The 183,421-nt window shown below is 72.3% G+C and carries 123 protein-coding genes and 4 pseudogenes; 57 read left to right on the top strand and 70 right to left on the bottom strand.

The genetic code is table 11. The annotated features are described in order from the left end of the window. The 5 genes from T328_RS23890 to T328_RS23870 form a co-directional block, all read left to right on the top strand. On the top strand, window positions 1-589 hold a 589-nt coding region (locus tag T328_RS23890), incomplete at its 5' end, for an MFS transporter (RefSeq protein WP_496498197.1). A 291-nt stretch (window positions 590-880) separates the two neighbouring features. After that, window positions 881-1,342, top strand: a complete 462-nt coding sequence (locus T328_RS23885; protein WP_496498196.1) for a hypothetical protein — start codon at window positions 881-883, stop codon at window positions 1,340-1,342. After that, entirely contained in the window at window positions 1,330-1,896 is a 567-nt protein-coding gene (locus T328_RS23880) for a hypothetical protein (protein WP_496498195.1), read from the top strand. The genes T328_RS23885 and T328_RS23880 overlap by 13 nt, the downstream gene beginning before the upstream one ends. 648 nt (window positions 1,897-2,544) lie before the next feature. Then, window positions 2,545-3,711, top strand: a complete 1,167-nt coding sequence (locus tag T328_RS23875) for a ScyD/ScyE family protein (RefSeq protein ID WP_496498194.1) — start codon at window positions 2,545-2,547, stop codon at window positions 3,709-3,711. A gap of 688 nt (window positions 3,712-4,399) precedes the next feature. After that, window positions 4,400-5,563, top strand: coding sequence for a ScyD/ScyE family protein (locus T328_RS23870; protein ID WP_496498193.1), 1,164 nt, complete (start codon window positions 4,400-4,402; stop codon window positions 5,561-5,563). Window positions 5,564-5,706: 143 nt separating this feature from the next. Here the strand turns inward: T328_RS23870 and T328_RS23865 are convergent, their stop codons facing one another. From T328_RS23865 to T328_RS23845, 5 genes and pseudogenes are all read right to left on the bottom strand, one after another. Further along, on the bottom strand, window positions 5,707-7,410 hold the full coding sequence (locus T328_RS23865; RefSeq protein ID WP_496498202.1) for an RNA polymerase sigma factor: 1,704 nt from the start codon (window positions 7,408-7,410) through the stop codon (window positions 5,707-5,709). A 51-nt stretch (window positions 7,411-7,461) separates the two neighbouring features. Beyond that, a complete protein-coding gene (locus T328_RS23860; RefSeq protein WP_496498192.1) occupies window positions 7,462-8,727 on the bottom strand; it encodes an alginate lyase family protein in 1,266 nt (421 codons plus the stop codon). Between the two features lie 162 nt (window positions 8,728-8,889). Next, on the bottom strand, window positions 8,890-9,273 hold the full coding sequence (locus T328_RS23855; RefSeq protein ID WP_496498191.1) for a VOC family protein: 384 nt from the start codon (window positions 9,271-9,273) through the stop codon (window positions 8,890-8,892). A 206-nt stretch (window positions 9,274-9,479) separates the two neighbouring features. After that, window positions 9,480-9,899 (bottom strand): annotated as a pseudogene (locus T328_RS23850) (WGR domain-containing protein); the annotation flags it as partial. Window positions 9,900-10,018: 119 nt separating this feature from the next. Then, entirely contained in the window at window positions 10,019-10,957 is a 939-nt protein-coding gene (locus tag T328_RS23845) for an aldo/keto reductase (protein ID WP_496498190.1), read from the bottom strand. Window positions 10,958-11,003: 46 nt separating this feature from the next. On the opposite strand from T328_RS23845, the gene pdxR reads away from it, so the two are divergent. Further along, window positions 11,004-12,470, top strand: a complete 1,467-nt coding sequence (pdxR, locus tag T328_RS23840) for a MocR-like pyridoxine biosynthesis transcription factor PdxR (protein WP_496498189.1) — start codon at window positions 11,004-11,006, stop codon at window positions 12,468-12,470. A gap of 28 nt (window positions 12,471-12,498) precedes the next feature. On the opposite strand, the gene T328_RS23835 is transcribed toward pdxR, so the two are convergent. After that, complete coding sequence (locus T328_RS23835; protein WP_496498188.1) at window positions 12,499-12,768, bottom strand: hypothetical protein; 270 nt, start codon at window positions 12,766-12,768, stop codon at window positions 12,499-12,501. Between the two features lie 306 nt (window positions 12,769-13,074). Here T328_RS23835 and T328_RS23830 point away from each other — a divergent pair, with 306 nt between their 5' ends. Beyond that, window positions 13,075-13,710: a TetR family transcriptional regulator gene (locus T328_RS23830; RefSeq protein ID WP_496498187.1), complete on the top strand. Its 636-nt coding sequence runs from the start codon at window positions 13,075-13,077 to the stop codon at window positions 13,708-13,710. A gap of 61 nt (window positions 13,711-13,771) precedes the next feature. On the opposite strand, the gene T328_RS23825 is transcribed toward T328_RS23830, so the two are convergent. Together T328_RS23825 and T328_RS23820 are read right to left on the bottom strand one after the other, a co-directional pair. Next, window positions 13,772-14,326 (bottom strand): response regulator, encoded by a 555-nt coding sequence (locus tag T328_RS23825; RefSeq protein WP_496498186.1) that lies wholly within the window; start codon window positions 14,324-14,326, stop codon window positions 13,772-13,774. Further along, window positions 14,323-18,297 carry a HAMP domain-containing protein gene (locus T328_RS23820; RefSeq protein WP_496498185.1) on the bottom strand — a complete coding sequence of 1,325 codons (3,975 nt, stop codon included), beginning with the start codon at window positions 18,295-18,297 and terminating at the stop codon, window positions 14,323-14,325. Before T328_RS23820 ends, T328_RS23825 begins: the two co-directional genes overlap by 4 nt. A 153-nt stretch (window positions 18,298-18,450) precedes the next feature. Between T328_RS23820 and T328_RS23815 the strand changes: the two genes are divergently transcribed. Both T328_RS23815 and T328_RS23810 read left to right on the top strand, forming a co-directional pair. Further along, complete coding sequence (locus T328_RS23815; protein WP_496498184.1) at window positions 18,451-20,265, top strand: SpoIIE family protein phosphatase; 1,815 nt, start codon at window positions 18,451-18,453, stop codon at window positions 20,263-20,265. A 106-nt stretch (window positions 20,266-20,371) separates the two neighbouring features. Further along, the gene (locus tag T328_RS23810) at window positions 20,372-21,271 is read left to right on the top strand and encodes an N-acetylmuramoyl-L-alanine amidase (protein ID WP_496498183.1); all 900 of its coding nucleotides are present in this window, start codon (window positions 20,372-20,374) and stop codon (window positions 21,269-21,271) included. Window positions 21,272-21,356: 85 nt separating this feature from the next. Here the strand turns inward: T328_RS23810 and T328_RS23805 are convergent, their stop codons facing one another. The 3 genes from T328_RS23805 to T328_RS23795 form a co-directional block, all read right to left on the bottom strand. Continuing rightward, window positions 21,357-25,055, bottom strand: coding sequence for a hypothetical protein (locus T328_RS23805; RefSeq protein ID WP_496498182.1), 3,699 nt, complete (start codon window positions 25,053-25,055; stop codon window positions 21,357-21,359). Next, window positions 25,045-25,896 carry a DUF4132 domain-containing protein gene (locus T328_RS23800; protein ID WP_496498181.1) on the bottom strand — a complete coding sequence of 284 codons (852 nt, stop codon included), beginning with the start codon at window positions 25,894-25,896 and terminating at the stop codon, window positions 25,045-25,047. The genes T328_RS23805 and T328_RS23800 overlap by 11 nt, the downstream gene beginning before the upstream one ends. A 99-nt stretch (window positions 25,897-25,995) precedes the next feature. Beyond that, entirely contained in the window at window positions 25,996-27,006 is a 1,011-nt protein-coding gene (locus T328_RS23795; protein WP_496498180.1) for a LacI family DNA-binding transcriptional regulator, read from the bottom strand. 324 nt (window positions 27,007-27,330) lie between these two features. Between T328_RS23795 and T328_RS23790 the strand changes: the two genes are divergently transcribed. The 3 genes from T328_RS23790 to T328_RS23780 all read left to right on the top strand — a co-directional run bounded on the left by T328_RS23790 (window position 27,331) and on the right by T328_RS23780 (window position 31,788). Then, the gene (locus tag T328_RS23790) at window positions 27,331-28,296 is read left to right on the top strand and encodes a glycoside hydrolase family 6 protein (RefSeq protein WP_496498179.1); all 966 of its coding nucleotides are present in this window, start codon (window positions 27,331-27,333) and stop codon (window positions 28,294-28,296) included. A gap of 158 nt (window positions 28,297-28,454) precedes the next feature. Further along, window positions 28,455-30,101 (top strand): glycoside hydrolase family 27 protein, encoded by a 1,647-nt coding sequence (locus tag T328_RS23785; protein WP_496498178.1) that lies wholly within the window; start codon window positions 28,455-28,457, stop codon window positions 30,099-30,101. A gap of 28 nt (window positions 30,102-30,129) precedes the next feature. Next, entirely contained in the window at window positions 30,130-31,788 is a 1,659-nt protein-coding gene (locus T328_RS23780) for a glycoside hydrolase family 43 protein (RefSeq protein ID WP_496498177.1), read from the top strand. Window positions 31,789-31,836: 48 nt separating this feature from the next. Here the strand turns inward: T328_RS23780 and T328_RS23775 are convergent, their stop codons facing one another. From T328_RS23775 to T328_RS23755, 5 genes are read right to left on the bottom strand one after another with little or no spacing between them, the layout of a single operon-like run. After that, on the bottom strand, window positions 31,837-33,843 hold the full coding sequence (locus T328_RS23775) for a right-handed parallel beta-helix repeat-containing protein (protein WP_496498176.1): 2,007 nt from the start codon (window positions 33,841-33,843) through the stop codon (window positions 31,837-31,839). Window positions 33,844-33,872: 29 nt separating this feature from the next. Beyond that, window positions 33,873-35,108, bottom strand: a complete 1,236-nt coding sequence (locus T328_RS23770; RefSeq protein WP_496498175.1) for a mandelate racemase/muconate lactonizing enzyme family protein — start codon at window positions 35,106-35,108, stop codon at window positions 33,873-33,875. A gap of 1 nt (window position 35,109) precedes the next feature. Further along, window positions 35,110-35,937 carry a carbohydrate ABC transporter permease gene (locus T328_RS23765; RefSeq protein WP_496498174.1) on the bottom strand — a complete coding sequence of 276 codons (828 nt, stop codon included), beginning with the start codon at window positions 35,935-35,937 and terminating at the stop codon, window positions 35,110-35,112. Then, window positions 35,937-36,923, bottom strand: a complete 987-nt coding sequence (locus T328_RS23760; RefSeq protein WP_496498173.1) for a carbohydrate ABC transporter permease — start codon at window positions 36,921-36,923, stop codon at window positions 35,937-35,939. Before T328_RS23760 ends, T328_RS23765 begins: the two co-directional genes overlap by 1 nt. A gap of 4 nt (window positions 36,924-36,927) precedes the next feature. Beyond that, a complete protein-coding gene (locus tag T328_RS23755; protein WP_496498172.1) occupies window positions 36,928-38,190 on the bottom strand; it encodes an ABC transporter substrate-binding protein in 1,263 nt (420 codons plus the stop codon). Window positions 38,191-38,339: 149 nt separating this feature from the next. Here T328_RS23755 and T328_RS23750 point away from each other — a divergent pair, with 149 nt between their 5' ends. Continuing rightward, on the top strand, window positions 38,340-39,110 hold the full coding sequence (locus tag T328_RS23750) for a FadR/GntR family transcriptional regulator (protein WP_496498171.1): 771 nt from the start codon (window positions 38,340-38,342) through the stop codon (window positions 39,108-39,110). Between the two features lie 65 nt (window positions 39,111-39,175). Here the strand turns inward: T328_RS23750 and T328_RS23745 are convergent, their stop codons facing one another. Then, a complete protein-coding gene (locus T328_RS23745) occupies window positions 39,176-41,626 on the bottom strand; it encodes a glycoside hydrolase family 95 protein (protein ID WP_496498170.1) in 2,451 nt (816 codons plus the stop codon). Between the two features lie 374 nt (window positions 41,627-42,000). Between T328_RS23745 and T328_RS23740 the strand changes: the two genes are divergently transcribed. The 8 genes and pseudogenes from T328_RS23740 to T328_RS23705 all read left to right on the top strand — a co-directional run. After that, window positions 42,001-42,717, top strand: coding sequence for a FadR/GntR family transcriptional regulator (locus tag T328_RS23740; protein WP_496498169.1), 717 nt, complete (start codon window positions 42,001-42,003; stop codon window positions 42,715-42,717). 2 nt (window positions 42,718-42,719) lie between these two features. Further along, a complete protein-coding gene (gene larA / locus T328_RS23735; protein WP_496498168.1) occupies window positions 42,720-43,994 on the top strand; it encodes a nickel-dependent lactate racemase in 1,275 nt (424 codons plus the stop codon). A gap of 315 nt (window positions 43,995-44,309) precedes the next feature. Then, complete coding sequence (locus T328_RS23730) at window positions 44,310-45,425, top strand: glycoside hydrolase family 62 protein (protein WP_496498167.1); 1,116 nt, start codon at window positions 44,310-44,312, stop codon at window positions 45,423-45,425. Window positions 45,426-45,502: 77 nt separating this feature from the next. Then, window positions 45,503-46,432, top strand: coding sequence for a poly(ethylene terephthalate) hydrolase family protein (locus T328_RS23725; protein ID WP_496498166.1), 930 nt, complete (start codon window positions 45,503-45,505; stop codon window positions 46,430-46,432). A gap of 106 nt (window positions 46,433-46,538) precedes the next feature. After that, complete coding sequence (locus T328_RS23720; RefSeq protein WP_496498165.1) at window positions 46,539-47,570, top strand: endo-1,4-beta-xylanase; 1,032 nt, start codon at window positions 46,539-46,541, stop codon at window positions 47,568-47,570. A gap of 171 nt (window positions 47,571-47,741) precedes the next feature. After that, window positions 47,742-49,211: pseudogene (locus tag T328_RS23715) on the top strand (PQQ-dependent sugar dehydrogenase); the annotation flags it as partial. 130 nt (window positions 49,212-49,341) lie between these two features. Then, a pseudogene (locus tag T328_RS23710) lies at window positions 49,342-50,121 on the top strand (ThuA domain-containing protein); the annotation flags it as partial. A gap of 472 nt (window positions 50,122-50,593) precedes the next feature. Then, window positions 50,594-51,505 (top strand): annotated as a pseudogene (locus T328_RS23705) (non-reducing end alpha-L-arabinofuranosidase family hydrolase); the annotation flags it as partial. Between the two features lie 87 nt (window positions 51,506-51,592). On the opposite strand, the gene T328_RS23700 reads toward T328_RS23705, so the two are convergent. Then, entirely contained in the window at window positions 51,593-52,621 is a 1,029-nt protein-coding gene (locus T328_RS23700; protein ID WP_496498164.1) for a LacI family DNA-binding transcriptional regulator, read from the bottom strand. Then, entirely contained in the window at window positions 52,605-55,031 is a 2,427-nt protein-coding gene (locus T328_RS23695; protein WP_496498163.1) for a glycoside hydrolase family 3 N-terminal domain-containing protein, read from the bottom strand. Before T328_RS23695 ends, T328_RS23700 begins: the two co-directional genes overlap by 17 nt. Before the next feature lie 246 nt (window positions 55,032-55,277). Here T328_RS23695 and T328_RS23690 point away from each other — a divergent pair, with 246 nt between their 5' ends. Genes T328_RS23690 through T328_RS23675 form a run of 4 tightly spaced genes read left to right on the top strand, consistent with a single transcriptional unit; the run spans window position 55,278 to window position 59,962 of the window. Next, window positions 55,278-56,600, top strand: coding sequence for an extracellular solute-binding protein (locus tag T328_RS23690; protein WP_496498162.1), 1,323 nt, complete (start codon window positions 55,278-55,280; stop codon window positions 56,598-56,600). Beyond that, the gene (locus T328_RS23685) at window positions 56,597-57,499 is read left to right on the top strand and encodes a carbohydrate ABC transporter permease (RefSeq protein ID WP_496498161.1); all 903 of its coding nucleotides are present in this window, start codon (window positions 56,597-56,599) and stop codon (window positions 57,497-57,499) included. Before T328_RS23690 ends, T328_RS23685 begins: the two co-directional genes overlap by 4 nt. A gap of 1 nt (window position 57,500) precedes the next feature. Then, on the top strand, window positions 57,501-58,394 hold the full coding sequence (locus tag T328_RS23680; RefSeq protein WP_496498160.1) for a carbohydrate ABC transporter permease: 894 nt from the start codon (window positions 57,501-57,503) through the stop codon (window positions 58,392-58,394). A 53-nt stretch (window positions 58,395-58,447) separates the two neighbouring features. Further along, a complete protein-coding gene (locus T328_RS23675; protein WP_496498159.1) occupies window positions 58,448-59,962 on the top strand; it encodes a glycoside hydrolase family 43 protein in 1,515 nt (504 codons plus the stop codon). A 19-nt stretch (window positions 59,963-59,981) separates the two neighbouring features. On the opposite strand, the gene T328_RS23670 is transcribed toward T328_RS23675, so the two are convergent. After that, window positions 59,982-60,950, bottom strand: a complete 969-nt coding sequence (locus tag T328_RS23670) for an aldo/keto reductase (protein WP_496498158.1) — start codon at window positions 60,948-60,950, stop codon at window positions 59,982-59,984. 59 nt (window positions 60,951-61,009) lie between these two features. Continuing rightward, window positions 61,010-62,524 carry an alpha-L-fucosidase gene (locus T328_RS23665; RefSeq protein ID WP_496498157.1) on the bottom strand — a complete coding sequence of 505 codons (1,515 nt, stop codon included), beginning with the start codon at window positions 62,522-62,524 and terminating at the stop codon, window positions 61,010-61,012. Between the two features lie 82 nt (window positions 62,525-62,606). On the opposite strand from T328_RS23665, the gene T328_RS23660 reads away from it, so the two are divergent. Beyond that, window positions 62,607-64,814: a beta-galactosidase gene (locus T328_RS23660; protein WP_496498156.1), complete on the top strand. Its 2,208-nt coding sequence runs from the start codon at window positions 62,607-62,609 to the stop codon at window positions 64,812-64,814. A gap of 45 nt (window positions 64,815-64,859) precedes the next feature. Further along, entirely contained in the window at window positions 64,860-67,565 is a 2,706-nt protein-coding gene (locus T328_RS23655) for a family 78 glycoside hydrolase catalytic domain (protein WP_496498155.1), read from the top strand. 242 nt (window positions 67,566-67,807) lie between these two features. Here T328_RS23655 and T328_RS23650 read toward each other — a convergent pair whose 3' ends face one another. Continuing rightward, the gene (locus T328_RS23650) at window positions 67,808-70,867 is read right to left on the bottom strand and encodes a glycoside hydrolase family 2 TIM barrel-domain containing protein (protein ID WP_496498154.1); all 3,060 of its coding nucleotides are present in this window, start codon (window positions 70,865-70,867) and stop codon (window positions 67,808-67,810) included. Then, window positions 70,867-73,557 carry a family 78 glycoside hydrolase catalytic domain gene (locus tag T328_RS23645; RefSeq protein WP_496498153.1) on the bottom strand — a complete coding sequence of 897 codons (2,691 nt, stop codon included), beginning with the start codon at window positions 73,555-73,557 and terminating at the stop codon, window positions 70,867-70,869. The genes T328_RS23650 and T328_RS23645 overlap by 1 nt, the downstream gene beginning before the upstream one ends. Window positions 73,558-73,825: 268 nt before the next feature. Between T328_RS23645 and T328_RS23640 the strand changes: the two genes are divergently transcribed. The 4 genes from T328_RS23640 to T328_RS23625 are packed head-to-tail and all read left to right on the top strand — an operon-like array spanning window position 73,826 to window position 80,485. After that, the gene (locus tag T328_RS23640; protein WP_496498152.1) at window positions 73,826-75,547 is read left to right on the top strand and encodes a glycoside hydrolase family protein; all 1,722 of its coding nucleotides are present in this window, start codon (window positions 73,826-73,828) and stop codon (window positions 75,545-75,547) included. Beyond that, complete coding sequence (locus T328_RS23635; protein WP_496498151.1) at window positions 75,544-77,004, top strand: glycoside hydrolase family 28 protein; 1,461 nt, start codon at window positions 75,544-75,546, stop codon at window positions 77,002-77,004. The genes T328_RS23640 and T328_RS23635 overlap by 4 nt, the downstream gene beginning before the upstream one ends. Next, complete coding sequence (locus tag T328_RS23630) at window positions 77,001-78,341, top strand: glycoside hydrolase family 28 protein (RefSeq protein WP_496498150.1); 1,341 nt, start codon at window positions 77,001-77,003, stop codon at window positions 78,339-78,341. Before T328_RS23635 ends, T328_RS23630 begins: the two co-directional genes overlap by 4 nt. Further along, window positions 78,338-80,485 carry an acyltransferase gene (locus T328_RS23625; protein WP_496498149.1) on the top strand — a complete coding sequence of 716 codons (2,148 nt, stop codon included), beginning with the start codon at window positions 78,338-78,340 and terminating at the stop codon, window positions 80,483-80,485. The genes T328_RS23630 and T328_RS23625 overlap by 4 nt, the downstream gene beginning before the upstream one ends. Before the next feature lie 67 nt (window positions 80,486-80,552). On the opposite strand, the gene T328_RS23620 is transcribed toward T328_RS23625, so the two are convergent. Beyond that, window positions 80,553-82,709 (bottom strand): hypothetical protein, encoded by a 2,157-nt coding sequence (locus tag T328_RS23620; RefSeq protein WP_496498148.1) that lies wholly within the window; start codon window positions 82,707-82,709, stop codon window positions 80,553-80,555. 161 nt (window positions 82,710-82,870) lie between these two features. On the opposite strand from T328_RS23620, the gene T328_RS23615 reads away from it, so the two are divergent. Continuing rightward, window positions 82,871-84,358, top strand: a complete 1,488-nt coding sequence (locus T328_RS23615) for an ABC transporter substrate-binding protein (protein ID WP_496498201.1) — start codon at window positions 82,871-82,873, stop codon at window positions 84,356-84,358. 28 nt (window positions 84,359-84,386) lie between these two features. Here T328_RS23615 and T328_RS23610 read toward each other — a convergent pair whose 3' ends face one another. The 9 genes from T328_RS23610 to T328_RS23570 are packed head-to-tail and all read right to left on the bottom strand — an operon-like array spanning window position 84,387 to window position 95,503. Continuing rightward, the gene (locus T328_RS23610) at window positions 84,387-85,646 is read right to left on the bottom strand and encodes a DUF5605 domain-containing protein (RefSeq protein ID WP_496498147.1); all 1,260 of its coding nucleotides are present in this window, start codon (window positions 85,644-85,646) and stop codon (window positions 84,387-84,389) included. Beyond that, window positions 85,643-87,070 (bottom strand): DUF5060 domain-containing protein, encoded by a 1,428-nt coding sequence (locus T328_RS23605; protein ID WP_496498146.1) that lies wholly within the window; start codon window positions 87,068-87,070, stop codon window positions 85,643-85,645. The genes T328_RS23610 and T328_RS23605 overlap by 4 nt, the downstream gene beginning before the upstream one ends. Then, window positions 87,067-88,158, bottom strand: coding sequence for a sialidase family protein (locus T328_RS23600; protein WP_496498145.1), 1,092 nt, complete (start codon window positions 88,156-88,158; stop codon window positions 87,067-87,069). The genes T328_RS23605 and T328_RS23600 overlap by 4 nt, the downstream gene beginning before the upstream one ends. Next, on the bottom strand, window positions 88,155-89,219 hold the full coding sequence (locus T328_RS23595; RefSeq protein WP_496498144.1) for an ABC transporter ATP-binding protein: 1,065 nt from the start codon (window positions 89,217-89,219) through the stop codon (window positions 88,155-88,157). Before T328_RS23595 ends, T328_RS23600 begins: the two co-directional genes overlap by 4 nt. Beyond that, window positions 89,216-90,334 (bottom strand): ABC transporter ATP-binding protein, encoded by a 1,119-nt coding sequence (locus T328_RS23590; RefSeq protein WP_496498143.1) that lies wholly within the window; start codon window positions 90,332-90,334, stop codon window positions 89,216-89,218. The genes T328_RS23595 and T328_RS23590 overlap by 4 nt, the downstream gene beginning before the upstream one ends. A 26-nt stretch (window positions 90,335-90,360) precedes the next feature. Next, window positions 90,361-91,533: an ABC transporter permease gene (locus T328_RS23585; protein ID WP_496498142.1), complete on the bottom strand. Its 1,173-nt coding sequence runs from the start codon at window positions 91,531-91,533 to the stop codon at window positions 90,361-90,363. 6 nt (window positions 91,534-91,539) lie between these two features. Then, a complete protein-coding gene (locus T328_RS23580; protein ID WP_496498141.1) occupies window positions 91,540-92,541 on the bottom strand; it encodes an ABC transporter permease in 1,002 nt (333 codons plus the stop codon). A 12-nt stretch (window positions 92,542-92,553) separates the two neighbouring features. After that, window positions 92,554-94,551, bottom strand: a complete 1,998-nt coding sequence (locus T328_RS23575; protein ID WP_496498140.1) for an ABC transporter substrate-binding protein — start codon at window positions 94,549-94,551, stop codon at window positions 92,554-92,556. Next, window positions 94,541-95,503 (bottom strand): dihydrodipicolinate synthase family protein, encoded by a 963-nt coding sequence (locus tag T328_RS23570; RefSeq protein ID WP_496498200.1) that lies wholly within the window; start codon window positions 95,501-95,503, stop codon window positions 94,541-94,543. The genes T328_RS23575 and T328_RS23570 overlap by 11 nt, the downstream gene beginning before the upstream one ends. A gap of 206 nt (window positions 95,504-95,709) precedes the next feature. Between T328_RS23570 and T328_RS23565 the strand changes: the two genes are divergently transcribed. Then, window positions 95,710-96,441 (top strand): GntR family transcriptional regulator, encoded by a 732-nt coding sequence (locus T328_RS23565; protein ID WP_496498139.1) that lies wholly within the window; start codon window positions 95,710-95,712, stop codon window positions 96,439-96,441. Window positions 96,442-96,485: 44 nt separating this feature from the next. Further along, window positions 96,486-98,450: a glycoside hydrolase family 127 protein gene (locus tag T328_RS23560; RefSeq protein WP_496498138.1), complete on the top strand. Its 1,965-nt coding sequence runs from the start codon at window positions 96,486-96,488 to the stop codon at window positions 98,448-98,450. A 115-nt stretch (window positions 98,451-98,565) separates the two neighbouring features. Here the strand turns inward: T328_RS23560 and T328_RS23555 are convergent, their stop codons facing one another. From T328_RS23555 to T328_RS23495, 13 genes are all read right to left on the bottom strand, one after another. Continuing rightward, a complete protein-coding gene (locus T328_RS23555; protein ID WP_496498137.1) occupies window positions 98,566-100,839 on the bottom strand; it encodes an Ig-like domain-containing protein in 2,274 nt (757 codons plus the stop codon). Between the two features lie 217 nt (window positions 100,840-101,056). After that, complete coding sequence (locus T328_RS23550; RefSeq protein WP_496498136.1) at window positions 101,057-103,627, bottom strand: glycoside hydrolase family 95 protein; 2,571 nt, start codon at window positions 103,625-103,627, stop codon at window positions 101,057-101,059. Then, window positions 103,620-104,735 (bottom strand): aldose 1-epimerase family protein, encoded by a 1,116-nt coding sequence (locus T328_RS23545; RefSeq protein WP_496498199.1) that lies wholly within the window; start codon window positions 104,733-104,735, stop codon window positions 103,620-103,622. The genes T328_RS23550 and T328_RS23545 overlap by 8 nt, the downstream gene beginning before the upstream one ends. 2 nt (window positions 104,736-104,737) lie before the next feature. Continuing rightward, window positions 104,738-105,496, bottom strand: coding sequence for an SDR family NAD(P)-dependent oxidoreductase (locus T328_RS23540; RefSeq protein ID WP_496498135.1), 759 nt, complete (start codon window positions 105,494-105,496; stop codon window positions 104,738-104,740). Then, window positions 105,493-106,713, bottom strand: a complete 1,221-nt coding sequence (locus T328_RS23535; protein ID WP_496498134.1) for an extracellular solute-binding protein — start codon at window positions 106,711-106,713, stop codon at window positions 105,493-105,495. The genes T328_RS23540 and T328_RS23535 overlap by 4 nt, the downstream gene beginning before the upstream one ends. Further along, a complete protein-coding gene (locus T328_RS23530; protein ID WP_496498133.1) occupies window positions 106,710-107,909 on the bottom strand; it encodes a CaiB/BaiF CoA transferase family protein in 1,200 nt (399 codons plus the stop codon). The genes T328_RS23535 and T328_RS23530 overlap by 4 nt, the downstream gene beginning before the upstream one ends. A 79-nt stretch (window positions 107,910-107,988) precedes the next feature. Further along, on the bottom strand, window positions 107,989-108,768 hold the full coding sequence (locus T328_RS23525; protein ID WP_496498132.1) for an enoyl-CoA hydratase/isomerase family protein: 780 nt from the start codon (window positions 108,766-108,768) through the stop codon (window positions 107,989-107,991). 7 nt (window positions 108,769-108,775) lie between these two features. Next, window positions 108,776-110,653, bottom strand: a complete 1,878-nt coding sequence (locus T328_RS23520) for a right-handed parallel beta-helix repeat-containing protein (RefSeq protein ID WP_496498131.1) — start codon at window positions 110,651-110,653, stop codon at window positions 108,776-108,778. 79 nt (window positions 110,654-110,732) lie between these two features. Then, window positions 110,733-111,500, bottom strand: coding sequence for an RraA family protein (locus tag T328_RS23515; RefSeq protein ID WP_496498130.1), 768 nt, complete (start codon window positions 111,498-111,500; stop codon window positions 110,733-110,735). Between the two features lie 21 nt (window positions 111,501-111,521). Continuing rightward, a complete protein-coding gene (locus T328_RS23510) occupies window positions 111,522-113,465 on the bottom strand; it encodes a DUF8034 domain-containing protein (RefSeq protein WP_496498129.1) in 1,944 nt (647 codons plus the stop codon). 3 nt (window positions 113,466-113,468) lie between these two features. After that, entirely contained in the window at window positions 113,469-114,428 is a 960-nt protein-coding gene (locus T328_RS23505) for a carbohydrate ABC transporter permease (protein WP_496498128.1), read from the bottom strand. Then, the gene (locus tag T328_RS23500; RefSeq protein WP_496498127.1) at window positions 114,425-115,348 is read right to left on the bottom strand and encodes a carbohydrate ABC transporter permease; all 924 of its coding nucleotides are present in this window, start codon (window positions 115,346-115,348) and stop codon (window positions 114,425-114,427) included. Before T328_RS23500 ends, T328_RS23505 begins: the two co-directional genes overlap by 4 nt. Continuing rightward, a complete protein-coding gene (locus T328_RS23495; protein WP_496498126.1) occupies window positions 115,348-116,628 on the bottom strand; it encodes an ABC transporter substrate-binding protein in 1,281 nt (426 codons plus the stop codon). Before T328_RS23495 ends, T328_RS23500 begins: the two co-directional genes overlap by 1 nt. A 187-nt stretch (window positions 116,629-116,815) precedes the next feature. Here T328_RS23495 and T328_RS23490 point away from each other — a divergent pair, with 187 nt between their 5' ends. The 3 genes from T328_RS23490 (at window position 116,816) to T328_RS23480 (ending at window position 120,877) form a co-directional block, all read left to right on the top strand. Continuing rightward, window positions 116,816-117,982: a GntR family transcriptional regulator gene (locus tag T328_RS23490; RefSeq protein ID WP_496498125.1), complete on the top strand. Its 1,167-nt coding sequence runs from the start codon at window positions 116,816-116,818 to the stop codon at window positions 117,980-117,982. Window positions 117,983-118,052: 70 nt separating this feature from the next. Continuing rightward, window positions 118,053-119,474: a glycoside hydrolase family 28 protein gene (locus T328_RS23485; RefSeq protein WP_496498124.1), complete on the top strand. Its 1,422-nt coding sequence runs from the start codon at window positions 118,053-118,055 to the stop codon at window positions 119,472-119,474. After that, window positions 119,471-120,877, top strand: coding sequence for a Gfo/Idh/MocA family protein (locus T328_RS23480; RefSeq protein WP_496498123.1), 1,407 nt, complete (start codon window positions 119,471-119,473; stop codon window positions 120,875-120,877). The genes T328_RS23485 and T328_RS23480 overlap by 4 nt, the downstream gene beginning before the upstream one ends. A 15-nt stretch (window positions 120,878-120,892) precedes the next feature. Here the strand turns inward: T328_RS23480 and T328_RS23475 are convergent, their stop codons facing one another. Further along, window positions 120,893-122,152, bottom strand: coding sequence for a hypothetical protein (locus T328_RS23475; protein ID WP_496498122.1), 1,260 nt, complete (start codon window positions 122,150-122,152; stop codon window positions 120,893-120,895). A gap of 87 nt (window positions 122,153-122,239) precedes the next feature. After that, a complete protein-coding gene (locus tag T328_RS23470) occupies window positions 122,240-123,718 on the bottom strand; it encodes a pectinesterase family protein (protein ID WP_496498121.1) in 1,479 nt (492 codons plus the stop codon). A 124-nt stretch (window positions 123,719-123,842) separates the two neighbouring features. Between T328_RS23470 and T328_RS23465 the strand changes: the two genes are divergently transcribed. From T328_RS23465 to dgoD, 5 genes are read left to right on the top strand one after another with little or no spacing between them, the layout of a single operon-like run. Continuing rightward, a complete protein-coding gene (locus T328_RS23465; protein WP_496498198.1) occupies window positions 123,843-124,790 on the top strand; it encodes a dihydrodipicolinate synthase family protein in 948 nt (315 codons plus the stop codon). A gap of 2 nt (window positions 124,791-124,792) precedes the next feature. After that, a complete protein-coding gene (locus tag T328_RS23460; RefSeq protein WP_496498120.1) occupies window positions 124,793-126,073 on the top strand; it encodes a Gfo/Idh/MocA family protein in 1,281 nt (426 codons plus the stop codon). Continuing rightward, window positions 126,070-126,927, top strand: coding sequence for an amidohydrolase family protein (locus tag T328_RS23455; RefSeq protein WP_496498119.1), 858 nt, complete (start codon window positions 126,070-126,072; stop codon window positions 126,925-126,927). The genes T328_RS23460 and T328_RS23455 overlap by 4 nt, the downstream gene beginning before the upstream one ends. Window positions 126,928-126,956: 29 nt before the next feature. Beyond that, entirely contained in the window at window positions 126,957-130,013 is a 3,057-nt protein-coding gene (locus T328_RS23450; RefSeq protein WP_496498118.1) for a glycosyl hydrolase, read from the top strand. 29 nt (window positions 130,014-130,042) lie between these two features. Continuing rightward, on the top strand, window positions 130,043-131,206 hold the full coding sequence (gene dgoD / locus T328_RS23445; RefSeq protein WP_496498117.1) for a galactonate dehydratase: 1,164 nt from the start codon (window positions 130,043-130,045) through the stop codon (window positions 131,204-131,206). 67 nt (window positions 131,207-131,273) lie between these two features. Here dgoD and T328_RS23440 read toward each other — a convergent pair whose 3' ends face one another. From T328_RS23440 to T328_RS23400, 9 genes are all read right to left on the bottom strand, one after another. Further along, on the bottom strand, window positions 131,274-132,179 hold the full coding sequence (locus T328_RS23440; protein ID WP_496498116.1) for a sugar-binding transcriptional regulator: 906 nt from the start codon (window positions 132,177-132,179) through the stop codon (window positions 131,274-131,276). Window positions 132,180-132,376: 197 nt separating this feature from the next. Then, the gene (locus T328_RS23435; protein ID WP_496498115.1) at window positions 132,377-133,351 is read right to left on the bottom strand and encodes a D-ribose ABC transporter substrate-binding protein; all 975 of its coding nucleotides are present in this window, start codon (window positions 133,349-133,351) and stop codon (window positions 132,377-132,379) included. A gap of 21 nt (window positions 133,352-133,372) precedes the next feature. Then, window positions 133,373-134,557, bottom strand: a complete 1,185-nt coding sequence (locus T328_RS23430; RefSeq protein ID WP_496498114.1) for an ABC transporter permease — start codon at window positions 134,555-134,557, stop codon at window positions 133,373-133,375. Further along, entirely contained in the window at window positions 134,550-136,127 is a 1,578-nt protein-coding gene (locus T328_RS23425) for a sugar ABC transporter ATP-binding protein (protein WP_496498113.1), read from the bottom strand. The genes T328_RS23430 and T328_RS23425 overlap by 8 nt, the downstream gene beginning before the upstream one ends. Continuing rightward, entirely contained in the window at window positions 136,124-136,801 is a 678-nt protein-coding gene (locus tag T328_RS23420; protein ID WP_496498112.1) for a DUF2291 family protein, read from the bottom strand. The genes T328_RS23425 and T328_RS23420 overlap by 4 nt, the downstream gene beginning before the upstream one ends. Beyond that, window positions 136,798-138,276 (bottom strand): FGGY family carbohydrate kinase, encoded by a 1,479-nt coding sequence (locus T328_RS23415; RefSeq protein ID WP_496498111.1) that lies wholly within the window; start codon window positions 138,274-138,276, stop codon window positions 136,798-136,800. The genes T328_RS23420 and T328_RS23415 overlap by 4 nt, the downstream gene beginning before the upstream one ends. Beyond that, window positions 138,276-139,238, bottom strand: a complete 963-nt coding sequence (locus T328_RS23410; protein ID WP_496498110.1) for a transketolase family protein — start codon at window positions 139,236-139,238, stop codon at window positions 138,276-138,278. The genes T328_RS23415 and T328_RS23410 overlap by 1 nt, the downstream gene beginning before the upstream one ends. Then, on the bottom strand, window positions 139,235-140,161 hold the full coding sequence (locus tag T328_RS23405) for a transketolase (RefSeq protein WP_496498109.1): 927 nt from the start codon (window positions 140,159-140,161) through the stop codon (window positions 139,235-139,237). The genes T328_RS23410 and T328_RS23405 overlap by 4 nt, the downstream gene beginning before the upstream one ends. Further along, the gene (locus tag T328_RS23400) at window positions 140,158-141,165 is read right to left on the bottom strand and encodes a sugar phosphate isomerase/epimerase family protein (RefSeq protein WP_496498108.1); all 1,008 of its coding nucleotides are present in this window, start codon (window positions 141,163-141,165) and stop codon (window positions 140,158-140,160) included. The genes T328_RS23405 and T328_RS23400 overlap by 4 nt, the downstream gene beginning before the upstream one ends. A 241-nt stretch (window positions 141,166-141,406) precedes the next feature. Between T328_RS23400 and T328_RS23395 the strand changes: the two genes are divergently transcribed. The 5 genes from T328_RS23395 (at window position 141,407) to T328_RS23375 (ending at window position 147,507) form a co-directional block, all read left to right on the top strand. After that, window positions 141,407-143,068, top strand: coding sequence for a DUF1593 domain-containing protein (locus T328_RS23395; protein ID WP_496498107.1), 1,662 nt, complete (start codon window positions 141,407-141,409; stop codon window positions 143,066-143,068). Window positions 143,069-143,254: 186 nt separating this feature from the next. Further along, complete coding sequence (locus tag T328_RS23390; protein ID WP_496498106.1) at window positions 143,255-144,469, top strand: ABC transporter substrate-binding protein; 1,215 nt, start codon at window positions 143,255-143,257, stop codon at window positions 144,467-144,469. 13 nt (window positions 144,470-144,482) lie between these two features. Beyond that, complete coding sequence (locus T328_RS23385) at window positions 144,483-145,670, top strand: ABC transporter ATP-binding protein (RefSeq protein WP_496498105.1); 1,188 nt, start codon at window positions 144,483-144,485, stop codon at window positions 145,668-145,670. Then, window positions 145,667-146,575, top strand: coding sequence for an ABC transporter permease (locus tag T328_RS23380; RefSeq protein ID WP_496498104.1), 909 nt, complete (start codon window positions 145,667-145,669; stop codon window positions 146,573-146,575). Before T328_RS23385 ends, T328_RS23380 begins: the two co-directional genes overlap by 4 nt. Next, window positions 146,575-147,507, top strand: coding sequence for an ABC transporter permease (locus T328_RS23375; RefSeq protein ID WP_496498103.1), 933 nt, complete (start codon window positions 146,575-146,577; stop codon window positions 147,505-147,507). The genes T328_RS23380 and T328_RS23375 overlap by 1 nt, the downstream gene beginning before the upstream one ends. Window positions 147,508-147,550: 43 nt before the next feature. On the opposite strand, the gene T328_RS23370 is transcribed toward T328_RS23375, so the two are convergent. After that, window positions 147,551-148,528 carry a pectate lyase family protein gene (locus tag T328_RS23370; RefSeq protein WP_496498102.1) on the bottom strand — a complete coding sequence of 326 codons (978 nt, stop codon included), beginning with the start codon at window positions 148,526-148,528 and terminating at the stop codon, window positions 147,551-147,553. Window positions 148,529-148,647: 119 nt separating this feature from the next. Then, entirely contained in the window at window positions 148,648-150,612 is a 1,965-nt protein-coding gene (locus T328_RS23365) for a pectate lyase family protein (protein ID WP_496498101.1), read from the bottom strand. A 319-nt stretch (window positions 150,613-150,931) separates the two neighbouring features. On the opposite strand from T328_RS23365, the gene T328_RS23360 reads away from it, so the two are divergent. The 6 genes from T328_RS23360 to T328_RS23335 all read left to right on the top strand — a co-directional run bounded on the left by T328_RS23360 (window position 150,932) and on the right by T328_RS23335 (window position 161,525). Further along, window positions 150,932-154,480 carry a substrate-binding domain-containing protein gene (locus T328_RS23360; protein ID WP_496498100.1) on the top strand — a complete coding sequence of 1,183 codons (3,549 nt, stop codon included), beginning with the start codon at window positions 150,932-150,934 and terminating at the stop codon, window positions 154,478-154,480. A 155-nt stretch (window positions 154,481-154,635) separates the two neighbouring features. Further along, window positions 154,636-155,940 (top strand): pectate lyase family protein, encoded by a 1,305-nt coding sequence (locus T328_RS23355; RefSeq protein WP_496498099.1) that lies wholly within the window; start codon window positions 154,636-154,638, stop codon window positions 155,938-155,940. A gap of 393 nt (window positions 155,941-156,333) precedes the next feature. Then, window positions 156,334-157,620 (top strand): ABC transporter substrate-binding protein, encoded by a 1,287-nt coding sequence (locus tag T328_RS23350; protein ID WP_496498098.1) that lies wholly within the window; start codon window positions 156,334-156,336, stop codon window positions 157,618-157,620. Window position 157,621: 1 nt separating this feature from the next. After that, a complete protein-coding gene (locus tag T328_RS23345; RefSeq protein ID WP_496498097.1) occupies window positions 157,622-158,641 on the top strand; it encodes a carbohydrate ABC transporter permease in 1,020 nt (339 codons plus the stop codon). After that, window positions 158,631-159,467 carry a carbohydrate ABC transporter permease gene (locus tag T328_RS23340; protein ID WP_496498096.1) on the top strand — a complete coding sequence of 279 codons (837 nt, stop codon included), beginning with the start codon at window positions 158,631-158,633 and terminating at the stop codon, window positions 159,465-159,467. Before T328_RS23345 ends, T328_RS23340 begins: the two co-directional genes overlap by 11 nt. A gap of 36 nt (window positions 159,468-159,503) precedes the next feature. Continuing rightward, a complete protein-coding gene (locus tag T328_RS23335) occupies window positions 159,504-161,525 on the top strand; it encodes an aldo/keto reductase (RefSeq protein ID WP_496498095.1) in 2,022 nt (673 codons plus the stop codon). Window positions 161,526-161,573: 48 nt separating this feature from the next. On the opposite strand, the gene T328_RS23330 is transcribed toward T328_RS23335, so the two are convergent. Further along, window positions 161,574-162,659: a LacI family DNA-binding transcriptional regulator gene (locus T328_RS23330; RefSeq protein WP_496498094.1), complete on the bottom strand. Its 1,086-nt coding sequence runs from the start codon at window positions 162,657-162,659 to the stop codon at window positions 161,574-161,576. Between the two features lie 368 nt (window positions 162,660-163,027). On the opposite strand from T328_RS23330, the gene T328_RS23325 reads away from it, so the two are divergent. The 3 genes from T328_RS23325 (at window position 163,028) to T328_RS23315 (ending at window position 168,677) form a co-directional block, all read left to right on the top strand. Further along, window positions 163,028-164,929 carry a rhamnogalacturonan lyase family protein gene (locus T328_RS23325; protein WP_496498093.1) on the top strand — a complete coding sequence of 634 codons (1,902 nt, stop codon included), beginning with the start codon at window positions 163,028-163,030 and terminating at the stop codon, window positions 164,927-164,929. Window positions 164,930-165,099: 170 nt separating this feature from the next. Then, complete coding sequence (locus tag T328_RS23320; protein WP_496498092.1) at window positions 165,100-165,714, top strand: P-loop nucleotide/nucleoside kinase family protein; 615 nt, start codon at window positions 165,100-165,102, stop codon at window positions 165,712-165,714. A gap of 149 nt (window positions 165,715-165,863) precedes the next feature. Then, complete coding sequence (locus T328_RS23315; protein ID WP_496498091.1) at window positions 165,864-168,677, top strand: AAA family ATPase; 2,814 nt, start codon at window positions 165,864-165,866, stop codon at window positions 168,675-168,677. Window positions 168,678-168,708: 31 nt separating this feature from the next. Here T328_RS23315 and T328_RS23310 read toward each other — a convergent pair whose 3' ends face one another. The 4 genes from T328_RS23310 to T328_RS23295 are packed head-to-tail and all read right to left on the bottom strand — an operon-like array spanning window position 168,709 to window position 173,662. Continuing rightward, complete coding sequence (locus T328_RS23310; RefSeq protein WP_496498090.1) at window positions 168,709-169,833, bottom strand: XdhC family protein; 1,125 nt, start codon at window positions 169,831-169,833, stop codon at window positions 168,709-168,711. Between the two features lie 3 nt (window positions 169,834-169,836). After that, window positions 169,837-172,077 carry a xanthine dehydrogenase family protein molybdopterin-binding subunit gene (locus T328_RS23305; protein ID WP_496498089.1) on the bottom strand — a complete coding sequence of 747 codons (2,241 nt, stop codon included), beginning with the start codon at window positions 172,075-172,077 and terminating at the stop codon, window positions 169,837-169,839. Next, window positions 172,074-173,054, bottom strand: a complete 981-nt coding sequence (locus tag T328_RS23300; RefSeq protein WP_496498088.1) for an FAD binding domain-containing protein — start codon at window positions 173,052-173,054, stop codon at window positions 172,074-172,076. Before T328_RS23300 ends, T328_RS23305 begins: the two co-directional genes overlap by 4 nt. A gap of 2 nt (window positions 173,055-173,056) precedes the next feature. Beyond that, window positions 173,057-173,662 (bottom strand): (2Fe-2S)-binding protein, encoded by a 606-nt coding sequence (locus tag T328_RS23295; RefSeq protein ID WP_496498087.1) that lies wholly within the window; start codon window positions 173,660-173,662, stop codon window positions 173,057-173,059. Between the two features lie 172 nt (window positions 173,663-173,834). Between T328_RS23295 and T328_RS23290 the strand changes: the two genes are divergently transcribed. Continuing rightward, window positions 173,835-174,467 carry a LysE family translocator gene (locus T328_RS23290; RefSeq protein ID WP_496498086.1) on the top strand — a complete coding sequence of 211 codons (633 nt, stop codon included), beginning with the start codon at window positions 173,835-173,837 and terminating at the stop codon, window positions 174,465-174,467. A 168-nt stretch (window positions 174,468-174,635) separates the two neighbouring features. Here the strand turns inward: T328_RS23290 and T328_RS23285 are convergent, their stop codons facing one another. From T328_RS23285 to T328_RS23260, 6 genes are all read right to left on the bottom strand, one after another. Continuing rightward, window positions 174,636-176,027 (bottom strand): glycoside hydrolase family 5 protein, encoded by a 1,392-nt coding sequence (locus T328_RS23285; RefSeq protein WP_496498085.1) that lies wholly within the window; start codon window positions 176,025-176,027, stop codon window positions 174,636-174,638. 62 nt (window positions 176,028-176,089) lie between these two features. Continuing rightward, the gene (locus T328_RS23280) at window positions 176,090-177,256 is read right to left on the bottom strand and encodes an ABC transporter ATP-binding protein (RefSeq protein ID WP_496498084.1); all 1,167 of its coding nucleotides are present in this window, start codon (window positions 177,254-177,256) and stop codon (window positions 176,090-176,092) included. Between the two features lie 14 nt (window positions 177,257-177,270). Beyond that, complete coding sequence (locus tag T328_RS23275; protein WP_496498083.1) at window positions 177,271-178,110, bottom strand: carbohydrate ABC transporter permease; 840 nt, start codon at window positions 178,108-178,110, stop codon at window positions 177,271-177,273. Then, window positions 178,107-178,964: a carbohydrate ABC transporter permease gene (locus T328_RS23270; RefSeq protein WP_496498082.1), complete on the bottom strand. Its 858-nt coding sequence runs from the start codon at window positions 178,962-178,964 to the stop codon at window positions 178,107-178,109. The genes T328_RS23275 and T328_RS23270 overlap by 4 nt, the downstream gene beginning before the upstream one ends. Window positions 178,965-178,973: 9 nt before the next feature. Then, a complete protein-coding gene (locus T328_RS23265; protein ID WP_496498081.1) occupies window positions 178,974-180,224 on the bottom strand; it encodes an ABC transporter substrate-binding protein in 1,251 nt (416 codons plus the stop codon). A gap of 39 nt (window positions 180,225-180,263) precedes the next feature. Further along, complete coding sequence (locus tag T328_RS23260) at window positions 180,264-183,104, bottom strand: family 78 glycoside hydrolase catalytic domain (RefSeq protein WP_496498080.1); 2,841 nt, start codon at window positions 183,102-183,104, stop codon at window positions 180,264-180,266. Window positions 183,105-183,421: the final 317 nt, after the last annotated feature.

Here is a 183,421-nt window from a genome sequence, read left to right as displayed (position 1 = left end):
CTACGGGGCCTTCGCCTCCGGCGCCGCGCTGCTGCCGATGACCGGGCTGCTGATGGTCGTCATGACCCTGCTGGCCGCGCGGCTGCTCGGCCGGTTCGGGCCCAAGCCGCTGCTGGTCGTCGGGCTGCTGACGCTGGCCGCCGGGCTGCTGTGGCTGTCGGCGGTCGGGCCCACCGGGTCGTTCGCGGTCGATGTCCTGCCCGCCTCGCTGGTGGCGGCGCTGGGCATGTCGCTGGCGTACATCCCGGGGCTGATGGCGGCGATGTCCGGCGTTCCGCAGGAGCAGGCCGGGCTGGCGTCCGGCATCGTCAACACCACGTACCAGGTGGGCTCCGCCCTCGGCCTCGCGGCGCTCACCGCGCTGGCCACCTCGCAGGGCGCCGACCGCCTCGGCGATCTGCCGGCGCTCACCGACGGGTTCAGCGCGGCGTTCACCGGGGCCGCCGGAGTGGCCGCGGCCGGCGCACTGCTCACCGCACTGCTCATGGGCCGCCGCGGCAGCCGTCCGGCGGCCCGCGACGCCGGCCGGGGCGCGGGGACTCCGGACGCCGCGCACGCCGCGGACGCCGCCGGGGAGGTGGGCCGCTGACGAAGGGCCGCGCCGCACTACCGGGGTGCGGGGTCACGGAGCACCGCCGCCCGGCGGGCCCGTCACCCGCACCCCGGACGCGTACTCGGGAGGGGTACCGAATCTGCGGCGGTACAACATATGCGGCGACGGTGACCGGGCACACACGGACCGTACCGACCCGTTCCGATCCCCCTCGCCGCCCCGTACGAAGGACACCCGCGCCGGCCGGCCGGAGTGCCCGCGTCGCGGCCGTGCGGAGCCGGGCACCGGCCCGGCCGCCGTCCGCGACCCGACCGCGAGGAGGTCCCCGTGCCCACCGACTCCCGAGTGTTCGCCGAGGCGAGCCGCGCACTGCGCTACACCATCGCCGGGATCGTCCTGCTCGCCCTCGTCTACGTCGCCGGCGTCTTCGCCTGGGGCGGCGCGTCCTGGTCCACCGCGCCGTTCCGCGGCGAGAACGAAGCCCGCGACCGCACCGTGGGCTCGGGCGAGTTCCGGATCTCCACGTACGAGGAGTTCTTCGACCTGTGCGCGGCGGTGGAGACGAAGGAGGACGAGATCACGGCGCTCCAGGACGAGCTGGACACCAAGCCCTCCGAGTACCGCACCGAGCAGATCAACACCTCCCTCACCGCGCTCCGCGCCACGCGGTCCGAGTTGGTCAACGACTACAACGCCAAGTCCCGGCAGGAGCACCGCAAGGCGTTCAGGGACGCCGGGCTGCCCGCCGAACTGGACACCGACGCGAAGGAGACCACGTGCGCCGCCTGACCCGCATCCTCACCGCCCTCGCCGCGACAGCCGCCCTCGCCTTCACCGCCGCGGCCTGCACGGACGACTCCTCCCAGGCCCAGGAGTCGCGGACCAAGCAGTCCGGCTACGACAGGCTCGTCAAGCGCCAGCCGGCCGACGCGATGACGTACTCCCCGACGCGGAGGACCATCAACAAGTGGGTCGACAACTGGGAGAAGCCCGGGAAGCTGTCGTACGTCTATCTGCAGAACGCCAACGGGGAGTACGGCTACTTCGTACTGGAAGGGCTGCCGGTCTCGTACTGCGCCATGCTCACCCCGCCGGAGGACGTCGACTCCTCCAACAGCGGCATGGTGACGAAGACCGCGCCGGGCATGGACGGCGTCTACTACTCCGGCGGCCAGTGCAGCGCGTACTACGGCTTCGACGCCACCACCGGCGCCTACCTGGAGTTCACCATCGGCAGCAACCAGAGCTTCTTCCTCTACGACAAGCCGATGTCGCTGCCGGAGTTCCGCGACGCGACGCCCCTGGGCGAGACGCGCATCGAGGACGGCAAGGTCGTCCGGTAGGCCCGTCCCGCCGGGGCGCCACCCCCATGGGTGAACCCCCGGCTCCCTCAACCGGGAGGGACGGGAGAGCCGGCCCCCGGGCCGGCCGGCGTGGACGGCACGCTCGTCGTACGGGACGTCCTCTTCCCTCGGCCGTGGCGTATTTCCGCCTGGAATGATCTCGGCCACTTTCATCTCCGCAGGGCCGCCGCGCCGGAGCGGACGGCGCTCCTGGACCGGCCCGGTGGGATTCCGCCGGCGCACGGCGTCTACCTGCTGGCAGCCGGATCCTCCCGAACGTACAGCTTTCCCAGCGGCGTGACCTGGGCGGACTACGAGCTGGACACCCCCCTCCAGGACAGCCCGCCGCTCGACCGAAACGCGGGCAACCGGCCCCCGGTCGACGGAGTCATCCGTGACACGCGCCGACCAACCGGCCAGTAACAATCCGGTTGATCCGGCTTAAATATGCTCAAAGACAAGCCCTCATCAAGAGGGCTACAAGGGCGATGAGGAACAGTTTCGGCCACCGGACCCGGGATGCTCGCGGAGGTACGGAACGCCATCGTCACCACGGTGGCATTCATCGTGCCCCTCCGTTCCCCCACGAGGTCCCGGGTCTGCTCCCCGCGCAACTGTCATCTCGAAGAAGAGAAAACGGAGAGCGACATGAGACGTATGAGCAAAGGCCGGTTAGTGGGCGCAACCGCGGCGGCCCTGGCGCTGGCCGGTGTCGGGGTGGGCTCCTCGGGCCCGCCCGCCGAAGCCGCGAACAGCACGGGCGGGACGGGCGCCAGCGGCACCCTCTCCGCCGACTCCCCGGTCACGGTCGTGGCCAACGAACTGCACGAGCCACGCAGCCTGACCTGGGGCCCTGAGGGTGAGCTGCTGGTCGCGGAGGCCGGCACGCCGGGCGGCGTGTGCGACGGCGCCGACCTGAACTCCATGGTCTGTCACGGCCTGCGCGGAACGGTCGCCGACGTGTCCTCCGGCAAGCCGGACCGCATCGTCACAGGACTGCCGACGCACTTCAACACGGGCGAGTCCGTCGGCCCCAACGGCGTCAAATACATCGACGGCAAGCTGTACGTGCTGTCCCCGGGCTCGCCCCAGGGCGTGCCGTCCTGGCTGCCCGACGACCTGGAGCAGAAGCTCAAGAAGGAGTACGGCGCGCTGCTCGACATCACCAGCGGGCGCGCCGTGGTGAAGTCCAACCCCGGCCAGGTCAACTACCGGTGGATGCAGGAGAACCACCCGGAGTACTTCGAGGTCCCCGGCTTCGACGCCAACGTCTACGACATGACCCCGAAGCCCGGCGGCGGGCTCTACGTGATCGACTCCGCGTCGAACACCCTCAGCTCCATCGACCGCGGCGGCAACGTCGAGGTGCTCGACTACATGCCGCTCACCCCGGCCGGCACCGACGCGGTGCCCACGTGCATCGACACCGGCCCGGACGGCGCCCTGTACATGGGCCAGCTCACCGGCTACGGCAACTCGGCCACGGCCGCCAACGTCTACCGCTACGCCCCGGCCGTCGGCGACTGGGAGGTCTGGGAGTCCGGCTTCAGCACCATCTCCGGCTGCGGCTTCGGCATCAACGGCGACTTCTACGTCACCGAGTTCGCCACCACCGGCCTGCCGTGGACCGGCGACCCGAAGGGTGACGTCGTCCAGATCGCCGAGGACGGCACCCGAACCAAGCTCGCCGAGGGCGAACTCCTCGCCCCGCACGGCTTCCTGGCGGGCCCGGACGGCTCCGTCTACGTAGCCAACAACTCCCAGATGTGGCCCCGCGGCGAGGCCACCGACGGCCAGGTCGTCAAGATCGGCTGACCGGGACACCTCTTCCGGCCGCGCGCGCGGCCGGCGGGTACGCCACCGCCGGCCGCGCTCCGGTGCGGCCGGCCCGGCCGCCCGGCGGGCGTGCGGCGGGCTGGCGGCTACGAAGCCCGGCCCGGGCCGACGTCCGCACCGGCGTACCGCGGGTGCCCGGCGGGCCGGTAGACCTGGACCGTGACACCACCCGGGAAGGCCCCGCGATGGGGTTGTCGTCGGGGTCCGGCAGCTTCCACGAACGGGGCGGCCCGGATCCGACACCGTTCGACGGCATATTTGCGAACCGGTCGGGAACGGCCGGTGGTCTCGTGCCGCACACTGCTCCAGGCGTGGCGTGTTCCGCGTGGAACGATCTCGGCCATTTTCCTCTCCGCAGGGCCGCCACGCGCAGCCGAGCCCTCGGCGACGTACACCTTCGCCAGGGTCTTGACCTGGGCAGACCGATCGGACGCAAGGGATCCGTCCGGTTTCTCCCGCCCCTGAATAAGCTCAGCACCAAGTCCCTGACAAGAGCGCTACAAGGGCGGCGGGGAACAGTTTCGATCATCGGACTCGGGCCGCTCGCGGAGGTACGGAACGCCATCGTCGTCCCGGCGGCGCCCATCGTGCGCCTCCGTTCTCCCACGAGGTCCCGGGTCGATTTCTCGCGCGACCTTCAGCTCGATGAAGAGAGAACGGAGAGTACATGAGGCGTCTCAGCAAGAGCCGGTTAGTGGGCGCAGCCGCGGCGGCACTGACACTGGCCGGTGCCGGGGTGGGCGCCCCGGCCGCCGCGGAAGCCGGGAGCGGCGCGGACGGGTCGGGCACCGCCGGCACCCTCTCCGCCGACTCCCCGGTCACGGTCGTGGCCAACGAACTGCACGAGCCACGCAGCCTGACCTGGGGCCCTGACGGTGAGCTGCTGGTCGCGGAGGCCGGCACGCCGGGCGGCGTGTGCGACGGCGCCGACCTGAACTCCATGGTCTGTCACGGCCTGCGCGGAACGGTCGCCGACGTGTCCTCCGGAAAACCGGACCGCATCGTCACGGGCCTGACGTCGAACTTCAACTCGGGCGAGATCGTCGGTCCCAACGGACTGAAGTACATCGGCGGCAAGCTGTACGTGGTGACGCCGGGCTCGCCCCAGGGCGTGCCGTCCTGGGTGCCCGACGACCTGGAGCGGAAGCTCAAGAAGGAGAACGGCGCGCTGCTCGACATCACCAGCGGGCGCGCCGTGGTGAAGTCCAACCCCGGTCAGGTCAACTACAGCTGGCTGCAGGAGAACCACCCGGAGTACTTCGAGGTCCCCGGCTTCGACGCCAACGTCTACGACATGACCCCGAAGCCCGGCGGCGGGCTCTACGTGATCGACTCCGCGTCGAACACCCTCAGCTCCATCGACCGCGGCGGCAACGTCGAGGTGCTCGACTACATGCCGCTCACCCCGGCCGGCACCGACGCGGTGCCCACGTGCATCGACACCGGACCGGACGGCGCGCTCTACATGGGCCAGCTCACCGGCGACGGCAACTCGGCCACGGCGGCGAACGTCTACCGCTACGACCCGGCCGTCGGCGACTGGGAGGTCTGGGAGTCCGGCTTCAGCACCATCTCCGGCTGCGGCTTCGGCGCCAACGGCGACTTCTACGTCACGGAGTTCGCCACCACCGGCATACCGTGGACCGGCGACCCGAAGGGCGATGTCGTCCAGATCGCGAAGGACGGCACCCGCACCAAGCTCGCCGAGGGCGAACTCCTCGCCCCGCACGGCTTCCTGGCGGGCCCGGACGGCTCCGTCTATGTCGCCAACAACTCCCGGATGTGGCCCCCCGGCGAGGCCACCGACGGTCAGGTCGTCAAGATCGGCTGACCCGGAACGCTTCTGCGACCGCGCGTGCGCCCGGCGGGTATGCCACCGCCGGGCGCACCCGGGCAGTGCGACGGCTACTACCGGAAGCCGGGGTAGCCGACGGCGGTCGGCGCGGCGGCGGCACCGCGGGCGGCGGTGTGGGGCTACCCGACTTCGGAGCGCTGGGCGACGGTCGCCGGGTCGGCGGGGCGGGCGCGGGTGAGGTACTGGGGTACGGGGGTGCGGTTGTCGCCGGTGTCGCGGACGAGACCGTAGCGGACGATGCCCGCCTGCGGGTCGGGGGGTGTGCGCAGGTCGAGTTCGACGTCCTCGTGGGTGGCGGGCTGGATGATGAGGTTGTAGTCCGCGCCGCGCTCGTTCTGGTTCAGGGTGACCGTGCCGTCGAGCCAGAAGTACTCGTTCTGCCACATCTGCTGGGTTCCGGGCGGCAGCACGGTGGTGCCGATGGCCGGCGAGCCCATCCAGGTCTCGTCCGGGCTGCCCGGCTTCAGGTCGTCCATCCGCCGGCCGCCCCCGGAGGCGACGTGGAAGAGCCTGCCCTCCAGACCGGTCCAGGAGGCCATGACCAGGCCGCCGGGGCGTTGCACGGGCAGGATCTGCCAGCGGACCCGCACATAGCCCGTACCGCGCAGCGTGGCGCTCTCCCCCCGGTGGGTGAGGTTGACGTTGGGGCCCCCGCTGCTGGTCAGGCCGGGTTCCGCCCGGCGTGGCAGCGGAGCGGGCCGCGCGGCGGGGTCGGGCGCTTCGTCGACGGCGTCGACCACGCCGCCGTAGCGGGGGGCGGGCCGGGGAGCCGGGGACCGGGTGGTCGGGGGCGGCGAGGAGACCGGGGGCCCGGTGGTCGGGGGCGGGGCGCTCGGTGCGGGCGACGACGACGAGGGGGCGGCGCTGCGCGGCGGCGGGTCCGCGGGCCGCTCGTAGACGAGCAGCGCCGCGCCGCCCGCCGCGAGCGTCGCTCCGGCGGTCACCGCCGCGGCGGGCTTGCCCACAGCCGCGAGCACCTTGGCGGACCAGCCGGTGGCGACGGCCGCGGCGGCGGTCTTGCCGCCCAGGGCCAGGGAGAGGGCGAACCCCGTGGGCAGCGGCACCAGGGCCAGGCCCACCAGCAGCAGTTCCGCGGGCACGATCCCCTCGCGTGGCGCCCCGCATACGGCGCAGCCGCGGATGTGGCGGGCCAGCCGCTTGCGCCAGACGGAGACGGGCCGGCCGTCCCAGGGGGCGAGCAGGTCACGCAGGTCCGCGCAGTCGGCCGGCTGCGGGCCCGCCAGGACCCGTACGATGTCGCGCGCCGTCGCCAGCCGCTCCTTCATCCGCTGCACGCGCACGGCGGCGTGCGCGCGGCTGATGCCGAGCGCCGTCGCGAGGTCGCGGCGGTTCAGCTCGCCGGCCACCTCCAGCCACCACAGGGACAGCAGCTGGCGGTCCTCGTCGTCCAGCCAGCGCGCCGCCTCCGCGACCTCCCGCCGCTGCCCCGCCAGTTGCAGCCGCGCCACGGTCAGGTCCGCGAAGTCGGCCGCACCGGCCGGGTGGGCGGCGGGCTCGGCGGCGCCGGCCGGCGGCTCGCGGTGCCGCGACCGCTCCCGCCGCCGGGCCCGTTCCCGTATCTGCCGCATCGCGATCGCGACCAGCCAGGAGCGGAAGCGGTCCGGGTCGCGCAGCGACGGCAGCCGGTGGACGGCGCGGAGCATCGTCTCCTGGACGACGTCGTCGACGTCGGCGTGACCGCCCAGCGCGCGCCCGACGATGTTGTAGACCAGCGGCAGCCACCCGGCCACCAGCCGGTCCATCGCCTCCCCGTCACCGGCCTGCGCCGCCGTGATGACCGCGCGCCACTCCCGCGCCTCCACCGTCACTCCTCCACCGTCACTCCCGTCGCAGATCAGCCATACCGGCGGAGGTTACTTGGCGTAGAGGAGAGTGCCGAAGCCGAGCTGGTCGTAGCCGCCGCTGTTGGGACCGTAGTCCCCGCCGCCGCCCTCGGGACGGACCTGCTCGGCGATGGCGGTGAGGTACGGCACGGACAGCCCGCGGCGGCGGGCGTAGTGGTAGTGCAGCATGTCCCACACCGGGCGGGCCTGCCCCCGGCCGGCCGCGGAGATCACGGTGTGCGAGCGCTGGGCGCAGTTCTGCCCGGTGCCCCAGGTGTACGTGGTGAAGGGGACGTCCTGGCCGAGGTTGTACTTGGCGACGTACTGGGCGGCCTTCATGAACCGGTTGCCGTCGTGGCCGTAGAGGTCGACGCCCTGGCTCCAGGCCATCTCGCAGATCGCGCCCGCCTGGCCCATGCCCATGATGGTGTGGCCCTGGTCCCGGCCGGACTCCTGCCACTGCGCGAGCCCCTCGTCGTCGTAGACGAACGGGATGGCGTGCGGGAAGGAGCCGTTGCCCGCCCCGGTCTTCATGTACTCCACGGCGCGGTCGAACATGGCCTGGTCGTCGCAGAGGATGCCGATCGCCATGACCGAGGCGACGTTGCACAGGTCCCAGTTCGCCCAGTAGTTGGTGATGCAGGCGTCGTTGTGGCCGACGAGGAACTGGTCGTTGAGGGGGTAGAAGACGTCCCGCATCAGCTGCTGGCACCGCGCCAGGTCGAAGCCGTCGTAGCCGCGCATCAGCTCGGCGGCGTTGGCGAGCTGCCAGCCGTATAGGCCGGCGGCGAGGAAGCGGTCGGCGTTGCCGGTCACCGTGCGCAGCGTGCCGGACCAGGCGTTGAGGATGTCCCGTGCGGTGTCACCGTGCTCGGCGGTGCCGCCGATGTGCCAGCGCAAGGCGTTCTGGTACGCGGCGTGCACGTCGTTGTAGAAGACGGTGTAGTTCTGGCCCTCGCCGCCGCGTACGACCGTCTCCAGCGGTCGCGGGGCCCATCCGCTCTGGGCGTGCGGGTTGGCGGTCAGCCGCCGCCAGCCGGAGAGCCACGGCTCGTCGCCCGCGGCCACCCGGACCTTGGCCCGGTTCAGCTCGCCGTAGGCGTGCAGCATGCCGGGGTGGGTGAAGGCCGCGGACGCGGAGCTTCCGTCGTCCGCGGCCCCGGTGCCGGGCGCGGCGTCGGCGGAGTCTCCGCCCCACGCGACGGCCGCGCCGCCCACGGCCCCTGCCGCCGCCAGTCCGCCGGCGAACTGCAGCACGCTGCGGCGGCTCGGACGCTGTGCTCTGTGGTGACCCATGGACGGCTCCTGTGGTGGGGGACGCGCGCCGCTCGTGCGGCGCACACCACGGGGACGCGACCGGGGGCCGGACGATAACAGTTTTTCCGCGCACCGCGCGCGGGCCCCGTCGAGCCGTGCGCCGCCATGTGCCGGCGGACTCGTGATCGACGAGGCAGCCGGCTACGCGGCCGCGGGCTCGAAGAGTTCGACCGGGTTGCCGGCGGGATCCTCCAGCAGGATCTGCCGACCGCCCCGGCCGGAGACGATGTCGTTGCGGAACACCGCTCCGGCCGCGCGCAGCGAGGCCACTGTGGCGTCGAGATCCTCGACGTGCAGTTGGATACGGTTCCAGCCGCCCGGCTCGGGACGCCGCCCGTCCGGCATGGCCTGCGCCGCACCGCCCGGCCCGGTCGGAGCGGACAGCAGCAGGCACAGGTCTCCCCGGAGGAGGGCGGCGAACCCGGGCGCGGGCGGCCGGTCGATCTCGAAGTCCAGGTGGGCGGTGTAGAAGGCGACGGCGCCGGCCACGTCGTCGACGATGTAACGGACGGATACGCGACTCATGGATGCGATCCTTCCACGTTCACCGCACCACCGTCGCGGGCGCGCGCCCGGGTGCACCGGATACGCCGTCCGCGAGGTACGCCGGCGCCGCGCGGGTCCGGCGGTCCGTACGGTGGCCGGCCGACGCGGCGCCCGGCGGCGTGCGCGCCCGGCGGGGGTGCGGGTCGCAGCAGCCGGCGAATCTCCCCGCGTACGCGGTAGAAGCCGGTGGCCGCCGCGTGCGGCGCGTCCACGACGTACCGTGCCCCCGGCTCAAGCCGCTGGGTCACGCGGTGCGCGCTTCCCGCGTATACCGCATCGTCCTCCTGCCAGCCGAACAGGACGCCGCCCCGCGTCGGCGTGTGCCACGGCTCGCCGCTGCCGTCGGGCGCGTAGGCGGTGACGCCCCGGTGGTGGCCGTGGTAGACGGCCCGCTCGTCCGCGCGGACCAGCCAGGCGTGCTCGCCCCGGCTGCGGCGGGCCCAGTGGTACTCGTCCTCGTGGTCGATGACCGTGAGCTGGCCGTCTCGGTCCGAGACGCTCAGCACGCCCTCGTGGATGTCGAGCCAGAAGATGTCGACGTCCGCCGCGATGTCGTACGCGGCGAACGGCAGCTTCGAGGACAGGTCGTAGACCCGGCCGTCGTCAGCCCGCATAGTGACATCCCCGCCGGCGCCGGCCACGGGCTGGATCTCGCGCTCCGCGCGGATACGCCGGCCGGGCGAGGCTCGTCGTCGACGAGCCCGCCCGGGCGACAAGGACGTTCTCACGCGGCGGAGTCCAGGCGGTCGCGCTGCTCGGCCGTCAGCTTCAGCGACGTCCCGACGAACGCCTCGTCCAACTGCCCGGTGGAGCTGACGCCGACGACGGGTGTGGCGGCCGGGTTCCCTCCGGTCAGCCAGGCCAGCACCACCTGGTTGCGGGTGGCGCCGGTCTCGGCGACGGTCTCGTCGAGCGCCGCGAGACGGCGGTCGGTGCCGGGGTGCTCGTACGCCGGGTGCAGGGGCCGGTCCGCGCGGGTGTAGCTGCCGTTCAGCAGGGGCGTGTACGCCCACAGCGCCATGTCGGTGTGGTGCTCCAGATAGTGGAGCACCTCGTCGCCGACCGCGCCGAAGCGGTGCACCACCGTGGGGCGGGTGGCGGGGCAGGGCTGCAGGTACGTGTGGTGCTGCTGCAGCGCGGTGAAGCCGGCAACGCCCTGGTCCCGCGCGATCCGGCGGGCACGTTCGACCTGCCAGGCGGGGTAGTTGGAGCAGCCGAGCCGGCCGACCGTACCCGCGGCCACCAGCTCGGCGAAGGCGGAGACCGTCTCTTCCAGCGGCGTGGCCGCATCGGGCTTGTGCGCCCAGAACAGCTCCACGTGGTCCGTGCCGAGGCGGCGGAGACTGCCCTCGATCCCGCTCTTGATCACCGTGGCCGAGAGCCCCTCGGACTCGGCCCCCGGACCCGCGTCGACGGGCTCGCAGCCCACCTTTGTGCTGATCTTGACGCGGTCGCGGACGCCCGGGCGGCGGGCCAGCCACCGCCCGAGCAGCGCCTCGCTCTGCCCGCCGAAGCCGGTCGGATCCTCCCAGAAGGCATAGCAGTTCGCGGTGTCGATCCAGACGCCGCCGGCGTCCACGAAGCGATCCAGGATCTCGAACGACCGTCGCTCGTCCTGAACCGTGCCGAACAGCATCGCCCCGAGGGCCAGATTCTCCGTCATGGCACTCACCGTAGGCGGATTCGGCTTGGCGGTATTCTCCAATTCCATGGCAGTTTTCCAGACCAATTCCGCCTGGGCGACGCTGCTGGACGTCGCTCCCGCGGCGCACGGCCGGCGCCGCCTGCACGATCGCCTCGCGCACGCGCTGCGTACCGCGATCAGGGACGGCCGGCTGACCGAGGGCGCCGCGGTCCCGCCCAGCCGGGTGCTCGCCGAGGAACTCGGCTGCTCCCGCTGGGTGGTCACCGAGGCGTACGGACAACTCGTCGCGGAGGGCTACCTCTCCGCCCACGTCGGCTCCGCCACGCGCGTCTCCTGGGCACCCGACACCGCGCCGCCACGTCCCCCCGCGCGGCGCGCGCCGGCGCAGCCGCCGGTCCGCTACGACCTCGCGCCCGGCCTGCCCGACCTGCGGGCGTTCCCGCGCCGCCGCTGGGCGGACGCCGTCCGGGCGGTCACCGGCTCGGCCGTCCACTACGACCTCGGCCTGCCCGACCCCGACGGGCACGCGGTGCCGCGCGACTCCGTCACGCAGTACCTGCGGCGGTCGCGCGGCTCGGACACGGGCACCGAGTCCGTCTTTGTCTGCGCGGGCGTCACCGACGGCCTGGTGCGTACGTGCCGGGCGCTGCGCGCCGAGGGCATCGGCGACCTGGCCGTCGAAGACCCGGGCTGGGGACGGCTGCGGGACGCCGCGACGAGCGCGGGCCTGCGCGTGCACCCGGTGCCCGTGGACCGCGACGGCCTGTGCGTCGACGACCTCGCGCGCACGCCCGCCCGGGCGGTCGTCGTCGGGGCCGCGCACCAGTTCCCCACCGGCGCGGTGCTGTCCGCGGCGCGCCGGGCCCGGCTGGTCCGCTGGGCCCGGGAGGTGAACGGGTTCGTCGTCGAGGACGACTACGACTCCGAGTTCCGCTACGACCGCCGTCCCGTCGCCGTCATGCAGGGGATGGACCCCGGCCGCGTCTTCCTCCTCGGCTCGGTCAGCAAGACGCTCTCGCCGGCGCTCGGTCTGGGCTGGCTGGTCGCGCCCGCCGCGATGGCCCCGGCACTCCGGGCGGCCAACCCCGTGGCCGCCGCACCGCCGGTGCTCGACCAGCTCGCGCTGGCCACCTTCATCGACCGGGGGTGGTACGACGCCCATCTGCGCGCGGCGCGCAGGCGGTTCCGTACCCGCCGGGACCTGCTCGTCGACACGCTCGCCGCCCGCGTGCCGCACGGGCGCGTCGCCGGCACCGACGCGGGGCTGCACCTCCTGCTGCACCTGCCGGACGGCACCGGCACCCGCCGGGCGGTCCGCTCCGCCACCGCCGCCGGCCTGCGCCTGGCGGACCTCGACGACTACCGCGCCACGCCGTCGGCGGACCGCGCGCTCGTCCTGGGATACGGCAACATCGGCGACACGGACATCGCCCCCGCCGTCAGCCTGCTGGCCCGGGTGCTGCGGGCGCCGGACCGGGCACCGCGAGCGGGCACGCGCGGCCCGGCCGCCCGGCACCGGCACGCGCCCTGACACGTCGCCGGTGTCCGCGGCGGACGGCTCAGCCGCGCGTCGGGCGCCGGAGCCGGGGCAGCGCCGCGAAGGTCCTCAGCAGCCGGGGCACGAGGACGTAGACCACGAGGGGTACGACGACGCCGGTGATCACCAGTACCCGCAGCGGCACCGCGTACGGCTCCAGGACCGGGGTGAAGAGGAGCTGGGCCACGGTGATGCTGGGGTATACGGCCAGCCACGTCGCGAGCACCCGTATGTGCACGGACGGCGTCGCCGCGGCGGGCGGCGGCGTCCGCCGGGGGCACGGGGCGGTCATGCGACCGCGTAGGGCGGGGCGGGCTGCGGGCCCTCGCCGTCGTAGGCCGTGATCCATGAATCGTGCAGCCACATCTCGGTGGCGCGACGGCCCGCGCCGGAGTCCCAGCGGATGTCGCGTTCGTAGGTGACGACGGTGAGGACGGCGAGTGCGCCGGCCAGGGCCCGGCACGGTTGCCTTGCGCATGGTGGTGCCTCCGTGGGTCGGAGCTGCGGAGTGTGCGGTGGCGAACGTAGCCAACCAACCAGTTGGTTGTCAACCATCCGGTTGGTTGGCGAGCGGGCCGCCCGGCTCTAAGCTGTACGCATGAGCGGCAAGGCAGGTGAGGGCACCAGGGCGCGGCTGCTGACCGCGGCCAGGCAGGAGTTCGCCGAGTACGGCATCGCCGGCGCACGCGTGGACCGGATCGCAGGGCTGGCGGGGGTGAACAAGGAACGCATCTACGGCTACTTCGGCAACAAGCAGAAGCTCTTCGACGAAGTCGTCGCGCAGGCCCTCGACGAACTCGCCGAGGCCGTGCCGCTGCGGCCCGGTGACGACCCGGCGGAGTACGTCGGGCGGGTCTACGACTTCCACCACGCCAACTCGGACCTCGTCCGGCTCCTCCTCTGGGAGGCCCTGCACTACCGGGACGACCCGCTCCCCAACGAGGGCCGGCGCACCTCACGCTACGACGAGAAGACCGCCGCCCTCGCGGAGACCGTGGGGCACGAGCGCTCGCCCGCGGTCGCCGCCTGCCTGCTCAGCCTCATCGGCCTGGCCGCCTGGCCGGACGCCGTACCGCAGATGACCCGTATGATCCTCGGCGACTCCGGAGCCGGCGCCGACGGCTCCGGGCAACTGCGCCGGCACCTCGTGGACTTCGCCCGCCGGGCCATGGACGGCCTCCCCGAGGACACCGCGGCCGAACACCCGGCGGCACGTCAGGTCACCCGGGACTGACGGCCGCCCCGCGCATGCCCACGAAGGCCACATCCCGGTGTCTCAGTGCTACGTGAACAACTCACCCGGGCGACGGACCTGCTCGTCCCGCCGGAGTCCCGCCGTCACCGGTGTCCCGACCGGCGCCATGCCGGGTGAGGTCGTGCACCGACGCTTCCAGTCGCTGCAACTGCTCGGCCTGCACGGCGAGTTGCCGGTTCTTGCGGTGCAGCTCCAGGAAGACGTTGACCTTGGTGCGCAGTATCCAGGGCTCGATCGGCTTGGCCAGGAAGTCGGCGGCGCCGACCGCATAGCCGCGGTACGCGTAGTCGGGGTCGATGCCCTGGCCGGTGAGCAGGATGATGGGGACGTCCTTGGTCTGGTCGAGCCGCTTGATGTTCGCGGCGGTCTCGAAGCCGTCCATTCCCGGCATCAGGATGTCGAGCAGGACGACGGCGAACTCCTGGCGCAGCATCGCCTTCAGCGCCTCCTCGCCGGTGCGGGCGAAGACCACGCGCTGGCCGAGGGGGCCGAGTACCGCCGCCAGCGCGACCAGGTTCTCCTCCATGTCGTCGACGATGAGGATGCCGGCCGGGTCCGGCGCGGGCGGCGGCTTCGGCGTGGTGGGGGTCGTCATGCGGCCCGTCCCGGTGCCGCCGGGTCGTCGCCGTCGGCGTCGCCGCCGTCGCCGCCGGAGGCGGAGCCGGAGCCGGCGGGGCCGTCGTCGCCGGCCGGGTGGCCGCCCGCCCGGCGGTCGTGTGCTTCGAGTTGCTCGTAGATCTCCGCCAGCAGCCGGTCGACGTTGACCGGCTTCGGGACGTAGCCGTCCGCGCCGGCCTCGATGGCCTTCTCCCGGTCGCCCGGCATGGCCTTGGCGGTGAGGGCGATGATCGGTGTGCCGGCCAGCCGCGGCGTGGCGCGGATGGTCCGGATCACCTCGTAGCCGTCGACCTCCGGCATCATGATGTCCATCAGCACCAGCGAGATCTCTCTGGAGCGGTCCAGGACCTCGAAGCCCTCACGGCCGTTCTCGGCGTACTTCACGGAGATCCCGACCCTGCCCAGCATGTGCGTCAGCGCGAACACGTTGCGGATGTCGTCGTCCACGATGAGGATCTGACGTCCGGTCAGCACCCGGCCGGGCCGGCCGCTGAGCCACTGCCGCAGCCGGGTCGTCTCCGGCCAGGTGTCCGCCCGTTCCCGATCCGCCGAGCCCGCTGCCGCGGGACCCACCGCGTCGCCTTCCACACCGGGAGCGGGAGCGCGGAATACGGGCACCTCCGGCGCCTCGACCCGGCCGCGCCGTGGTTCGCCGCGGTCCGCGACGGCCTGCTTCTTCCACGGGCCGCGCGGTTCCGCCGGTTCGAGCTGCGGCGTCGCGCTCCCCGAGGCCGCCGCCAGTGACTTGCCGGGCAGCTGGGCCGGGACGTACAGGGTGAACCGCGAGCCCACGCCCTCCTCGCTCTCCGCGTCGATGCGCCCGCCGAGGAGCCCGGCGATCTCCCGGCTGATGGACAGGCCCAGCCCGGTGCCGCCGTACTTGCGGCTGGTGGTGCCGTCGGACTGCTGGAACGCCTCGAACACCACGTCCAGCTTCTCGGCCGGGATGCCGATCCCGGTGTCTTTCACGGAGAACGCGAGCACCGTCTCCGCGTCGTGCAGCGTGTCCTCCGCGAACCCCTCCGGCGGGACCCGCTCGACCCGCAGCTCCACCCGCCCGCTGCTCGTGAACTTCACCGCGTTGGACAGCAGGTTGCGCAGCACCTGCTGGATGCGCTGCTGGTCGGAGTAGAGCTCGGACGGCACGTCGTCGCCGACGGTCACCTCGAATCCGAGCCCCCGGTCGATCGTCAGCGGCCGGAACGTGGCGCGTACGTAGTCGAGGAGTCTGGTCAACGGGATCCGGTGCGGGCGCACGTCGGTCTGGCCGGCCTCCACCTTGGACAGGTCCAGGATGTCGTTGATGAGCTGCAGCAGGTCCGAACCCGCCTGGTGGATCGTGCTCGCGAACTCCACCTCCTGGTCGGACAGCCGCCCGTCGGCGTTGTCGGCGAGCAACCGGGCCAGGATCAGCAGGGAGTTCAGCGGGGTGCGCAGCTCGTGCGACATGTTCGCCAGGAAATCCGACTTGTACTGGGACGACGTGGCCAGCAGCGAGGCCTTCTCCTCCAGCTCCGCGTTGGACCGCTGGAGTTCCTCGGAGCGGGTGCGCAGCTCCGCCGTCAGCCCCTGCGACTGGGACAGCAGCGCCTCGGTGCGGGCGTTGGCGAGGATGGTGTTGAACGAGACGCCGATGGTGTGCGCGAACTGGTCGACGAACGTCAGCTGGATCTCGTTGAACTTGCTGAACGACGCCAGCTCGATCACGCCCAGCAGCCGGTCCTCGAACAGGATCGGCAGGATGAGGATGCTGGAGGCCGGGGCCGAGCCCAGGCCGGACTCGACGGTCACGTAGTCCGGCGGGGCGTCCTCGATCAGGATCCGCTTCTTCTGCTGCACGGCCTGGGCGATCAGCCCGCGGATCGGGGACTCCGACTGGAGGTCGTCCCGGCCCCGGCCGCCGACCCCGTAGTCCGCGATCAGCTCCAGGCCCTCGCCGTCGGCGGCCGTGGAGTCGACCCGGAAGAACAGCTCGGAGTGCGCGTTCACCAGCGGTGCCAGTTCGCGCAGGATCAGGTCGGCGACCTCCACCATGTCGCGGTGGCCCTGCATCAGGCCGGCGATGCGGGTCAGGTTGGACTCCAGCCAGTCCTTGGTGCGGGTGGTCTCCCGCAGGTTGGACACCATGCGGTTGACGTTGTCCTTCAGGTCGGCCACCTCACCCTGCGCCTCCACGGTGATGGACCGCGACATGTCGCCCTTGGCCACCGCGCTCGCCACTTCCCCGATGGCGCGCACCTGCGTGGTGAGGTTCAGGGCCAGTTCGTTGACGCCCCTCGTCAGCCGCTTCCAGTTGCCCGACACACCCTCGACGCGCGCCTGGCCGCCGAGGCGGCCTTCGCTGCCCACCTCGCGCGCCACCCGGGTCACCTCGGAGGAGAACGACGACAGCGTGTCGACCATGGTGTTGAGGGTGGTCTTGAGTTCGAAGATCTCGCCGCGCGCGTCGACGTCGATCTTCTTGGAGAGATCGCCGTTCGCGACGGCCGTGGCGACCTGGGCGATGTTGCGCACCTGCGACGTGAGATTCGACGCCATGAAGTTCACGTTGTCGGTCAGGTCCTTCCACACCCCCGACACCCCGTGCACCTGGGCCCGCCCGCCCAGCTTCCCCTCGGTGCCGACCTCGCGGGCCACCCGCGTGACCTCGTCCGCGAAGTCGCGCAACTGCTGCACCATGCTGTTCACGGTGGTCTTGAGTTCGAGGATCTCGCCGCGCGCGTCGACGTCGATCTTCTTGGAAAGGTCACCGTTGGCGACCGCGGTGGTCACCAGGGCGATGTTGCGCACCTGCGACGTGAGATTCGACGCCATGAAGTTCACGTTGTCCGTCAGGTCCTTCCACACCCCCGACACGTCCTTCACGTGCGCCTGGCCACCGAGGATGCCGTCGGTGCCGACCTCGCGGGCGACCCGCGTGACCTCGTCGGCGAACGCCGACAGCTGATCCACCATCGCGTTCACCGTGCTCATGAGCTGGCGTATCTCACCGCGCGCGTCCGCCGTGATCTTCTGGCTGAGGTCGCCGCGCACCACGGCCGTGGTCACCTGGGCGATGTTGCGTACCTGGGAGGTGAGGTTGGACGCCATCAGGTTGACGTTGTTCGTCAGGTCCTTCCACACCCCCGACACGTCCCTGACCTGCGCCTGGCCACCGAGGATGCCGTCGGTGCCGACCTCGCGGGCGACCCGCGTGACCTCGTCGGCGAACGCCGACAACTGGTCCACCATCGTGTTCACCGTGAGCTTCAGCTCCAGCAGCTCCCCGGCGGTCTCCACCGTCACCTTGCGGGTCAGGTCGCCGCTGGCCACCGCCGTGGTCACGGCGGCGATGTCACGTACCTGCTGGGTCAGCCGGGAGGCCATGGTGTTGACCGCCTCGGTCACCGCCCGCCACGAGCCGGACAGCCCCCGCACGCTGGCACGGCCGCCGAGCCGGCCCTCGGTGCCCACCTCGTGCGCCACCCGCATCACCTCGCCGGTGAAGGTGGACAGGTGGTCCACCACGCGGTTGAGCCCCACTCCCAGACTGCGCAGCTCGCCGTGGAGCGGCCGGGTACCGACCCGTAGCTCCATGTGCTGGCTCAGGTCCCCCTCCGCCACCGCCTCCAGGACCCGGGTGGCGTTCGTCATCGGCACGGCCATCGCGTCGAGCAGGTCGTTCGCGTCGTGTACGGTCTGCGCCCAGCCACCCGGCCCGGTGCTGGCGGAGATCCGCTCGTCCAGGACGCCTTTGCGCGCCACCACGGCCCGCACCCGGCGCACCTCTGACGCCAGGTGCTCGTTGCGGGCGGCAACCCTGTTGAACGCCTCGGCCACCTCACCCAGCACGCCCTCGCCGTCCTCCGGCACGCGCACCGAGAAGTCACCGTCGCGCAGCAATCTGAGCGCGGTCAGTAGTGGGCGCAGCTCGGCGGCGGGTACCGGCTGCTTCTCACGGTCCTCCATACGACCATCCCTGCACGTTTCCTGCATGGCCTGCGGCCGGTCGTCCGTTCTGAGCCGCTTTTTCTATTATATTAAGCTTTGTCTGGATGAGAATCGTGAGGGCAGTGCAGCCTTTCCCCAGGGCACCGGCAATCACACAGGCAGGAGCCACTCGTGCAGGCCGTCTCTTCGGGCGGGCCCGGCGCGCAGGACGGGCCCGGCACGCGCACGGAACTCCCGGCCAGCCAGCAGGCGCCGGCCCGGGCCCGTGCCTTCGTACGAGCCATGATCACCGAGCGGGCCCTGGCGACCTCCTCGCTCGGCCCGCTCGCCGAGCGGCTGGCGGACGACGCCGCGCTGCTCGTCGGCGAGCTGGTCACCAACGCGCTGATCCACGCCGGCACCCCGATGGAACTGGTCTGCCGGGTGGAGACGGACCCGGACGCGGACGACGCTCTGACCGGCGTCCGGATCGAGGTATACGACCGGCAGCCGGCCGCCACCGTGCCCGGCGCCACCGGCGGCGCGGGCACCGGCCGTGGCCTGGGGCTCCAGATCGTGTCGGCCCTCTCCGACTCGTGGGGGGTCATCTACCGGCACACCGAGAAGGCGGTGTGGTGCCGTCTCACCCTCCCCGCGCCCGGTGAGACGCAGGTACCGGTCGGCCCGCTCAACCCGGTGCTCTACCGGCAACTGCAGGCCACGGAGCTGGCCCGCCCCCTCGCCCGCACCGAGTACCGCGGCCAGGCCGGCGTGGGGGGCCACGGCGGGACGTTCCTCGCCGAGGCCAGCGAGCTGCTGGCCGGACAGCTCGACGAGAACATGGTCGCCGCCCTGGCCACCCAGCTCATGGTCCCCCGGCTCGCCGACTGGTGCGCCGTCTGGCTCCTCGCCGAAGACGGCGCCATGCGGCTCACCAGCGTCTGGCACGCGGACGAGAAGCACATCGCCCGGCTCCGCGCCGACCTCGAACCCGAGGCGCCGCCGCCGAAGCTGCGCACCACGGGGACCCCCTGGCCGTGGCCGCAGAGCGCCGGCACGGCGGACGGCGGGTCGGCGCTGGCGTTCTCCCTGGTCTCCGGCGGGACATGCCGGGGCACCCTGCTGATCGGGCGGTCCGGCCCGCCCGAGATCACCGACTCCGTGGCCCACATCGTGGAGGACGTCTCCCGCCAGGTCGCCCAGGCCCTCGTCACCGCCCGCCAGTACACCCGCCAGACGAGCATCAGCCGGGCGCTCCAGCGCCGACAGCTCCCGGCCACACTGGGCAGGCTGCCCGGCATGGAATCGGCCATCGTCTACGAGCCCCACGCCAGCGGGCAGACCGTCGGGGGCGACTTCTACGACCTCTTCCCCACGGGCGACGGGCGGTGGTGCTTCCTCCTGGGCGACGTGCAGGGCAAGGACGCCGAGGCGATGTCGGTGACCGGCCTGACCCGGCACCTGGTGCGCCTGCTCGCCCGCGAGGGCCACGGCGTGGAGTCCGTGCTGCGCTGGCTGAACGCGATGATGGCGGAGGACGCCGCGGAAGCGGTGAGCGCCAGAGGAGAAGGGGCGCGGCCCCGCTTCCTCAGCATGGTCTACGGGGAGCTGATCCCCGACCCGAGCGCGGGCGGCGCCCAGTGCCGCCTCGCCAGCGCCGGCCATCCGCTGCCGCTGCGGATGACCGCCGAGGGGGAGGTGAGCTCCGTGGTCCGCTCCCAGCTGCTGCTCGGCATCGACGAGGACGCCGAGTTCAGCGCCGACACCTTCCAGCTCGCCCCCGGCGAAACCCTGCTGTGCGTCACCGACGGCGTCACCGAGCGCCGGGACGGTCAGCGCCTCCTCGACGACGCGGACGGTCTCGCCGGCATTCTGCGTGACTGCGCGGGCATGGGCGCGATGGCGGTGGCCGAACGGGTCCGCCAGGCCACCCACGACTTCAGCCACGATCCGGTGGAGGACGACCTCGCCGTCGTCGTGCTGCACGCCGAGGCGCCGCCCCGGTGAGCCCTCGCACGGCTGCCGTCCCACGACGCGGTGGCCCGGCGCACGGGCCTCCGACCAGAGCAGTCCAACGGGCGGGGCGGGCGGTGAACCTTCAGGCTGGAAAAATATGAGAGGTGCGCGCGGTTCCCACAGGCACCGGCGCCCCCTGCGCTGGGCGGTCACCGGCGCCGCGGCCACGGCCGCCGCCCTGACCACGCTGCCCCTCGCCGGGGCCCCGTCCTTCGGCCCCGACCCGGATCCGGGCGAACGCTCACCGACCCCCTCGGTCAGCCCACCCTCTCCGGCCCACGCGCTGCAGCCCGCCATCGTCGCCCGTAAGGAGTGGGGCGCCGATCCGAAGCTCCTCGACCAGAAACCGCGCTACGCGGACTCCGTGCACGCCGTCGTCATCCATCACACCAGCCACGCCAACGACTACGACTGCTCGGACAGCCCCTATCTCGTACGCGACATGTACGCGACCCACGCCGTCGCCAACGACTGGGGCGACCTCGGCTACAACTTCCTGGTCGACAAGTGCGGCACGATCTTCGAGGGCCGGCTCGGCGGCGTGGACCGCGCGGTGGTCGGCGCCCACACCGTCGGCCTCAACCGGGGCACGACCGGGATCGCCGCGATCGGCACGTACGCGGAGGGCGTGCCGGTGCCGAAGCCGCTGCGGAAGTCCCTGGAGATGCTGGTCGCCTGGAAACTCGGCCTCACCGGAATCGCCCCCGTCGCCCGCGCCCGCCTCGTCTCCACGAACAGCAACAGCCGGTTCACGAAGGGCTCCTCCGTCAACGTCCCGACGGTCATCGGCCACATCGAGGCGTACGAGACGAACTGTCCCGGGGACGCGCTCGTCCGGCTGCTGCCGGCCCTCCGCAAGGAGGCGGCCCGCCTGCAGAGCGAGGCGAAGGTGCTGGTCAAGAGAGACGCCGAGGGGACCACGGGCCGGAAGGCACCGGGCGGAAGGCGCAGCGCACACGCGGAGGTCCGTCCGGATGACCGGCCGGGGGGCGGATAGTCCTCGCCGGCCGAAGCGGCCGGCGAGGATTGTCCGCCCCCACACCGCGCCGCGCGGCAACGGGGGATCGATCACACCGGAACCGTCATCCGGACGGCCGCCGCCGGTATGCCTCTGCCAGCCGCTCGGCCATCATCCGCTGGTTCCACAGCTGTCCCGGGTCGTTGGGCATCGCCGCGTCGTACAGCTCCAGGCGGGCCTCGGTGGGCACCCGCCACAGCCGGTCGCACGCGTCGGCCGCCTCGGTCACCTTCAGACCCAGGGCGGCGCGGGTGTCGGCCGACAGGCGTGTGCCGGTGCGGACACCGCCGGCGCCGATTCCGGGCAGGCCGGTCAGCCACAGGGCCGCCTCCGCGTGGTCGAGGTCGGCGGCCTTGGCGAGGTGGGCTGCCGCGTCAGGGTCGAACGGCACCGGCTCGCGGCGCTCCAACTCGTCGGCCAGCAGGCGCAGCCGCTTGACGGTGGCCCAGCCCCGGGCCACCGGCCGGATGTCGACGAAACCCTCCGGCCGGGGCATGTCGCCCCGTTGCAGGAAAGCCTTGATTCTGTAGTTCCCGGCTGCTTGCCACCGGGACCAGTCGCCGAAGTGCATGGCGATGTCCAGCGGCAGCAGCTTGCCCTCCGCGGTGGACTGGGCCACCGGGGGTTCCTCGTCCCCGTCCTCCCCCGGATCCAACAGGCCGCGGTGCAACGCCGGATCGGTCAGGGGCGAGGAGGCCCAGAACCGCAGCAGCGCGATCACTGCCGCGCGGTGCTCGGCAGGTGTGACGGCGCTGGCCGCGCGGATGCCGAGGCCGCCGATGCGACCGACGAGCTCCGTCCAGTCGTAGTGGCTCCCCTGGACCGCCCAGTGGGCCATGGCCGTCTCGCCGTCGATCGAGCCGGCGAAGAACGCGGCGGCCAGCTCGATCTGCCGTACGGTCCCGCCGGTTCCCTCGGAGTAGAAGCTGACCAACCCGTCAAATGCACCTTCCAGGTCCGGTTCCGGCACCTCCAGTGGCCGGGCGGTCTCCCGACCGAGCACTTTCAGGAGCCGGTCCCGGTGCTGGATCCGGCGGTTGGTCTCCTGGAAGAAGCCCGTGAGGCCGTCCAGGAGCAGAGGGTGGCCGACCTCGGGCAGCAGGGAACCGAGGGCATTCCGCAGCGCGGACGTGGAGGTGGAGGTGGCCGTCGCCGTCAGCAGGGCCCGTACGGTGTCCTCGGATATCTCCCGCAGCGCTCGCGAGCCGGGAAGGTCACGGGGGGTCAGGAAGTGCCAGAACGCCTTCGGCGGCATGCGGCGCGTGCCCGCGGCCATCGGGGACGGCTGATTGACGATCCAGTCCTGGTCCATCATGTAAACGCGCCAGTGTGCGGCACCGGTTTCCGGATCGCGCGCGGTGACGTCGTAGCCGCCGTCCAGCAGCAGCCGCCGGTCCGAGCCGGGTACGTCGAGGAGTCCCCAGGGGACGGGCGGCCGGGCAGTCCAGCGTCCGTGCGGCAGCGCGCCGGTCGTCGGGAGAGCGGTGCCGTGGACGCCGTCGATGCGGTGGTAGCGGACGTGTCCCGTCACGCGGTCGTACGCGACCCGGAAGCCCAGGTGGGTGCCGTCGGTGCCCAGGGGCGAGGTGGCGGTGCCGGCGGTGACCGGGGCCAGCGACGAGTGCTCGATCAGCCAGCCCTCGTCCGCGCCCAGCAGGGACGCGTCGAGGAACGCGGGCCGGCCGGGCTCGCCGAGCTGCCCGGTGGCCGGGTCGATGGGGCGCACCACCAGGGATTCCTTGTCGACGCCGGTGTACCACCAGTACGTCCGGCCATCGTGGAACATGTGGCCCTCGGCGCCGACCCGGCGATCGCCCACGGTCAGGAGCCGGTGGCCCGTGAACCGCCGGGCGCGGGGCCCCAGGAACGTGTAGCCGGAGCGCGTCTTCTCGCCGTGCCGCCACTTCCACGAGGCTTCCTGTGCCGTGTGGATCTCGCCCGGGGCGCCGGACCAGTACACGCTCTGCATGCGGTTGACGCTGTGGAAGACCTGGAACTCTCCCTCGGAGAAGAACGCCCGTACGTCGTAGGAGAATTGGCTCGCACCCCTCGGCACCACCAGCCGGTGCTCCGCGATCCAGCCGCCGGGTCCGATCGCGATGGCCTTGCGGCGGTCGTGCACCGTCAGGATGGGCCAGCTGGCGCGGCACCAGTTGTCCTCGCCCTTCAGCTCACCGGCGGCCTTGTCCAGGGCGTCCCAGCCCAGTTCGTCGAAGATGCCCGCACGGAGCGTCCTGGTCAGTGGGGCCACCAGGTCGATGCCGGCCAGCCGGTCGAGGAGGTCCGGGACTTCCGCCACCGCCCGCCGGGACAGCATGGTGTAGAGCCAGTCGAAGGCGTCGAGGGCGCTTTGCAGGGTGCCGGAGGTGGCGTAGTGCAACCGGTCGTCGATGATCCGGCGCAGGGAGGGCCACAGTGGCTTGATCGTCCACGCCCTCTGCCAGCGTTCGTCGGACCAGTTGTCGGCGAGGAGGGAATGGACGAGCGGGTCGGTGAACCGGTCGTCGGCGGTCAGCGCTTCGAGATCGGCGCGGTCGTGGTCCCACCAGTGCCCGAGCAGCAGCTTCGGATCCGGGTCCGGCACCGCTATGCCCGCGGCGAGGCAGCCGCCGATGACCGCGGCGTCGATGCGGTATTCCTTCGCGGTGCCGTTGCCGAGGCGCAGCGGGCCCTCGTCGGGGCCGATGCGTGCGGCCAGGCGCGGCAGCAGGTCGAGCAGCTCCCGGGGGGCCTTGGGCGTGCGCATCTCGGGTCCGCGGTAGCGGCGGAGCATCGCGGTGAGCCAGCGGGCGGTGTCGTCGCCGAGTTGGTCGAAGGCGCCCGCCTCGTCGAGGAGGGCGACCCACCAGGCGTCCATGTCCGAGTACGGGAGATCGGTCAGCTGCCACACGAGCCGCTGCTTCACCGCGGACGAGGTGGCGACGACGGCGGCCAGCCAGGTCTTGCGCTGCGAGGTCCAGAAGCCGTCCGAGGCCCGCCAGAGCGCGGGCGCATCCACGAGGGCTGCCAGCACGGACCCGTGTTCGGCCGCCACGTCGAGGCCGGCGGCCTTGGCCAGTTTGGCGAGTTGCTTGAGCATCTCGGGCCAGGGCGGCAGGCCGCCGAGCGTACGGCGTACGGCCAGCTCCCGCAGCTCCCGGTATGCCTCTGCGGGGTCGCCCGGGCGCTTGCCGAGGTCCGCGACGTAAGTCTTGATGTCCTTGACCGACAGTGCCCCGGCGAGGGCGAACTCCAGGAACACCGCGCGCTGCCGGGCCGGATCGACGGACGGCAGGTACTGATCGGCCTTGCGCGCCCGGCCGAACATCATCGCGGCCTGCCGGTGGCGGCCGGCGGCGACGAACGCCCGGCCGACCTGTTCCCAGTAGGCCGGAAGGTGGGAGTCCGGCAGCGTCGTGGCAATCTGTCCGTACAGGTCGAGCGCGGGTCCCGGCTTGGGCCCGGCCAGCCGCTCGGCGCGCGCCATCTCGGGCGCCGCCCCGAGGGCCACGTCGGCGTGGGAGGGGTCGTGGAGCACGGCCCACGCCGGGTAGCCGGGCTCTTGGCGGTGCCCGGCCGACACCGGTGGGCCGGCGTCGGGTGCGGAGAACCCGGCGGCGGCGAGCACCTGGTCCTCGCCGGGCGCGGCGGCCTGTCCGCTCAGCCGGACCACAGGCCGGGTGCCGAGCAGCGGGTGGGTGTAGCGGCGGGCGGTGACCGGCTCGCCGCCCGGGGTACCGACGGGCGCCAGGCCCGTCTCCAGCGCGATTCGGTCAGCTGTCATCGGTCGTCCTTCCCGCGTAGATCAGCTCTGCCATGCGCACGCCTTCGGACCAGGCCACCGGGCCGACTTCGGCCAGCGCGACGGGCCGTTCAGAGGCGTCCACCCACCACAGTCGTCCGGTCTTGGCGGGCAGTCCGGGATCGTCGGACCCCAGCCAGTAGCGGGCCTGCAGACCGACACCGCCGTCGGCGATCCGCAGCGTCGCGAAACCGCCGCGCATGACGAAGCCGTGCTGGGCGGCGCGGGCGGTGGCATGACGCAGCTCCGCGAACTCTCCCCCGGCGTACTCATCGAGGCCGGTGGCTCCGGGGTCGGCATCGTCCGGCCGGTGGTGGATCTCGCGGGCGAGCTGCGGGAGACCTTGCGCTGCCGCACGGTCATCGAGCAGTTCCCGCCACTTCTCCGCGTCGGACAGCAGGACCGGATGCGGCAGGGGCACCGGGCCCACCGGTGGGGTGTGCGCAGTGCCGTCACGGCCCACTAAGCCCGTACGGCCCGCCTCGGTCACGTCCGTCAGCAGGCCCGTCCGCCCGTCGACGACCACCACGAGGTGTTCCAGGACGGACCGCCAGCACGGGTCGGGCCACACGCGGGCCAGCAGGGCGGCGGGCACCGGAACACCGGCCAGCAGCCAGGACTCCACGGTGGACCGGCACTCCTCCTCGTGCCGCACCAGCCCCTCGCGCAACTCGGACAGCTTCTTGCCCGCCGAGCTGGCGCGCACGGCTCGGGGGACGGACTGCAGAAGGCGGCCGTCGGACTTACGGCATCTGAGAGTGGTTCCGTCCAGGGCCAGTTCGTGGCCATGAGTGGCGGGAACCCACGCAAGGGGAGTCGACATGCCCCGCATCGTGTCAGCCCCCTCTGACAGTCGGCCCGGCCAGGTGGCATCGCGCCGGGCTTCGCGGAGCGCCGCGGCCCGCGCCGGTGCGGCTGCCGTTCAGGTGCTGGCGCGGGCGACGAGGTGGGTGGGGAGGATCAGGGAGCTGGGTTCCTCGCCGGTGATGCGCCCGACGAGCATGCGCGCCGTCTCATTGCCCAGGGCCTGAATGGGCTGGTGGACCGTGGTCAGCGACGGTTCGGCGATCTGCGCGATGTCCAGGTCGTCGAAGCCCACGACCGCGACGTCACGGGGCACCGCCCGGCCGGCGCCGCGCAGCGCGCGCAGGGCGCCGGCCGCCATGTTGTCGTTGGCGGCGAACACCCCGTCCGTATCCGGCTCCCGCTTCAGCAACGCCGCCATGGCGGCGGCGCCGCTGGGTTCGGTGAAGTCTCCGTGTTCCGGAGGGATGGGCCGCAGTCCAGCGAGGACCATGGCTTCCCGGTAGCCGCGGTGACGTGCACGGCTCGCCTGGGTGTCCGGCAGCCCGGAGATCATGCCCACGCGCCTCCGCCCGCGGGCGAGCAGGTGCTCCGTTGCCTGGCGGGCGCCACCGACGTTGTCGACGTCTACGTACCACGGCGCTTCGAAACCCGCCGGGCGCCCGCCGAAGACGACGGGCACCTCGGCCTCGCCGGCGATGTGGAGCACAGGGTCGTTCTCCCGTACGGCCATGAGCATGGCGCCGTCGACGCCACGGGCGCGCAGGAGTTCCGCCAGACGGCGCCGGCTGCGATCGCTCGCCGCGAGGCACAGCATCAGGTGCAGGTCGGCCTCCTCCAGGGCGGCGGAGGCGCCGACGATCACCTTGGCGAAGAACGGGTCCGCGAAGATCGACGGAGCCTCGCCCGAGATGACGAGGGCGACCGCGCCTCTCTGGCGGGTGGCCAGCGCCCGCGCCGTCGTGTTCGGCACGTAGTCGAGTTCCCTGATGGCCCGCTGGACCGCCGCACGCTTCTCCGGGCTGACGTGAGGCGCGTTGTTGAGCACCCGGGACGCCGCCGAACGGGAGACGCCGGCACGCTCGGCCACCTCGTCGAGCGTGGGCTGCCGGCGCGGCACGTCTGTCATGGACCCCGGGCCCTCTCCGAGCTGTGGTTGTCGAAACCCCCTTACCCACCGGGAGCGCTTCCAGTCCCGGCCGCCTCGACGTCGCCTCGCCCTCCGGTGCGGGGTGACCTTGCACCCTCTCTTGACAGGTCCCCATCAGCACGCACACGATGGCGAAGCACTCGCGAATCTCTCTGCCGCGAAGTGGGAGCGCTCCCAAGATTCACCGCTGCTCCCGTGCGCCACTCGTGCTCGGAGTGCCGCAGCTCGACGTCGTCGCACCTTCATGCCGCGGGCCCAGGACGAGGGCCGCGCGGCGTACCCCTTCATGAATGAGGTTCACCGATGCGCAAAGTCATACGCGGGGCGGTGGCGGCAGTCCTCGCCCTGCCGCTGTTCCTGTCCGCGTCCCCATCCGCCCTGGCGGCGCCCACCCCGCTCGCCATGACCAGCGGCTTCTACGTCGATCCGAACTCCAGTCCCGCGGTCTGGTCGGCCGCCAACCCCGGAGACAGCCGGGCCGCCGCGATCGGCGACTCCATCGCCGACACCCCCATGGCCCGCTGGTTCGGCTCCTGGAGCGGTGACATCGGCTCCGCCGTCAGCTCCTACACCGGTGCGGCCGAGGCCGCCGACAAGCTGCCGATCCTCGTCGCGTACAACATGTACGGCCGTGACGCCTGCGGCGGGCAGTCGGGCGGCGGGGCCTCGTCCCCGTCCGAGTACGCCGGGTGGATCGACGCCTTCGCCCGTGGCATCGGCAGCCGCCCGGCGGTCGTCGTACTCGAGCCCGACGCCCTCGGCGACTACAGCTGCATGACCCAGGAGCAGATCAACGAGCGGCAGACCATGCTCACCAACGCCCTGACCCAGTTCCAGTCCGCCGCACCGAACGCCTGGGTCTACCTCGACGCGGGCAACCCCGGCTGGGTCGACGCCTCGACCATGGCCGACCGTCTCCACTCCTCCGGCCTCAGCCTGGCCCGAGGCTTCTCCCTCAACGTCTCGAACTACTTCCCCACTTCGGAGAACGTGTCCTACGCCGGCGCCGTCAACCAGGCACTGGGCCGCTACGGCTACAGCAAGCCGTTCGTCGTGGACACCAGCCGCAACGGCAACGGCTCGAACGGCGAGTGGTGCAACCCCGGCGGCCGCAAGATCGGCACGCCTCCCCAGGAGGGAGGCGGCGCCGAGATGCTCCTGTGGATCAAGACCCCCGGGGAGTCGGACGGCGACTGCGGTGTCGGGGCGGGCTCGACCGCCGGGCAGTTCCTGCCGGAAGTCGCCTACAAGATGATCCACGGGAACTGACCCGGCCACCGGGCGCGGCCTCCGGGTCTGCGCACGGGTCTGCGTACAGGGCTGGGCACCGGGACCAACTCCGCCTGCCGAACACCGGACAGCCGCAAGGACGGCCCGTCCCGCGGGGAGCGGGACCCCGCGGGACGGGCGCGGCGAAAGGAGCGACAATGCTCACGCGATCACGAAGACGACTGGCCCGGCTGCTCGCGGTGACGGCCGCGGCGCTGATGCTGTCCGCCACGGCGCCCCACCAGCCGGTGGCCCAGGCCGCGCCCGGGAGCCCGGCCGTCACCCCGCCGCTGGGCTGGAACAGCTGGAACAGCTTCGGCTGCGGCGTCACCGAGGACATGGTGCGCCAGGCGGCGGACGCCATGGTCAGCTCGGGCATGCGGGACGCGGGCTACGAGTACGTGGTGGTCGACGACTGCTGGTTCGACCCGCAGCGCGACGCCCAGGGCAACCTGCGCGCGCACCCGACCAAGTTCCCCAGCGGCATGAAGGCGCTGGGCGACTACATCCACAGCCTCGGCCTGAAGTTCGGGCTCTACCAGGTGCCCACCGAGCGCACCTGCGCGCAGCGCGTCGGCACGTTCCCCGGTTCGACGGGCAGCTTGGGGCATGAGGTCCAGGACGCCCGCACCTTCGCCTCCTGGGGCGTGGACTACCTCAAGTACGACTGGTGCTCCCCCGACGGCACGCGCGACGAGCAGGTCGCCCGGTTCGCCCTGATGCGCGACGCGCTGCGGGCCACGGACCGGCCCATCGTCTACAGCATCAACCCCAACAGCTTCCACGCGATCACCGGCCCCACGTACGACTGGGGCGAGGTCGCCGACCTGTGGCGCACCACCGAGGACCTGCTGGACATCTGGCAGAACGGCAACGTCAACAGCTATCCGATGGGCGTCGGCAACGTCGTCGACGTCAACGCCCCGCTCGCCGCGCAGGCCGGCCCGGGCCACTGGAACGACCCGGACATGCTGGTCGTGGGCCGGCCGGGGCTGTCGCTGACCGAGTCGCGCTCCCACTTCACGCTGTGGGCGCTGATGGCCGCGCCGTTGATGGCGGGCAACGACATCCGCACCATGTCCGCGGACGTCAGCGCCGTCCTGCGCAACCAGCGGCTGCTGGCGGTGAACCAGGACTCCCTGGGCGTCGGCGGGCGGCGGGTGCGCGACGACGGCGCTACCGAGGTGTTCGCCAAAGTGCTGTCGGACGGCTCGGTCGCCGTCGGGCTGTTCAACCGCGGCGACAGCACCGCCACCATCAGCGCCTCGGCCGCCCAGATCGGCCTGACCGGCGGCTCGTTCACCCTCACCGACCTGTGGACCGGCGCCACGTCGAGCACGAGCGGCCAGATCACCGCGAGCGTGCCGGCGCACGGCGTGACGGCGTTCCGGGTCGACGGCGGCACGCCGCTCGCCGCCGAGACCGCCCGGGTCCGCGGCACCGGCTCCGGGCGCTGCGTGGACGTCGTCAACTCGTCCACCGCCGCCGGCGCCGCCACCCAGATCTGGGACTGCCACACCGCCGCCAACCAGTTGTGGACCACCTGGGCGGGCGGCGAGATCCGCGTCTACGGCGACAAGTGCCTCGACGCCGAGGACCAGGGGACCGCCAACGGCACTCCGGTGATCACCTGGTCCTGCAACGGCCAGGACAACCAGAAGTGGACCCTCGCCGACGACGGATCGATCCGCAACGTCTACGCCGACCTCTGCCTGGACGTCAGCGGCGCGGCCACCGCGAACGGCTCGCGACTGGTTCTGTCGGCCTGCAACGGCCAGCCCAGCCAGCAGTGGACCCGCACCTGACCCGATACGACCAAGGAGACCGACCCCCATGTCCGACCCGACGCGCCCCTGGAGCCGCCGGAGGATGCTCACGGCCACCGGCCTGGCCGCCGCGAGCGCACTGCCCGTCGCGCACGCCGCACAAGCCGCACAGCCCGCACACTCCGCACCGGCCCGGCCGGCCGCGGCGTCCCGCGGCGCGGCGAGCGCTCCGCAGGCGACGTACACGAACCCCGTCCTGTGGCAGGACTTCGCGGACATCGACATCATCCGCGTCGGCGATACCTACTACTACTCCGCCTCGACGATGCACTACTCGCCGGGCGCGCCCATCCTGCGCTCCTACGACCTGGTCAACTGGGAGTTCGCCGGGCACTCGGTGCCGGTGCTGGACTTCGGGAGCAAGTACGACCTGAACGGCGGGCGCGGCTACGTCCGCGGTATCTGGGCGTCCTCCCTCGGCTACCGCCCCGGCAACAGCACCTTCTACTGGCTGGGCCAGATCGACTTCGCCCGCACCTACCTCTACACCGCCGCGTCCGTCGAAGGACCGTGGACCAGACACGCCTCGCTCGACCACGTCTACTACGACGCGGGGCTGTTGTTCGACGACGACGACACCCCGTACGTGGCCTACGGCAACACGGCCATCCACGTCGCGCAGCTCTCGCCGGACGCCCGCACGCAGGTCCGCTCCCAGCAGGTGTTCAGCACCCCGCCGAGCGTCGGCACCCTGGAGGGCGCCCGGTTCTACAAGATCAACGGGAACCACTACATCTTCCTGACCCGGCCGGCCAACGGCCAGTACATCCTGAAGTCCACCTCCGGCCCCTTCGGCCCGTACGAGATGCGGCAGGTGCTCCTCGACCTGCCCGGACCGATCGCCGGCGGCGGGGTGCCGCACCAGGGCGGCCTGGTGAGCACCCCGGACGGCGGCTGGCACTACATGGCCTTCGTCGACGCCTACCCCGGCGGCCGCGTCCCCGCGCTCGCCCCGATCACCTGGTCCGGGGACGGCTGGCCCACCCTCCAGCTCGTGAACGGCGCCTGGGGGCAGTCGTACACCGCACCGCTGCCGCTGCGCCCGGTCGCGCCGATGACCGGAACCGACACCTTCGAGGGCGACCGGCTCGGCCCGCAGTGGGAGTGGAACCACAACCCCGACACCGCCAGCTTCTCCGTCGGCGACGGACTGACCCTGCGCACCGCGACGGTGACCGGCGACCTGTACAGCGCCCGCAACACGCTCACCCACCGCATCCAGGGCCCCACCTCCACCGCCGTCATCGAACTCGACTGCTCCCAGATGGCCGACGGCGACCGCGCGGGTCTCGCCATGCTCCGTGACTCCTCCGCCTGGATCGGCCTCAAACGCGACGGCGGCACGACGCGCGTGGTGATGGTCGACGGCCTGACCATGGACGGCAACTGGAACACCACCGGCACCGGCACCGAGCGCGCGAGCGCGGCCCTGTCGGGCAGCCGTATCTGGCTGCGCGCCCGGGCCGACATCCGGCCCGGCAGCGGGCGGCAGGCCCAGTTCTCGTACAGCACCGACGGCAGCGGCTTCAGCCCGCTCGGTCCCGCCTTCACGCTCAACAACGCCTGGCAGTTCTTCATGGGCTACCGCTACGCCCTCTTCAACCACGCCACCCGGGCGCTGGGAGGCAGCGTCCGGGTGGCACGGTTCGAGCTGACCGCGCCCTAGCCGGGGCGCCCCGCCGGCCGGCGGGGCGCCCCGCGGTGCGGCGCTGCCTTACGCCGGGCCCGCGTTGGAGATCACTTCTTGGGCCTCGGCGGGGATGTTGCCGGTGTTGAAGGTGACGTTGTCGCGGACGACGTTGCCCCGTTGGCCGTCGACGAGGCCGGTGATGGCCGAGTTGGTCGTGTAGTTGCCGGTCAGGGTGAGGTCGCCGGTGCGGTTGCCGTTCTGGTTGTTGGCGTGCGCCCACTGACCGGCGCTGCCGACGAAGACGTTGCGGCTGCCGCTGAGATAGCGGGAACCCTCGTCGAAGTACAGGCCGAGCTGTCCGCTGCCCTCGCAGTAGTTCTCGTTGATGGCGCCGCTCGGGATCGCGGAGAGCGTGTAGATGCAGCCGGCGTCGAACATCGTCTGCACGACATTGCGCACGTGGTTGCCTTCGATGCGCACGTCGCGCAGCGTCGTGGGCGTCTGGTAGATCGGCTGGAAGTCGTAGAGCCCGCGGTTGATGTACTCCGGGCTGCCGCCCGGATCGTTGGCGCCCCAGCCGTAGCCGACCCCGATGCCGGTGTAGGGCATGTCGGAGACGTAGTTGTGCTCGATGGCCAGTCCGGAGATGTAGCTGGCGAAGATGCCGTCCTGGTCGAGGTATTCGAGCGCCGTGGAGTGGATGCGGTTGTTGCTGATCAGGATGTCGCTGTTGGTCATGCGCTCGTCGGACGGGTGGTGCGCGTCCGGCCGTACGCCGCCCGCCACGATGCCGCCGCCGGCGCTGGCGGTGAACTCGTTGCCCACGGCCGACACGTTCTTTGCGCCCAGTCCCACACCGGTGGCGTGCGCGTTGGCGTCGTTGCCGATGCCGAGGCCGACGGAGCCGAGGTTGACGAAGGTGTTGTTCTCGAAGGCGATGTTCTCCGCGGCGGACACCTGCACCGCTCCGGGTGCCTGGGCCCAGTTGTTGCGGGCGCCCTCGAATCCCTTGCAGCCGACCGCGCACGAGGTGAAGGCGTCCGCCGGCCGGTGTTCCTGGGCGCCGGTGAGGAACGCGCCCGTCTGCTGGTTGGCGTATCCGTTGGCGGTGCTGGGGTGCAGCCACGTGGTGCCGGTGTAGGTCAGCCCTTCGAACCGGAGGTCGCGGGCCGGCTCGTCGTAGGTGCCACCGACCTCCACCAGTGACTCCAGTCGCGGCAGCTCGACAGGCGTGCTCTGCAGGTCCTGTCCCGGAAGCGGCTTGTAGTACAGCGTTCCGGCGGTCGTGTCCAGGTACCACTCACCGGCCTCGTCGAGGAAGCTCTTGGAGTTCAGCAGGGAGAACGTCGGTGTGCGGAACGGGGACTGGATGGTGTCGTAGCCGTAGGTGTTGTTGTCCCAGCCGGGTTGCTGCATGAGCACCGTCGAGCCGGAGATGCTCTGCACCGGTGCGAACCGGTTGGTGAACGACAGCTTCGCCTGGAGTTCGATGCGCTTCTGGTCGGGCAGGTTGGCGAGGTAGCCCAGGTCCGGGTTGTTGAGGGTGAAGCCGGACGCGTTGAGGGTGATGTCGGAACGGGACAGGCTGATCTGCGCGCGCTGTGCCGGTACGCCGTCGACGTAGAGCTGCCGGCTGTCGAAGCCGGTGCCGACGTCGGCCTTGTAGATGCCCGTCGCGGGGTCGTCGAGCTCCCAGCCCGTGACCGGATCCGCGCCGCTCAGCACGGCTTCGGCTCCCGGTGCCGCCTGCCAGGTCACGGTGTGTCCGTCGCGGCCGGAATCGGCGGCGCCGAAGCGCAGCGGGGACTCGATTCGGTGGATGCCCTTCTGCAGGCTCACCGTGACGTCGCCGTCGCCCCGGCGGGCGAGGTCCCGGGCTCGTTGCTGCGCCTCCGCCAGGGTCTGCAGCGGCTGCTCGGCGGTGGCCGGGCCGTCGTCGGCGGCGCGGGGGGCGCCGGTCGGCGCGACGACGAGCGTGTACTGGGGTGCGGCGACTGACTCGGTGGGCAGGACGGCGAGCAGTCCGGCGGCCAGGGCCGCGGCGGTCGCCGCGGCTCTTGTGCGTGCGTACCGTGAACGGAGTTCAGGCATGACCACGTCCTTTCTTCGCGGTGGGGGGGTCAGGGCCATGAGGTGTGCGGCACCTCGTTGTGGCGGTACGGCGGGCGGAGCACGGGAGGTTCGGGGTGGTGCGCGGCGAGGGGGCCGCGGTCGGCGACTGCCAGCAGTCGCCGTCCGGCGTGCTCGGGCCGGATGTGGGGGCCTTCGTACGCGCCGGTGTGCGGGGGGCGTTCCGCCGCCGCGATCGCCGCCTCGTCGACCTCGATGCCCAGGCCCGCCGAGTCGCCGAGGACGAAGGCACCGTCCTCGATGCTCAGGTCGACGGTCAGGCCCACCGGCGGCTGGAGGTTCTGTAGTTCGCTGGCGATGTGGTTGGGCACGGCCGTCGCCGCGTGCACCAGGGCGACGGGAGAGTCGCCGATCGGGCTGACCGGCAGGTCGTGGGCGTGCGCCAGGGCGGCGACCCGCAGGAAGTGGGTCACGCCCCAGACCGCTGCCATCTGGACGATGTCGACCGCGCCGTGGGCCAGCAGCGGGCGGTACTGCTCAAGACCGGTGAGGTTCTCCCCGCTGGCCACCGAGGTACGGATTCCCCGCCCGACGACGGCCAGGCCCTCGGCGTCCCAGCGCCGGACGGGCTCCTCCACCCAGGTGAGGTCCAGGGTCTGCTCCAGCTCCCAGACGTGACGGACCGCCTGCTTGCGGGTCCAGCTCTCGTTCGCGTCGAGCATCAGGGCGGGCCGCGTCCCGCGTCCGGCCCGGGTGAGCACCTCCCGTACGAGGGTGAGCCGGTCGCGGTCCCGCTCGATGTCGAGACCGCCCTTGAGCTTGGCCGCCCGCAGGCCGCGCTCGGCGTAGACCTGGTAGACCGTGGCGAGGTCGTCGTCGCTCAGGGCGATGTCGAGTCCGGAGGCGTACGCCGGGACTCTCCGGTCCCGTCCGCCCACCAGTCGCCACAGCGGTTCGCCCGCGGCCTTCGCCTTGATGTCCCACAGGGCGGTGTCGAATGCGCCGATGGACCCGAAGACGGCACCGCTGTGTCCGGCCTTGAAGGTCTGCCGGATCATGCGGTCGTAAAGCGCGGTCACGCAGCGCGGGTCCTCGCCGTCGATGGCGGCGAAGACGGCTTCCGCCGCCGCGTGGGGTCCCAGTCCGACGCCGGTGATTCCAGCGTCGGTGTCCACCAGGATCACCGGCACCGGGAGGATCCCGTCGGTGAGTACGCCGTTGGCGTCGCCGGCGGGCCGGCCCCAGTCGTGGAACGTCGTCAGCTTGCGGTACCCGGTGATCCGCATGTCAGCCCTTCGTGGCGCCGGCGGTGATCCCGTCGGCGATCTGGCGCTGGAAGAAGAGGTAGATCACGAGGACCGGCAATGCGGCGATCAGTACTCCGGAGGCGAAGGTGGGGATGTCGTCGGAATACTGACCGCGCAGTGAGGTGACGCCCACCATGAGGGTGCGGTGTTCGGCGGACGGCATCATCAGCAGGGAGATGAGCACGTCGTTCCAGCAGAACAGGGCGTCGAGGATGCCGACCGAGAGCAGCGCCGGGCGGCCGATGGGCAGCATGACCCGCCGGTAGACGCCGTACAGCGTGTTCCCGTCGATCCTGGCGGCGTCCATGATCTCGCGTGGTATCCCGCTGTAGTAGGTCGTCATCAAGAAGATCGAGAAGGGGAGGAACTGCGCCACGTAGGCGAGGATCAGCCCGGGGTACGTGTCCATGAGGCCGACGTCTGCCATGACCTGCGCGAGCGGGACCATGACCACCTGGAACGGTACGAACAGCGCCGCGAGGAAACACAGGAACAGTGCTCGTGACCCCCGGAACCGCAGCTGGCTCAGGGCGAATCCGGCCATCGATCCGAACAGCAGGAGAAGCGCGACGGCGCACGCCACCACGACGACGGAGTTGACGAAGTACCGGCCGAGCCCGACGCTCGTCCACGCCGTGGCGATGTTGTCCCAGCGCAGGGAGTCCGCCGGGGAGAACCGGTCGAGGATGTAGTCGTGGCGGGACTTCATGGCGACGTTGACGGTGAACACGAGGGGGTAGACCGTCGCGAGCGCGAGAGCCGCCATCGGGACGGCGACCGCCCAGCGCCTCAGGCGTGGGACGCGCATCAGTGCTCCCTCCCCGCGCGGCGGAGCAGCCCGACCTGTACCAGCCCCACCACGAGCATGATGAGGAAGAGGACCGTCGAGGCGGCCGAGGCGAGCGCCGGGCGGTTCATCTGCCCCTGCTGGATCCAGATGTAGTACTCCGGCAGGTAGGTCGACCCCTCCGGTCCGCCGCTGGTCATCACGTAGAGCAGGCCGAACATGGAGGTCAGCATCCCGATCATGGTGGTCACGAAGACGAACTGGATGGTGCGGGAGAGGCCGGGGACGATCACGTGCCGGATGACCTGGCGGAGCGAGGCGCCGTCGACCCGGGCCGCGTCGAGGAGGCTGGCGTCCAGGGTAGAGAAGCCGGCGAGGAAGACCACCAGAGCCATCCCGAACGTCGCCCACACGTGCACTCCGACGACGGTGAACATCGTGACGTCCGGATCGCCGAGCCAGTCGACCGGACCGATGCCGACCGTGTCCAGCAGGGAGTTGAGCGGGCCGTCGATGGCCAGCAGGAGGTTGAAGATCGCGCCGACGATCACCGGCGAGAGCACCGCCGGGAAGAAGTAGACGCTCCGGAAGACCCGGTGCCCCGGCACCCGCAGGAAGATGAACGTCGCGAGCAGGCCCGGGATCGCCACCGCCACCGGGAGGAGCAGCACCAGCAGTCCGACGTTCTTCAACGCGGTGCGGAAGAGCGGGTCGCGGAAGAGTTCCGTGTAGTTGTCCAGACCGACCGCGGTCCCGTCGAGAGCGCCGTCGCCGGTGAAGGAGAAGTTGACGCCCAGGAGCAGCGGCCACAGCCGCAGACCCGCGATGATCAGGACGGCCGGGGCCACCAGGACGTAGGGCGCGAGGCGTTCGGCGCGCTGCGCCCTACGGGCGCGGGGAGAGTCCGTCCCGGGGCCCGCGCGGCGCGTGCGCCGCCCGGACTTCGTCCTGTCGGTCCGCGGGGCGCTGGCCGGGCGGACCGACGGCTGCGAGCCTCCGAGCAGCACGCGGTCAGCCCTTCTGGTCGGAGTCGGCCAGTTCCTTCAGCGCGTCGTCGACGCTGGTCGATCCGCTCAGAATCTGCTGGGACAGCCTCCCCATCAGGTCCAGCGTCTTGGTGGACAGCGCGACGTGCAGTGCGGGCTTGCCGGCCTCGGTCTCCGAGACGATCGTGGAGAGGGCCGCTCCCCCGGCAGACACGTCGATGGTGGTGTCGGACACGACCGCGCCGGCGTCGGCGTAGAACTTCTTGAGAGCGTCCGTCGAGGTCAGGGAACGCACCAGGTCTGCGGCCACGTCCGGCTTCTTCGTCCACTTCGCGACCGCGTAGCCGATCCCGCCGTCGTACGGGAGGGCGGGCTCGGCGTCGGCCTCGGCACGCGGGGCCTGCATGACGCCGATGTCGTCGGGGTCCAGGAACTCGCCGAAGTCCTTCCAGTGGCCGACGTCCGACATCAGCCCGACGATGTGGGCGGCCTCACCGGACTGGAAGAGTGCGAAGGCGTCGTTGAACAGGGCGGTCGAGTTGGCCCCGTCGTTGTTCAGGCCGGCGTCGTTGGCCTCCTTCCAGAGTTCGAAGATCCGTCGGACGCGGGGGGAGTTCCAGTCCCGGTCGCCGGCGATCCAGTCGTCGTACTCCTGCGGGGTGAGCACACCCGGCCCCAGTCCCGAGAGGAAGAACTGGATGCCGAAGCCCTCCTTGTTCCCGAGGGAGAGACAACTGGCTTCCGTCGCCTCGGTGATGGCCTCGCAGTCGTCGACGAACTCGGTCCAGGTGGTCGCCGGGCGCTCGGGGTCGAGCCCGGCCTCTTCGTAGAGCGCCTTGTTGTAGTAGAGGGGATGGCCCTGCAGCGTCACCGGTGCGGCGTAGGTCTTGCCCTTCGCGGTGAAGGCTTCCCAGCCCGCGAGCCGCTTCCTGTCCTCGGTGACGTAGTCGTCAAGGGGAAGCAGGGCGTCCGCGCGGTCACGTATCTGGCCGCCGCCGTTGAAGAGCATGACGTCGGGGCCCTCGCCGGCCTGAATGGCCGTGCCGAGCAGCGTGTAGTACTGGTCGAAGGGCTGGGCCACGAACTCGACCTTCACATCGGGGTGCTGCTCGGCGAAGTCGGCCTTCGCCTGCTCGATGTAGGAGGCGGCCGTCTCCTCGCCCGACTTCCAGTCCCAGACCACGAGTGTGTCGTCCGAGGTGCCGGACGACGAGCCGGAACCCGCGCTGCCGCAACCTGACAGCAGCCCGGCGACCAGGACGGCCGCCCACAGTGCTGGCCGCTTCATCTCGATCACTCTCCGTTGCTGCCGGGAAACGGCGGGCCATCGCCGATAGCTCGGAAACGTAACTCGTATGACGTATTAGGTCAATGCCTTGCCGGTATGATGACCGCCTAGTCATGGCGCCGCGTCGTCGCGGGGCCGCCGGAGGAACTATGACGACATCCCAGCCAGCCGCCCAGAGCAGTTCCCCGCCTCCCACCTGGGCGCAACGACCGGCGAGCCTGGCGAGAGCGGTCACGGCCGAACTCGTGGGACGTATCGTCCGCGGGGAACACCCACCGGGAACGCCGCTGCCCCCCGAGCCCGCTCTCTGCGAGACCTTCGCCGTGAGCCGGACCGTCGTACGGGAAGCCGTGAAGGTGCTGCAGGAGAAGGGACTGGTGCAGGTCCGCCAGGGCTCCGGCACCACCGTGACCGCACCGGCGCTGTGGAACATGCTCGACGAGCAGGTCCTGACCGCGAGCATCGCCCAGGACGAGAGCCTGGAGATCCTCGACGACCTCGTCGTCACGCGGCGTCTGCTCGAGTCCGACATGGCGAACGTCGCCGCCAGGCTGGCCACCGCGGATGTCGTCGACCAGTTGCGCACGCTGGTGGACCGGATGGACGAGCTGGTCGGCGACCACGTCACGTACGCCGAGCACGACCGCGCCTTCCACGACGTGATCATGCAGGCATCAGGGAACCGTATCGCTCGAGCGGTGGTTCGCGCCCTGGAGAGTCAGGTCGTCAACACCGCCCGGTACATGGGGCATCCGGAGCGTCGCATGTGCGTCGCGTCCAACCGCGGCCACCGCGGCATCTACGAACGCATCGCCGCTCACGATCCGGGCGGCGCCGCCGAGGCGATGTTCACCCACATCACCGAAGCCTGGCTCGTCCGCCGCAGTGCACCGGGTGACCCGGTGCGGCTGGACCGTTAGCGATCTCTCCCGGCAGGGCCGGCGCTGCCGCGGTGGTCCACGTCCGCGGGCGGGCGAGCGGGCGATCACGCGCCGTCTCCGCCGCGCCGCGATCCCAGGGCATTCGCACGATACGTGTGCCCCGGTTGAGCGGCGAACTCGATGAGATCCGGCTCGGGTTGCTCGTGCTGGACGGGCTCGCCGCCGGTCAGGTCGAGGAGCTCGTAGTCACCGCCGAACAGCTGGCTGCGGACTTTCACCGCCCCGTCGCGGTCGGGTGTGAGGGAGAGCTGCGTGGCCCGGCCGCCGGTCCATGCGGCGCCGACGGTGTATCCGCCGCGCCCGCGCAGGCCCTCGACGCTCCCGTTCGGCCAGGCCGGCGGCAGTGCGGGCAGCAGGTGCAGTTCGCCGTGGTGGCTGTGCAGCAGCATCTCGGCGATGCCGGACGTCGCGCCGAAGTTGCCGTCGATCTGGAACGGCGGGTGCAGGTCGAACATGTTGGGCGCGAGCCGCTCCGGCGTCACGAGGTCGCGGATCAGGTCGTGGGCTCTGCCGCCCTCTTCCAGCCGCGCCCAGTAGTTGATCTTCCAGGCCAGCGACCAGCCCGTACCGTCGTCACCGCGCAGCTCCAGGGTCCGGCGGGCGGCCTGGAACAGCTCGGGTGTGCCGCGCTTGGTGATCTGGTTGCTGGGATGCAGACCGTAGAGGTGCGAGACGTGCCGGTGGGCAGGCTCGGTCTCCGTCCAGTCGTACAGCCACTCCTGGATGTTGCCGCGGGAGCCGGTCCGCGTCGGCGCCAGGCGCTCCCGGGCCGCCAGGACCTGGGTGCGGAAGTCGGCGTCCACGCCCAGGATCTCGCCGGCGCGGGCGCAGCCGTCGAACAGGTCGCGCAGGATCTGCATGTCCATGGTGGGTCCCGCGCACACGGACGCGTCCGGGTGGTGGGCGAGCTCCGGCGAGTTCGACGGGTTGGTGACCAGCCAGCCCAGCTTCGGTTCCGCCACCAGCGTGTCGAGGAAGAACTGCGCGGCGCCCTTCATCGCGGGGTAGTTGGCCCGCAGGAAATCGGCGTCGCCGGTGTACTGGTAGTGGTCCCAGATCAGGGTGGCGAGCCAGGCCCCGCCGGTCTGCCACATGCCCCAGAACGCCCCGTCGACGACCGAGGTCCCCCGCCACGCGTCGGTGTTGTGGTGTGTGACCCAGCCTCCGGCGCCGTACTGCACTTGTGCCGTGCGGGCGCCGGTCGTCGTCAGGTCGTCGATCATGTCGAACACCGGCTCGTAGCACTCCGAGAGGTTCGTCGAGTCGGCCGGCCAGTAGTTCATCGGCAGGTTGGCGTTGAGGGTGTACTTCGAGTCCCACGGCGGGGCCATCTGGTCGTTCCAGATGCCCTGGAGGTTGGCCGGCTGGGTGCCGGGCCGCGAGGAGGAGATCAGCAGGTAGCGGCCGTACTGGAAGAGCAGGGCGGAGAACTGCGGGTCCTCGGCGCTGTTGTGCTGTGCGATCCGGACGTCCGTCGGCTGGTCGGCCGCTCCGGTACGGCCGAGGTCGATGGTCGTCCGCCCGAACAGCTCCTGGTAGTCGGCCACGTGCCGGCTGCGCAGCTCGTCGTACGTGCTGCCCTGTGCGGCGTCGAGGTGCTGCCGGGCGATGCCCTGGTGGTCGCCGCTCACGTTCTGGTAGTCGACGTAGCTGGTGCCGATGGAGACCAGCAGCGTCACGCTGTCGGCGTCGGCCACCCGGAGCGTGCCACCCGAGCTGGATACCGTGCCTCCCTCGGCAACGGCCCTGGCCAGCGCGAGGAACCGGACCGAACCGGCGATGCCCTCCATGCTGCCGGAGATGCCGTCCAACGCGATCGTCGTGCCGTCGGGGCTGGACGCCGAGGCGTTCTGCGGGCTGGCGAACGTGGCCGAGAACGCGATCGAGCCGGGCGCGTCGGCGGTCAGGCGCATGACAATCACCTGGTCCGGTGCGCTGGCGATCACCTCGCGCTGGAACCGCACACCGTTCGCCACGTAGGTCACGGTGGCGGTGGCGGTGGTGAGGTCGAGCCACCGTCGGTACTCGGACGTCCCGCTCGTGCCGGGAAGGGCGAGCCTGAGGTCGCCGACGGGCTGGTACGCCAGCTCTCCGGCCGGTTTTCCGAGCATGCTCCGGTCGATCAGAGACTGCGCCTGGCCCCACTGATCACCGAAGACCAGTTCCTGGATCTCCCGCAGCGCGCCCGCGCCCGCCTGGTTGGCGGGGTCGTACGGCCCGCCCGCCCAGAGCGTGTCCTCATTGAGCTGCAGCCGCTCGGTGTCGGCGTTGCCGAAGACCATGGCGCCGAGGCGGCCGGCGCCGACCGGCAGCGCGCGCAGCCAGTCCGAGCCGGCCGGCTCGTCGTACCACAGCGCCAAGTCGTCGACCTGTCGCACCTCCGGGGGTGCGGTCGCGTCGGCACGGGCAGCCGCCGTCCATGGAACGGGCATCATGACGGCGCCCGTACCCGCCGCGCCGAGCCTGATCATGTGCCTGCGGGTCAGTCTCCGCATCCTGGTCCTCCACTGAGTCCCGGCGGAGTCGCGGCGGTCGCCGTCGGGAAGGGGTCCGTCGCCGAGGGCCGACCCGGAGCCGGTCTCTCACTGCCGGCCATCTCCGGTCCGCCGATTGCCTCATCGGCCGTGACACGCCGGAGACGTTAAATGTCCACGGGCACCCACGCAACCCTTCTCACGCAAACTTCGGCTGCATAAAAGGTGCATAGCGGGTGTTTACACACGTGATACGTCAGACCTCTCCCCCCGAGAGATCGCCCCCCATCGACGGCTCGACAACCCAGACATCACATGTATTGTGCTTCGCACTACCCCGAAGACCGGTGATCGCGGGGCGTGCCGGACACACAGCCGAGGCTGGAGGCCGAGCGATGTCACTGACCGACAAGGCGATCAGGCGCATTCGGGAGCTGATCACTTCGGGCGAACTTCCGCCGGGCGCGAAGCTGCCGCCCGAGCAGCAACTGGCCGCGGAGCTGGGCCTGTCGCGGGGGCTCATGCGCGAGGCGGTCAAGGCGCTGGTCGTCGCACGAGTGCTGGAGATCCGCAGGGGCGACGGCACGTACGTCACCACGCTGGAACCCAGGGTGCTGCTCGAAGGACTGGGCTCCGCGGTCGAACTGCTCCAGGGCGACACCCTGCTGGAGCTCACCGAAGTGCGCCGGCTCCTTGAGCCGGTCGCCACCGGACTGGCCGCCACCCGCATCTCGGCCGACGAACTCGCCGGGGTGGCGGGACACCTGGACGCCATGCGTGCGGCCAGGGACGACGTCGAACTGCTCAACAAGCACGACGTGGCCTTCCACCAGGCCGTCGTCTCCGCCACCGGCAACCAGACACTGGCGAGCCTGCTGGAGGGCATCTCCGGTCGTACCGTACGGGCCCGGGTCTGGCGCGGGATGGTCGACGGGAACGTCGCCGACCGGACGCTCGCCCAGCACCAGGAGATCTACGACGCGCTGGCCGCCGGAGACGCCGCGCTTGCCCAGGCCGCCGCGCTCATCCACGTCAGCACCACCGAAGCGTGGCTCCGCAGGCATCTCACGCCGGCCGCGGAGGTCGCGCCGCACCCGGAGGCCGGCATGTGAGAGTGCAACTGGCATACGGTGAGCACGGGCTCGGCATCGAGGTCCCGGACACGGCCACGGTCGTCACGCCCGCGCATCAGCCCGGAGCAGGTGATCCGTTGGCCGTGCTGCGGGCCGCGCTGCGCGAGCCGGTGGCCGGACCGCCGCTGCGCGAGCGGGTGCGCCCCGGGCAGACGGTGGCGATCTCGGCCTGCGACGGCACCCGTCCGCAACCGCGGCACCTGGTGATCCCCGCCCTCCTCGCCGAACTCGACGGCCTCGTCCGGCCCGAGGACGTGGTGATCCTGGTCGCCACCGGTACGCACCGCGGCAACACCGACGCCGAGCTGCGCCGGATGTTCGGTGATGCCGTCGTGGACACCGTGCGGATCGTCAACCACGACGCGTTCGACCGCACGCGGCTCACCTGGATGGGCGTCCACGGTGCCGGCGTGCCGGTGTGGCTCAACAGCGAGTGGGCCGCGGCGGACGTGCGGATCACCACCGGCTTCGTCGAGCCGCACTTCTTCGCCGGCTTCTCGGGCGGGCCCAAGCTGGTTGCGCCGGGGCTCGCCGCGCTGGAGACGGTCCTGGTCCTGCACGACGCCACCCGCATCGCCGACGAGCGCGCGACGTGGGGCATCACGCACGGCAACCCGGTCCATGACGACGTGCGCGCGATCGCCGACGCCACCGGCGTGACGTTCGCGCTCGACGTCGTGCTCAATCGCGACCAGGAGATCGCCGCCGCCTTCGGCGGGGACCTGCCGGCCATGCACGCCGCCGCCACCGCACACGCCGCGCGTACGGCGATGCGCCCGGTCGACGCCCGTTACGACGTGGTCGTCACGACCAACTCCGGCTTTCCGCTGGACCAGAACCTCTACCAGGCGGTCAAGGGCATGTCCGCCGCGTACCAGGTGGTGCGTCCGGGCGGCACGATCATCTGCGCGGCCGAATGCCGCGACGGCTTCCCCGACCACGGCTCCTACCGCGAGGTCCTCTCCTCCGCACCGTCCCCGCAGGCGCTGCTGGACGCCATCAGCGCCCGCACCGAGACCGTGCCCGACCAGTGGCAGGTGCAGATCCAGGCCGCCATCCTGGCGCGTTGCCGGGTCGTCATGCACACCGACGGCCTCTCCGTCGCCGACCTCGCGGCCGCCCATCTCGACCAGACCGACGACGTCACCGCGGCCGTTGCCGAGACGCTGGCCTCCGCCGGCCCCGCAGCCCGTCTGTGCGTGCTGCCCGAGGGGCCGCAGACCATCCCCTACCTGCGTGAGGTGATCGACTCATGAGGTGTGTTCCGGTTGAGGCGCCTCCCGCGCGACCTCGCTGCCGACCGGTAATTCGCTCGAAATTTTCGCCCCTGAAGCCGAAATCATTCAGCGAAGGGGGTTGACGCGCAGCCGCCACCGCCCAATCATCCATGTCTGAGAGTTCGACCATAGTTCGGTATATCGAACGCTCGGGGCCTCTTGGGCCTGCTGGATTCGGCAGGCCACCGCACGGCAGCACGCGCACAGCCCGTTCCTTCGTTCCGGAGGCTCTCCCCGCGCACACACGACGCCGCGTGGCGGGCCCCCGGTTGAGCCGCGATGGAGAAACCCCCCATGCCTCTGTCGAACCACCGCCGCCGCTCGCGTCCGATACGCGCAGCCGTGGCCATCCTCTTCGGACTGGCACTGGCGTCCTTCGCCGTCCCCGCCGAGTCCGCTCCCCTCCGCGCGCCCACGCCGGCCGAGGCCGGGCAGGCCACCGCCCAGCAGGAACTGCCGGACAGCTTCCAGTGGTCCTCCGGCGGGCCGGTGATCTCACCCCAGGCGAACATCAACTCCGTCGCGGCCAAGGACCCGTCCGTCGTCCAGGACCAGGAAGGGACCTGGCACGTCTTCTTCACCAGGGTCGACACCTCGGGCGACTGGGGCCTGGCGCACACCAGCTTCGACGACTGGTCCCAGGCCGCCGACGCCCCGCAGACCGACCTGGAGACCGCCTCCGGCGTCGGCACCGGCTACCGGGCCGCACCGCACGCCTTCTACTTCGCCCCGAAGGACGAGTGGTACCTCGTCTACCAGACGGGCCTGCCCTCGTTCTCCACGACCACCGACCCCGACGACCCCACCAGCTGGTCGGCCCCGCGGAACTTCATGGACAGCGTGCCGGACATCGTCGAAGAGAACATCGGCAACGGCTACTGGCTCGACTTCTACGTCATCTGCGACGACACGAACTGCTACCTGTTCTCCGCCGACGACAACGGCCACGTCTACCGCTCCCAGACCACCGTGGCCGAATTCCCCGGCGGCTTCGGCGACACCGAGATCGTGCTGTCGGACACCAAGAACAACCTCTTCGAAGGCGGCGCCGTCTACCGCGTCGCGGACACCGACACCTACCTGCTCATCTGGGAGGCCATCGGCAGCGACGGCCGCCGCTGGTACCGCTCCTTCACCTCCCAGGGCCTGGGCGGCCAGTGGCAGCCGCTCGCCGACACCGAGGCCAATCCGTTCGCCCGCAGCAACAACGTCACCTTCGAAGGCGGCAACGCCTGGACGAAGGACATCAGCCACGGCGAACTGATCCGCACCACCCCCGACCAGACCATGACCCTGGACCCCTGCAACCTCCAGCTCCTCTACCAGGGCATGGACCCCAACGCCGGCGGCGAGTACTCCCAGCTCCCCTGGCGCCTGGGGCTGGCCACCCTGACCACCGACGGCTGCTGAACCTCCCCGGCCGCCGGGCGCATCGCGCCACGGCGTCCGCCCCACGGATCCCTTCCCCCACACAGGAGTGTCTTCGTATGTCCATGAACAGGCGCAAGGCCATGGGTGCCCTGCTGGGCCTGGGTGTCGCCGGCACGGCAGGCGCCTCCTCGCTGTTCGGCGCCGCACCGGCCGCCGGCCGCCCGGCTCACCTGCCCGTCCTCTCCCGGTCCGCACCGACCCAGGACTTCGCCATCGGAGTGCGGCAGTTCAACTGGAGCCGCGGCGGCCGCTCGATCTTCACCAAGATCTTCTACCCGGCCACCGGCTCCCCCGGCGGCAACCCCGTACCCGACGCCCCGCTCGCCGACGGCGTGTTCCCCATCGCCCACTGGAACCACGGCGCGTACGGCAACTCCGACTCCTACGCCTCGCAGACGCACGCGATAGCGTCCGCCGGCTTCATCTGCCCCGCCCCCTCGATCAGCGACAACACCAACATAGGCTCCGTGTACGGAGGCGAGTGGTCGAAGGACGTCTCCGAGGTCATCACCCAGACCCTGGCGCTGAACGACGCCTCGGACAGCCCCTTCGCCGGACAGATCGACACCGCGGCCGGCGTCGGCGTCTCCGGCCACTCGATGGGCGGCATGACCACCCACGGCCTGCTGACCAACTGGCCGGACGACCGGATCAAAGCCGCCGTCCCGGTCGCCTGCGTGGACATGGGCGACCCGGCGGGGCTGGACGCCAACGTGCTGTTCATCCACGGCGACCAGGACCCCACCTGCCAGTACAGCCTGGCCCGCCAGGCATACGAGGAGCTGTCCGCCCCCAAGGCGTTCCTCACCCACCTCGGCGCGGACCACGCCGCCTACCTCAACCCGGGCTTCCCGACCTTCGACCAGACCCAGAACACCCTCGTGGACTGGTTCCGCTGGAGCCTGTACGGCGACACCGACGCCCTCGAACGCCTCCCCGGGGGCGCCACCGCGCCCGGCACCAACTGGGAAGCCGTCCTCGAATGAACCACCGGGTCCGGTGCGGCCCCGGCCGCACCGGACCCTCGGCACCGCTTCCGGACAGCAGCCGGACGGCACCTGTCACCCTCCACCGGAACACAAGGAGTAAGTCATGCTCAGCACCTCCCGCCGGCGGCGCACGCGCCGCCGGGCCTGGTCGGCGGTCATCACGGCCGTGACGTCCGCCGGGCTGGCGACAGCCGGGCTTCTGACGTTCTCCGGCAGCGCCCAGGCGGCCGACACGCTCGGCGCCTCGGCGGCCGAGAGCGGCCGGTACTACGGCGCCGCCGTGGCCCCCAACCTGCTCGGCGAGAGCGACTACGTCGGCACGCTGAACGCCGAGTTCAACAGCATCGTCGCCGAGAACGTCATGAAGTGGGACGCCACCGAGCCCAGCCAGGGCCAGTTCAACTTCCAGGGCGGCGACCAGCTCGTCGCCCACGCCCAGGAAAACGGCATGTCCGTACGCGGCCACACCCTCGTCTGGCACGCCCAGCAGCCCGGCTGGGTGCAGGGACTGACCGGCGACAACCTGCGCCAGGCGATGGTCAACCACATCGACGGGGTCGCCGGCCACTACGCCGGGGAGATCGACTCCTGGGACGTCGTCAACGAGGCGTTCGAAGGGGACGGCAGCCGCCGCCAGTCCAACCTGCAGCAGCAGATGGGCGACGGCTGGATCGAAGAGGCCTTCCGCGCCGCTGACGCCGCCGACCCCGACGCCACCCTCTGCTACAACGACTACAGCACCGACGGCATCAACGCCAAGAGCGACGGCATCTACCGCATGGTCGAGGACTTCCTCGCCCGCGACGTGCCCATCGACTGCGTCGGCTTCCAGTCCCACCTCGACTCGAACTCCGATCTCAGCACCTACCAGCAGAACCTGCAGCGCTTCGCCGACCTCGGCGTCGACGTGCAGATCACCGAGCTGGACATCGGCGGCTCCGGCGGCGCCCAGGCCGACGCGTACCGCACGGTCACCGAGGCGTGCATGGCCGTCGAGCGCTGCACCGGCATCACCACCTGGGGCATCACCGACAAGTACTCCTGGCGCGGCGACGACACCCCGCTGCTGTTCGACAGCAACTACCAGAAGAAGGAGGCGTACAACGCCGTACTGGAGGCGCTGAACGCCGGCTGACGGGCGTACCGCCGTCTCACCAGGACCGGGGCGGGGCGCCCGGGAGGGCCCCGCTTGGCGCGCGGATGCAGGGCGCCCCGTCCCACCCCCCGTTCACCACGCTCGGCCGTGCGGCCCGCCACCCGACCGGCGGGCCGCACCGAGCGACCCACTGCCCCACGGAGGATCGACATGCACAGACGGTTCAGAGGAGTTCTCGCGGCGGCGATCTGCCCGCTGCTCGCCACCGCGGGCGCCGTGGTGGTGCTGTCGCCCGCCTCGGCCCAGCCCGCCGAGAAGGCCGACACCCGGCAGGCGCAGCTTCAGCAGGTGACGCTCGCCAAGGGGGCCGCCGAGATGGGCGAGCCGATGACGCTGGCCGTGCTGCCCGACCGCTCGGTGCTGCACACCTCGCGCGACGGCACCGTGCGGGTCACCGACCCGGAGGGCAACACGAAGGTCGCGGGCAACGTCTCCGTCTACCGCCACGACGAGGACGGCCTGCTGGGCCTCGGCGTCGATCCGGGCTTCGCCACCAACCGCTTCGTCTACCTGTACTACTCCCCCCAGCTCGACACTCCGTCCGGGGACGCACCGAGCGAGGGCTCGGCCGCTGACTTCGAGCGGTTCAAGGGCGTCAACCGGCTCTCCCGGTTCACTCTGAACGAGGACAACACCCTCGACGTCGGCAGCGAGAAGTCGGTCCTCGAGGTGGAGGTCGACCGCGGCCAGTGCTGCCACACCGGCGGCGACATCGACTTCGACGCCGAGGGCAACCTCTACCTCTCCACCGGCGACGACAGCAACCCCCATGCCTCCGGCGGCTACACCCCGATCGACGAACGCGGCAACCGCAACCCGGCGTTCGACGCGCAGCGGTCGGCGGGCAACACCAACGACCTGCGCGGCAAGATCCTGCGGATCAAGGTCAACGACGACGGCTCGTACGACATCCCGGAGGGCAATCTCTTCGCGCCGGGAACGTCGCAGACCCGGCCGGAGATCTACGCCATGGGCTTCCGCAACCCGTACCGGATCAGCGTCGACCAGGAGACCGGCGTGGTCTACGTCGGTGACTACGGCCCCGACGCCGGGTCGGCCTCCGGCAGCCGGGGTCCGGGCGGCATGGTGGAGTTCTCCCGGGTGGCGGCACCGGGCAACCACGGCTGGCCGTACTGCGTCGGCGACAACCAGCCCTACATCGACTACAACTTCGCCAACGGCGCCTCCGGCTCCGCGTTCAACTGCTCGGCGCCCGCCAACAACTCACCGCGCAACACCGGCCAGGGCACCCTCCCGCAGTCCCAGCCGGCGTGGATCCCCTACGACGGCGGCTCCGTCCCGGAGTTCGGCAGCGGCTCGGAGTCGCCCATGGCCGGCCCCGTCTACAACTACGACCCGGACCTGGACTCGGCGGTGAAGCTGCCGCAGGAGTTCGACGGTGACTTCTTCGCCATGGAATTCGGCCGGCGCTGGATCAAGAACATCGAGGTGAACGACGACGGCAGCCGCGGCAGTATCGGCAACATCCCCTGGTCCGGCACCCAGTTGATGGACGCGGCCTTCGGCCCCGACGGTGCCCTGTACGTCCTGGACTACGGCACGACGTGGTACACGGGCGACGCGAACAGCGCCCTGTACCGCATCGAGAACGCCTCCGGGGCCGCGGAGTCACCAACGAAGGCGGGCTGACCAGGCACGACCAGCAGGCCACCCGGAGACCAGCCGGCGCCAGGCCGGGCACCGCACCGACCCGAGCGGCGTCCAGACCGCCACAGAAAGGAAGATCCACATGTCTGAACTCCCGACCCGCCGGAGGCTCCTCGGCGGAGCCCTGGGTGTCGCGGCGCTGCCGATCGTGGCGGCTCCGGGCGCCCGGGCGCTGCCGCTGCCGGACTCGGGCTCGTCCGCGGCTGCCCAGGACCCGTACGAAGTCCTCGTCTTCTCCAAGACGGCAGGTTTCCGCCACGACTCCATCGACGAGGGCATCACCGCGCTCGGGGAGCTGGGGGCGGAGAACGACTTCGCGGTGACCGCCACAGAGGACGCCACCACGTTCACCGGCGACGCCCTTGCGCGGTTCAAGGTGGTCGTGTTCCTGCACACCACCGGCGACGTGCTCGACGCCACCCAGCAGACGGCGTTCGAGGAGTACATCGCGGGCGGCGGCGCCTACGTCGGCGTCCACTCGGCCTCCGACACCGAGTACGACTGGCCCTGGTACGGCGAACTGGTCGGCGCGTACTTCCAGTCCCACCCGCAGATCCAGAACGCCACGGTCGTCATCGAGGACCAGACGCACGACGCGACCGCCCACCTCGGAACGACCTGGCAGCGCACGGACGAGTGGTACAACTTCCGCGCCAACCCCCGCGCCGACGTCCAGGTGCTGGCCTCGCTTGACGAGTCCAGCTACAGCGGCGGCACCATGAACGGCGACCACCCCATCGCGTGGTGCAAGGAGTACGCGGGGGGCCGCTCGTTCTACACCGGCGGCGGGCACACCGCCGAGTCGTATGCCCAGGAGGACTTCCGGCGCCATCTGCTCGGCGGCATCCGCTGGGCCGCGGGCACCGTCGGGAACGCCATGTGATGCCCGGCGGACACCCGGACTCGCCGGGCGGATGCCCGAGCCGGGATCCGTGCGGTACCCGGGGCGGGAAGGCTGCGGCGCGGGTGCTGGGCCCCGCGCCGCGGCTGCTTCCGCTTCAGCGGAGCGGGGGCTGGCGCCACAGCAGGGCTGTCGAATGTTTCGATCAATTCAGCGAATCATGCGACAGTGCTGACGCCGTCCGCCGGCTCCCTCTCAGCCAGATCGACCGATTGTTTCGACGCTTGTTCGACATCAAGAACATCTCGACGTCACCCGGACGTGCCCCAAGTATGAGGAGGCCCCCATGCGCAGCCGAAGTTTCAGCCGCAGACATCCGTTCGTGGTACTCGCCGCCGCGGTTGCGGCAGTGACCGCGTTGGCGCCGACGCTCATCTCCGACCCGGCTCAGGCGACTGGCAGCGGCACCTCGCGCGATGCCGCATCCGACCCGGACAGCCAGTGTGCTCTTCCGTCGACGTACCGGTGGTCGTCGTCGGGTGTGCTGGCGCAGCCCGCGAACGGGTGGGTGTCGCTCAAGGACTTCACCGCCGTGAAGCACGACGGCCAGCATCTCGTCTACGGGACGAAGTTCGAGGGGAATTCGTACGGCTCGATGGTGTTCAGTCCCTTCGGGGACTGGTCGGACATGGGTTCGGCGGGGCAGAACGCGATGAACCAGGCCGCGGTGGCGCCCACGCTGTTCTACTTCGCGCCCAAGGACGTCTGGGTGCTGGCCTACCAGTGGGGTCAGTGGCCCTTCATCTACCGCACGTCGAACGACCCCACCGACCCCAACGGCTGGTCCTCGCCGCAGGCGCTGTTCACCGGCAGCATCTCCGACTCCGGCACCGGCCCGATCGACCAGACCCTGATCGCCGACGACGAGAACATGTACCTGTTCTTCGCCGGTGACAACGGCAGGATCTACCGGGCGAGCATGCCGATCGGGAACTTCCCGGGCAACTTCGGCTCGTCGTATGAGACGATCATGACCGACTCGACGAACAACCTGTTCGAGGGGGTGCAGGTCTACAAGCTCCAGGACCAGGACCAGTACCTCATGCTCGTCGAGGCGATCGGTGCGAACGGGCGCTACTTCCGCTCGTTCACGTCCAACAGCCTGAACGGTTCGTGGACCCCGCAGGCCGCGAGCGAGAGCAGTCCCTTCGCGGGCAAGGCCAACAGCGGTGCCACCTGGACCAACGACATCAGCCACGGCGACCTGCTCCGCGAGAACCCCGACCAGACCATGACCGTCGACCCCTGCAACCTGCAGCTCCTCTACCAGGGCAAGGACCCCGCCGCAGGCGGCGACTACAACCTGCTTCCCTGGCGGCCGGGCGTTCTGACGCTGCAGCCCTGACCCGAACGGCCGGCGGTGATCGCCTTGCCGCTTCGAGAGACCCCAGCCGCGCGTCGGCTGGGGTCTTCTCGTGTGCGGACCTCCGGTTCACCCGTCGGCTGCGGAACGCGGGCCGGGCGGTGCCGTCGACGCGCGTACCACCAGTTCCGTGGCGAGTTCGATGTGGTGGGACTCCACGTTCTCGCCGTCTGCCAGGCGGAGGGCGGTGCGCAGGGCGACACCGCCCATCTCCCGCAGCGGCTGGCGAACGGTCGTCAGCGGCGGCGAGGCCGTCCGGGCGGGAAGCGCGTCGTCGAAGCCGACCACGCTCAGGTCCTCGGGGACGCGCAGGCCGCGGGTGCGGGCGGCCTCGATGACGCCGAGGGCGATCTCGTCGTTGCCCGCGAATATCGCCGTCGGTGGCTCTTCGAGGTCCAGCAGTGCCGCGGCGCCGGCCGAGCCGGTCTGGTACGTGAATTCTCCCGGCCGGACGTAGGCGGCGGGCACGGGTGCTCCCGCCGCCTCCATCGCGGCGCGGTAGCCGTGCGTGCGGGCCTGGTTGCACGCGGCCGTGGCCGGTCCGCCGAGATGGGCGACGCGGCGGTGGCCGAGGGAGAGCAGGTGCTGGGTCGCGGCCAGTCCGCCGGCGAAGTTGGTCGCTCCGACGCTGTTGACCCGGTTGTGCGGCAGGTGCAGCGGGTCGAGCACGACCGCCGGAAGGCCGGCCTTGGCCAGCGCATTCAGGTGCGCGGCGGTGTAGACGCTGGTGATCCCGATGAGGGCCCGGCGGCCGGCTGTGACCAGGTCCCGGGCCCAGTGCGGGGCATGGGACGACTTGCCGATCACCACCGAGGCGCCCAGCTCGGCGGCCACGTCGACGATGCCTTCCACCGCCTCGGCCACATACGGCCTGAGGGCGCCCGCGAACTGCACCTCGATGGTCGCGCTCTGCGGCACCTCGGCGTGGCGGAACACGGGTGCGAAGTAGTCGTGCTGGTGCAGCAGTTCCAGTACCCGGGCGCGCGTCTGCGGCGCCACGTCGGTGCGGTCGTTGACCACTTTGGACACCGTCGCGACCGAGACCCCGGCCGCCCGGGCGATGGTCGCCAACGTCGTACGCCTAGCGTCCGTCGGCATCCGTTTCCCCCAGCTCTCTGTCCACCGGCGTGGTGAGCCGCCGGTCGTGGCCGACCGCACGGGTGGGGCCGGTCAACCGTACGGCAACCCGGCAGGGGAGTTCGGCCGAGGAGGTGCCGACGAGCACCTCGACCTCCCCGGGTTCGACGATCCGCCGCAGGTCGCGGCCGGTGAACGCGGTCCGGTCGGCATGCACGTGGAACCGGACCCGCGCGCTCTCGTCCGGCTCCAGCCGGACCGCGGCGAAGCCGGCCAACTGCCGGACCGGTCGGGTCACCTGGGCGACGACGTCGCGAAGATACAGCTGGACGATCTCGTGGCCGGCCCGGGCACCGGTGTTGCGCACCCGCACCGACACCGTGAACTCGCCGTCGGTGGGTATCTCGGTCGCGCTCGCGCGCGGGTCGTCGACCTCGAACGTGGTGTACGACCTGCCGTATCCGAAGGGGAACAGCGGCGTCGGGTCGATGTTGCTGATGCCGTGGGTGTTCCCGCCGAGCGGTGGCTGCAGGTACGTGCCGGGCTGACCGCCCGGCCGGCGGGGAATCTGCACCGGCAGCTTGCCGGCGGGGTGGACCCGGCCGGACAGCACCCCGGCGATCGCCGCCGCGCCTCGCTGACCGGGCATGAACGCCTGGACCAGACCGGCGGCCCGGGGGTGCACCTCGCCCAGGGCGTACGGGCGGCCGGAGACCACGACCACGACCACGGGGGTCCCGGTGGCGAAGAGTTCCGCGAGCAGATCGGCCTGCACGCCCGGCAGCCGCAGGTCCTCGGCGTCGCAGCCCTCACCGGACGTACCCTTGCCGAACTTGCCCGCGCGGTCGCCCACCACCGCCACGCACAGATCCGCCCCGCGGGCCGCGGCTGCCGCGGTGGCGAAGCCGGACCGGTTCTCGCCGGACACGTCGCACCCCGGCTCGTGGACGATCTCGGTCTCCGGCAGTTCGGCGCGCAGCGCGTCGAGGACGGTCGGTGCCGCCACGCCGAGGCCCAGGCCGGGGTGGCGGGGCAGGACGTGGTTGGGAAAGGCGTAGCAGCCCATGAGGGTGCGCGAGTCGGCGGCGCACGGTCCCACCACGGCGAGTCGGCCCGGCGCCGTACGCCCGGCGCCGGGAGCGCCGAGAAGCGGCAGTGCGCTGCCCTCGTCGAGCAGCACGACGGATCGCTCGGCCAGCTCCCGGGCCAGCTCCCCGTTCTCCGGTGAGTCCAGCTCGACCTCGGCGGCCCCGGCGACCGAGCCCTCGGGCGTCCAGCCGGGATCGAGCAGCCCGAGCTGGACCTTCTGGGTGAGCAGACGGCTCGCGGCCCGGTCCACCAGGGACTCGGGCAGCTCGCCCCGGCGGACCCGGTCCACGAGGTGGCGGCCGAAGCCCAGGGTGTCGGGCAGCTCCACGTCCATGCCGGCGCTGAGCGCCAGTACGCCCGCCTGGTCGGTGTCCGCGGCCACCCCGTGCATGCCGGCGAGGAACGCGACCGCACCGTAGTCGGAGACCACGGTGCCGGTGAAGCCCCAGTCGCCGCGCAGCAGATCGGTCAGCAGCCAGGAGTCGACACCCGCCGGGACCCCGTCCACCTCGGCGTACGAGTTCATCACCGAACGGGCCCCGCCCACCGCGATCGCGGTCTCGAACGGCGGCAGCACGACGTCCATCAGCTCGCGGCGACCGATCGGCGCCGGTGCGTGGTTGCGGGCGGCACGCGAGGCGGAGTACCCGGCGAAGTGCTTCAGGGTGGCGATGACGCCGGCGCCCTCCAGGCCGGAGACGTAGGCGGCGCCGAGCATCGAGACCAGATACGGGTCCTCTCCCATGGTCTCCTCGACGCGCCCCCACCGGTAGTCACGGACCACGTCGAGGACGGGAGCGAGACCCTGGTGCACGCCGACCGCCCGCATGTCCCGCCCGATCGCGGCACCCAGCCGTCGCACCAGATCCGGGTCGAACGTCGCGGCCCACGCGAGGGCCGTGGGATAGACCGTGGCGCCGTAGGTGGTGAACCCGGTGAGGCACTCCTCGTGGACCAGCGCGGGGATGCCGAGCCGGGAGCCCTGCACGACCGTGTGCTGCGACCTGACGAGTTCGGCGGCCCCCTCCACCGCGGTCACCGGCCGGCTGCCGTATACCCGGGTGAGGTGGCCGAGACCGTGCCGGCCGGCCTCGGCCAGGGGAACCCCGGACTCGAACACCTCCTGGATCGGCGCCACGCGCAGGCCCTCGCCCCGGCCGTCGCCGTCGTCGCCCCCGCGCGCCGTGTCGTTGCCGACCCAGCGGCTGCCGAGCTGCGCGACCTTCTCCGCCACCGTCATCTCGGCCAGGAGGGCGTCCACCCGCTCCGGCGCGGGGAGCGCCGGGTCCTGCCAGCGGGGCACGCCCCGGCCCGGGACCGATGGGGATTCAGCCGTGGGCATCGCGCCCTCCTCTGCACTCAAGCCGCGTGGCTCGAAATATTTTCGAGCCTGTCGGGCTCCTTTCGGGAGTCGTCTCCGCCTGAGGTTACGCACACAGCCCTTGTACGACAACGACGTTACACATGTCTTGACAGTCACGCGCCCGAAACCTAACTTGCACCCACGAGGCTCTACGAAGGCAAGTTTTCGAAACGTTTTCATCCACTGCCCGCCGGAAGCTGACGGCCCTCGATGCGGAGAACACACATGGCGAACCACCTCTCTAGGCGTACCCTCCTCGCCCTGGCGGCCGGGGTGCCGGCCTCCGCGGCACTCGCCGCCTGCGGCTCATCCGGTCCCAGCAAGGGCGGCGGTGACGGCTCGGCCACGTACTGGCACCTGAGCGGCCAGCCCCAGGAAGGCGTCAGGACCGGCGCGGTGGAGCGGTTCAACGAGGCCAACCCCGACGGGCAGATCCAGGTCACCACCTTCGAGAACGACGCGTACAAGACGAAGATCAAGACCGCCATCGGGGCCGGGAAGGCACCCACCATCATCTGGGGGTGGGGCGGCGGCACGCTGCGCACCTACGTGGAGAACGACCAGGTCGACGACCTCACCCCGTGGTTCGAAGACAACCCGGAGATCAAGAACCGGCTCTTTCCGTCCTCGTTCGGCGCGGCGACCGTCGACGGCAAGATCTACGCGATGCCGTTCGAGAGCGTGGAGCCGATCGTCCTGTTCTACAACAAGAGGGTCTTCGACGACGTCGGCGTGCAGCCGCCCGAGTCCTGGGACGACATCATGGCCCTGGTGCCCAAGTTCAACGCGGAGGGCATAGCGCCGTTCTCCCTCGGTGGGCAGTCCCGGTGGACGAACATGATGTGGCTGGAGTTCCTGTTCGACCGCATCGGCGGCCCCGAGGTCTTCCAGGCCGTCTTCGACGGCAAGAAGGACGCCTGGTCCCACCCGGCCGCCATCGACGCGCTGACCAAGGTGCAGGACCTGGTCAAGGCGGACGGGTTCATCAAGGGCTTCTCCTCGATCACCGCGGACTCCAACGCCGACCAGGCGCTGCTGTACACCGACAAGGCTGCGATGATGCTGCACGGCTCCTGGTCGTACGGCATCCAGCAGGCCGAGGGCGGCGACTTCGTCTCCAGCGGCGGCCTCGGCTTCATGAACTTCCCACCCGTCGACGGCGGCAAGGGCGATCCGGGCAACTCCGTCGGCAACCCCGCCCAGTACCTGTCCATCTCCTCGGCGGCCAGCGCCGAGCAGAAGAAGATCGCCAAGGACTTCTTCGCCACCGGCGTCCTCGCGGACGACGAGGTGAAGGAGTGGGTCGACACCGGGGCGGTGCCGATCCGGAAGGGCTCCGAGAAGCTGCTGGCCGAATCCGAGAACGCCGAGTTCCTGGAGTTCGTCTACGGCATCGCCAGCAACGCGAAGACGTTCGGCCAGTCCTGGGACCAGGCGCTCAGCCCGACGGCCGCCGAGACGCTGCTGGACAACATCGCCAAGCTGTTCCAGTTGTCCGTCTCGCCGCAGGAGTTCACCGACAACCTCAACGAGGTCATCGGCAAGTGAGCACCCTCACCGGCTCCACGGGGCGCAGGGAACGGCACGGCATCCTGCCCTGGCTGGCCGTGCCGGCGCTGCTGTTCTTCGTCGGCTTCGCCCTCGTCCCGCTCGTCGGGGTCTTCCTGCTGAGCTTCACGACGTGGGACGGGATCGGCGACATCCACCCGTCCGGGCTGACCAGTTGGCGTGCGGTGCTCACCGACCCCGGGCTGCCGCACGCCCTCTGGGTGACGTTCCTGGTGATGGCCGTGTCCTGGGCGGTTCAGACACCGGCGAGCATTCTGCTCGGCACGTTCCTGGCCGGCCGCCAGCGCTACCGCGCCGTGCTGAGCCTGATCTACTTCGTCCCGCTCCTGCTCAGCTCCGCGGCGATCGCGGTCGCGTACAAGGCGCTGCTGGACCCGAACTTCGGGCTGGGCGCCGGGCTGGGGGCCGAGTGGCTCAGCAAGGACTGGCTGGGGCGCCCCTGGCTCGCGTTCGGCGTCGTCATCTTCATCGTCTCCTGGCAGTTCATCCCGTTCCACTCGCTGATCTACCAGGGTGGCGTCCAGCAGATCCCCCAGTCCCTGTACGAGGCCGCACAGCTGGACGGCGCCGGGCAGATCCGCCAGTTCTTCAGCATCACGCTGCCTCAGCTCAAATACACCATCATCACCTCGTCGACGCTGATGGTGATCGGGTCGCTTACCTTCTTCGACCTCATCTTCGTCCTGACCGAGGGCGGCCCCGGAGACGCCACCCGGGTCCTCGCGCTGGACATGTACAAACGGGGCTTCCAGGCCAACCTGATGGGGCCGGCCAGCGCCATCGCGGTCGTCCTCGTCCTGATGGGCCTCGCCATCGCCCTGCTGCTGCGCCGGCTCGGCGGCCGGGACGCCGGTGAGAGCCAGCTTGAGGGAGTCTGACGTGACCACCACGCTGACCAAGCCGCAACCGCGGAAGACCACCCCGCGCGAGCGGCGGCAACGCCCCGGCCCGACCGCCCGCCGACGCAACTGGCTCGGCGGCCTGGCCGGATGGCTCTGGCTCGCCGTCGTCGTCGTACCCCTCTACTGGATCCTCATCACCAGCCTCAAGGCCCAGAGCAACTACTACGCGACCAACCCGCTGGCGCCGCCGAGCGAGCCCACCCTGGACAACTACGAGCTGGTCCTGGAGTCCGACTTCATCGACTACTTCGTGAACAGTGTCGTGGTCACCGCCGGCGCCGTGGTGCCGGCGGTCACGGTCTCCTTCATGGCCGCCTACGCCATCGTGCGCGGCTGGCGCCTGCGGTTCCTGCGGGTGGTGAACGGGATGTTCCTCATGGGCCTCGCCATCCCGCTGCAGGCGACGGCCATCCCGGTCTACCTGATCATCATCAAGCTGCAGCTGTACGACAGCCTGCTGGCGCTGATCCTGCCGTCGATCGCCTTCGCCATCCCGCTGTCCGTGCTGATTCTCGCCAACTTCATCCGGGACGTGCCCAAGGAGCTGTTCGACTCGATGCGGGTGGACGGGGCCACCGAGTGGGGGACACTGTGGCGCCTGGCGGCGCCGCTCACCCGGCCGGCCATCCTCACCGTGACCATCTTCAACGCGCTGACCATCTGGAACGGCTTCCTGCTGCCGCTGATCCTCACCCAGAGCCCTTCCCAGCGGACGTTGCCGCTCGCACTGTGGACCTTCCAGGGCGAGTACGGGATCAACATCCCCGCGGTCCTGGCCGCCGTCGTCCTCACCACCCTGCCCCTGATCGTCCTGTACGCCTTCGGCCGCCGTCAGCTGCTCAGCGGTCTGACCGCCGGATTCAGCAAGTGAGACCGACCGGCCGGCTTGGCTCGACGGCGTCTGCGCGTACGTACGACAACCCTGTGATCAGCGGGTTCCATCCCGATCCGAGCGTGTGCCGGGTCGGTGACGACTACTACCTGGTGTGCTCCAGCTTCGAGTACTTCCCCGGGCTGCCGCTCTTCCACAGCAGGGACCTCGTGCACTGGGAGCACATCGGCAACGTCCTCGACCGGCCCGGGCAGCTGCCGCTGCCGCTGCCCGGCGCAAAAGCGTCCGGCGGCCTCTACGCCCCCACGATCCGCCACCACCACGGCCGTTACTGGGTCATCGACACCAACATCGACGGCGGCGGCAACTTCGTCGTCTCGGCCGAGCGGCCCGAGGGGCCGTGGAGCGACCCGGTGTGGATCGACCTGCCCGGGATCGACCCCGATCTGGCGTGGGAGGAGGACGGCACCTGCTGGTGCACCTTCTCCGGGCCGGAAGGCGGCATCCACACTGCCCGGATCGACCCGGTCAGGGGGGAGGTGCTGGAGGGGCCTTTCGCCACGTGGTCGGGCACCGGCCTCAAGTTTCCCGAGGCGCCGCACCTCTACCGCATCGGCGACCGGTGGTATCTGCTGATCGCGGAAGGCGGCACCGAGCGCGGCCACAGCGTGTCCGTCGCCCGTGGCAGCTCGCCCCGCGGTCCCTGGGAAGGCGCCCCCGCCAACCCCCTTCTCTCCCACAGCGGTACCGCCCGCGCCATCCAGAACACCGGCCACGCCGACCTGGTCGAGGCTCCCGACGGCAGTTGGTGGATGGTGCTGCTCGGCGTCCGGCCCCGCGGCTTCACGCCCGACGTGCACGTGCTCGGCCGCGAGACGTTCCTGACCCCCGTGGCGTGGGACGAGGACGGCTGGCCCGTCGTCGCGCCCGTTCCCGGGAGCCACCCGGCACCGGGCGGTGCCTGGCACCCCGTCCCGGCCCCGCCCGCCCGCGACGACTTCGACGAGTCCGCCCTCGCGCCGTACTGGATCTCGCCGTTCGCCCGCCCGGAGAGCTCCTGGTCGCTCACCGAGCGCCCCGGCTGGCTGGCGCTCAACGCCACCGGCGCCACCCTCGACCGCCCCGGGTACACGTTCGTCGGCCGCCGCCAGCAGCACCACGACTGCCGCGTCACCGCCGTGATCGACCCGGGTACGGGACGCGGCGGCCTCAGCGTGCGCCTGGACGAGGCCCACCACTACGAGCTGGAGGTCGGGAACGGAGAGGCCGGCGTCGTCGCCCGGATCGGTCCGCTGCGCCAGACCGTGGCCGGCCGGCCGGTCCCGTCCGGGCCGCTGACCCTCACCGTCGCGATCCGGACATCCGACCTCGTGCCGGCGTCGCCCGAACTCACCGACGGCGGGACCACCGGACCCGACACCATCGCCTTCTGGCTCGGCGATCCCGACGCCCCGGGCGCCCGGCCACTCGCCGAACTGGACGGACGCTATCTGTCCACCGAAGTCGCCTGCGGCTTCACCGGCCGCGTCATCGGCATGTACGCCACCGAAGGCACGGTCGCCTTCGACTGTTTCGAGTACACCCCGGCCGCGGTGCCCTCCGCCTGACGCCCGGCGTTCGGCCGATTCAGCCTCCTGTGCCCGCCGGCAGTCGCAGGCCGGGGGGCAACAGCCCCCGGTCGACCAACGCGGACCACAGCTCGTGCGGAACGGGGCGGGCGAAGTGCGCGGCGTTCTGCCGCACCTCCTCGGGGGTGCGCGCGCCGACCACGGCCGCCGCCACGGCGGGGTGGCCGAAGCCGAAGCGCAGTGCCGCCGCCTGCAGCGGCACGCCGAACTCCGTGCACACCGCGGCGAGTCGGCGCGCCCGGTCCACCAGGGCGGGCGGCGCCTCGCGGTAGTCGTAGCTGGCGCCCGGCCGTGGGTCGGCCAGCAGCCCGCTGTTGTACACGCCGCCGAGCACCACCGCCGTGCCGCGCCGCTCGCACAGCGGCAGCAGTTCGTCGTGTGCGGAGGTGTCCAGCAGCGTGTAGCGCCCGGCGCACAGCACCACGTCGACGTCCAGGTCGGCGACGAACCGGGCCAGACCCGCGGCGTCGTTCATGCCGAAGCCGATGGCCCTGACGACCTTCTCCTCGCGCAGCCTGGCGAGCGCGGGGAACCCGGTCTCGTAGACCTCGCGGACATGGTGGTCGACGTCGTGCAGCAGCAGGACGTCGACCCGGTCCGTGCCGAGCCGCAGCAGCGAGTCCTCCAGGGTGGCCCGGATCCCGTCGCCGCTGAGGTCCCAGACCCGGGTGCGGTGCGCGCCGGTGCCCTCCAGCCTGCGGCCCACTTTGGTGGACAGGACGTACGAGCCGCGGTCGCGCCCGGCGAGCGCGCGGCCGAGGCGCTCCTCGGAGACCCCGGCGCCGTAGTGGGGGGCGGTGTCCAGGTAGCCGCAGCCGGTGGCGAACGCGGCGGCGACGACGGCGGCGGCCCGCTCCCCGGCGCCGGGTGCGGCGTCGTCCCCCAGGGGGGCGCAGCCGAGCCCGAGCGGCGGCACGCGCACGCCCGTGCGCCCCAGTTCCCGGGTGCCTCCCGGTGTGTCCGGCATGGGTGTCGTCTCCTTTGGCTCCGTTGGTTCCACGGGATGTTCCGGCGGTTGCGGCGGTGTCATGAGATGCGCAGGACCTGGGTGTACGGAGTCGGCGGTGCCGGCGGCAGACCCGTCACCCGCAGCGCGTCGGCGCCCGGCTCACAGCGTACGGGCCGGTCGTCGCCGAGGAGTTCGACGCGCACCGGGCGGCGCCGGAGATGCCCCGCGGCGTCGCCCAGGCGGTGCAGCACGGCCGTGCCGTCCGCGGGCCAGGCCATGAGGTGCGCGTAGAGGGTCTCGCCGCGGCAGGTGTAGCGCACGTCCCGCGGGGTGTACGCCAGCGTCCTCTCCCGCGCCTTCGCCCCCTCGACCCGCGTCGGGCCCTCCCCGTACACGTGCCACGGACGGGTGTCGAAGACGGCCTCGCCGCAGACGGCCGTCCAGGCGGCGAGGCCGTCGAGGACCGCGGCGGTCTCGTCGTCGATGCGCCCGTCGGGCAGTTGGGGGACGTTCAGCAGCAGGCAGCCGTTCTTGCTCACGGTGTCGACGAGCAGATGGACGATCTCGCCGGCGGTCTTGTAGCGCTCGCCGGTGCGGTAGTACCAATCGCCGATGCTGGTGTCGTACTGCCAGGGCTCCGGGTCGGTCTCGCCGAGCTGGTGGCGCTCGACGTCGAGAAGCACGGCCTGCCGGTCCTCCTCCGGGATCGTCTTGATGCTGACCACCCCCTCGGGCATGGCGGCGTAGTAGCGGGCGAGGAACTCCAGCCCGTGCGGGCTGGGCGGCTGCGCCGGGCAGACGCTGCCCTCGTCGAAGGGCAGCCGGCCGTCGTCGAGGTAGACCAGCTCGGGGGCGTACCGCTCGGTGACATCCCGCAGCCGGGCGTAGAAGTCGTCCACGAAGTCCTCGTGCGGCGGGTCGCCGGGACGGCGCGGCGGTCCGTACAGCCGGCGCGGGTCGAGCCCGTCCCACCAGGTGCCGCCGCCGTCCGCCGCGGTGAGCCGGCCGTCGTACGGCACGCCGGCGTACGGCCCCTCGGCGTCGGCGGCGTGGGCGGCGTCCAGCCAGCGCCACGTCCACGAGCCCGCGTGCATGCTCACCCCGAAGCGCATCCCGGCGGCACGGGCGGCGGCGGCCCAGGCCGCGACGATGTCGCGGCGCGGGCCGACGTTCACGGCGTTCCACGGCTGGTGGGCGGAGTCCCACAGGTCGAAGTTGTCGCAGTGTGCGGCCATGGAGACGAAGTAACGCGCGCCGGTGCGCCGGAAGCGCTCCATCAGCCCTTCCGGATCGAAGTTCTCGGCGCGCCACAGCCGGCACAGGTCCTTGTGCCCGAACTCGGAGGGGTGGCCGTAGCGCTCGCGGTGCAGGGCGGCCTGGCGGCGGGAGCGCTTCTGCTCGAAGCCCTCGGTGCCCTCGAACGGCCCGTAGAGGTGGCGGGCGTACCAGTCGCCGGCCTTCGCCACCGACTGCGGGCCCCAGTGGGACCAGATGCCGAGCTTGGCGTCCCGGAACCACTCCGGGATGCGGTGCCGGCGCAGGGAGGGCCAGTTCGGCTCGTACGTGCCGGCCGGGCGGGTGCCGCTGGTCATGGATCTCCTTCGCTATCGTCGATTAGACAAGGATTTTTATCGGGATATTGACCTCTATAGCCGGGCCTGCGATCGTCGGACGATGCCGACGCGATCCGACGCATCAGGGAACACCCGCCCGGCGGTCCGGCTGGGCGCGGCGTACTACCGCGAGTACCAGCCGTACGAGCGGCTGGAGGCCGACCTCGATCTCATGGCCCGCACCGGGCTGACGCTGATCCGGGTGGGCGAGTCGGTCTGGTCCACCTGGGAGCCGCAGGACGGCGTCTTCGACCTCGACTGGCTCCAGCCGGTGCTGGACGGGGCGCACGACCGCGGCATCGCCGTGCTGCTGGGCACCCCGACGTACGCCGTGCCGCCGTGGCTGCAGCGCAAGCACCCGGAGCTGGCGGTGCGGCTGCGCAGCGGCCGGCGGGTGCCGTGGGGCGCCCGGCAGGAGGTCGACTTCACCAGCCCCGTGTTCCGCCGCCACGCCGAGCGGGTCGTGCGCCGTGTCGTGGGCCGGTACGCCGGGCATCCCGCGGTGGCCGGGTACCAGGTGGACAACGAGCCGGGGCTGCATCTGATGTACAACCCGGAGGTGTTCGCGGGCTTCGTCGCGCGGCTGAAGGAGCGCTACGGCAGCGTAGACGTGCTCAACGAGCGCTGGGGGCTGACCTACTGGTCGCACCGCATCGGCTCGTGGGCGGAGCTGTGGCCGCCGGAGGGCAACACCACGCCGTCGTACGACCTGGCCTGGCGCCGCTACCAGGCGGATCTGACGACCGAGTTCATCGCGTGGCAGGCCGGGCTGGTCCGCGAGCTTGCCCGGCCCGGCCAGTACGTCACCACCTGCGTCGCCTACACCCGCCCGGCCGTCGACGACGTGGCGCTGAACGGCGCGCTCGACGTCGCGTCGGCCAACGTCTACTACGCGACCCAGGACGAGCTGGCCCTGCCCGACACCGGCAGGCGCCACGACGGCGGCTGGTTCGGCCAGGGGGTCTGGCAGCTCTACCAGGCCGCGGACCGCGCGCGCGGCTCGCGGCAGGCGCCGTTCCACGTCACCGAGACGGGCGCCACGACGATCGGCGGCGCGCACCAGAACCACCCGCCCTACGAGGGCCAGTTGCGGCAGGCCGCCTGGGCGCTGGTCGCGCGCGGGGCGCGGGAGGTGGCGTACTGGCACTGGCACACGCTGCACTTCGGCCACGAGACGTACTGGGGCGGGCTGCTGGGCCACTCGCTGCAACCGGGCCGGATCCTTCAGGAGGCCGGCCGCGTCGCCCGCGAACTGGCCGCCGCGGACGGTGCGCTCGACGGCCTGGTGCCGGACGCGGACGTCACCCTGCTGCGCTCGGTGGAGAGCGACTGGGCGTTCCAGCACCAGCCGCCGCTGGCCCGGCCGGGAACGTACGAGCCGGACCCCCGGTCGTACACGCGCATCGCCGGCGCGTTCTACAAGGGCTTCTTCGACGCCGGCCGGCAGGTGGACGTGCTGAGCGTGCCGCAGTTGCCGGGCACCCCGGAGGAACTGGCCCGCGAGCGGCCGGTGCTGGTCGCGCCGGCGCTCTACGCGGCCGGGGACGCGACGCTCGCGCTGCTCGACGGCTATGCGCGGGCGGGCGGGCACCTGATGCTCACCTTCCGCAGCGGGTACGCCGACGACGAGGCCCGGGCGCGGGCCGAGGTCGCGCCGGGCCCGCTGCGGGCCGCGGCGGGCGTCCACTACGCGGAGTACTCCAGCCTCCGCGAGCCGGTGCCGCTGCGGGCAGGGGACCGGCGGGCGGCGGCGGAGGCGGGGGAAGCCGGGGAGACCGCGGAGTCCGGCTTCCGGCTGCCGCCGGGCGCCCGGGCGACCGCGTGGGCGGACGGTCTGGTGCCCGCCGGCGCGGAGCCGCTGGCCTGGTACGAACACCCGCACTTCGGCCGCTGGCCGGCGGCGACGACGCACCGGTACGGCGCGGGCCGGGTGACGTACGTCGGCACGCTGCCCGACTCCGCGTTCGCCGCCGCCCTCGCGGAGTTCACCGGCGCCGGCGTTCGGCAGCGGTGGCGGGATCTGCCGGAGTCGGTCACGGTGACGTCGGCCCGTAACGGGGCGGGCGAGCGGCTGTGGTTCGTGCACAACTGGAGCTGGGAGCCGGCCCGGGCGGTCGCGCCGGAGGCGGTGACGGACGTGCTGACCGGCGATACGGCGCGGAGCGGCGAGGAGGTCGGGCTCGGCGCCTGGGACGTGCGCGTCCTCAAGTCGGCGGGCGGCCCCCCGGCCGCGTCCCCCGGCCCGACCGGCACCGCCGTCGGCACCTGAATGTCCGCCCGAGCAGAACGACCCGTCGAGAGCCGAGGAGCCGCCGTGCCGTACGCCCCGGAGGACCGGAACGACCCGGACGACGTGACCGTGCACCGGCCCGTCGCGGAACACCACCGCGAGTCCCTGGGCATCGGCGAGCCGCGGCCCCGGCTGTCGTGGACGGTGGAGACAAAGCGGCCGGGCTGGCGGCAGTCGGCGTACGAGGTGGAGCTGCGCGACCCGGACGCCGACTCCGACGCCGGTACGGAGGCCGGTGCGGACGCCGCGGTTCTGCACACCGGTCGGCTGCCGGGCTCCGACTCCGTGCTGGTGCCCTGGCCCGCCGCCGCGCCGCCGCTCGGCTCGCGCGAGCGGCGCGAGGTGCGGGTGCGGGTCCGGGGTGCGGACGGGTCGGCGTCCGGCTGGAGCCCGCCGCTCACCGTCGAGGCCGGACTGCTGGACCCCGCGCGGGACGTCACCGCCGCCATGGTCGCGCCCCGCGTCCCCGGCGGCGACCGGGACCCGGAGCGCCCGGTGCTGCTGCGCGGCGAGTTCCGGCTGCCGGCCGCGCCGGTCTCGGCCCGCCTGTACGCGACCGCGCACGGCCTCTGCGAGGTCGAGCTGAACGGCGCCCGCGTCGGCGACCAGGCGCTGGCCCCGGGCTGGACCAGCTACGGTCACCGGCTGCGCTGCACCACGTACGACGTGACCGGCCTGCTGCACCGCGGCACGAACGCGCTCGGCGCCTGGCTCGCCGAGGGCTGGTACCGCGGCCGTATCGGCTTCCAGGGCGGCGTCCGCGCCTACTACGGCGCCGAGATCGCGCTGCTCGCCCAGCTGGAGGTCCGCTGCGCGGACGGCAGCGAGGTGCGCTTCGGCACCGGCGTCGGCACCGGTGCCGACGCGGGCTGGCGCTGCGCCCACGGGCCGGTGCTCGCCGCCGGGCTGTACGACGGCGAGCGCCACGACGCGCGCCTGGAGCCGGCCGGCTTCTCCCGCCCCGGCTTCGACGACTCCGACTGGCACCCGGTCCGCGCCGTGGCGCGCGCCGCGGACACCCTCGTGGCCCCCACGGGATCGCCGGTGCGCTGCACCGAGGAGGTCGCCCCCGCCCGCGTCCTCACCTCGCCCACCGGCCGCACCATCCTGGACTTCGGCCAGAACCTCGTCGGCCGGCTGCGGATACGGCCGAGCGGCCCGGCGGGCACCACCGTCACGCTGCGCCACGCCGAGGTGCTGCAGGACGGCGAGCTGTGCACCCGTCCCCTGCGCGACGCCGAGGCCACCGACCGCTACACGCTGCGCGGCGGCGGACCCGAGGAGTGGGAGCCGCGCTTCACGTACCACGGCTTCCGCTACGCCGAGGTGACCGGCTGGCCGGGCGGCCCCGCCGGTCTCTCCGCCGGCGACGTCACCGCGCGGGTGCTGCACACCGACATGCGCCGCACCGGCTGGTTCGACTGCTCGGACCCGCTGCTCAACCGCCTGCACGAGAACGTCGTGTGGAGCATGCGCGGCAACTTCGTCGACGTGCCCACCGACTGCCCGCAGCGCGACGAACGCCTCGGCTGGACCGGCGACCTCCAGGTGTTCGCGCCCACCGCCGCCTTCCTCTACGACTGTGCCGGCATGCTCACCTCCTGGCTCACGGACGTGGCCGCCGAGCAGTACGAGGACGGCACCGTGCCGCTCTTCGTGCCCACCCTCGAAGCCGACGCGTGGCGCCCCGACTGGACCCCGTCCTGGCCGTGCGCGGTCTGGGGCGACGTCGCCGTCCTCACCCCCTGGACGCTCTACGAGCGCTACGGCGACGCGGGCGTGCTCCGCGCGCAGTACCCGAGCGCCCGGGCGTGGGTGGAGCTGGTGCGCTCCCGGCTGGACGCGGACGGGCTGTGGCGCTCCGGGAAGCAGCTCGGCGACTGGCTGGACCCGGCCGCGCCGCCCGACGACCCCGGGCGCGCCGTGACCGACCCGCACCTGGTGGCCTCCGCCTACTTCGCCCACTCCGCACGCAGGCTCGCGGACATCGCCCGGGTGCTCGGCGAGGACGACGACGCGCGGCGCCACGCGGCGACGGCCGCGGCGGCCCGCCGCGCGTTCACCGCCGGCTACACCGCCCCCGGCGGCCGGCTCACCTCCGACACCCAGACCGCGTACGCCCTGGCGCTGCGCTTCGGGCTGCTGCCCGCGGGCGCCGCGCGGCGGGCCGCCGCCGCCCGGCTGGCCGAGCTGGTGGCGGCGGCGGACCACCGCATCGCCACCGGCTTCGCCGGCACTCCGGTGGTGTGCGACGCGCTCGCGGACGGCGGCGAGGTGGAGACCGCGTACCGGCTGCTGCTGCAGCGCGAGAGCCCGTCGTGGCTCCATCCCGTGGTACAGGGCGCGACCACGGTGTGGGAGCGCTGGGACAGTCTGCTGCCCGACGGCACGGTCAACCCCGGCGAGATGACGTCCTTCAACCACTACGCGCTGGGCGCGGTCGCCGACTTCCTGCACCGGACCGTCGCCGGACTCGCCCCGGCGGCGCCCGGCTACCGGCGGATCCGCGTCGCCCCGCGTCCCGGCGGCGGGCTCACCCACGCGTACGCGCGCCATCTGACGCCGTACGGCCCGGCGGAGGCCGGCTGGCGCGTCGAGGACGGGCGGCTCGTCGTGGAGGCCGAGGTGCCGCCGGGCGCCACGGCGGTCGTCGAGGTGCCGGGCCGGGCGCCGGCCGAAGTGGGCAGCGGCAGGCACGCGTTCACCGCCGAGGCGGGGGCAGCCCGGTGAACGGCCGGCCGGGCGCCGGCGGACCGGGGCGCGGCCGGTCCGGCACGGACGGGATGGCGAAGGGCCGGCCCCGGATCGGCGGACCCGGGCCGGGCGGGAGGTCCGGAAGCGCCGGGCCACGAACCGGCGGCCCCGGAGCCGGCCGCCCCGGAAGTGGCAGGTCCGGAAGTGGCAGGTCCGGAAGTGGCAGGTCCGGAAGTGGCAGGTCCGGAAGTGGCAGGTCCGGCTCCGCCGGACGGTGGTCACAGCGTCCACCCTCCGGCCGCCAACGGCCGGAACACGACGGCGAACTCCGTGTCGGCCGGCACGAGCCGGTGCTCCGGCAGCGGCCCCGGCCCGCAGGAGGCGCTGCCCAGCCCGTGCTGGGCGTAGTCGAGGTTGACGTACACCGCGTCCCGCGGCACCAGGTCGGTGGGATGCCGCGCCGCCGCCAGGTCCTCGCCCGTCCACCGGCGGGCGGTGAGGCCGAAGTGCGGCTCGCCCTCGACGCGCAGCCCTGAGAGTGCGCCGGCGCCGGTCAGCTCGGCCCAGCGCACCTCGGCGCGGTGCCCGTTCTCCTGCGGCACGACGTACGGGGTCTGCAGCCCGGCGACGGTGGACGCGAACAGCCCGACGCGCGCCGCCTCCCGGCTGTCGGGGTACGCCTCCCCCGGCCCCAGCCCGAACCAGCGGACGGCGTCGTACGCCGCGGGCAGAACAAGCCGTACGCCGAGCCGCGGCAGCCACAGCCCGTCCCACGGCCCCTCCGGCACGACGCGGAGCGCGAGCCGGAGACCGTCTCCCGCCGCGGTCCAGGTCCAGCGGGCGCGCAGCGCCCGGTCCGTGCCGGCGGCGGCCACCCGGGTCTCCACCAGCAGCCCGCCGTCCTCGGCGCGCACGGCGTCGACGCGCTCCTCCATCCGGTCGAGGCCGGCCCGGCGCCAGAGCCTGACCACCGAGTTCGGGCCCATGCCCACGTCGTTGTCGGTGGGGGCGCGCCAGACGTCGAGGCGCGGCCCGTCGAGGGTCAGCGAGCCGATCCGGCGCAGCAGGCCGGTGCGGGCGTCGAACGCGGCGTCGCCGAGCCGGAGTTCGCCCGCGGCGTCCGCCGCGGGGCGGGACCCGGGATCGGCGGCCACGCGTGCCAGGAGACCGGCCGCGGGATACGCGTTAGCGGGCTCGGTCGACGCGGGATCGACGGCCAGCCCCACCTCGGCCCCGGACCCGGGCGCCACGGCCCCGGACCCGGGCGGCAGGGGCCCGGCCGGCGTGCCCGTCGGCTGCGGCACCCTGGCCTGCGCCCAGGCCACCTCATGCCCGGCCGTCGCCCAGTCCCCGTCTACGGCGAGCACGGCCCGTACGGTCAGCCACAGTTCGCCGGCCGGCCGCTCCGGCAACCGCAGCCGCGGCAGGGCGACCTCCGCCTCCGCGCGTGCGGCCACGCCGGGTACGGTCAGCACGCCGCCGTCGACCCGCACCCCCTCGTCCTCCAGCACCCAGCCGAACCGCAGGTGCGAAAGGTCGCGGATGTCATGGCGGTTGACGATCCGCAGCCGCCCGGCCGGCACGTCCGCGGTCAGCACCACCGGCTCGTAGGCCTTCTTCAGCTCGACGAGCCCCGGCGACGGCGTCCGGTCCGGGAAGACCAGGCCGTCGATGCAGAAGTTGCCGCCGTTGGGGTGGTCGCCGAAGTCCCCGCCGTACGCGAAGTAGGTGCGGCCGTCCGCCGTGCGGCGGCGGAAGCCGTGGTCGATCCACTCCCAGACGAACCCTCCCTGGCAGCGCGGATACGTCTCGAAGACGCGCTGGTACGCGGCGAGCGAGCCGGGGCCGTTGCCCATGGCGTGCGCGTACTCGACGAGCAGGAACGGCAGGGCGCGGCGGCGCTCCTCCAGCTCCGGTTCCCCGGCGGTCTCCGGCGGCGCGTCCTCCTCGCGCCGGCCGATGCGCTCGACCTCGTCCACCGGCGCGTACATGAGGCTGTAGAAGTCGGAGTGCCGGTAGCTGCGGTCGCGTTCGTAGTGCAGCGGCCGGCCGGGGTCGCGGGCGCGGGTCCAGTCGGCGAGCGTGGCGAGGCACCGGCCGTGGTGGCTCTCGTTGCCCAGCGACCAGACGACGACGCTGGGGTGGTTCTTGTCCCGTTCGACCATCCGCCGCATCCGGTCCAGCAGCATCGGCTCCCAGCGGGGGTCGTCGACGGGGTTGCCGCGCCAGTCGGCGTGGATGAACCCGTGGGTCTCGATGTCGCATTCGTCGACCACCCACATGCCCAGCTCGTCGCAGAGGTCGAGGAAGGCGGGGTGCGGCGGGTAGTGGGAGGTGCGGACGGCGTTGATGTTGTGCTGCTTCATCAGCAGCAGGTCGGCGCGCATGTCGGCGGCCGTGAGGACCCGGCCGTGGTCGGGGTCGTGCTCGTGCCGGTTCACGCCGCGCAGCATGAGCGGGGTGCCGTTGACGGTGAGGAGCCCGTCGGTGACGGCGACGGTGCGGAAGCCGATGCGCAGCGCGATGCTCTCGCCCGCGGTGTCGAGACGGGCGTCGTACAGCCGCGGCGTCTCCGCCGTCCACGGCTCGGCGCCGGCGACGGTGATCTGCCGGCCGTTCTCCAGGTCCGCGACCCCCAGTCCGGGGACGGTCAGCCGGGCGGGTACGTCGGTGTCCACGCGCAGGGTGCCGCGGCCGGTGGCGGCGTCGCCGTCCCATCCGGCGTGCACGAACAGGTCGTCGACGGCGCCCTCCGGGCGCTCCAGCAGCGTCACCTCGCGGAAGATGCCCGGCAGCCACCACATGTCCTGGTCCTCCAGATAGCTGCCGGAGGACCAGCGGTGCACGCGCACGGCGAGGACGTTGGCGCCGCGGACGAGCGCGGCGCCGGCGGCGAACTCGGCGGGCAGCCGGCTGCCCTTGGAGGTGCCCAGCTCGCGCCCGTTCAGCCACACGCGGAAGCACGAGTCGACGCCCTCGAAGCGCAGGACGCTGCCGGGCAGCCGCCAGCCGGGGGGCGTCTCGAACGTCAGCCGGTGGTCGCCGGTCGGGTTGGCGTCGGGCACCCGCGGCGGGTCGATGGGGAAGGGGTAGGCGGTGTTGGTGTAGCGCGGGGTGCCGTGGCCGTGGAGCACCCAGTGGGACGGCACCGGCAGCTCGGTGAAGTCCGGGCCGGGGTTCTCGGGGCCGAGGAAGTCCAACGGCGCGGAGTCCGCCCGCTCGGAGAGCCGGAACAGCCAGCGGCCGGAGAGGTCGAGCCGGCCGGCGTCGGACGTGAAGGCGGCGCGCGGGGCGCGTCTGCCGGTGCCGGGGGCGAAGTCGTCGTAGTAGGGCGGCATCAGGGCTCCGCCGGAGCCGTGAACCGCAAGCCGCCGGGGCCGGCTTCGTAGACGGCACGGCCGCCGGACAGCCCGAGCAACCGGGCGCCGGGCGGGGCCGGCGGGGCGGTGTCGCCCGATGCGGAGGCCCCGGCGGGCAGCGGCACCTCGACACGGGCGGGCGGCCCGGGGGGCACGGTGACGTCGAGGGTGAGGCCGCCGCCCGCCGGGCGCCGCCATACGCTGCGGACCCGGCCGCGGGGGGTGTCGTACCAGGCCTCGGCGTGGGTGAGGTCTCCCACCGGGGCCGGGCGGACGACGATCCGTTCGAAGGCGACCGAGTCAGCCGCCTGCCGGATGCCGGCCAGCGAGGCGGTGAACCACTCCTCGATCGCGCCGAGCATGAAGTGGTTCTGCGACGAGCCGCGGGTCGGTCCGTCCCAGCGCTCGGTGAGCGCGGTCGCGCCGTGCTCGACCTGGTAGCCGTAGCTGGGGCTGTCCGTCCTGCGGACGAGGTCGTACACGACATCGTCGCGCCCGTGCGCGGAGAGCGTGCGCAGCAGCGACGGGAGCGCGACCTCGCCCACGGTCACGTGGTCGCCCGCGGCCCGGATGGTGTCGATCAAGTGGCCGAGCACCGCGTCCTGTTCGTCCGCGGGCACGACGCCCAGGTCCAGGGCGAGGGCGTCGGCGGCCTGGCTGCCGGTGGCGTAGGTGCGCCGGGCAGGGTCGAAGAACTCCTCATGGAACTTGCGGCCGACCCGGCCGGCCAGGTCGCGGTACGCGGCGGCGTCGCCGTCCGCGCCGAGCACCGCGGCGATCCGGCCGGCCGCGGCGGCGATCCGGGCGTACGCGAAGGTGGCGGTGACGGCCTTGGGGGTGGAGTCGTCGAACGCCATCCAGTCGCCAAGACCGTGGCCGAGCAGGAGGCCGTCGGCGCGGGACGCGAGATGGTCCAGGTAGCGCCGCATGTGCGGGTAGTGGGTGCGCAGCGTGGCGGTGTCGCCGTAGGTCCGGTACAGCAGCCAGGGCGCGAGGACGATCGCGCCGCCCCAGTTCGGGTCGTCGCGGAACTTGTCCTCGAAGACGGTGTACTCGGGCGCGATACCCGGCACGAGACCGCTCTCGGTCTGCGCGTCCGCCATGTCGCGCACCAGCTTGCGGTAGTAGGCGGCGACGTCGTAGTTGTTCGCGACGGCGGGGAAGACGAGGTGGGTCTCCTCCAGCCAGCCGAGCTTCTCCCGGTGGGGGCAGTCCGTCAGGACGCTGTACATGTTGGACTGGACTGCCCGGTCGGTGATCCGGTGGACGGCGTCGAGCAGGGGGTCGGAGCAGCTGAATCCGCCCGCGGGCCGGTTGGCGGCGCGCAGCACGAGCGCGCGCACGGTGGCCCGGGTGGCGGGCTGGGGCAGGCCCTCGACCTGGACGTAGCGGAAGCCGTGGTAGACGGTCTCCGGGTGCCAGGCCTCCTCGGCCGTGTCGTTCGCGCCGTCGCCGTCCCTGCCGTTCGAGCCGGCCGCGCCGCGCAGGGTGTAGGCGTCGTAGCAGGGCCGGCCGGTGAACCGCTGCTGGACGGTGCCCTCTTCGGTGAGCAGCTCCGCCGGGCGCATCACGACCGTCGTGCCGGCCGGGCCGGAGACGTGCAGCTCGGGCCAGCCGGCGACGTTCACCCCGAAGTCGACGACGTGCACGCCGGGCTGGGGCTCGGTGACGGAGACGGCGGCCAGCTCCTCGGTGACCTCGACCGGCGGGTGGCTGCGCGCGGAGAGCACGCCGCCGGGCGCCGGGACAGTCACCGCGCGGCGCCAGCCGGTGGGGTCCGCGTGCGGGGTGTCCCACCCGGGACGATCGCGCCGGGCATCGAACTCCTCGCCGCCGAACCAGTCGGAGAGGGTGACAGGGCCGGGCGCGGTGCGCCACCGGCCGTCGGTGCCGACGGTGGTGACGGAGCCGTCGTCGTGCTCGACGCGCAGCAGGGCGAGCAGCCGCGGGAGTCCGTAGCTGACGTGGAGCTTCTGGTAGCGGCCCGGCACGTCGGGGACGTGGGCGATGCCTCCCGCTAGCCGTACGCCGACGGTGTTGCGGCCGTGCCGCAGGGCGCCGGTGACGTCGTACGTGGCGTACAGCAGGCGCTTGTCGTAGGCGGTGTAGCCGGGTTCGAGGACGGCGGCGGCGATGGGCCGGCCGTTCACGGAGGGGACGTAGACGCCGAGGGCGGTGGCGTACAGCCGTGCCCGCACCACCGGCCGCCGCAGCCGGAAGTCCCTGGCCAGCAACGGGAACGGGCGATCCGGGTCGTGATTCGCCGGGGCGGGCGGAGCCCACTCGGGGGCGGACACCCACTGCGCGCCGGTCCACGCGGACCGCTCCAGCAGCCCGGTCTCCCAGCGGGCCGCGGCGCTCCAGGCCGAGGGCTCGCCGCGCTCGTCCCACACCCGGACCCGCCAGTGGGCCCGCTGTGCGGAGCCGAGGGGTTCGCCGCCGTAGGGCACGGCGGTGCAACCCGCGCTCTGCACCCGGCCGCTGTCCCACAGGTCGGGCGCCCCGGCCGCGAGCCCTTCCGGGGACGTGGCGGCCTGGATCCGGTACGCCTGCTGCGCCCCGGACGCGGGCCGCCAGGACAGGTCGGGCGGGTCGGCGTCGATGCCGAGGGGGTCGTCGAGGTATCCGGTGCGCAAGTGCGTCGGCGCCGCGGGGCCGCCATCTGCCATGACCCGTCTCCCGTCTGCCGGTTGGCGCGTCGTCGCCGGCCCGGTGCCCCGCGCCGGGCCGGGCCGGCCGGGCCGGCGAAGCCTCCGCTCCCGGAACGTGCGATCGGTCAGAAGCTAAAGCCGCCGGGGCATCTCGTCAACACCTGGTATACCACCGGCATACGAATATTGCCGCAGTCTGATGCGTCCTCTTGACGGCGCCGTGCACCCGTTTTAGCGTGCCTGGCATTCAGGTTCGCTCGCACAATCCCAGGACGGTGTGATGCGTATGACCGGCATTCCCGCGACCCTGCTGCTGGAGGAGCGCGCCGAGCAGGCGATGAACGCGGTCACCGGACTGGCCGACCCCGACCTCGGCCACATCCCCTTCTTCAGCGCCGACCTGCTCGCCGAGCCAGCCGTGCTGCGCCACGGCGACTGGGACTACGGCTCCAGCCACGGCCGGCTCACCGACGCCTGCGTGCTCGCCCGGCACATGACCGGCGCGTCCTGGTGGCGGGAGACCGAGGAGCGCTACAAGACCACCCTGCTCGGGCTGCTGGCCGACGACGGGCTGACGTACCGCCGCACCCACCCGCGCGGCCACTGGGCGGCAAACGCCAACCTCGTCGACCAGCGCGCCACCCTCCTCGCGCTCACCACCTGGTACCTCGACGACGGCGACGACCGCGCCCGGCAGGCCGCGGACCGGCTCGTCGCCGCGCTGCGGCGGATCGCCGTCAAGGAGCGCGACGCCTGGTACTTCCCCGCGTCCGAGTACACCCCGGACGGCTGGCCCTCCACCAACGCCGTCGACCTGCGTCTGGCGCCCGACCCCGCGTCGTTCTGCGGCCGGCTCATCATGCCGCTGCTGCGGCATCACCGGGCGACCGGCAGCGCCGACGCCCTGGAGCTGTGCGGCTGGTTCACCCGGCTCATCACCGACCGCAGCGGCGTCTTCCTGCCCGACGGCAGCTTCAACTCCGGACTCGCGTACCGCAGCGGGCACTTCCACACCCGGCTCAGCACCCTCGACGGTATCGCCAGGTACGCGCTGTTCACCGGGGACCACGCGCTGACCCAGTTCGTGAAGACCTCCTTCGACTGGGCGCTGACGCAGGGCACCGCCTTCGGCTGGACCCCGGGCGACCTGGCCGACCAGCGGTACGAGCACGAGACGTGCTCGCTCGTCGACCTCATCGGCATCGGCACCACCCTCGCCCGCGCCGGGTACACCGCGTACTGGACGGTGGTCGAGCGCTTCCTGCGCAACCACCTGACCGCCTCGCAGCTCGACGACACCGACTGGGTCAGCTCGGCCCCCGACCGCTCGCTGGACGTCCCCGGCTGGCAGACGCACTACCGCGTCGGCGAGCGCGTCAAGGGCGCCTTCGCCGGCTACGGCGCGCCCAACGACTACGTCTCCGACGCGGTGCTCGGCCGCGGCCACACCAGCGACGTCCAGGCGTGCTGCGTCGGCTCCGGCGTGCGCGGGCTGTTCACCGGCTGGAACGCCGCGGTCACCGGCGACGAGCGGCTGACCCGCGTCAACCTGCTGCTCAACCGCGGCAGCCGGCTCGTCGACGTCCTCAGCCATCTGCCGTACGAGGGCCGCGTCGACCTCGACGTCCGCGCCGACTGCCGTGAGCTGCGCCTGCGCGTACCGCCGTGGGCGGGGCACGCCCGGCTCGCGGTCGCCCGGCACCCCGCCGGCGGTCCCGCGGAGACCTTCGCGGGCCGCGACCCCGGCCTGTGGGCGCCCGACGGCTATCTCCGTCTCACCGGGCCGCGCGCGGGCGAGCGCATCACCGTCACGTTCCCACTCGTCGAGTCCACCACCGTCGAGATCGCCGCCGACCGCGAGTACCGCACCCGGTGGCGCGGCGACGACGTGGTCGGCATCGAACCGGAAGGCAGGTCACGCCCCATGTACTGGCCACGCACACTGGAGCGGAAGGCACCGGAACTGGGCCGGTCCCTCGCCGTGCCCGAGTCGGAGTGGTCCTGGTGAGCCGCCCGCGCAGACGCGCCTTCCTGCTCGGGGCCGGGACCACCGCCGCGTTCGCCCTCGGCGCGGGCGGCGCTGGCGGTGCAGCGGCACAGCGCCGCACCGCCGACGACCAGGCCGCCGCCATCCTGGCCGAGATCCGCCGGCCGCGCTTCCCCGACCGCACCGTCGACGTGACGGACTTCGGCGCGGTGGGCGACGGCACCACCGACTGCACCGACGCGATCCGCGCCGCCATCGAGGACTGCGCGAAGCGCGGCGGCGGCCACGTCGTCGTCCCCGCCGGCACGTACCTCACCGGGGCCGTCCATCTGCGCGACCGCATCGACCTGCACGTCGAGTCCGGCGCCACGCTGCGCTTCCGGCAGGACCCGGCGGCGTACCTGCCGGTCGTCCTCACCCGCTTCGAGGGCATGGAGTGCTACAACTACTCGCCCTTCGTCTACGCCCGCGGCTGCCGCACCATCGCGCTGACCGGCGGCGGGGTGATCGACGGACAGGCGGACGACACCCACTGGTGGGACTGGACGAAGGGCCAGGACGGCGGCGTCTCCCCCGAGCGCGTCGAGAAGGACGCGCTGTACGCCATGGCGGAGGAGGGCGTACCGGTCGAGCAGCGGGTCTTCGGCGCCGGCCACCATCTGCGGTCCAACATGATCCAGTTCTACGACTGCCGCGACGTGCTCATCGAGGGCGTGACCGTCAAGGACTCGCCGATGTGGAACATCCACCCCGTCCTGTGCCGCAACGTCATCGTCAGCGGCGTGACGGTGGAGAGCCCGCACGGCCCCAACAACGACGGGTGCAACCCCGAGTCCTGCGCGTACGTGCTGATCAGGGACTGCACGTTCAACACCGGCGACGACTGCATCGCCTTCAAGGCCGGCCGGGACGCCGACGGCAGGCGCGTGGACGTGCCCTGCCACAGCGCCCTGATCGAGGGCTGCCGGATGCGGGACGGCCACGGCGGCGTCACCATCGGCAGCGAGATGACGGGCGGCGTACGCAACATCCTCGCCCGCGACTGCCACATGGACAGCCCGCTGCTCGACCGCGCGCTGCGGATCAAGTCCAACCCCCTGCGCGGCGGTTACGTGAAGGACGTGGTCTTCCAGGACATCACGGTCGGCGAGGTGGGCGACGCCGTGATCGAGATCGCGCTCGACTACGAGAACGTCGACATCGGCGACTACTACCCGGACGTGCGCGACATCGAGGTGCACCGTCTCACCGCCGCCTCCGGCCCGCGCGCCTGGAACTTCGTGGGCAACGACGCCAACCCGATCCGGAACGTGCTGCTGCGCGACTGCACCTTCACGGGCATCGAGGAGGGCTGGACGACGGAGAACGTCGAGGGCCTGACGCTGCGCCGGGTCACCGTCAACGGCCAAGACGTCAGCGACGGGGCAGGTGCCGGGGCAGGTGCCGGCGACGGGAACGCAGGAGCCGCACGCGCATGACCACCACCACGGCCGCCGCCGCGAAGGAGCAGGCGGACGCCATCGCCGCGCGGGTACGGCCACCGCGCTTCCCCGACCGCGAGTTCCCCGTCACGGACTACGGCGCGGTGCGTGACGGCACCGCCGACTGCACCGCCGCGATCCGCGCCGCCATCGAGGACTGCGCGGCGCACGGCGGCGGCCACGTCACCGTGCCGGAGGGCACCTACGCCACCGGCCCGGTGCGGCTGCGCTCGGGCGTCGACCTGCATCTGCGGGCCGGCGCCACGCTCGCCTTCAGCCGCGACCCGGCGGCCTATCTGCCGCCCGTGCTCACCCGGTTCCAGGGCGTGGAGACGTACGGCTACTCCCCGCTGGTCTACGCCCACGGCGAGCGCGACATCGCCGTCACCGGCGCGGGCGTGCTGGACGGCCGGGCGGACGAGACGCACTGGTGGCCGTGGTCGGGGCAGGAGGAGTTCGGCTGGCGGCCGGGCCTGCCGCAGCAGGAGGACGACTGGCCGCTGCTGTGGGCACAGGCCGAGCGGGGCGACCCGGTCGAGCACCGGGTCTACGCCGAGGGCCGGCACTTCCGCCCCAACTTCCTGGAGACGTACCGCTGCCGCAACGTCCTGGTCGAGGGCGTCACCTTCGTCCGCTCCCCGATGTGGGTCATGCACCCGGTGCTGTGCCAGGGCGTCCTCGTCCAGAACGTCACGGTCGACAGCACCGGGCCCAACAACGACGGCTGCGACCCGGAGTCCTGCCGGGACGTCGTCATCCGCGGCTGCACCTTCAACGCGGGCGACGACTGCATCGCCGTCAAGTCCGGCCGGGAGGCCGACGGCCGCCGGGTAAACGTGCCCAGCGAGGACATCCTCATCGAGGACTGCGTGATGCGGCACCGCTACGGCGCAATCACCCTGGGCAGCGACATGACCGGCGGCATCCGCAACGTCTTCGCCCGCAGATGCCACATCGGCGGCCCCGGCCTGTACTTCGGGCTCTACATCAAGACCAACTCCGTCCGCGGCGGCTTCGCCGAGAACATCCAGCTGGACGACATCACGGTCACCCACCTCACCAAGGAGTTCGTCACCTGCGACTTCCACCGCGGCGAGGGCGACACGGGCGGCTATCCGCCGCGGGTGCGGGACATCGGCATCCGCAACGTCACGGTCGACCGCGCCCGCCGGGCCCTGCTCGCGCAGGGTTACGCGCACGCCCCGATCCGCGGACTGCGGCTGACGGACTGCACGTTCGGCGAGATGGCCGAGCCCGACCGGCTGGAGCACGTCGAGGACTTTCTCGAGGACGGCGTGACGCGGGACGGCGTGGTGCGGGACGGGGGGCGATGAGCGGCGGCGACCGGCCCGGCCGGTACGACTACTGCCCCTGGCTGTTCTTCGGCTCCGCCACGGACGAGGAGCGCGCCGCCCAGGCCGCGTGGCACGACCGGCTGGCGGAGCGGCTCGCGCTGCACGGCGGGGAGACGGAGCTGGCGGAGGAGACGTTCGTCTCGACGTGGGCCGGGGTCTCCACCGACCGGCTGCGCATGGGCCGGCGCTCCTACATCGCCGCGCACGCCTATGTCACGGGCGAGTTGACGACGGGCCGCGACTGCACCGTCAACCCCTTCACCACCGTACGGGGCACGGTGCGCATGGGCGACGGCGTACGCGTCGGGGCGCACAGCTCCGTGCTCGGCTTCAACCACTCCACCGCCGTCGACCGGCCGGTGCACAAGCAACCGCTGACCTCCCAGGGCATCGAGATCGGCGACGACGTGTGGATCGGCTCGCACGTGGTCGTCGTGGACGGGGTCTCCATCGGGTCGCACTGCGTCGTCGGCGCGGGCGCGGTGGTGACGAAGGACCTGCCGGACTGGTCGGTCGCGGCGGGCAACCCGGCCCGCCGGCTGCGCGACCGCCGCGACGCGCCTGCGGCGCGCGCGGCGGGCTCGTTGGGCGCCGCGGGCGGACGGCCCGCGGCCGCCGACACGGCGCCGTGCACGGACGGCGCTGACGCGCCGGTCCGCGCGGGCGCCGCCGGGCCGCGGGCCGGCACAGGCGACCCTCCTGTGGCGGGTGCCGCGGAGCTCGCCGGCTCGGGCACTGCCGCGGGCGGTACCGGCCGTCCGAGCGGACCGGCCACCACGCCCACCAGGTTCGCCTTGCCCCCCGCAGACGTCGCCGCGGAGCCGGTCACGCACGGCCCGGAGCCCCGCATGGGCGGCGCCGCTGCGGCAGGCGCCGGTCCCGTCGGGGTCCACGAGCCGCTCACACCCGCGGGCGTGGCGGCCACGGACGCCGAGGGTGCCCCCGGCCGTTCGAGCAGATCAGCCGCCGAGCCCGTCGAGTTCTCCGACCCCGCCACCGCGGCGATCGCGGAGACCGCGGACACCGCGGAGCTGGCCGAGCGGCTGGCGCGGTTCGCGGCGCGGGCCCGGGAGCAGGCGCCGGACGTCCTCGCCCGCTGTCTGGGCGACGGCGCCGGGGGCGGGGACGGGCCGGGTTACGCCGACCGCCCCGGCGCACCGCCGACCGTGCGGGCGCAGTGCGACGCGGTCGAGATCGCCCACCTCCTGCTCCGCGAGGCACCGCCGCGGACCACGGCAGACGGGCTGGCCGCGCACCTGCGGGGGCTGCAGGACCCGGACACCGGCCTGGTGCCCGAGTACGCGCCCGACGGCGGCGCACCCGCCACACCCACCCTCACCGACGACGCGGCGCTCTACCACATCCTCAGCGTCGGCTACGCCCTGGAGCTGCTCGGCACCCGTTTCGCCCACCCCGTACGCGCCGTCCACGAGCTGACGCCGCAGCAGCTGACGGCGTGGCTCGACGCGCTGCCGTGGGAGCGGGCCGCCTGGCGCGCCGGCCACCGGGTGGACGCTGTGGGCACGGCGGTGCTGCGCAACCTGGCGGACTTCGGCATGCGCGCGCCGGCCGCCGACGCCCTCTTCGGCTGGCTGCTCACCCATGCCGACCCGTGGCACGGGCTGTGGGGCCGGCCGACCCCGAAGGACCGCTGGCTGCAGCCGGTCAACGGCTTCTACCGGGCCACGCGCGGCACCTTCGCGCAGTTCGGCCTCCCGCTGCCGTACCCGGAGCGGGTGGTGGACACGGTGTTCGCGCACAGCGGCGACACCGCCTTCTTCGGCACCGGCCGGGGCGACGCGTGCAACGTCCTCGACGTGATCCACCCGCTGTGGCTGTCCTCCCGGCAGACGCGGCACCGGCTGGACGAGGGGCGGCGCTGGGCGCGGGAGCGGCTGGCACGGGTGCTGGCCAACTGGCACGACGGGGCCGGCTTCAGCTTCGCCCTGGAGCCCGGCGCGGGGCCGGGGCACGAACCCGGGCTGCAGGGCACCGAGATGTGGCTGGCCGTGGTCTGGCTGCTCGCCGACCACCTGGGCATCGCCGGCGCCCTGGGCTACCGCCCCGGCGGCGTCCACCGCCCCGAGCCCGCCCGCCTGGGCCTCGGCGAAGTCCGGTACTGATCCAGGTCCTCGAGGGCCGGGGGCAGAGCCCCGGAATATCCTCGACACCCGCCCCCGGCGGAGCCGCTCAGCGCCCGCCGGCCGCCGCAGGCGCGTCGCGCAGCCGCAGGGCGCCCGAGAGCACGTGCGCCGTCACCCACGACGGGTTCCAGGTGTTGCTGCCGCCGCGCTCCTGCCAGTCGGTGGGGAAGAAGCCCTCGGCCTGCTCGCCGGGGTCGTCGAAGCCCCATTCGCCGGGCCGGGTGCAGATGCCCTGGCCGAGGGCGTGGATCACCATGCCGGCCAGCTCGGTGTACTCCGGCCGGCCGGCCAGCGCGCCGAAGCGGGCCAGCTCGGGGACCGGGAAGAAGACGTCCACGTGGTGGTTCTGCACGCTGACGCCGGGCCAGCCGGTGACGTCGAAGCCGCGCCGGTCGAACGGAGAGCCGGGCGGCTGCGGCGGGTTCCACTGGTAGACCCAGGTGAGCAGCCAGTCGGCGGTGGCCTCCGCCCAGTCGCGGTAGCGGTCCTCACCGGTGAGCAGCAGCAGTTCGTACGCGCACTGGAAGAACGCCATGCCGCCCTCCTTGTCCTCGCACGCCGCGTCGAGGGTGGCATGGCCGAAGGGCGTGGCGAAGTCGTCCGCGTGCCGCTCGTGGTAGCGCTCCAGCAGCCGCACGGCGGCCTGACGGTGGCGCCGCGAGCCCGTCGCGCGCTCCGCCTTCAGCAGGGCGAGCACGCACGGCAGTCCGCCGGCGCCGGGCGGCCCGGGGTACGCGGAGCCGTCGGTCCGCCAGCCGAGCGGGACCACGCCGCCGGGCGGCACGCCGCGGCAGACGGCGTCGAGGCCCTCGTGGAGGGCCTCGGTCCAGTGCCTGGGGACGGCGCGGCCGTGGTCGCGCAGCAGCGCGACGATGTCGGCGAGGTCGCCGAGGGTGTCGCCGAACGCGCGGGCGGAGATGAACGGGCGGCCGTTGCGCTCGAACGCGGCCCAGCCGCCGTCGTCGAGGCGGTGGAAGCTCATCCGCAGCCCCGGCGGCGCGCCGGCGGCGCTGCCGGCGAGGTAGAAGTCCACGGCCCGCCGGCTGCGCTCCAGGCGGGTCTCGTCGCCGTGCTCCAGGCCGAGGCGCGCGTCGCACCACGCCAGCCTGAGGCACTGGCCGGTCCAGCCGTACAGGAAGCCGGGCACGTGCCCGGAGCCGGTGAACTTCACGTATCCCGCCGTGCCGTGGCCGTCCTCGTACCACCGGCGGTCCAGGGCCGCCGTCTTCAGCTCGATGATCGAGTCGAGGGACAGCGGGCGGGCACCGCCGGGCGCGTACCGCCGTAGACCGTGGTGCACCATGTCGCGGAAGCCGTGGCCGGGCCGGGCGGGCCGGCCCCAGCGGAGCGCGTGGCGGGTGGTCAGGGCGGCGCCGGGGGCCAGTTCGCGGTATCCGCGCGGGCGGGCGGAGGTGGTGGACTTGTGGGTGTACGCCACGTCCGGGACGCCGTCGAACATCAGCGTCCCGCTCGTCGCCAGCAGGGTCGTGTGCTCCCCCACGGCGCGCAGGCGCGCGTGGGGGTGCCCCCAGCCGGCCAGGGCGCCGAGGGAGCCGTCGCCGGGGGTGCGGGCGTACATCGTCAGGAAGCGGGGGCCGGCGGGTCCGGGCCACTCCGCGTGCACGCAGGGCACCGGCAGCCGGTGCTCCTCCACGACGAGGCCGCCGGACGCGGCGCCGCCGGGGGCACCGGGCGCGCCGGCGTCACCGGGCCCGCCGGGCGCGCCGCCCGCGGCGGGGCGGAGCCTGGGCACGGTGCGGTCCGGGTCGGCCGACGGGTTGCCGCGGTAGAGTACCTGCGGCATCGTCACGGACTCGGGCGGCGCCGCGGGCAGCGGGAGCGCGAGGCCGACGGCCAGGTCCCCGATCGTGTCCGCGGACGGGTTCCGCCAGGTCACGTCCGCGTGCAGGGCTCCCTCCCCGACGGCGAGGTCCACCTCGGCGGCCAGTGGCCCGACCGCGCAGTGCACGGCGAGTCCGGCCGCGGTGCGCCGCACCTCCGGCTCGCGCACGCCGGGGAACGCGGGAGCCCAGGGCCGTCCCGTGGAGACGGCCAGCATCGCGTCCAGCGGTGCGCGGAAGTACGGTTCCCGCTCCCCCGTACGACACAGCTCCAGCAGGACCTTCCCGTCCCGCCGCGTGAGCCCGAGAACCATGTCCTCGGCCCGTAGCCGCAGTTCCTGCCCTTCCGCCGTCCCGTCCACGGTTCTCCCTCCGTCCCGCCGCTCCATGAGGCGGCCCGTGCACGGGTGTTGACGCCCGAGCCGCCCGTCAGGAGGATAGTGGCATTCAGATGGTATGCCACACGCTCAAAAATGAACGTCACACCACGACCGTCTCTTCTTCTCCAAGGAGCTGTGTGACCATGGGCCAGGGCTCGAAGGCCAAGCGGAGCGCCCGCAGGCTGACCCGCAGAAACTTCACCACAGGCGCCCTCGCGGGCGCCGCCGCGCTCGCCGGCGGGCCGGCCGTGTCCGCGGGCACGGCTGGGGCACAGACCTCTCAGGGCACGAACAGCCGGTATGCCACCACCTCCGGCGCCGTCTGCACGCAGGTCCCCAACCGCTACGACGAACCCTTCGAGGTCTGCGACGACGAGCTGTTCATCTTCCTCGTCAACTACAAGCCGTTCGAGGTCGAGGGGTTCTTCGAAACGGTCATCGGCGGCCGGCTCCGGGCCGCCTTCCCGGACGTGAAGTTCAAGGTCGCCACCTGGGACCAGCCGGTCCGCTACGAGGAGCTGGCGGCGGCGGGCGTCGTCCCCGACATCGTCATCGACGACCCGCGCCGCCGGATCGACCGCGACCTGGAGCCGCTCGGCTGGCTGCGCGACCTCAGCGACGAGCTGGGCCCGGCCGGCATCGACCTCGGCACGCTCGACCCGGCCGCGGTCGAGATCGTCAAGTCCCGCTCGGACGGCGGCGTCTACGGCGTGCCGCTGCTCGTCGACGACTTCGTGCTGCTCTACAACAAGAAGGTCTTCGACCGTTTCGGGGTGGACCACCCGGAGAACGGGACGACCTACGACCGGGCGTACAAGCTGGCCGGCCAGCTCACCCGGGAAGAGGACCTGGTCGCCTACAAGGGCTATCTGCAGCACCCGGACAACTACCTGGACTTCAACCAGCTCGGGCTCTACCCCTTCCTGCCCACCGGCAGCGAGAACCCGGCACCGGGCGACGTGAAGGTCGACATCACCTCCGAGGGCTGGCAGCAGCTCGGCGCCAACATGGAGCGCTTCCTGTTCATCCCGCGGAACATCTTCACCACCGTGGACGACTTCTTCACCACGGGGCACGTGGCGATGGCGGTGGACACGCTGTGGAAGTTCAACTCCTACGCGCTGAACGAGATCTACATCCACACCGACGACCTTGAGGAGTACCGCCGCAACGCCGAGAACGTCGAACTCGGCCTCGTCTCGGTGCCCGTGCTCGGCGGCGGTGACGACTCGACGTACCAGCCGAACTCCCTCGCCGCGTTCCTGCCACCGCAGTCGGCCAAGAAGGACCAGGCGCTCGCCGTGGTGAAGTGGCTGGTCTCCGAGGAGGCGCAGAGCGCACTGGCCGCCCACGGCATCAAGCCCACGCTGCAGTCCGACGCCGTGGTCGGCGCCTTCGGCAGCGAGTCCCCCGCGCTCGACGGCATCGACACCTCCGGCGTGTTCTGGGGCAGCAATGCCGTGGTGCACGGCTACGAGCAGACCGAGTACTGGGACATCCCGCTGTACGCGGTCTTCCGTCAGCACGTCCTCAAGGACGGGCTCCAGGTGTCCTCCGCGCTGACGATCACCGAGACCGTCGACATCCCGAACTACATCAAGAGCCAGTCCGAGGCCGGCTTCGACTGGTGACCCCAGACCGCCCGGGGCCGCTCGCGGCTCAGGCCCCGGGTGCCCGGCGGATCCGTATCGCGCAGTACGGGTCCGCCGGGAGCCGCACCTCGACGCGACCGCCGGCCACCTGGCGCGGCGGGTCGACCGTCATCCGCCAGGTGTCCAGCACCTCGACGTGCCAGCCGCCGGGCGGCAGGTCGAAGCGGCGGTGCGGGTAGCGGTGCGCGCCCAGGTACTGCAGCCAGTACTCCCCCGGCGCGACCAGCGTCGAGGCGTCGTAGTAGACCGGGTCGTGCACCAGAGAGGCGGGGGCGTCGTCGAGGATGCCGCGCAGGAACGCGAGCCGCGGCGCGCTCTCGCCCGCGAGCCCGCCGCCGTGGACGAGCCAGGGCCGCGTCCCGTACGCCTCGCCGTGGGTGGCGTGCCCGCCCTGGCAGACGCCCTCCCAGATGCGGGCGACCAGCGCCGCCGCGGTCAGGCTCCGCCCGGGTACGGGTCCGTCGCCCTCCGCGCCGCAGTCGTCGACCACGACCGGCTTGCCGAGCGCGGCGCCGAGACCGGCGACCGCGTGCGGGTCCTCCAGCCGCAGGCTCGCGTGCGTGATCCAGGGGGCGCCGAAGTCGGTGGCGGGGCCGCCGTGGACGGTCAGCAGCCGGTGGCCGTGGTCGTGTTCGCGGATCGCGCTCTGGGCGTCCGGGTCCCGGGGCGCCCGCCACCACACGTTGCGGTACGCGGCCAGCCGGGCCACGGTCTCGGCGATGCCCGCGGTGCGCGCGCCGTCTGGGCCGCCGGGGTCCGCGGCGAACCGCCCGGCCAGGTCCACCTCGGCCTCGATGCCCAGCGCCAGCAGGGCGGCGACCTGTTCGTCCAGCACGCGGAGCGGCACGTCCGCGGAGCCGAGCAGCCGTACGCGGTTGAACGGGGCGTCCGCCAGCGTCCGCAGCGTCGCCGGCCCGGCGTCGCCGACGGACGTGCCGACCGGGTGGAAGGGGTGGCCGTCGGCGTACCGGAAGCTCCGCGCGCCGGCGACGTGGACCGGGCCGTGATTGCCCGGCGCCGGCGGCACGCAGGTGAACGTGCCGGAGACCGCCGCCGACCGGTAGTGCCACTCCCCCTCCGCGTCCGGCATGAAGCGCACCAGCCGGCCGCCCTCGTCGCCGGTGAACGCGGCGGCGGTGAAGCGGCGTCCGCCGCCGTCGGTGAAGAGCACCTCGTCGCCGGGCCCGGGGACGGGCAGTTCGAAGACGCCCCAGCGCTCCGCCGTCCGGGGCGCGCCCGCGGGCCGTCCCGCCGCCGTCCCGCTCACGGCGTACTCCGGGTTCTCCGGATCCGCACGGCCATGTCGGGGCGTCCCTCCAGCTCCACCCGGGCCCGCCCGCGGTGCACGCCGGCCAGCTCGGTGACGGTCATCTGCCAGGTGTCGATCAGTTCGAGGCGGTACGTGCCACCGGCCGGCAGCTCGACGTCGCGGTACGCGGATTGCGTGGGCCCGCCGAAGTACTCCAGCCAGCTCGTGCCCTCCCGCCGCGCACGCGGCAGGTCGGCCTGCGCCTCCTCCAGCAGGCGGCGCAGGAAGGCGATCCGTGGCACGCTCTCGCCGCGCAGCCGGCCGCCGCCGGAAATCCAGGTGGTGCCGTCGCGGCCGGCGTCCGGGTACGCCTCGCCGTGGGTGACATAGCCGCCGGCGACCGCCGCGTGCCAGAACTGCCGGACGAGCGCCCGCCCGCTGAGGTTGCCCCAGCGCCGGTCGGCCGTGCCCTCGTAGCCGATCTCGTCGACGACGACCGGCTTGGGGCAGGAGTCCCGCCAGCCGGCGGTGAGCCGGGCGTCCCAGTGCTGGATGCTCTGGTGGGTGATCCAGGGCTTGCCGAAGTCGTAGATCCGCTCGTACTGGTACATGCGGGTGCCGTTGTGGATCGAGCGGAGCCGCTGGTACGGGTCGTTCCGCTGGACGTACCGGCCGAGCGCGTCCCAGTCCTCGACGGTCTTGCAGGTGTTGAAGTCGTACTCGTTGGAGATCGACCACCACACGTGCCGGAAGGCCGACAGCCGCGCGAGCGTGTGCTTCAGCAGGAAGAAGTCCTCCTCGCGCGACATCCGGTCCAGCCCCCAGAACCCGTCGTACGGGTGGAAGAGGATGACGTCGGCCTGGACGCCGAGCGCGAGGAGGTCGCGCAGCCGGCGCTCGAAGTGGGCCCAGAAGGCAGGGTTGAAGCGCGTGCGGTCGAGGGTGTCCGGGCTGTCGCCGGCGAAGACGAGGTGCGGCGGCACCATGCCCTTCGTCGGCAGCAGGCACATGCGCACCTTCGTGAACGGCGAGGCCGCCAGCGACCGCAGTGTCCGCTCCTCGCGCTCGTGATCGTCCAGATGGGTCCAGTGGTAGCAGGTAGTGCCGAGGGGCAGGTAGGGGGTGCCGTCGGCGTACGCCAGCCGGTGGGTGCCGGCCACCCGCACCGGGCCGCGGTTGCCGGGGGCGGGCGGCACGCACGTGAAGGAGCCGCGCACGCCGTCCAGTTCCGCGGCGGAGGAGCGGGTGACGTAGTGCCACTCGCCCTCCGCGTCCGGCATGAAGCGGATGCGGTAGCGGCCGTCGCCGTCGTAGAAGCCGTCGACCGGGACGACGCGGTTGCGGTGCTGGAACTCGGCGCCGAGCCGCACCTCGGCGTCCGGGTTGCCGTCGGCGGGGCCGGTCAGCGCCAGCTCGTGGACGCCCCACCGCTCGACGGTCACGGGCCGTCGTCCCGTACGCCCGCGGCCCGGATCCACGCCTCGTCGAGCCGTACGTATTTGATCGTCTTTCGCAGGAACGAGTACGCCAGGTGCAGCCGGCCGTCGCGGGTCTGCAGGATGCTCGGGTAGGAGTAGCCCAGCTCGTTGTCGCGGTACTCCTCGTCGGCCGTCTGCACGTCGCGTCGGTACGGCCAGGTCAGGCCGCCGTCGTCGGAGAGCGCCACCGTCAGCGGCGTACGCACCGCCTTCTTGCGCCGGCCAGCTCCCTCGCCGACCCACCGGAACTGGCCGCGCTCCAGCGAGGCGTCGTTGTAGACGAGCGCGAGTGCGCCGCTCGCCAGCCGGACGAGCTGGACGGCGGAGTTGTTGTTGGGCAGTTCCGTCTTCGTCAGCGGACGCCACGTCCGGCCGAGGTCGAAGGACTCGGAGCTGTGGATGCGGTCGGCCGCGCGGCTGCGGAACATCGCGAACAGGCTGCCGTCGTCGCGCTGCACGGCGGTCATCTGGACGAGGTGGTCGCTGTCCGGCAGGTCGTGCCCCCGCCACGTCGTGCCGCCGTCCTCGCTGATCATCGCCACGCTGTGCTCCCCCTCCGGCCGGCACCAGTAGGCGGGCAGCAGCCAGGAGCCGTCGGTGAGGACGAGCGGGGGGTTGCGCACGAAGATGCCGGGCCCCTCCATGAGCGTGCGCGGCGGGCTCCAGGTGCGCCCGCGGTCGGCCGACGTGCGTACGACCAGCCGCGCGGTCTTCTGGTCGTGCGGGGTGTTGGAGGGGTGGAACAGCCACACGGTGCCGGCGGGGTCCCGGGCGAGTACGGGGTTCTGCTCCGACCGCTCGGGGTCGGCGGCCAGCACCTCGGGTTCCGACCACCGCGTGTCGCCGGCGGCGAGCCGGGAGACGACGACGCCGGTGCCCGGGTCGCCCTCCTCCGGGCCGTTGAACCAGGTGCACAGCAGGTCGCCGTCGTCCAGCTCCAGCAGGTTGGCGGCGTGGCTGTCGCCCGGGTGCGGCGCCGGCAGCAGCGCCTCGCCGAGCGCGGGGTCCGTGGGCGAGCGCCGTACCACCCCGTCGAATCGCGGGTCGGTCACAGCGCGTTCACTCCTTTCAGGGTCAGTTCCTCGGCGTAGTGGCAGGCGGATTTGCGGCCCCCGCCGATCTCGCGCAGCGCGGGTACCTCGGTGGCGCACCGGTCGCGGGCGTAGAAGCAGCGGGGATGGAACGCACAGCCCGACGGCACCCGGGAGGGGTCGGCGACCTCGCCGCGCAGCACGATGCGCTCCCGGCGGCGGGCCGTCGGGTCGGGGTCGGGCACGGCGGACAGCAGCGCCTCGGTGTACGGGTGCAGGGGCGCGCCGTACAGCTCGTCGGTGGCGCCGGTCTCGACGACCCCGCCGACGTACATGACGACGACCTCGTCGGCCATGTACTCCACCACCCCCAGGTCGTGCGAGATGAACAGGTAGGTCAGGTCCTCCTCGTCCTGGAGGTCCTTGAGCAGGTTGAGGATCTGCGCGCGCACCGACACGTCCAGGGCGCTGACCGCCTCGTCGGCCACCACGAGCCGCGGGCGGGTCGCCAGCGCCCGGGCGATGCCGACGCGCTGCCGCTGCCCACCGCTGAACGCGTTGGGGTAACGCCGCAGGTACTCCGGCCGCAGCCCCACCCGGCGCAGCAGCTCCGCGACCCGTTCCTCCAGGTCCTTGCCGGTCAGGCCGAGGCCCACGCGCAGCGGTTCGCCGATGATCTGCAGCAGCGTCATGCGGGGGTTGAGGGAGGCGTAGGGGTCCTGAAAGACCATCCGGATGTGGGTGCGGTACGGGGCGAGCTCCCGCTCGCTCATCCCGGCGAGGTCGACGGGTGTGCCGCTGTCCGGGGCGTACAGGATGCGGCCGGCGGTCGGCTCGTACACGCGCAGCAGACAGCGGCCGAGCGTGCTCTTGCCGCAGCCGGACTCGCCGACGAGGGCGACCGTGCGGCCGGCGGGGATGCGCAGGTCGACGCCGTCGACCGCGCGCACGGCGCCGACGGTCCGGCTGAACAGGCCGCGGCGGATGGGGAAGTGCTTGGTGAGGCCCTCCGCGGTCAGCAGCGCGGTGTCTTCGGCGGCTTCGGCGGTGCCCGCCGCGGCGGCGGTGCCGGTGGTGGTCATGCCCGTCCTCCCTCGTCGCCGCCCTCGTCCGCGGGCGGCTCCGCGCCGTTCGTGCCGTTCGCGTCGTCCGCTGCGTCCGCTGCGTTCTGGCTCTCGTACAGCAGACAGCGCACCTCGCGGCCGGGCTCCGGCCCCGGGGTGGCGCTCGGCTCCGTCACGTCGCACCGGCCCGGCACGAACTCGTCGCAGCGCGGGTGGAACGAGCAGCCGGCGGGACGCCGGTAGGCGTGCGGCACCATGCCGCGCACCGGCGTCAGCCGCTCGCGCGAACGGGCCCCGAGCTTGGGGATGGAGCGCAGCAGCGCCTTGGTGTACGGGTGCCGGGGCGAGCGGAAGACGGAGACGACATCGCCGCGCTCGACCACGGCGCCCAGATACATCACGGCGACCTGGTCGGCCATCTGCGCGGCGACGCCCAGGTCGTGCGTGATGAGCATGACCGCCATGCCGAAGTCCTCCTGCAGCGAGCGCAGCAGGTCCAGGATCTGGGCCTGGGTGGTCACGTCCAGGGCGGTGGTGGGTTCGTCGGCGATGAGCAGCTCGGGGTTGCAGGAGAGCGCCATCGCGATCATCGCCCGCTGCAGCATGCCGCCGCTCATCTGGAACGGGTACTCGTCGACGCGGCGCTCGGGGGCGGGGATGCCGACGCGGCCGAGCAGGTCGATGGTGCGCTTGCGCGCCTCCTGCTTCGTCACCCGCTCGTGCAGCACGATCGCCTCGCCGATCTGGTTGCCGAGCGTGTGCATGGGGCTCATGGACGTCATCGGCTCCTGGAAGACCATGCCGATGCGCTTGCCGCGGACCTTGCGCAGGGTGCGCTCGTCCGCGGTGACGAGATCCGTCTCGCCGTCCGGCGGCCGGCTCACCCAGATCTCGCCGCCGGTGATGCGGCCGGGCCGGTCCACGAGCCGCAGGACGGAGCGCGCCATCACGCTCTTCCCGCAACCCGACTCCCCGACCACGGCGAGCGTCTCCCCGCGGGCGATGTCGAGGTCGACGCCGTCCACGGCCTTCACCACGCCGTCGTCGAGCGCGAAGTGCGTGCGCAGCCCGCGCACCCGCAGGACGGTCTCGGTCCCGGGCCGGGTCGCGGCCTTCGTCAGGGCCTCGGTCACGGCGTCTCCCTCTGTTCCTTCTGCGGCTACTTGTACGGGTCGGCGGAGTCGCGCAGGCCGTCGCCGACGAAGTTCATGGCCAGGACGGTGACGAAGACCGCGACGCCGGGAAGCAGCAGCCAGGGCGCGGTCTCGACGGTGCGCACGTTCTGCGCCTCCTGCAGCAGCACGCCCCAGCTGACGGCGGGCGACTGCAGGCCGAGGCCCAGGAAGCTCATGGCGGTCTCGCCGAGGATCATCGCCGGCACGGCCATGGTGAGCGAGGCGATGATGTGGCTCGACATGGACGGCACCATGTGCCGGAAGATGATCCGGGGTCTGGAGCAGCCGTCGAGTCTGGCCGCGACGACGAAGTCGTCCTCGCGGAGCGAGAGGAACCGGCCGCGTACGACCCGCGCGAGTCCCGTCCAGCCGACGACCGACAGGATCGTGGTGATCGCGAAGTAGCGCATCAGCGGGCCCCAGTCGGGTGGCACGGCCGCCGACAGCGCCAGCCACAGCGGCAGTGTGGGCACGGCGATGAGGAACTCGATGATCCGTTGGATGAGGCTGTCGGGTTTGCCGCCGAAGTAGCCGGAGACACCGCCGAAGAGGATCCCCAGCAGGAAGCTGACCGCGACGCCGACCAGTCCGATGGACAGCGAGACCCGGGCTCCGAGGATGATGCGGGAGAGCAGGTCCCGCCCGGCTCTGTCGGCACCCAGGAAGTAGACCTCCTGGTCGGCGTGGACGGCGCCGAACAGGTGCCGGTCCCAGGGCAGCACCCCCCACATGTCGTATTCGTCGCCGCGGGCGAAGAACTTCACCGGGATCCGCTTGTCGGGGTCCTCGGTGTGGATCAGCTCGAAGGTCTCCGGATCGCGGCGGGTCTCGTAGCCGTTGACGTAGAAGTCGATCCCGCCGCCGAGGCTGACGTCGACCTTGACCATCTGCGGCGGCGCGTACGTCATCCGCTCGTCGGTGGTGCGGGGCGAGGACGGCGCGAGGAACTCGGCGAAGGCGACCACGAGGTAGACGATCAGCACGACGACCGCGCCGGCGACGGCGAGCTTGTGGCGGCGGAACTTGCGCCAGACCAGCCGCCACTGCGAGGCGCGGCCGAGTTCGGGATCGCCGTCCGCCGCCGGCGGCGGTGCGTCCTCCGCGGGCGGCTCCCCGGATCCGCCCGACGGCCTGTGCCTGAGGGATTTCAGCAGCATGCGGGCCTAACCTCCCTCGTACCGGTACCGGATGCGCGGATCCCACCAGGCCAGCGCCAGGTCGCTCAGCAGCGTGCCGACGACGGTGAGGGCGCTGAGGATCAGCACGAAGCTGCCCACGAGATACATGTCCTGGCTCTCCACCCCGGTGAGCAGCAGCGGCCCCGTGGTCGGCAGGCTCATCACGATGGAGATGATCGTCTCGCCGCTGATCAGCGCCGGCAGCAGCCAGCCGACGGTGCTGAAGAACGGGCTGAGCGACATCCGGACGGGGTACTTCAGCAGCAGCTTCCACTCGGGGAGCCCCTTGGCGCGGGCGGCGACCACGTACGGCTTGAAGAGCTCGTCCAGCAGGTTCGCCCGGGTGATCCTGATGGTGGCCGCGGTGCCGGAGATGCCGATGATCAGAATCGGCAGCCACATATGGGAGGCCAGGTCCAGCACCTTGCCCAGGTTCCACGCCGCATCCTGGTACTCGGGTGAGAAGAGCCCTCCGGGACTCTGCCCGAAGTAGCGCATCCCGATGTACATGAGGATCAGCGCCAGCATGAACTCGGGGACGGCCATGCCGACGAAGCCGAAGAACGTGGCGGTGTAGTCGCCGGCCGAGTACTGCCGTACGGCTGAGTAGATGCCGATCGGGAAGGCGACGGCCCAGGCGAAGAGCATGGTGGAGATGGACAGGAAGAAGGACAGCCCCACCCGGTCCCAGATCAGGTCGCCGACCGGCCGCATGTCGTAGCCGAAGGACTGGCCGAAGTCCAGGTGGAAGATGATTCCGGAGATCCACTTCCAGTACTGGGCGTACAACGGCTCGTCGAGGCCGTATCTCGCCCGGAGTCCTTCGATCTTGTCGTCGTTGATCAACTCGCCCCGGGCGTCCGCCTGCGCCTGGAGGGTGTCGACGTAGTCGCCCGGAGGCAGGTTGATGATGACGAAGGTGGCGATGGAGACCGCCCACAGCGTGACGACCATGAGGCCGACGCGCCGGACGAGGAAGGAGAGCATCGCGTCCGCCCGTCAGGCCTCGTCAGCGAGGTAGAACTGCTCTGGCCGCGCGGGGCCCGGCGCCTGCCACGCGCCCGCGCCGGGGAGCTTCTCCGGCACGTTGTGGAAGTCGTTCCTCACGATGCCGTATTCGGTCGGCATGGTGCTGATGCCGAGGTAGTAGAACTCCTCTTTGGTGATCTCCAGGACCTGGCGGGCGAGCGATGTCGCCTTGGCGCGGTCGAACGTGGCGCGCATCCGGTCGAAGAGTTCCAGCTGCCGCTTGACCCGGGCCGGCGGCTCGGTGCCGTCTTTGCCGGGGTTCCAGTACCAGAGGGCCCACTGGCCGCCGAAGCGGGAGGAGCCGCGCGGGTTGGACGGCAGGTAGTAGTGGTTACCGCCGGCGCCGGTACGGATGTCGAAGGAACCGCCGGTCCAGACGGAGGCGTCGCTCTCGCCGGACTCGACCCGCACCCAGTACAGCTCCTCGGCCATCCGCTGCACGGTGATGTCGACGCCGACCTCGCGCCAGTCGGACTTGATCAGGTCGAGTGCGTCGACCTGGTCGGGGTACTCGGAGGCGACGAGGACGTTGAACTTGACGGGGCTGCCGTCCTCGCGCAGCCGGATGCCGTCGCCGTTGCGCTCGCGAAGGCCGGCCCGGTCCAGGTACTCGTTGGCGAGGTCGAGGTCGTACTCGGTGAACTGCTTGCCGAGTTCCTCGTCGTGGAGGTCGGTGCCGGGGACGGGCGCGCACTGCCAGGGGATGCCCTGGCCGCCGTGCAGGGTGTTGATGATCTTCTTGCGGTCGATCGCGTGCGACAGGCCGATGCGGAAGTCCTTGTTGCCGTACATCCGCGCCTTGGCCGGGTCGGGGTGGGTCTGGTTGAACCCGATGATCATCGTGTTGACGTCGTCGGGCAGCATCTCGATCATCCGGTAGTCGCCGGACTCCTGGTTGCGCGAGATCACGGGCTTGTTGCGCACCGTGCCGAAGTTGTAGAGCTGCAGGCCGAGGTCGCCGTTGGAGACCTTGAGCACCTCGACCTCGACGTCCTGCACGACCTCGCAGACCACCTTGTCGATGTACGGCAGCTGGCTGCCGTCGGGGTCGGTCTTCCAGTAGTACGGATTGCGCTCGGCGACGACGTTGCTGCCCACGCCGACCGCGTTCTGCGCCACCCAGCCGTTGACGGTCGGCACGTCGGGGTAGACCCAGTGCTCCAGCCGCAGGGGGAGGAACTCGACCCAGTTGGCCATGTCGTTCTTCTTGGCCACGCTGTCGGCGCTCTTGTTGTACTTGAGGTGGAACTGCTCCAGGAAGTGCTTGGGCAGGAACATGTACAGGCCGTGCAGGCCGGCGATCTGCTCCAGGAAGTTCGCCTTCGGCTCGGCGAAGACGTAGCGGACGGTGTGGTCGTCCTCCTTGACGAACCGGGCGGGCTCGCCGTTCTGGTTCAGCCACAGCTCGTAGATGGCGTCCGGGTGCAGGTCGGGGTAGACCTGGTAGTCGTTGTAGCAGAAGTCGAAGTCGTCGGCGGTCAGCGGCTCGCCGTCGGACCACTTCATGCCGCGCCGGAGCGTGAAGACGTACTCCCGGCCGCCGCCCAGGACCTCGTACTCCTCGCAGACGTTGGCGAGGATCTCGGTGGCGGCCGACCCCTCCCACTTCGGCGACCAGCGCAGCAGCGGCTCGTACCCCATGGTCATCTTCAGCCACGGGACGTCCTCCTCGGTCAGCATCGCCGAGTGCCAGGTGCCGCCGTAGACGCCCGCCTTGTCAAGCGGCTCGACGACCAGGGGCTTGTCGGGGAGGCGTGCGGCGACCTTGGGCAGCTTCCCCTCCTCGACCCGTTCCTTGAGCATCGGCGCCTCCTTGCCCTTGGCGCCGCCGCCCGCACCGCTCTCGTCCGCGGGGTCGGTGTCGAAGAAGCCGCAGCCGGGCACCGCCGAGGCGACGACCAGACCGGCTCCGGTCTGCAGGACCCGCCGTCTGGCGACGAACGGGGGGTACTTGCGCTCACGCGTCATCTCCACGCTCCTTTGCGTGTGCCGCCGCCTCCAGCTCGCGGACCAGGGGCACCACGGTCGAGACGAGGCGTGCCTTCTCGTCCTCGTCCAGGGGCGCCAGGGGCGCCGCGGTGTGGTCTGCCTCGATGCGGCCGAGGGTGGCGAGGACGAACTTGTAGGTGCTGATGACCGAGGAGAGGGTCGGGGTCCGGCGGGCCGGGCGCATCGCCTCCAGCAGGTCCTCCAGCCGGTCCTGCATGTGGCGCACCCGCTCCCAGTCCTGGGCGCGGGCGGCGTCGTACATCGCGACGAGGTGCCGCGGCGTCAGATTGGCCGCGGACGAGGTGACTCCGGCGGCACCGGTCAGCAGCGACACGTCGCTGATGCTGCTGCCCCCGGTGAAGCAGCGCAGCTCCACGCCTGTCCGGTCGGCGCGGCGGACGAGCTGACGGAACCAGGTGAGGTCGCCGTCACTGTCCTTGATGCCGGCGAGCACGCCCTCCCGGGCGAGCTGCAGCACGCAGCCCGCGGTCAGACCGATCTTGGTCAGCCGCGGCATGTGGTAGGCGTAGATCGGGAAGCCGACGGCCTCGGCGATCCGGCGGTAGTGGTCGCGCAGCTCCTCACGGGTGAACTCGGTGAAGTACGGCGCGATGACCGAGACCTGGTCGGCCCCGGCGGCGACGGCCGCGCGGGCGTGCCGTACCGCCAGCCCGGTGGCGGTGTCACCGACGTGGGCGACGACCGGCGTCCGGCCGGCGGCGGTCTCCGCCGCCACCCGCACGGCGGCGGCCCGCTCCTCGGCGTCGAGGGCGTGGAACTCCCCCGTGGTGCCGTTCATCCACAGCCCATGGATGCCGGCGGCGAGGAGGTGCTGCAGGTGGCATTCCAGCGATGGCGCGTCTACCTCTCCGGACTTCGTCATGGGCAGCACTACCGGCGCGATGATGCCGTGCAGCAGCGGGACTGGCATAGGCACCCCATAGGCATGTCAGTGGTATGCCATGAATGGTGACCGGGCGTAAAATGACCGTCAACCCCTGTGCGTGAGGAATTTGCTGCGGTCGGCAAAACCCGCCCACTGCCGGTCGACCAGCGGCATACCATAGGCTGACCGGAGCCGACCGGGGGCAGGGCCCGGCCGGCAGTCGTGGAGCGCAGGGAGCCTGGAGGCCCGTTATGACCCCACCGAGAACGGCGGCGGCCCAGAAGGGGCCGGCGTCGGCATCCGGACCGCCCGACTCCGAGGAGAGCCTGGAGGCCCGCGCACGCCAGGCCCTGGTCGACTGGCTGACGAAGGAGAACCCCGCCCCCGGGCAGCCGGTGCCGGTACGGGAGTTCGCCCGCCGGCTGGGCATGAGCCGCACCCCCGTGCGCAGCGCGGTGGGCCGACTCTACGAGCGCGGGCTGCTTGCGTACGAGCCGACCGCCGGCTTCACCGTCGCCATCCCGTCGCTCTCCAGCCTCTACGAGCTATTCGAGCTGCGGCTCATGCTGGAGTCGCACAGCCTGCGGCTCTTCGCCGAGCGCACCGACCGCGAGTCCCCGGCGCGCCTGCGCGAGCTGGTGGACGAGGCCGAGGTGCTGGCCCAGGCGTCCCTTGCGGACCACAGCCGCTACATCGAGTTCCGGGAGAACGACAGCCGCTTCCACCGCGCCCTGGTCGAGCTCGGCGGCCTGCCCCGGCTGCTGGAGCTCCACGACGACCTGCACCTGAGCATCCACGTCACCCGCACCGGCATGGAGGCGCCCATCACCGCGTCGCGGCTGGGCACCGCCGTCGCCGAGCACCGCGCGGTCGTCGACGCCCTGGAGAGCGGCGACCGGCTCGCCGCCCGGGACCTGCTGGAGGCCCACATCATGCGGGTGCGCGACCAGACCATCGCCTTTCTCGCCCGCCCCCGGATGTGACTCGCCCGCTCCCGTACGGGACCGGAGAATCAGGAGAAGCAGCCATGGAAGGACCCGCGGTCCCCTCCCCCGGCGCGCGTACGGCGCACCGGCCCCTGCGCCTGGAGCACGCCGAGCTGACCGGCGGCCCGCTGCGGCAGTGGCAGGACGTCAACCGCCGCGTCAGCCTGCCGCTCGCGGTGGAGTGGCTGGAGAAGGCCGGCAACCTCCGCAACCTCCAGATCGCCGCCGGCGAGGCGGACGGCGAGTTCCGCGGCCCGGTGTACATGGACTCCGACGTGCACAAGGTCCTCGAATCGGTCGCCTGGCAGCTGCGGGAGGCTCAGCACCGCCCGCCCAACGACGCCCTCGCGGACTTCGCCGGGCGCACCGCACTGCTGCTGGAGCGGGCCCAGCAGGACGACGGCTATCTCGACTCCCACTACCAGGTGGCGGCGCCCGGGCGACGCTACGCACAGCTCGTGGACAGCCACGAGCTGTACTGCGCGGGGCATCTCATCCAGGCCGCGGTCGCCGCCCGGCGCAGCACCGGCGACGCGACACTGCTCGCCGTCGCCCGGCGGTTCGCCGACCATCTCGCCGACGTCTTCCTCCCCGGTCCGGGCCCCGGCCTCGACGGTCACCCCGAGGTGGAGACCGCGCTGGTGGAGCTGTACCGGGTCACGGGCGAGGAGCTCTATCTGGAGCTGTCCGCCGCCCTCGTCGAGCGCCGCGGGCACGGGCTGGTCGGCCGGCACAAGCACGGCACGATGCACCGCCAGGACCATCTGCCGGTGCGGACCGCGCCGGCGCTGACCGGCCATGCCGTGCGCGGGCTCTATCTGGAGGCCGGCGTCGTCGACGTCGCCGTGGAGACGGGCGACGAGGAGCTGCTCGCCGCGTCCGTCGCCCGCTGGGAGGACATGACGGCGGCAAAGATGTCGCTGACCGGCGGGCTCGGCTCGCGCCAGGTGGGTGAGGTATTCGGAGAGCGCTACGAGCTGCCGCCGGACCTGTCGTACAACGAGACCTGCGCCTCGGCGGCGAGCATCCAGTGGAGCTGGCGGCTGCTGCTGGCCACCGGCGAGGCCCGGTACGCCGACCTGATCGAGCGCACGCTCTACAACGCCTTCGGCGCGGCCCGTTCCACCGACGGCAGGACGTATTACAAGGGCAACCCGCTCACCCGGCGCCCGGACCACGCCGAGGCGGTGGGCGATCCGCGCTGCCGCGACGAGTGGTTCTTCTCGGCCTGCTGCCCGCCCGCCGTCACCCGTCTCGTCGCCTCGCTGGAGCATTACGCGGCTAGCACAGCAAGCACAGCGACCGTCTCCGGGCACGCCGGCGTGCCGGCGTTCCATCTGCACCAGTACGCGCCGATGGAGCTGGCCTGTCCCTTCGCCGGCGGACGGCTCGGGCTGCGGGTCGAGACGGACTACCCCTGGCACGGCCGGGTCGCGATCACCGTCACCGAGGCCCCCGCCGGCCCGTTCGCGCTGGCGTTGCGCATACCGACGTGGAGCGCGCGGACGACGCTGGAGACGCCCGACGGCGCGCTGCTCGACGCCGCGCCGGACGAGCGCGGGTACGCGGTGGTGAGCCGGGACTGGCGGGCGGGCGAACAGCTCGTGCTGCATCTGGACCTCACCCCCCGGCTGACCGTGCCGCACCCGCGCATCGACGCCCTCCGCGGCAGCGTGGCCGTCGAACGCGGGCCGCTGGTCTACTGCTTCGAGCAGGCCGACCAGGAGGACGGCGCCGAGGTCGACGACCTGGCGCTGCCGCAGGACGTGGCGTTCGAGGAGGTCGAGCACGCCGATCTGGCGGGCGTCGGCCGCACCGTGCTGCTGCGGGCCGGGGGGTTGGTCCTCGGCGGCGCGCATGAGGCCGGGCTGCCGTACCGGACGCACGGCGGGCCGTACGCCGAGGACTCGCGGCGCCGAACGGCCGCCATCGCGGTGCCCTACTTCCAGTGGGACAACCGCGGTGACGGCGCGATGCGGGTGTGGGTGCCGTTCGTCAGTGGTTGATGCGCACACCTGGCTGAACGAGAGAACACCCCCCGCCACACCGCGGCCCCGGCCGCCCCACCGCGCACGAAGCCGTACTGCGTGACTCGCGGTGGGACGGCCGCCCGCAGGGCGCTCAGTGGTTGATGCGCACCTGGCTGAACCGCGCGGTGGTGTAGTTGGCGGTGTCGTTGGCCTCCTTGTTGGCGTCGACCACGAGCCCGGCGTACGGCGCGGGCCCGATCGCGATCCGCTCGTAGCCCACGCGCGTCCACTGCAGCGAGTCGGGTGAGATCTCCGCGGTGAACTCGTCGCCGCGGAGAGTCAGCCGCAGCCAGTACGGCCGGTCGTCGAGGACCTCGCCCTCCTCGAAGGGGTAGGTGCCGACGCTCATCTCCCCGCCGGTGGCGGCGATGCGCTTGCAGACGCCGACCAGGCCGTCGGAGGAGACGGCGACGGCCATCAGGCAGAAGGGCGAGTCCTCGGTCAGGTTCTCCCGGATCATGATGCCGCCGAGGACGTCCGAGTAGACCGCGCTGACCGAGTCGACCCGGGCGATGATCTCCACGACCTCGTCGTCCGGTGCCTCGATCTGCTGGTGAACGAAGTGGAAGGAGTCGGTACGGCCCCTGATCCGGCCGGAGCCGCGCACGGTGAAGACGCCGTCCCCGTCCACCGCCGCGGCGCCCGGAATGGGCACGTCCCCGATGTCGGCGGACGTCCAGGGACCGAGGTCGGTGACGCGGTTGACGTGCACGGGCACGCCGGTGGAGGTGGTGGCGGTGCCGGTGGAGTCGGTGGCCCGCACGGTCAGGTAGTGCGTGCCCTCCGGCGCGTCGGCCCAGGTGATCCGGTGGGGCGCGGCGGTCGTCTCACCGATCTTGGTGGCGCCGGCGTAGTACTCCAGCACGGCGATCTCCGCGCTCTGGTGGGCCGTCGCCTCCGCTTCCACGACGATGTCGTGGGTGCCGGCCTCGCTGGCCAGGATGGTGTGCCGGGCGGGGGCGAGGATGCCGGCGGCGGGGTTGGGCGCGCCGGTGCGGCCGAGGGAGTTCAGATACAGCTCCAGATGGCTGTAGCCGGTCTCGGGGTCGATCGCCGCGGCGTCGGCCGGGTCGGACGGCTTCAGGCCGTGCTCCCGCTCCCAGGTGTCGGGGATGCCGTCGTGGTCCTTGTCCGCCGGGACCTGCGTCGCGGCGAGCGGGACGAGACCGCCCACCTCGGACTGGGAGTTGATCATTCGTCCGGTGCCCGCGCGCACGTCGGCCACCAGCCGGGCGTCGATGGCGTCGCGGCGCGGCACGGTGGCGCCGGCGCCGGCGAGCACGGCCTCGTACGCGTCCGCGGGTGACTGCTGCTCGATCGGCTCGGACAGCTCGACGGGCTCGGGCAGCAGGGTGATCCCGCCGGTGGGGATGTCGACGCCGAGGGTGTTGTCCTCGGTGACGTCGGGGTGGCCCTCGATGACGTTGCCGCTGACGTGCCAGCTGCCGCCGCGGTCGGGGGAGACGATGACGGGGGCGATCTCCGCGAGGGTGTCGGGACCCGGCTTGTAGTAGTTGGCGACGAGGTTGATGCCGTTGGCCCATTCGCCGCCGTAGCAGGAGGTGTAGCCGTAGTTGTAGATGACGTTGTTGCGGCTGTCGGCGCGCAGTGGCACGTCCTCGACGAAGCTGAAGCGGGGGTTGCGACCGCCGTTGTGGATCAGCAGGTTGTGGTGGTAGGTGACGTCGTCGCCGCCCCATAGGCCGCCGTAGCCGTGGCGGCCCTTCTCGTGCGCGGACATCGTCAGGCCCTCGGCGATGATGCACCACTGCACGGTGACGTTCCGGTTCCCGTACGGGGAGCAGGTCTCGTCCACGCCCCAGCTGAACGAGCAGTGGTCGATCATCACGTTCCGGCGGCCCTCCATCTTGAAGGTGTCGATGGGCGTGCCCATCCGGTCGGTGCCGCGGAAGCGCAGATGGCGGAGGATCACGTTGTCGGCCTTGATCTCGGTCTCGTTCCCGGCCACGCAGATGCCGCCGCCGGGGGCGCTCTGGCCGGCGACGGTGAGGTTGGAGCCGGTGATGTCGAGGCCGCCTGCCAGCTCGATGGTGCCGGAGACCCGGAAGACCACCGTGCGGTTCCCCGCAGAGACGGCGTCGCGCAGCGAGCCGGGGCCCGCGTCGGCGAGGGTGGTGACCTCGTACACCTCCCCCCCGCGGCCGCCGGTGGCGTTTCTGCCGCCGCCCTCGGCACCGGGGAAGGCGGGCACGTCCGCGGTGGCGGCTGCCCCCGGACTGCCTGCAGCCGCGCGGGCCGGGACGCCGCCGAGGGAGGCGGAGCCCACCAGCGCGCCGGTGGCGGTGACGAAGGCGCGGCGGCCAAGTGGGGTGTGCCGGGCGGGCCTTCCGTTTGCGTCAGTCACCGGATACCTCCTATGATCAGCGGTGCTGATCGAGAACCAAGACAGCATCGTGCGTTGCGAGAACAAATCTGCATCGCACTTTCTTTGCTTGCGCGAAGATCCCGGGCTGGTTTCAACCCGGCTGGTGTTGAGGGTGTAAGACTTTCGTGTTCGCTGAGCGTGGGAGCTGCCTGAGCCAGGAATCCCCTTGCTTCGGCTGGGGGAGGATTCAAGTTCGCTACTCCTCCATCGGTGTGTGAGCGGACTGCGGGGGGCGCAGCACATACGCGCCGCCCGGTTTGGTGTCGAAGACGACCACCCCTTCCGCGGGGTGGTCGGCCACCGCCCCCGTAACCTCCACGGGATGGGGTGTGCGGATCCGGACGGGGTTGCCGAGCAGGGAGCGCACCGCGGCGTGCGCCACCCCCGCCGGCGTCCACGCGAGGTCGACCTCGAAGCCGCCGCGCGCCCGCAGCCCGCGGAAGGAACCCGCGGGCCAGGCTTCGGGGAGCGCGGGCAGCAGCGCGATCTCGCCGGCGTGGCTCTGCAGCAGCATCTCCGTGATGCCGGACATGCCGCCGAAGTTGCCGTCGATCTGGAAGGGCGGGTGCAGATCGAAGAGGTTGGGGGCGGTACGGGCCGGGGTCAGCAGCTCCGAGAGCCGCTTGTAGGCGACGTCGCGGTCGAGGAGCCGCGCGTACATGTTGATCTTCCAGGCGAGCGACCAGCCGGTGCCCGAGGTGCCGCGCAGCTCCAGCGAGGTGCGTGCCGCGGCGGCCAGTTCGGGGGTGCGCAGGGGGTCGATCTGGGCGCTGGGGAAGAGCCCGTAGAGGTGGGAGATGTGCCGGTGCTTGATCAGCGCGGCCTCCTCCCAGTCCTCAACCCATTCCTGAATCTGGCCGAGGTGGCCGATCTGGTTCGGGGCCAGCCGGTCGCGGGCCTCGGTGACGCGCTCCGCAAGCCGGTGGTCGCGGTCCAGGACCCGGGCGGCGTCGCGGAACGCGTCGAACAGATCGCGCAGCAGCTGCATGTCCATGGTGGGGCCGGCGCAGATGCTGACGTTCTCGCCCTCGTCCTCGTGGTGGCCGACCTCCGGTGAGTGCGAGGGGTTGGTGACCAGCCAGCCGGTGCGGGCGTCCTCGGTCAGGAAGTCGAGGAAGAACTCGACCGCGCCCTTCATGACCCGGTAGTTGCTGCTGAGGGCGGCGGTGTCGCCGGTGAACTGGTAGTGGTCCCAGAGCACGAGGCACAGCCAGGCGCCGCCGGTCGGCCACAGGCCGTAGAAGGCGAAGTCGACCGGTGCGGTGCCGCGCCAGCCGTCGGTGTTGTGGTGCACGACCCAGCCGGGCGAGCCGTAGAGCGCCCCGGCGGTGCGGGCGCCGGACTCGGCCAGCTCGTGGACCATGTCGACGGCGGGCTCCCAGCACTCGGCGAGGTTGCCCGGGCCGGCAGGCCAGTAGTTCATCTCGAAGTTGATGTTGAGGGTGTACTTCGACTCCCAGTTGGGGGTCATGCTCTCGTTCCACAGGCCTTGCAGGTTGGCGGGCTGACCCGGCGAGCGGGAGCAGGACACCAGCAGGTAGCGGGCGTACTGGAAGTACAGCGCGGCGAGTTGCGGGTCGCCGCCGTCGGCGAAGAGCGGGACACGCTGGTCGGTGGGGAGTAGAACGCGGTCCGAGGTGCCGAGGTCGATGCCGACGCGGGTGAACAGCCGCCGGTAGTCGGCCACATGGCGGCGGCGCAGCTCCTTGTACGGGGTCCGGGCGGCCGGCTCCAGAGGGCGGCTGGCGCGGGCGGCGGGGTCGGCGTCGGCGTCCTTGTAGGAGCGGTAGCTCGTGGCCATGGAGACCAGCAGGGTGACCGCGTCCGCACCGGTCACGGTCAGCGCGCCGGCGGCGCTGTGCACCGTGCCGCCCTCGGGGACCGCTCGGGCCAGCGCGCGGAAGCGGACGGCGCCGGCGCGGCCCTCCCACTCCCCGCTGACGCCGTCGAGCGCGACGGTGTGCTCGTCCACGGTGGCCGCGCTCGCCTGCTGCGGGGTGGTGAAGTGGGCGGTGAATCCGATGGCGCCCGGGGTGTCCGCGGTCAGCCGGACGACGATGACCTGGTCCGGGGTGCTGGCGAAGACCTCGCGGGTGAAGCGCACGCCGTCGCGGGTGTAGCGGGTGCGCGTGACCGCGCTCTCCAGGTCGAGTTCGCGCTCGTAGCCGGAGATCTCGCCGCCGGCGGGGAAGGCGAGTTCGAGGTCGCCGAGCACCTGGTAGGGCGCCTGTTCGGAGGGGGTGCCCAGGAAATGCGCGTCGGCGAGCTGCTGCGCCTGGTGCCACTTCTCCGCCACGACCAGCCGGCGGATCTCCGCGAGGTGGTCCACGGCGTCGGGGCGGGCGTAGTCGTGTGGGCTGCCGGCCCACAGGCTGTCCTCGTTGAGCTGGAGCCGCTCGGTGTCCGTGCGGCCGAACACCATGGCGCCCAGCCGGCCGTTGCCGACGGGCAGGGCTTCGAGCCACTCGGCGGCGGGCGCCGCGTACCACAGCCGCATCGGGTTGGGCCCGTGGCCGTCGGCGGCGTCGCGGCTGCCGTCGCCGCCGTCGGCGGCACGGGCGGCGGTCGCGGGCAGGGCAGCGGGCAGGGCCGTCGCCGCCGCGCCGGCGCCCGCGGCGGCGGCCACGGCCACGACGGTGCGCCGGGACGGGCTCGGCCGCTCGCTCTGCCCGGGCACGCCGTTCGCCTGGTGGCCGTCGTTGCGCTCGTTGCGCTCGTTGCGCTCGTTCCGTTCGGTCCGTTCGCTCCGTTCGGTCCGGTCAGACACGGGGCGGCTCCAGTCGGGCGTCGAGGGCGGCGATGGACTCGGCGCCGCGGTGCACGCGGAACGCCGAGTGGTAGCTGCGGGATTCGCCGGGCGGCAGCCAGATCATGCTGTCGTCGGCACGGGCGGCGGCGTCCCCCGCCACGTGGTGCGTGGAGGGCTCCAGGCCGACGGCGTAGTCGCCGGCGCGGAGGTTGAGCCACTGGAAGAAGCAGGGGAAGGCGGACGGGGACCATTCGAGGCTCACCGCGAGCCCCAGCCGGTCATTGACCACGGCGGCACCGGTCCGGCCGCCCGGCAGCGCGTGCAGCCGGTGCTCGTAGACCTGCTCGGTGAAGCCCGGCAGCGGTGCGGGCAGGGTCCGGTGGCCGACGCCCTGCTCGGCCACGCTGCCGGACTCCCAGACCGTCTCCGCCACCGGCGCGACGAAGCGGCTGCCCTCGTCGAGCAGCGGCCAGCCGAGGTTGACGTGGTAGAGGAACATGTGCGGCATCGGCTCGAAGCCCGGGTTCACGACGGTGTCGGTCAACCGGATCTCGTCGCCGCCGAGGTCGGCCTCGATGCGCCGGGTGAGGCTGAGGTTCTCGGCGAACACCGCGGCCTGGCGCACCTGCCCCTCGGCCCACAGCACGCACCGCTCCCTCGTCGCGGCGTCCTCCCAGCGCTCGCCGTAACCGGTGAGCCGGGCGGGCAGGTTGGCGACGCGGCCGTGCAGGCCGTGCCGCACGGTGGCGCGCGGCGGGTAGCGGTACCCCGTGGCGTCCACCTCGCCGCCGAAGAGGGTGTGGTCGAGCCCGCCGGTGACCGTGAGGCCCGAGAAGGAGCGCAGCCAGGACAGCCCGTCCTCGTCGCCGTGCTCGTGCAGACCGGGGTGGCGGAAGCCGGTGCGTGACCGCCAGCCGAATGCCTGGCCGGAGTGCTCTGCCGCGCCGATGTCCATGCAGCGGTCGACCAGCACGTCGAAGGCCAGCCCGCTGCCGGTGCGGAACTCCAGGGCGCGTATGCCCCGTTCGGCGCCGTCCGCCAGCGTCACCAGGCGTACGCCGCCGGCCGCCGCGGTGTCCCCGGCGCGCGCCGCCAGGTCGCGGGCACCCAGTTCCCGTCCGTGCATCCTCACGTCATCACCCACCCTCCGTTGACCTCGATCGTCTGTCCGGTGACGAAGGACGCGTCGGGACCGGCGAGGAACGCCACGACGGCGGCCAGTTCCTCCGGCCGGCCGCGGCGCTTGAGGGCCTGCCGCTCCAGCACGAGGGCCCGGTAGCTCTCGGGATCCGGGTGGATCTCCTCGGCGGCGGTGGGGAACGCGCCCGGCGAGACGCAGTTGACGCGGATCCCGTACGCGCCCAGCTCGCGGGCCAGCGCCCGGGTGAGCGACACCGCGGCGCCCTTCGTCGCCACGTACGCGGCGAGGTCGGACCAGCCGCCGTGCATGGTGATGGAGGCGACGTTGACGATGGCCCCGCCGCCGGCCGGCGCCATGGAGCGGGCGGCGGTCTGCGCGCACACCCAGTAGGCGCGCTGGTTGACGGCGTGCACGTCCTCGTACTCGGCCAGCGGCACGTCGAGGAAGGGGCGGGCGGGATAGACCGCGGCGTTGTTGACCAGGACGCCGACCGGGCCGAGCGTGCGGCCGGCCGCGGCGAGTGCGGCCTCGGCGGCGTCCGCGTCGCGCAGGTCGACGACGCGCGCCAGCGCCTCGCCGCCCGCCTCCACCACGTCCTTCGCGGCCCGTTCCAGCGCGGCGCCGTCGGCGTCGAGCAGGGCCACCGGGTGCCCGTCGGCGGCCAGCCGCAGGGCGATGGCACGGCCGAGGGCGCCGCCCGCGCCCGTGACCACCGCCGTGGCCCCGGGTGCCGGATCTGCGGTCATCGCTGACCCCCTTCGTGGTAGCGGCGGTAGCAGGCGTCGAGGTCGTCGAGCAGCGCCCCGTGCGGCCGGCGGTCGGCCAGTCCTTCGCGCAGCAGCCGCGAGGCGGCCTCCTGGAACTTGGGATAGCCGGGCCCGCGGGGCCGCACCCAGGCGGCCTCGACGGTGGCGAGGGTGGCGCGGTAGAAGCCGTCCCAGCGATCGTTGGTCCACGGGTCGGTCCACGCGGCGCGGGCCGCGGGCTGTCCGCCGGTGAGGGGGAACAGCTCGCGCTGCACCGGGTCGGCGAGGAGGCGGCGGAGGTGGTCGCGGACCGCGGTGCGGGCCGGCGCGTCGGCGGCGCGGTGGCGGGAGACGGCGAGGCCGGCGCCGCCGAGGACGCTTCCCGGCGGGCCGCCGGGCCGCCAGGCGGGGGCGTTCGCGAACGCCAGCGGGTAGGGCCCGGCCCGGGTGTAGGTGACGTAGCCGTAGACCAGCGGGCAGTACGCGGGTCCGCCGGCGGCGGCCATCGCCCGCAGCACGGCGATGGGGTTGGCCGACCGCAGCCGGGGCGGGGTCCGTTCGGTCAGCTCCGCGAGCACGTCGAGGGCGGCGAGCCCGGTCTCCCGGCCGACGAGGACGTCCCCGGACGGGCCGCCCGGCGCGTCGGCCTTCCTGGCCGGCTCCTCGCCGCGGGCCACGCTCAGCGCGCAGAAGGTGAGGAAGGCGTGCGGTCCGCCCAGGCAGAGCGTGACGGGCACCCGGGCCGCCAGCGCGCACACCTCCGCCCAGGTGCGGGGTTGCGCCTGACCGGCCATCAGGTCCGGGCGGACGGCGGCCACCTGGGCGGCGGCGTCCAGGGGCAGCGCCCAGGTGCGGCCGTCCAGCACGTAGCTGTCGTAGCTGGCCCCGACGCTCCGCTCCCGCCAGCCGGCCAGTTCGGCCGGCGCGAACAGCTCCTCCATCGCCACCAGGCAGCCGGAGTCCACCGCCGTGCCCAGCCCCGGGTGATCGACGACGAGGATGTCGTATAGGGGTGCGAGCGAGGCGATCGGCGTCGACTCGAAGCCGGCGAGCGGCTGGCGGTCCCAGCGCAGCGGCCGGCCGACGGTCTCGCAGCCGGGCGGCAGCGAGTCGTCGAGGCGGGCCAGTTCCTCCAGGGGCGCGTAGCCGCGTGGATGATCCCAGGTCAGCCCGCGCAGCTCGGCGGTGCGGGGCGGGGTGGTCGCCATGGTCGTCATGCCCCCTCCTCGGCGGCGCGCACGGCGCCGCCGTCGAGCAGCCCGGCAACCTGCCCGTCCGGGTAGCCGAGTTCGGCGAGGATCTCGCGGGTGTGCTCGCCGACGAGCGGCGCGCCGCGGCGCACCTCGGGCGGGGTCGCGCTGAAGCCGTAGGGGAAGCCGGGTGTGGTCACCTCGCCCTCGGCCGGGTGCCGGTAGGTCACGAAGGAGCCGTTGTGCCGGACCTGGGGGTCGGCGACGACGTCGGCGTAGGTGTGGACGGGGCCCGCCCAGACGCCGTGCTCGGTGAAGGTCTCCAGCCACTCCGCGGTGGTGCGACGCGGCAGCCGCCCGCGCACCAGGGCGGTGATCTCGTCGCGGCGGGTGTGGCCGTCGGTGTCGGCGTCGAACCGGGCCAGTGCGGGCAGTTCGAGGGCGGCGGCCAGGGCGGTGAGGTCCGGCATGGCGAGCGCCACGTGGCCGTCCTTGGTGGCGAACACCCCGTAGGGGGCGCGGATGTACGTATGGCCGTGCGGCTCCTCGCCGCGGCGCTGCGGGACGCCGCCGACGGTGAACACCGACAGCTCCTGCATCTGCGCCGCGATGGCCGCGTCCAGCATGTTCACCGTGACGAGCTGGCCCTCGCCGGTGCGCTCCCGGTGCAGCAGCGCGGCCAGCGCGCCCTCGAAGGCGGAGTACGCGGTGAGGGCGTCGACGGCGTACGTGCCGGACGGGGCGGGCGGATCGGCCGCGCGGCCGACGCTGTACATCGCCCCGGTCATCGCCTGCAGCAGCAGGTCCTGGCCGGGTTGGGCGGCGTACGGGCCGCTGTCGCCGTAGCCGGAGACGGACACGTACACGATGCCCGGGTTCAGCTCGCGGATCGCCGCGTAGTCCACGCCGAGCCGTTCGGCCACGCCGGGCCGGTAGTTCTGCAGGAAGACGTCGGCGCGGCGGGCCAGGTCGTGCACCACGGCCCGGCCGCCGGCCGACTTCAGATCCACGGCGAGGCTGCGCTTGTTGCGGTTGAGGGCGAGGAAGGAGGCGTTGAGCCGGCGGCCCGTGGCGCCACCGGCCGGGGCGTGCCGCTGCCACTCGCCGTCCGGCGGCTCGACCTTGACCACGTCGGCCCCCAGGTCGCCCAGCCGCATCGCCGCCAGCGGCCCCGCCATGGCGATCGACAGATCGACCACCCGGTAACCGTCCAGGATTCCCATGGTCCTTTCCTCCGTCGTCCGTTCGTCATGCGCCGGCGGCGGTGGCTGCCGGGCTGTTTCTTATGGCGGTCTACGGCGGTCAGCGGCCGGTGAACCGCGGCTCGCGGCGCTCGGCGAAGGCCGCCCGCCCCTCGGCCGCGTCCTCGGTGGCGAAGCACACCGTCTGCAGGTCGCGCTCGTACTGAATGGCCTGGGCGAGCGGCATGCTGTGCGCCGCGCGCAGGTTGGCCTTCGCCGTCTGGGCCGCGATGGGCGCCCGGGCGGCGATGCGTCCGGCCAGTTCCGTCGCGGCTGGCAACAGTTCCTCGTCGGGTACGACCCGGCTGACCAGCCCCCAGGCCAGGGCCTGGGGGGCGGCCACGGGATCGCCGGTCAGCAGCATCAGCGCGGCGTTGGACGCACCGATGCTGTGGGTCAGCAGTGCGCTCTGGCCGCTGCCGCCGATCCAGCCGAGCTTGATCTCGGGCGCGGCGAACCGGGCCGACTCGCCCGCGATCCGGATGTCGCAGGACAACGCCAGTTCCAGTCCGCCGCCGAGGGCGTGGCCGCCGACCGCCGCGATGACGGGCGTGCGCACCGCGCGTACGGCGTCCCCGTAGTCGAGCCGGTTGCGGAAGGCCCACGGGGTGTCGTACGTGTCCAGCTCGGCGATGTCGCTGCCGGCGCAGAACACCGGCCCGGCCCGGCCACCGGCGCCGGTCAGGACGATGGCGCGCACGGTGGCGTCGTCGTCCAGACCGGCGAGCCGGCTGCGCAGCTCCGCCGCCATCTCGGGAGTGAGGGCGTTGAGCTTGGCCGGCCGGTCCAGGGTGACCACGGCGACCGGGCCCTGCGTCTCGCAGCGGATGCGACCGCTCATCGGGTACTCACTTCGCGTCTCGCTCCGGTGCCGGGTAAGGGAAGGAGTCCTTCAGGCCGATCTTGTCGTACTCCATCCGGGAGGCGTCGAAGCCCTCCTGCCAGTTGGCGTTCTCGACCTCGTTGCACTGGTAGCTCTGGTACTTGTCGTCGGTGACCTCGCCGACCTCGATGTCGGCGAAGCTGAAGCCGCAGCCGCCGGCGTCCATGTGCACGCCGCGGGTGCCGCTGTCGGGCATAGAGTCGTCGGGGATGACGTCGCCGATGACGACCTGGCGCACGTGGTTGTCGATCGGGTGCGGCTCGGCGTTCTCGACGCCGTAGGTGTAGAAGGCGCCCATGTCGCCGCTGTCCAGGCCGGCTTCCTCGATGCGCAGGTACTCGAAGGTGTTGTTGCGGGCGTAGTTGTCCTCGGCGGGGACCTCCGGGCGGACCTCCAGGCTCACGCCGTAGCGGGCGCTGTGCTCGATGAGGCTGTGGCTGACGACGTTGTCGCCGGTGTCCATCAGCTCGACGCCGGCGGCGTCGCCCGGCACCAGCTCGCCGTAGTGGGTGATGTAGTTGTTGGTGAAGACGTGTCCGTTGGAGGTGTTGCCCTCCCCCGGATACGGGCCTTCGACCTTGATGCCGTCGGCGCCGATGTTCTCCAGCAGGCTGTCCTTGACGGTGAGGTGATCGTTGGCGAAGAGCGCGTACACGGCGTGGTAGCCGGTGTCGGAGATGCGCATGCCGGTCAGGGTGATGTCCTTGCTGTTGGTGACCGTCACCGCGCCGAAGCGGTTGCGGGGCATCTCGACCTGCCGGTCGTACATCGGGTACTTGTGCACGTAGCCGGAGTCGCCGTCGTCGACCCAGCCGAAGCGGTACCAGTCCACGTAGTCGCTGTACTGCAGGGCGAGCCCGTCGAAGGTGATGTTCTTGACCCGGTACCGCTCGCTGCTGCCGGCGATGTCGAGCAGCTGCGTGGTCGTGGGCGCCAGCACCTTGGCGTCCTTGATGTCGCCGCGCGGCTTGTAGTAGAGCTGGCCCTTCTCCTTGTCCAGGTAGTACTCGCCCGCCTGGTCGAGGAAGTGCAGCGAGTCCTGCAGGAAGTACCGCGAGCCGCTGCGGCTGTTCATCATGGCGTAGCGGGTCTGGTACTCCAGGGAGATCTGGCCCTCCGCCAGGTTCACGTCCTTGATCGGCACGGTGTCCGTGAACCAGCTCCAGCTGCCGCCGGACCAGATCGTCACCGTGGCCTCGGCCAGGCTCTCCGGATCCCACGTCGGGTCCAGCTCACCGGGGTTGGCCCACAGCCAGCGGCGCACCGCTTCCTTCTCCGGCTCGGGGATGGTGGAGATCAGGTACGGGGCCCACTCGGTGTCGGTGCGGCGGTTGGGGTAGCGGGCGTTGGTGGCGCGCTTGCCGTCCTCGAAGAGTGTGTAGAAGGCATCCGTGCCGACATCGGCGCGGTAGATGCCGTCCTTGTACTCCTCCCAGCCGGTGACCTCCTCGGCGCCGGTGACGCGGGCCTCGCCCGGGCCGTCGTAGCTGCGGTAGATCACGTCGTGGCCGCCGGAGCCGGAGTCGCGCTCGTCGAACTCGACGGCCTTGTCCACCGGATAGTCGCCGGCGCGCAGGTTCACCACGACGTCGCAGCTCATCTCCTTGTTCAGGTCCTCGCCGCGGATGTGGTCGCGGGCGTGCCCGATGGTGCGCCAGGGGTCGTCCTCGGTGCCCTCCGCCCGGTCGCTGCCGCCGGGCGCGACGAAGAACTCCTCGGGCTGGCAGTCGCCGGCCGCGGTGGCGGTGCCGTCCCCGGGCAGCGTGGTGCTGCCCAGGAGCAGCAGGGCGCTCGACGCCAGCACCGCGACACTCGCTCGGGATCGTCGGATGGTACGCAACACGGGGTCTCCTTGTCTCTCGGACATGCAGGTGTGCGGTGTGTCCGCCTCTCGCGGCAAGGCGGGGGGTCAGGCTCGGGGGTCAGCCCATGCCCCGGGCGCTGCGCCAGCGCTCGTATTCGGCACGGGTGTCGGGGGTCAGCGGGTAGTAGTCGGCGAGCGCGCCGCCCTCCTCGATCCGGGTGCGGCTGAAGCGCTCCCACTGCTCGTGTTCGCGGGCCGCGGAGACGACGTCCCCGGCGCGCCGCCGGGGCACCACGACCGGGCCGTCGTCGTCGGCGACCACCAGGTCGCCGGGGAGGACCAGGACGCCGCCGCAGGCCACGGGCACGTCGTACGCCCACGGGAACAGCTCGGACTGGGAGGCGTAGTGCGGGGTGACGCCGGTCGACCAGACCGGCAGGCCGGTCTCGCGCACCCGGGGCAGGTCGCGGATGCAGCCGTCGACGACGATCCCGGCGCCGCCCTTGCGCTGGAAGTAGCGCACGAGCATGTCGCCGAAGCAGCCGGTGTGGGTGCTGCCGTACGCCTGCACCACGAGCACGTCACCGGGTTCTATCGCCTCCAGCACCGCCCACAGGGCGGTGTGCCGCTCCACGTACTCCTGGCCGAGGCCGGAGGCGACGTCCTCGCGCTGCGGCATGAACTGCAGCGTGCGCGCCCGGCCGGCGATCTTCTGCCCGGCCGCCAGCGGCCGTGGCCCGGAGACGAACGTGCGGCGGATGCCCTGGGCGTGCAGCTTGGCGCAGGCGGTGGCCGACGAGATCCCGGACAGCTGCTCGACGAGCCCGGGGTCGGCGCTGCCGGGCGGCTTGCCGCGCACCGGCAGATCCCACACGTGGTCCTCCACCTAAATCTCCTCACGTTCGTCTCACGTAGTGCGGTGTGCGGCCCGGTGGGCCCGCGGGGTCAGCCGCAGTTCGAGCCCGATGCACCGGCCGGGCGGCAGCTCCACCTCCAGCCGCGGGCCGCCGACGGCGATCTCGCGGGCGGTGGCGGCGGTTACGGGGGCGGTGTACGCGCGCGGGTCGCCGGGATAGCCGGGCTCCGCCGCGTCGGCTCGTACGCCGTCGATGCGGTGCTCGCCGAACGAGCCGGCGCGCACCTCGACGCGGCGGGTGCCGCCGAGGCCGGTGTGCACCAGCCGCAGCCGGACCCGCTCCGGGCCGGCCTCCTCGACCAGCGCGGCGACGTCCGGGGGCAGCCCGGGCCTGCCGCGCAGGGCGTCGTGGTAGGCCAGGCGCAGGGGCAGCAGCCCGCCGTTGTAGAGGACCTGCGGGGTGCCCGTGGTGAGCTGCAGCAGGGCCTCGGTGACCACCGGGTTGAGCCGCTGCCAGTGGTGGATGTTCAGGTCGGCGGGTCGAGCACGGTCGGCGGCCATCAGCGCCATGCGCCGCTCCACCTGGGCGAGGGCGACGCGCAGCACGGCGACGGGGTAGCCGGGGTTCTCGCCGCGCAGGTACTCCAGCCACGGCGCCTCGTGCCCGGCCTCCTCCTTGTTGCGGAAGCTGCGCACCGTGCGCCAGTCGTAGCCGCTGGACCTGCGCAGCCGGTCGATCCGGTCGGCGTCCTCCCGCTCCGCGCCGGCCTGCCACAGCCATACGGGCAGGCCGAGCTGCGGCGGCTGGTGGTCGAACCAGCCGCCGTCGGCGTGCCGGTTGGGGACGAGCAGGGTGGGCCGGTCGGCGTCCTCACCCAGCTCGGCGTGCCAGCGGTCGGAGATGCTCATCGGCGTGCCGGTGACGGTCCCGGTGACGGCGTGCCGCGCGACGGTGTCCAGCGGTCCGCGGCCGAGGGCGAGGCCCTCGGTGCCGCCGGTCAGCAGCACGCTGTTGACGGCGGCGATCACCGCGGCGTTGCCGACGCTGTAGATGCCGTGCGGCCAGGACCAGCCGTAGTTGCCGCCGTACCAGCGGCCGGAGTGCAGCTCCCCGACCCGGCCGGAGGGGCCGACGTTGTCGGGCAGGATGCCGCCGCACGCCTCGGCCCGCCGCTGCCAGGCGGCCATGTAGCCCAGCGCCCAGTCGCGGTAGCGGTCGTCGTGGCCGTAGAGCCAGGCGTTGGTGGCCAGGCTGGTGGCGGCGAGGTTGACGACGGCGTCGCCGCGGCCGAGCCGCTCGTCCATGGCCGCGCCCATGCGGACGGCGTTGCCGGGGTCCTTGAGGTCCTGCCAGGAGGAGATGCCGGGCAGGTCGCGCAGCGGCAGGCCGTACGGGCGCATGGTCGCCAGGTCGGCGCCGTAGCCGGCCGCCCACTCCTCGTTGACGCCCCAGCGGGGTCCCGCCGCGCCGTTGTGCGGGGCACGGATGATCTCCGCGTCCGGGTCGTAGTTGTCCGCGGGCGCGCCCGGCAGGTACAGCTCGGCGAACCGGTGGGCGCGGGCCTCGAACTCGGCGTCGGCGGGGTCGGCGGCGCAGATGCCGTAGAACAGCAGCAGCGACTCCCCCATGTGGAACCAGTCGTAGCCGCGCTCGAACTCGTCGGCCACGTAGCCCAGTTCGGTCAGCTGCGCGGTCACGCCGCGCCAGTGGTGCTTGGCGGCGTCCAGGAGGTCGTCGGCGCCGCCGAGCTGGTAGAGGCTGGGCCAGTTGAAGAACGCCTCGTAGAAGTCGTCGGCGCCATCGCGGCTGGCCACGGGGCCGGCGTAGCGCAGGCTGCCGTCGGGCTCGCAGTAGCGGTCGGCGAAGGCGCGCCACGCCTCGTCGAGCGCGTCGAAGAGCCGGCGCTGGAGCAGCGCCCAGACGGGGGGTGTGCCGACGGGGACGGTGGCGGTGAGGCGCGGCACGGGCGCCGCCTGACGTGGCGTCTCGGTCATCGCTCAGCCTCTCGTCGCCCCGGCCGTCAGGCCGCTGATGATGTGGCGTTGCATGAAGACGAAGAAGACGAGCAGCGGCGCGATGGCCAGCAGCAGGGTGGGGAACACCACCGTGTAGTCGGTCTGGTACTGGCTGACCGCCGCGTAGACGCCGGTGGTGACGGTGTAGAGACCGCTGCCGGGGCCGAGGATGATCTGCGGGTTCACGAAGTCGTTCCACACCGAGAAGGTGTTGAGGATGACCATGGTGGCGACCACCGGGCGCATCAGCGGGAAGATGATGCGCCAGAACGTGCGCACGGGACCGGCGCCGTCCACGGCGGCGGCCTGGTCCAGCTCCCGCGGGATCGTGGCGATGTAGCCCGCGTAGAGGAAGATCGAGAACGGCAGCGTGAGGACCGTCTCGAAGAGCACGAAACCGCGCACGGTTCCCATCAGTCCCAGCGTCTTGAGCACGTAGACGACCGGGATCACCAGCACCTGGCTGGGGATGAAGGTGCCGGCCAGGAAGAACACCATCAGCGCCCGGTACCGGCGGCGGCTGCTGCGGGCGATGACGTACGCGGCGGGGCCGGCGAGCACGACGGACAGGACGTTGACGCAGACCACGAAGAACAGGGTGACGGCATAGCCGCGGACGATGTTGAACTGCGAGTCGTGCAGCACCTCGTTCAGGTAGGAGAACGTGGGTCCGCCCGACGGCAGCCCGAACGGGTTCTCCAGGATGTCCTGCTGGTCCTTGAAGGCGTTGACGACCAGCACGTACAGCGGGACGAGCATGCCGATCGTCACGACGGACAGGAACACCAGCCGGGGCAGGCCGCGGCGGCGGCCCGGCGGCCTGCGCCGGAGTCCCTTGCGGTGCGGCCCGCCGGCGGCGGGCGGCGCCGGGGCGGCTGGCCCCTCGGTGTCTCCGGGCCGCGCGGCGGCCGGTGCCGGGGTGGTCTCGCTGTGCAGGGTCATGAGTACACCGCCGTCTCCCCGCGCCGGCGCAGCCGCGTGACGGCGAGCGCCAGGACCGCGGTGACGAGCATGAGCACCACCGACTGGGCCGAGCCGAAGCCGAGGCGCCCGTCGTGGAAGGAGTTCCACAGGATGAGGTAGGCGACCGTCTGGGTCTGTCCCGCGGGGCCGCCCGCGGTGAGGGAGACCACGAGGTCGTAGGTCTTGAGCAGCGTGACCAGGGACAGCACCAGGTTGATGGTCACCGACGGGCCGAGCGCGGGCAGCGTGACGTGGCGGAACACCTGCCGGCGGCTGGCGCCGTCGATGCGCGCGGCCTCGATCAGCGAGTGCGGTACGGCCTGCAGCCCGGCCAGGTACAGCACGACGTTCACCCCGAAGGCCGACCAGACGACGACGGCCACCATCGTGGCCAGCGCCCAGTCGGGATCGGAGAGGAAGGGCAGCACGTCGCCGCCCCGGGAGGTGACGAAGTTGTTGACGGCTCCGGTGGTGCCGAGGATCGCGCTCCACAGGAAGCCGACGACCAGCGCGCTGAGCACGTGCGGGTAGAACATGACCATGCGGAAGAAGGCGTTGGCCCGGGACTTGCCGTTGAGCAGCAGCGCGAAGCCGAGGCCGAGCACGTTGAGCCCGACGGTTCCGGCACCCGCCAGCAGCAGCGTGACGAAGGCCGCGCGGCGCAGCGCCGGGTCGTCCGCCAGGTCGGCGTAGTTGTCCCCGCCGACCACGGCCGGGCTGGAGCTGTAGCCGTCCCAGTCCGTCAGGCTGAGGTAGACCGCGAGGCCGACCGGGACGGCGAGCATCACCGTATACAGGACGGTGGCCGGGCCGACCATGACGAGGGAGGCGAGGCCGTCCCGGTATCTGCCGCGGGCAGTCCTGCTTTGCACGGGCGGCCGCACGGGTGCCTTCCTCATCAGGAGTGGTCCTCGAGCCACCGGTCCACCGCCTCGGCGACGTCCTCGGGCGAGCGGCCGGTGTAGAGCCCCTGTACCTCGGTGTTCCAGGCGGTGTTGAACCCGCGGGGCAGCGTGTCGTCGCCGTAGCCCTCGCCCTGGGCGACCCGGGAGGGCGCCTCGTCGAGGATCTGCTGCACCTGCTCCTCCAGCGGGCTGACGTCCCGTTCGAAGCCGCTGCGGAAGTTGCCGTCCTGCTCCAGCTGGCTGACGATCGCCTGCTTGTCGGTGACCAGCCACTCGACGAGTTCGAGCGCCAGGTCCCGATCCCCGGTGTCCTTGAGCACCATGTACGGCGCGGCCATCGTCGCGCCCTGCGGGCCGGGGTGGTCCTGGCCCTCGGCGACGGGGGCGGCGAAGACGCCGACCTCGTCGCCCTTTTCGGCGGCGGCGACGGAGGCGGTGAACCAGCTGCCCATGACGTACATCGCCGACTTACCGGACAGGAAGTTCGTCTCCCCGTCCACGTTCTTCAGGCCCATCGCGTTCTTGTCGAGGTAGCCGCGCTCCAGCCAGCTGTCGTACAGGTCCAGATACGGCAGCATCGACTCGCCGACGGTCGGCTCGCCGCGCCCGACGTCCGCGTACCAGTCGGGGTGGCTCTGGGCGAGGGACGGGTCGGCGAACTGCAGGAGCTGCAGTCCGGTGACGAACTCGCCGGAGGTCTGCAGCGGCAGGTAGCCGGCGTCCTTGAGCTTGCCCATCGCGCTCGTGAACTGGTCGAGTGTGGTGGGCGGTTGTTCGATGCCGGCCTCGGCGAAGGCTTTCTTGTTGTAGAAGACGAGGGACTGGGCCTGTTCGCCGACGCCGACGTTGTAGATCTTTCCGTCCAGGGCGGCTTCCTTCACCAGCGGGGTGTCGGCCACCCATGGTTCGTCGGTCAGTTCCAGCATCTTGGGCGCGAGCGTCTCGTCCACCATCAGCGTCTCGACCACGTCCGGCGGGTCGCCCGCGGCGAGCTGCTGCTGCAGCGTGTCCGCCACGCCCTTGCCGGACGGGGCCTCGATCTTCACGTCGACGCCGTCGTTGGCCTCCTCGAAGGGCTTCACCAAGTCGTTCCAGAAGTCCTGGGTGAGGTTGGGGGTGATGTTGACGAGCATGCGGACCGTGCCGCCCTCCGACGAGCCGCCGGAGTCGCCGTCGTCGTCGGAGAAGCCCCCCGAGCCGCACCCGGCCAGCACAGCCGCCGAGAGCACGGCCACCGCGCCCGCCCACACTCGTTCCGTCTGCCGCTGACGCATCGGTTCCTCCTTGGCGAGCACGGGCGATCACGGTTTAGTGGGTCAACAATCGAGCAACGATAAGTTAATATGTTCGTAGTAAAGCGCCGTCAAGGTGCCTGTCATGAAAGAAAAGTTGATGACAGTGGCCGTGAAGACCCGCGAAGTGAGTCAGAATTCCACAGACATCGAGAGGTGATGCGGGCCCGTGACCGCACCGGATCTGCGGAAGTTCCCGCAGCTGAGCGACGAGGACCGCGCGACGCTGCGGGACTGGTCGGCCCGGCCGCCCGAGGCGCTGCGGCTGCGCAGCCGCATCGTGCTCGCCTGCGCGGAGGGACTGGCCAACGCGGACATCGCCAAGCGCCTGCAGGTCAGCCCCGCCACCGTGGCCAAGTGGCGCGAACGATACCTCAGCGGCGGGGTCGACGGGCTGAGCGACGCCCCGCGGTCGGGGCGCCCGCGCACCACCGGGCGGCACGACGCCGAGCGGCACATCGCCGAGTTGCTGACGCAGGCGCGCGAGGGCGGTCCGGTCCCGTCCACCCGCTCACTGGCCCGGACGCTCGGGCTGTCGCAGTCCACCGTCGCCCGCATCTGGCAGGAGGAGGAGCGCAGACAGCAGGCCGACGGCCGGCCGCGCCCCGTCCCGGCTGCCCCCACCATGTCTGCCCGCACCGGCCAGGCCGGCCGCACCGACGGGGCAGCCTTCCCCGCGGCCGTGCAGCTGCCCCGCCAGCTGCTCTCCGACCACGTCTACGGGCTGCTGCGCTCCTGGATCGTCGGCGGCGAACTCGTGCCGGGCCAGCGGCTCGTGGAGTCGGAGATCGCCCGTCAGGTCGGCACCAGCCAGGCCCCGGCCCGCGAGGCGATCAAGCGGCTGGCGCACGAGGGGCTGGTCATCTCGCAGCCGCGCCGCGGCACGTACGTCTCGCAGGTCTCCGAACGGCAGGCGCAGGAAGTCCGCGACATCCGGGTGATGTTCGAGGAGTACGCGGCCCGCAGGGCCACCGGCCGGCTGGACGAGGAGCGGCTGCGGCTGCTCGACGGCGATGTGACGCTGCTGCGCCGGGCCGCGGAGAGCGGCGACATCGGCGCGTTCCGCGACGCCGACATGTCCTTCCACCGGCACGTCTGCGAGGCGGCGGGCAACGCGGCGCTCATCCGGTTGTGGCGCATGATCGAGTCCAGTATGTGGGGGCTGCACGTGCTGGGCAATCCGCTCTTCCGTGGCGACTGGCGCGCGATGGCGGAGTACCACGCCGAGCTGCTGAACGCCCTGCGGACCGGCGACCCTGACACCACGGGGCCGATGTTCGCCGCCCACGCCGCCGGCGAGGCGTCCCGCTACCACCGCGAGCACCGCCTCAACTGACCCGCACGACCGACCCGCAGCCCTCGCTCAACCGACCCGCACCACCGACCGCGCCACCGAGGGAGTCGCCATGAGCAGGCCCGCACGCAGAGACGTCCTACGGCTCGGCGCTCTCGCCGCCGCCGCGGTCCCGCTGTCCACCACCGCCGCGAACGCGGCCACGGGCACAGACACCGACACGGCCGGGCCCGGCCTCCCCCGCTTCCCCGACGCCTGGTTCCCCGTCACCGACTACGGCGCCGCCGACGACGGCGCCACGGACTGCACCGCCGCCTTCCGGGCCGCCGTACGCGCCTGCCACGACGCCGGCGGCGGCCATGTGCTGGTGCCCCCGGGCCGCTGGGCCACGGGCGCGATCCACCTGCTCAGCGGCGTCGACCTGCACGTCGCCGCGGACGCCACCGTGCTCTTCAGCACCGACCCGGCCGCCTACCTGCCCGTCGTCCTCACCCGCTGGCAGGGCATCGAGGTCTACAACTACTCGCCGCTGATCTACGCCCACCGCGCCCACGACATCGCCGTCACCGGCCGCGGCGTCCTCGACGCGCAGGGCGACAACTCCCACTGGTGGCCGTGGAAGGGCTCCGGCCAGTTCGGCTGGGGGCCGGGCATGCCGCACGAGCGCGACGACTGGGGGCAGCTGGAGCGCTGGGGCGCCGACGGCGTACCCGTCGCGGAGCGCGTCCTCGGCGAGGGGCACTATCTGCGCCCCAGCTTCGTCCAGCCGCACTCCTGCCGGAACGTCCTCATCGAGGGCGTCACGCTGCTGGGCTCCCCGTTCTGGAACATCCATCCGGTGTTCAGCCGGAACGTCACCGTGCGCGGCGTCACCGTCGAGTGCCACGGCCCGAACAGCGACGGCTGCAACCCCGACTCGTGCGAGAACGTCGCCATCAGCCGCGTCACCTTCGCCACCGACGACGACTGCATCGCCATCAAGTCGGGCCGCGACCGGGACGGCCGGCGGGTCGGCGTGCCATCCCGCCACATCCTGATCGAGGACTGCCGCTATCTCAGCGGGGGCGCCGCGGTGGCGATCGGCAGCGAGATGAGCGGCGGGGTGTCCGACGTGCTCGCCCGGCGACTGCACCTGCCCCGCCACCCGGACCTCGACGAGGCCGCCGTCGGCTGGATCCTCAACGTCAAGTCCACGCCCACCCGCGGCGGTTACGTACGGGACGTGCGCGTGACGGACGTGGCGGCGCCGGGCTGGACGTACGTACCGTTCGAGGTGACGTTCCAGTACGCGGGCGGCACCGGCGGCGAGCACCTCGCCGAGGTCAGCCGGCTGTCGGCGGCACGCTGGCGGATCGGCGGACCGTGCGAGTACCCCGTACGCATCCGGGCGCGTCCGGAGGAGCCCGTACGCGACGTGCGGCTGTCCGGCCTCGACTTCGCCGACGCCGCGCAGCCCGCGCTGCTGCAGTCCGTCAACGGACTCTCCGTGCACAACGTCACCGTCAACGGCGAACCCCTCGGAGGACAGTCATGACGTCGACCACCCCCGTCGAACCACCAGCCCGCGCCGTCGTGGTGGGCACCGGCTCCCGCGCCCAGATGTTCACCACCGCGCTCGCCCGCCGCCCGCACCTGCGGGTGGCCGCGCTGTGCGACCCCAACCCGGCCCGGATCGCCCACCACCAAAGGCTCCTCGCGGCGGCGGGGGCGCCTCAGGCCGCGGCGTGGGCCCCGGACGACTTCGAGCGCCGGCTGCGCGCCGACGGCATCGAGGAGGTCGTCGTCACGACGGTGGACGCCCTGCACGACGCGTACATCGTGCCGGCGCTGCACGCCGGCTGCCGCGTGGTGACGGAGAAGCCGATGACCACGGACGCGCCGCGCTGCCGCCGCATCCTCAAGGCCGCGGCGGACACCGGCGGGGAGGTGGCCGTCGCGTTCAACTACCGCTACAACCCCGTGCACGCGCAGATCCGCGCCCTGCTCGCCGGCGGGGCGGTCGGCGAGGTGCTGTCGGTGCACTTCGAGTGGCTGCTCGACGTGCGCCACGGCGCGGACTACTTCCGCCGCTGGCACCGGGAGAAGGACCAGAGCGGCGGGCTGATGGTGCACAAGTCGAGCCACCACTTCGACCTCGTCAACTGGTGGCTGGGAGCCCGCCCGCGGCAGGTCTTCGGCCACGGCCGGCTGGGCTTCTACGGCCGCGAGGCGGGCGAGAAGTCCGGCTACCGGCGCGACTACGAGCGCGCCCACGGCGCCGCCGCGGCCCAGGACGACCCGTTCGCACTGCCGCTCGCCGAGAACGACGCGCTGCGCTCGCTCTATCTGGAGGCCGAGACCCACGACGGCTACCTGCGCGACCGCAACGTCTTCGGCGACGGCATCACCATCGAGGACGACATGTCGGTCCTGGTGCGCTACGACACCGGCGCCGCCATGACGTACCACCTCACCGCCTACTCCCCCTGGGAGGGCTACCGGGTCGCCTTCAACGGCACCGCCGGACGGCTGGAACTGGAGGTCGAGGAGAGCCGCTGGCAGCCGCCGCGGCTGCGCACCGCCTCGGGCAAGGGCGCCATCCACGGCGACAAGGCGATGGCCAACGCCGGCGGCCCGCGCATCCTGCTGCGCCCGCTGTGGCGGGAGCCGCAGGAGGTGCCGGTGCCGGGCTACGACCACGCGGGACACGGCGGCGGCGACGAACGCATGCTCAGCGCGCTGTTCGGCCCGGCGGACGGGGCGGCGGACCGAGCAGCGGACGGGGCCGCGGGCCGAACAGCGGACGGAGCGGCGGACGGCAGCGGTGGCGCCGACGGCCAGCGCGCCACCGCTGTCGACGGCGCGCTGGCCCTGGTCACCGGGCTCGCCGCGAACGAGTCGTTCGCGACGGGCGCCCCGGTGGCCACGGACACGCTCGTGCCGCTGCCGGCCGGCTGAGGCGCCAGACGCGGGCTACGGCTGGTGGGCGCACGCGACGTCGAGGTCCCAGAGGATCACGGACAGCGCGTAGGGGCTGATGGTGTGGTCGCCGTGGGTGGCGTCCTCCAGCAGCTCCCAGTGTCCGTTGCCGATGACCTGGACGCGGTGGCGCACCACCGGCTCGTAGGAGCGGTGGCCCACCGCGTTGAAGCAGCAGTCGTCGAAGCGGTTCAGGATCTGTATCTGGCGGCGGTGCTCGCCGACCGCCGCCAGCGCGTAGAGGTCCATGAAGTCGGTCAGCCCGTAGAACACGGGGTGAGAGTCCTTGCGCTGCTCCCAGTCGCCGGTCGTGGGGCTGGGCTTGGGCGGCGCGGAGCGCAGGAAGAACGGCAGCGAGCCGGCGGTGGGATAGCTGCGCGTCACTCGGGTGTCGAGCGCCGGGTAGACGGTGGCGCACCAGCCCCCGCCGGACAGGCCGGTCATCTGCACCGAGGGCGGCCGGTACGTGCGCTGCACGTGGTTGAGCGCCACCGCCGGCGGCTCCAGGAAGAACCGCAGCGTGGAGAACTCCGCCGTCTCCCACGGTCCGAGGTCGTTGTGCGACTCCACGGTGACCGTACGGGACGGGTCCGCGGGGTCCTCCAGTTCCCTGGGGTTCCAGTGGTACAGCGGCATGGCGAGGAGCAGTACGGCGTACCCGGCGTCGAGCAGCCCCTGCGCGGTGCGCCGCATCGTGCTCGGCTCCTCACCGTGGCCGTTGTGGTAGAGCGCGAACCGCCCGTGCGTGCTGCTTGTCGGCAGCAGCAGGAAGACGACGGAGCTGAGCCCGTACGGCAGCCGCACGGTGAGCCGGTCGATGCGGCGTACGCCCTCGAAGGCGGGCAGCTCGCTGCCGTCGACGCCCTCGTCGACCTCGGGCAGGGCGGTGGGCAGGCGACCGTCGGCCGACTTCCACACCTCCCGCACGAGGGCGGCGCGCAGCGCGTCGGCGTCGGCCTCGGTGTACACGGCCATCAGCTCCTCCGTGTCGACGCCGACGACCTGCTGTGGGAGCGCGCGGTAGTCGATGCTGTGGGCCGCGGCCACCTCGGCGTTGACCGGCGCCACCGGCCGCGGCGGGCGGGGCGGGGCGGCCCCGGCCGCTGCCCCGGCCGCTGCCCCGGCCGCCGCCGCGGGGGCCGCGCCGGCCGGTGTGGCGGCGGCGGTGGGGGCGGTGGCCGTGGTGGTGGCGACTGCGCCGGCGGCCGTGGTGCCGAGTGCACCGAGGAGGGTCCTGCGGGACACCGTGGACATGGTGATCACCTGCCGTGGGTTCGTCGGAGTGGTGGTGTATCCGCGCCGGGGCCGGCGAAGGTGCACCGGCCCCACGGGTGTCTGCTTCTAGGAGCGCGGGTCCCAGCCGTCGAGCAGGGTCGCGGGGTCGCGCCAGGTCTCGGCCTGTGCCTCGTCGAGCTGCTCGGAGCAGGGCAGCCGGCCGGAGACGTCGAGGGCGTCGCCCGCGAGGTCCGTGCTGCCGTACTCCCAGAAACGCAGCTTCTCGGCGGCCGTGCAGTCGAATCCGGTGAGCCCCCAGCCCACCGGGGCGATGTGCCCGTCCATGGGCGAGTCGATGAACACGACCTGGCTGCCGGTGAACCGGTCGTCGATGCGGCCGAGCAGGACGCTGCCGTCCGGCACCTGAGCGGCCCGGGTCAGCCGCGTGTTCACGAACACGTTTCCGGGCCCGTCGTCGGCGTTGCGCACCTGGCTGACGTAGCCGGTGTCGAGGGACTTCAGCTCGGAGTCCTGGACGAACACGCCGCCCGTCCCCCAGACGAAGTCGACGTCGCCCTCCACGTAGCTGTCGGTCACGAAGGCGCGGCCCTGGAGCCGTAGGCTGTCCTGGTAGCTGAGGACGCGGACGCGCTCCAGGACGATGCGGTCGCCGTTGCCGCGGAACGCCTCGGCCTGGGAGCCGCCGTCGGGGGTGGTGTTGTGGATGGTCGCGTCGCGCAGCGTGAAGTCGTCGGCGTCGACCCCGAAGGCGGCCCGCCAGCAGTTGAAGCGGTCGGGCTGCGGCAGCACGCGGCGGGGGCAGTAGCTCTGCCGCGCCGGCACGTCGGACATGGCCGCGTCGCCGTTGAGGACGCTGTTGTTGGGGTAGCCGATCACGGTCTCACCGGCCCCGCTGCCGGTGACGGTCAGGTGCGGCTTGGTCTGGGGGACGTAGACGATCTCGCGGTACGTCCCGGGGGCCACGTCGATGCGCACCTCGTGATCACCGTCCTCGCGGTTCTCGGGCACGAAGTCGACGGCGCCCTGGACGGTGCAGAAGTCCCCGCCGCCGGCCCGGTCGACGGACAGCCGCCCGGCGCCGGGCGCGGGGGCGTCCTGCGTCCGGAACCGCCAGGCGTCGGGGCCGGTGATGCCCTCGTGCCCGCGGAAGAACCCCTCGTCCACGGTGACGTAGTACTCCTGCCCCGGGTCGAGGACGTAGTGCAGGTGGAGGGAGGCGGTGCGGCCGTCGATCACGACGGGTTCGTAGAACCAGCGGTGGACCTCGCCGTAGTCGGTGAGCGCACCGCCGATGCTCTTCTGGTACGTCCCGGAGTCGGCGAGGTCGATCACGTCGACGAGGGTGCCGTCGGCGTGGTGGACCTGCACCTGGCCGCTGTCGCCCAACTGCACGGGCGAGTCGAAGGTGAGCCGCAGCGGGGTGTCCGTGCAGACGGCCTCCTCCACTCCCTGCGGCTGGAGCTGCGGCGCGGCACGGGTGCCGGCGGCGCGGGCGGTGGACTCGCCCGGAACGGCGGTCACCAGGGCCGCGAGCAGGGCCGCGACCAGGACGGGGAGAGCCAGGAACGAACGGAACAGCCGCATGGGACGGGCTCCTTACGTCGGCGCACTGCTAGGATTCGTCATGGCATTCAGGTGGTATGCCAGCAACCAAGCAGCATGCAAGCACAGTGACTCGACCCTGACCACCCCTCGGGCGGAGCCGATGATGCAGCCAGTGCAGCAGGACCATAAGCACGCACTCTCCGATCTCGTCGCCATTCCGGTGACTCCCTTCGACGCCGACGGGGAGGTGGACCAGGCGGCATACCAGCTGCTGTTGCGCCGACTGCTGGACAACGGAGTACGGACCATCACCCCGGGCGGCAACACCGGCGAGTTCTACGCCCTCGGCGAGGACGAGCGCCGGCTCGTCGTCGAGTTGGCGGTCGGGGAAGCCGCTCGCGCGGCTCGCCCGGCAGGCGGCCCGGCAGCCCGTGATGCGGTCGCCGTCGTGGCCGGCGTCGGCCTCGACACGGCCACCGCGGTCCGCGGCGCCCGGCACGCGCGCGAGGCCGGGGCCGGGCTCGTCATGGTCCACCAGCCGGTCAACCCGTATGTCTCGGCGGAGGGCTGGCTCGCCTACCACCGGGCCGTCGCCGACGCCGTCCCCGAGCTGGGCGTGGTGCTCTACATCCGCGACCCGCTGCTCGACGGCAGCCTCATCGGCCGTCTCGGCGAGCTGTGCCCCAACGTCGCCGGCGTGAAGTACGCGGTGCCGGACGCCGCCCGGTTCGCCGCCGTCGCCCGCGACGCCGGGCTCGAACGGTTCGTCTGGGTCGCCGGCCTCGCCGAGCTGTACACGCCCGCCTACTGGGCCGTGGGCGCGACCGGGTTCACCTCCGGGCTCGCCAACGTCGCCCCGCGCGTCTCCCTCGGCCTGCTCCGGGCCCTCAGGGACGGGGACTTCGCCGCCGCGATGAAGGTCTGGGACCAGATCCGGGACTTCGAGGCCCTGCGCGCGGAGCGCCGGTCCGCCGACAACGTCGCCGTCGTCAAGGAAGCCCTCGCCTCGCTCGGGCTCTGCCGGCCCGACGTACGGCCGCCGAGCCACCCGCTGCCGCCGGATATGAAGGCGCGGGTGCACGCGGCGCTCGCCGGCTGGGACCTGGCGTAGCCGTGGGTCCCGTACCGCCGCGGCCGGCGGAGCCGGTGCCCGTCGTCCTCGCCGGCGCCCACGGCTACGGCACCGCGCACCGGCGGAACCTGACGCGCCTGACCGCCGCCGGCCTGGTGCGCGTCGTCGGCGTATGCGACCCGGCGCCGCTCGCCACCGCGGACCTCGACGCCCTCGGCGGGCCCGAGCAGTCCGGCGACCTCGCGGCGCTGCTCGCCCGCACCGGCCCCGCCGTGACGATCGTCAGCACACCCATCCACACGCACGTGAACCTCGCGCTGACCGCCGTACGGGCCGGGTCGCACGTGCTGCTGGAGAAGCCGCCGGTCGCCTCCCTCGTCGACTTCGCCCGGCTGACCGACGCGCTGCGCGCGTCAGGCGTCGTCTGCCAGGTGGGCTTCCAGTCGTTCGGCTCCCGGGCGGTGGAGACGGCACGGGAGCTGGTGGCGGACGGCGCGGTGGGCCCGTTGCGGGGAATCGGCGCTGCGGGCGCGTGGGTGCGCGACGCCCGCTACTACGCCCGGACCCCGTGGGCCGGACGCCGCCGCCTCCCGCTCCCGCCGGGCGGCGTGGACGGCGTGGACGTGGTCGACGGCGTGCTCACCAACCCCCTCGCGCACGCGCTGGCCACCGCCCTGCGGATCGACGGCAGCGACCGCGCCGAGGACGTCGCGTCGGTGGAGCTGGAGCTCTTCCGGGCCCACGACATCGAGGCGGACGACACCTCCTGCGTACGGCTGGGGACCGCGCGCGGCACGACGCTCACCCTCGCCGCCACGCTGTGCGCCGAGCGGAACGCCCCGCCGTACGTGGTGGTGCACGGCGAACAGGGCCGGATCACGCTGCAGTACACGGCCGACCGGCTGCTCCTGGTCCGCTCGGGCCGGCCGCAGCAGGAGCACCTGCACCCGCGGACCGACCTGCTGGAGAACCTGCTCGCGCACCTGCGCGACGGCACCCCGCTGCTGAGCCCGCTGGCGCGCGCGGGCGCGTTCACGCGCGTCGTCGAGGCGGTGCGCACGGCGCCGGATCCGGTACGGCTGCCGCCGGACGCCTGGCACTCGGACCACCGCGGCACGGCGCCGCGGCGCGTCATCCCCGGCATCCGGGCACTGCTCGACGCCAGCGCCGCCCGGCTCGCCCTCTTCTCCGAGCTGGGCGCCCCCTGGGCGGCCCGCGGCCCGGCTCCGGTGGCCACCGTGGGCACGGCGGGCGCCGCGTCCGCGGCGGGCGCGGGGCCGGACACGGTGCCCGGCGCGCGGCGGGAGGGGGCGACGCGATGAGCGAGCCGTGGCGTGTCGACGCCCACCACCACGTATGGGATCTCTCGGCACGCCGGCACGACTGGCTCGACTCCCCCGCTCTGGCCCCGATCCGGCGCGACTTCGGGCTCGCCGACCTCGCGCCGGCCATCCTCGCGGCGGGCGTGGACCGCACGGTGCTCGTGCAGAGCCTGCCGGAGCCGGGCGAGACGGCGGAACTGCTCGCGCTCGCCGCCGCGCCGGGTCCGGTGACGGGCGTCGTCGGCTGGGTCGACCTGACCGCACCCGACGTGCCCGGCCGGCTGGCGGAGCTGCGCCGGCTGCCCGGCGGCGACCGGCTGGTGGGAATCCGCCACCCGGTGCAGTCGGAAGCGGACCCGGGCTGGCTGACCCGGCCCGAGGTGCTGCGCGGCCTGCGGGCGGTGGGCGCCGCGGGCCTGGCGTACGACCTCCTCGTCCGGCCCGGACAGCTGCCCGCGGCCCTCGAAGCCGTGCGCGCCTGCCCGGAGGTCACCTTCGTGCTCGACCACCTGGGCCAGCCGCCGCCGGCTGACGGCGAGTTCGCCGCGTGGGCACGGCATCTCGGGCGGCTCGCCGCCGGGGGGCAGGTGTTCTGCAAGCTGTCGGGCCTGGTCACCGGGGCCGGCCGGGGCGCGGGGACCGGCGCGGGACTGCGGCCGTACGCGGAGACGGCGTGGGAGGCGTTCGGCGCGGCGCGGGTGATGTTCGGCTCCGACTGGCCCGTCTGCCTGCTCGCCGCCTCGTACGCGGAGGTCGCCGAGGTGGCGGACCGGCTGTGCGAGGGCCTGTCGTACGAGGAGCGAACCGAGGTGTTCCGCGGTACGGCCCGCCGGGCCTACCGGCTCAGCCTCTGATCCCAGACTGATCCCAGATGGGGAGTCCCATGCGCGACGACACCGAGCCGCACAGAGCGGCGGCACACGACACGGGCGGCCTGCGGCGGCGGTCACTGCTGGCGATGGGCGCCGCCGCCGGTGCGACCCTCGCCGTGCCCTTCAGCGCGGCAGGCGCGGCAGGCACAGCGCGCGCGGCGGCGCCGGACGCGGGGGGCGCGGGCTTCGCGCGCGCCTTCGCCGAGCCGCCGCCCGCCGTACGTCCCAGGTTCCGCTGGTGGTGGCCCGACGGGCTGGTCGACCGCCGCGAGGTCGAGCGCGAGGTGGACCAGATCGCCGACGCCGGGTTCGGCGGGGTGGAGATCGCCGCCGTCACCCACAGCATGACCGAACAGATCGACGTCGAGCGGCACGGCTGGGGAACGCCCGCCTGGGTCGCCGCCGTCGAAGCGTCGCTGCGCCGCGCGGCGCGCCGCCGGCTGGTCGTGGACCTCACCGTCGGCCCCGCGTGGCCCGCCGCCGTGCCCACGGTCGCACCGGGCGACCCCGCCGCGGCCTGGGAACTCGCCCACGGCGTGGCGGTCGTCGAGGGCGGGCAGACCTTCGCGGGCCCGCTGCCCGCCGCGCTCGCCCCGCCGGCCGAGGGGGTGACGGCGCAGCGCGCGCGGTACGTACAGGCCGCGCGCGTCGCCGCGGGCGGCTCCCCCGCCGACTCCCCCGTGGTGCTCGACCCGGACACGGTCACCGACCTCGCCGACCGCGTCGTGGACGGCCGGCTCACCTGGACCGCGCCCGCCGGCGGCGTCTGGCTCGTCATCGCCTACTGGGAGCGCGGCTCCGGGCAGCGCCCCGAAGGGCCCCCGCACACCGCCCCGTTGTCGTACGTCGTGGACCACCTCGGCGCGGCGGGCACGCGGGCGGTCACCGGGTTCTGGGAGGAGCACATCCTCACACCGCCGGTGCGCGCGCTGCTGCGCGCGACGGGGGGCGCGCTGTTCGAGGACTCGCTGGAGCTGGAGACCGACGCGACGCTGTGGACGCCGGGCATCCCCGCCGCGTTCGAGCGGCACACCGGCTACGCCCTGCCGCCGTATCTGGCCGCGGTCGTCGAGTACGACGAGGACCCGGTCTTCAGCTTCGGCAAGGACGTCGACACGGCGGTGCGGCGCGACTACATGGACGTCGTCACCGAGTTGTACGTCGAGCATCACCTGAAGCCGCTGCGCGCCTGGGCCCACGCGCTCGGCCTGGCCCTGCGCGTGCAGCCGTACGGGCTGGAGACCGACGCCATGTACGCCGCCGCGCTCCTGGACGTGCCGGAGGGCGAGTCGCTCGGCTTCAAGAACCTCGACGACTTCCGCTGTCTGGCCGGCGGCCGGGACATGGGCGGCCGGCGGGTGCTCTCGAACGAGGCGGGCGCCACGGCCGGCGGCGCCTACGCCACCACCTGGGACGACACGCTGAAGAAGCTCGTCACCCAGTACGCGGCGGGCGTCAACCAGGCCGTCTTCCACGGCTTCGCCTACGCCCGGGCCCCCGGCGCGGGCTGGCCGGGCTTCGCCGCCTTCTCCCCCTACCACGGCGCCCCCGGCTACGGGGAGGCGTGGGGGCCGCGCCAGCCCGGCTGGCGCCACGCCCCCGAGATCGCGCGCGCTCTCGCCCGTATGCAGCACGTACTGCAGACCGGGGTCAACCGGGCGGACGTGGGCGTGCTGCGGCAGAAGGGCTACGCCGGCTCCGGACTCGGCGCGCCCTGGTTCAGCGCCGAGGGCGTGCCCGTCGGCTGGACCCATCTGTTCCTCAGCCCGCGGCTGCTCACCCTGCCGGGCGCCGACGTCCGCGACGGCCGGCTGGCGCCCGCAGGGCCCGCGTTCAAGGCCCTGGTCGTCGAGGGCGACGTGATGAACGGGCGCGAGCGCACGATGGAGTTGCACGTCGCCGAGAAGCTCCTCGGCTACGCGAAGGCCGGGCTGCCGGTCGTCGTCATCGGCGACTGGTCGGACGGACATGTGCCGGGGCTGCCGCGACCGGGCGCGAACGAGCGCCTGCGCCGGCTGCTCGCGGAGCTGCTGGTCCAGCCGACCGTGGCCGTCGTCCCCGACCGGCCGGACGTGCCGCGGGCCCTCGCCGCGCTCGGCGTGCGGCGCGACGTGGAGTACGCCGAGGCTTCCGTGCTGCTGCACGCGCACCGCGCGAGCACCGCCGATGACGCTGCCGACTACTTCTTCTTCGCCAACGACGCGGTGAGCCGGAAGGACTCCGACGGCACGCCGGTCGACCACGACGTGGTCCTCGCCGCCCGGCGGCCGGACGCGGTCCCGTACCGGCTGGACGCGTGGACCGGCGCCATCGAGCCCGTCGCCGTCCACCGGCGCGAGGGCGACCGGATCCGGCTGCGCATCGCCCTGGCCCCCGGCGCCACCACGATCGTCGCGCTCGCCCGCCCCGGCAGCTGGGGTACGCGCGCTACGGCGGGGCGGCACGCGGTGCGCACGGAGGCCGCCGACGTGCGGTGGACCGGCGACGGCCGGCTGGAGGTGCGGGAGCGCCGGCCCGGTTCGTACGCGACGGAGCTGGCGGACGGGCGCACGGTCACCGCGGTCATCGGGCCGATGCCGGAGCCCGTGCCGCTCACCCGCTGGGAGCTGCGGGCGGAGGACTGGCGTCCGGGCGCCACGCCCACCGACACGGTCAGGGAGCGGCGCACGCTGCGGCTCGACGGCCTCGCGCCGTGGCCTCAGCTGCCGGAGCTGGCCGATTCCGCCGGCGTCGGGCGCTACCGCACCACCGTGCGCCTGGGCGCACCGTGGACCGGCGGGCACGGCGCGCTCCTCGAACTGGGCGAGGTCTCCGACACCTTCCGCGTCACCGTCAACGGCGCGGAGCTGCCGCCCGCCGACCAGGTGACGGGCACGGTCGACGTCGGCGACCGGCTGCGCCGCGGCGTCAACACCATCGAGGTCGAGGTGGCCACGACGCTGCTGAACCGGCTGCGGGTGGCCCGGCCCGAGGTGTTCGGGGCGGCGCGGCCCCAGTCCTGCGGGCTGGTGGGTCCGGTCCGTCTCATCCCGTACGGCAGGGCTGTGTTCCCGGCGGTCCGCCCGTAGCGCAACGTCGAACCGAGGGAGAAACCTCCGTGCAGATCAGCGACATCACCGCGTACAGCGTGCCGCCGCGCTGGATCCTGGTCCGGGTGACGACGGACGAGGGGGCGGCCGGGTGGGGCGAGGCCATCGTCTCCAAGCGCCGGCACGCCGTCCTGGGCGCCGTGCGTGACCTGACGGCCGGCCTGCGGGGGGCGCCCGCGGGCCGGGTCGAGGAGCTGTGGCACCGCATGCGCCGCGGCGCCTTCTTCCGCGGCGGTCCGGTGCTCGCCACCGCGGCGGCGGCCATCGACCAGGCGCTGTGGGACATCAAGGCGCGCGGCCTGGGCGTGCCGGTGCACGAGCTGCTGGGCGGCCCGGTGCGGGAGCGGATCCCGGTGTACGCCTGGATCGCGGGCGACCGCCCGGACGACGTGGTGGCCGGCGCCCGGGCCCGGCTCGAACAGGGCTTCACCGCCGTGAAGATGAACGCCACGGCCGAGCTGGACCACATCGCGGGCGCGGACGAGGTGGACGCGGTCGTCGCCCGGGTGGCGGCGCTGCGCGAGGAGTTCGGCACGTCGCTCGGCATCGCGCTGGACTTCCACGGCCGGGTGCACCGGGCGATGGTGCGTCCGCTGCTGCGCGAGCTGGAGCAGTTCCGGCTGCTGTGGGTGGAGGAGCCGCTGGCGCCGGGGCTTGAGGACATGCTGCCGGAGGTGGCGGCCGTGGCGGGCGCGACCCGGATCGCCACGGGCGAACGGCTGGCGTCCCGCTGGGAGTTCCGCGGGCTGCTGCAGCGGGGCGGCGTGGACATCCTGCAGCCGGACGTGTCGCTCACCGGCCTCGGCGAGCTGGCGAAGATCTGCCGGATGGCCGAGGCGTTCGACGTGGCCGTGGTCCCGCACTCGCCGAACGGGCCGGTGTCGCTGGCGGCGTCGCTGCAGGTGGCGAGCGCCTGCCTGAACGTGCCGCTGCACGAGCAGAGCCTGGGCATCCACTACAACACCGGCTACGCGGGTCTGCCCCGCGGCGAGATGGCCGACTACGTCCCCGACCCGGCCCCGCTCACCCCCACGGCGGGCACGCTGGCGGTTCCCACGGAACCGGGCATCGGCATCACGGTCGACGAGGCCGCCATACGTTCCGCGGACACCGACTGGCACCACCCCGAAGCCGACTGGCGCCACCCCGACGGCCGAATCGCCGAGTGGTGACGACCCGCGGCGGCCCGACGCCGACGCCGGCGGCCCCGGAAGGACCGGCAGTCAGGTACGTCGGCGGTCAGTCGCTCAGCAGGCTGCGGGCCACCTCGACGTCCGTGATCAGGGTGTTGACCCAGCCGCCGCGCACCGCGCCCCGGATCGCCGCCACCTTGTCCGGCCCGCCCGCGATCCCGATGCGCCGCTCGACCGCGTGGAGCCGGTCCGGGTCGATACCGATGAGGCGGTCGCCGAACGGCGCGTCCACGAGGTTCCCCGCGGCGTCGAAGTAGTGGGCGCAGACGTCGCCGACGGCTCCGAGCGCCTTGAGCCGGCGTTGGTCCCCGGCGGTGATCGCGTTGCCCGAGCGGCGCAGCAGCGGAGACGGGTCGAGGGTGCCGATGCCGAGCAGGGCGACGGTGAGGCGGGACCAGGCGCGCATGGCCTCCGCCATGGCCGGCTCGCGCCACAGCAGATCGCGCAGCTCCCGGCTGCCCACCAGCGCCGCCGAGGGCGCGAACACCGGCCGTGCTCCGGTCAGTTCGGCCAGCCGGCCGGTGAGCCGGGTGGCGTGCAGCTGCACCTCCGGGCTGCCCGCGCCACCTATGATCTGGACGATCTCCCGGGCGACGGACGGCGTCTTGGCCCGCATGACGTTGACCGATTCCAGCAGGGTCGCGCTCCAGGACGAGACGCCGATGACGTCGTCCGTCATGAGCGTGGCATCGAGGTACGTGGCGCCGGCGGCGGCGAGGGCGGGGATCACGTCGGCGACCGCGCCCTCGACCTCCACCACGACGACGTCGCGCAGCCCGTAGCGCTCCGTGAGGGCCTCTTCGAGTTCCGCGTGCACGCCTTCGGGGGAGACGACCACGGTACGTACCACGCCGCGCTGGACGGCTTCCCGCAGCAACCGGGAGACCCGCGGCTGGGACATGTGGAGCTGCGCGGCGATCTCGGGCTGCCGCACTCCGCGTTCGTGGTACATGCGGGCCACCTTGACCAGGAGCCGCATGTGGTCCGGGCTCGATGTGGACGACGCTGCCGCCACCCTGCCTCCATCGTTCTCGATTCCGTCGTGCAGGCCGCCGGACGACCCGTACGCTGCCGCCGGCGGACAGAATATCCTCGCGGCCGGGTGCGGCCGGGTGCGGCCGGGTGCGGCCGGGTGCGCCCGCGAAGCGCTCAGCGCCGGGCGAAGAGACCGAATTCCCCGGCGTTCTCCTTGGTGACGAGTTCGCAGTCGATGGCCTGCTTCTCCGGCTGCCCGGTCTTGCCGTTCCTGATGAACTCGTCCGCCTGCCCCACCGCCTGCTCGGCGCCGAGGGCGGCCGGCTGGAGCACAGTCGCCCGCATGTGCCCCGCCTTGATCTGGGCGATGGCGTCCGGACTTCCGTCGAAGCCCACCACGACGACGTCGGTCCGCTTGTCCGCCTTCAGTGCGGCCACCGCGCCGAGGGCCATGGTGTCGTTGCCGGCGATGACCCCGTCGATGTCGGGGTGACGCTGCAGGATGGTCTCCATCTTGCTGAACGCCTCCTGCTGGTCCCAGTTCGCCGTCTGCCGGGCCACCCTCTTCATGTCGGGGTACTGCGAGATGACGTCGTTGAATCCCTTGGAACGCACGCCCGCGTTGGTGTCGGACTCCTTTCCGGTGAGTTCGACGTAGTCGCCCTTTCCCTTCATCGCCTCGACGAACTCCTGGGCGCCGAGCTGCGCTCCCTGCGCGTTGTTGGACACGATCTGCGCTTTCGCGATTCCAGTCTCGTTGATCTCGCGGTCGATCAGGAAGACGGGGATACCGGCCTCGTTGGCCTTGCGGACCGGGCCGATCGACGCGTCGGCGCCGGCGTTGTCGAGGATGATCGCCGCGGAGTCGCGGGAGATCGCCCCGTCGATCAGCTCGCTCTGCTTGTTGGGATCGTCGTCGTGCGAGGCGACCGACGTCTCGTAGCCGAGTTCCTCGGCCTTCTTCTTCGCCGCGTCGGCCTCGGCCTTGAAGAAGGGGTTGTCGGCGGCCGGGGTGATGATGGTGACCAGGCCGCCCTCCGACGACTCGGAGCCGGACGAGTCACCGGAATCCCCGCATGAGGTCAGCAGCAGGGCGCCGGTGAGAGCGGCCGTCGCCATGGCGGTTCGGCTGCGGTTGCGATGGAACATAGAGGTCTCCTCGGTTGCGGGTCAGTGGGGTGTGGAGGCGTCGGACGCGGCCTTTCGTGCGGGGTCACCGGGTGGTTCGTTCCCGTTGTGCTCGTTCCCGGCGGCGATGGCGGTGGCGGCGGCGCGGTGCCGCTGGAAGCGCTGCTGGGTCTGGTCGAGGACGACCGCGAGGACGATGACGGCGCCCTTGATGAGCATCTGCCAGAACGTCGAGACGCCGAGGATGACCAGGCCGTCCGCGAGGAAGCCGATGACGAAGGCCCCGACGAGCGTGCCGCGGACGTTGCCCCGGCCGCCGGAGAGGGCGGCGCCGCCGATGACGACGGCGGCGATGGCGTTCAGCTCGAAGGTCTCGCCGGCCTGGGGCGCGGCGGAGGTCAGTTCCGACGCGATGATGAGCCCGGCTATCGCGGCGCAGGCGCCCGAGATCACGTAGACGATCGTCTTGACCCGCTTGACGGGCACGCCGCTGAGCTGGGTGGCACGCTCGTTGCCGCCGGTGGCGTAGAGCCAGCGGCCGAAGGGCGTCCGGCGCAGCAGCAGCGTGACGAGCCCGGCGAGCACGATCATGATCCAGACCGCGACCGGGAGGCCGAGCGGCCGGCCCTGGCCGAGCCAGTCGAAGCCGGTGTTGTGGTTGCCGGGGTCGCCGGCCAGGTCGGGGTACGTGCTGCCGTCGGAGATGAGCATGGCGGTGGCGCGTGCCATGTAGAGCATGCCGAGGGTGGCGATGAACGGCGCCACGTTCAGCCGGGTGATGAGGATGCCGTTGACGGCGCCGACCACCGCCCCCACCGCTGTGCACAGGACGACGACGGCCCAGACCTGCGGATAGGCGACGACGTCGAAGGCGCCCAGGTGCATGCCCTGCAGCAGCTCTCCGGCGACGACCCCGGACAGGCCGACGGTGGAGCCGACCGAGAGGTCGATGCCGCCCTTCAGGATGACCAGCAGCATGCCCAGGGCCAGGATCGCGTTGATGGCGACGTGCCGGGTCATGGTGATGACGTTGTCGACCGTGAGGAAGGAGTCGGACAGCAGGCTGAAGACGACGATGAGGATGCCGAGCGCGATGAACGCGCGCAGCTCGAAGACCGAGTCGAGGGTCTGCAGCCGCCGCGCCTGCGTCGCCGCCGCCCGCCGCTGCTCCAGTACGACCTGGTGGTCGGAGGCGTCCGCGGCGGGCTTGGCCCGGGTGTCACTCATCTCGTACCTCTTCGCTCGTGTCGGCTCCGTCGGCGAGGCTCATCAGCCGGTCGCGGGTGATCTCGCCGGGACGCAGCTCGGCGATCAGCCGGCCGCGGGCCAGCACCAGCAGCCGGTCGGGGATGTGCATCGCCTCCTCGGGCTCGGAGGTGGTGAAGACCACCGCCAGCCCGCGCGCCGCCTGTTCGGCCATGAGCGCGAAGACGTCGGCCTTGGCGCCGACGTCCACGCCGCGCGACGGCTCGTCGAGAAGCAGCACCCGGGGACCCGTCATCAGGGCCTTGCCGATGACGACCTTCTGCTGGTTGCCGCCGCTGAGCGAGCCGATGGGCACGCCGGCGCCGGGCGTCTTGACGGTGACGTCGGCGATCATCGAGGCGACGGCGTCGTGTTCCGCCCGGCGGCGGACGAGCAGCCGCCGTACGAACCTGGTCACCGAGGCGAGCGACAGGTTCTCCCCCACCGTCATCGACTGCACCAGGCCGTCGCGCTGCCGGTCCTCGGGAACGAGGACCACGCCGGCGCGGATCCGCCGGCGGACGCCGTCCGCGAGCGGCCCGCCGTGCAGCCGGACCGTCCCGGAGGCGGCGGGCAGCCGGCCCGCCAGGCACTCCAGCAGCTCGGTGCGTCCGCTGCCCATGAGTCCGTAGATGCCGACGGTCTCGCCCGCGCGCACGGTCGTCGAGAGGCCGTGGACGGCGAGCCGGCCGGGGGTGGCGGGATCGGTGACGGACAGGTCGTCGATCTCCAGCGCCGGTTCGCCGAGCACCGGTTCGCGGACGGGGAACAGATCGTCCTGGTCGCGGCCGACCATGGTGCGGACGACCCAGGCCAGGTCGACGTCGGCGGCGCGCGCGGTGGCCACCATGCTGCCGTCGCGCAGGACGGCCACGTCGTCGGCGATGGCGAGGGCCTCCTCCAGGTGGTGCGAGATGTAGACCACGGCCACGCCCGCCGCCTTGAGTTCGCGGATCACCCGGAAGAGGATGTCCACCTCCGGCGCGCTGAGCGCGGACGTCGGCTCGTCCATGATCAGCACACGGGCGTCCTGCAGCAGCGCGCGGGCGATCTCGACGAGCTGCTGCTGCCCCAGGCGCAGCTCGCCCACCGGGAGTTCGGGGTCGATGGTGTCGTCGAGCCGGCCGAGCACCCCGCGCGCCAGGGTGCGCTGCGCGGCGCGGTCGAGGAGGGCGCCGCCGGTGCGGGTGTGCTCGCGGCCGAGGAACAGGTTGTCCTGGATGCTCAGGTTGGGGCAGAGGCTGAGTTCCTGGTGGATGATCGAGATGCCGTTGTCCGCGGCCTCCCGGGCGCTGCCGAACGCCACGGTGCGGCCGTCGAGTTCGACGTGTCCGGTGCTGGGCGGCTCGACGGCGCTGAGGATCTTCATCAGGGTCGATTTGCCGGCGCCGTTCTCGCCGAAGAGGGCGGTGGTGCGGCCGGCCGCGATGTCGAGCGAGACCCCGGTGAGCGCCTGGGTCCCGCCGTACAGCTTGGTGATGTCCGCCGCACGCAGCACGGGCGCCGCCGGGACCGGTCCCGCTGATCCCGCTGATTCCGCCGCCGTGGTCATGGTGCCTTCTCGATCGAGACCGGTGTGACGGTGAGCACGTCGGGCGTCAGCGGCGTCACGGCGCCGGTGACGGCGACCTGCTCGCCCTCGGCCGCCGCGGCGTCGAAGCCCTTCAGCACCTCGGCCTTCATCTCGGAGTTGAGCGCGGTCGCCGCGTCGGCGTAGTCGACCTGGTTGACGAACTGGCCGAAGGTGATGAAGCCGACCGCGTCGCGCAGCGCGGTGCCGTTGACCGCGGGGCCGACCTGGACGGAGACGCGGGCCCCCTTGCCCAGGTCCGGGACGGTGACCTCCATCAGGCCGCCGCGCGCGGGGCCCGCGGTGCCGGTGAGCCGCACCGCGTAGCTGTACGGGCCGGTGCCGGCCCGGTGTCCGTAGCGCTTGCCCGCGGCGTCCTGGTCGTCCGTCATCGCCCGGTACAGCGTGGCGACGTCCACGGCGTTCTTCTCGATCGCGGGTACGACCTTCGGCTCGTACGTCCTGGCCCCGTACCGCGCCGGGTCGAACTTCGGCTCGCCGCCGGCCGCGGCCTCGCCGTCCGAGCGGTAGGTGGTGGTCGCCACGATGGCGACCGCGAGGAGCACGGCGGCGGCGAGGGCGCCGCGGCCGGGGGTCGGCTGGAAGCGGCGGGCGGGCGGGGGCGCCGCCACGCGTGCCGGGTCTGCTTTCTTCATGGCGTCTCCTGTGTGTCCCGTCCGCCGAGGCCGCGGGCTGCCGCGAGACGGCGGTGCCATCGCGCGACGGCGCCGCGGCGGCGGGCGTCGTCCCACTCGGGCGTGAAGGTCCGCACGGCGTCGTCGGCGCGCCGCTCCAGCACGTCGGTGGTCCACAGGCCGAGACCGAGACCGGCGAGGCGGGCGGCGCCCGCGGCGGAGAGTTCGTGGTGGCCGGTTCTGATCACGTCGACGGCCGCGATGTCGGCCTGCAGTTGCAGCAGCGCGTCGACGCGGCTCAGCCCGCCGTCGGCGACGACCCGGTGCAGCCCGGGGAGCGCCGCGAGCACGTCCGCGACCTGGTGGGCGACCGACTCCAGGGCGGCGCACGCGAGTTGCGCGCGGCCGGTGCCCAGGTCGAAGCCGGCGAGCACGGGTACGGCGTGGGCGTCCCACCAGGGCGCGCCGACACCGCCGAAGGCGGGGACCAGCGTCACGTCGCCGGCGTCCGCGCCGGCGGCCAGCCCCAGCAGGTCGCCGGGCGAGGTGCCGAGGAGGTCCGCCAGCCAGGTGACGGTGCGCCCGGTGGAGCGGATGTTGGCCTCGTGCGCGTAGACGGGACTGCCGCTCGACCACGCGATCGTGCTGCACACCTGGTCCGAAGGCTGCGGCGAGTCGGCGACGGTCATGACGGAGGAGCCGCTGCCGTAGGTGACCTTGACGACCCCGGGGCGCCAGCCGCCGTGCGCGAACAGCGCGGCGTGCGAGTCGCCCAGCACCGCGAGGACGGGTGTGCCGTCGCGCAGCGGGGCCAGCCCCCGTACGCCGCCGAAGGGCCCGGTGGACGCGACGACCCGGCCGAGGGCCGCGCGGGGCACGTCGAAGAGCCGCAGCAGTTCGTCGTCCCAGTCGCCGGTGGCGAGGTTGAGCAGCTGGGTCCTGGAGGCGTTGCCGACCTCGGTGACGAGGCTGCCGGTGAGGGCGTGGAGGAGGTAGGCGTCCACGGTGCCGAGGCGCAGCGCGCCGGTGCGGCTGCGCGTGCGGTCGGGGTCGTGCTCGTCGAGGAGGGCGGCCATCTTCAGCGCGGAGAACATCGGGTCGAGCGGGAGACCGGTGCGCCGCCGCACCTCCGCGCCCGCTCCCTCCCGGCCGAGCCGCGCCATGCGTTCGGTGCCGCGCCGGTCCTGCCAGCTGACCAGCGGCGCGGCCGGCCGGCCGGCCGCGGCGTCCCACAGGACGGCCGACTCACGCTGCGTGCTCAGCGCCAACCCGGCCACGCCGGCGGGGTCGTGGTCCTTCATGCAGTCGGCGACCGCGCCGCGCACGCTCTCCAGCAGCGCTGCCACGTCCTGCTCGACGAGGCCGGGGCCGGGGTGCGACTGGGACAGGGCGGCGTCGCCGCGGGCGACGACGTCGCCCGCGGCGTCCACGAGCAGCGCCTTGGTGGCGCTGGTGCCCTGGTCGACGGCGAGCACCAGGGGCTCCCGGGGCGTCATCACGTCCGCCCGAGGACCGCGCGGGCGGCCGCCGTGATGCCTGCGGCGTTGAGGCCGAAGTGGTCGAGCAGGAAGGACGTGCTCCCGGTCGGGGCGAAGGCGGGCACGCCCACCATCCGCACCGGCACCGGGTGCCGCTCGGCCACGACCTTGGCGACGGCCGCGCCCAGTCCGCCGGAGAGCAGCCCCTCCTCCGCCGTGACCACGAAGCCCGTCTCCCGGGCCGCGTCCACGACCGCCGCGGTGTCCAGCGGCTCGACGAACGTCATGTTCAGCACGCGCGCGGAGACGCCCTCGCGGGCGAGCAGGTCCCGTGCCTGAAGGGCGCGCGAGACCATGGTGCCCACGGCGATCAGCGTGACGTCGGTGCCCTCGGCGAGGCGGACGGCCAGTCCGGCCTCGAACGGAGTGTCCTCGGGGGTGACGGCGGGCACCTTGAAGCGCGGCACGCGGAGGTACGTGGGCCGGCCGGAGGACGCGGCCCGGCGGACGGCGGCGCGGGTCTGCGCCGGGTCGGCGGGCACGATGATCTCCACTCCCGGCACCGCGCGCATCCAGGAGATGTCCTCCACCGCGTGGTGGGTGGGGCCCAGCGCCCCGTACGCCATGCCGGGGCTCTGGCCGCAGAGGACGACGTGCCGCCGGGAGTACGCGACGTCGGCCTTGATCTGCTCCAGGGCACGGCCGGTGAGGAACGGCGCGGCGGCGGAGGCGAAGGGGATGAAGCCGGCGTTGGCGAGGCCCGCCGAGACGCCGACGAGGTCCTGCTCCGCGATGCCGACGTTGATCAGCCGGTCGGGGAACTCCTCGCGGAACCCGACGAGGTTGCTGGAGCCGACCGAGTCGTTGCACACCGCGACGATGCGGTCGTCGGCGCGGGCCAGCGCGCGCAGCTCGTCGGCGAAGTCCACCCGGCAGTCGAAGGTGGGGGCATCAGCCGCAAGAGGGGCCACGGGGTTCATCGGTTCCGTTCCTCCAGCTCCGCCAGCGCGAGAAGGACCTGCTCGTCGGTGGGCACCTTGTGGTGCCACTCGACGCGGTCCTCCATGAACGACACGCCCTTGCCCTTGACGGTGTCGGCGATCACCGCGACCGGCCGGCCCGAGGCCGACGGCTCGTACGCCTCCTTGATCGCCCGGTGGTCGTGGCCGTCGATGACGCGCACCTCCCATCCGAAGGCCGCCCACTTGGCGTCCAGCGGCTCCAGGGACTTGGTGTCCTCGGTACGGGCGCCCTGCTGCAGCCGGTTGCGGTCCACCACCGCGGTCAGCCCGGCGAGCCCGTAATGTGCGGCGGTCATGGCCGCCTCCCAGTTGCTGCCCTCCTGCATCTCCCCGTCGCCGAGGACGACGAGCGTCCGCCACGACTCCCCGCGCAGCTTCGCCCCCAGCGCGCAGCCGGTGGCGACGGGCAGACCGTGGCCCAGCGGCCCGGTGCTGGTCTCCACGCCGGGCACCGCGGGCCGGGCGGGGTGGCCGTTGAGCGGCGACAGCGGCGCCATGAACTCACCCAGCCTGGCCCGCGGGAAGAACCCGCAGGAGGCGAGCGTCGAGTAGAGCGCCGCGGCGCAATGGCCCTTGCTGAGCACGAAGCGGTCGCGGCGCGGATGGCCAGGGTCGTCCGGGTGCAGGCGCAGCGTGCCCCACAGGGCCGTGACCAGCAGGTCGGTGACCGACAGGTCGCCGCCGACGTGCCCCATGCCGGCGCTGCGGATCGTGGTGAGGATGTCGCGGCGTACCTCCGTGGAGATCTCCGCCAGCTCAGCCGCCGCCGCGGCGGGCGACGCCGCGCGCAGCCGCGCGCCGCGCTCGCGGTATGCCGCCACCGCGGCCCCGTCGGGCCGCAGCGGTGCGGGTGCCTCGATCGTGGCGGTCACCGAGGTCATGCCGCCTCGCTCTCCGCGAGCGCGCGGAACAGCGCCCGCTTCGCGATCCGTTGCGCGCCGAGAGCGTCCTGTTCCGCCTGGGCGGCGGCGAGTGCGTCGCGGTTGAGGTAGCCCAGCGCGCGGTGGAAGGCGCGCATGGTGCGGATGCCGGTGCGGGCGGCCTCGACCGGGTCCTCGCGGAACGGGAACTGGTCCAGCTGCCAGACCCCCTGCCAGCCGGCGTCGTGCAGCGCGAAGAAGAACTCGAAGGTCTCCAGCAGGTGTACGGAGCCGACGACCATGTCGTCGTCCCAGCCGCGGAAGTTGTCGTTGACGTCGATGGCGAAGAGCCGGTCGCGGGCGATGGCCATGCGCGCCGCCTCGGCCGGCGTCTCGCCCCCGTAGAGGGAGTGGCCGAAGTCGAGCAGGACGCCGACGTTGTCCGCTCCGGTCTCCTCGACGGCCAGCAGGGTGCGGGCGACGGAGGAGAGGACCATCCGGTTGCGCGGCTCGCGCGGCTTGTACTCGATCGCGAACTTCAGGTCGGGGAAGCCCTGGGCGAGTTCGCGCAGCGCGTCGACGGTCTTGCCCCACAGGTCGGCGTAGTCGGCCTGGAAGGGGTAGTCGTAGCCGTCCTGGCCCGGCCAGAGCTTGATGTAGTCCACGCCCAGCTCGCGGCCCACCTCCGCCGCCGCCGCGACGAGGTCGATCGCCGCGCGGCGGGTGCCGGGGTCGGGGTTGGTGAAGCCGCCCCTGGCGAATCGGCCGGTGTAGATCTCGGGGGTCAGGGCGATGGCGCGCAGGCCGTGCGCGTCGAGGGCCGTGTGCACCTCGGCGGTGGAGATGCCGCCGGGCGGGAAGGGCCAGTTGAGGTCGAGCACCGACAGGTCGCCGACGGCCCCGGCCAGCTCGATGCCGTCGAGAACGGTCCGCGCCTCGCCGTACCCGTCGGTGGCGTAGCGGTCGACGTAGGTGGCGAAGTGCCAGACGCCGGCGCCGAAGAGCGGCTCGTCGCTGGGTTGCATATCTATGCGATATCGACTCGACATGCGGGTCAAGCTACGAACCGAAGGCGTGCCGCGTCAATACCCCTGCATGCGGGATGCGGCGGGTGGTCGGGTCCCCGCCGCCCACCCCTGTTGACATCGGAACGCATCGCTCCCACAATGCGCCGAGACATTTCAAGTCACTGCCGAATTTTTATTCAGCCACCGCGAGCACCGGGCGGGACCGGGTGGAGATCCGGTACGGAGGAAGGGGATCGGTATGACGTTTGAGGGCATGCGCCGTATCACCGGACGCCTGGCGCCCCGGCCCGCCGCACGCTCGCGGGTCGCCGTGGTGGTGACCCTGCTGGCGGCCTTGGGGCTCGGCACGATCGAACCGTCCGCGACCGCCGGGCCGTCCGCGACGCCGTCCGCGGCAACGGCGTCCGCCGGCACGGGTGACCGCGACCCCCGCCCGCGGACCGTCGTCACCACGGACCCGGAGCTGGACGACTCCAACTCGCTCGTGCGCTACCTGCTCCGCAGCGCCGACTTCGACACCGAGGCCATCGTCTACGCCAGCAGCCAGTTCCACTGGAAGGGCGACGGCGAGGGCACGCGGTGGTGGCAGCCGGACCGGGAATACGACCGCTTCGGCCTCAGCGGGCGGTGCCCGTGCACCTCGTGGCGGTGGGACGAGGACGAGCGGTTCATCCACGACGCCGTCGAGCGCTACGCGGAGGTGTACGACAACCTCAAGGTCCACGACCCCGGTTATCCGGCGCCGGACGACCTCCGCTCCAGGATCCGGGTCGGGAACGTCCAGTTCGACAGCGACATCTCGGTCTCCGGTGACTCGCCCGGCTCTGACCGGATCAAGGAGGTGCTGCTCGACGACGAGGGCGGGCCGGTCTATCTGATGGCCTGGGGCGGGACCAGCACCATCGCCCGTGCCCTGAAGTCGATCCAGCTCGAATACCAGGGAACCCCGAGCTGGCCGGCGATCCACCGCAAGGTCACCGACAAGGCCGTGATCGTCTCCTTCGGCACCCAGGACTACAGCTACCGCGACTACATCTCCGTCAGCTGGCCCGACGTCGAGCTGCGTCAGGCGGCGACGACCACCTGGGCCTACGGCGCCCGTGACGTGGCGCTTCCCGGGCATGACGCATACCTCTCCGCCGAGTGGACACGCGAGAACGTCTCCGACGTGGGGCCGTTCGGCGAGTTCTACCGCGTCTGGGGCGACGGCAAACAGATGGTCGAGGGCGACGTCTTCGACCACTTCGGCTTCGCGGGCCTGACGACGGAGGAGCTGCGCGCGAGGGGGTATGTCGTCTGGACACCGCCGCAGCAGCAGGGGTCGTGGATCTCCGAGGGCGACTCCTCCACCTTCCTCACCCTGGTCGACAACGGCCTGCGCAGCCACGAACACCCGGGTTACGGAGGCTGGGGAGGCCGCCTCGTGCAGAACCCCGACGATCCCTCGGAGTGGAGCAGCGAGGGTGCCGACGACCGCGACCCGCAGGGCGGGACGCCCGAGGACTACTCCGCTCAGCGCTGGTTCGGCGACGCCCAGCGGGACTTCGCGGCGCGGATGCGGTGGAGCGTCACGCCCGGGTACGAGGACGCCAACCACCACCCCGAGGTGTCGTTGCGCCGGCCCCGTGAGGTGACCGCCCGCCCCGGTCAGAGCGTGCCCCTCCGCGCTCTCGCGACGGACCCCGACCAGGACGCCCTGACCTACCGGTGGTGGCACTACCGCGAGGCCGGAACCCATCCGGGCGCGGTGGACATCTCCGGCCAGGACTCCGCGCGGGCGGCACTCGACGTGCCCGAGGACGCCCGGCGCGGACAGACGATCCACGCCATCGTGCAGGTCACCGACGACGGCTCGCCGTCGCTGACGGCCTATCAGCGCGTGATCGTCACGGTCGGGTGACCCCGGGCCGGCCGGTCAGGCGGTGAAGCAGTACGCGCCCGCCCCGGCGCGGCGACGCGCCGGGGCGCTGGAGGACGGTCGTTCAGCTCCGTGAAGGAAATTCACTCTCTTGACGCCGGGCGGCGTCTGGGGGACGTTGTTCGGCGAATCGCGTGCCATTGCGCCGACTTAAGAGGGAGCACCTCTATGCCCCGACGCCTCCGCTTGCGTTCTTCGCTCACGTACACCTTCGCCGGTCTCGTCCTGGCGGCCACGGCCTTAGGCTGCGGAGCGCCGGACGACGGCGACTCCTCGTCCGAGAGCGGCAAACCGGAGCAGATACCCGACAAGCCCGCGAAGCCCGTGGAGCTCGACATCCTGGACGTCGCCGGGAACCTCCAGCTGACCCAGGGCATGATCGACGAGTTCGTGGACGAGCACCCCGACATCGTCAGCAAGGTGACATACGACCAGGCCCCGGCCCCCGACCTGGCCGGGAAGGTCAAGGCCCAGCAGGATGCCGGCCGGGTCCAGATCGAACTGGTGCTGACCGGCACCGACGGGCTCGCGGCCGGACTCGACCAGGGCCTGTGGGCGGACATGGCGGAGCACGAGGACACGATCGGCAATCCCGACTACCTGGAACCGGCAGCCGACATGGCCGAGTTGGCGCAGGGCAAGGGCGTCGCACTCGTCTACTACCCGTCCGGGCCGCTGATCCAGTACAACCCCGACGCGGTCGACGACCCGCCGACCACCCCCCAGGAGCTGCTGGACTGGGCGAAGGCCAACCCGGAGCGGTTCCAGTACGCCCAGCCGCCCAACTCCGGGCCCGGCCGCACCTGGCTGATGGGCCTGCCGTACCTGCTCGGCGACAAGGACCCCACCGACCCGGAGAACGGCTGGGACAAGACCTGGGCGTACCTCAAGGAACTCGACGAGTACGTCGGCAACTACGCCTCGGGCACCACCGAGACCATGCAGAATCTGGCAAAGGGTCAGGTTGACATGATCATGACCACGACCGGCTGGTACATCAACCCGCGCGCACTCGGCACCGTCCCCAAGGAGATCGAGGCGGGCCACTTCGACGACATGACCTGGGTGACGGACGCCCAGTACGCAGTCGTACCCAAGGGCGTCAGCGCCGACACCATGTCCGCCGTCCTGCAGCTGATCAAGTGGATGCTCACCCCCGAGCAGCAGGCCAAGGCGTACGACGAGGGCTACTTCTACCCGGGCCCCGCCGTCAAGGACGTGCCGCTGTCCATGGCCCCGGAGGAATCGCGGCAGGTGATCGAGGAGTACGGGGAGCCGGAGTTCGACCGGTGGATCGAGGAGTTCCCCAAGGAGCCCTCGCTCCCCGCCGAACAGCAGGTCACGGCGTTCGACCTGTGGAACCGCGAAGTCGCGGGCCAGTGAGCGAGGACCGTCGATGACCCACTTCGGCTCGCTCCGCATGGAGAAGGTGTCCCGGAGCTTCGGTCGCTTCCGGGCGCTCAGGGAGCTGGACCTGCAGATCGAGGGGGGCGAGTTCATCGCCCTCCTCGGCCCGTCGGGATGCGGCAAGTCCACCGCCCTCAACTGCCTCGCCGGGCTGCTGCCGCTGACCGGCGGCGCCATCACTGTCGACGGCGAGCGCATCGACAACGTGCCGCCGGAGCGCCGTGGCTTCGGCATGGTCTTCCAGAACTACGCCCTCTTCCCGCATCTGTCCGTGCGCGACAACGTCGCCTTCGGCCTGAAGATGGCCCGGGTGCCCAAGGCGGAGCGCGACCTCCGGGTGACGCAGGCGCTGGCCCTCGTCCAGCTCGCCGATCACGCCCGCAAGCGCCCCGGCCAGCTCTCCGGTGGCCAGCAGCAGCGCGTCGCCATCGCCCGGGCCGTGGTGCTCGAACCCCGGCTGGTGCTCATGGACGAGCCGCTGTCCAACCTCGATGCCGCGCTCCGGCTGGAGATGCGCACCGAGATCCGGCGGCTGCACCAGCGCCTCGGCCTGACCACCGTGTACGTCACGCACGACCAGGAGGAGGCGCTGTCGCTCGCCGACCGTCTGGTGGTGCTGCGCGACGGCATGACCCAGCAGGTCGGCACGCCGGAGGAGGTGTACGGCTCCCCCGCCAACCGCTACGTCGCGGGGTTCATGGGCTACCGCAACATGCTCGACGTGACTGTGACCCCGGGTGGTGCAGGCGCGGGCGGCGGCGGCGGGCGGGTGCGGATGGACATCGCGGACGGCCGCCTCGCCGGCACCGGCCGCGCCGGCGCCCCGCACCGCGGCGACGCCGTCGCCGCGGTGCGCCCGGAGGACCTGGATGTGGCAGCCGCCGCGACCGGCACCGCGGAGTCCGGGACGGCCGGGCCGAGGCTGCCGGCCACCGTCGAGGTGGTCGAGTACCACGGCCGCGAACTCGCCGTGCAGGGCCGGCTGTCCGACGGACAGCAGGTGCACTTCAGAACCCGTACGCGGCTCGCACCCGACGACGCCGTCGAGCTGACCGCGCCGCCGGAGCGGGTGCTCGTCTTCGCCCGGGAGGAGGCCGGATCGCCGGACCCGCAGCCGCGGCGGTCAGCGGCCGGCGAGACCGCGGATCCGAAGGCGCCCGAGGCGGTGACGCCGTGAGCGCCGACGCCCGGGAGGGCCGGGAGGGCCGGCCGGCGCTGCGCCACCGCCTGGCGGAGCGCGGCGTCGACCGTACGACGATGCTCGTGCTGCCCGGTGTGGCCTTCCTGCTGGTGCTCTTCTGCTACCCGTTCCTCTACGGGCTGCAGCTGTCCTTCCAGCCGGCGGAGGGCGGCGGCCCGTTCGCCAACTACCGGAAGTTCTTCGAGGATCCGTATCTCCGCGAGACGATCTGGCTCACCCTGCGGCTCGCCGTGCCCGCCGCCCTGATCAACTGTCTGGCGGCGGTCCCCGTCGCGTTCCGCACCCGCGGCGTCTTCCGCGGCCGGCGGCTCGTCATGACGCTGCTGGTGATGCCGATCACGCTGGGCACCGTGCTCACCGCCCAGGGGCTGCTCGGCTACCTCGGCCCCAACGGCTGGTTCAACAAGATGCTGACCGGCATCGGGATCATCGACCAGCCGCTCGGCCTGGTGCACAACTACTGGGGCGTGCTCGCCTCCCTGGTGATCAGCGGCTTCCCGTTCTCGTACCTGCTGACGCTCTCCTACCTGACGGGCATCGATCCCAGCCTGGAGCAGGCCGCCGCCACCCTCGGCGCGGGCCGCCGCCAGCGGTTCCGGCACGTGCTGCTGCCGCTGCTCGCACCCGGTCTGGCGATCACCTTCTGCCTCTCCTTCGTGCTGGCGTTCGCGGTGTTCCCCTCCGCCCAGTTGGTCGGCGATCCGCGCGGCAGCACGCACGTCATCTCCATCGAGGCGTACGAGGCCGCCTTCCAACAGTTCGACTACCCGATGGGCTCGGCAATCGCCATGATCATGGCCGCGGTGATGCTGGTGGTCGTCGCCCTGGTGCTGGCGTGGCGCTCACTGCTGTACCGCGGAGCGACCGGAGGCAAGGGCTGATGGCCGGAATCACCGGAATCACCGGGAACACCGACACCCGCGACCCGCTGGAACCGGACGGGTCCGCCGGGCCGCACGGCGGCGCGGAGCCGGCGCGGAGGCGGCGGTTCGGCCGGCCCGTGACGTGGGTGACGGTCGCCGTCTTCGGGCTGTTCTTCGTCAACCTCGCCGGGGTCGTCGGCGTGCCGCTCGTCGACTCGTTCGGCAGCCGCTGGTTCACCACCTGGCTGCCGGAGGGCTGGACGACCAAGTGGTACGGCGAAGCCTGGGACGAGTTCGCCCTCGGCCAGGTCTTCTGGGCCACGGCGCTGGTGTCGCTGCTGGTGGTGCTGCTGTCCGTGGCCATCGGCGTGCCCGCCGCCTACGCCCTGGCCCGGCGGAGCTTCCCCGGCAAGAAGCTCGTGCTGCTGCTCTTCCTGCTGCCCATCCTGGCGCCGCCGATGACGTACGGCATCCCGCTGGCCACCGTGCTGTACAAGTTCCATCTCGCGGGCACCTTCACCGGCGTCGTGCTCGCGAACCTCGTGCCGTCGGTGCCGTTCGTGGTGCTCACCATGACCCCGTTCATCGAGCAGATCGACCCGCGGATCGAGGCGGCGGCCCGGATGTGCGGCGCGAAGACCACGGCGATCTTCCTGCGCATCCTGGCGCCGCTGCTGGTGCCCGGCATCCTCGCCGCGTCCGTGCTCGTGCTGGTGCGTACGGTCGGCATGTTCGAGCTGACCTTCCTCACCGCGGGACCGGAGAGCCAGACGCTCGTCGTGGCGCTGTACTACGCGATGTTCTCCGCCGGCATCCGCACCCAGCAGTCGATCGACGCGATGGCCGTGATGTACATGTTCTCCATGCTGGTGCTGCTCGTCATTGCACTGCGCTTCGTCAACCCGACGCAGCTGGTGACCAGGGTGAAGGAGGAACGCACGGAGCGGTGAGCCGCCCGGCCCGACGGCGCGGGCGGATCCGCAGAGCCTGAAGTCAGAGCTTCCCGGCGCCGGCCCCGGCCGGCACGGTGGAGCTCAGGGTCGCCGGGTCGTCCACCGTGTACGAGTAGTGGCCGGACGGCTCGGCCACGCTGCCCGCGGTCTCGCAGGGGCCGGAGCCGGGGAAGAGGTTGTCGCGCTCGACGAGGCGGCCGGGGCCGCTCTCGTCGTAGCCGCTGGCCGAGTAGCACGGGAAGGCGACGTTCTCGAAGAGGTTGCCCTCGACGAGGACACCCGCGTCCATGGTGGAGGCGACGCCGTAGAGCTCGTTGCCCCGGTAGTAGTTGTTGTAGACGTGCACCGGCCCGCCGAAGCGGACGCGCGGGTGGCGCTGGCTCGACTCGTCGAAGTAGTTGTGGTGGATCGTCACCTTCAGGTGCCCGGCGTCGGACGAGGCGCTGTCCGAGTGGCTGATGAGCATGGACTTGTCGCTGCCGGCGAAGTGGTTCCAGGAGACGGTGACGTAGTCGGACTGGCGGACTATGTCGATCGCCCCGTCGACCGGGGCCACGAAGGTGTTGTGGTCGATCCAGATGTGGTGCGACTCCTGGCCGACGTTGATCGCGTCGTCCTCCGCCGCCGTGAAGGTGATGTTGCGGACGATCACGTTGGAGGAGCGGTAGAAGTCGAGCCCGCCGCCGTTGATCACGGCGTCGTCGCCGAGACCGACGATCGTCTTGTCGGGACGTACGCCCTGCTTGCTGGTGATGTCGATGGTCCCGGCCACCTGGATCACCATCGGGCCGGTGGTGTCGATGGCGGTGAGCAGCTCGTCGGTGGTGGACACGGTGACGGTCGGCCCGCCGACGCCGCCCGTGGTGCCGTCCTGGCCCAGGGCGTTCACGGCAGCGAACCCGTCGGGCGCGGCGGCGGCGAGCGGGGCGGCCGACGGCGGCCCGGCGACGGCCGGGACGGCCGTCGCGGCGGCCAGCAGTGCCACGACGGCGGTACAGGCAAGGGCGGGGCGTCGCATCGTCACTCCTTGTTCGGTTCTGTCTGTGGGGGGACGGGGCGGGCGCGGCTCTACCGAGAGCCGCGCCCGCCCCGGACGTCCGGCGGCCGACCGGGGCAGGGACGCCGGCCGCCGGCCGGTCAGAGGGCGGCCTGCGGTCCTGCGCCCGCCGTCACGAGCGACGGCACGTCCGCGCAGGGCTGCAGCTGGTACTCGTACGGGATGTCCTCGACACCGCCGCCGGTGCTCTGCGGCTCACCGGAGCCGACGTAGCAGTTGTCCCGCTCGACCAGGTCGCCGGGCCCGGAGTCGGCGTAGCCGACCGCGGTGGGCTGCGGCACGTTCTCGAAGTGGTTGCCCTCGACGAGCACGCCCGCGTCCATCGTGGAGGCGACCCCGTATATCTCGTTGTTGTCCATGTAGTTGTTGAACACGTGCACGGGGTTGCCGAACCGCACCCGCGGGTTCCGCTCGGCGCTGCCGTCGAACCAGTTGTGGTGGTAGGTCACCCGCAGGTGGCCGATGTCCTCGCCGCCGTTGTCGTCGTCGTGCCCGAGCAGCATGTTCTTGTCGTGGGTGCTGTGGTTCCAGGAGACGGTGACGTAGTCCGAGCCGCGCTTGACGTCGACCGAGCCGTCGCCGCCGGACGTGAAGGCGTTGTGGTCGACCCACACGTGGTGCGCCTCGTTCTGGATGTTGATCGCGTCGTCGTCCCAGTCACGGAAGTTCAGGTTCTGGACGATGATGTTGTGGTAGCCGCTGCTGATGTTGAGGCCGGCGCCCTGGAGGCCGGAGTCGGCGCCCACGCCCACGATGGTCTTGTCGGAGTGGACGTCGTTCATGGCGTCGGGCATGGAGAGCATGCCGTCCACCCTGATGGTCAGCGGCGCGTCCTCCTCCAGCAGCTCGGCGAGGGTGTCGCCGTCGGTGGCGGTGACGGTCTCGCCGCCCGCGCCGCCGGTGGTGCCCCCGGACTGGGTGGCCCAGCCGATGAGCTCCGCCTGCACGGGGTCGGTCGGGTCGGCGGGGCCGGTCGTCACGTTGCCCGCGCCGGCGCCCGCGCGTACCGCGGCCGGCACGTCGGCGCACGGCTGCGCGTCGTAGTCGTACGGGATCGGCGCGACGCTGCCGCCGGCGTCGCCCTGCTCCGAGTTCTCGAAGCAGTTGTCCCGGGCCACGATCTCGCCGCCCTCGCGATGGAACGGGTCCTCGACGTCCTGGAAGAAGTTGCCCTCGACCAGGATGTTCGAGTCGTCGCCGGCCCTGACGCCGTAGTCCTCGTTCGCCACGTAGTAGTTGTTGTAGACGTGCACCGGGTCGCCGAAGCGCGCCCGCGGGCTGCGCTGCTGGGTGCCGTCGAAGAAGTTGTGGTGGTACGTGACGTTCAGCCGGCCTATGTCCTGCGGGCCGTTGCCGTCGTCGTGGCCGAGCAGCATGTTCTTGTCGTGGATGGCGTGGTTCCACGACACCGTCACGTACGACGAGCCGCGCTTGACGTCGGCCCCGCCGTCGTAGCCGCTCTCGAACGTGTTGTGGTCGATCCAGACGTGGTGGGAGAACATCTGGACGTTGATCGCGTCGTCCGCCCAGTCGTTGAACGTCAGATTCTGGATGATGACGTTGTGGACCGCGTTGTCCGGCGGCTCGGTGATGTCGTCGTCGATCGGCAGCCCGACGTTCAGACCGCCGCCGGTGAAGCCGGAGTCGGCGCCGACCCCGATGATGGTCTTGTCCGAGGTGACCTCGTGCATCGGCCCCGGCAGGTCGATCATCCCGTTGACTTCGATGACCAGCGGGCCGGACTGGGCGGCCGCGGCGGTGAACTCATCCGCGGTGTCCACCGACACCGTCTCGCCGCCGGCGCCGCCCGTGGTGCCGTCCTGGCCCAAGGCCGACATCGCGGCGAATCCCTCGGGCGTGCCGACGGCGCCGGTCGAGGCCGCCGGCGCGGCGGCGTCCGCGTCGGCGCCGGCGGTCGGCGCGAGGGTGGCGAACGTGGCGGCGATCAAAGCGCCCGCGGCGCCGCCGATCAGCGCGGTGCGGCGCCACCGTCTGGCCGGCCGGGATGTATCGGACCGGCGGTGGCGGAGGTTGGGGGGGTGCACGATGTGCCCTCCTTGCGGTTGTGGGGCCCCTGGGCTCGTGGCCGGGCACGCGTCGGGGCAGGTGGGGGCAGGGGTCGACGGCCCCTTGCGGCGCCCGGGTCCGGTGGTGTGGGTGTCCGTGCTGCGGTGGCGCTTGCGGCTCCGGCCACGCGGCAGCTCGTTCGCCCTTGATGCTAGGGCGAGGACCGTGGACGATAGCGCCGCGCATGTGGACTTCAGCGGCATCAGCAACCGCTTACCGCCCTCGTACCCGGCGGGTTCCATGCGCACTCGGACGTGGCATCCCGTCTCGTACGGGACGAGCGAAGCGAGGCAGCGTATGGCGCACGGCGAGCCGGCAGAGACCCCGCGGGCGGACGGCACCCCGGGCCGGCCCACGATCGGGCTGATCACGGCCAACATCCACCTGGGCGTCGGCGCCACCCTGTGGTCCGGCGTGCAGGCGGCGGCCGAGCGCAACGACGTCAACGTGGTGTGCTTCCCCGGCGGTTCCCTCCAGCCGGCCGGCGAGCCCCGCAACGCGCTGTACGGCCTGGTCGGCCCCGACCGCCTGGACGGCGCCATCTGCTGGACCTCCACCCTGAACCTGCCCGCGGCCGACGACGAGGGGACCGAGTGGTTCGTCCGACGCCTCGGCGCGATCCCCGTGATCAGCCTGAACCGGCCCCTGGCAGGGCACGAGACCCTGCGTCTCGACAGCTCCGCCGGCATGCGGGAAGCCGTGGGCCACCTGGTGCGCGACCACGGCCTCCGGCGCATCGCCTGTCTGCGGGGGCCGCTGGCCAACCCGGTCTCGCGGGACCGGTTCCGCGCGTTCCGCGACGCCCTCGCCCGGCACCGGGTCCCCCTGGACCGCTCCCTGATCGCCGCCTGCGCCGACTTCGGCGGCGGAGCCGGCGCCGCGGCGATGCGGGTCCTGCTCGACGTCCGCGGGCTCCGCCCCGGACACGACTTCGACGCCGTGGTCGTCTGCAGCGACGTGCTCGCGGCCGACGTCCTGCGGTTCCTGTCGGGGCGGGGCATCACCGTGCCCGAGGACGTCGCGGTCGTCGGCTTCAACGACTCCCTCGACGCCCGGCTCTCCGACCCCCCGCTGACCTCGGTCGCGCTCCCGTTCGCCGACCTCGGTGAACTCGCTGTGGACACCCTCCTCGCCCACCTGCGCGGCACCCGGCGGCCGACGCGTACCGTCGTCCCGGGTGCTCTGGTCGTCCGCCGCTCCTGCGGCTGCCCTTCGGCGCTGGTGACCCAGTGCGCGACGGCGGAGCCCGACGACCGGCGCGAAGACCCGGGCGAGCGGACGTCCGGCGAGGTCGCCGCCGCCTTCCCGCACGCCGGGCGCGAACTCGCCGCCGCCATACGGGCGGACCTCGCCGGCTCACCGCCTCCGGCGTCCCCGGGGGCGCAGCCCTCCGGCGGTGGCTTCCTGCCTCTGGTGGAGCGGGTGGTCGGCAGCCGGATCCACACCACCGACGACGCGGCGGACTGGGACCGCGCGCTGCTCACGGCCCGCGAGACGCTGATACGCGGGCGGGAGCCGGAGTCGCGGGCCGTGGCCGAGCGGATGCTGGGGCAGGCGCGGCTGATGGTGGCGGACAAGTCCCACCGGCTGCTGGAGTACGAACGGTGGGCCGAGGATCAGGAGGCGCGCCGGCTGCGCGAGCTGGGTACGGCGCTCACCACCGTGGTCGGGCTCGACGGGCTCACCGCCGTCCTCGCCGGCCACCTGCCCGCGATGGGCGTGTCCGACTGCCACGTGGCGCTGTACGAGGACGGCCGGCGTGTTGCCGTGCCCGGGGACGACCCCGGCACGGTCCGCCTCGCGGCCTCCGGCGCCGATGCGCCGTACCCCGCCGCGTACCTGTTACCCGACGCCTCGCTGCCGCGCGACCGCCGCCACACCCTGATCTGCGAGCCCCTGCACATCGGTGACGAGCGGCTCGGCTTCGCCGTCTTCGACACCGGCACCGGCGGCGGCAGCGCGCGCAGGGGCGCCCTCTACCGCGCGCTCGGCGACCAGATCAGCGCCGCCCTCAAGGGCATCCGGCTCTTCGACGAGGTGCGCCGGGCCCGGGACGCCGCGCAGCAGGCCGACCGGCTCAAGACCCGCCTGCTGGACAACGCCACCGACGAGCTGCGCACTCCCGTCGAGGCCATTCTCCGGCACTGCACGGCCGCGCTCGGAAGCGGGAGTGGGAGCGGCAGCGAGAGCGGTGAGTACGGCGGTGAGGAGCCGCGCGAGAGGGCGGACGCGGTGCGGCGCGTCCAGGAGGACGCCGGCCGGCTGCTCCGGCTCATCGACGACCTGCTGGACCTGTCCCGCTCCGAGATCGACGCCCTCGACCTGTCCCGGCGTCTGCTGGACCCCCGGCCGGTGCTCGCCGAGGCATTCCGCAGCGTCGCCGGCTCCGACGGCGGGTCGCGGCTCCGCCTGCCGCGGCGGCTGCCCGCGGTCCGGGCCGACGCCCCGCGCCTGAAGCAGATCGTCGTCAACCTGCTGACCGCGGTCGCGGGGCAGGCCGACGCGCGGGGCCCGCTCCAGCTCTCCGCCGCGACGCATCCGACGCTGCTGCGCGTGCGCATCACGTACCCCGCGTGGTCCGTATCCCCCGGCGAGGACGAGTACCTCTTCGAGCCCTTCGCCTCGGGCGAGCCCGGCACCCGGCTGGGCCTCGCCATCGCCCGGCGCCTCGCCATCCTGCACGGCGGTTCGGTCACCGTGGACAGAACCGGCGGCGGGCGGTGCGGACTCCACCTGGACCTGCCGCTGCCGACCCCGGCCGAGCTGCCCGTCTCCGCCGCACACCTGGCGGCCGACGGCACCGACAGCCCCGATTCGCCGAGGCCGCCGCACCGTGGTCACCTGCTCGTCGCCGCGGCCGGGGCGCCGCCCGCCGAACTCACCACCCTCGCCCGCGAGCACGCGCTGCGCGTGCGCACCCTCCATCCGGACGACGCCGTCGCCCCGCTCGTCACCGACGGCCCCCCGGCCGCCGTCGCCTGGGACACCCGCGACGCCCATCCGCAGGAGTGGCCGACGATCCAACGGCTGCACGAGCACCCGGCGCTGCGCCACACCCCGTTCCTGCTCTACGGCCCCGTCACCGGCGAGGACCTCGGGCAGGCGCTGCACGCGCTGCGGCCCACCGAACTCGCCGACCCCGTGGTCGTCGTGGACGACGACGCCCGCTCCGGGGAACGCCTGCGCCGGCTGCTGGCCGAGGTGCGGCCCGGCCTGGCGGTGCGCAGGGCCGTCGACGGCGCCGCCGCCCGGCCGCTGCTCGCCGAGCGTGTCCCCCGCCTGCTGATCGTCTCCCACCGGCTGCCGGACACGGACGGCTTCGAGGTGACGGAGCGCATGTGCGAAAGCGCCGGCAGGTCCGGCATCCCCGTACTGATGCTCGGGGACCGCGGCTTCACCTTCACCGACGTACGCCGCGCCGACCCGTACCCGGGCATGGTGCTGCTGGGCCGGGACATCCTCACCGACGCGGAGACCGCCCGGCTGCTGGCCGCCCTGACCCAGCGCGCGGAACCGGCCGCCCACCGCACGTACGCCCCGGTCCGGCACGCGGTCGCGTACCTTGAGCAGCACTACCGGCACCAGTTCTCCCGCCGCCAGGTGGCCCAGGCCGCGGGCATCAGCGGAGACCACCTCAGCCGGCTCTTCCACAAGGAACTCGGCCTCACGCTCTGGGAGTACCTGACCCGGCTGCGCGTCCAGCGGGCGAAGGAGCAGCTGCGGCACAGCGGCGACAGCATGCAGGCCGTCGCCCGCGCGGTCGGCTTCCGCGACCGCGCCTACTTCAGCCGCGTCTTCCGCAAGGTCACCGGCGTCGCACCGCACGTCTACCGCGAGGCGTCCTGAGCGGGGCCGCGTGCGGCGCGGGTTGCGCGCGCCTCCGGGCGGTGGCGGCCCGCCGGCCACTCGCTGAGAGCACGGCGACCGCGGCGACGGCGGCAACCTTCTCGGCCGCAGGAACGACAGCAGACGAGAAGAGCCGACGGAAGGGAGTGCCGGTCATGCCACGTGGGTGGAAGAGCGCCATGGGAGTGGTCGCGCTCGTCGCGGTGTCGGGTCCGCTCGCGCCGGCCACGGCCGGGAGTCCCGCGGCCGAAGACCGCACGCGCGGCGCGACCGCCGCACCTGCCGCGTTCCCCGGGGCGGAGGGCTTCGGGGCACAGGCCACCGGCGGGCGGGGCGGCGAGGTGTACCACGTCACCAACCTCGACGACTCCGGCCCCGGCTCGTTCCGGGACGCCGTGAGCCGTGGCCCCCGTATCGTCGTCTTCGACGTGGGCGGCTACATCACGCTCGCCTCACCCCTGCACGTCGCAAGCGACATCACCATCGCCGGGCAGACCGCCCCGGGCGACGGCGTCGCCACCCGCGGCTACCAGGTGTCCTTCTCCGACTCCGACAACGTCGTCGTCCGGCACATGCGGTTCCGCCACGGCCTGACGCCGGATCAGAACCGCGACGCCGTGACGATGGACGGCGCGAGCAACATGGTCTTCGACCACGTCTCCGCCTCGTGGGGCCGCGACGAGAACTTCTCCATCAACAACAGCACGAACATCACCGTGCAGTACTCGATCATCTCCGAGGGCCTGGACCCCCACTCCTGCGGCGGCCTCGTCCAGAGCGACGGCGTGACGCTGAGCCACAACCTGTACGCCCACAACAAGACCCGCAACCCCAAGTCCAAGGGGCGGCTGCAGTACGTCAACAGCGTGATCTACAACTGGGGCTCCGACGGCTACATCCTGGGCGACTCGGCGGGCATCAGCAACGCCAACGCCGTGGGGAACTACTTCGTCAAGGGCCCTTCCACCACCGGCGCCCCGTTCACCCGCGCCAACGCCAACTACCACATCTACGCCTCCGGCAACTACTACGACGAAGACGTCGACGGACAACTCGACGGCCGGCCGACCACGGACGCCGACCTCGGTCCCGCCACCATCGAGAGCCAGCCGTTCGACTTCCCGGCGGTCACCACGCAGACCGCGCAGCAGGCTTACGACACCGTACTGGCGGAGGCCGGCGCCTCCCTGAACCGGGACGCCATCGACACCCGGCTGGTGAACGACGTGGAGAACCGGACCGGCGCCATCATCACCGACCCGCAGAGCGTCGGCGGCTTCGGCACCCTGCCCGGCGGCACACCGCCGTCCGACACCGACCGCGACGGCATGCCCGACGCCTGGGAGGCGGCACACGGGCTGAACCCCGCCGACCCGGCCGACGCCGGCGATACCGACGCCACCGGGTACACCAACGTCGAGCGGTACCTCAACGAACTCGCGGACGGCACCGCGCACTGAGGCGTCCTGCGCCTGCAGCCTCGTCGCACGCCCGGCCGATGAGCACACCTCGGGGAGGGCCCGCACCCGACGCGCTCCCGCTCGCCGCCGCCGCCCGGGTCAAGAGCACCCAAAACACCAGGTGATGCTCATGTCGGCAGGCCGGGTGGTGCGGCATTCGTCGACGGCTCAGGCGGCGGCGTCGAGTGTGTTGACGAGATCTTCAGGCGTCCCTACTATCCACCAACACCAAACAGGACCGCGCAAAGTCTTTCGTAGTCGAACGCATTCTGCGTTCGAATCAGTCGCCGCGAATCTCGCTGCACATGCGGTGGCCGGGTGGACCTCCCGGCGCCGACGGCCCGCACCCGTCCAAGGGAACCCCGACCCCCCAGCGAAGGTGGTTCACGCGTCATGGCAATGTCACGAAGAAGGCTGCTGGCGCTCGGCGCCGGGGCCGCCGCCGGCGGACTGGGGCTCGCGGGCTGCGGGTCCCAGCGCTCGCTCGGCGGCTCGGATGAGATCACGATGTGGACCTGGGACCGGTCGGTGAGCGACGAACTGGTCGCCCAGGCCGAGGCCGAGGGCATACCGGGTGCCAAGGGCTTCCGGGTCAGCCGCACCAACGTCGGCGGCAACTACAACACCAAAGTGCGCACCACGCTCGCCGGCAAGTCCATGGTGCCGGACATCATCGGCATCAACTCCGACGTGGCCACCTACTTCACCAACCAGGACATGTTCATCGACCTCAACGACTTCGGCGCGGCCGAGCTGAAGAGCACGTACCTGGACTGGAAGTGGAACCAGTGCATCACGCCCGAGGGCCGGATGATCGCGTTCCCCATGGACACCGGCCCCACCGGGCTGTACTACCGCACCGACCTGCTCAAGGAGGCCGGGATCACCACCGACCCGGAGGAGCTGGCCGCCCTGGCCCCGGACTGGGACGGCTTCATCGCCCTGGGCAAGGAACTCCAGAAGTCCCAGGAGCGGGCGGTGATCTGCCCCCACCTCAGGAAGATCTGGGACGTCCGGATGGGCCAGCTCGGCGGCGACAGGTACATGACCGAGGACGGCCGGTACGTCGGGGACCGCGACGAGGTCCGCGAGATCTTCGAGCTGGGCTACCGGGTGTCCAAGGAGGGCCTGTCGGCCGGCGCCCTGGACGGCTCCAACGACGTGGAGGGCGTGGTCACCAGCGGCCGACAGGCGGTCTCCATCGGCGCGAGTTGGTGGGGCCAGGCATTTCCGGAGGCGGCCGCGCCGGACACCGAGGGCAAGTGGCGGATCACCGCCCCGCCCGGCGGCGCCGGCAACGAGGGCGGCTCCTTCCTGGCGATCACGAAGTACTCCAAGAACCCCGAGGCGGCGTTCGCCTTCATCTCCTGGCTGCAGTCGCCGGAGAACCAGGTCAAGGCGTTCACGGAGATGTCGCTGTTCCCGTCCTCGCCGCGCTCCTTCGAGGCGCCGGAGATGCGCGAGCCGCAGCCCTTCTACGGCGGGCAGCGCACCATCGAGGTGTTCGCCCCGTCGGCGCAAGAGGTCAAGACCGCCTACCGGAGCCCGTACGACCGCGTGATCGACCCCGTCATGTTCGACGAGATGGCCAACATCGACGCCGGCAAGAGCGTCGAGGCGGCCTGGAAGGACGCCCAGGACTCCATCGAACGCGAGCTGACCCGCGAAGGGGTGTTCTGACATGAGCCTCACCGAGACCCTGCGCGGGAGCGCGGGCAAGCTGCGCGGGAACGGCGCCAAGCCGCCGCCGGACGGATCCAAGCCGCTGCCCGGCTGGCGCCGCTACTGGCCGATGTACGCGGCGGTGTCCCCGTTCTTCATCATCTTCGCCGTCTTCGGCGTCTTCCCGGTCGCCTTCTCCGTCTACCTGTCCTTCATGTCCTGGGACGGCCTCGGGGACATGAAGTCGATCGGCTGGGAGAACTACGAGTACCTGGTGACCGACTCCGACTTCTGGAAGTCGATCACCAACACCCTGATCATCTGGGTCCTTGCCACCGTCCCGATGGTCTTCCTGGCGCTGGTCATCGCCTACGCGCTGCACACCACCGTGCGGTTCAAGGCGTTCTACCGGGTGGCCTACTTCGTCCCGAACGTCACCTCGATCGTGGCGATGACCATCGTCCTCGGCTCGGTCTTCAGCGACAGCTCCGGGCTGCTCAACAGCATGCTGCGGGCGATCAACGCAGGCGAGGTCGGCTGGCTGAGCGACCCGTGGGCGATGAAGGTCTCCGTCGCCGTGATCACCATCTGGCGGTGGCTCGGCTACAACACCATCATCGTCCTGGCCGGACTGCAGGCCATCTCCAGCGACGTGTACGAGGCGGCCAAGGTCGACGGCGCCAGCAGCCGCCAGACGTTCTTCCGGATCACCATCCCGATGCTCCGCCCGGTGATCCTCTTCGTCGTCATCACCTCCACCATCGGCGGGCTGCAGCTCTTCACCGAGCCGCAGGTGATGTTCCCGGACGACAGCGGGAACGTCGGCGGGCCCGGCGGTGAGGCCACCACCATCGTGCTCTACCTCTACCAGCAGGCGTTCATCTTCAACCGGTTCGGCTACGGCGCCGCCATCGGCTGGGCGCTGTTCATCCTGATCGCGGTGTTCTCGATCATCAACTGGCGGCTGGTCGCCGGCCGCGGCGAGGACGCGACCGGCACCGGCAAGGCGAAGAGGAAGGGGAAGTCCCGTGCGCGCTGAGACGGCCGCCCGAGTCCGGACCATCCTGGGCCACGTCATGCTGATGTTCGGCGTGCTGGTCACGGTCTTCCCGTTCTACTGGATGTTCGTGATGGCGTCGAACACCACCGCGGACATCTTCTCCTACCCACCCAAGCTGGTCCCCGGCTCCCACCTGTGGGAGAACATGAACAAGGTGTTCGACGGGATCGACTTCTGGGGATCCATGGGCATCACCATCGTGGCGGCCATCACCGTGACGTTCCTAGTGCTCCTCTTCGACTCGCTGGCCGCCTTCGCCTTCGCCAAGTACGAGTTCCCCGGGCGGCGGGTGCTGTTCTGGATCGTCCTGGCCACTTTCATGATCCCGATGCAGCTTGCGCTGGTGCCGCAGTTCGTCACCCTGGCGTGGCTCGGCTGGGTCGGCTCGCTCAAGGCACTGATCATCCCCGGTGCGGCCAACGCGTTCGGGATCTTCTGGATGCGGCAGTACGCGCAGGGCGCCATCGCCGACGAGCTGATCCACGCGTCGCGGGTGGACGGGGCCGGGTTCTTCCGCCAGTGGTGGACGGTGGGGCTGCCGGTGCTGCGCCCGGGGCTGGCGTTCCTGGGCATCTTCACCTTCTTCCACGTCTGGAACGACTACCTCTGGCCGCTGATCGTCATGACCGACCCGGGCACGGTGACGCTGCAGGTGGCCGTGCAGCAACTGAACGGCGTCTATACCACCGACCAGTCGATGGTGATCACAGGGGCGCTTATGTCGGTGATCCCGCTGATCGGGGTCTTCCTGATCGGGGCACGACACTTCATCGCCAACCTGGGCGCAGGCGCGATGAAGTTCTGAAGCCGGCTCCGCCCTTTACAGAGAGGTATTCGCTCCATGCAGGACAGCACGCACCGGACTCCCCCCGCAGACGGCACCGTCGGCTGGGGGATCCTGGGCACCGGCGGGATCGCCGCAAGCTTCGCCGGCCAGTTGCCGCGCTCCCGCACCGGCACCCTGGCAGCCGTCGGCAGCCGCTCCCCCGCCTCCGCCAGCGCCTTCGCCGACCGCTTCGCCGCACCGCGGGCGCACGGCTCGTACCAGGAACTGCTGGACGACGACACCGTCGACGCGGTGTACGTCGCCACACCCCACCCGCAGCACGTCGAGTGGGCGGTGCGGGCCGCCGAGTCCGGCAAGCACGTGCTGGTCGAGAAGCCGCTGGCGGTGCGCAGGGCCTGGGCCACCGCCGTCGTCGAGGCCGCGGTACGCGCCGACGTGTTCCTGATGGAGGCGTACATGTACCGCTGCGCCCCGCAGACCGCGAAGCTGGTGGAGCTGGTCAAGGACGGAGCCGTCGGCGACCTCCACCACATCCAGGCGCAGTTCTCCTTCGGCGGCACCGGTTTCGACGCCGGGCACCGGCTGTTCGACAACGCCCTGGCCGGCGGCGGCATCCTGGACGTCGGCGGCTATCCGGTCTCGATGGCCCGCCTGCTGGCCGGCGCCGCGACGGGCGCGCCCTTCGCCGACCCGGAGCACACCACCGCCGCCGGAACCGTCGGCCGCACCGGCGTTGACGAGTGGGCCCTGGCCACCTTGCACTTCGCCGGCGGGCTGACCGCCCAGGTCGCCACCGGCATCCGGCTCACCGACGAGAACCGGGTCCGGATCTACGGCTCCCGCGGCTTCCTGGAGGTAGCCGACCCCTGGTTCTGCGGGAACGGCAAGCCCACCAGCCTGATGCTGCACCGGGTGGGCGAGGAGCCGCAGGAGATCCGGATCCCGCCGGCGCACGTCTACGCCGCCGAGGCCGACACCGTCGCCGACCATCTCGCCGACCGCCAGGCCCCGCAGATGAGCTGGGCCGACAGCCTCGGCAACATCGCCGTCCAGGACGCCTGGCGGGCGGCCATCGGCCAGCGCTACGACAGCGAGCGCGACGACGCTCCCGTGTCCACCGCCTCCGGCCGGCCGCTCGCCCGCCGCGCCGACGCGGCGATGACCCACTCCCGTATACCCGGCCTGGACAAGGACATCTCCCGGCTGGTCATGGGCGTCGACAACCAACCGGACCAGATCCACGCCTCGGTCGTCTTCGACGACTTCTTCGGGCACGGTGGCACCGCCTTCGACACCGCGTACCACTACGGCGGGGGCCGACTCGAGCGGCAGCTCGGCCGGTGGATGGAGGACCGCGGGGTCCGCGACGACGTCGTGGTCATCGGCAAGGGCGCGCACACGCCGGACTGCGACCCCGCCTCGCTCAGCCGCCAGCTGGAGATCAGCCTGGAGCGGCTGCGCACCGGCCACGTCGACGTCTACTTCCTGCACCGCGACAACCCCGACATCCCCGCGGGCGAGTTCGTGGACGTCCTCGACGAGCACCGCCGAGCCGGCCGGATCGGCGTGTACGGCGGCTCCAACTGGAGCCCGCAGCGGGTCGACGAGGCCAACGCGTGGGCGCGCCGCAACGGGCGGCAGCCGTTCACCGTGCTGAGCAACCACCTCAGCCTGGCCCGCGCCTACGACGTGCCGTGGGAGGGCTGCCTGCACGTCAGCGACCCGGACTCGCAGGACTGGCTGCGCGAACGTCAGGTGGCGCTGTTCCCGTGGTCCAGCCAGGCGCGCGGGTTCTTCACCGGCCGGGCCAGTCCCCACGACACCGGCGATGCGGAGCTGGTGCGCTGCTTCTACTCGGACGAGAACTTCGAACGCCTGGACCGGGCACGCAAACTCGCCCGCGAGCGCGGCGTACACCCCACCGCGATCGCCCTGGCCTGGCTGCTCCACCAGCCGTACCCGGTCTTCCCGCTGATCGGTCCCCGGCAGGTCTCGGAGACCCGTACCTCACTCGCGGGTCTGGACGTACACCTCTCCGCGCAGGAGGTTGCCTGGCTGGACCTGCGGGAGGAGTAGCGGCAGCCGATTCGTGCCGGTCTGGCGCCCCGGCCGGTTCGAATCGTTCTAGTCCGGAGCTGAAGCTTCGCCCACGTGGGGGCGGACCGAGGCGCGGACCACGATGTGCGTGCCCAGCAGGACGTGCTCGGCGGACCCGGGCGTCTCGTTCTTCAGCGCAAGCCGCACGGCGGTGCGCCCCAGTTCCTCGTGCGGGATGTGAACGGTGGTGAGGTCGATGTCGGCGGACGGGGGGAGGTCGTCGAATCCGACCATCGACACGTCCTCGGGGATGTGCAGCCCGCGTTCTCGCAGCGCCTCGCGCGCGCCCGCGGCGATCAGGTCGTTGCAGGTGAAGACGGCGGTGAAGTCCCGTGGCCCCGCGTCGAGTCGCTCGCGCATCATGCGGTGGCCCTCGTGCCGCTCCATTATCGTGCCGTCGATCTCCAGCCGGGGATCACGGGGTACGCCGTACGCGGCCAGGGCGGCACGGTAACCGGCGATCCGGCTCTCCGGCGTCGTGTACCCGGCCCGCCGTCCGAGGAACAGGATGCGCTTGTGGCCCGCCGAGAGCAGGTGGCTCGTAGCGGCGAACGCACCTCCGGTGTTGTCGTACTCGACCACGATGGCCGGTACGTCGGGGCCCAGCGGTGGGCGACCGCAGAGCACCAGCTGCGAGCCGGCCACGGCCAGTGCGCGGGCGTAGCCGGCCATGCGCTCGCGGTAGGCGTCGTCGGGATTGACGTTCCCCACCAGGATGACCGCTTCGGCGCGCTGTTCACGCATCAACCGGATCGCGGCCAGCTCCCGTTCGGGATCTCCGCCCGTGGTGCCGACGAGGCAGAGCCGGCCCGCACGCGCGGCCTCCTCGTGCACCCCCTGCGCCACGTGTGCGTAGTGCGGTGAGATGACGGAGTTGACCACGATGGCCACGCTCTTGGGCCGCACTCCCGCGAGTCCCCGGGCGTGGGCGTTGGCCACGTAGTCGAGTTCGCGCACGGCTCGCATGACCTTGCTGCGCGTGGCAGGAGCGTTGGGGTACGTGCCGGAGAGGATGCGCGAGACGGTGGCGACCGAGACGCCGGCTTGTCTGGCCACGTCCCGGATCGTCGCGGGGCGGGGTCTTCCGTCGCCGGACGCGTCCCGACGAGGCATCCGACCTCCCTGCGTCCCGTTTCGTCGCCTCAGCCTCGTAACCGTTTGAAGTCGATGGTGAGCCGATCGGTGTGACGCGTCAAGCACGGGAGGCTGGATCGTTCCGAGCCGGCCGGGGTCGCGGTGGGGTACGCCGTGACCAGGGGACCCGGCGCCCGGCGTGAGCGCTGCCACTGTTCCCGGACACGCCGCTCTTGACGTGCCCCCTACAACCTGCTTGCATCCCTGGCGTGTAAACGGTTCAACATTCGTGGGTGTCCCCGGTATCACGGCCGCCCCCGCGCGAGGTCTCACCCGACGAACGAACCGCACCGCGCCCTGCTCAACCGTGCGAACGGCCCCCACATATACGAGCATGAGGAGTTCTCATGGAGCACAGGCACAGGCGTCGGCGCAGGTTACACCGGGCCGGCGCCGCCACCGCGGCGGTAGCCGGGGCAACGGTCCTCCTCGTCGGCCTCTCCTCGCTGGGCACCGCGTCCCCCGGCGCCGGGGGCGCGGGCACCGCCCAGGGCGCGACCGCGGCGGCAGCCGCACGCCCGATGGAGAACCTCGGGCGCGGGGTGGTGGCCGTGCGCTCAAGCGACACCGACGTCCTGGTCTCCTGGCGGCTGCTGGGACTCGATCCGGAGGGCATCGGCTTCAACGTGTACCGCTCCACCGGCGGCGGGGAGTACACCAGGCTCAACGACGGGGTCCTCACCGACGGGACCAACTTCGTCGACTCCACCGCCGACCTGTCGCGGGACAACAGCTACCGGGTCGCCCCGGTGGTCGACGGATCGGAGCAGGAACCCAGCGGGGCCTTCACGCTGACCGCGAATCACGCCGAGGAGCCCGTGGTGCGGCTGCCGCTGCGCGACGGCGGTCCGGTGAAGTTCGTGTGGGCCGGCGACCTCGACGGCGACGGCGAGTACGACTACGTGATCGACCGGCAGACCTCTCCGCAGAAGATCGAGGGCTACTCCAGCGAGGGGGAGTTCCTCTGGGAGGTCGACATGGGGCCGAACAGCACGGACCAGAACAACATCGAAGGCGGCTCGGCGACCATCGACGTGGGCCACAACGACGGCGTCACCGTGCAGGACCTGGACAGCGACGGCACGGCGGAGGTGGCCGTCCGCGTCGCGGACGGCGTCACCTTCGGCGACGGCAGCGTGCACGCGGAACAGGACGACACCCATCAGTCCATCGCCATCCTCGACGGCGCCACCGGCGCACCGGAGGCCACCGCCCCGGTGCCGGACGACTACATCGCCGACGGCCCCATGTACGCCCGCTTCGGCGTCGGTTACCTCGACGGCGCCACCCCGAGCCTGGTGGCGTACATGAAGAACCGCATCGGCAGCGGCGACTTCAACCTCATGATGGCCGCCTGGCAGTTCGACGGCGAACAGCTCACCCGGAAGTGGAAGTGGCTGCGCGGCAACCAGAACGCACCCGACGGACACAACACCCGCATCATCGACGTGGACGGCGACGGCACCGACGAGATCGCCGAGATCGGTTTCGTTCTCAACGGCGACGGCACCCTGCGCTACTCGATGGGCCCCAGCGGCATCGTCCACGGCGACCGCTTCCACATCGCCGACATGGACCCCGGCCGGCCGGGCCTCGAAGGCTACGGGGTGCAGCAGGACAACCCCAGCGGCCTGCTGGAGTACTACTACGACGCCGCCGACGGCGAACTCCTCTGGGAGCACGGCGGCGGCCCCGGCGACGTCGGCCGCGGCATGGCCGGCGACGTCGACCCGCGCTTCCCCGGCATGGAGGTGTGGTCCTTCGCCGGCCTGTACAACGCCCCGTCCAACGAACTCACCGAACCCGACACCTCGCTGAGGCCGTGGCCGCAGATGGGTCTGTGGTGGGACGGCGACATCACCATGGAGTTGCTCAACGACGGCAAGCTGGAGAAGTGGGACCCGGAAAACCCCACGCCGACCAACAGCCTGCCCCGGCTGGAGACCGTCAGCGGCTACGGTGCCGTCACCGCCGCCCAGGGCGGGCCCACCCTCGTCGGCGACCTCCTCGGCGACTGGCGCGAAGAGGCCGTCTACACCAACGGTGCTTTCAACGAGCTGATCATCTTCACGACCGACCGGCCGACGGACACCAGGCTGTACACCCTCGCCCACAACCCCGCCTACCGCAACGCCATGACCTTCAAGGGCTACATGCAGTCGCACCACGTCGACTACTTCCTCGGCAACGGCATGGACCAACCCCCGGCGCCCGACATCAGCTACGCCGGCAGCGGCTCAGGCCAGTAGGCGCCCGCACCGCGGGCCGGCGCGTACGCGCCGGCCCGCGTTCTCCGTACAGCAGGCGGTGACGGACATCGTTCACGGATGCGTGCGGCTGCCGCCGGCGCCGGGACCTGTCGTCAATTGATCTCGTGGGGTGGCATGACAGGGCGACGGACAGGTGGCAGGATCTCCGGGTGTTGACCAGCGAAGTGCTGCTCATCGGCGGCCGTTCCGGGGTGGGAAAGTCCTCGGTCGGCTACGAGGTCTCAGCGCAGCTGCGCGCCGTGGACGTCCCCCACGCTCTGATCGAGGGCGACGTGCTGGATCACATCCATCCCGCTCCACCCGGCGACCCGGACCGGTCGCGGCTGACCGAGCGCAACCTTGCGGCGCTGTGGGGCAACTACGCGGCGCTGGGCTGCCGACGGCTGATCTACACCAACACCGCCAGCGTCATGGCAAGCGAGAGCGGCATCTATGAGCGGGCTCTGGGGAAGGACGCCCGCTTCGTGCGGGTGTTGCTGACCGCCTCCGACGCCACCGCCCGCGGCCGCCTGGCCGCTCGCGAACTCGGCTCGGAGCTGGAGCAGCAGGTGCGGCGCAGCAGGTTCATGGCCCGGCACCTGGAGGAGCGGGTGCCGGAGGGGACCGTCCGGGTGGCCACGGACGGGCGGACGGTGGCGGACGTCGCCCGGGATGTCGTGGCCGCTGCCGGCTGGTGGCCGTCGGCGGCGGCCGATGAGATCGGCATACGTCACGCCCACATCCGCAAGGCCGCCCGTGCCCGCGGACACCCCTCCAACGAGTAAATCGACACCCCCCAACCGAAGGGCGACCCGTGGTCCTTCGGCGGCTGCCCCGGCCAGCCGATGCCGACCGGACTCCCCTGCGGAAGCGGCCACGTCCGGCCCGGCGGGGGCCGGCGGATCCGGGTGCTCCGCGGAGGTAGCCTCAAGGCATGCTCCATGGGCGGGAAGAGGAACTCCAGGCGCTGGGCCGGCTCGTTTCGGACACCCGCCGCGGCCGGGGCCGGGCGATCGTGGTGCAGGGCGAGGCCGGGATCGGGAAGACGACGCTCATGCGGCGGGCGGCGGCCGAAGCCGGGTCCGGCGTGCGGGTGCTCCGCTGCGCGGGGGTGCAGGCCGAGATCCCGTTGGCCTTCGGAGGGCTGCACCAGTTGCTGTCCCCGCTGCTCGACCTGCTGCCGGAGCTGCCGGAGGAGCAGGCCGCGGCGCTGCGCAGCGCACTGGGCCTGTCCAGCGCGCCCACCGGCGATCTGCCCGTACGCATCGCCGCGCGCTCGCTGCTGCGACGGGCGGCGGAGAACACCCCGCTGCTCGTCGTCGTGGACGATCTGCAGTGGCTGGACCGGGCCAGCGCCGGCGTCGTGCTCTTCGTTGCCCGCCGGCTCGACGACCTGCCCATCGGCCTCCTCGCCGCCCTGCGCGACCCCGGCGGGCCCGGGTCCGGGGAGCCCGGGGACCTCGTCGGGGAGGCGCTCACGGCCCGGGACGTCCGGGACCTCCCCCGGCTCGCACTCCGCGGGCTCGCCGATGACGCCGCCTCCGCGCTGCTCGACGAACGGGGATGGGGGACACCGGGGCCCACCAGGCGTGCGATCGTCGACGCCGTCGGCGGCAACCCGCTGGCGCTTGAGGAGGTGGTCCGGCACGGCGGCCCGCCGGAGGTGGCGGAGAGGATCACCCTCACCGGTACGGCACCGCTCGGTCGGCGGCTGCGCGCGGTCTTCGCCGAGCGGACCAGGGAACTTCCCGAGCAGGTACGCACGCTGCTCCTGGTGGCAGCCGCCGAGGACAGCGGCCGCACCGACATCGTGCTGGGCGCGGCCGGCCGGCTCGGGGCGGACGGGCCGCGGGCGCTGGACGCCGCGGAGCGCGGGGGCCACCTCGACGTGCCGGGCCCGCGGTTGCGCTTCCGGCATCCGCTCGTACGGGCCGCCGTGTACGCCGACGCCTCCGCGCGGCATCGGGCGCGCGTGCACCGGGCCCTCGCCGACGAACTGGCCGGGCTGCCCGGGCCGGAGCAGGGTGAGCGGGCCGTGTGGCACCGCGCGCTCGCGGCGACGGAACCCGACGACGGGCTGGCGGAGGTGCTGGAAGCCGGTGCGGCGGAGGTGAAGCGGCGCGGCGGCCTCGCCGCCGCCGCGGCCGTGCTGCACCGGGCCGCCCTGCTGAGCGCGTCCCCGCAGCAGCACACCAGGCGGCTGACCGCGGCAGCGTACGACGCGTGGAAGTCGGGCAGTCCGCAGCTCGCCCACCCGCTGCTGGCGGAGGCGCTGACGCGGCCCGCGGACGACGCCACCCGGCTGGAGCTGCTCCGGCTGCAGGGCATGATGGAGCTCTGGGGCGGCGACCAGGAGGCGGCGGTCGCCCGGCTGCTGCACGGCGCCGAGTTGCTGACCGAGCGGCACACCGAGCAGACGGAGCACACCGAGCACACCGAGCGTGCGGTCGCCTTGTCGTTCATGGCCGTGGACGGGGCGCTGCGCGCCGACCTCATGGACGAGGCGCAGCGCGCCGCGGCGCAGATCGAGGCCGCGAGCACCCGCGACCCGGGCTACGCCGGGTACGGGCGGTGGCTCGCGGAGGCGCTCGCCGACCGGCCCCGGCACGAACTGTCCCCGTGGCAGCTGTTCGAGGCGGCCCCGGAGTCCCTCGCCCGGGACGGGGCGAACCGCTGGGTGTGGGCGACGGTGCTCGGGATGTTCGGGGCACCGCCCCGGCAGGTCCGCGCCTTCGCCCTGGAGGCGTGCGCGCGCTTCGAGGCCGTCGGGATGCTGGCCGTCCACGTCCTGTTCCTGTCCTGGCTCGCGGAGCTGGAGTACCGGCTGGGGCTGTGGCGGGAGTGCGAGGCCCACGCGCAGGAAGGGCTGCGCGCGGCGCGCGACGTGGGCCAGCCCGTCCTGGAGGCGGACCTCCTGGCCCTGCTCGCCCTGCTGTGCGCCGGGCGCGGGCAGCCCGACGGATGCCGCGAACACGCCGAGCGGGCCCACGCGCTGGCGATCGCGCAGGGCAACAGGTCGGCGGCGGCCACCGCGCAGTGGGCGCTGGGACGGCTGGCGCTGGGTGCGGACGACTACGAGGACGCCTGCGAACGGCTGGGGTCACTCGGCCGGCCGGGATCGCCGTACGCCCACCGCCGGGTGGCGCGACGCGCCGTCCTCGACGAGGTGGAGGCACAGGTGCGGGCGGGCCGCGGCGAAGACGCCGAGCAGGTCGCGCGGGCGTTCGAGCAGTGGTCGGAGCAGAGCACGCTGGTGTGGCCGCAGCCGCACCGGCACGCCCTGCGGGCGCTGCTTGCGGAGGGGGACGCGGCCGACAAGCACTTCCGGGCGGCGCTGACCGCGCCGGGAGCCGTGGACGAGCCGTTCACCCGGGCCCGCACAGCACTGCTGTACGGCGAATGGCTGCGGCGTACCCGGCACGAGGGCGAGGCCAGACGGCAGTTGCGGGACGCGGTGGAAGGGCTGGAGGGACTCGGCGCCGAGCGGGAGGCCGAACGCGCCCGGCGCCAGCTCCGCGCGGCCGGCGGCGCGGCCCGGCGACGCGACGGGGATCCCACCGCCCGGCTGACGGTCCAGGAGCTGCAGGTCGCACGGCTGGCGGCGGCGGGCCTGAGCAACCGGGAGATCGGTGCCCGGCTCGCCGTGAGCCCGCGGACCGTCGGCTACCACCTGTACAAGATCTTTCCCAAGCTGGGGATCAGCAGCCGGTCCCAACTGCGCGACGCCGGCCTCAAGCCGTCGGGCTGACCTCGGCAGCCATCCGGCCGTCGAGGTGGTGTCAGGCAGGTGAGCTGACGTTCCGTAGCGCCTCGGCCAGGCCATTGCGGGCCATGACGAGCTGGGCCGCGATGGCCGTCGCGATCTCGGCCGGGGCACGGCCCCCGAGCGGCAGGCCGATCGGTGAGTGGATCCCCGCCAGCACAGCCTCGTCCATGCCCGCGGCGCGCAGCCGCTCGTACCGGTCGCGGTGGGTGGCCGCCGAGCCCATCGCCCCCAGGTAGCCGACGCCCGCCGAGGCCGCCTCCAGCAGCGCGGGAACGTCGACGCGCGCGTCGTGCGTGAGCACCACCACCGCGGACCGGCCGTCGAGCACCGCCTCGCGGCGCAGGCTGCCCAGCGTCGTCTGCGGCAGCCCCGGGATCACCTCGGCGCCCGCGGCCTCCGCCTGAGCCCCGAAGGCCGGCCGGTGTTCCAGCACCACGGCCCGGTAGCCGAGCTGCGCGCCCATCCTCGCCAGGTGGTCGGCCACCGGCGTCCAGGAGACGAGCACCAGCAGCGGCGGCGGCGCATGGGCGGCGACGAAGACGCCGAACCGGCCGTCGGCTTCCCCGTCCGCGCCGCCCGGGGAGGCGTACGGCCCCGCCGGGAGCAGCACGGTCCCGCCCTCCGGGAGCAGGAGCCGCGCCGCGGCCTCGGCTCTGCTGTCCTGCCTTTCCCCGCCGACGCTTCCGGCCCATCCGCCGCCGGGCAGCAGGACCAGGTGGCCGGGCCGGTCGCGGTCGAGCCGGGTGGCGAGCGTGACGGGCAGACCCCGCCGGACGGCGGCGGCGACGGCGGGGAGCCAGTGACCGCGGTCGGCGGTCACCGGCTCGACCCAGACGGACAGGGTGCCGCCGCAGGTCAGTCCGACGCCGAAACCGTCGTCCGCGGAGTCCGCGGTGTCGGCCGGACCGTAGCGGCGCAGCACGGCGCGGCCCTCGCGCAGCACGTCCTCCGCGGTCGCCGCCACGTCGGCGTCGACGCAGCCGCCGCTGATCGCGCCCAGCACCGTACCCCGCCCGTCGACGGCCATCGCCGTGCCCGCCGGCAGCGGCGCGCTGCCGACCGCTTCGACGAGGGTGGCCAGCGCGAACGGGCGGGACCGGCGCCACCAATCCGCCAGTTGCGGGAGCAGCTCGCGCATGCGTCAGCCCACCAGCTTGTCCGGGGTGATCGGCAGGTCGGTGATCCGCTTGCCGGTGGCGTGGTAGACGGCGTTGGCGATGGCGGCGGCGACGCCGACCGAGACCACCTCGCCCATGCCCTTGCTGCCCAGCGGGTGAGCGATGGTGTCGGGCTTGTCCACGAAGAGCACGTCGATGTCGGGGACGTCGGCGTTCACCGGGATGTGGTAATCGGTGAACGCCGGGCCGGTGTACCGCCCGGAGACCGGGTCGGGCACCAGCTGCTCCATCAGCGCCCAGCCCATGCCGAAGACGATGCCGCCCTGCGCCTGGTTCTCCGCCGCCTTGTGGTTGGTGACGCGGCCGATGTCGAAGACCGCGACGTGCCGGGTGACGCGGACCCTGGGCAGCCGGGGATTGATGCGCACTTCGGTGAAGTGCACGCCGAACGTGGCCGCGGTGTGCGTCGTGCGCGTCTTGTAGTTCCCCTGGCCCACCACCGGTTCGCCGCCGTGCCGGGCCAGCAGGGCACGGTAGGTTTCCCCGCGCCGCGGATCCTGAGTGTGGTAGAGCCTGCCGTCGCCCGCCGCGATCTCGCCCTGCGGCAGCCCGTGCAGCGGCGACCGGGGGTCGGCGACGGCCATGCGTACGGCGGTCTCGCGGGCCTGCTCCGCGGCGAGCTGGACGGCGGAGCCGGTGTAACCCGTCGTCTTCGAGCCGCCGTTGCCCACGGTCCTGGGCAGATTCGTGTCGCCCAACCGGGGTTCGACCCGGTCCAGGGGCACGCCGGTGCCGGCCGCGGTGATCTGGGCGATCAGGGTGAGGGTGCCGGTGCCGATCTCCTGGGTGGCGGTGCGCACCTGGGCCGTGCCGTCCGCCCGGATCTCCACCGCGGCCCGGGCCTGGTCGGGCATCTCGGTACGGACCGCGGTGGCCGTGCCGTACCCGACCAGGTCGTCGCCGTCGCGGAGCGAGCCCGGCTCGGCCGGGCGGCTCGACCAGCCGAAGCGCTCGGCGCCCAGCTCGTAGGCCTCCAGCAGGTTCTTGTCGCTGTACGGGTTGCCGGTGAGCGGGTCGACCATCAGGTGGTTGCGGCGGCGCAGCTCCAGCGGATCCATGCCGAGGCGGTACGCCAGCTCGTCCATCGCGCACTCCAGGGCGAAGGAGCCGGGGCCGTCGCCCGGGGCGCGCAGGTTCTGGGAGGGACCGATGTTCACCTTCGCCACCCGCGTGGTGACCGACAGGGCCGGCACGGTGTAGGAGGAAGCCGAGGAGACGACCGCGGGCTCCGGCCGGCCGGCGCGCATCTCGGTCGCGTTGACGACGTCGTGGAAGATGACCGCAAGCTTGCCGCCGGCGTCCGCGCCGAGGCGGATGCGCTGGATGATCGGCGGCTGGTGGCCCATCCCGGTGAAGGTCTGCTTGCGCGTGATGACGAGCTTGACCGGGCGCCGGACGGCCTGTGCGGCCGCCGCGGCGAGCAGGCTGTGGGACCACACGTCGGTCTTGTTGCCGAACCCCCCGCCGACGAGCGGGGACAGCACCCGGACACGCTCCGGCGGCAGCCCGAACACGGCGCACACGACGTCCTGGTGCCGGTGTACCTTCTGGCTGCAGTCGCGCAGGGTGAGCGCGCCGTTGTGCCAGGAGGCGACCACGGCGCCCGGCTCCAGCGGGGCGTGGCTGAAGTGCGGCACCCGGTAGGTGGTGTCGGTGCGTACGGCCGCGCCGTCCAGCGCCGCCTGCGGGTCGGCTCCCGGCGGCAGCACCGCCTGCTGGGGGAACGGAGGCTGGATGAAGCGGTCCCCCTCGGGGACGGTGTACGCGTCCGGGAGCGCGTCGTCGAGGGTCGGCACCGGCCGGTGCTCCTCGTAGTCGACGGCCACCTGCGACGCCGCGTACTCGGCCTGCGCAAGCGTCTCGGCGACGACGACGGCGAGGTACTGCCCGTAGTAGGTGATCCGGTCGTCGGCCAGCGGGAAGCGGTCCTCGTTGTAGGTGGCCTTCGCGGGGGTGCCCTGCCACGGCATCCGGTCGTGGTGGGTGAGGACGTCGAGCACGCCGGGCGCCGCCTTCGCCCGTGCGGTGTCGATGCGGCGCACCCGGCCCGCGGAGATGGTGGCGGCCACGAGGACGGCGTGGACCATGCCGGGGAGCCGGGCGTCGGCGGTGTACCGGGCGGCGCCGGTGACCTTGTCGCGTGCCTCCACGCGGTTGACGGGCGCGCCGATCCCCGACTCCGGCACCTCGGTCGTGGTTGTCATCGGTGATCTCCCAGCTCGGTGAGGGCCTGCCGGACGACTTCCCGGGCCAGACCCACCTTGTACGTGTTGTCGGGGCGCGGTGCCGCGCCGCTGGTCGCCGCCTGCGCGGCGGCGTCGATGGCCTCGTCGTCGAACGGCCGGCCGAGCAGCGCCCGTTCGGCCGCCGCGGCCCGCCACGGCTTGGGCGCCACGCCGCCCAGCGCGATCCGGGCCGAGCGGACCGTGCCGCCGCGCAGCTCCACGCCGACGGCGGCGGAGGCCAGCGCGAAGGCGTACGAGGCGCGGTCCCGGAACTTGAGGTAGTGGGAGTGCGCGGCCCAGGGCCGGGCCGGCAGCTCGACGGCGAGAATGAGCTCGTCGCGGCGCAGCGTGAACTCCTGCGCGGGGGTGCGGCCGGGCAGCCGGTGCAGCGCGTCGATGGGCACGCGCCGTTCCCCGCGCGGCCCGCGTACCACGATCTCGGCGTCGAGCGCCTGCAGGGCGACGGCGCAGTCCGACGGGTGCACGGCGACGCACGCTCCGCTCGTACCGAGGATCCCCTGGCGGCTGCTGTCGCCGTCCACCGCCGCGCAGCCCGCGCCCGGGTCGCGGCGGTTGCAGGCGAACTCGGGCAGCCGGTAGTAGGGGCAGCGCACCCGCTGCAGCAGGTTGCCGCCGAACGTCGCACGGTTGCGGATCTGCGGGGACGCCCCCGAGCACAACGCCTCGACGAGGACCGGGAAGTCCCGCTGGAGCCGGGCGTCGGAGACCGCGTTGCGGCACAGGGCGCCGATACGGAGCCCGCCGTCCGGCCGGGTGGAGATCCCGGCGAGGCCGAGCCCGTTGATGTCGACCAGGTGGCTCGGCTGCCGGATCCCGTCGCGCATCAGGGTCGTCAGGTCGGTGCCGCCGGCGATGACGGCGGCCTTGGGGTTGTCGGCGAGCACCTGGATCGCCTCGCCGACGCTGCGGGCCCGTACGTACTGGAAAGTCTCCACGCCTACCGCTCCTTCACGGACGCGGCGGCGGCCTCTTCGATGGCGTCCCGGATGTTGCAGTAGGCCGCGCACCGGCAGAGGTTGCCGCTCATCGCCTCCGGGATGCGCTCCCTGGTGATCCCGGGCTCCTCCGCGAGCAGCGCGACGGCCGAGACGATCTGCCCCGACGTGCAGAAGCCGCACTGGAACGCGTCGTGGTCCATGAACGCCTGTTGTACGGGGTGCAGGGCCTCGCCGTCGGCGATCCCCTCGACGGTGGTGATCTCCTGCCCCTCGTGCATCACCGCGAAGGTGAGGCAGGACAGCACCCGCTGCCCGTCCAGCAGCACCGTGCAGGCCCCGCACGCACCCTGGTTGCAGCCCTTCTTCGGCCCGGTGGTGCCCACCTCGTCGCGCAGCGCGTCGAGAAGGCTGCTGCGCGGGTCGACGGCCGGCGCCACCTGCCGCCCGTTCACGGTGAGGGAAACCGTGCGCGGCGCCACCTCGCCGGGGACGGCGTCCGCCCCGCGGGTGGCCAGGGGGTAGCCGACGGCCAGGGCCGCTCCGGCGGTTGCACCCCCGCGCACCACAGTGCGCCTGGTGGGTTTTCGGTACGCCTCGTCCGACATACGTGCTCCTCTCGGGACACGTCCAGCCTTCCGGGCCCTCTGGCGGCCTGCATCTGTCACTCTGACTAGTCACCCGGCCCGGGCCCCGCGAGCGTGGCGAGGGAAGACGCCGGGTTCACGGCCTGACGGAAAAGCGCTTCCGCTGGCGGCAGGTCTTGCGGATACTCGCAGGATGGTCGCTCAACTGATCGCCTTCATCGGCGTGTCCCTCGTGGTGATCTGCACCCCTGGCCCGGACACCGCCCTGACCGTGCGCAATGCCTTCTCCGGCGGTCGTCGAGGTGGCATATGGACGGCAGCGGGGGTCGCTATGGGGCAGGCGATCTGGACGATTGCCGCAAGCGCCGGTATTGCCGGACTGATCCACGCTTCTGAGCCTGCGTTCTTGGCGCTCAAGTACTTCGGTGCGGCCTACCTCGCCTACCTGGGCTTCCAGTCGCTGCGGTCGGCGTGGCGAGGCGGTGAGGCTCCGACGGCAGCCCAGTCGGGAGGGACATCGCAGCACACCCCGGCGCGTTCGCTGCGCCAGGGGCTGATCAACGATCTCGCCAATCCGAAGATGGCGGCGTTCTTCATGAGTCTGCTGCCGCAGTTCGCCCCCGAGGGCCGTGGCGCCTTTGCCGCGATGCTCGCGCTCGGGCTTGTCTTCTCCCTGTTGACCTTCGCCTGGCTGGCCTTCTACAGCATCGTGATCGACAAGGCCCGCGCGCTGTTCAACCGCTCTGCGGCCCGCCGCGCCTTGGACGCGCTCACCGGATCCCTGCTCATCGCCTTCGGCGCCCGTCTCGCCACGACGGAACGCTGACGAGCGTCATCGCGGGACGGCGGTGCCGTTGAGGAGGGTTTCGGCATCGACGGGGACACGCATACCAGCGGCCGTTCCCCGGCGCTTCGTTGCTCGACACCTCGAAGCGTGAAGAACGGCCGCCTTTGCTGTCCCGGGAAGAAACCCCAGATCAGGCCCGGACTTCCGTCATCCGCCGCCAGCGCCGCTCATGATGGCGCTGAGGATGCCCTGTTGGGTCACGGTGTGAGAATTTCGGTCGAACAGACCGAACCCGTACTGTCCGTTGTAACCGTTGTCCCAGTAGACGCTGACCGCTCCGTACTTCTTGGCCGTGGCTGCCAGGGTGCGCGCAAAGTCAGCACGGTAGGTGTTGTTCGCCGAATCGAACGACGACTTGTCGATCGCTCCGTATTCGCCGACGACTACCGGATATCCCTTCGTAACGAACCCGTCGTACATCTTCTTCAACTGCCCGTCCAGGAAGTCCTCCTGTCCCCAGGTGGACGTCTTTGACGGGTCGGTCGCGGCCGGGCCCCACTGCGTGATGGTTCCGTTTTCCTCTCCGGCGAAGTCCCACGGATCGTAGTAGTGCACGGAGATCATGATCCGGTGCTCATCGCTGGGAATGGAGGGGGATCGGTGCTCGTCGGTCGGCAGGGCGAAGCCGTAGTCGCCCGCGGTGTAGTCGATGTTTGTGTTCCAGCCGGGCACGAGCAACCACCGTGAGCTGTTGTTGCCGCCGGTCTGCCGCACGGTGTCCACGAAGATCTGGTTGTAGTCGTTTATGTTTGAGTAGCACGGTTGAGTCGGTTGGCCGTATTGGCCGTCGAACTCTTCGTTCATGGATTCCAGGATCAGGTGCTCGTCGTAGCTCTGGAACTTCGACGCGATCTGTTGCCAGACCTTCTGGTACTTGTCCTTGATCTCCGTCTGGGAGGACGCGTCACAGATCAGCCAGGAGCCGTCGACCGACTTGTAGCCGTCGCCGTGCATGTTGATCACCACGTACATGCCCCGGCTGTAGGCGTAGTCGACGACTTCCTGGACCCTGTTCAGCCAGGTTGCGTCGATCGTGTAATTAGGGCCAGGTCCTATGTTGCGCAGGTAGGAGACGGGGATCCGGATTGTTTTGAATCCTGCCTCCTGCACCTTGTCGATGAGATCTTGAGTTACCGCCGGATTGCCCCATGCCGTTTCACTGGGAACCCCGTTTGCATTGGCTTCGAGCTGGTTCCCCAGATTCCAGCCCGCGCCCATATCGGCAACAATCTCCGAAGCGTCCAACTGAGCCTCGGCGCCGGCAGATGCCTCATTTGTCGAGCCGCCGCCCACGAATGCGGCCACTGCCAGTACGATGGCTGCGAGGACGGTCGTGATCTTCACTTTTTTTGCGGCCATTGACGTTTCCCCTCCTCCGGTCTTGAGGTGCCACCAGGTGGATTTACTGACGCCGAGCGGTCGTGGCCAGTCGATGACTGCCGTGCGCGGCTTCCGCTGCTCGTCGAACTCTAATCGAAGCGCTTCGATGGCGAATTCGACGATCCAGCTCCGTTTTTCCCTGAGAGAGGGTAGAGTCACGCCGCAGCCATGACAACAAGCACAGCACGGCTGATCTTCGCGCCATGGCGCTGCCTCCAGCCTCAGACGGACGGCAGGCGTTCCCCGCCGGCGGGGTCGAAGTAGTGCAGGGCCTCGGGCCGTACGGCGAGGTCCACCGTGTCCCCGGGCTCGACCGACACGTCCGCCGGGACGCGGGCGCACAGCAGCCGCTCGCCGCCGGCGACGACCGGGCCCGCCGGCCGGTCCTCCGCGAACGTCGCCCGGGCGATCACCGCGGCCTCGTCCGGCAGCGCGGGTGCGGCAAAGAACAGCAGTTGGTCGGCGCCGAGGTTCTGCCGCACTGCGCACGTCACCCGCAGCGCGCACGCGGACGGGCCCGCGGCCTTCGGCTCGCGCAGTTCCTCCGGCCGGATGCCGACCAGGACGCGCTCCCCGGCGGAGACCGGGGGGCGCAGCGCGGCGGGCAGCCGAAGGCTGAACCCGGCGAGGTCGAGCCCCTCCTCGCGCACCGTGCCCAGGGCGAAGTTCATCGGCGGGGAGCCGATGAACGCGCCGACGAACGCGTTGGCCGGCCGGGCGTACAGCTCCTGCGGCGCGGCCACCTGCTGCAGTACGCCGTCCCGCAGCACGGCGGCCCGGGTCCCGAGCGTCATCGCCTCCACCTGATCGTGGGTCACGTAGACGGTGGTGACGCCGAGTTGATGGTGCAACTGCTCCAGCTCGGCGCGCATGGAGACGCGCAGCTTGGCGTCCAGGTTGGACAGCGGCTCGTCCATCAGATAGGCGCGCGGGCGCCGCGCGATGGCCCGGCCCATCGCGACCCGCTGGAGCTGCCCGCCGGAGAGCGTCGCCGGGCGGCGCCCCAGCAGGTCGCGCAGTCCGAGCAGGTCGGCGACCTCCCGCACCCGGGCGTCCGCCTCGCGCTTCGGCACGCCCCGGACCCGCAGGCCGTAGCCGAGGTTGCCGCCCACCGTCATGTGCGGGTAGATCGCGTAGTTCTGGAACACCATCGCGACGTCGCGCAGCCGCGGTGTGAGCGCGGTGACGTCGGAGCCGCCCATCCGGACGGCGCCGGACGACGGCCGCTCCAGGCCGGCGAGCAGCCGCAGCAGGGTGGACTTGCCGCACCCGGAGGGGCCGACGAGCACGAAGAACTCCCCCTCCTCGATCTCCAGGGACACGTCGTCCACGGCCGCCTGGGTGCCGTCGTACCGCATGACCACGTGGTCGAGCCCGATGGACGTCATCGCGCCTTCCTCTCTCACCCGTGCAGGGTGCTGGTGAAACCCTTCATGATCGTTCGCTGGGCGAAGCCGAACAGCACGACGACGGGACCGGCCGCGATGAGCGCGGCGGCGAAGATCAGCGGCCATTCCGCGGCGAACCGGCCGACGAACGAGTAGACAGCGACCGGCAGGGTCACCTTGTCCGTGTCGCCGACGAAGACAAGTGCGACGAAGAAGTCGTTCCAGACGAACAGCCCGGTCAGCGTCGCGACGACACCGGTGACGGGACGTACGAGCGGCAGCACCACCCCGGTGAAGACCCGCAGCGGGCGGGCACCGTCCACCCGCGCGGCCTCTTCGTAGGCGGTGGGCAGGCCGCGGATGAACCCGGTGTAGAGGAAGACGGCCAGCGGCATCTGCAGGCCCACGTACACGAGGATCAGGCCGGCGCGGGTGCCGGTGAGACCGGCCTCCACCATGAAGCCGTAGAGCGGGATGATCCCGAGCTGGATCGGCATGATCAGCGCGAAGGCGAACAGGCCGAAGACGGCGCCGGAGAGCTTCGAGCCGCGGCGGGCGAGCGCGTACCCGGCCGGGGCCGCGACCACGACGAGGATCGCCACGACCGCGACGGTGGTCAGCACGCTGTTGACCAGCGCCTGGGAGAACGACACGGTGCCGCCGCCGGCTTCCGACCAGGCCCGCTCCAGGTTGCCCGACGTCGGCTCCCCCGGTGGCCGCAGCGCCGACTCGCCGGCCGCCTCCGGGCCGCGCAGTACGGTCGTCAGCACGAGGTAGACGGGCAGCAGCACGGGGACGGCGGCGATCCAGAAGCCCGCCTCGCGAAAGGCCGTCCAGCGGCCGTAGCGGTTCATGAACGCCTCCCCCGCAGCAGGCGCGTCTGGACGAGGGCGACGAGACACACCCCGGCGACGAGCAGCAGGGCGACGGCCGAGCCGTAGCCGTACCGGCCGTTGACGAAGGTCTGCTCGTAGACGTAGGTGCCGAGGGTGTCGGTGCCGCCCGAGGGGCCGCCGCCGGTCAGCGCCATCACCTGGTCGAACAGCAGGAAGGCCGAGATCGTGGAGAGCACGGTTCCGATGACGAGGGCGGGGCGCAGCAGCGGCAGCGTGATGTCGCGGAACCGCCGCCAGGGCCCGGCGCCGTCCACCTCCGCCGCTTCCAGCAGCTCACGCTGCACGCCCTGCAGCCCGGCGAGATAGATGAGCATGTGGTATCCGGAGAACTGCCACACCATGACGACGGCGACCGCCGCGAGCGCGGTGGTCCGCTGCCCGAGCCACGGCTGTGCCGAGGAGCCGAGGCCGACGGCCTCCAGCAGCTCGTTGAGCGGCCCGTCCACGTCCAGGATGAACGTCCAGATGTACGCGACCACCAGCGGGCTCACCACGGCCGGCACCAGGAACAGCGCCCGCAGCACGTGCCGGGTCCGCAGCGTGTGCGCCAGGCCGAGTGCCAGGCCGAGGCCGGCGGCGTTGACGCCGACGACGTACAGCGCGGCAAGGATCAGGGTCTGCGCCACGACGTGCGAGCCGTCGTCGAAGAACTCGGTGAAGTTGGCGAGCCCCACCCAGGAAGGCGAGGTCAGCCCGTCCCAGTCGGTGAACGCGTAGGCGGCGCCGACGAGGGAGGGGACGAGCAGGATCAGCAGGGTCAGGGCCGCCGCCGGGACGACGAACAGCCACGGAACCGCTCTGGGTTGTTTCATCGCGGGCTCCTACGGTGCCTCGGACGTCCACACCGCGTCCATGGACTCCAGGACGTCGGCGGGGGTCGTCCGGCCGGTGAGGATCTCGACCAGGCCGCTGTCGAAGCGTGTGATCAACTCCGGGTTGGGCCACTGCTGGTCCATGATCGGGGCCGTCTTCCCCGCACGCAGGTACGGCCCGAGCGCCGCCGCGTAGCCGGGGGTGCGCTCGCGGGCGGTGTCGTCGGGCACCGCGGGAACGGCGCCGTCGACCTTGGCGTAGCGGGCGCGGTCGGCCGCGTAGTGGTCGATGAACTCCTTGCCGAGCGCGCCGTCGCTCGCCTTGGCGGGTACGACGAGGCCGCTGCTCGCCCCGGCCGGCACGAGCACGCGGTCGGGGTCGTCGTCGCCGGGGAACGGCGACATGGTGAACTCGGCGTCGGGGGCCGCGGCCTGCCACAGCGGCAGGGTGACGGTGGGGGTGACGGCCATCAGCGCGTCGCCGTCGCCCAGCGCCCGGGCGGCGGCCTCCCGCGTGGTGCCCGCCGCGTTCTCGCCGAAGCACCCGGCGTCCCGCATCTCGCCGAAGCGCGTCACGGCCTGCCGCCAGCCGTCGCTGCCGGCGAAGGTGGCCTCGTCGCGCAGCCGCTTGTCGCCGTAGTCGGGCTCGTCGGCGAACACGGTGGACGCGGCCAGCGCGAAGCCCACGATGTGCGGCATCTTCGAGTTCTCGTGGCCGCCCATCGCGAACGCGACCTTGCCGTCGCGCTCCGCGTTCCGGCATGACGCGAGGACGTCGGAGTACGTCTCGGGCACGGCGGTGCCCTTCTTGGCGACCACGCCGATGGCCACCGAGTCGACGGGGAAGGCGTAGACCTCGTCGCCGTCCCCGACGGCGCTCTCGGCCCCGTCGGGCACCCGGCCCGCCCAGGGTGCCCGGCCCAGGTCGGCCAGCAGCCCCTTGTCGGCCAGGGCGCGCACCGTTGCGGACTCGCCGTAGCCGACCAGGGTCATCGCCACGTCGGGCGCCCGGCCCGCGCCCAACTGCCGGCGCAGTGCCTGGAGATGCTGGTCGAAGGGGATCTTCTGCACCGTCACCGTGACGTCGGGGTGCGCCTTCTCGAAGTCGCGGGCGGCGAGGTCGATGGAACTCTCCTCGCGCCCGTCGTCCCAGACGCTGACGACGATCTCGCCGTCGCCCGCCGCGTCGTCGCCGCACCCGGCCGCCAGCAGCGCAGCGGCCAGCGCGGCGCAGCCGAGCGCCCTCCCGCGTATGTTCATCGAAACCTTCTTTCCGGCCCGCCCCGTGGGGGTCTGGGCTCAGCCGTGCGCCGTGGCCAGCCGGAGGCGGTGCGTGCCGCCTCCCACCTCCAGCACGAGGTGCTCGCCGCTGCGCCTGATCTCCCGGACGCCGGGCCCGGGCCCGGCGGCGTTGTCGGCGGACCCACCGGCCCGCCACACGATCCGGCCCGCCGCGGTCAGTTCGCCGGCGCCGGCGGCCGGCAGCCACACCTCGGCCTCGCTGGTCGCCGGCACCTCCACGGTGAGGTGGAGGGCGCCTTCGGAGACGTGCCACTCGACGGCGGCGGCGCCGCGCGCGGTGCGCACGCGGGCGCTCGCGCGGTCGAGCCGGTGCGTGAGCGCCGGGCGGACGCGGATGCGCCGCCAGCCCGGCTCCGCGGGGGCGAGCCCGGCCACGTCGTTGAAGAGGAACTTCTCGATCATGGCCATGAGCTTCATGTTCCGGCTGTAGCCGGCGTCGCCTCCCCACGTCTCCCAGATCGTGGTCGCGCCCCGCTCGACCTGCGCCCCCCAGCTCGGGTACGTGGTCTTCGTCGCGATGCCGTACATCACCTCGGCCGCGCCGGCACCGGCCAGCACGCTCTGCAGCGCGGCGGTGCCCATGGTCCCGGTGGCCAGATGGCCGCCGTCGCTCTCGATGCGCTCGACGAGCACGCGCGCGACCCGGTCACGCTGCTCGTCCGGGACGAGCCCGACCCACAGCGGCATCGCCTGGGCCGTCTGCGAGCAGGTGGCGTAGCGTCCGGTGGCGGCGTCGAGGAAGCGGGCGTTGAAGGCGGTACGGATCTCCTCGGCCAGCTCGCCGTAGCGGACGGCGTCGTCGTCCTCGCCGACGACGGCCGCGGCCCGCGCGGTCATCGTGGTCGTCGCGTAGAACCAGGCGGTGGAGGTCAGCTCGATGGGGGTCTGCTTCGGGCTGAGCAGGGACGTGCCGTCCGGCTGGGGCTCCATGTGGTCGCCGAGGCCCTCGCCGAGCAGGAGGTCCTTGGCGCGGGTACGCAGGTACTCCACGCCGCGGCGCATCCCCGGGTAGTGCCGCCGGAGGACCGATGCGTCGCCGTAGAACCGGTAGAGGTGCCAGGCGATGCTCGGGTACGAGGTCATGGCGAAGTCGGGCAGCGGCGCGTACGGCCAGTGGACGACGGACGACCACTCGTCGGGCAGGGCCTCGCGCTCCTTCTCGTCGACCTCGTAGCCCTCCTCCTCCAGCGCCTGCATGTCGACCGTGCCGCGCCACTGGAGCGGGCAGATCGTCGGGAAGCGGCCGTCCGGCAGTTGGGTGCCGGCGAGGTCGTCGAGCCACTTGAGCCAGAACGCGCGTGCCTCGAAGACGTAGAGGTAGTCCTCGATGGACCAGCCCGGGTCGCCGACCCAGCCGACGCGCTCGGCGCGGTCGGCGGCGTCCTGCGGGAAGCCCTGGAAGCTGGCGCGGAACGTCCACAGCACGTTGCGGTGGATGCGGTTGAGCAGGTCGTCCGAGCACGCGAACGTACCGCTCGGCGCCAGGTCCGAGTGCACGACCCGGGCCGCGAGTTCGTGCACCCGCAGGCCGGGGTCGGAGACCGTCACCTCGACGTACCGGAACCCGTGCAGGGTGAACCGCGGCTCCCAGGCCTCCTCGCCGCCGCCCGCCAGCGTGTAGACGTCGGTCTGTGCCGCCGCGAGCCACGACCGCGCGTTGGCGTCGTCGTCCAGCCTGCCCTCGGCGTCGACCTCGCCCGCGTGCCGCAGCCGGACCTCCGCTCCGGCCGGTCCCGTCACCCGGATCGCGGTCCAGCCGGAGACGTGCTGGCCGAAGTCCACGAGCCGCACGCCGTCGCCCGCAGGGGTCGTCGCGACCGGCGGCAGCGTGTCGACCACCCGTACGGGCTCGACGAGTTGCGACCGGACGCTGCCTGCGGGAGCGGCCACCGGCGTGACCGGCGACCAGCCGGGCGCGGCGAACCCGGGGCGGTCCCAGCCGGCGACCTCCTCGCGGGCGTCGTACCGCTCGCCCTGCGCGTAGTCGTTGTAGCGGACAGGACCGGCCGCGGTGCGCCAGTCGCCGTCGCTGACGACCGTGACCCGCTCCCCGTCCGCCGTCTCCACCTCGACGCGCAGCAGCGCCGCGGGCCGGTCGCCCCACGGGGTGCGGGGGAACGGACCGGGGCCGTTGTCCTCCTCGGCGCTGTACCAGCCGTGGCCGAGCATCAGCCCGACCACGTTCTCGCCCGCGGTCACCTGGTCGGTGATGTCGTACGTGGCCGCCAGCACGCGCGGGCCGGGGATGCGGGCGGGCTCGCCGTCGCCGTCGAGCAGTGCGGGGTCGTGGTCGTACGTGGTCGTGGCCGGGTCGAGCACGCGGTCGCCGACGCGTTCGCCGTTCAGGCTCAGCTCGTAGAAGCCGAGCGCCGAGACGTACGCGCGGGCGCGCCTGACGGCGCCGGGGACCGTGAACCCGGTGCGCAGCAGCGGCGACGAGACGCCGGTGCCGCCCGCGATCCAGGCCGCACCCCAGTCGTCCGGCGCCAGCAGCCCCATCTCGAACGAGGCGGGGGCGGTGAACGGGCCCGGTCGGTCGTCACGTCCCCACAGCCGCACCGTCCACCAGCAGCGCTCGCCGGAGCGCAGCGGACTGCCCGCGTAGGCGACGCCGTTGACCACGTCCCCCGCCACGCGCCCGCTGTCCCACCGGTCGGCGGAGCCGGGCCGCAGCAGCTCCGGCGCACTCGCCACCAGCACCTGGTACGCCCGCAGCTCCTCGTCGCCCGCCCCGGCCGGCTCCCAGCCGAGCACGGGCTCGGGCTCGTCCAGACCGAGCGGTTCGACGAGGTGCTGGCAGCGAAGCCGCGTCGCGCGCAGCTCTCCGTCCTCGGTCATGTGTCTCTCCGTAAGTTATTGGGTGGCCCGGGAGGGCCGGATGTGGCTTATGTGTCCTTGCCTTCAGTGGCTTCCTGGGAGTGGCCGTCCGGCTCTCCGGGGCGCCCTGGCTGCTGATTGAGATGTGCGCGCCTTGTGCGGTCGCTGTTTACGGAGATGACGGCGGGGTGTTCCTCGGGCCGACGGCATGCTGTGCGAAACGAGGAGGGGCGAGTGCCTCAGCGGCGGGCCCGGGTCTGGGCCGGGATTGATGCGGGCAAGGGGCATCACTGGGCGACGGTGGTCGACGAGACCGGCGCGACCCTGTGGTCGAAGAA

Source organism: Streptomyces sp. CNX435, from assembly GCF_059570575.1.
Note: the sequence above shows the minus strand (reverse complement) of the source record. Positions and strands in the feature narration are given on the sequence as shown.

Coding starts and splice junctions, on each gene's coding strand:
- T328_RS23875 (WP_496498194.1), top strand. CDS start 2,545: ATGAGACGTATGAGCAAAGGCCGGTTAGTGGGCGCAACCGCGGCGGCC.
- T328_RS23870 (WP_496498193.1), top strand. CDS start 4,400: ATGAGGCGTCTCAGCAAGAGCCGGTTAGTGGGCGCAGCCGCGGCGGCA.
- T328_RS23860 (WP_496498192.1), bottom strand. CDS start 8,727: ATGGGTCACCACAGAGCACAGCGTCCGAGCCGCCGCAGCGTGCTGCAG.
- T328_RS23855 (WP_496498191.1), bottom strand. CDS start 9,273: ATGAGTCGCGTATCCGTCCGTTACATCGTCGACGACGTGGCCGGCGCC.
- T328_RS23845 (WP_496498190.1), bottom strand. CDS start 10,957: ATGACGGAGAATCTGGCCCTCGGGGCGATGCTGTTCGGCACGGTTCAG.
- pdxR (WP_496498189.1), top strand. CDS start 11,004: ATGGCAGTTTTCCAGACCAATTCCGCCTGGGCGACGCTGCTGGACGTC.
- T328_RS23835 (WP_496498188.1), bottom strand. CDS start 12,768: ATGACCGCCCCGTGCCCCCGGCGGACGCCGCCGCCCGCCGCGGCGACG.
- T328_RS23830 (WP_496498187.1), top strand. CDS start 13,075: ATGAGCGGCAAGGCAGGTGAGGGCACCAGGGCGCGGCTGCTGACCGCG.
- T328_RS23825 (WP_496498186.1), bottom strand. CDS start 14,326: ATGACGACCCCCACCACGCCGAAGCCGCCGCCCGCGCCGGACCCGGCC.
- T328_RS23820 (WP_496498185.1), bottom strand. CDS start 18,297: ATGGAGGACCGTGAGAAGCAGCCGGTACCCGCCGCCGAGCTGCGCCCA.
- T328_RS23810 (WP_496498183.1), top strand. CDS start 20,372: ATGAGAGGTGCGCGCGGTTCCCACAGGCACCGGCGCCCCCTGCGCTGG.
- T328_RS23805 (WP_496498182.1), bottom strand. CDS start 25,055: ATGACAGCTGACCGAATCGCGCTGGAGACGGGCCTGGCGCCCGTCGGT.
- T328_RS23800 (WP_496498181.1), bottom strand. CDS start 25,896: ATGTCGACTCCCCTTGCGTGGGTTCCCGCCACTCATGGCCACGAACTG.
- T328_RS23795 (WP_496498180.1), bottom strand. CDS start 27,006: ATGACAGACGTGCCGCGCCGGCAGCCCACGCTCGACGAGGTGGCCGAG.
- T328_RS23790 (WP_496498179.1), top strand. CDS start 27,331: ATGCGCAAAGTCATACGCGGGGCGGTGGCGGCAGTCCTCGCCCTGCCG.
- T328_RS23785 (WP_496498178.1), top strand. CDS start 28,455: ATGCTCACGCGATCACGAAGACGACTGGCCCGGCTGCTCGCGGTGACG.
- T328_RS23780 (WP_496498177.1), top strand. CDS start 30,130: ATGTCCGACCCGACGCGCCCCTGGAGCCGCCGGAGGATGCTCACGGCC.
- T328_RS23775 (WP_496498176.1), bottom strand. CDS start 33,843: ATGCCTGAACTCCGTTCACGGTACGCACGCACAAGAGCCGCGGCGACC.
- T328_RS23770 (WP_496498175.1), bottom strand. CDS start 35,108: ATGCGGATCACCGGGTACCGCAAGCTGACGACGTTCCACGACTGGGGC.
- T328_RS23765 (WP_496498174.1), bottom strand. CDS start 35,937: ATGCGCGTCCCACGCCTGAGGCGCTGGGCGGTCGCCGTCCCGATGGCG.
- T328_RS23755 (WP_496498172.1), bottom strand. CDS start 38,190: ATGAAGCGGCCAGCACTGTGGGCGGCCGTCCTGGTCGCCGGGCTGCTG.
- T328_RS23750 (WP_496498171.1), top strand. CDS start 38,340: ATGACGACATCCCAGCCAGCCGCCCAGAGCAGTTCCCCGCCTCCCACC.
- T328_RS23745 (WP_496498170.1), bottom strand. CDS start 41,626: ATGCGGAGACTGACCCGCAGGCACATGATCAGGCTCGGCGCGGCGGGT.
- T328_RS23740 (WP_496498169.1), top strand. CDS start 42,001: ATGTCACTGACCGACAAGGCGATCAGGCGCATTCGGGAGCTGATCACT.
- T328_RS23730 (WP_496498167.1), top strand. CDS start 44,310: ATGCCTCTGTCGAACCACCGCCGCCGCTCGCGTCCGATACGCGCAGCC.
- T328_RS23725 (WP_496498166.1), top strand. CDS start 45,503: ATGTCCATGAACAGGCGCAAGGCCATGGGTGCCCTGCTGGGCCTGGGT.
- T328_RS23720 (WP_496498165.1), top strand. CDS start 46,539: ATGCTCAGCACCTCCCGCCGGCGGCGCACGCGCCGCCGGGCCTGGTCG.
- T328_RS23700 (WP_496498164.1), bottom strand. CDS start 52,621: ATGCCGACGGACGCTAGGCGTACGACGTTGGCGACCATCGCCCGGGCG.
- T328_RS23695 (WP_496498163.1), bottom strand. CDS start 55,031: ATGCCCACGGCTGAATCCCCATCGGTCCCGGGCCGGGGCGTGCCCCGC.
- T328_RS23690 (WP_496498162.1), top strand. CDS start 55,278: ATGGCGAACCACCTCTCTAGGCGTACCCTCCTCGCCCTGGCGGCCGGG.
- T328_RS23670 (WP_496498158.1), bottom strand. CDS start 60,950: ATGCCGGACACACCGGGAGGCACCCGGGAACTGGGGCGCACGGGCGTG.
- T328_RS23665 (WP_496498157.1), bottom strand. CDS start 62,524: ATGACCAGCGGCACCCGCCCGGCCGGCACGTACGAGCCGAACTGGCCC.
- T328_RS23660 (WP_496498156.1), top strand. CDS start 62,607: ATGCCGACGCGATCCGACGCATCAGGGAACACCCGCCCGGCGGTCCGG.
- T328_RS23650 (WP_496498154.1), bottom strand. CDS start 70,867: ATGCCGCCCTACTACGACGACTTCGCCCCCGGCACCGGCAGACGCGCC.
- T328_RS23645 (WP_496498153.1), bottom strand. CDS start 73,557: ATGGCAGATGGCGGCCCCGCGGCGCCGACGCACTTGCGCACCGGATAC.
- T328_RS23640 (WP_496498152.1), top strand. CDS start 73,826: ATGACCGGCATTCCCGCGACCCTGCTGCTGGAGGAGCGCGCCGAGCAG.
- T328_RS23630 (WP_496498150.1), top strand. CDS start 77,001: ATGACCACCACCACGGCCGCCGCCGCGAAGGAGCAGGCGGACGCCATC.
- T328_RS23625 (WP_496498149.1), top strand. CDS start 78,338: ATGAGCGGCGGCGACCGGCCCGGCCGGTACGACTACTGCCCCTGGCTG.
- T328_RS23615 (WP_496498201.1), top strand. CDS start 82,871: ATGGGCCAGGGCTCGAAGGCCAAGCGGAGCGCCCGCAGGCTGACCCGC.
- T328_RS23595 (WP_496498144.1), bottom strand. CDS start 89,219: ATGACCACCACCGGCACCGCCGCCGCGGCGGGCACCGCCGAAGCCGCC.
- T328_RS23585 (WP_496498142.1), bottom strand. CDS start 91,533: ATGCTGCTGAAATCCCTCAGGCACAGGCCGTCGGGCGGATCCGGGGAG.
- T328_RS23580 (WP_496498141.1), bottom strand. CDS start 92,541: ATGCTCTCCTTCCTCGTCCGGCGCGTCGGCCTCATGGTCGTCACGCTG.
- T328_RS23575 (WP_496498140.1), bottom strand. CDS start 94,551: ATGACGCGTGAGCGCAAGTACCCCCCGTTCGTCGCCAGACGGCGGGTC.
- T328_RS23570 (WP_496498200.1), bottom strand. CDS start 95,503: ATGCCAGTCCCGCTGCTGCACGGCATCATCGCGCCGGTAGTGCTGCCC.
- T328_RS23565 (WP_496498139.1), top strand. CDS start 95,710: ATGACCCCACCGAGAACGGCGGCGGCCCAGAAGGGGCCGGCGTCGGCA.
- T328_RS23560 (WP_496498138.1), top strand. CDS start 96,486: ATGGAAGGACCCGCGGTCCCCTCCCCCGGCGCGCGTACGGCGCACCGG.
- T328_RS23545 (WP_496498199.1), bottom strand. CDS start 104,735: ATGCACGGACGGGAACTGGGTGCCCGCGACCTGGCGGCGCGCGCCGGG.
- T328_RS23540 (WP_496498135.1), bottom strand. CDS start 105,496: ATGACCGCAGATCCGGCACCCGGGGCCACGGCGGTGGTCACGGGCGCG.
- T328_RS23535 (WP_496498134.1), bottom strand. CDS start 106,713: ATGACGACCATGGCGACCACCCCGCCCCGCACCGCCGAGCTGCGCGGG.
- T328_RS23530 (WP_496498133.1), bottom strand. CDS start 107,909: ATGGGAATCCTGGACGGTTACCGGGTGGTCGATCTGTCGATCGCCATG.
- T328_RS23525 (WP_496498132.1), bottom strand. CDS start 108,768: ATGAGCGGTCGCATCCGCTGCGAGACGCAGGGCCCGGTCGCCGTGGTC.
- T328_RS23510 (WP_496498129.1), bottom strand. CDS start 113,465: ATGACCGAGACGCCACGTCAGGCGGCGCCCGTGCCGCGCCTCACCGCC.
- T328_RS23505 (WP_496498128.1), bottom strand. CDS start 114,428: ATGACCCTGCACAGCGAGACCACCCCGGCACCGGCCGCCGCGCGGCCC.
- T328_RS23500 (WP_496498127.1), bottom strand. CDS start 115,348: ATGAGGAAGGCACCCGTGCGGCCGCCCGTGCAAAGCAGGACTGCCCGC.
- T328_RS23495 (WP_496498126.1), bottom strand. CDS start 116,628: ATGCGTCAGCGGCAGACGGAACGAGTGTGGGCGGGCGCGGTGGCCGTG.
- T328_RS23485 (WP_496498124.1), top strand. CDS start 118,053: ATGAGCAGGCCCGCACGCAGAGACGTCCTACGGCTCGGCGCTCTCGCC.
- T328_RS23480 (WP_496498123.1), top strand. CDS start 119,471: ATGACGTCGACCACCCCCGTCGAACCACCAGCCCGCGCCGTCGTGGTG.
- T328_RS23475 (WP_496498122.1), bottom strand. CDS start 122,152: ATGTCCACGGTGTCCCGCAGGACCCTCCTCGGTGCACTCGGCACCACG.
- T328_RS23470 (WP_496498121.1), bottom strand. CDS start 123,718: ATGCGGCTGTTCCGTTCGTTCCTGGCTCTCCCCGTCCTGGTCGCGGCC.
- T328_RS23465 (WP_496498198.1), top strand. CDS start 123,843: ATGCAGCCAGTGCAGCAGGACCATAAGCACGCACTCTCCGATCTCGTC.
- T328_RS23455 (WP_496498119.1), top strand. CDS start 126,070: ATGAGCGAGCCGTGGCGTGTCGACGCCCACCACCACGTATGGGATCTC.
- T328_RS23450 (WP_496498118.1), top strand. CDS start 126,957: ATGCGCGACGACACCGAGCCGCACAGAGCGGCGGCACACGACACGGGC.
- T328_RS23440 (WP_496498116.1), bottom strand. CDS start 132,179: ATGTACCACGAACGCGGAGTGCGGCAGCCCGAGATCGCCGCGCAGCTC.
- T328_RS23435 (WP_496498115.1), bottom strand. CDS start 133,351: ATGTTCCATCGCAACCGCAGCCGAACCGCCATGGCGACGGCCGCTCTC.
- T328_RS23430 (WP_496498114.1), bottom strand. CDS start 134,557: ATGAGTGACACCCGGGCCAAGCCCGCCGCGGACGCCTCCGACCACCAG.
- T328_RS23425 (WP_496498113.1), bottom strand. CDS start 136,127: ATGACCACGGCGGCGGAATCAGCGGGATCAGCGGGACCGGTCCCGGCG.
- T328_RS23420 (WP_496498112.1), bottom strand. CDS start 136,801: ATGAAGAAAGCAGACCCGGCACGCGTGGCGGCGCCCCCGCCCGCCCGC.
- T328_RS23415 (WP_496498111.1), bottom strand. CDS start 138,276: ATGACGCCCCGGGAGCCCCTGGTGCTCGCCGTCGACCAGGGCACCAGC.
- T328_RS23410 (WP_496498110.1), bottom strand. CDS start 139,238: ATGAACCCCGTGGCCCCTCTTGCGGCTGATGCCCCCACCTTCGACTGC.
- T328_RS23405 (WP_496498109.1), bottom strand. CDS start 140,161: ATGACCTCGGTGACCGCCACGATCGAGGCACCCGCACCGCTGCGGCCC.
- T328_RS23400 (WP_496498108.1), bottom strand. CDS start 141,165: ATGCAACCCAGCGACGAGCCGCTCTTCGGCGCCGGCGTCTGGCACTTC.
- T328_RS23395 (WP_496498107.1), top strand. CDS start 141,407: ATGACGTTTGAGGGCATGCGCCGTATCACCGGACGCCTGGCGCCCCGG.
- T328_RS23390 (WP_496498106.1), top strand. CDS start 143,255: ATGCCCCGACGCCTCCGCTTGCGTTCTTCGCTCACGTACACCTTCGCC.
- T328_RS23385 (WP_496498105.1), top strand. CDS start 144,483: ATGACCCACTTCGGCTCGCTCCGCATGGAGAAGGTGTCCCGGAGCTTC.
- T328_RS23375 (WP_496498103.1), top strand. CDS start 146,575: ATGGCCGGAATCACCGGAATCACCGGGAACACCGACACCCGCGACCCG.
- T328_RS23370 (WP_496498102.1), bottom strand. CDS start 148,528: ATGCGACGCCCCGCCCTTGCCTGTACCGCCGTCGTGGCACTGCTGGCC.
- T328_RS23360 (WP_496498100.1), top strand. CDS start 150,932: ATGGCGCACGGCGAGCCGGCAGAGACCCCGCGGGCGGACGGCACCCCG.
- T328_RS23355 (WP_496498099.1), top strand. CDS start 154,636: ATGCCACGTGGGTGGAAGAGCGCCATGGGAGTGGTCGCGCTCGTCGCG.
- T328_RS23350 (WP_496498098.1), top strand. CDS start 156,334: ATGGCAATGTCACGAAGAAGGCTGCTGGCGCTCGGCGCCGGGGCCGCC.
- T328_RS23345 (WP_496498097.1), top strand. CDS start 157,622: ATGAGCCTCACCGAGACCCTGCGCGGGAGCGCGGGCAAGCTGCGCGGG.
- T328_RS23335 (WP_496498095.1), top strand. CDS start 159,504: ATGCAGGACAGCACGCACCGGACTCCCCCCGCAGACGGCACCGTCGGC.
- T328_RS23330 (WP_496498094.1), bottom strand. CDS start 162,659: ATGCCTCGTCGGGACGCGTCCGGCGACGGAAGACCCCGCCCCGCGACG.
- T328_RS23325 (WP_496498093.1), top strand. CDS start 163,028: ATGGAGCACAGGCACAGGCGTCGGCGCAGGTTACACCGGGCCGGCGCC.
- T328_RS23315 (WP_496498091.1), top strand. CDS start 165,864: ATGCTCCATGGGCGGGAAGAGGAACTCCAGGCGCTGGGCCGGCTCGTT.
- T328_RS23310 (WP_496498090.1), bottom strand. CDS start 169,833: ATGCGCGAGCTGCTCCCGCAACTGGCGGATTGGTGGCGCCGGTCCCGC.
- T328_RS23305 (WP_496498089.1), bottom strand. CDS start 172,077: ATGACAACCACGACCGAGGTGCCGGAGTCGGGGATCGGCGCGCCCGTC.
- T328_RS23295 (WP_496498087.1), bottom strand. CDS start 173,662: ATGTCGGACGAGGCGTACCGAAAACCCACCAGGCGCACTGTGGTGCGC.
- T328_RS23290 (WP_496498086.1), top strand. CDS start 173,835: ATGGTCGCTCAACTGATCGCCTTCATCGGCGTGTCCCTCGTGGTGATC.
- T328_RS23280 (WP_496498084.1), bottom strand. CDS start 177,256: ATGACGTCCATCGGGCTCGACCACGTGGTCATGCGGTACGACGGCACC.
- T328_RS23275 (WP_496498083.1), bottom strand. CDS start 178,110: ATGAACCGCTACGGCCGCTGGACGGCCTTTCGCGAGGCGGGCTTCTGG.
- T328_RS23270 (WP_496498082.1), bottom strand. CDS start 178,964: ATGAAACAACCCAGAGCGGTTCCGTGGCTGTTCGTCGTCCCGGCGGCG.
- T328_RS23265 (WP_496498081.1), bottom strand. CDS start 180,224: ATGAACATACGCGGGAGGGCGCTCGGCTGCGCCGCGCTGGCCGCTGCG.
- T328_RS23260 (WP_496498080.1), bottom strand. CDS start 183,104: ATGACCGAGGACGGAGAGCTGCGCGCGACGCGGCTTCGCTGCCAGCAC.